Origin of the sequence: Rhodococcus sp. T2V (assembly GCF_029269925.1) — a bacterium.
In the GTDB taxonomy this organism is placed as follows: domain Bacteria; phylum Actinomycetota; class Actinomycetes; order Mycobacteriales; family Mycobacteriaceae; genus Rhodococcus_F; species Rhodococcus_F koreensis.
Genome location: NZ_JARJBD010000007.1, coordinates 1 through 210,379 on the forward strand (window position 1 = coordinate 1; position 210,379 = coordinate 210,379).

General features: G+C 68.2%; 166 protein-coding genes and 1 pseudogene. 109 read left to right on the top strand and 58 right to left on the bottom strand.

Translation table 11 applies throughout. The features are described 5' to 3' along the window. Nucleotides 1–139: 139 nt before the first annotated feature. Together P3H15_RS08705 and P3H15_RS08710 are read right to left on the bottom strand one after the other, a co-directional pair. Nucleotides 140–670 (bottom strand): DinB family protein, encoded by a 531-nt coding sequence (locus tag P3H15_RS08705; protein ID WP_276136836.1) that lies wholly within the window; start codon nucleotides 668–670, stop codon nucleotides 140–142. A 25-nt stretch (nucleotides 671–695) separates the two neighbouring features. Next, the gene (locus tag P3H15_RS08710; RefSeq protein WP_276136837.1) at nucleotides 696–1,559 is read right to left on the bottom strand and encodes a metalloregulator ArsR/SmtB family transcription factor; all 864 of its coding nucleotides are present in this window, start codon (nucleotides 1,557–1,559) and stop codon (nucleotides 696–698) included. A 103-nt stretch (nucleotides 1,560–1,662) separates the two neighbouring features. Between P3H15_RS08710 and P3H15_RS08715 the strand changes: the two genes are divergently transcribed. The 3 genes from P3H15_RS08715 to P3H15_RS08725 all read left to right on the top strand — a co-directional run bounded on the left by P3H15_RS08715 (nucleotide 1,663) and on the right by P3H15_RS08725 (nucleotide 5,230). After that, nucleotides 1,663–3,018 carry an NAD(P)-binding domain-containing protein gene (locus P3H15_RS08715; protein WP_276136838.1) on the top strand — a complete coding sequence of 452 codons (1,356 nt, stop codon included), beginning with the start codon at nucleotides 1,663–1,665 and terminating at the stop codon, nucleotides 3,016–3,018. A 4-nt stretch (nucleotides 3,019–3,022) separates the two neighbouring features. After that, nucleotides 3,023–4,216 (top strand): MFS transporter, encoded by a 1,194-nt coding sequence (locus P3H15_RS08720; protein ID WP_276136839.1) that lies wholly within the window; start codon nucleotides 3,023–3,025, stop codon nucleotides 4,214–4,216. 381 nt (nucleotides 4,217–4,597) lie between these two features. Then, nucleotides 4,598–5,230 carry a sigma-70 family RNA polymerase sigma factor gene (locus P3H15_RS08725; RefSeq protein WP_276136840.1) on the top strand — a complete coding sequence of 211 codons (633 nt, stop codon included), beginning with the start codon at nucleotides 4,598–4,600 and terminating at the stop codon, nucleotides 5,228–5,230. Nucleotides 5,231–5,338: 108 nt separating this feature from the next. Here P3H15_RS08725 and P3H15_RS08730 read toward each other — a convergent pair whose 3' ends face one another. The 6 genes from P3H15_RS08730 to P3H15_RS08755 all read right to left on the bottom strand — a co-directional run bounded on the left by P3H15_RS08730 (nucleotide 5,339) and on the right by P3H15_RS08755 (nucleotide 11,409). Beyond that, nucleotides 5,339–5,515, bottom strand: a complete 177-nt coding sequence (locus tag P3H15_RS08730; protein WP_276136841.1) for a hypothetical protein — start codon at nucleotides 5,513–5,515, stop codon at nucleotides 5,339–5,341. Nucleotides 5,516–5,587: 72 nt separating this feature from the next. Next, a complete protein-coding gene (locus tag P3H15_RS08735) occupies nucleotides 5,588–7,663 on the bottom strand; it encodes a heavy metal translocating P-type ATPase (protein WP_276136842.1) in 2,076 nt (691 codons plus the stop codon). A 37-nt stretch (nucleotides 7,664–7,700) separates the two neighbouring features. Then, a complete protein-coding gene (locus P3H15_RS08740; RefSeq protein WP_072945011.1) occupies nucleotides 7,701–8,015 on the bottom strand; it encodes a metal-sensitive transcriptional regulator in 315 nt (104 codons plus the stop codon). After that, nucleotides 8,012–10,282, bottom strand: coding sequence for a cation-translocating P-type ATPase (locus P3H15_RS08745; protein WP_276136843.1), 2,271 nt, complete (start codon nucleotides 10,280–10,282; stop codon nucleotides 8,012–8,014). The genes P3H15_RS08740 and P3H15_RS08745 overlap by 4 nt, the downstream gene beginning before the upstream one ends. Then, nucleotides 10,282–11,172: a hypothetical protein gene (locus tag P3H15_RS08750; protein WP_276136844.1), complete on the bottom strand. Its 891-nt coding sequence runs from the start codon at nucleotides 11,170–11,172 to the stop codon at nucleotides 10,282–10,284. The genes P3H15_RS08745 and P3H15_RS08750 overlap by 1 nt, the downstream gene beginning before the upstream one ends. Before the next feature lie 30 nt (nucleotides 11,173–11,202). Next, nucleotides 11,203–11,409: a heavy-metal-associated domain-containing protein gene (locus P3H15_RS08755; protein WP_276136845.1), complete on the bottom strand. Its 207-nt coding sequence runs from the start codon at nucleotides 11,407–11,409 to the stop codon at nucleotides 11,203–11,205. A gap of 235 nt (nucleotides 11,410–11,644) precedes the next feature. On the opposite strand from P3H15_RS08755, the gene P3H15_RS08760 reads away from it, so the two are divergent. Both P3H15_RS08760 and P3H15_RS08765 read left to right on the top strand, forming a co-directional pair. Further along, the gene (locus P3H15_RS08760; RefSeq protein WP_276136846.1) at nucleotides 11,645–12,472 is read left to right on the top strand and encodes a class I SAM-dependent methyltransferase; all 828 of its coding nucleotides are present in this window, start codon (nucleotides 11,645–11,647) and stop codon (nucleotides 12,470–12,472) included. A gap of 47 nt (nucleotides 12,473–12,519) precedes the next feature. Then, nucleotides 12,520–13,857: an amylo-alpha-1,6-glucosidase gene (locus P3H15_RS08765; RefSeq protein WP_276136847.1), complete on the top strand. Its 1,338-nt coding sequence runs from the start codon at nucleotides 12,520–12,522 to the stop codon at nucleotides 13,855–13,857. Between the two features lie 32 nt (nucleotides 13,858–13,889). Here P3H15_RS08765 and P3H15_RS08770 read toward each other — a convergent pair whose 3' ends face one another. From P3H15_RS08770 to P3H15_RS08785, 4 genes are all read right to left on the bottom strand, one after another. Beyond that, a complete protein-coding gene (locus tag P3H15_RS08770) occupies nucleotides 13,890–15,590 on the bottom strand; it encodes an NAD(P)/FAD-dependent oxidoreductase (protein ID WP_276136848.1) in 1,701 nt (566 codons plus the stop codon). Next, the gene (locus P3H15_RS08775; protein ID WP_276136849.1) at nucleotides 15,587–16,387 is read right to left on the bottom strand and encodes a carbon-nitrogen hydrolase family protein; all 801 of its coding nucleotides are present in this window, start codon (nucleotides 16,385–16,387) and stop codon (nucleotides 15,587–15,589) included. Before P3H15_RS08775 ends, P3H15_RS08770 begins: the two co-directional genes overlap by 4 nt. Further along, entirely contained in the window at nucleotides 16,384–17,841 is a 1,458-nt protein-coding gene (locus P3H15_RS08780) for an amino acid permease (protein ID WP_276136850.1), read from the bottom strand. Before P3H15_RS08780 ends, P3H15_RS08775 begins: the two co-directional genes overlap by 4 nt. 93 nt (nucleotides 17,842–17,934) lie before the next feature. Then, nucleotides 17,935–18,555: an XRE family transcriptional regulator gene (locus tag P3H15_RS08785; protein ID WP_276136851.1), complete on the bottom strand. Its 621-nt coding sequence runs from the start codon at nucleotides 18,553–18,555 to the stop codon at nucleotides 17,935–17,937. A gap of 109 nt (nucleotides 18,556–18,664) precedes the next feature. Between P3H15_RS08785 and speB the strand changes: the two genes are divergently transcribed. Next, a complete protein-coding gene (speB, locus tag P3H15_RS08790) occupies nucleotides 18,665–19,681 on the top strand; it encodes an agmatinase (protein ID WP_276136852.1) in 1,017 nt (338 codons plus the stop codon). Nucleotides 19,682–19,702: 21 nt separating this feature from the next. Here speB and P3H15_RS08795 read toward each other — a convergent pair whose 3' ends face one another. Then, on the bottom strand, nucleotides 19,703–20,722 hold the full coding sequence (locus tag P3H15_RS08795) for an alpha/beta hydrolase family protein (protein WP_276136853.1): 1,020 nt from the start codon (nucleotides 20,720–20,722) through the stop codon (nucleotides 19,703–19,705). Beyond that, entirely contained in the window at nucleotides 20,719–46,392 is a 25,674-nt protein-coding gene (locus tag P3H15_RS08800; protein ID WP_276136854.1) for a non-ribosomal peptide synthase/polyketide synthase, read from the bottom strand. Before P3H15_RS08800 ends, P3H15_RS08795 begins: the two co-directional genes overlap by 4 nt. Before the next feature lie 240 nt (nucleotides 46,393–46,632). Between P3H15_RS08800 and P3H15_RS08805 the strand changes: the two genes are divergently transcribed. Further along, complete coding sequence (locus tag P3H15_RS08805) at nucleotides 46,633–47,379, top strand: glycoside hydrolase family 25 protein (RefSeq protein ID WP_276136855.1); 747 nt, start codon at nucleotides 46,633–46,635, stop codon at nucleotides 47,377–47,379. 23 nt (nucleotides 47,380–47,402) lie between these two features. Here the strand turns inward: P3H15_RS08805 and P3H15_RS08810 are convergent, their stop codons facing one another. Next, nucleotides 47,403–48,377 (bottom strand): Lrp/AsnC family transcriptional regulator, encoded by a 975-nt coding sequence (locus tag P3H15_RS08810; RefSeq protein WP_276136856.1) that lies wholly within the window; start codon nucleotides 48,375–48,377, stop codon nucleotides 47,403–47,405. Nucleotides 48,378–48,529: 152 nt separating this feature from the next. Between P3H15_RS08810 and P3H15_RS08815 the strand changes: the two genes are divergently transcribed. Beyond that, nucleotides 48,530–49,966: an MFS transporter gene (locus tag P3H15_RS08815; protein WP_276136857.1), complete on the top strand. Its 1,437-nt coding sequence runs from the start codon at nucleotides 48,530–48,532 to the stop codon at nucleotides 49,964–49,966. Between the two features lie 38 nt (nucleotides 49,967–50,004). Further along, complete coding sequence (locus P3H15_RS08820; protein WP_276136858.1) at nucleotides 50,005–51,186, top strand: amidohydrolase; 1,182 nt, start codon at nucleotides 50,005–50,007, stop codon at nucleotides 51,184–51,186. Nucleotides 51,187–51,198: 12 nt separating this feature from the next. On the opposite strand, the gene P3H15_RS08825 is transcribed toward P3H15_RS08820, so the two are convergent. The 3 genes from P3H15_RS08825 to P3H15_RS08835 all read right to left on the bottom strand — a co-directional run bounded on the left by P3H15_RS08825 (nucleotide 51,199) and on the right by P3H15_RS08835 (nucleotide 53,506). Beyond that, the gene (locus P3H15_RS08825; RefSeq protein ID WP_276136859.1) at nucleotides 51,199–52,461 is read right to left on the bottom strand and encodes a hypothetical protein; all 1,263 of its coding nucleotides are present in this window, start codon (nucleotides 52,459–52,461) and stop codon (nucleotides 51,199–51,201) included. Nucleotides 52,462–52,724: 263 nt separating this feature from the next. Next, on the bottom strand, nucleotides 52,725–52,922 hold the full coding sequence (locus P3H15_RS08830; RefSeq protein WP_346348764.1) for a hypothetical protein: 198 nt from the start codon (nucleotides 52,920–52,922) through the stop codon (nucleotides 52,725–52,727). After that, nucleotides 52,919–53,506: a DUF899 family protein gene (locus tag P3H15_RS08835; protein ID WP_276136860.1), complete on the bottom strand. Its 588-nt coding sequence runs from the start codon at nucleotides 53,504–53,506 to the stop codon at nucleotides 52,919–52,921. Before P3H15_RS08835 ends, P3H15_RS08830 begins: the two co-directional genes overlap by 4 nt. Nucleotides 53,507–53,932: 426 nt before the next feature. Between P3H15_RS08835 and helR the strand changes: the two genes are divergently transcribed. Then, a complete protein-coding gene (helR, locus tag P3H15_RS08840; protein ID WP_276136861.1) occupies nucleotides 53,933–56,071 on the top strand; it encodes an RNA polymerase recycling motor ATPase HelR in 2,139 nt (712 codons plus the stop codon). A 94-nt stretch (nucleotides 56,072–56,165) separates the two neighbouring features. Further along, nucleotides 56,166–56,945 (top strand): DUF899 domain-containing protein, encoded by a 780-nt coding sequence (locus P3H15_RS08845; protein WP_276136862.1) that lies wholly within the window; start codon nucleotides 56,166–56,168, stop codon nucleotides 56,943–56,945. Between the two features lies 1 nt (nucleotide 56,946). Here the strand turns inward: P3H15_RS08845 and P3H15_RS08850 are convergent, their stop codons facing one another. Both P3H15_RS08850 and P3H15_RS08855 read right to left on the bottom strand, forming a co-directional pair. Further along, entirely contained in the window at nucleotides 56,947–57,369 is a 423-nt protein-coding gene (locus P3H15_RS08850) for a hypothetical protein (protein WP_276136863.1), read from the bottom strand. 51 nt (nucleotides 57,370–57,420) lie between these two features. Continuing rightward, a complete protein-coding gene (locus P3H15_RS08855; protein ID WP_276136864.1) occupies nucleotides 57,421–58,011 on the bottom strand; it encodes a DUF2867 domain-containing protein in 591 nt (196 codons plus the stop codon). Here P3H15_RS08855 and P3H15_RS08860 point away from each other — a divergent pair. The 6 genes from P3H15_RS08860 (at nucleotide 57,989) to gdhA (ending at nucleotide 64,956) form a co-directional block, all read left to right on the top strand. Beyond that, entirely contained in the window at nucleotides 57,989–58,645 is a 657-nt protein-coding gene (locus P3H15_RS08860; protein ID WP_095861484.1) for a TetR/AcrR family transcriptional regulator, read from the top strand. The genes P3H15_RS08855 and P3H15_RS08860 overlap by 23 nt on opposite strands. A 177-nt stretch (nucleotides 58,646–58,822) precedes the next feature. Further along, nucleotides 58,823–59,797 carry a LysR family transcriptional regulator gene (locus P3H15_RS08865; protein ID WP_072945066.1) on the top strand — a complete coding sequence of 325 codons (975 nt, stop codon included), beginning with the start codon at nucleotides 58,823–58,825 and terminating at the stop codon, nucleotides 59,795–59,797. Between the two features lie 244 nt (nucleotides 59,798–60,041). After that, a complete protein-coding gene (locus P3H15_RS08870) occupies nucleotides 60,042–60,758 on the top strand; it encodes an SDR family NAD(P)-dependent oxidoreductase (protein WP_276136865.1) in 717 nt (238 codons plus the stop codon). Nucleotides 60,759–60,786: 28 nt separating this feature from the next. Next, nucleotides 60,787–62,082, top strand: coding sequence for an NAD(P)/FAD-dependent oxidoreductase (locus P3H15_RS08875; protein ID WP_276136866.1), 1,296 nt, complete (start codon nucleotides 60,787–60,789; stop codon nucleotides 62,080–62,082). A gap of 64 nt (nucleotides 62,083–62,146) precedes the next feature. Continuing rightward, entirely contained in the window at nucleotides 62,147–63,544 is a 1,398-nt protein-coding gene (locus P3H15_RS08880; RefSeq protein WP_276136867.1) for an MFS transporter, read from the top strand. A gap of 41 nt (nucleotides 63,545–63,585) precedes the next feature. Continuing rightward, nucleotides 63,586–64,956: an NADP-specific glutamate dehydrogenase gene (gdhA, locus tag P3H15_RS08885; RefSeq protein WP_276136868.1), complete on the top strand. Its 1,371-nt coding sequence runs from the start codon at nucleotides 63,586–63,588 to the stop codon at nucleotides 64,954–64,956. Nucleotides 64,957–65,121: 165 nt separating this feature from the next. Here the strand turns inward: gdhA and P3H15_RS08890 are convergent, their stop codons facing one another. Further along, entirely contained in the window at nucleotides 65,122–66,294 is a 1,173-nt protein-coding gene (locus P3H15_RS08890) for an MFS transporter (protein ID WP_276136991.1), read from the bottom strand. Nucleotides 66,295–66,436: 142 nt separating this feature from the next. Here P3H15_RS08890 and P3H15_RS08895 point away from each other — a divergent pair, with 142 nt between their 5' ends. Beyond that, nucleotides 66,437–67,798, top strand: coding sequence for an amidase (locus tag P3H15_RS08895; RefSeq protein WP_276136869.1), 1,362 nt, complete (start codon nucleotides 66,437–66,439; stop codon nucleotides 67,796–67,798). A gap of 18 nt (nucleotides 67,799–67,816) precedes the next feature. On the opposite strand, the gene P3H15_RS08900 is transcribed toward P3H15_RS08895, so the two are convergent. Continuing rightward, the gene (locus tag P3H15_RS08900) at nucleotides 67,817–69,004 is read right to left on the bottom strand and encodes a CaiB/BaiF CoA-transferase family protein (protein WP_276136870.1); all 1,188 of its coding nucleotides are present in this window, start codon (nucleotides 69,002–69,004) and stop codon (nucleotides 67,817–67,819) included. Nucleotides 69,005–69,187: 183 nt separating this feature from the next. Here P3H15_RS08900 and P3H15_RS08905 point away from each other — a divergent pair, with 183 nt between their 5' ends. The 10 genes from P3H15_RS08905 to P3H15_RS08950 all read left to right on the top strand — a co-directional run bounded on the left by P3H15_RS08905 (nucleotide 69,188) and on the right by P3H15_RS08950 (nucleotide 83,510). Further along, complete coding sequence (locus tag P3H15_RS08905) at nucleotides 69,188–70,291, top strand: XdhC family protein (RefSeq protein ID WP_276136871.1); 1,104 nt, start codon at nucleotides 69,188–69,190, stop codon at nucleotides 70,289–70,291. 91 nt (nucleotides 70,292–70,382) lie between these two features. Next, entirely contained in the window at nucleotides 70,383–72,086 is a 1,704-nt protein-coding gene (locus tag P3H15_RS08910; RefSeq protein ID WP_276136872.1) for a PucR family transcriptional regulator, read from the top strand. A 165-nt stretch (nucleotides 72,087–72,251) separates the two neighbouring features. Continuing rightward, a complete protein-coding gene (locus tag P3H15_RS08915) occupies nucleotides 72,252–73,688 on the top strand; it encodes a uracil-xanthine permease family protein (protein ID WP_276136873.1) in 1,437 nt (478 codons plus the stop codon). Between the two features lie 76 nt (nucleotides 73,689–73,764). Beyond that, complete coding sequence (locus P3H15_RS08920) at nucleotides 73,765–74,676, top strand: xanthine dehydrogenase family protein subunit M (RefSeq protein WP_276136874.1); 912 nt, start codon at nucleotides 73,765–73,767, stop codon at nucleotides 74,674–74,676. Next, nucleotides 74,673–75,323, top strand: a complete 651-nt coding sequence (locus tag P3H15_RS08925) for a (2Fe-2S)-binding protein (RefSeq protein WP_276136875.1) — start codon at nucleotides 74,673–74,675, stop codon at nucleotides 75,321–75,323. Before P3H15_RS08920 ends, P3H15_RS08925 begins: the two co-directional genes overlap by 4 nt. Further along, nucleotides 75,320–77,821 (top strand): aerobic carbon-monoxide dehydrogenase large subunit, encoded by a 2,502-nt coding sequence (gene cutA, locus P3H15_RS08930; protein WP_276136876.1) that lies wholly within the window; start codon nucleotides 75,320–75,322, stop codon nucleotides 77,819–77,821. Before P3H15_RS08925 ends, cutA begins: the two co-directional genes overlap by 4 nt. Continuing rightward, nucleotides 77,818–78,474, top strand: coding sequence for a carbon monoxide dehydrogenase subunit G (locus tag P3H15_RS08935; RefSeq protein ID WP_276136877.1), 657 nt, complete (start codon nucleotides 77,818–77,820; stop codon nucleotides 78,472–78,474). Before cutA ends, P3H15_RS08935 begins: the two co-directional genes overlap by 4 nt. Before the next feature lie 179 nt (nucleotides 78,475–78,653). After that, the gene (locus P3H15_RS08940) at nucleotides 78,654–80,756 is read left to right on the top strand and encodes a hydantoinase/oxoprolinase family protein (RefSeq protein ID WP_276136878.1); all 2,103 of its coding nucleotides are present in this window, start codon (nucleotides 78,654–78,656) and stop codon (nucleotides 80,754–80,756) included. After that, nucleotides 80,753–82,702 carry a hydantoinase B/oxoprolinase family protein gene (locus tag P3H15_RS08945; protein ID WP_276136879.1) on the top strand — a complete coding sequence of 650 codons (1,950 nt, stop codon included), beginning with the start codon at nucleotides 80,753–80,755 and terminating at the stop codon, nucleotides 82,700–82,702. Before P3H15_RS08940 ends, P3H15_RS08945 begins: the two co-directional genes overlap by 4 nt. 4 nt (nucleotides 82,703–82,706) lie before the next feature. Continuing rightward, entirely contained in the window at nucleotides 82,707–83,510 is an 804-nt protein-coding gene (locus tag P3H15_RS08950) for an NmrA family NAD(P)-binding protein (protein WP_276136880.1), read from the top strand. Between the two features lie 42 nt (nucleotides 83,511–83,552). On the opposite strand, the gene P3H15_RS08955 is transcribed toward P3H15_RS08950, so the two are convergent. Then, nucleotides 83,553–85,622: a PhoX family phosphatase gene (locus P3H15_RS08955; RefSeq protein WP_276136881.1), complete on the bottom strand. Its 2,070-nt coding sequence runs from the start codon at nucleotides 85,620–85,622 to the stop codon at nucleotides 83,553–83,555. 156 nt (nucleotides 85,623–85,778) lie between these two features. On the opposite strand from P3H15_RS08955, the gene P3H15_RS08960 reads away from it, so the two are divergent. Together P3H15_RS08960 and P3H15_RS08965 are read left to right on the top strand one after the other, a co-directional pair. Further along, complete coding sequence (locus tag P3H15_RS08960; RefSeq protein ID WP_276136882.1) at nucleotides 85,779–86,795, top strand: PHP domain-containing protein; 1,017 nt, start codon at nucleotides 85,779–85,781, stop codon at nucleotides 86,793–86,795. Then, nucleotides 86,792–87,604, top strand: coding sequence for an alpha/beta hydrolase (locus P3H15_RS08965; RefSeq protein WP_276136883.1), 813 nt, complete (start codon nucleotides 86,792–86,794; stop codon nucleotides 87,602–87,604). The genes P3H15_RS08960 and P3H15_RS08965 overlap by 4 nt, the downstream gene beginning before the upstream one ends. Before the next feature lie 43 nt (nucleotides 87,605–87,647). Here the strand turns inward: P3H15_RS08965 and P3H15_RS08970 are convergent, their stop codons facing one another. Genes P3H15_RS08970 through P3H15_RS08980 form a run of 3 tightly spaced genes read right to left on the bottom strand, consistent with a single transcriptional unit; the run spans nucleotide 87,648 to nucleotide 90,489 of the window. After that, the gene (locus P3H15_RS08970) at nucleotides 87,648–88,259 is read right to left on the bottom strand and encodes a lactate utilization protein C (RefSeq protein WP_276136884.1); all 612 of its coding nucleotides are present in this window, start codon (nucleotides 88,257–88,259) and stop codon (nucleotides 87,648–87,650) included. Beyond that, nucleotides 88,256–89,737, bottom strand: a complete 1,482-nt coding sequence (locus P3H15_RS08975; protein WP_276136885.1) for a LutB/LldF family L-lactate oxidation iron-sulfur protein — start codon at nucleotides 89,735–89,737, stop codon at nucleotides 88,256–88,258. The genes P3H15_RS08970 and P3H15_RS08975 overlap by 4 nt, the downstream gene beginning before the upstream one ends. Next, a complete protein-coding gene (locus P3H15_RS08980; protein ID WP_276136886.1) occupies nucleotides 89,734–90,489 on the bottom strand; it encodes a (Fe-S)-binding protein in 756 nt (251 codons plus the stop codon). The genes P3H15_RS08975 and P3H15_RS08980 overlap by 4 nt, the downstream gene beginning before the upstream one ends. A 79-nt stretch (nucleotides 90,490–90,568) precedes the next feature. Here P3H15_RS08980 and P3H15_RS08985 point away from each other — a divergent pair, with 79 nt between their 5' ends. Next, complete coding sequence (locus P3H15_RS08985; protein ID WP_276136887.1) at nucleotides 90,569–91,264, top strand: FadR/GntR family transcriptional regulator; 696 nt, start codon at nucleotides 90,569–90,571, stop codon at nucleotides 91,262–91,264. Between the two features lie 16 nt (nucleotides 91,265–91,280). Here P3H15_RS08985 and P3H15_RS08990 read toward each other — a convergent pair whose 3' ends face one another. Next, a complete protein-coding gene (locus tag P3H15_RS08990; RefSeq protein ID WP_276136888.1) occupies nucleotides 91,281–91,994 on the bottom strand; it encodes a GntR family transcriptional regulator in 714 nt (237 codons plus the stop codon). Nucleotides 91,995–92,164: 170 nt separating this feature from the next. On the opposite strand from P3H15_RS08990, the gene P3H15_RS08995 reads away from it, so the two are divergent. Genes P3H15_RS08995 through P3H15_RS09020 form a run of 6 tightly spaced genes read left to right on the top strand, consistent with a single transcriptional unit; the run spans nucleotide 92,165 to nucleotide 99,893 of the window. Further along, nucleotides 92,165–93,433: an MFS transporter gene (locus tag P3H15_RS08995; protein WP_276136889.1), complete on the top strand. Its 1,269-nt coding sequence runs from the start codon at nucleotides 92,165–92,167 to the stop codon at nucleotides 93,431–93,433. Then, nucleotides 93,426–94,214, top strand: coding sequence for a putative hydro-lyase (locus P3H15_RS09000; RefSeq protein WP_276136890.1), 789 nt, complete (start codon nucleotides 93,426–93,428; stop codon nucleotides 94,212–94,214). Before P3H15_RS08995 ends, P3H15_RS09000 begins: the two co-directional genes overlap by 8 nt. Then, the gene (locus tag P3H15_RS09005) at nucleotides 94,204–94,959 is read left to right on the top strand and encodes a LamB/YcsF family protein (RefSeq protein WP_276136891.1); all 756 of its coding nucleotides are present in this window, start codon (nucleotides 94,204–94,206) and stop codon (nucleotides 94,957–94,959) included. Before P3H15_RS09000 ends, P3H15_RS09005 begins: the two co-directional genes overlap by 11 nt. Then, nucleotides 94,956–95,597: an allophanate hydrolase subunit 1 gene (locus P3H15_RS09010; RefSeq protein ID WP_276136892.1), complete on the top strand. Its 642-nt coding sequence runs from the start codon at nucleotides 94,956–94,958 to the stop codon at nucleotides 95,595–95,597. The genes P3H15_RS09005 and P3H15_RS09010 overlap by 4 nt, the downstream gene beginning before the upstream one ends. Beyond that, nucleotides 95,594–96,457 (top strand): biotin-dependent carboxyltransferase family protein, encoded by an 864-nt coding sequence (locus P3H15_RS09015; protein ID WP_276136893.1) that lies wholly within the window; start codon nucleotides 95,594–95,596, stop codon nucleotides 96,455–96,457. Before P3H15_RS09010 ends, P3H15_RS09015 begins: the two co-directional genes overlap by 4 nt. 43 nt (nucleotides 96,458–96,500) lie before the next feature. After that, nucleotides 96,501–99,893, top strand: coding sequence for an NAD-glutamate dehydrogenase domain-containing protein (locus tag P3H15_RS09020; protein ID WP_276136894.1), 3,393 nt, complete (start codon nucleotides 96,501–96,503; stop codon nucleotides 99,891–99,893). A 68-nt stretch (nucleotides 99,894–99,961) separates the two neighbouring features. Here P3H15_RS09020 and P3H15_RS09025 read toward each other — a convergent pair whose 3' ends face one another. Together P3H15_RS09025 and P3H15_RS09030 are read right to left on the bottom strand one after the other, a co-directional pair. Further along, nucleotides 99,962–100,687, bottom strand: a complete 726-nt coding sequence (locus tag P3H15_RS09025; RefSeq protein WP_276136895.1) for an amino acid ABC transporter ATP-binding protein — start codon at nucleotides 100,685–100,687, stop codon at nucleotides 99,962–99,964. Between the two features lie 4 nt (nucleotides 100,688–100,691). After that, nucleotides 100,692–102,503 (bottom strand): ABC transporter substrate-binding protein/permease, encoded by a 1,812-nt coding sequence (locus P3H15_RS09030; RefSeq protein WP_276136896.1) that lies wholly within the window; start codon nucleotides 102,501–102,503, stop codon nucleotides 100,692–100,694. A 136-nt stretch (nucleotides 102,504–102,639) separates the two neighbouring features. On the opposite strand from P3H15_RS09030, the gene P3H15_RS09035 reads away from it, so the two are divergent. From P3H15_RS09035 to P3H15_RS09045, 3 genes are read left to right on the top strand one after another with little or no spacing between them, the layout of a single operon-like run. Then, entirely contained in the window at nucleotides 102,640–103,275 is a 636-nt protein-coding gene (locus P3H15_RS09035) for a TetR/AcrR family transcriptional regulator C-terminal domain-containing protein (RefSeq protein ID WP_276136897.1), read from the top strand. Nucleotides 103,276–103,295: 20 nt separating this feature from the next. Further along, nucleotides 103,296–104,801 (top strand): class I adenylate-forming enzyme family protein, encoded by a 1,506-nt coding sequence (locus P3H15_RS09040; RefSeq protein WP_276136898.1) that lies wholly within the window; start codon nucleotides 103,296–103,298, stop codon nucleotides 104,799–104,801. Nucleotides 104,802–104,819: 18 nt separating this feature from the next. Further along, entirely contained in the window at nucleotides 104,820–106,511 is a 1,692-nt protein-coding gene (locus P3H15_RS09045; protein WP_276136899.1) for an acyl-CoA dehydrogenase family protein, read from the top strand. Between the two features lie 43 nt (nucleotides 106,512–106,554). Here P3H15_RS09045 and P3H15_RS09050 read toward each other — a convergent pair whose 3' ends face one another. After that, nucleotides 106,555–107,481: a DMT family transporter gene (locus P3H15_RS09050; protein ID WP_276136900.1), complete on the bottom strand. Its 927-nt coding sequence runs from the start codon at nucleotides 107,479–107,481 to the stop codon at nucleotides 106,555–106,557. Between P3H15_RS09050 and P3H15_RS09055 the strand changes: the two genes are divergently transcribed. Beyond that, nucleotides 107,480–108,901 (top strand): PLP-dependent aminotransferase family protein, encoded by a 1,422-nt coding sequence (locus P3H15_RS09055; protein WP_276136901.1) that lies wholly within the window; start codon nucleotides 107,480–107,482, stop codon nucleotides 108,899–108,901. The genes P3H15_RS09050 and P3H15_RS09055 overlap by 2 nt on opposite strands. A gap of 43 nt (nucleotides 108,902–108,944) precedes the next feature. On the opposite strand, the gene P3H15_RS09060 is transcribed toward P3H15_RS09055, so the two are convergent. From P3H15_RS09060 to P3H15_RS09075, 4 genes are all read right to left on the bottom strand, one after another. Further along, entirely contained in the window at nucleotides 108,945–110,210 is a 1,266-nt protein-coding gene (locus tag P3H15_RS09060) for a CdaR family transcriptional regulator (RefSeq protein WP_276136992.1), read from the bottom strand. Nucleotides 110,211–110,254: 44 nt separating this feature from the next. Continuing rightward, on the bottom strand, nucleotides 110,255–111,688 hold the full coding sequence (locus tag P3H15_RS09065; protein ID WP_276136902.1) for an NAD(P)/FAD-dependent oxidoreductase: 1,434 nt from the start codon (nucleotides 111,686–111,688) through the stop codon (nucleotides 110,255–110,257). Next, a complete protein-coding gene (locus P3H15_RS09070) occupies nucleotides 111,685–113,496 on the bottom strand; it encodes a DUF3556 domain-containing protein (RefSeq protein ID WP_276136903.1) in 1,812 nt (603 codons plus the stop codon). Before P3H15_RS09070 ends, P3H15_RS09065 begins: the two co-directional genes overlap by 4 nt. A gap of 65 nt (nucleotides 113,497–113,561) precedes the next feature. Continuing rightward, on the bottom strand, nucleotides 113,562–115,028 hold the full coding sequence (locus P3H15_RS09075) for a class I adenylate-forming enzyme family protein (protein ID WP_276136904.1): 1,467 nt from the start codon (nucleotides 115,026–115,028) through the stop codon (nucleotides 113,562–113,564). 255 nt (nucleotides 115,029–115,283) lie between these two features. On the opposite strand from P3H15_RS09075, the gene P3H15_RS09080 reads away from it, so the two are divergent. After that, nucleotides 115,284–116,498: an acetyl-CoA C-acetyltransferase gene (locus P3H15_RS09080; RefSeq protein ID WP_276136905.1), complete on the top strand. Its 1,215-nt coding sequence runs from the start codon at nucleotides 115,284–115,286 to the stop codon at nucleotides 116,496–116,498. Between the two features lie 68 nt (nucleotides 116,499–116,566). Here P3H15_RS09080 and P3H15_RS09085 read toward each other — a convergent pair whose 3' ends face one another. Then, nucleotides 116,567–117,361 (bottom strand): LLM class F420-dependent oxidoreductase, encoded by a 795-nt coding sequence (locus P3H15_RS09085; protein ID WP_276136906.1) that lies wholly within the window; start codon nucleotides 117,359–117,361, stop codon nucleotides 116,567–116,569. A gap of 107 nt (nucleotides 117,362–117,468) precedes the next feature. On the opposite strand from P3H15_RS09085, the gene P3H15_RS09090 reads away from it, so the two are divergent. After that, complete coding sequence (locus P3H15_RS09090; RefSeq protein WP_276136907.1) at nucleotides 117,469–117,948, top strand: nitroreductase family deazaflavin-dependent oxidoreductase; 480 nt, start codon at nucleotides 117,469–117,471, stop codon at nucleotides 117,946–117,948. 18 nt (nucleotides 117,949–117,966) lie between these two features. Next, complete coding sequence (locus P3H15_RS09095) at nucleotides 117,967–118,461, top strand: MFS transporter (RefSeq protein ID WP_276136993.1); 495 nt, start codon at nucleotides 117,967–117,969, stop codon at nucleotides 118,459–118,461. A gap of 297 nt (nucleotides 118,462–118,758) precedes the next feature. Here P3H15_RS09095 and P3H15_RS09100 read toward each other — a convergent pair whose 3' ends face one another. Beyond that, the gene (locus tag P3H15_RS09100; RefSeq protein ID WP_276136908.1) at nucleotides 118,759–119,283 is read right to left on the bottom strand and encodes a TIGR04338 family metallohydrolase; all 525 of its coding nucleotides are present in this window, start codon (nucleotides 119,281–119,283) and stop codon (nucleotides 118,759–118,761) included. Next, nucleotides 119,280–120,098, bottom strand: coding sequence for a DUF2786 domain-containing protein (locus P3H15_RS09105; protein ID WP_276136909.1), 819 nt, complete (start codon nucleotides 120,096–120,098; stop codon nucleotides 119,280–119,282). Before P3H15_RS09105 ends, P3H15_RS09100 begins: the two co-directional genes overlap by 4 nt. 276 nt (nucleotides 120,099–120,374) lie before the next feature. Between P3H15_RS09105 and P3H15_RS09110 the strand changes: the two genes are divergently transcribed. The 7 genes from P3H15_RS09110 to P3H15_RS09140 all read left to right on the top strand — a co-directional run bounded on the left by P3H15_RS09110 (nucleotide 120,375) and on the right by P3H15_RS09140 (nucleotide 129,057). Further along, nucleotides 120,375–121,448, top strand: coding sequence for an ABC transporter ATP-binding protein (locus tag P3H15_RS09110; RefSeq protein ID WP_276136910.1), 1,074 nt, complete (start codon nucleotides 120,375–120,377; stop codon nucleotides 121,446–121,448). A gap of 335 nt (nucleotides 121,449–121,783) precedes the next feature. Continuing rightward, entirely contained in the window at nucleotides 121,784–123,151 is a 1,368-nt protein-coding gene (gene tnpB, locus P3H15_RS09115) for an IS607 family element RNA-guided endonuclease TnpB (RefSeq protein WP_276136911.1), read from the top strand. Between the two features lie 120 nt (nucleotides 123,152–123,271). Then, nucleotides 123,272–124,546, top strand: a complete 1,275-nt coding sequence (locus P3H15_RS09120) for an ABC transporter substrate-binding protein (RefSeq protein ID WP_276136912.1) — start codon at nucleotides 123,272–123,274, stop codon at nucleotides 124,544–124,546. 15 nt (nucleotides 124,547–124,561) lie between these two features. After that, nucleotides 124,562–125,611, top strand: a complete 1,050-nt coding sequence (locus P3H15_RS09125) for a carbohydrate ABC transporter permease (protein ID WP_276136913.1) — start codon at nucleotides 124,562–124,564, stop codon at nucleotides 125,609–125,611. Then, on the top strand, nucleotides 125,608–126,501 hold the full coding sequence (locus P3H15_RS09130; protein WP_276136914.1) for a carbohydrate ABC transporter permease: 894 nt from the start codon (nucleotides 125,608–125,610) through the stop codon (nucleotides 126,499–126,501). The genes P3H15_RS09125 and P3H15_RS09130 overlap by 4 nt, the downstream gene beginning before the upstream one ends. 12 nt (nucleotides 126,502–126,513) lie before the next feature. Beyond that, the gene (locus tag P3H15_RS09135; protein ID WP_276136915.1) at nucleotides 126,514–126,705 is read left to right on the top strand and encodes a hypothetical protein; all 192 of its coding nucleotides are present in this window, start codon (nucleotides 126,514–126,516) and stop codon (nucleotides 126,703–126,705) included. 132 nt (nucleotides 126,706–126,837) lie between these two features. Then, nucleotides 126,838–129,057 (top strand): transglycosylase domain-containing protein, encoded by a 2,220-nt coding sequence (locus tag P3H15_RS09140; RefSeq protein ID WP_276136916.1) that lies wholly within the window; start codon nucleotides 126,838–126,840, stop codon nucleotides 129,055–129,057. Here the strand turns inward: P3H15_RS09140 and P3H15_RS09145 are convergent. The 6 genes from P3H15_RS09145 to P3H15_RS09170 all read right to left on the bottom strand — a co-directional run bounded on the left by P3H15_RS09145 (nucleotide 129,054) and on the right by P3H15_RS09170 (nucleotide 134,780). Next, a complete protein-coding gene (locus P3H15_RS09145; protein ID WP_276136917.1) occupies nucleotides 129,054–130,304 on the bottom strand; it encodes a hypothetical protein in 1,251 nt (416 codons plus the stop codon). The two genes, P3H15_RS09140 and P3H15_RS09145, sit on opposite strands and share 4 nt — an antisense overlap. A gap of 156 nt (nucleotides 130,305–130,460) precedes the next feature. After that, on the bottom strand, nucleotides 130,461–131,546 hold the full coding sequence (locus P3H15_RS09150) for an inositol-3-phosphate synthase (RefSeq protein WP_276136918.1): 1,086 nt from the start codon (nucleotides 131,544–131,546) through the stop codon (nucleotides 130,461–130,463). Further along, entirely contained in the window at nucleotides 131,539–132,096 is a 558-nt protein-coding gene (locus P3H15_RS09155) for a PadR family transcriptional regulator (RefSeq protein ID WP_005264441.1), read from the bottom strand. The genes P3H15_RS09150 and P3H15_RS09155 overlap by 8 nt, the downstream gene beginning before the upstream one ends. Nucleotides 132,097–132,277: 181 nt before the next feature. Beyond that, nucleotides 132,278–133,069: a DUF1707 domain-containing protein gene (locus P3H15_RS09160; protein ID WP_276136919.1), complete on the bottom strand. Its 792-nt coding sequence runs from the start codon at nucleotides 133,067–133,069 to the stop codon at nucleotides 132,278–132,280. 7 nt (nucleotides 133,070–133,076) lie between these two features. Beyond that, nucleotides 133,077–133,901: a DUF1707 domain-containing protein gene (locus P3H15_RS09165; protein ID WP_276136920.1), complete on the bottom strand. Its 825-nt coding sequence runs from the start codon at nucleotides 133,899–133,901 to the stop codon at nucleotides 133,077–133,079. Between the two features lie 24 nt (nucleotides 133,902–133,925). Continuing rightward, nucleotides 133,926–134,780, bottom strand: coding sequence for a DUF1707 domain-containing protein (locus P3H15_RS09170; protein ID WP_276136921.1), 855 nt, complete (start codon nucleotides 134,778–134,780; stop codon nucleotides 133,926–133,928). 88 nt (nucleotides 134,781–134,868) lie between these two features. On the opposite strand from P3H15_RS09170, the gene P3H15_RS09175 reads away from it, so the two are divergent. The 3 genes from P3H15_RS09175 (at nucleotide 134,869) to P3H15_RS09185 (ending at nucleotide 139,612) form a co-directional block, all read left to right on the top strand. Continuing rightward, a complete protein-coding gene (locus tag P3H15_RS09175) occupies nucleotides 134,869–135,300 on the top strand; it encodes a DUF5318 domain-containing protein (protein ID WP_072947293.1) in 432 nt (143 codons plus the stop codon). A 399-nt stretch (nucleotides 135,301–135,699) separates the two neighbouring features. Next, entirely contained in the window at nucleotides 135,700–137,976 is a 2,277-nt protein-coding gene (locus tag P3H15_RS09180) for a transglycosylase domain-containing protein (protein WP_276136922.1), read from the top strand. A gap of 22 nt (nucleotides 137,977–137,998) precedes the next feature. Further along, nucleotides 137,999–139,612 carry a glycosyltransferase family 87 protein gene (locus tag P3H15_RS09185; RefSeq protein ID WP_276136923.1) on the top strand — a complete coding sequence of 538 codons (1,614 nt, stop codon included), beginning with the start codon at nucleotides 137,999–138,001 and terminating at the stop codon, nucleotides 139,610–139,612. On the opposite strand, the gene P3H15_RS09190 is transcribed toward P3H15_RS09185, so the two are convergent. Beyond that, complete coding sequence (locus P3H15_RS09190; protein WP_276136924.1) at nucleotides 139,609–139,896, bottom strand: CD225/dispanin family protein; 288 nt, start codon at nucleotides 139,894–139,896, stop codon at nucleotides 139,609–139,611. The two genes, P3H15_RS09185 and P3H15_RS09190, sit on opposite strands and share 4 nt — an antisense overlap. Before the next feature lie 111 nt (nucleotides 139,897–140,007). Beyond that, nucleotides 140,008–142,296 (bottom strand): LuxR C-terminal-related transcriptional regulator, encoded by a 2,289-nt coding sequence (locus tag P3H15_RS09195; protein WP_276136925.1) that lies wholly within the window; start codon nucleotides 142,294–142,296, stop codon nucleotides 140,008–140,010. A gap of 221 nt (nucleotides 142,297–142,517) precedes the next feature. Here P3H15_RS09195 and P3H15_RS09200 point away from each other — a divergent pair, with 221 nt between their 5' ends. Beyond that, a complete protein-coding gene (locus tag P3H15_RS09200; protein ID WP_276136926.1) occupies nucleotides 142,518–144,164 on the top strand; it encodes an NAD(P)/FAD-dependent oxidoreductase in 1,647 nt (548 codons plus the stop codon). 28 nt (nucleotides 144,165–144,192) lie between these two features. Further along, nucleotides 144,193–145,137 (top strand): alpha/beta hydrolase, encoded by a 945-nt coding sequence (locus tag P3H15_RS09205; RefSeq protein WP_276136927.1) that lies wholly within the window; start codon nucleotides 144,193–144,195, stop codon nucleotides 145,135–145,137. A gap of 15 nt (nucleotides 145,138–145,152) precedes the next feature. Here P3H15_RS09205 and P3H15_RS09210 read toward each other — a convergent pair whose 3' ends face one another. Then, nucleotides 145,153–145,737 (bottom strand): GNAT family N-acetyltransferase, encoded by a 585-nt coding sequence (locus P3H15_RS09210; protein WP_276136928.1) that lies wholly within the window; start codon nucleotides 145,735–145,737, stop codon nucleotides 145,153–145,155. Then, nucleotides 145,734–147,092: a glycosyltransferase family 87 protein gene (locus P3H15_RS09215; RefSeq protein WP_276136929.1), complete on the bottom strand. Its 1,359-nt coding sequence runs from the start codon at nucleotides 147,090–147,092 to the stop codon at nucleotides 145,734–145,736. The genes P3H15_RS09210 and P3H15_RS09215 overlap by 4 nt, the downstream gene beginning before the upstream one ends. 196 nt (nucleotides 147,093–147,288) lie before the next feature. On the opposite strand from P3H15_RS09215, the gene rpsF reads away from it, so the two are divergent. The 6 genes from rpsF to P3H15_RS09245 all read left to right on the top strand — a co-directional run bounded on the left by rpsF (nucleotide 147,289) and on the right by P3H15_RS09245 (nucleotide 152,330). Continuing rightward, complete coding sequence (rpsF, locus tag P3H15_RS09220; RefSeq protein ID WP_005249677.1) at nucleotides 147,289–147,576, top strand: 30S ribosomal protein S6; 288 nt, start codon at nucleotides 147,289–147,291, stop codon at nucleotides 147,574–147,576. A gap of 65 nt (nucleotides 147,577–147,641) precedes the next feature. Next, nucleotides 147,642–148,160 carry a single-stranded DNA-binding protein gene (locus P3H15_RS09225; protein WP_276136930.1) on the top strand — a complete coding sequence of 173 codons (519 nt, stop codon included), beginning with the start codon at nucleotides 147,642–147,644 and terminating at the stop codon, nucleotides 148,158–148,160. A 38-nt stretch (nucleotides 148,161–148,198) separates the two neighbouring features. Then, nucleotides 148,199–148,441 (top strand): 30S ribosomal protein S18, encoded by a 243-nt coding sequence (gene rpsR / locus P3H15_RS09230; RefSeq protein ID WP_276136931.1) that lies wholly within the window; start codon nucleotides 148,199–148,201, stop codon nucleotides 148,439–148,441. A 17-nt stretch (nucleotides 148,442–148,458) separates the two neighbouring features. Beyond that, nucleotides 148,459–148,914, top strand: coding sequence for a 50S ribosomal protein L9 (gene rplI / locus P3H15_RS09235; RefSeq protein ID WP_276136932.1), 456 nt, complete (start codon nucleotides 148,459–148,461; stop codon nucleotides 148,912–148,914). Nucleotides 148,915–149,488: 574 nt separating this feature from the next. Next, nucleotides 149,489–151,636: a replicative DNA helicase gene (dnaB, locus tag P3H15_RS09240; protein WP_276136933.1), complete on the top strand. Its 2,148-nt coding sequence runs from the start codon at nucleotides 149,489–149,491 to the stop codon at nucleotides 151,634–151,636. 277 nt (nucleotides 151,637–151,913) lie between these two features. Beyond that, complete coding sequence (locus P3H15_RS09245; RefSeq protein ID WP_276136934.1) at nucleotides 151,914–152,330, top strand: hypothetical protein; 417 nt, start codon at nucleotides 151,914–151,916, stop codon at nucleotides 152,328–152,330. 124 nt (nucleotides 152,331–152,454) lie between these two features. Here P3H15_RS09245 and P3H15_RS09250 read toward each other — a convergent pair. Then, a pseudogene (locus P3H15_RS09250) lies at nucleotides 152,455–153,254 on the bottom strand (hypothetical protein). A 325-nt stretch (nucleotides 153,255–153,579) separates the two neighbouring features. Between P3H15_RS09250 and P3H15_RS09255 the strand changes: the two are divergent. Together P3H15_RS09255 and P3H15_RS09260 are read left to right on the top strand one after the other, a co-directional pair. Beyond that, a complete protein-coding gene (locus P3H15_RS09255; protein ID WP_346348765.1) occupies nucleotides 153,580–154,440 on the top strand; it encodes a GNAT family N-acetyltransferase in 861 nt (286 codons plus the stop codon). Between the two features lie 316 nt (nucleotides 154,441–154,756). Continuing rightward, nucleotides 154,757–155,092 (top strand): hypothetical protein, encoded by a 336-nt coding sequence (locus tag P3H15_RS09260; protein WP_276136935.1) that lies wholly within the window; start codon nucleotides 154,757–154,759, stop codon nucleotides 155,090–155,092. 235 nt (nucleotides 155,093–155,327) lie between these two features. Here P3H15_RS09260 and P3H15_RS09265 read toward each other — a convergent pair whose 3' ends face one another. Further along, a complete protein-coding gene (locus tag P3H15_RS09265; RefSeq protein WP_276136936.1) occupies nucleotides 155,328–156,035 on the bottom strand; it encodes a cutinase family protein in 708 nt (235 codons plus the stop codon). A gap of 233 nt (nucleotides 156,036–156,268) precedes the next feature. Between P3H15_RS09265 and P3H15_RS09270 the strand changes: the two genes are divergently transcribed. The 6 genes from P3H15_RS09270 to leuD all read left to right on the top strand — a co-directional run bounded on the left by P3H15_RS09270 (nucleotide 156,269) and on the right by leuD (nucleotide 163,164). Next, entirely contained in the window at nucleotides 156,269–156,523 is a 255-nt protein-coding gene (locus P3H15_RS09270) for a hypothetical protein (protein WP_276136937.1), read from the top strand. Continuing rightward, on the top strand, nucleotides 156,510–156,689 hold the full coding sequence (locus tag P3H15_RS09275; protein ID WP_276136938.1) for a hypothetical protein: 180 nt from the start codon (nucleotides 156,510–156,512) through the stop codon (nucleotides 156,687–156,689). Before P3H15_RS09270 ends, P3H15_RS09275 begins: the two co-directional genes overlap by 14 nt. An 827-nt stretch (nucleotides 156,690–157,516) precedes the next feature. Then, entirely contained in the window at nucleotides 157,517–158,977 is a 1,461-nt protein-coding gene (locus P3H15_RS09280; RefSeq protein ID WP_276136939.1) for a glyceraldehyde-3-phosphate dehydrogenase, read from the top strand. A gap of 749 nt (nucleotides 158,978–159,726) precedes the next feature. Beyond that, entirely contained in the window at nucleotides 159,727–161,076 is a 1,350-nt protein-coding gene (locus P3H15_RS09285; protein ID WP_276136940.1) for a 2-hydroxycarboxylate transporter family protein, read from the top strand. 56 nt (nucleotides 161,077–161,132) lie between these two features. Further along, nucleotides 161,133–162,533, top strand: coding sequence for a 3-isopropylmalate dehydratase large subunit (gene leuC / locus P3H15_RS09290; protein ID WP_276136941.1), 1,401 nt, complete (start codon nucleotides 161,133–161,135; stop codon nucleotides 162,531–162,533). Between the two features lie 31 nt (nucleotides 162,534–162,564). Then, a complete protein-coding gene (gene leuD, locus P3H15_RS09295; RefSeq protein WP_276136942.1) occupies nucleotides 162,565–163,164 on the top strand; it encodes a 3-isopropylmalate dehydratase small subunit in 600 nt (199 codons plus the stop codon). A gap of 26 nt (nucleotides 163,165–163,190) precedes the next feature. Here leuD and P3H15_RS09300 read toward each other — a convergent pair whose 3' ends face one another. Further along, a complete protein-coding gene (locus P3H15_RS09300; protein WP_276136943.1) occupies nucleotides 163,191–163,670 on the bottom strand; it encodes an Lrp/AsnC family transcriptional regulator in 480 nt (159 codons plus the stop codon). A gap of 144 nt (nucleotides 163,671–163,814) precedes the next feature. Between P3H15_RS09300 and P3H15_RS09305 the strand changes: the two genes are divergently transcribed. The 12 genes from P3H15_RS09305 to P3H15_RS09360 all read left to right on the top strand — a co-directional run bounded on the left by P3H15_RS09305 (nucleotide 163,815) and on the right by P3H15_RS09360 (nucleotide 176,148). Next, complete coding sequence (locus tag P3H15_RS09305; RefSeq protein ID WP_276136944.1) at nucleotides 163,815–164,552, top strand: RraA family protein; 738 nt, start codon at nucleotides 163,815–163,817, stop codon at nucleotides 164,550–164,552. A 44-nt stretch (nucleotides 164,553–164,596) separates the two neighbouring features. Next, nucleotides 164,597–165,478, top strand: a complete 882-nt coding sequence (locus P3H15_RS09310; RefSeq protein ID WP_276136945.1) for a LysR family transcriptional regulator — start codon at nucleotides 164,597–164,599, stop codon at nucleotides 165,476–165,478. Between the two features lie 203 nt (nucleotides 165,479–165,681). Next, complete coding sequence (locus P3H15_RS09315) at nucleotides 165,682–166,896, top strand: CaiB/BaiF CoA-transferase family protein (RefSeq protein ID WP_276136946.1); 1,215 nt, start codon at nucleotides 165,682–165,684, stop codon at nucleotides 166,894–166,896. A gap of 23 nt (nucleotides 166,897–166,919) precedes the next feature. Beyond that, complete coding sequence (locus tag P3H15_RS09320) at nucleotides 166,920–167,261, top strand: YidH family protein (RefSeq protein ID WP_276136947.1); 342 nt, start codon at nucleotides 166,920–166,922, stop codon at nucleotides 167,259–167,261. 31 nt (nucleotides 167,262–167,292) lie between these two features. Then, the gene (locus P3H15_RS09325) at nucleotides 167,293–167,601 is read left to right on the top strand and encodes a DUF202 domain-containing protein (RefSeq protein WP_276136948.1); all 309 of its coding nucleotides are present in this window, start codon (nucleotides 167,293–167,295) and stop codon (nucleotides 167,599–167,601) included. Nucleotides 167,602–167,741: 140 nt separating this feature from the next. Continuing rightward, a complete protein-coding gene (locus tag P3H15_RS09330; RefSeq protein WP_276136949.1) occupies nucleotides 167,742–168,875 on the top strand; it encodes an acetyl-CoA C-acyltransferase in 1,134 nt (377 codons plus the stop codon). Between the two features lie 27 nt (nucleotides 168,876–168,902). Further along, the gene (locus P3H15_RS09335; protein ID WP_276136950.1) at nucleotides 168,903–170,048 is read left to right on the top strand and encodes an acyl-CoA dehydrogenase family protein; all 1,146 of its coding nucleotides are present in this window, start codon (nucleotides 168,903–168,905) and stop codon (nucleotides 170,046–170,048) included. 13 nt (nucleotides 170,049–170,061) lie between these two features. Beyond that, complete coding sequence (locus tag P3H15_RS09340) at nucleotides 170,062–171,060, top strand: nitronate monooxygenase family protein (protein ID WP_276136951.1); 999 nt, start codon at nucleotides 170,062–170,064, stop codon at nucleotides 171,058–171,060. A 112-nt stretch (nucleotides 171,061–171,172) separates the two neighbouring features. Next, the gene (locus P3H15_RS09345) at nucleotides 171,173–171,853 is read left to right on the top strand and encodes an enoyl-CoA hydratase/isomerase family protein (RefSeq protein WP_276136952.1); all 681 of its coding nucleotides are present in this window, start codon (nucleotides 171,173–171,175) and stop codon (nucleotides 171,851–171,853) included. After that, nucleotides 171,844–174,147, top strand: a complete 2,304-nt coding sequence (locus P3H15_RS09350; RefSeq protein ID WP_276136953.1) for an acyl-CoA dehydrogenase — start codon at nucleotides 171,844–171,846, stop codon at nucleotides 174,145–174,147. Before P3H15_RS09345 ends, P3H15_RS09350 begins: the two co-directional genes overlap by 10 nt. A gap of 74 nt (nucleotides 174,148–174,221) precedes the next feature. After that, the gene (locus P3H15_RS09355; RefSeq protein WP_276136954.1) at nucleotides 174,222–175,652 is read left to right on the top strand and encodes an MFS transporter; all 1,431 of its coding nucleotides are present in this window, start codon (nucleotides 174,222–174,224) and stop codon (nucleotides 175,650–175,652) included. A 4-nt stretch (nucleotides 175,653–175,656) separates the two neighbouring features. Further along, complete coding sequence (locus tag P3H15_RS09360; RefSeq protein WP_276136955.1) at nucleotides 175,657–176,148, top strand: enoyl-CoA hydratase-related protein; 492 nt, start codon at nucleotides 175,657–175,659, stop codon at nucleotides 176,146–176,148. On the opposite strand, the gene P3H15_RS09365 is transcribed toward P3H15_RS09360, so the two are convergent. Beyond that, complete coding sequence (locus P3H15_RS09365; protein WP_276136956.1) at nucleotides 176,054–176,974, bottom strand: LysR family transcriptional regulator; 921 nt, start codon at nucleotides 176,972–176,974, stop codon at nucleotides 176,054–176,056. The genes P3H15_RS09360 and P3H15_RS09365 overlap by 95 nt on opposite strands. 126 nt (nucleotides 176,975–177,100) lie before the next feature. On the opposite strand from P3H15_RS09365, the gene P3H15_RS09370 reads away from it, so the two are divergent. The 9 genes from P3H15_RS09370 to P3H15_RS09410 all read left to right on the top strand — a co-directional run bounded on the left by P3H15_RS09370 (nucleotide 177,101) and on the right by P3H15_RS09410 (nucleotide 184,870). Further along, complete coding sequence (locus tag P3H15_RS09370) at nucleotides 177,101–177,994, top strand: LysR family transcriptional regulator (RefSeq protein ID WP_276136957.1); 894 nt, start codon at nucleotides 177,101–177,103, stop codon at nucleotides 177,992–177,994. A 98-nt stretch (nucleotides 177,995–178,092) separates the two neighbouring features. Further along, nucleotides 178,093–178,944, top strand: a complete 852-nt coding sequence (locus tag P3H15_RS09375; protein ID WP_276136958.1) for a crotonase/enoyl-CoA hydratase family protein — start codon at nucleotides 178,093–178,095, stop codon at nucleotides 178,942–178,944. A gap of 127 nt (nucleotides 178,945–179,071) precedes the next feature. Beyond that, the gene (locus P3H15_RS09380; protein ID WP_276136959.1) at nucleotides 179,072–179,764 is read left to right on the top strand and encodes a GntR family transcriptional regulator; all 693 of its coding nucleotides are present in this window, start codon (nucleotides 179,072–179,074) and stop codon (nucleotides 179,762–179,764) included. Further along, a complete protein-coding gene (locus P3H15_RS09385; RefSeq protein WP_276136960.1) occupies nucleotides 179,764–180,558 on the top strand; it encodes a LamB/YcsF family protein in 795 nt (264 codons plus the stop codon). Before P3H15_RS09380 ends, P3H15_RS09385 begins: the two co-directional genes overlap by 1 nt. Continuing rightward, entirely contained in the window at nucleotides 180,551–181,186 is a 636-nt protein-coding gene (locus P3H15_RS09390) for an allophanate hydrolase subunit 1 (RefSeq protein WP_276136961.1), read from the top strand. The genes P3H15_RS09385 and P3H15_RS09390 overlap by 8 nt, the downstream gene beginning before the upstream one ends. Then, on the top strand, nucleotides 181,187–182,110 hold the full coding sequence (locus tag P3H15_RS09395) for a biotin-dependent carboxyltransferase family protein (RefSeq protein WP_276136962.1): 924 nt from the start codon (nucleotides 181,187–181,189) through the stop codon (nucleotides 182,108–182,110). Between the two features lie 58 nt (nucleotides 182,111–182,168). Further along, nucleotides 182,169–182,621, top strand: a complete 453-nt coding sequence (locus P3H15_RS09400; protein WP_276136963.1) for a VOC family protein — start codon at nucleotides 182,169–182,171, stop codon at nucleotides 182,619–182,621. A 141-nt stretch (nucleotides 182,622–182,762) separates the two neighbouring features. After that, nucleotides 182,763–184,082, top strand: coding sequence for an MFS transporter (locus tag P3H15_RS09405; RefSeq protein WP_276136964.1), 1,320 nt, complete (start codon nucleotides 182,763–182,765; stop codon nucleotides 184,080–184,082). Next, on the top strand, nucleotides 184,079–184,870 hold the full coding sequence (locus P3H15_RS09410) for a DUF1445 domain-containing protein (RefSeq protein WP_276136965.1): 792 nt from the start codon (nucleotides 184,079–184,081) through the stop codon (nucleotides 184,868–184,870). Before P3H15_RS09405 ends, P3H15_RS09410 begins: the two co-directional genes overlap by 4 nt. A gap of 125 nt (nucleotides 184,871–184,995) precedes the next feature. Here the strand turns inward: P3H15_RS09410 and P3H15_RS09415 are convergent, their stop codons facing one another. Then, nucleotides 184,996–185,274, bottom strand: coding sequence for a hypothetical protein (locus P3H15_RS09415; RefSeq protein ID WP_276136966.1), 279 nt, complete (start codon nucleotides 185,272–185,274; stop codon nucleotides 184,996–184,998). A gap of 126 nt (nucleotides 185,275–185,400) precedes the next feature. On the opposite strand from P3H15_RS09415, the gene P3H15_RS09420 reads away from it, so the two are divergent. The 5 genes from P3H15_RS09420 (at nucleotide 185,401) to P3H15_RS09440 (ending at nucleotide 189,146) form a co-directional block, all read left to right on the top strand. Beyond that, complete coding sequence (locus tag P3H15_RS09420; protein ID WP_276136967.1) at nucleotides 185,401–186,159, top strand: ParA family protein; 759 nt, start codon at nucleotides 185,401–185,403, stop codon at nucleotides 186,157–186,159. Continuing rightward, complete coding sequence (locus tag P3H15_RS09425) at nucleotides 186,159–186,644, top strand: hypothetical protein (protein ID WP_276136968.1); 486 nt, start codon at nucleotides 186,159–186,161, stop codon at nucleotides 186,642–186,644. The genes P3H15_RS09420 and P3H15_RS09425 overlap by 1 nt, the downstream gene beginning before the upstream one ends. 282 nt (nucleotides 186,645–186,926) lie before the next feature. Beyond that, nucleotides 186,927–187,559, top strand: a complete 633-nt coding sequence (locus tag P3H15_RS09430; protein WP_276136969.1) for a dihydrofolate reductase family protein — start codon at nucleotides 186,927–186,929, stop codon at nucleotides 187,557–187,559. Between the two features lie 31 nt (nucleotides 187,560–187,590). Further along, entirely contained in the window at nucleotides 187,591–187,914 is a 324-nt protein-coding gene (locus P3H15_RS09435; protein ID WP_346348766.1) for a YciI family protein, read from the top strand. Further along, nucleotides 187,911–189,146, top strand: a complete 1,236-nt coding sequence (locus P3H15_RS09440; protein ID WP_276136995.1) for an RNA polymerase sigma factor — start codon at nucleotides 187,911–187,913, stop codon at nucleotides 189,144–189,146. Before P3H15_RS09435 ends, P3H15_RS09440 begins: the two co-directional genes overlap by 4 nt. A gap of 25 nt (nucleotides 189,147–189,171) precedes the next feature. Here P3H15_RS09440 and P3H15_RS09445 read toward each other — a convergent pair whose 3' ends face one another. Both P3H15_RS09445 and P3H15_RS09450 read right to left on the bottom strand, forming a co-directional pair. Beyond that, complete coding sequence (locus P3H15_RS09445; protein ID WP_276136971.1) at nucleotides 189,172–189,498, bottom strand: hypothetical protein; 327 nt, start codon at nucleotides 189,496–189,498, stop codon at nucleotides 189,172–189,174. Nucleotides 189,499–189,875: 377 nt separating this feature from the next. Next, nucleotides 189,876–190,727: an NAD(P)-dependent oxidoreductase gene (locus tag P3H15_RS09450; protein WP_276136972.1), complete on the bottom strand. Its 852-nt coding sequence runs from the start codon at nucleotides 190,725–190,727 to the stop codon at nucleotides 189,876–189,878. Between the two features lie 261 nt (nucleotides 190,728–190,988). Between P3H15_RS09450 and P3H15_RS09455 the strand changes: the two genes are divergently transcribed. The 4 genes from P3H15_RS09455 (at nucleotide 190,989) to lexA (ending at nucleotide 196,405) form a co-directional block, all read left to right on the top strand. Beyond that, nucleotides 190,989–192,251, top strand: a complete 1,263-nt coding sequence (locus P3H15_RS09455; protein ID WP_276136973.1) for a CdaR family transcriptional regulator — start codon at nucleotides 190,989–190,991, stop codon at nucleotides 192,249–192,251. Between the two features lie 107 nt (nucleotides 192,252–192,358). Next, nucleotides 192,359–193,252 (top strand): hypothetical protein, encoded by an 894-nt coding sequence (locus tag P3H15_RS09460; RefSeq protein ID WP_276136974.1) that lies wholly within the window; start codon nucleotides 192,359–192,361, stop codon nucleotides 193,250–193,252. A 108-nt stretch (nucleotides 193,253–193,360) separates the two neighbouring features. After that, a complete protein-coding gene (locus P3H15_RS09465; protein WP_276136975.1) occupies nucleotides 193,361–195,682 on the top strand; it encodes a LuxR C-terminal-related transcriptional regulator in 2,322 nt (773 codons plus the stop codon). Nucleotides 195,683–195,742: 60 nt separating this feature from the next. Next, nucleotides 195,743–196,405, top strand: coding sequence for a transcriptional repressor LexA (lexA, locus tag P3H15_RS09470; protein WP_276136976.1), 663 nt, complete (start codon nucleotides 195,743–195,745; stop codon nucleotides 196,403–196,405). A gap of 10 nt (nucleotides 196,406–196,415) precedes the next feature. Here the strand turns inward: lexA and P3H15_RS09475 are convergent, their stop codons facing one another. After that, entirely contained in the window at nucleotides 196,416–197,564 is a 1,149-nt protein-coding gene (locus P3H15_RS09475; protein WP_276136977.1) for a helix-turn-helix transcriptional regulator, read from the bottom strand. 88 nt (nucleotides 197,565–197,652) lie between these two features. Here P3H15_RS09475 and P3H15_RS09480 point away from each other — a divergent pair, with 88 nt between their 5' ends. Both P3H15_RS09480 and P3H15_RS09485 read left to right on the top strand, forming a co-directional pair. Further along, entirely contained in the window at nucleotides 197,653–198,123 is a 471-nt protein-coding gene (locus P3H15_RS09480; RefSeq protein ID WP_276136978.1) for a grhN, read from the top strand. A gap of 11 nt (nucleotides 198,124–198,134) precedes the next feature. Then, a complete protein-coding gene (locus P3H15_RS09485; RefSeq protein ID WP_276136979.1) occupies nucleotides 198,135–198,938 on the top strand; it encodes an MBL fold metallo-hydrolase in 804 nt (267 codons plus the stop codon). Between the two features lie 129 nt (nucleotides 198,939–199,067). On the opposite strand, the gene P3H15_RS09490 is transcribed toward P3H15_RS09485, so the two are convergent. Then, nucleotides 199,068–200,249 carry a CdaR family transcriptional regulator gene (locus P3H15_RS09490; RefSeq protein ID WP_276136980.1) on the bottom strand — a complete coding sequence of 394 codons (1,182 nt, stop codon included), beginning with the start codon at nucleotides 200,247–200,249 and terminating at the stop codon, nucleotides 199,068–199,070. Between the two features lie 145 nt (nucleotides 200,250–200,394). Between P3H15_RS09490 and P3H15_RS09495 the strand changes: the two genes are divergently transcribed. From P3H15_RS09495 to P3H15_RS09515, 5 genes are read left to right on the top strand one after another with little or no spacing between them, the layout of a single operon-like run. After that, on the top strand, nucleotides 200,395–201,906 hold the full coding sequence (locus tag P3H15_RS09495) for a long-chain fatty acid--CoA ligase (RefSeq protein WP_276136981.1): 1,512 nt from the start codon (nucleotides 200,395–200,397) through the stop codon (nucleotides 201,904–201,906). 2 nt (nucleotides 201,907–201,908) lie between these two features. Further along, complete coding sequence (locus P3H15_RS09500) at nucleotides 201,909–203,612, top strand: alpha/beta hydrolase (RefSeq protein ID WP_276136982.1); 1,704 nt, start codon at nucleotides 201,909–201,911, stop codon at nucleotides 203,610–203,612. A gap of 19 nt (nucleotides 203,613–203,631) precedes the next feature. After that, on the top strand, nucleotides 203,632–204,084 hold the full coding sequence (locus P3H15_RS09505) for a MaoC family dehydratase (protein ID WP_276136983.1): 453 nt from the start codon (nucleotides 203,632–203,634) through the stop codon (nucleotides 204,082–204,084). Next, entirely contained in the window at nucleotides 204,081–204,914 is an 834-nt protein-coding gene (gene phaZ, locus P3H15_RS09510) for a poly(3-hydroxyalkanoate) depolymerase (RefSeq protein WP_276136984.1), read from the top strand. Before P3H15_RS09505 ends, phaZ begins: the two co-directional genes overlap by 4 nt. Beyond that, entirely contained in the window at nucleotides 204,911–206,095 is a 1,185-nt protein-coding gene (locus P3H15_RS09515; RefSeq protein WP_276136985.1) for an acyl-CoA dehydrogenase family protein, read from the top strand. The genes phaZ and P3H15_RS09515 overlap by 4 nt, the downstream gene beginning before the upstream one ends. Nucleotides 206,096–206,191: 96 nt before the next feature. On the opposite strand, the gene P3H15_RS09520 is transcribed toward P3H15_RS09515, so the two are convergent. Beyond that, on the bottom strand, nucleotides 206,192–207,415 hold the full coding sequence (locus P3H15_RS09520) for an FAD-binding oxidoreductase (RefSeq protein WP_276136986.1): 1,224 nt from the start codon (nucleotides 207,413–207,415) through the stop codon (nucleotides 206,192–206,194). A gap of 68 nt (nucleotides 207,416–207,483) precedes the next feature. Further along, nucleotides 207,484–208,083, bottom strand: a complete 600-nt coding sequence (locus P3H15_RS09525; protein WP_276136987.1) for a short chain dehydrogenase — start codon at nucleotides 208,081–208,083, stop codon at nucleotides 207,484–207,486. A gap of 69 nt (nucleotides 208,084–208,152) precedes the next feature. Between P3H15_RS09525 and P3H15_RS09530 the strand changes: the two genes are divergently transcribed. Both P3H15_RS09530 and P3H15_RS09535 read left to right on the top strand, forming a co-directional pair. Further along, the gene (locus P3H15_RS09530; RefSeq protein WP_276136988.1) at nucleotides 208,153–209,046 is read left to right on the top strand and encodes a LysR family transcriptional regulator; all 894 of its coding nucleotides are present in this window, start codon (nucleotides 208,153–208,155) and stop codon (nucleotides 209,044–209,046) included. Nucleotides 209,047–209,542: 496 nt separating this feature from the next. Next, on the top strand, nucleotides 209,543–210,379 hold an 837-nt coding region (locus P3H15_RS09535; RefSeq protein WP_346348767.1), incomplete at its 3' end, for a histone-like nucleoid-structuring protein Lsr2.

A 210,379-nucleotide genomic window follows, 5' to 3' on the forward strand; every position in this document is an offset into this window, starting at 1 on the left:
CAGGTGCCGGGATGTCGGCACACCTATAGACGGCGGCCGGCCCGGAAGGACGCACGCGAGCTGATTTTCGGCGGGGCCTGCGTCCTTCCGTGCCTACCAGTGTCTGCCGAACAGGCACCGGAGTTCCAGCGCCTCGGCGTCAGCCGAGAGTGAGCTGGGCGCGGTGGAAGTCGAAATGCTTGCCCGGGTATCGGTAGACCTGCTCGAGGGTCATGGTCTCGGTGAAGAACGGATCCCAGCGCACCGGGAACGCCATGCTGCGCCGCAGGGTCGTCTCGGATTCCCGGGTGAGGGAGCGTTGCAGCTTCGCGATGACGCGGTCGCACTGGCGGCCCATCCGGCGGCGGTTGAAGACGGTGGCCGCCGCGCACGAGCCGAAATAGTTGATCTGGTGGAACACCGGTGTCGCGGCGTTCAGGGCGCGGGCGAACCCTCGGCCGACCGGGTCGGGCAGCCGGGAGAACGCCCGGACCAGGATCAGCAGCCGCCGGACGACCATGTAGCCGAACACCATATGGAACAGCAGTTGCTCGTTGGTCCAGCGGGTGCCGGACGAGGGCCGCGCGAGCTGCTCGGTACTCGCGCCGTCGACCAACTCGTGCAACAGGGCCCGGGCCCGCTCCAGATCGGCGGCGATCGCGGCCCGATCAACCGGTGTCGGCTCGGACATCTTGTGCCCCAAATGTTTCGAGAGGTTATCCGGTGACGGGACTGCGGCGTTCGAGGAAGACGGTGTCCCGCCAGATCCCGTCGAGCCGGGCGATGCGTTCGCGGACTCCGAGGGTGCGGAACCCGGCGGAGTGGTGCAGGGCGATGGAGGCCCGATTCTCCGGGAAGATCGAGGTCTGCAGCGTCCACAGCCCGGCCTCGTCGGCGGCGATCACCTGGGTACGCAGCAGTGCCTTACCGACGCCGCGCCCGCGCATGCCGTCGGCGACGTAGACGGAGTTCTCGGCCACCCCGGCGTAGCAATCCCGCCCCGAGGTCGGGGACAGCGCGGCCCAGCCGACCACGACGTCGTCGATCTCGGCGACCCACCGATGCCCCGGCAGCCACTGCGCATCCAGGGCTTCCCGGGCGGGGACCTCGGTGGTGAAGGTGGCGCTGCGGGTGGCGATGCCCTCGCCGTAGATCCGGCGTACCGCGTCCCAATCCTGCTCGGCCATGGGGCGGACGGTGACGTCGCCGGGTAGGTCGTCCGGGCAGCACGGCCGCGGGGTCAGCACCCCCATCACCGCGTCGGCGGCGTGCGGCAGTCCGGTGCAGCACGCCGGGTTGACCATCACGACGGTGCTGGTGCTCCGCTTGTGTACCGAGACGAACCCGACATCGGCGAGCTTGCGGACGTGGTGCGAGACGGTCGGTTGGCCGATCCCCAGGGCCTCGGCCAACTCGCCCACGGTGATCCCGGCCGGGCGGGAGGCGACCTGATGCAGCAGCCGCACCCGGGTCGGATCGGCCAGGCAGGCGAACCACCCGGCGTAGGTGGCCGCGTCTTCCGGCGCCAACGCATCCACTTCGCCGGGGGTGCGGACGGTGGGCATGTCCAGGGAAGTCATGCCCTTCACTATATCGATATTCATCGATGGTTGCATTCATCGACAGTCATCGATACTCTTCGTGATCAATGGATCGATGAACGTCGATGGAAGGATTTTCGAGATGAACACCTTGCCCGTAGTCGTCGTAGGCGCCGGACCGATCGGCCTCGCCGCCGCCGCCCAGCTGCGTGAACGCGGCCTGACCCCGTTGGTCTTCGAACGCGGTGACAGCGCCGGCGCCGCGATCGCCGAGTGGAACCACGTGCGGCTCTTCTCCCGGTGGGGGGAGCTGATCGACCCGGCCGCCCGCCGCCTCCTCGAGACCACCGACTGGAAGGCCCCGGACGACGAGGCGTATCCGACCGGCCAGGACTGGACCCAGGACTACCTGCTGCCGCTGGCCGCCGCACTCGGCGACATCGTGAAACTGGGCACCGAAGTGGTCGGCGTGGCCCGTCGCGGGCGGGACCGGGTCGTCGACGCCGGCCGCGACACCGAACCGTTGTCGGTGCACCTGCGCCGTGCCGACGGCACCGAGGACCGCATTCTTGCGCGGGCCGTGATCGACGCCTCCGGCACCTGGACCACCCCCAACCCGCTGGGCGGTGAGGGCCTGCCCGCCCTCGGCGAGAAAGCGGCGGCCGACGTCCTCGAATACCGGGTCCCGAACGTCGACGACCCGGAGGTGCGCGCCCGGTACGCGGGCAAGCACATCGTGATTGCCGGTAGTGGGCACTCCGCGCTGACCGCGATCGTCTCCCTGGCCAATCTGGAGAAGCGGGTGCCGGGCACCCGGATCAGCTGGGTGCTGCGCCGCGGCGATGTCGGCTCCACCTTCGGCGGCGGCGAGGACGACCAGCTGCCCGCCCGCGGCGCCCTCGGCCTGCGCGCCAAGACGGCCGTCGACGACGGACTGCTGACGGTGGTCCCCGGGTTCCGCACCGCCACCATCGAACCCGACGGTGCGGACGGTCGGGTGGTGTTGGTGTCGGACACCGGAGCCCGAATCGAGGACGTGGATCGGGTGGTGGTGCTGACCGGGTTCCGGCCCGATCTGTCGTGGCTGTCGGAGATCCGCCTGGGCCTGGATCCGGTGCTGCAGGCTCCGGTGGAGTTGGCGCCGCTGATCGACCCGAACGTGCATTCCTGCGGCACCGTCTACCCGCACGGGGTCGCCGAGCTGTCGCATCCGGAGCCGAATGTGTTCCTGGTCGGGATGAAAAGCTACGGGCGGGCCCCGACGTTCCTGGCGATGACCGGGTACGAGCAGGTCCGCAGCATCGCCGCCGCCCTGGCCGGAGACCACGAGGGCGCCGCCCGCGTCGAGCTGACCCTGCCGGAGACCGGAGTCTGCGGCGGCGCCGGGGTATTCGACGACGACCCCGACACCCCCGCGGCCGCGGAAGACTCCGTGGGGTGCTGCGCCGCCCCGGACCCGCAGCTGATCACCCTGTCCACCACACGCGCGGGCGGATAACCCGGTGACCGGCACTCGGACCCTGCCACAGACCGCGTCCCTCGACGAGACCGGTCTGCGGCGGGTGCTGGCGGTACTGTGCCTGACCGAGATCACCAGCTGGGGCATCCTCTACTACGCGTTCCCGGTGCTGTCGGTGTCGATCTCGGCGGACACCGGGTGGTCGCTGCCGGTGCTCACCGCCGCGTTCTCCCTCTCCCAACTCGCCGCAGCACTCACGGGCATCCCGGTGGGGCGGATCGCCGGCTCCGTCCTGGCCGTCCCGTCCCTGCTGGTGGTCGCGGCCGCACCGAACCTGCCGGTGTTCTACGCGGGGTGGCTCGCCGCCGGGGTCGCGATGGGCGCGGTGCTGTATCCGCCTGCGTTCGCGGCGCTGACCCGCTGGTACGGCGACAAATATGTCAAAGCCCTGATGATCCTCACCCTCGCCGCCGGGATGGCCAGCACCGTCTTCGCCCCGCTGACCGCGGCGCTGGTCGACCGGTACGACTGGCGGGCAACGTATCTCGTCCTCGCCGCGATCCTGGCGATCATCACCGTGCCCGGGCACCTGCTGGGGCTGCGGGGGCGGTGGCCGCACCCACCCGCCCCGGCCGGGGACCATCCGGTCGATCACCGCGACGCCTCCCGTAGCCGCGCCTTCGCGGCCCTCGTCGTGGCGCTCAGTCTCGGGGCGTTCGCCGCGTTCGCCGGGGTGTTCAACCTCGTGCCGCTGCTGATCGAGCAGGGCTTCTCCCCATCCCTCGCCGCCCTGACGCTCGGACTCGGCGGTGCCGGGCAGGTCCTCGGCCGCCTCGGCTACCTCCCGATCGCTGCCCGCACCACCGCCCGCACCCGCATCGTGGTGATCCTCGCCGCCATCGCCGCGAGCACCGCGTTACTCGGGATCGTGACCTCGGTGGTCGCGCTGATTGCTGTCGCCATCGGCGCGGGGCTGGTCCGCGGGATCTTCACCCTCATCCAGGCCACCGCGATCACCGACCGGTGGGGCGCCACCCACTACGGGCGCCTGAACGGGCTGATGTCCGCGCCGGTCGTCATCGTCATGGCCCTCGCCCCCTCGGCCGGGACCGCCCTGTCGGCGTGGACGGTCAGCTATGCCCACGCCTACCTGATCCTCGCCGCCCTTGCAGTGGTCGCCGCCCTCATCGGCGCCGCCAGCATCCCCCACCACAGCAAGGCCGCCAATCCTTCGTGAAGACTTGGGTTCGTCTTGGAGTGGCAACGCTCGCCGTCGTCGGCGTCGCTGCGCATGGTCGCTCCTGCGGCGGCGTCGAGCAGATGCAGTTCCTCGGCCACGATCAGATCGATCTCTTCGCTGGTCAGACCGGAAAACAAGTGTGTGGTCAACATCGCTCTCACCTCCTCACCGCGCTTCTACTGGTACGTCGAATCGGAGAACCCGTCATCGACATCGACACCCATACAGACGAGGCACACCGGATTCGGACGCAGACTGCGTCGGGAACGCGGGTGCGTCCGACTGCGGCCGCCGCCGTCGGTACCGGAGAGGACGTTCCCAGGGGTCGCCACCGCACCGCCGGACGGGGATGCTGGAAACGGAAAGGAACCACGGATCATGAGCGAGGAATCGACCACCACCGCGACCGCACCCCATCAGGAGCCAGCTGATCTCGAACAGCTCTGGCGCAGCTTCTCGAGCGATGTGCGGGCCTTCATCGCCCGCCGGGTCTCGCGCCCCGAGGACGCCGACGACATCTTGTCGATCGTGTTCCTGCGGATGGCCAAGAGCCTGGATAATCTGCGCGATCAGGACCGCCTCCTCGGGTGGATGTATGCCATCACCCGCAACGCGATCACCGACTTCTACCGCTCCGCGCCCCACCGGCGTGAGCTGGTCGTCGACGTCGTCCCCGACACTCCACCGGACGGCGAATCGGATGTCGACGAGGTGGCGGAGAAGGAACTCGCCTCCTGTCTGGTGCCGATGCTCTCGGGGCTGCCCGCCGAGCAGGCCGCGGCGGTGAAGATGGTCGACCTCGAGGCACGAACCCACGCCGCGGCCGCGGGTGAGGCGGGAATCTCGGTGTCCGGGATGAAATCCCGGGTTCAGCGAGGCCGCGCGGCCCTTCAGGCCCAATTGCACGCGTGTTGTGAGATCAGCCAGGATCGCGCCGGGCACGTGCACGACTACCAGCCCCGCAGCGGCGGATCCTGCGCCTGCGGAGCCACACCCACGACGGACGAGTAGACCGGCACACCGTCTCTGGTGACGGCGGTCGTATGTCCCCAGTTCAGACAGGGGTGCGGTGCGAGCCCATATTCGCTCGCACCGCACCACAGTGTTGTCGGGTAAGGACTACTGGCAGCCGCACCCGCCGCCGGCCGTTGCCGCCGGACCGCAGCACGTCGACTTCTCGCTGCGATCGCAGCAGGTGGTCTGCCGTTCGGTGCTGCAACACGTCGGCGCCGCGGCCTGCGGTGTCGTGTCCGTCCGATCCGTCGCCGGGGTCTCGAACTCGTTCGGGTTGCTCATGGTGAACTCCTTGATCCGTGGGGATGGGTACCAGAACAGACGGAGGAGAATGGGAATGGACGCAGACCGCGGTCAGTGCCGACTCAGCCGTTCCGGATCCAGATCGAGGCGTCGCAACAGCTGCGCGTTGAGTGCGACGACGATGGTGGAGATCGACATCAGGATCGCCGCCACCGCGGGGGAGATCGCGACTCCGGCGAATGCGAGGACACCGGCGGCCAACGGCACGGCGATGACGTTGTATCCGGTGGCCCACACCAGGTTCTGCCACATCTTGCGGTAGCTCGCCTGCGACAGATCGATGATCGACAGCACCGCGCGGGGGTCGTCGGCGGCGAGGACGACCCCCGCCGACTCGATGGCGACGTCCGTGCCGGCTCCGATGGCGACACCCACGTCGGCGCGGGCGAGCGCGGGGGCGTCGTTGACCCCGTCGCCGACCATCGCGACGCGATGGCCGCGGGCCTGGAGTGCCGCCACCTGTGCGTCCTTGTTCTCGGGCAAGACGTCGGCGAACGCCTCGTCGATCCCGAGGTCGGCGGCGACGGCGTCGGCGACCTGCCGGGCGTCGCCGGTGATCATCGCGACCTTCACACCCCGTGCGTGCAGGGCATCGATCGCCTGCCGGGACTCCTCACGGACGGCGTCCTCGAGTGCCACCGCGCCGAGTGCCTTCCCGTCGCGGACGACGTGGAGGACGGCGGCGCCGCGCTCGACCCACCGTTTCGTGTGCGCCGCAACGTCGTCGGGGACCGTCACGTTCAGTTCGGCGAGCATCGCCGGTCCGCCGACGGCGACCTCCTCGCCGTCGACCACGGCACGGACGCCGCGTCCGGGCAACGACCGGAATTCGGTGGCGGTGCGGCGGGACTCGGCGGGCACCTTCGTGGCGGCCTCGGCGACGATCGCGCGGGCGACCGGGTGCTCGCTGTCGGCCTCCACCGCGCCGGCGAGCGCGAGCAGGTCGGTATCGGTGACACCGGCGGTGCTCACCACCCCGGTGACGACGTGCTTGCCCTGGGTGAGGGTGCCGGTCTTGTCGAACAGGACGACGTCGACGCCGCGCATGCGTTCGAGAGCCAGTCGATCCTTCACGAGGACACCGGCCCTCGCGGCCCGTTCGGTGGAGATGGCGATCACGAGGGGGATCGCCAACCCGAGCGCGTGCGGGCAGGCGATCACCAGAACGGTGACGGTCCGCACCACGGCTTCGTCCACGTTGCCGAGCAGCGACCACACCACGAACGTGAGAAGCCCTGCGATGGAAGCGAAGTAGAACAGGAACGCGGCCGCGCGGTCGGCGAGCGCCTGCGCCCGGGACGAGGACGACTGCGCGTCGGCCACCAGTCGCTGGATGCCGGCGAGCGCGGTGTCCTCCCCCACGGCGCCGACGGTGATCCGCAGCGCGCTGTCGGTGGCGACGGTCCCCGCGACCACGGGGTCGCCGACCGACCGTGGGACGGGAGTGGATTCGCCGGTGATCATCGATTCGTCGACCTCCGCGCGGCCGTCCTCGACGGTGCCGTCGGCGGGAATGCGGCCACCGGCCCGCACCAGCACCAGGTCGCCGGTGGCGAGTTCGGAGACGGGCACCTCGGTGACGCCGTCCTCGGTGACCCGGTCGGCGGTGTCCGGGAGCAGCGCGGCGAGCGCGTCGAGGGCCCCGGACGCCGACCCCAGCGCCCGCATCTCCAGCCAGTGACCGAGCAGCATGATGACGATGAGAAGCGCCAACTCCCACCAGAAGTCGAGGTTGAACCCGCCGATCTGCAGGGTCGTCACCCACGACGCGAGGAATGCGACCGTGATCGCCATCCCGATCAGCAGCATCATGCCCGGCTGCCGCGACTTCAGCTCGCTCCACGCGCCGGTGAGGAACGGTGCGCCGCCGTAGAAGAAGATCACAGTACCGACCACCGGCGGAATCCACGACGCACCGGGGAAATCGGGGACGGTGTAGCCGAGGAGGTCGGCGAACATGTGGCTGAACACCACCACCGGCACCGACAGTGCGAGACTGATCCAGAACTTCTGCCGGAACACCTCACCGTGCGCGCCGTGGCCGGCGTGCCGATCGGTGTGGGCGTCGTGATTTTCGTGTCCGGTGTGCCGGACCTGTTCCATTTCCTTCTGATGATCGTGAGACATGCGTGCTCCCTCGGAAGCTGCTCTCGTGGTCAGGTTTTCAGGAACGCACCAGTCGTGCGATGGCGTCGGTGGCTTCCTTGATCTTCGCGTCCGCCTCGGATCCGCCCGCGACGGCGGCGTCGACGACACAGTGGCTGATGTGGTCTTCGAGCAGACCCAGCGCCACCGCCTGCAGCGCCTTGGTCATCGCCGAGACCTGGGTGAGGATGTCGATGCAGTACTTCTCGTCCTCGACCATCCGCTGCAGGCCCCGCGCCTGGCCCTCGATGCGGCGCAGTCGCTTGAGGTAGTCGTCCTTGGCGCTGATGTATCCGTGGCCGGACTCGTGGTCGGTGTGCGGTTGCTCGGTCATGATTGTTCCCCTCGGGTGGGAGTGGTCAGCGGTTGGAACCGGCGCAGTCGCAGGCTGTTGCTCACGACGAACACCGAGGAGAATGCCATGGCGGCACCGGCCAGCATGGGGTTGAGCAGACCCGCCGCCGCCAGTGGCAGTGCCGCGACGTTGTAGGCGAAGGCCCAGAACAGGTTTCCCTTGATCGTGCTCAACGTTCTGCGCGACAACCGGATCGCGTCGGCGGCGGCGCGGAGGTCGCCGCGGACCAGCGTGAGGTCGCTGGCCTCGATGGCCACGTCCGTTCCGGTGCCCATGGCGAGACCGAGGTCGGCCTGCGCGAGCGCGGCGGCGTCGTTGACCCCGTCGCCGACCATCGCGACCACCTTGCCCTCGGCCTGCAGACGCTTGACCACGTCCACCTTGTCCTGCGGCAGCACCTCCGCGATCACCTCGCCGATGCCGACCTGGTCGGCGATGGCCCGGGCCGCGGACTTGTTGTCGCCGGTGAGCATGATCGGGGTGAGGCCGAGTTCCCGGAACTGCGCCACCGCCTCGCGGGACGTCGGCTTGACGGTGTCGGCGACGACGAGCACGCCGCGCGCCTGTCCGTCCCAGCCGATCCCGACCGCGGTCTTGCCGTCCGCCTCCGCCGCCTCGACGACCCGCTGGAGTTCGGTGGTGAGGTGCAGCGACCAGTCGCGGAGCAGTTTCGCGCGGCCGATGACCACCGCGTGACCGTCGATCATGCCCTGGACGCCGAGTCCCGCGACGCTGGTGAACTGTTCGACGTCGGGGAGGGTCGTCAGTCGCTCCTTCGCGCCGCGGGTGATCGCCCGGGCGATGGGGTGCTCGGACGCGTCCTCGAGTGCCCCGGCGAACCGGAGAACCTGTTCCTCGTCCTGACCGTCGGCGGCGATCACGTCGTGCAGCGACATCGTGCCGGTGGTGACGGTGCCGGTCTTGTCGACCACAACGGTGTCGACGCGCCGGGTCGATTCCAGAACCTCGGGGCCCTTGATCAGGATGCCCAGCTGGGCGCCCCGTCCGGTGCCGACCATGAGGGCGGTCGGGGTGGCGAGTCCGAGCGCGCACGGGCACGCGATGATCAGGACGGCGACGGCGGCGGTGAACGCGGCGGCGACCGCACCGCCGGTTCCGATCCAGAAGCCGAGGGTCGCGACCGTCAACGCGATCACGATCGGGACGAAGATGCCGGAGATCCGGTCGGCCAGGCGCTGCACCTCGGCCTTGCCGGTCTGCGCGTCCTCGACCATCCACGCCATCTGCGCGAGCTGGGTGTCGGCTCCGATTCGGCTGGCACGAACCACGATCCGGCCGCCGACGTTGACCGTCGCGCCGGCCACCTCGGAGTCGGGCGAGACCTCGACGGGCACGGATTCGCCGGTCAGCATCGACGCGTCCACCGCCGACGAGCCCTCGACGACGACGCCGTCGGTGGCGATCTTCTCGCCGGGGCGGACCACGAACAGGTCACCGACGTCGAGCTGGTCGATCCCGATCAGCTGCTCGGTGCCGTCCCGCAGCACCGACACTTCCTTGGCGCCCAGCTCGAGCAGCGCCCGCAGCGCCGCACCGGCCCGCCGCTTGGCGCGGGCCTCGAAATAGCGGCCGGCGAGGATGAACGTGGTGACGCCCGCCGCGGCCTCCAGATAGATGTTGCCGGTGCCGTCGACCCGCGCGATCGTCAGCTCGAACGGGTGCGTCATCCCCGGCATGCCGGCGGTGCCCCAGAACAGCGCGTACAGCGACCAGCCGAACGCGGCCAGCGTGCCCATCGACACCAGCGTGTCCATGGTCGCCGTGCCGTGCCGCAGATTCGTCCACGCGGCCTGGTGGAACGGCCACGCACCCCACACCACGACCGGGGCCGCGAGCGTGAGCGACAGCCACTGCCAGTTGGTGAACTGCAGCGCCGGGATCATCGCCATCGCGATGACGGGGACCGTCAGCACCGCCGACACGAGCAGCCGCTGCCGCAGTGCCGCCGCCGGGTCCTCTTCCTCCGGGGTCGGCGGCTTCACCTCGGGCAGTCGCGCCGTGTATCCCGCTTGCTCCACCGTCGCGACGAGGTCCTCGGGCGAGACGTCGGCGGCGTCGTAGTGGACGCGGGCCTTCTCCGTCGCGTAGTTGACGGTCGCGGTGACGCCTTCGAGTTTGTTCAGCTTGCGCTCGATGCGGTTGGCGCACGACGCGCACGTCATCCCGCCGATGGCCAGTTCGATCTGGGAATCGGGCGGTGCCGCGATGTCGGCCGCGTGGGTCATCACTTCTCCTCCGGTCCGGCGGTGGCGGTGAATTCCGCGGTGTGGACGGCGCCGGCGTGCTGGAAGTCCAGGAACAGCCGGTAGTCGCCCGCGCTGGGTGCGGTGACGGCGAAGTCGATCCCGGGACCGGCCGCGGTGACGCCGTCGCCGGGATGTCCGTCGGGGTGGACGTGCAGGTAGCCGAGGTCGGTGGTGCGCAGCGCCACCAGGTGACCGTAGGCGCCGAGGTACGGCTGCAGATCGGTGACGGGTAATCCGTCGCGGCTCACCGAGAGCGTGACGTTCGACGTCTCGCCCGGTCGCAGCGTGCCGTCGAGCGTGACGGTGTAGCCGTCCACGATGGTGGTCGGCGCGGGTGCGGGCAGTTCCTGTGGGTCGTAGGTGCCGGCGACGCGCAGGTCGGTGCCGAGCGTGACGCCCTCTCCGCCGGCCGGGGTGAAGTCCGCGAACACGCGATAGTCGCCGCCGCGGGTGAGGTCGAGGGGGACGCTCCACGTTCCGGCCGCGTCGAGCGTCGGGTGCACGTGCTGGAATCCGGCGAGGTCGCGGCGGACGACGATCAGGTGCAGTAGTTTCTCGTGCTCCGGGGTGTAGTCCGTCACGGGTACCCCCGAGGGGTTCGTGATCCGGAACTGCACCGGGACCGCGGGACCGGCGGTGACCTGGTCGGATGCCAGTTCGAGGGTGTAACCGTCCGCCGTGGGCGACAGTCCGCCCGGCGTCGGGTCGGCGGCGGCGTCATGACCCGCCGCGCCGTGCCCGTCGTCCCCGGCCGTGTGCGCCGCGGGCTCGGCCACGTCCGGGCCGGCAACCGACCCGAGGGCGAGCGCGGCCCCGAAGATCACGACGAGGCCGACGGTGAATCCGGCGAACTTGCCGGTTGCGTTCATGATGGGGCTCCTGTGCTGGAGTTTGCCGGCTCAGCCGGCGACTGAGTACCCGGCTTCTTCGACGGCATCCGCGACGGCGCCCGGGTCGAGGTCGGTGGTGCTCTCGATGACGACCGTGCCGGTGGCCAGATCGATGTTCACGGCGGTGACGCCGGGGAGTTCGCTGATCTCCTCGGTGACCGAGGACACGCAGTGGTCGCAGGTCATGCCGGTGACGGTGACGCTGGAGGTGCTCACGGGGGTTCGCCTCTCTTCGGGGTGTCGATGCCTTCGTTGAGAACTACCATACCCCCCTACCGTATTCCCGCAAGCGTGTGCCGAGTCGGTGTTCCTCGCCCACGCGGGCCCGAAAAGGTGATTGAGTGGAGTACCGCATCTCACCGGGAACGGAGCCTGGCAATGTCGATGGACACGTTTCGCACCCAGACGCTGCGCCGCACACCGCTCGCCGAGAACCCCGACCCGGTGCGGAATGCCTGACGACGGCCGGAAGCGGGTGGACGCCACCACCCTGACCGGTGTGCCCGCGACGATGATGTGGACGCTCCGCAACCGCGCCATCGAGGCGGCGCGCCCGGACACCACGTTCGATGACCCGCTCGCTGTGGGTCTCTACGAGACCCTCGACTATCCGTACGAGAACTTCGGGAAACCCGGTCAATCCCACGCCCTGCGCGCGCAGGCGTTCGACGACGAGATCCGGGCATTCCTCGCCGCCCACCCCGACGGAACCGTCGTCGCGCTCGGCGAGGGATTGCAGACCAGCTACTGGCGGATCGGCGACCCCGACGTCCGGTGGGTGTCGATCGACCTGCCCGAGGTGGTCGCGCTGCGCAGGCAACTGCTGCCGGACGAGCCGAACGTCACCACCCTCGCGGTGTCCGCGCTGGACCGCTCCTGGATGGATCACGTCGACACCGGCCGGGGTGTGTTCGTCTCGGCGGAGGGCCTGCTGATGTATCTGCCACCCGACGAGTCGCTGTCCCTCATCGGCGACTGCGCCCGGCGATTCCCCGGGGGCCGGATGATGTTCGACTCGGTGCCGAAATGGTTCAGCCGTAAGACGCAGAAGGGACTGCGGATCCACGGCGACTACACCGTCCCGCCGATGCCGTTCCACCTCTCCGCAGGCGAGGCGGAAAACCTCCCCGACCGGGTGCATCACCTCGCGTACACCCGCGAGGTGATGCTGCCCCTCGGCCGCGGCCCGTGGGGCTCGACCCTCCTCCGCCGGCTGTCGGATCTGCCGCCCCTGCGCAACTCGCGTCCGACGCTGACCCTGTGCGGATTCGCGGGCTGAACCCCGTCCGACGAGCGATGTGGGGCGACCCGCAGCAGAATGGTGCAATGGCGGACCGCGGATTCACCCCCACACAGCTCGCGGCACGTGCCGCGTACCTGCTTCGCGGCAACGACCTCGGCACCATGACGAGTGCCGCGCCGCGCCTGTACCCGCACATGTGGAGTTGGGACGCCGCGTTCGTCGCGGTCGGACTGGCGCCGCTGAGCGTGGAGCGGGCCGTCGTCGAACTCGACACCCTGCTGTCGGCGCAGTGGAAGAACGGGATGATCCCGCACATCGTGTTCGCGAACGGCGTCGACGGATATTTCCCCGGCCCCGGGCGGTGGGAGTGCGGGACCCTCGCGGCGCACGCGCCGAGCGGAACGCAGACGTCGGGGATCACGCAGCCGCCCGTCCACGCCATCGCCGTGCAGCGCATCCTCGACCACTCGCGCAGGCACGGTCGCAGCACCCGCGCCGTCGCCGAGGAGTTCCTCGACCGGCGCTGGCCCGACCTCGTGCGCTGGCACCGCTGGCTCGCCCACGCCCGCGACCTCGACGGCAACGGCCGCATCGCGCTGTACCACGGCTGGGAGTCCGGCATGGACAACTCGCCGCGCTGGGACCACTCGTACGCCAACGTGGTGGCCGGGGCGATGCCCGCATATCTGCGCGAGGACCTGTCCCACGTCGCCGACACGGGGCAGCGCCCGTCGAACGGCGAGTACGACCGCTACCTGTGGCTGCTCGAGGAGATGAAGACCGTCCGCTACGACGACGAGGAACTGGCCACCGCCATGAGCTTCGCCGTGGAGGACGTGTTCGTCAGCGCCGTGTTCTCGATGGCGTGCGAGGTGCTCGCGACCATCGGCGAGGAACACTCGATGCCGAACGCCGACGTCCGGGAACTGCACGGGTGGGCGGCCCGGTTCCGGCAGGGTGTACTCACCACCACCGACGAACGATCCGGGGCGGCACGCGATTTCGATCTGCGCAGCGGCCGGTGGATTTCCACCGAAACCCTCGCGATGTTCTCGCCCCTGCTGTGCGGAGGCCTGAGCCGCGACGCCGAACGCGCCCTGCTCCGCACGTTCGAGGGGCCGAAATTCTGCGGCCACCCCGACCTCCGGTACGCCGTGCCGCCGTCGACGTCGCCGGTGTCGGGCGACTTCCGGCCGCGTGAGTACTGGCGCGGTCCGGTGTGGCCGGTGATGACGTGGTTGTTCTCCTGGGCGTTCGCCCGCCGCGGGTGGGCCGAGCGCGCCCACCTGCTGCGGTCCGAGGGGCTGCGGCAGGCGAGCGACGGCAGCTTCGCCGAATACTACGAGCCGTTCACCGGGCAGCCCCTCGGCAGCATGCAGCAGTCGTGGACGGCCGCTGCGGTTTTGGACTGGTTGGGCTGACGCCCCCGTGAGTACTTATTAACCGCCCGTGGTTAACAAGTACTCACGGGCGCGAAGCGCATGGGGCCGAGTTCGGCGTACCGGTCGCCGGGGCCGGGGTTGTCGGCGGGGGCGGCGCCGCCGAGGTGGTGCATCACTCCCCAGACGGCGTTGAGCGCGGTCTGCACGGCGCCCTCCGCCCAGCCTGCGGTCCACGAGATGTCGTCGCCGGCCAGGAAGATGCCGCGATGCCGCGGGTCGAGTTCGTCCTGCACGAAATGGCTGAACAGCCGCTCCTGGTACCGGTAGTGGCCGGGCAGGTTCGCCTTGAACGCGCCCATGAAGTCGCGCTCGGTCTCCCACGACAGCGTGACGGGTGTCGAGATGATGTGGCTGCGGAAGTCGACGCCCGGGTAGATCTCCTCGAGCGATTTGATCATGAGATTCATCCGCTCCGTCGCGTCGAGCGGCAGGAGTTTGAGCGAATCGTCGGACCACGTGTAGGACAGGCAGATCAGGCCGGGCTTGTCGTCGCCGTGGTCGAGGAGGTAGGTGCCGCGGCTCATCCGGTCTGTCAGCGTCATGCTGACGAGGTCGCGGCCGGTGACCGGGTCCTTGTCCTTCCAGAACGGACGGTCCACGAGGGCGAACACCTTCGTCGAACCCATGTAGTGGGTGCGTTCGATGGCGGTCCAGTGGTCGATCGGGAACAGGTCGTCGTCGCAGTGAATGTTGTTGAGCAGCATCCAGCTCTGCGCGGTGAAGACGGCGGCCGGGTAGGTGCGGATCTCGCCGGACGAGTCGGTGACCGTCACCTGGTGCGGTGCGGTGCGCCGGACCTCCGTGACGCGGGGACGGGTTTCCCCGCCGTTCAGCGAGCGCACCGACGTGCCGTCCGGCCAGTGCGCCATCCCCGTCGGGGTGTCCGTCCACAGGTGCAGCGGCAGTTGCTGCGACCCGCCGACGATGCCGCGGTGGTGGTCGTCGGCGGCGGTGATCACGACGCGCAGGATCTCGAGGATCGAGTTGGGGAAATCGGTGTCCCAGCCGCCTGTTCCGAAACCGACCTGCCCGAACACTTCCCGGTGCCGGAACGACGCGAAGTGCTTGGACGACGCGAGGAAGCCGTAGAACGTCTGATCGTCCAGCCGGACCACGAGGTCGTTCCAGATCCGCTTGAGTTCGGCGGTGTCGCGATCGCGGATCGCCTGCTGGAGCGGGATCAGTTCGGCGTGGTCCTCGAGGGTGCGCTGCCACGCGTCGGAGACCTCCCGGAACACGGGCGGCAGGTCGTCGAGGTGCTGCGCGTAATAGGTTTCGCCCTTGAGGTCGATGACCGTGCTGGGGGTGGCGTCGGCGAGCGGGTTGGGGAACGCCTCGGTCCGCAGCCCGGTGGCGTCGAGGTAGTGGAACAGGGTGGTCGACGACGGTGGGAACCGCATCGCGCCCATCTCGGCCACCACACCGGGGTGTCCCTCGAACGGCTGCGACCGCATCCGGCCACCGATCTGATCCGCCTCGTAGACAATCGGTTTCAGGCCCAGCTTCATCAGCTCGTACGCGGTGACCATGCCCGACAGTCCGCCGCCGATGACCGCCACCTCGGTGCCGTGCCGGCCGGCGGGCACCGCACCGAGGCCCGACGGGTGGGTGACGTAGTCGTCGTAAGCGAAAGGGAAATCGGGACCGAACATCGTCAGCGGCGGGACGTCGGTGTCCGTGGCGGTGCTGTCCGGGGTGACGGGGATCGTCATGAAGTCTTCTCCTGCGGGAAGGGGTAGAGGTCGACGCGTCGGTCGTCGAGATGGGTGTTCTCACGGCGGGATCGGCGGAGGACGTCGAGTTCGAGGTCGACGACGGCCAGTTCTTCGTGGCGGCCCGCCCGGGCGAGTTCGGTGCCGTCGGGTGCGATCGCGCAACTGGACCCGCAGTAGTCGAGGTCGGCCTCGGTGCCGCACCGGTTGACGTATGTGACGAACATCTGGCTCTCGTACGCCCGGGTGGGGACGACGCTCTCCGCGATGAATTCGTACGGACTCATCAGACCGGTGGGGACGACGAGCCACTGGGTTCCCCGGTCGGCATGGGCGCGAACGGCTTCCGGGAACTCGACGTCGTAGCAGATCAGGAGTCCGCACCGGATGCCGTCGTGGTCGAACTGGACCACCAGTTCGTCGCCGGCCGCGAAGTGCGACCGGTCGAGGTCGCCGAACAGGTGCGTCTTACGGTAGTTCGCGAGCGAGTTCCCGGACGCGTCGAGGGCCTGCACGCTGTTGTAGACGACGTCGCCGTCCGCCTCCGGGTAGCCGTAGACGACGGTGATGCCCGACTCGTGCGCGATCTCCGCGATCCGTGCCGCGATCGGTCCGTCGGCGGGTTCGGCTCGCTCCGCGATGAGGGATCCGATGTTGTAGCCGGTGGCCGCCATTTCCGGGCAGACCAGGATGGACGCCCCGGCGCCCGCTGCGGTCTGAGCGGCGGAGGCGATGGCGGCGAGGTTCGCCGCCACGTCGAAGGACAGTTCGGGACCTTGGAACAGTGCTGCCCTCATCGCGCCTCGACCTCCTCCGGGCTGCTGCGGAGTTCGGACTTGCGGACGCCGTAGGCGAAGTAGATCGCGAGCCCGACCGCCATCCACAGCGCGAACGCCACCCACGTCGAGACGCCGAGCCCGAACAGCAGCAGCGCGCAGAACACGACGCCGAGGACCGGCATCAGCGGGAACAGCGGGGTCCGGAAGCTGCGGTGCAGGTCGGGGTGGCGACGGCGCAGGATGATGACGGCGATGTTGACGAGCATGAACGCGAACAGCGAGCCGATGCTCGTCGCGTCGGCCAGTTCGCCCAGCGGCACGAACCCGGCGAGCGCGGACACGATGCCTCCCACGACCACGATGTTGGCGACGGGCACCCGGGTGCGCGGGCTCACGCGGGAGAAAACCCGCGGCACGAGACCGTCGAGCGACATCGCGTACAGAATGCGGGTCTGCCCGTACATCACGGCGAGGACGACGCTGGCGATGGCGATCACCGCGCCCGCGGACAGGAAGATGGCGGGCCACGTGCTGGTGGTCGCCGCATTCAGGATGGTCGCGAGTGCGGCGCCCTCACCGGCGATGTCCTGCCAGGGCATCGCGCCGACGGCCGCGATCGCGACCAGGCAGTAGAGGATGGTGACGATCAGGAGCGAAAGGATGATGGCGCGGGGAAGGTCGCGCTTCGCGTTCTTCGCTTCGTCGCCGGCGGTCGATGCGGCGTCGAATCCGATGTAGGCGAAGAACACCTGGGACGCCGCGGCCGTCACGCCCGCCGCGCCGAGGGGAATGAACGGTGCGAAGTTCCCGGCGCGGAACGCGGTGAACGCGACCGCGCAGAAGAACACGAGCACGAGGATCTTCAGGGCCACCATGACCGTGTTCACCAGGGCGCTCTCGGACGCCCCACGCGTCAACAGGACCACCGCGACGAGCACGATGACGATTGCGGGCACGTTGACGATGCCGCCCGCTCCCGGTGATTCGCTGATCGCGGCGGGGAGCGCGATGCCGAACATGCCGTGGAGCAGCTCGTTGATGTATTCGCCCCAGCCGACGGCGACGGCCGCGACCGAGACACCGTACTCGAGCATCAGGCACCAGCCGCAGATCCACGCGAACAGTTCGCCCATCGTCGCGTAGGTATACGAGTAGGAGCTGCCGGAGACGGGGATGCTGCCCGCGAGTTCCGCGTAGGAGAGGGCGGAGAAGAGGGCGGTGAACGCCGCGAGCACGAAGGCGAGGACGACGGCAGGGCCGGCCTTGGGCGTCGCCTCGCCGAGGATGACGAAGATGCCCGTTCCCAGCGACGCACCGATGCTCAGTGCGGTGAGATGCACGAGGCCCATCGACCGCTTGAGACCGTGACCGGGTTCCTGGTCGTTGCGCGCCACGATCGCGTCGACCGATTTGCGGGCGCGCAGTGCGCCGGCCAGTCCCGGCGGGCGCGGAGAAATCTTGGTGATGTCCAACGTTGAGCTCCTGAGCGGTGGAGTGATGCGGACAACAATGACCGGGCGAGCCGTGACTGTCAACACATGTTTCCTAAACCGCTTGTCGGTTTCCTAGCGGGAGGTGGGCCGGACGTCGTCCGGCAGTGCGGGGGCCAGAATCCACAGGACCGTCGCGGTGTCGTCGCCGAGCGCGCGGAAGCTGTGCGGCAACTGTGGGGAGAAGGTGAACGCGTCCCCGGTCGCGAGCGACACGTCCTCCCCGGCCCCCGGGCCGTTGAAGGAAATGCAGATCTCGCCCGCCACGACGTAGACGAAGGCGACGTCGACCGGTAGTTCGTACGTTTCCGAGCCGCTGCCGCCGCCGGGTTCGATCCGGCTCAGGAGCGACTGGACGCGGCGCTCGCCGAACGGGGTCAGCAGGAACTCGGCCATGCGCTCCCCGCCGAAGCTGATCGGCGGGTAGGCGTCGGCCCGTACCACCTCACCTGCGGCGGAGCTCTCGAACAGCGATCCGACGGGAATGTTCAGCGCGGCGCAGATCCGCACCAGCGTGGCCACGGAAGCGCTGGCGTGGTCGCGCTCGATCTTCGACAGGTAGCCCTTCGTGATGCCGCAGCTCGCGGCCAGCTCGTCGAGTGTGAGGCGCTGGGCCTGCCGGGCCGCCTTGAGCCGGGGGCCGATCCTGGGCGCGTCGACGCCCGACGCGCCTTCGGCTGCGAGCTCGTTGGCCATGCATCGATCCTTCGTTCGTGTCTCGTATAGGAAACAGGTGTTGACAAGAATGCGTTCCAAGGAAACGATACGACGAAGCCACGTCTCCGGCACACACCGAAGGATTCCGATGACTACAGACCACGACGCAATAAAGGGCCCCGTCGACGCGACCCGCATCCCGCGCTACGCCGAACCCAGCACGTTCGCCCGCCTCCCCCGGCTCGACGAGGTCTCCCGCGCCGACGTCACGGTGCTGGGTGTCCCGTTCGACTCCGGTGTGAGCTACCGTCCCGGCGCACGCTTCGGCCCCGGCCACATCCGCGCCGCGTCGAAGCTGCTCCGTCCGTACAACCCCGCACTGGACGTGCACCCCTTCGGTGTACAGCAGGTCGCCGACTTCGGCGACATCGGGGTCAACCCGTTCGACATCCAGGAAGCCCTGGCCACCGTCGACGGCGCCGTCACCGACCTCCGCAAGGACGGCTCGACCGTGCTGACGCTCGGCGGCGACCACACCATCGCGCTGCCGATCCTGCGTTCCCTCGCCCGCGACCACGGTCCCATCGCCGTCCTGCACTTCGATGCCCACCTGGACACGTGGGACACCTACTTCGGCGCCCCCTTCACGCACGGCACCCCGTTCCGGCGGGCCAGCGAGGAGGGGTTGATCGACCTCGAGCGGTCGCAGCACATCGGCATCCGCGGCCCGCTGTACAGCAAGAAGGATCTCGAGGACGACGCCGTTCTCGGTTTCCAGGTCATCCGCTCAGACGACTACGAGGTGGACGGTGTCGCCAGCATCGTCGAACGGATGCGTCGACGGCTCGACGGCGGACCGGTCTACGTGTCCGTGGACATCGACGTCCTCGACCCCGCGCACGCGCCGGGCACCGGAACCCCCGAGGCCGGCGGCATGACGTCGCGCGAACTGCTGAACACGCTGCGCGGACTCGTCGGCCTGAACGTGGTCGGCGCCGACATCGTGGAGGTCGCGCCCGCATACGACCACGCCGAGATCACCGGCATCGCGGCCGCGCACGTCGCGTACGAGTTGCTGTCGGTGCTCGCGATCAACGCGTCGTCGGCTCCGGGACGGGCAGGACGCGGTGAGGCACTCCGGCAGGCGGCGTATGTGACCAAGTGATGCGTCCGTCCCCGCCCGAACTCAGAGGTCGAGTGCCCGGGCGAGGACGGGCCACGATTCGTGCAGGGCGTCCTGCCAGTAGCCCCACGAATGTGTGCCGGTGTCCCGGAAGTCGACGGTTGCGGGGATGCCGAGGGTGTCGAGCCGGTCGACCAGCCGGTGCGTGCAGTAGTTGGTCGCCGCCTCGATGACGCCGCCGATCACGATCTGGTCCGGGAGCGGCGGCGCCGCTGCGGGGCGGACGGCGTCGAGGGCCTCGTATGGTCCGGGCAGTCCGCTGGCGTTGGAGATGTACAGCTCGAGCCCGCGGAGTTTGTCCGCGTTGACGTAGGGGTCGTGCGCCGTCCAGGCAGGGTCGTCGGTCGGGCCCCACATGTTCTCGGTGTTGCCGCCGCCCACCACCTCGACCACCAACCGGACCAGGTTCTGCCCGATCGGGTCGCTGGTCATCGCGCAACCGCTGTACGACGCGACGCCCCGGTACAGGCCCGGTGCCTGGACCGCGAGGTCGATCACCGAGCCGGCCGACATCGACAGCCCGCCGATCGCGTTCACCCCGTCGGCACCGAGCGCGGCGTCGAGCACCGGGGGAAGTTCCTCGGTGAGGAACGTCTGCCACTTGTTGCGCCCGAGGACGGGGTCGTCGTTCCGCCAGTCGGTGTAGTAGCTGATGTAGCCGCCGACGGGGATCACGACGTTGGCGTTCTTGTCGGCGAAGAAGTCGACGATGTCGGTCTGCCGAATCCAGTTGGCGCCGTCCTCGCCGGCCCCGGCGCCGTTGAGCAGATACAGCGTGGGGCGCGGGACGCTGGTGTCGGCGGGGCGCAGCACCTGCAGTTCCACGACCTCGTTCATCGACGGCGAGTACACGAAGACGTTCCAGCGGCGTTCGTCGATCTTCTCGATCCGGTCGAGGCTGCCGGACGCGCTCGGCGCCGCCACCGTACCGCCGTCGGCGGGCTCGGCCATCGCCACCGGGCCCGGCAGGCCCAGGAGCAACGTTGCGGCCACGGTGGCCACGCCCGCGGTGAACAGTCTCATCGGTCGATCTCCATTCTCGAAACGTGATTCGCGCCGTCGGTGAGGTGGTCGGCGAGCAGCGGGCCGATCACCCGGACCGCGGCCTGTTCGGTGATCTGCCAATGATCGGACTCCACAGGGTGATTCGTGATCCGGCCGTTCACCCAGGGACGCCAGGTGCCGACCGCTCGCCGCAGCGTCGGGTCGTCGTGCGCCGCCGTGAAGAACAGCACGTCCCCGTCGAACAGTCCCGGCCGGTAGTCGCGCATGAGGCCCGCGTTGTGGTGCGCGGCCGCGGTCAGGCGGCGCACGTACTCGGGGCTCAGGGCCGACAGCACTGCGGCCGTGTCCACGCCGTCCCCGGGTGCCGGCTGTCCGGTGGTCTCCTGCGACTGCTGCGTTTCCGCGAAGCTGTCGAGCATCACCAGTGAGCCGACCGCGTGTCCGGACTGCTGCAGTTGCACCGCCATCGCGTGGGCGATGACGCCGCCGATCGACCAGCCGGCCAGGTCGTAGGGACCGTCCGGCTGGATCCGCCGGACCTCGGCGAGATACCGGGCGGCGAGTTCCTCGAGAGAACCGGGCAGCACCTCTCCCGCGACGGCCGGGGTCTGGATGCCGAACACGGGCCGGTCATCGTCGATGTATTCGGCGAATCCCGTGTAGCACCATGACAGTCCGCTGATCGGGTGGATCCAGAACACCGGTGTGCCCGTGCCGCCGGCCCGGATCGGGAAGACCACGTCGAGGGCGGTGTCCCCGGTGTCGCCGTCGGCCGCGTCCATGCGCGCGGCGATCGCGGCCGGTGTCGGCTCCGTCATCAGCCATTGCAGCGACACGGTCACGTCGCTGCCCGCCCGCAGCCGGCTCACCGCCCGCATCGCGGACAGCGACGTGCCGCCGAGGTCGAAGAAGTTGTCGTCGGCGCCGACGCGATCGACCCCGAGGACCTCGGCGAAGACCATCGCGATCGCGCTCTCGTGCCCCTCGGCCGGCGGACGGTATTCGGCGGCAACGAAATCGGGGCGGGGCAGCGCGTCCGCGTCGAGCTTCCCGGTGGGGGTGAGCGGGACGGAATCGATGCACACCACCGCCGACGGCACCATGTGCGTCGGAAGGAACTCGGACACGAACGCTCGAATTCGCGCGGGATCCGGGGCGGAACCCGCGGCCGGCACCACGTACGACACGAGCACCGTGTCGCCGGACGGCCCGCGGCGGCCGAGGGTGATCACGTAGTCCACGTCGGGGTGTTCGAGGACGGCGGCGTCGATCTCGCCGAGTTCGATGCGGTAGCCGCGGATCTTCACCTGATGATCCGAGCGGCCGCTGTACTCCAGTTCTCCCGCCGCGTTCCAGCGGACGACGTCGCCGGTGCGGTACATGCGGTCGCCGGGTGCGCCGTGGGGGTTGGCGACGAACCGTTCGGCGGTGAGGCCGTGCCGGGCGTGGTAGCCGCGGGCCAGTGCCGGCCCCGCAACGTACAGTTCGCCGGAAACCCCTGCGGGAACGGGACGCAGCCGCGCGTCGAGGACCATGACCTCGAAGCCGCGCACCGGGTGCCCGATGGTGATCGGCTGCCCGGCGGTGAGGTCGCCGACGGTGGAGATGTCGGTGGCCTCGGTGGGTCCGTAGCCGTTGAGCATGGTGCGGCCGGGTTGCCAGCGGGCGACGAGTTCGGGGGTGCACGCCTCGCCGCCGACACCGAGGACGCGCAGTTCCTCCAGGCCCGCAGGGTCGATCGACGACAGCATGGCCGGCGTGATCAGCGCGTGCGTCACGTGCTCACGGCGGACGAAGGCCGCCAGTTCGTCCCCGCCGATCACGCTCGGCGGGGTGATCACCAGAGTCGCCGCGGCGGAGAGGGCGGACATCATCTCGCCGACCGCCATGTCGAAGCTGGGCGACGTGTTGTGCAGGAACCGGGACGACCCGTCGACGCGGTAGTGCTCGCGACGTTCGGTCGCGAGGTTCGCCAGCCCGCCGTGGGTGACCACGACGCCCTTGGGCCGCCCGGTGGAGCCGGACGTGTAGATCATGTACGCCGGATTGTCGACGCGCACGGGCCGCCCGCGTTCCGTATCGGTCACCGGGGTGGCCGGTGCGGCTTCGAGCGCGTCCGCGAGTTCGTCGAGTACGAGCCAGGACACGCTGTCCGGCAGGCCGTCCCGCTCCCCGGCGCCGGTGATGCCGAGGGCGGCGCCGGAGTCGAACAGCATGTGGTCGATGCGGTCCATCGGGTATGTGGGATCGACCGGGAGGTACGCCGCACCGGTCTTGGCCACCGCCCACACCGACAGCACCGATTCCACCGACCGCGACAATGCCACGGCAACAAAGGTTTCGGGTCCCACGCCCCGCGCGAGCAGCAGCCGGGCCAGACGGTTCGACCAGGCGTCCGCCTCGCGGTACGTCCAGTCGCGACCCCGCCAGGACAGCGCGATCCCGTCCGGGGCGGAAGTCGCTGCGGCGTCGATGATCCCGGCGAGGGTGGCCGGCGCTGCGGTCGGCAGGCCACGGACGGGGGTGAGGGCGTTGAGCTCCTCGGGGTCGAGGATCTCGATCCGGCCGATCGGGGCGGCGGGGTCGGCCACCAGCGCGGTGAGCACCTTCAGCAGCCGTGCGCGCAGCGCGGTCACGTACGCCGCGTCGAACACGTCGGTGCGATATCGCAGCGTGAACCGCAACCCGTTCTCGGCGAACACCGTGAGGGTCAACGGATAGTGGGTGGCTTCCTCGCCGGACACCCCGAGGACGGTCATGCCGTCGATCGACGTCACCTCGGCCAGCGCCGCGGTGTCCACGGGATACGACTCGAACACCGTCAGCGTGTCGAACAGCGCACCGCTGCCGGTGGTCTGCTGCACGTCGCTCAGGCCGAGATAGTGGTGATCGAGCAGGGTCGCCTGTTCCCGCTGCACCCGGATCAGGAGGCCGGCCGCCGACTCGTCCGGGTCGACCCGCACCCGCACGGGCAGGGTATTGATGAACAGGCCGACCATCGACTCGACGCCCTCGAGTTCGGCCGGGCGCCCCGACACCGTCGCCCCGAACACGACGTCGTCGCGGCCGAGCATGCGGGACAGCAGGATTCCCCACGCGGCCTGCACCAGCGTGTTAAGCGTGACACCGAGTTCCGCACCCAGCGCGGTGAGCTGCGCGGACAGTTCGACTCCGGCGTCCGCGTCCACCGCGACCACCTCTGAGGGTCCGGGTAGCCCGGGACCGTCGGACGCGACGAGCGTCGGCTGCTCGACGCCGGTCAGTGCCTCGGCCCACACCTGCCGGGACGCGGCCCGGTCGCGCGACGCCAGCCACGACAGGAACGCGCGGTACGACGGCACCCGCGGCAACACGGACGCGTCACCCCGCGTGGCGTACAGGACCAGCAGTTCCTTCAGCAGCAGCGGCATGGACCAGCCGTCGACGAGGATGTGGTGCAGGGTCACGGCGAGCGCGTGGTGCCCGTCGCCGTCGTCGATCAGCGTGAACCGCAGCAGCGGGGGCGACGCGAGATCGAATCGGCGTTCGCGGTCGGCGGCGAGCGCCTCCTCCCGCGCAGCCACCCGGTCGGTCGCGTTCACGGACCCGAGATCGACGGTGCGCCAAGGAATCTCCACGCGGTCGAGGACCACCTGCACGAGTTCACCGGTGCTCGCGCCGACGAAGGCGGTGCGCAGGTTCGGGTGCCGGTCGAGCAGCGCGGAGATCGCCGCACGCATCCGATCGGCGTCCACGACGCCGCCGAGTTCGAGTACGGTCTGCGTCGTGTAGACGTCCACCGTGTCCTGCGCGAGCTGTGCGTGGAACGCGAGCCCGTGCTGCAGCGGCGACAGCGACCAGACGTCGGACAGCGCCTCGAACTGCTCTTCCCACAGTTCGAGGTCCCGCTGCCCCACCAGGACGAGGGACACGTCCGACGGGGTGAGCCCGCCCGCCGTTCCGCCGTCCACGTGCGAAGCGACCGCGGTGAGCGCGCTCGTCCACAGGTCGGCCAGTTCCTGGACGTCGGTATCCGACAGCAGTCCCCGGGGATACGAGAACGTGGCGGTCAGCCGGGATTCGCCGTCGACGCCGGTGACGATCGCATTGACGTCGAGAACGGCGGCGGCGGGCATGTCGTCGGTGCCGGCGCCCCGGAGGTCGTCGATGTCCGTGGCCGGGGTCCAGCCCAGGTGCGCGAACTCCTCCGGAATGTCCGCCTCGGAGACCCGGCCCAGGTAGTTGAAGCTGATCTGCGGGGTCGGAAGTTCCTGCAGCGCGGCGGCGGTCTCGGAGTTGAGATGGCGCAGCAGCCCGTAGCCCAGCCCGCGGGCGGGCACCGCCAGCAGGTCCTCCTTGACGGCCTTGACGGCGCGGGAGGTGTCGGCCGTCCCCGCCAGGGCGGCGTCGACGTCGATTCCGCCGAGGTCGAGACGAACCGGATACACGCTGGTGAACCACCCGACCGTGCGGGAGAGATCGGCGCCGGGCGCCGCCTGCTCCTCACGTCCGTGGCCCTCGAGTTGCAGCAGCAGCGACGGCTCCTCGATGCCCCGGCGCCGTCGCCAGGCGCTCACGGCCAGGGCGAACGCGGCGATCAGCCCGTCGGCCACACCGCCCCGGAAGGCAGCCGGAACGGAGGTCACGAGTGATCGTGTCACCGACGCGTCGAGTTCGACGCGCACGTGATCGACCGTGGCCAGGACGTCGAGGGCCGGGTCGAACGGCCGGGCTCCGAGTGTCGGATCGGGACCGTCGAGAATCCGATGCCAGAGAGGAAGTTCCGCAACACGTTCCGGGCTGCGCGCATCCTCGGTGAGGGCATGTGACCACCGTCGCATCGACGTGCCGACCGGCGGGAGCGTCGCGGCCGCACCGGACGAGATCTGCGCCCAGGCGGCGATCAGATCCGGAATCAGGATGCGCCACGACACGCCGTCGACCACGAGGTGATGGGCGGCGACGATCAGACGGCCGCTGCGTCCCGGTGCGCCCACCGGCTCGAGCCAGACGCACTGCAGCATGATGCCGGCGCGGGGATCGAGGCGGTTCAGCGCCGAATCCAGTTCCCGGCGTGCCGGTTCGGTCGGATCGACACCCGGATCCCAGTCGACCCGGTGCACGAGAGAGGCGACGTCGACGGCGCCTGCCGGTGCCACCTCGAGCGCGTCGTCGCCGACGAGCCGGGAACGCAGGATGTCGTGATGATCGATGACGGCGGTCAGGGTCGCGAGCAGGCCTGCCCGGTCGATGCCCACCGGCAATTCCAGCGCGACCGACTGCGAGTAGCGGTCGAGGGTGCCGCCGCGCTCGGTGACCAGACGCATCACCGGGGTGAGCGGCAGCGAGCCGACACCGCCTCCCGGAAGTTCCTCGAGCACGACGGGTTCGGTGTCGGTGGCCCGGGCCGCGACCTGTGCGAGGGCGGCAACGGTCTTGTGCTCGAACACGTCCCGGGGCGAGATGACCAGCCCGTGCGCCTTCGCCCGCGACGCCAGCTGGATCGACGCGATACTGTCGCCGCCCAGGCCGAAGAACGAATCGTCGACGCCGACCGTCGGGACGCCGAGAAGGTCGGCGAACACGGCCGTCAGGACCTTCTCGGTGTCGGTGACCGGTGCCCGGAACCGTGCGGACGCGGTGACGAACACGGGCTCCGGCAGCGCCGCGCGGTCGAGCTTCCCGTTCACCGTCACCGGGAGCGCCGCGATCACCGCGTAGGCGTCCGGGATCATCGGTGTCGGCAGGGTGTCTTCGAGGTGACGCCGGATCGTGTCCGTGTCGACAGCGTGACCGGCGGCAGGCACGAGGTAGGCGGCGAGACGCCGACCCGACGGGGTGTCGTGGACGACGACCGCCGCCTGGCCGACCGTGTCGTGCCGGGACGCCGCGGACTCGATCTCGCCCAGCTCGATCCGGTTGCCCCGGATCTTCACCTGGCTGTCGCCGCGGCCGAAGTACTCGAGTCCGTGCGTTCCGGTCCAGCGGACGACGTCGCCGGTGCGGTACATGCGGTCGCCGGGTGCGCCATGGGGGTTGGCGACGAAGCGTTCGGCGGTGAGGCCGTGCCGGGCGTGGTAGCCGCGGGCCAGTGCCGGCCCCGCGACGTACAGTTCGCCGGAAACCCCTGCGGGAACGGGACGCAGCCGCGCGTCGAGCACCATGACCTCGAAGCCGCGCACCGGCTGACCGATGGTGACGGGTGCACCGGACACGAGGTCGCCGACGGTGGAGATGTCGGTGGCCTCGGTGGGTCCGTAGCCGTTGAGCATGGTGCGTCCGGGTTGCCAGCGGGCGACGAGTTCGGGGGTGCACGCTTCGCCACCGACACCGAGCACCCGCAACTGCGGGTGTCCGCCGGGATCCATCGTGGCCAGCACCGCCGGGGTGATCAGCGCATGCGTGACCCGCTGACGGTCCAGGAGGCCGGACAGGCCGTCGCCGCCCACGATCTCGGTCGGGGTGATCACCAACGTGGCGGCGGCGCTCAGTGCCGACACCATCTCGCCGACGGCCATGTCGAAGCTCGGCGACGCCTTGTGCAGGAACCGGGACGACTGGTCGATGCGGTAGTGCTCGCGGCGTTCGGCGGCGAGGTTCGCGAGACCGGCGTGCGTGACGACCACGCCCTTGGGCAGGCCCGTCGATCCCGACGTGTAGATCATGTACGCCGGATTCTCGACGCGGACCGGACGGACCCTGTCCGTATCGGTGATCGGTTCGGTGCTCGCGGACTCGTGCCGGCGGGCGACGTCGGCGGTGTCGAGGGTCAGCCAGACGACGGTGTCCGGCAACGCGGCCCGCTCACCGGACAGCGTGACACCGAGGGCGGCGCCCGAGTCGGTGAGAATGTGCGCGATGCGATCCGCCGGGTACGTCGGGTCCACCGGCACGTACGCGGCACCGGTCTTGGCGACCGCCCACACGGACAGCACCGATTCGAGCGAACGCGGAAGTGCCAGGGCCACGAACGATTCCGGACCCACGCCGTGCTCGAGCAGCACCCGGGCCAGCCGCGTGGACCACTCGTCCGCCTCGCGATACGTGTACTCCCGACCGTTCCAGCTCAGCGCGGACGACTCCGGGTCGGTGTGGACGGCGGAGTCGATCAGGCCGGCGAGGGTGACGGGGGGCGCCGACGGCACACCTCGCACGGGAACCGCCGCCCGCTCGGCCGGATCCAGGAGGTCGATGTCACCGACGACCGCACCCGGGTCGGACACGGCCGCGTCGAGGACACGGACGAACCGCCGGGCGAAATCCTCCGCGGTCGTGCGGTCGAAGAGATCGGTGGCGAAGCGCAGCGCGCCCGACAACTCGGAAGACGACTCGCCCTCGGACACGACCAACGCGAGGTCGAACTGGGCGGTGTCCGCCTCGAACGGAACGGGTTCGACGGTCACACCGGGCAATTCGAAAACTGTGACGCCGCGATGCTCGAATGACAGCGCCACCTGGAACAGTGGCGTGTGGGCCTGCGTGCGGGCGGGGGCCAGGACGTCGACGAGCCGCTCGAACGGGATGTCCGCGTGGCCGTACGCGCCGAGGTCGGTGCCGCGCACCCGCGTCAGGAGTTCGGCGAAGCTCTCGTGCGCCGCGACGTGCGTGCGCAGGACCAGGGTGTTGACGAACATCCCGACCAGGTCGTCCAGGTGCTGCTCACCGCGACCCCCGACCGGGGTGCCGACGGCGATGTCGGACGTCGACGACAACCGCGACAGCACGACCGCCAGCGCCGCGTGCAGCACCATGAACACGGTGGCGCCGTGATCGCGGGCCGTCTGCTCGAGCGCTACGGCGGTGCCCGTGGGCACCTCGAAGCGCACGGTGTCGCCGCGCTGCGAAGGCGCGGCCGGGCGCGGCCGATCGGTCGGCAGCTCCAGCAGGTCCGGCAGCCCGGACAGCGTCTCGGTCCAGTATCGGATCTGCCGAGCGGACAACGATTCCGGGTCGGTCTCGGACCCGAGTGCCGCATGCTGCCAGATCGCGAAATCGGCGTACTGCATCGGCAGCGGTGACCAATCCGGTGCCCGGCCCGCGCTTCGGGCGGCGTAGGCGACCATGACGTCGCGGGCGAGCGGGCCCATGGACACGGCGTCACCGCTGATGTGGTGCACGACGATCACGAGCACGTAGTCGTCGACGGCGGTGCGCAGAAGCCTTCCCCGGATGGGGATTCCGGCGGTCACGTCGAAGCCGCCGTGCAGGGTGCGGCGAACCTCGTCCGGAAGGTCGTCGGTGGTGACGTCGACCGGGATGAGGTCGAGGTCGACTCGGGCCGGGGGCAGGATCACCTGCGCGGGGCCGTCGCCGTCGTCGGGGAACACGGTACGCAACGATTCGTGACGGTCCAGCACGTCGTGGACGGCGATCTGGAGGGCCGCGACGTTCAGGGTTCCGGACAGGCGGATCGCGAGCGGAAGGTTGTAGGCAGCCGACTCGGGATCGAAGCGGTTGAGGAACCACATCCGGTTCTGCGCCGGCGACAGCGGGATTCGCTCAGGACGCGGAGCCGCCACGAGGGCCGTCCCGGCACCCGCACCGGCGAGGACGGCGACGCGGGCGGCGAGTGTTTCGACGGTGGGGTTTTCGAAGAGTTCGCGGACGGGGATGCGGGTGTCGAGGGCGCGGCCGAGTCGGGCGGCGACCTGGGTGGCGATGAGGGAGTTGCCGCCGAGTGCGAAGAAGTCGTCGTCGAGTCCGATGGGTTCGACGCCGAGGACGTCGGTGAAGGTCTGGGCGACGGTGGTTTCGGTGTCGGTGGTCGGGGCCCGGAAGACGCGGGTTTCGAATACCGGTGCGGGGAGGGCTTTGCGGTCGAGTTTGCCGGAGGTGCCGAGGGGGAAGCTGTCGAGGACGAGGATGGTCTCGGGCAGCATGTAGGTGGGCAGGGTCCGCGCGAGGTGCGTGCGCAGAGTGTTCGTGTCGGAGTCCACACCGGTGGCGGGGACGACGTAGGCGGCGAGGTGGTCGCCGGTGGCGGTGGGGATCACGAGGACCGCGGCCTGCGACACTCCGGTGTGGGTGAGGAGGGCGGTTTCGATTTCGCCGAGTTCGATGCGTTGGCCACGGAATTTGACTTGGAAGTCGGTGCGGCCGATGTAGTCGAGTTCGCCGGTGGTGGTCCAGCGAACGAGGTCGCCGGTGCGGTACATGCGTTCGCCCGTCGTGGAATACGGGTCGGCGACGAAGCGGTCGGCGGTGAGGTCGACGCGTCCGTGGTAGCCGCGGGCCAACTGGATGCCGGCGAGGTAGAGCTCGCCAGGGACTCCGGTGGGGACGGGGTGCAGGCGGGAGTCGAGGACGTAGACGCGGCTGTTCCATTCGGGGCTGCCGATGGTGACGGCGCCGCCGTGGGGGGTGTCGGTGACGTCGGCGTAGGTGATGGAGACGGCGGCTTCGGTGGGTCCGTAGAGGTTGTGGAGGCGGGCGGTGGAGATGCGGGTGAAGTCGTGCACGGTGGCCGCGGGCAGCGCCTCCCCGATCACGAACACGTGTTGCAGGGACGTGATCTGCTGTGGATCCACGGACTCCGTGAACACGGAGAGCATGGACGGGACGAAGTCGGTTGCGGTGATCGCGTATTCGTCGATCAACTCGGCGAGGTACTGCGGGTCGCGGTGCCCGTTCGGGGTCGCGACGACGAGTGTCGCGCCGGCGGCCAGGGGTAGGAAGTACCCCCACAGCGACACGTCGAATGTGGTCGCGGTCTTCTGCAGGTACACGTCGCCGGCGCCCAGCGGATACTGGTTCGCCATCCACGCGATCTGGTTCACGATGGCGCGGTGGGTGACCGCGACGCCCTTCGGCTTGCCGGTGGAACCGGATGTGAAGATCACGTACGCCACACCGTCCGGGCTCACCGTCGCATTCGTCAGCGGTGCGAAGGAGATACCGTCGACGTCGAGGGTGTCGAGAAGGAGGACGGGCCTGTCGCTCGGGAAGGCGTCCCGGGTGGTGGACAGGACGCAGATCGGGTCGGCGGCGTCGAGGATGTAGCCGATGCGGTCGGCGGGGTGATCCGGGTCCACGGGTACGTAGCCGCCGCCGGCGGTGAGGACCGCGTACATGCCGACGACCAGGTCGAGGGAGCGGCGCATGGCCAGTGCCACCAGCGATTCCGGTCCCACACCCTCGGCGATCAGCACCCGCGCCACCTGGTTGACCCGGGCCGCGAACTCCCCGTAGGTCAGGGATTCGCCCTCGAAGACGATCGCGGGCGCGTCCGGGGTCCGGCGAACCTGATCGGCGAAGGCGTCGAGCAGCCGGGCGTCGGGCAGCGGATGGGCCGTCCGGTCGCGTGTGTCGACCAGCTCGTCGTATTCACCCGGATCGAGCAGCGACACGTCACCGACCGCTGTGGACGGGTCGGCGGCCACTGCCCGCAGGATGCGCGTGAACTGCTCGGCGAACGTGGCGACCGTCGAGGCGTCGAACAGATCGGTGGAATAGGTGAACGACGCGTGGATACCGCCCTCCGCCTGCTCGGTCAGCGTCAGATGCAGATCGAACTCGGCGGTCTGCAGCTCGGCCGGGACGGTCGAGACGACGAGTCCCGGCAGGTCGAACGTGGCGGGGGCGAGATTGTGGAAGGACAGGGCCACCTGGAACAGCGGGTGCCGCCCCTGGGAGCGAACCGGATCGAGTACTTCCACCAGCCACTCGAACGGAACATCGGCATGCGAGAACGCACCGAGGTCGGTGTCGCGGATGCGCTCCACCAGTTCCTCGAACGTGGCCGCCGGGTCGATCTGTGTTCGCAGGACCAGGGTGTTGACGAACATGCCCACGAGGTCGTCGAGGGCCTGCTCGCCGCGACCGGCGACCGGGGTCCCGACCGCGATGTCCGCCGTATTCGACAACCGGCTCAGGAACACCGCGTAGGCGGCGTGCACGGTCATGAACAGGCTGGCGTGGCGGGCGGCCGCGAGTTCGCGCAGCAACCCGTGCGTGTGGGCATCGACGGCGAACGTCAGTTCCCTGCCGCGGTGCGACTGCCGCCGCGGGCGCGGACGGTCGGTGGGCAGAGTGAGCTCGTCCGGAAGACCGGCGAGAGTGCGTGCCCAGTAGTCGGTCTGGCGTGCAACGAGCGACGCGGGGTCGTTCTCGTCGCCGAGCAGTTCGCGGTGCCAGAGGCTGTAGTCGGCGTACTGGACCGGCAGCGGCGACCACGCGGGCACGTCCTGCTGCGCGCGGGCGGTGTAGGCGAGCATCACGTCGCGGGCCAGTGGCGCGAGCGAGAAGCCGTCGGCGGCGATGTGATGGGCCACCACGACGAGAAGGTGCTCGTTCTCGGACACCGCGAACAGACCGGCGCGCAGAGGAGCTTCCGCGGTGAGGTCGAATCCCGTGGTCGCGAACTCCAGGGCACGCTGCAGTGCCTCGTCCTCGTTCACCGCGAGCACGGTCAGGTCCGGGAGCGCCGAGTCGGTGGACAGCAGGACCTGGTGCGGCCCGGTGGGTGAATCGGGGTAGATCGTGCGCAGCGCCTCGTGCCGTGCGAGAACGTCGCCGAGCGCCGCCCGCAAAGCGGAAACGTCGAGCGCCCCGGTCAGCCGGAGGGCGAGCGGCAGGTTGTCGACGGCGGAGGCCGGGTCGAACCGGTTGAGGAACCACACCCGGGACTGCGCCGGGGACAGCGGAATCCGGTCCGGTCGCGGACGTGCCGCGAGGACCGGGCGATCGGACGCGCCCGCGGTGTCCACGGCGGCGGCCAGGGCCGCGACGGTGGGCGCGTCGAACAGGGACCGCACGGACAGGGACGTGCCGGTGGCCGCGCGGAGGCGGGCGATCACCTGCGTGGCGGACAGGGAGTTGCCGCCGATCTCGAAGAAGCTGTCGTCGGCGCCCACCCGCTCGACGTCGAGGATCTCCGCGAACACCTGCGCGACCAGCAGTTCGGACGCGGTCGACGGCGCCCGGAACTCCGTCCGTGCCGCGAACGTCGGCGCGGGCAGTGCCGGGCGGTCGATCTTGCCGGCCGGGGTGAGTGGAATGGCGTCGAGCAGGGTGACGGTCGCCGGCACGAGCGCGCGGGGCAGGACTTCGGCCGCCGCCGCCAGGATGCCGGAGACGTCGGGGCCGGTGCCCGGCGCGGGCACGATGTAGCCGACGAGTTGATCGCCGAGCCGCGGATGGTGGTGGACGGATGCCGCCGCGGCGACCACGTCGGGATGCCGGGACAGCGCGGCCTCGACCTCGCCGAGTTCGAGGCGCAGACCCCGCAGTTTCACCTGGGCGTCGGCGCGGCCCACATACGTGAGCTGCCCGTCGGCGCGCAGACGCACCAGGTCGCCGGTCCGGTACATCCGGGACCCTCGGTGGCCACAAGGATTGGCGACGAACCGTTCCGACGTCAGGCCGAACCGCGCGTGGTAGCCGCGGGCGAGGCCGGGGCCGGCAAGATACAGCTCACCCGTGACACCGCGCGGCACCGGCCGCAGCCGGGAGTCGAGGACGAGCGCCTGCGCGCCGTCGAGCGGGCTGCCGATGGTGATGTCGGCGCCCGGGGTGAGCGGTTCACCCATGGTGACGACGATGGTGGTCTCGGTGGGTCCGTAGCTGTTGAAGAACCGACGCCCCGGGGCGAACTGCTCGACCAGTTGCGGCGGACACACCTCACCCCCGACGACGACGGTGCGCAGGTCGTCGAGCCCACTCGCGTCGACGGTGCTCAGCGCGGCCGGGGCGGTGAGCACGTGGGTGACGCGCTGGCCGCGGAGCAGGGCGGTGAGGTCTTCGCCGCCGACCACGGACGGCGGTGCGATCACGAGGGTGGCCCCGGCGCTGAACGCCTGGATCATCTCGAACACGGAGGCGTCGAAACTCGACGACGACAACCGGAGCACGCGGGACTGCGCCGTGGTGCCCAGTTCCGGGCGCGCCTCCGCCGTGAACGCACTCAGCCCCGTGTGGGTGACCGTGACGCCCTTGGGAGTTCCGGTGGAGCCCGACGTGTAGATCAGGTACGCCGGATGCGACAGGCGCAGCGGCCTCGTGCGGTCGCGGTCGGTGACCGGCGCGGCCGACGCGACGGGCGCGGAGTCGTCCAGCAACAGCCACTCGGCGCCGGTGGGCAGCACCGCCGCGGTGGCGGTGTCGGTCAACCCCAGCGTCGCACCCGAGTCGGCGAGCATGTGCTCGATGCGTTCGCGCGGGTAGCTCGGATCGACCGGCACGAACGCGGCGCCCGTCTTGGCCACCGCCCACACGGCGACGGCGGCCCGCGCCGTCCGCGGAAGCGCCAGCGCCACCACCGTTTCCGGCCCGACGCCGCGCGAGATGAGCACGCGTGCCCACTGGTTCGACTGCGCGTCGAGGTCCGCGTAGGAGAGTTCGCCCTCCTCCGAGACGAGGGCGATCCCACCGTGTTCGGCTCCGCGGGTGAAGATGTCCGGCAACGTCCGAGCGGCCACGGCGGCGGGTGCGGGCCCCGCGGTCAGTGCGGCGCGTTCGGCGGCGTCCAGCAGGTCCAGGTCGCCGACCGCGCGCCCCGGGTCGGTGATCGCGTCCCGCAGGATCCGTTCGAAGCGGACGGAGAACGAGTCGATCGTGTCGCGGTCGAAGAGATCGGTGGCGAAAGTCCACGACGCCGCCATTCCGTCGCCGTCCGCGCGGAGGGTCAACTGCAGATCGAACTTCGCGGGCACCACTCCGAGGTCCATTGCGGACACGGACAACCCGGGCAGGGTGAGCTGGTCCACGGTCTGGTCCTCGAGCGACAGCGCCACCTGGAAGATCGGCGAATACGCCTGCGAGCGAGCCGGTTGCAGCAGGTCGATCAGCCGCTCGAACGGCAGGTCGGCGTTGCCGTACGCCGCGAGATCGGTCTCCCGGACGTGTCCCAGCACCTGGGCGAACGAGTGCGCCGGATCGATGTGGGTGCGCAGCGCGAGTGTCCCCACGAACATGCCCACCAGATCGTCGAGCGCCTGCTCGCCGCGGCCCGCGACGGGAGTGCCCACCACCACGTCCGTGGTGGCGGCGAGGCGCGCGAGGAGGGTGGCGAGGGCCGCGTGCGCCACCATGAACAGGGTGGCGCCGTGGCTGCGTCCGAATGCGGTGGCCTGCTCGACGAGTGCGCCGTCGAGGCGGAACGTCGCGACCTCCCCGCGCAGCGACGCCACGGCCGGACGTCGCCGGTCAGTGGGAAGTTCGAGCAACTCCGGCGCGCCGCGCAACTGCCGACGCCAGTACGCGGCCTGGCGCACTGCCAGACTTCGATCGTCCGTCTCGGCGCCGAGAAGTTGCCGCTGCCAGACGCTGTAGTCGGCGTACTGGACCGCGAGCGGTGTCCACTCCGGTTCCCGGTGGCCGGCCCGTGCGGTGTACGCCAGCATCAGGTCTCGGGCGAGCGGCCCCATCGACGCGCCGTCCGCGCTGATGTGGTGCACCACCACGACGAGCACATGGTCGTCCGGCGACAGTCGGAAGATGCTGCTGCGCAGCGGCACCGACGTCGTCACGTCGAATCCGGTGGACAGCTCCGCGGTCAGCAGCGCGAACAGCTGGTCTTCGCCGTCCACCCGGCGAGGTTCGAGATCCACCGCGAGGTCGCCCAGGGAAACGATCCGCTGGTACGGGCCGTCGGCCGACTCGGGATACACGGTCCGCAGCGCCTCGTGACGCTCCAGGACGTCGCGCAGTGCCGCGCCGAGGGCGGCGCTGTCGAGGTCGCCGGACAGGCGCAGCACGAGCGGGATGTTGTACGCCACGGACTCGGGGTCGTAGCGGTTGAGGATCCACATCCGGGACTGCGCCGCGGACAGCGGAATACGATCCGGCCGCTCGATGCCGGCCAGCACCGGGCGGTCACCCCGTTCGGCCGTGTCGACCACCGCGGCGAGGGCCGCGACGCCGGGCGCCTCGAAGACCACCCGCACCGCCAGCGACGTGCCCGCCGACTCGTTGACCCGGCCGATCACGCGGGTGGCGCTCAGCGAGTTGCCGCCGAGGTCGAAGAAATCGTCTGCGGCTCCCACTGTCTCGGCGCCGAGCACGTCGGCGTAGGCGGCGGCGACCAGCCGTTCGGTGTCGGTGCGCGGGGCCACGTACTCGCGAACCGCGAAGACGGGTTCGGGCAGGGCCGTGCGATCCACCTTGCCTGCCGGGGTCAGCGGAACCCGGTCGAGCACCATCACGGTGGACGGCACCATGTAGCCGGGCAGGAGTCGCGCCGCGTGCGCGGTCACCTCGGCCGGGTCGACGGCGGTTCCACCCGCGGGCAGCACGTAGGTCACCAGCGCTGTCGCGTCGTTCCGGACGGTGACCGCTGTGGTGACCGCGAATTCGACGCTCGGGTGCGCCGCGACCGCGGCGTCGATCTCGCCGAGCTCGATGCGGAAACCGCGGATCTTCACCTGGAAGTCGGCGCGGCCGAGGTACTCCAGTTCACCGCTCGGGGTGTACCGCACCAGATCGCCGGTGCGGTACAGGCGCCCGGGGGCGTACGGGTTCGCCACGAAACGCTCGGCGGTGAGCGCGGGACGGTCGTGGTAGCCGCGGGCCAGCGCGGTCCCCGCCAGATAGAGTTCACCCACGACGCCGTCGGGAACGGGATGTAACCTCGAATCCAGCACCAGCGCAGTGGTTCCCCGGATCGGGACGCCGATCCGCACCGGGTCGCCCGCCGTCATCGGACCCGACAGGGTGGCCATGATCGTCGACTCGGTGGGCCCGTACGCGTTGAACATCCGGCGGACGGGTGCCCACTTCTCCACCAGAGACGCATCGCAGGCATCGCCGCCCACCACCACGGTCCCGAGATCCGGCAGCGAGTTCGGGTCGAGGGTGGCGAGCGCGGCGGGCGTGACGAAGGCGTGGCTCACCCGCCGGTCACGGACCCGGGATGCGAGGTCCTCCCCGCCGTATACGCCGGTCGGCACGATCACGAGCGTCGCGCCGGCGGCGAACGCCATCAGGAGTTCGAGAATCGACGCGTCGAAGCTGGGTGACGCGAAATGCAGCGTCCGGCTGAGGGGGTCGAGTGCGTACCGCTCCACCTGTTCGGTGGCGAAACTGTCGAGGCCGGCGTGGGTGACGGTGACACCCTTGGGGATTCCGGTCGACCCCGACGTGTAGATGAGGTAGGCGGGGTGTTCGGCGCGCAACGGCAGCGTCCGGTCGGCGTCGGTGATCGGATCGGCCGACGCAGCCGCACCCAGTTCCGGGTCGTCGACGAGGAGCCAGTCGGTGGTTCCGGGCAGGGCCGCCGACGTGTGGGAGTCGGTCAGGCCCAGCGCCGCGCGGGAGTCGGTCAGCATGTGCTCGATGCGATCCGCGGGGTAGGCCGGGTCGACGGGCACGAACGCGGCACCGGTCTTGGCCACCGCCCACACCGCGGTCACGGACAGCGCGGAGCGGGTGAGCGCCACCGCGACCACCGTTTCGGGGCCCGCGCCCCTCGCGAGAAGAACCCGGGCGAGGCGATTCGAGCGGGCATCGAGTTCCGCGTAGGGCAGTTCCCCGTCGTCCGTGACCAGCGCCGTGCCGCCCACCGCGGCACCGTCGGCGAGAATCTCTGGGAGCGTGCGGCTTCCGGAGTGCCGGACGTCGGCGCGGGTAACGAGAGCGGCGCGTTCGGTGTCGTCGAGAAGGTCGATGTCACCGACGGCGAGGGCGGGGTCCGACACCGCGGCGGCGAGGATCCGGACGAGCCTGCGCCCGAACGCCTCGACGGTCGCACGGTCGAACAGGTCGGTGGCGAACGTCCACCTGCCCCGGGCACCGGACCCGTCCGCGTTCTCCGTCACCGACAGTTGCAGGTCGAACTTGGCGACGGCCTCGTCGAGCGGAAGAGCCGCGACGGTCAGTCCGGGGAGGGCGATGCTCGGCGGCGCGACGTCGTCGATCGACAGCACCACCTGGAACAGCGGGTGATGGGCGGTCGAGCGGGCCGGGCTCGCGATCTCCACCAGCCGCTCGAACGGGATGTCGGCGTGCGCGTAGGCGGCGAGGTCGGTGTCGCGGGTCTGCTCGACGAGCGCGCGGAACGTCAGCGCCGGGTCGACCTGTGTGCGCAGGACCAGGGTGTTGACGAACATACCGACCACGTCGTCGAGTGCGGCCTCCCCGCGGCCGCTGACCGGGGTGCCGACGGCGACGTCGGTGCTACCGGACAGCCGGGACAGCAGCACGGACAGGGCGGTGTGCAGCACCATGAACGGGGTCGCGCGCAAAGACCGGGCGAGTGCCGTCACTGCGCCGTACGTCTCGGGGTCGAGGGCGAAGTCGACGGTGTCGCCGCGGTGCGACGCGACGTGCGGCCGGGGACGGTCGGTGGGGAGTTCGATCCGTTCCGGCAACCCGGCGAGGGTGTTCGTCCAGTAGTCGATCTGCCGGGCGGCGAGCGAACCGGCGTCGCCCTCGTCGCCGAGGACGTCGAGCTTCCACAGGGCGTAGTCGGCGTACTGCACGGGCAGCGACGGCTGCTCGGGTGCGGTGCCCGCCGCGCGGGCGACGTACGCGGACATGACGTCCCGGGCCAGCGGTCCCATCGACCAGCCGTCGGCGCTGATGTGGTGGGTCACCAGAACCAGCACGTGCTCGTCCGCCGCGACGCGGAGCAGCGCCACGCGCAGCGGGACGGTCGCCGTCACGTCGAAGCCGCGGGTCACGAGGTCTTCGACGGCGGACGGAAGTTCCTGCTCCGTGGTCGGGGCCGGTGCCAGCACGGCGGTGGTTCTGTCGAGCACCACCTGGTGCGGTCCGTCGGCGGAATCGGGGTAGACGGTCCGCAGTACCTCGTGACGCGCGATCACATCGCGGACGGCCGCGCCGAGCGCGTCGACGTCCAGTTCTCCGGTCAGCCGCAGCGCGGCGGCGATGTTGTAGGCGCCGGAGGCGGTGTCGAACCGGTTGAGGAACCACATGCGGTACTGCGCCGGAGACAGCGGCAGCCGAGACGGGCGCCGGCCGGCGACGAGGGCAGGACGGGTGTGCCGGTGGTCCGGGGCCGACGCCGCCGCGAGAGCGCGGACGGTGGGAGCGTCGAACAACTCCCGGACACCGAGTGCGGAACCCAGTTCGGCGTTGATCCGGGCGACCGCCCGGGTGGCGGTCAGCGAGTTGCCGCCGAGGTCGAAGTAGTTGTCGGTGGCGCCGACGTCCGGGACGCCGAGGACGTCGGCGAAGATCCGCGCGACGGCGATCTCCGCGGCCGTCGCCGGCGGTTCGACTACGGCGCTCGCGAGCGCGGGTTCGGGCAGCGCCCGGCGGTCGAGTTTGCCGTTGGGCCCCAGCGGCAGTGCGTCGAGGAGGACGAACGCCGACGGCACCATGTACGACGGCAACTCCGCCGCCGCGTGCGCGGACAGCCGGTCGGGGTCCGCGGTGTTTCCGGAGCGCAGGGCGACGTAGCCGACGAGACGCTCGGCCGGCCCGTCCCCGCGCACCAGGACAGCCGCCTGCGTCACGTCGGGATGGTTCAGGAGCACGGCCTCGATCTCGCCGAGTTCGAGGCGCTGCCCACGCAGCTTCACCTGGAAGTCGGTGCGGCCCAGATACTCCAGCTCCCCGCCGTCGGTCCAGCGCACCAGGTCGCCGGTCCGGTACAGGCGGGCGCCGTCGGTCGAGAACGGATCGGCCACGAACCGGTCGGACGTCAGGTCGGGGCGTCCGACATACCCGCGGGCAAGTTGGGTGCCGGCCAGATACAGCTCGCCCGCAACACCGACGGGCACCGGGAGGAGTCGGGAATCGAGGACGTACACCCGGGTGTTCCACACGGGTGCGCCGATCGGCACCGGACCGGTCGCCGCCGGATCGGTGCGGTGGAACGTCACGTCGACCGCGGCCTCGGTGGGCCCGTACAGGTTGTGCAGCGCGGCACCGAACTGCCGGTGGAAGCGCGTGACGGTGGTGCGCGGCAGCGCCTCACCGCTGGCGAAGACCTGCCGCACGGTGGTGCAGAGCGCGGTGTCGGCGTGCTCGAGGAACACGTCGAGCATCGACGGGACGAAGTGCAGCGTCGTGACACCCTCGTCGCGGATCAGCCGCGACAGGTAGTGCGGGTCCCGGTGCCCGTCGTGCTCGGCGATCACCATGCGGGCACCGGTCATCAACGGCCAGAACAGTTCCCACACGGACACGTCGAACGTGGCCGGGGTCTTGTGGAGAACGACGTCCCGCGCGTCGACGGCGTAGCTGTCCTGCATCCACAGCAGCCGGTTGACGATCGCGGCGTGCGACACCGCCACACCCTTCGGGCGTCCCGTCGAACCCGACGTGTAGATCACGTACGCGGGGTGGCCGGGGCGCAGCGGCGCGAGACGCTCCGCGTCGGACAGCGGCGTCGTCGCGACGGTGGACAGGTCGAGCCGGTCCACCCGCACCGTGCGCAGGCCGTCGGGCACGACCCGCGTGTCGGACGCGGTCGCGAGCACCAGCGCAGGGCTGGCGCTGCCGAGTACGTGGGCGATGCGCGCCTGCGGATGGTCGGGATCGACGGGCAGGTAGGCCCCGCCCGCGCGGACGACGGCGTGGAGGGCGACGAGTTGGTCGAGGGACCGTCGCAGGGTGACGGCCACGATGGATTCGGGGCCCACCCCCTGCGAGATCAGATGGCGGGCCAGGGTGTTCGCCCGGCTGTCGAACTCGGTGTACGACAGCGTCTCGTGCCCGAACGTCACCGCCGCCGACTCGGGTGTGCGGAGCGCGGCGGTGCCCAGCAGGTCGACGAGGGTGACGTCGTCGATCGCGTGATCGGTCGCGTTCCACTCCTGCAGAATGCGAGCGCGTTCGGCGTCCCCGAGTAGATCGACGGCACCGACCAGGGTGTGCGGCCGGGTCATCGCCGTGAGCACCCGCGCGAACCGCTCCGCGACCCGCCGGGCGCCGTCCGCGCCGAACGCATCCGCCGAGTACTCCAGCGTGAGATGCAGATCCGGCTCCAGCACCGTGACGAGCGCCAGGGGGTAGTGGGTGGCGTCGGTGACGTCGATACCGCGGATCCGCAGTCCGTCGATGTCGGTGTCCGGGTCCAGTGCCGCGCGGTCGACGGGGTACGACTCGAACACGGTGAGCGTGTCGAACACGCTGCCCGGGCCTGCGACGGACTGGATCTCCGTGAGACCGACGTGGTGCCGGTCGAGCAGGCGGACCTGCTCGTCCTGCAGCCGGCGCAGGAGCGAAGACACGGGCTCGTCCGGATCGAGACGCAGACGGACGGGAACGGTGTTGATGAACAACCCGAGCGTCTCCTCGACGCCGGGGAGGTCCGCCGGACGTCCGGAGACGGTGGCGCCGAACACCACGTCGTCACGGGACAGCAAACCGCACAGCAGGATTCCCCACGCTGCCTGAATCACCGTGTTGACGGTCACGGCGTGCTCGCGGGCGATCCGGGTGAGCTGCCCGGCCACCTCCGCCGTCACCGGGACGTCGACGTCCCGGGGAGCCGAGCCGTGGCCGGTGTGCTGCGGGGCGAGGACGGTCGGTTCGGTGGCTCCCTCGAGTGCGGCGGCCCAGTCGGCGAGCGCGCCGGCGCGGTCCTGTCCGGCGAGCCACGCCAGGTACCGGCGGTAGGGGCGCGCGGGTGCCGCGCTCGGCGCGTCCGACGCGTACAGCAGCAGGAAGTCCTTGACGAACAGCGGCATCGACCAGCCGTCGAACAGGATGTGGTGGTTGGTGATAACCAGCGTCGACCGGTCGCCCGTCGTTCGATCACCCGAATGGGCCAGCACGAACCGGACGAGCGGCGGTGCCGCCATGTCGAACCGCGTCGTGCGTTCCACGGCGACGAGTTCGTCCAGTCCGCCGGCCCCCTGCACGTGGATCTCACGCCACGGCACGGTCACCGAATCGGGGACCAACTGCGCGGGGACGCCGTCGGTGTCGTAGACGAACGCGGTCCGCAGCGCCGCGTGCCGATCCAGCAGGCGCTGCGCCGCGCGGTGCAACCGGCTCGCGTCGACGTCGCCGCCGAGATCCAGCACGATCTGCGCCGTGTACACGTCCACCGCGCCGGCCGACAGCCCGGCGTGGAACAGCAGACCCGACTGCAGCGGCGACAGCGACCAGATGTCGTCCAGCGGGCCGTAGCTGTTCTCCCACAGCTCGATCCGATCCTGGTCGACGGACACCAGCGGGACGTCGGACGGGGTCAGTCCGGCGGGTCCCGCGCCCCGCACGTGCGAAGCCAGTGCCTCGAGCGCCGTCCGCCACAGGTCCGCCAACCGCTCGACCTCGGACGCGGTCAGCACCCCGGTGGGGAAGTCGAACGTGGCCGACAGCCGGCCGTCGTCGCCGACCGACGCGTTGATGTCGAGGACGAAGGCGATCGACAGTCCGGCGCCGCTGAACGCGTTGACGTCGATCCGGGTGGCGTCGGGGATCCAGCCGTTCTCGCGCACCGCGTCCGGGAGGTCGCCTGCGCCGACGCGTCCGAGGTAGTTGAAGCTGACCGGCGGCGAGGGCAGGGCGTTCAGGATCTCGGCGCTGTCGTCGCGGAGGTGACGCAGCAACCCGAAGCTGGTGCCGTTCCCCGGAATACGACGCAGCTGCTCCTTGACGGTCTTCACGGCCCGCTCGGCGGCAGGTCCGCCGGCCAGTGCGTCCGTGACGTCGAGCGCGTCCAGTGCGATCCGGGCCGGGTAGGCGGTGGTGAACCAGCCGACGGTGCGCGACAGGTCGGCGCCGGGCACGAGGGCCTCGTCGCGGCCGTGACCCTCGAGAGACAACAGCAGCGTGCGTTCGCCGCCCCACGCGGCGAACGCGAGACCGAGTGCCGTCACCAGGCCGTCGGTCACGGTCCCGCGGAACGCGGTAGGCAGGGTCGTGAGAAGGGTGGCGGTGGTGTCGGGCCCGACCTCGGTGGACACCCGGCCGGTGGTGGCGCCGGTGTCGACGGCGGGATCGAGCGGGCGGGAACCGAGTGCCGGAACGGGGCCGTCGAGGATGGATCGCCAGGCGTCGAGTTCACCCGTCACCGAGTCGGTTTCGGCCGTCTCGACGAGGGCATGGGCCCAACGGCGGGCCGACGTCGCGACGGGCGGCAGTTCGGGGGTGCGGTCGGCGGCCACCTGCGCCCAGGCGGTAGCGAAGTCCGGCACGAGGATCCGCCAAGACACTCCGTCGACGACCAGATGATGGGCCACCACCAGGAGCACTCCGCGCGCGTCGGCGGGGTCGATCCACACCAACTGCAGCATCACACCGGCGGCCGTGTCGAGACGGCCTGTCGCGGCCCGGCACTCGGTGTCGAGCGCGGCGTCGAATTGCTCCGTGCCGGAACCGTATTCGGTACGTACGTATGTGACGACCCGCTCGGCGTCCACGGATCCCGCGGGCTCGACCACCAGTTCCCGGCCGTCCGCCGGAAGGTGGGAGCGCAACGCGTCGTGATGATCGAGAATCGCGGCGACGGTCCGGTGCAGCCGCGGCAGGTCCAGGTCGGCGGGCGCCGTCAGCGTCACGGCCTGATAGAAGGCGTCGAGGTCGATACGGTTGCCGCGGCTGCGACCGAGGACGTCGCGGCCGATCGGCGTGAGGGGCAGGGCGCCCACTCCCCCGCCGGGCAGCTCGGGCAGCCGCGACTTCTGTGCCACCGCGAGGTCGACCGCGACCTCGGCGAGTCCGGCAACGGTCTTGCGTTCGAACACGTCCCGCGGCGTGAACACCACACCGGCGGCCTTCGCTCGCGACACCAGCTGGATCGCGACGATGCTGTCGCCGCCGAGCGCGAAGAAGGAGTCGTCTACGCCCACCGCCTCGACGTGCAGCACCTCGGCCACCGCGTCGGCGACGATCTGCTCGATCGGCGTCGACGGCCCGCGGAACGGCGTAGCGGTGGTGTCGAATTCGGGTGCGGGCAGGGCGCCGCGGTCCACCTTGCCCGCGGGTGTCAGGGGAATCGTGTCGAGCGGCACCGTCAGCGACGGCACCATGTGCGCCGGGAGGAATTCGCCGGCGAACGCGGCCAGCGCGGCGGGATCGAAACGGTGATCCGGCCGGATCCGCACGTACGACACCAGCACCGGCGTGCCGCCGTCGCGTTCGTGCACGGCGGACACGGCGAAGTCCACCGACTCGTGTGCCGACAGCACGGCGTCGATTTCGCCGAGTTCGATGCGCTGTCCCCGCAGTTGCACCTGGAAGTCGCTGCGCCCCACGTACTCGAGGACGGGACTGTCGCCGCGGCTCCACCGCACGAGGTCGCCGGTGCGGTACAGGCGGTCGCCCGTGGCCCCGGGGAACGGGTCGGCGACGAAACGGGACGCCGTCAGCCCGGATCGGGCGTGGTATCCCTCGGCGAGTCCGGGGCCGCCGAGATACAGCTCTCCCGTCACTCCGCGCGGCACCGGCCGCAGCCGGCGGTCCAGGACGAGTGTGCGGGCACCCTGCATCGGACCGCCGATGGTGATCGCCGCGGGGTCGGTCTGCGGACCCGTCATGGTGATGACGATCGTCGACTCGGTGGGGCCGTAGCTGTTGTACAGGCGGCAGCGGGCGCCGAAACGTTCGACGAGATCCGGCGGGCACATGTCGCCGCCGACCACCACAGCCTCGAGCGAGTCGAGACCGGTGGCGTCCACCGTTCCCAGAACCGCGGGCGCGCTGATGATGTGGGTGACCTGCTCCGAGCGCAGCAGCGCCGCGAGGTCGCCACCGCCGTACACGTCGGCAGGTGCGATGACCATCGCCGCGCCCGCACTGAGTGCCTGCACCATCTCGAACACGGACGCGTCGAAGCTCGACGACGAGAAGCGCAGCACCCGCGAGTGGCGCGTCACACCGAGTTCGGGCCGGGCCGACGCGGCGAACGTGGCCAGTCCGGTGTGCGTGACCACCACGCCCTTCGGCGTGCCCGTAGAGCCGGACGTGTAGATCATGTACGCCGGATGCTGCGGCATCAGCTTCGCCGGACGGTCGGTGTCCGTCACCGGCGCGATCGACCTTTCCGCGCAGGCCGACGTCAACGCGGGGTCGTCGAGGGCGAGCCAGGCGACGTCGGTTCCCGCGAGCACGTCGCGGTGCGCGGTCGCCGTCAGCCCCAGGCTCGCCCCGGAATCGGACAGCATGTGCGCGATGCGCTCGGCCGGGTAGGCCGGATCGACGGGGACGAAGGCGGCGCCCGACTTCGCCGTCGCCCACACCGCCACCACGGAGTCGACGGACCGGGTGAACGACACGGCCACGAAGTCGCCCGGGCCCACCCCGCGGTCCAGCAGCAGGCGTGCGAGCGCGGTGCTGCGCTCGTCGAGTTCGCGGTAGCCGATCGTGGTGTCGCCGAGGATCAGTGCCGTGCCGTCCGGGTTCGCGCGGACCCCCGCCTCGAACAGCTCGGCGAGCAGTGCCGGGGCGGGTGCCTGCGGGCCGGCCGCGGGCACGAGCTGGGCGTGCTCGTCCGCCGTCAGCACGTCCAGGGCGGCGACCTTTGTGTCCGGGTCGGCGTCGGCGAACCGGGCCAGGAGGGCGAGGAAGCGCGCGTGGTGTTCGGCGAGCTCCCCGTCGCCGTACAGGGCGGGGTTCGCCTCGAAATCGATGCGCGACGAACTCCCCGCGACACTCGGGTAGAGGTTGACGGAGAGGTCTTCGACGGGTCCCGTCGACAGCACGTGGAACTGTCCGGTGAGCTCGCCGAGAGTGATCTCGGAGTGGAAGTTCATGATGTTGATCGCGGGCCCGAAGAAGCCCCGCTGATCCCGGGCGGCGCCGGCGTCGCGCCGGATGTCCTCGCTCCGGTACCGCTGGTGCCGGAGCGCGCCGGTGAGTTCGAGCTGGACGGCGGAGACCAGGGCGGCGACCGTCGTGTCCGGGGTGATCGACACCCGCAGCGGCACCACGTTGGACACCATGCCGCCCGACCGGCGCAGCACCGCGTTGGTGCGGGCCGACACGGGCAGGCTGAGGACGACGTCGTCGGAACCGGTCATCCGGGCGACGAACGCGGCGGTCGCCGCCACGGTGACGGCGGCGAAGGCGGAGTCGAGACGCTCGACGGCCCCGTCCACCGCCCGGGCGATGCGGGTGGGCACCGGCCCGCCGTGCCACCGCGACCGGGCCTGCGCCGGGGCACTGCGGCCCGCGAGGCCGGTCGGGGCGGGAAGGTCCCGGGAGCGGGTGGCCCAGTAGTCGCGGTCGGAGAGGAACCGGGACGAACCGCGGTACACGTCCTCGGCGGCCGAGACGTCCCGGAGGTCGCCCGCCACCGATACCGCGGGTTCCACGCCCCCCACCTCGGCGGTGTACAACTCGGCGGCGCGATTCATGAACTTCATCGCGCCGTACCCGTCGAGCGCGATGTGGTGGATGCGGCAGTACCAGAGGTGGTGGTGCTCGCCGATCTGCAGCGTGGCGCCGCGGATCAGCCGGTCCGCGAGCAGGTCGAGCGGCGCGGTGTAGTCGGCGCGCATCCAGCGCAGGGCGGCGGCGTGGGGGTCCGGCTCGGTCCGGAAGTCGTGATGCTCCACCCTGTCGTCGAGGGTGAAGTCGACCGTCTGGAGCGGCTCGCCGCCGACCTCGACGATGCGGAGCATGCCGCTGCCGATCTCGCGGGCAGCGGCCTGACCCGCACGTCGCAGGGCGTCGACGTCCAGTTCTCCCTCGATGTCGACGTATTGCGCGATCGTGATCGGCACGTCGCCCATGAGGTGCTGGGCGAACCAGATCCCGCGCTGAGCGGCGGTCAGTGCGAAGGGGCGCGCAGCGTCGTCGCTGCCACTGGTCTCGGTGCGGGCGGGGCTACCAGCCGCGAATTCTGCCGGTTCCAAGGGTCGTTCTCTTATCTGCTGGGAGCAGCGGCTGACGACTCGTGCTCCGGGGACCGACTACGGAAAAGCTCTAGTTAGGTTTGGGTAACCTATGGGTTTGACCAGGAAAGAGTCGCATAACCTACCGCGGTGGTCAAATTTTCGGACAAAACAGACCGAGAGGATCGTTTCCTGTTCGCGTGTCCCGGCAACCTCGTCGTTGACCGGAACTCGGACGCCGCAACCACTACCCTCGGGCGCATGGCTATCGGGGTGAAGGTCCGAAGGTTCTCCAAGCTCGCACCGCTACTGCTCGCCGGTGCGCTCGCGGCCGCGGTGCCGGGGCACGCGGCAGCCGAACCCGTCCGAGGTCCGGACGTGGCGTCCTGGCAACACCCGGGCGGGTCGCCGATCGACTGGTTCTCCGTCCGCAACGCAGGCCACGACTTCGCGATGGTCAAGGCCACCGAGAGCCTCAATTACGTCAATCCGTACTTCGTCCAGGACTGCCTCGCCATGCGCGTCGCCGGGGTCGCCCGCGGCGCGTACCACTACGCGGACCCCACCCAGTCTCCCGAAGCGCAGGCCGCCTTCTACTCGACCGTGGTCCTCGGCATCAACGGTCCGGGCGACATGCCGCCGGTCCTCGACATCGAGCACTCCGCCGGACTGCCGCCCGCCGCGCTGATCGACTGGACGCACCGCTACCTCGATACGGTCCAATCGCTCACCGGACGTCAGCCGATCATCTACACGTACCCGACCTTCTGGCGGACGGCGATGGCGAACACCAACGAGTTCGCCGGATACCCCCTGTGGATCGCCGACTACAACGGTCAGAACACGCCCGGCCCCCTCCCCGGCGGCTGGAGCAACTGGACGTTCTGGCAGTACACCAGCACCGGCCGCATCCCCGGCGTCAACGGCGACGTCGACCTCAACGTCTACAGCCGGGCGCAGGGCGACTTCGCGCGGTACTCCAACAGCGCGTCCCCCTTCGGTAGCTGAGGGCCGGCGGGGGGCCGTCGCGGTTACATCCGCACGCCTGCCGACTTGTACGTCCGTGCGACGAGTGCGGTCTGCACCTGCCGGACGCCGTCCAGCGCGCCGAGTACCCGCGACGTGAACGCGTAGAGGTCCTGAACGTCCGCGTGCCACGAGTATCCGAGGACGTTTCTGCGGCCGGTGGTGGTCACGAGATGCCGGACGGACGGTTCCGACGCGAGTCGCCGGACGGCGGCGTCGAGGTGGCCGTACTCGACCTCCAGTTCGATGCGAGCCTCGACGGTGAATCCGAACTGCGCCGGATCGACCAGCAGGCGCAGGTGCAGAACATGTGCGCTCTTCAACCGCGACAGCCGGCGGCGGGCGGTCGACTCACCGACGTTGAGCTCCTTGGCAAGTCGGCTCATCGCCATTCGCGGATCCCGCCGCAGCGAGTCGACCAGCCGGCGGTCCAGATCGTCGACCTCGATCCGCTCGGGAAGCGCCCTGCCCTCGGCGGCCGATCGGCGGAGTGCCGTCGGCTCACTTTCGTAGGGCGCCCAGTCCGCCGCCGTCAGCAGCAACTGCAATATCACCGCGGAGTGGACGTCGAGGACGCCGCCGAGCCTGCCGATCGAGCCGTCGACGAGGGCCAGGAGCGCATCGTTGTCGGCGACCGCGGCCTCGACGTGAACCTGCAACCCGCCGGTCGTCACCTCGATGGCCCGGGTCTCGGGGAGTTCCGCGAGGGCCAGTGCCACGTCGTCGAGTCGACCCGGGGCGCACCGGACGGCGAGGTCCACGGACACCCCCTCGCCGAGGTACTCCGCGACCAGCGCCGCCGTGAAGCGCACCGCCCCCGTGTCCGTCATCCGTTCGAGTCGGCGGGCGACTGTCCGCTCATGACACCCGAGCCGAGTACCCACATCGGCGAACGACGCGCGAGGGTCTCGTGCGAGAACCTGCACGATCGCCCGATCCAGTGCGTCGAACACCGTCGAAGCCCCGCCGGTTTCCGCCATTTCGATTCTCCTCGAGCCGGAATCCACCACAAGGTCCGTCTGTATGCCTGATCCAGCCTATTTCTAATGTGACTGTTGCCTGATTATCAACCCTTGCCGGACATTCATTGCGGAATCCGCCGCGGATTCCGTCCGAGCAAAGGTGCACAAGAATGATTGACGCTCACACGTCTGCAGCTTCTGCGGTCGGCGCCCCGAGAGGGGCGACACCAGGGCTGGCGATCCTCATCTCCGTCGTGCTCGTCGAGGTCACGAGTGGCGTCATCCAGGGTTTCCTGTCCCCGGTTCTGCGCAGCCTCACCGAGGTGCTGCATGTGACGGCCGCCGACCTGAACTGGATCAGCATCGGAAATCTTCTGGCCAGTGTGGCTTTCACCCCGGTGCTCTCGCGCATGGGCGACCTGTACGGCCACCGGCGGATCCTGCGGTGGAACCTCGCCATCGTCCTGCTCGGATCCCTGCTCGTCGGGACGGCCGACTCGTTCGGCGTCCTTCTCACCGGGCAGGTCCTGCAGGGCGCGTTCGCCGGCTTCTTCCCGCTGCTGGTAGGCATCCTGCGCAACCGCAGCGGCGACGCCGAGAGCCGGCGCGGCATCGGGTTCATGGTCGCGGCCCTGGTCGGCGGAATGGGCGTCGGCATGGTGGCCAGCGGTCTCGTCGCCCAGTACGTCGACGCCCCGACGGCCGCACTGTGGGTGCCCGCGGTCGCGGTCAGTGTCGCCCTGATCGTCACGTGGCCGCTGCTGCCCGAATCCGACCACCGGCCCGGGGGCCGACTCGACCTGCGTGGCGGATCGCTGCTGGCAGTCGGTCTCGTCGCCCTGCTGCTGGGCCTGGGTCAGGGCGGAATGCCCGGCTGGGAGTGGACCTCCGCGCGGACACTGGGGTGCCTGGCCGGCGGCCTGATCGTCATCGCGCTGTGGGTGTGGGCGGAGTTGTCGTCGGACGAGCCGATGATCGACGTCCGGTTGTTCCGGCTCCGGAACGTCACCGTCATCTCACTCGTCGCGGTCACGTTCTCCTTCTGCCTGATCGGCCTCCAGGTCGCCAATGCCGTCTTCCTCTCGACCCCGCGTGAGCAGTTCGGCTACGGTCTCGGGCTCGCCCCCCTCGACGTCGCGTTCGCGATACTCCCGAGCATGGCCGCCGTCGCGGTCGGCGCGGTGTGCGCGCCGCGACTCGCCGAATGGATCGGGGACCGCACGACGCTGGTGCTCGGCTCGCTGACCATGGCAGCCGGCTACCTCGGCGCCCTGGCATTCCACAGTTCCCTCGTCCTGTACCTGTTCGTCGGTGTCGTCTCGTCGGTCGGTGCCGGCCTGCTCCAGCAGGCCACGCGGTCGCTGGCGGTCGAATCGGTACCGCACGACCAGGCGGCGGTCGGCTCGGGCATCAACGAGTTGCTGATCAACATCGGAGGATCGCTCGGCGCCGCCTGCGTCCTGTCCTTCACCGCCGCCGCGACGCCGACCGGGTCTGCCTTCCCGGCCTTCTCGGCGTACGTCGCCATCTGGACGACCACCGCGGTGGTATCGCTCGCCGGCGCCGGCGTCGCACTGTTTCTGCGGCGCACCCCCGCCGCCGCCTGACAGTCCCTGTCCTCCAACCACTCTCGAAGGGCCGACTTGTGATCGACGAGATCCGCACCATCCGTGAGCACGCCCGCACCGTCGTCGCCGACCGCCAGGACGACGTCCTCGGACTGAGCCACAGCCTGCACGCCGAACCCGAACTCGCCTACGAGGAGTTCCGGTCGGCCCGCAAGATCGCCGATCTCGTCGAGCGCGCCGGATTCGACGTGACCCGGGAAGCGTACGGACTGCCGACGGCGTTCTGCGCCACCGCCGGGCACGGCGACCTCGTCATCGCGATCACCGCCGAATACGACGCGCTGCCCGGCATCGGCCACGCCTGCGGCCACAACGTCAACGGTGCCGCGGCGGTGACGGCGGCGCTCGCACTCGCACCGTTCGCCGACGACCTCGGGATCCAGGTCAAACTTCTCGGCACCCCGGCCGAAGAGTACGGCGGAGGGAAGGTCGACATGCTCGATGCGGGTGCCTTCGACGACGTCGCCGCCGCCATGATGGTCCACGCTGCACCCACCGACGGCGTCGGCATGGGCTCGCTGGCAATCGGCAGTTGGAACATCACTTACACCGGCCGTCCCGCGCACGCGGCCGCGATGGCGCACCGCGGCGTCAATGCCGCCGACGCCATGATGATCGCCCAGGTTGCGATCAGCGCCTACCGGCAGCAGATGCTGCCCGGCGGGGTCGTCCACGGCGTGGTGACCTTTGGCGGTGAAGCGCCCAACGTCATCCCCGGGCGCACCACCGCCGCCTACGACTGCCGGGCGGAATCCGCCGAGGACCTCCGCGAACTCCAGACCCGGATCCGCGCCTGCTTCGAGGCAGGCGCCTTGGCGACGGGAGCCGAACTCGCCCTCGAGGCCGTCGGCAACGACTACTCGGACCTGCGCCAGGACCTCGCCCTGTCCCGGCTGTACCGCGACGCCGTCACATCGCTCGGACGCACCATCGACGAGGGCACGGCGATGCGGCAAGGGTCCACCGACATGGGCAACGTCTCCCATGTGGTCCCGTCGATCCATCCGACCATCGGATACGACTGCGGCGACACCATCATGCACAACCCGGAGTTCACCCGGTTCGGGGTCACCGCACAGGCCGATCGCGCCGTCCTGGACGGCGGACTCGCGATGGCCTGGACCGCGATCGGGATGGCGACCGACGAGGCGCACCGCACGGACCTGCTCGCACGCCTGGCCACACGGACCCGGCCGTGATGCGCAGCGACGTCAGCGGCAGGCCGGATTTCCGGGGAACGGGGCAACGCCCGCGCGGCAGCCGACGTCGGTCACGGCGGTGAGTCGCTCGACCGGTTCACGGATCTCGAGCGCCGGCAGGAGTCCATCGGTCAGGAGGGCGTTCTTCTTCGAGGGCGCCGTGGCGCTCTCGTCCAGCGTTCCGCGCGCTCGCGCGAAGTTGACGAGTTCGTCGTACACCATCGACAACGCGGCCTCGGTCGTCCGGTCTTCCGGGTTCAGTCCGGCGAAGTCCACACCCGTCTCGTATTCGTGGCGGACCGCGTGCGGACCCTGGTCGCAGGTGGGCTGATTCAGGTCGATCCGGAAGTCCTGCCCGGCAGGGCCCGGCGGCGTGATCGTGCCGGCGTCGGTGCACACGTGGTGCGAGATGCGGTCACCGAGAGCGTGAAGGTAGATGCCGGTCCGGGCGTTCCAGGAATTGTCGCCGATCCAGGAGTCGAACTGTGACGACAGGACGTTGTCGGTGATGACCTGCTGCCCGGTCATATTGGTGAACGGGATGGCTGCCGGAGTCTCCAGGCTGTACGTGCCGTTGATCGGGACCGGGTTCGCGTCTCCGTAACACGTTGCGCCCGTACCATAATCGCCGTCGACCGAAGGGTTCGTGAAACCTCCCGTGCACAGCGGCGCGTTGCTTCCCGGACCGGCCATCGCCCACGTCCGCAGGTGTGTGAGCATGATCTCGTGCCGCGGATCGTCGACGTTCGGGTGCAACCCGTTGGGCAGCGGATCCGACGGCCCGCGCAACGTGGGGAGGAAGTGGAAGAGGAACCCGCCGGTGTCGAAGTGGGTGCGCACCAGGCCGCTGATGTCCTTGGTCGTCAGCGCGTCGGCGCCGGCGGCGGGCCTGCCGAAGAGGTCGCGGGGGACGAACGTGCCGAGGTCGGTCGCCTCGTCGTATGCCGCGATCCAGTACGCATCCTGTTCGGAGAAGCCGACGGTGCGGGCGATGATGTACGTCGAGTCCGAGTGCACGAGACTCCGTCCGCCGAGCGGGCGGCGCAACGTGAACCCGTAGCGGAGGAAGGCCTCGGCGCCGCAGATCGGCGAGTTGGGATCGTCGAGTAGACATTCGGGGGGCAGTGGCGCGCAATTGTGCGGCGGGGCACCGTCCTCGGTGTAGCAAATATCCTCGGCAAATCCGTACACCGGTGGCGGTGACACGACGAAAGCGGCCGCGGTGAGCGTCAGCGCCACGACGGTTCCACCGGCTCTTCGAGCGAATCTTCTCATCGAGGTGCACCTTTCGGTGAGGACGAGTATTCCCACATTAACACCGGGGAATACGCGCGCGGACCGGATTCGGCGCGGGGTCGAAAGCGTCACCACCCGTGAAAGTTTCAGGACCCGATTCCACGTTCCGCCCACACCAGCCATTTTCGTTCACTGCACGATGCAGGATCCACGTTCTCGGTGGATCAAGTGTTCGAGTTCGCGTCGAGAGTTCCGCTTGCCGTGATCGATACCGTCGCTCGGACTGCTCGGTCCAGCCCGCGTCAGTGGTGGTGGCCGTTCCGGCCGAGGGTCTCGACGGGGGTCGCGCCGGGGCGGGTCCACTGCGGCACGGGACGGCTGGTCGGGCCCCAGGTGGCGTTCCCGTCCGCGTCCGAACGCCAGGACCAGCACGCGTTCCTGCCCTCGGGCCAGCCCTCGGGGTTGTCTTCCCACGCCTCGCCGCGGCCGTAGGGCGTCATGTCGAGCAGGCCGAGGGAGCTGTTGATCCGCTCGTTGCCGCGGCCGTCGTGGAGTAGGTGAGGAACACGCGGTCGCCGTCCCGCAGGTAGGAGGTGAGGGAACCCATGCTGTCGCCGACCGGCGCGTCCAGGTCGCGCACCGAATACCACGGTTCGGTGTAGCCCATGAACTCGACGTAGGGGGCCACCTCGTCCCACCGGCCCGTGGTCAGGACGGCGTACGAGACGCCGCGGGCGTTGAGGTACGCGGCGTCCTTCACGTGCCACGCCGTGGTGGTGCAGCCTTCGCACTGCCCCTGGTGCGGCGCGCCGTCGTGCCACATGTGCTTGTAGACGACGAGTTCGTCGCGGCCCTGAAACAGGTCCAGGAACGGCACCGGGCCGTCGGCTCCGACGACCTCGACGGTCCCGTCGAACTCCACCATCGGCAGCCGGCGCCGGGCCGCGGCGAGGGCGTCGCCCTCACGGGTGTAGGCCTTCTCGCGGACCATGAGTTCGTCGCGGGCGGCCTGCCAGGTGGCTCGGTCGACAACGGGCGGACGTCCGGGCAACGCGGCGGTCGGGTCGTTCGGCGTGGTCGTCATGGTGTCCTCCGTGGTGTCTCGTGCCGGGCGGCGTCGTGCCGCGTCCTCAGACGGTCATCAGTACGGACTCGCGATCCGGCCGAAACTCATCGCGACGCCACCGACCATCGTCAAATGTACTGGCGGTCAACCTGATTCGACTTCCGAACGCGAGTATGCGTCTCGAATACTCGGGCGGACCTTGCCCGCGTCGAATCGACCGGGGGGTGTACTGCGCAAAGGGGTTTGACGGTCCGAATCGGACGAGGGGAGGAATGAGTGCAACTCTCTTCCACTTTCAATGTATAGCGCACCCCAGGGCTTGCGGCAAGGCCCGGGTGGTGTCGCAGAATTACCGGCCTGACCCGGAACCTGCGGAAATGGGAGTCGTGAGTGCGCGCCGAAAATCTGAATCCACAACACCCACGACAGATCGGAGCTGTTGACGTGAGACCCCTTACTGCCGGCGCCTTCGACCTTCCCGACCACCTCGCGCCCAAGGCCGACCCGGCGCTGATCGCCGGCGACGAGCGGCACTTCGCGGCGATCGAGGAGAGCCTCGAGCAGTCCATCGCCGACCTGTCCCGCCGCATCGATTCCGAGCGCAAGGCGCCCCGACGCCTCGGTCAGGAGGCGATGGAGCGGGACATGATGGTTCACGACCTGAGCGCTCAACTGCGCGCCCTGCGCCGCTTCGGCCTGGACCTGTGCCTCGGGCACATCGTCCGTGCCGACGACTCCGAGCCCGTGTACATCGGACGCCTCGGCCTCATGGACAGCGCGGGCAATCAGCTGCTGGTCGACTGGCGGTCCCCCGCGGCCGAGCCGTTTTTCGGCGCGACCCACGCCAACCCGATGGGCCTGGTCAGCCGACGCAGATACCGCTGGACCCGCGGCCGGATCAGCGACTACTGGGACGAGGTGTTCACCGCGGACGGGTTCGACGGGAACGCCGCGCTCGACGACCAGTCCGCGTTCATCGCCAGCCTGGGCAGCAACCGGTCGGCCCGGATGCGGGACGTGCTCGGCACCATCGCGGCCGATCAGGACGCCATCATCCGCGCGGGATCCGGCGGCGCCCTCGTCGTCGACGGAGGTCCGGGTACGGGCAAGACCGTCGTCGCGCTGCACCGCGCCGCGTACCTGCTGTACTCCGATCCCCGGCTCCGTCACGGCGTGCTGTTCGTCGGCCCGCACGAGCCCTACCTGGCGTACGTCGCCGACGTGCTGCCCAGTCTCGGAGAGGAGGGCGTGCAGCTCTGCACGCTGCGGGACCTCGTCACCGAGGGTGCCACCGCCCGGGTCGAGCAGGATCCGGAGGTGGCGCGGCTGAAGTCGTCGGCAGATCTGGTGAAGGCGATCGACGCGGCCGTGAAGTTCTACGAGGAGCCGCCTGACGAGGGCATGACGGTCGCGACCGACTGGTCCGATATCTGGCTGAGCGCCGAGGACTGGGCCGAGGCGTTCGAAGCGCCGGAGCCCGGTACCCCGCACAACGAAGCGCGCGAACAGATCTGGGAGCTGCTGCTCACGATCCTGGTGGACAAGTACGACGGTGACGCTCCCGCGGCCCAGGTTCGGAAGTCGTTGCTGCAGAACGACGAACTGCGCGCAACCCTCGACAACGCGTGGACGATGATCGAGGCCGCCGATCTCGTCGGCGACCTGTGGTCGGTGCCCGCCTACCTGCGCAAGTGCGCGCCCTGGCTCGGCCCCCACGAGGTTCGGGCACTGCAGCGGGCGGACGCCCAGAAGTGGACGGTGTCCGACCTGCCGCTCCTCGACGCGGCACGGCAACGGCTCGGGGACCCGGAGGCGTCGCTCCGGCAGCGCCGGTACAACGCCACCGTCGCCGCCGAACGCGCGCGGATGAGCACCGTCGTCGACGACCTGATCGCGGCCGACGACTCCGAGTTGCTCGTGATGTCGATGCTGCGCGGCGAGGACCTGCAGCAGTCCCTGATCGACGCGACCGCTCTGCCCAGCGCCGACCCCGATCTGCTGGCCGGACCGTTCGCGCACGTCGTGGTGGACGAGGCCCAGGAACTCACGGACGCGGAGTGGCAGATGTTGCTGCTGCGCTGCCCGTCCCGCAGCTTCACCATCGTCGGCGACCGGGCCCAGGCCCGGCACGGGTTCACGGAGTCGTGGCGCGAACGGCTGGAACGGATCGGGTTGGACCGGATCGAGCAGGCCGCGCTGAGCATCAACTACCGGACACCGGAAGAGGTGATGGCGGAAGCCGAACCGGTGATCCGGGCCGCGCTCCCGGACGCCAACGTGCCGACCTCCATCCGCAGCAGCGGCATTCCCGTCGTCCACGGCGCGGTTTCGGATCTGCGCTCGATCCTGGACACCTGGCTGGCGTCGAATTCGGACGGGATCGCCTGCGTCATAGGCGATCCGACGTTCCAGGCAACATCGCGCATCCGGTCGCTGTCGCCGCAGCTGTCGAAGGGGCTCGAGTTCGACCTCGTCGTCCTCGTCGACCCGGAGTCGTTCGGCGAGGGGATCGAGGGTGCCGTCGACCGCTACGTCGCCATGACCCGGGCCACCCAGCGACTCGTCGTCCTCACGAGCTCCTGACGTCGGAGTCCGGATCGATCGGCGGCGGAAACGGGTAGCCGCCGCCGAGGGTGGGCTGGGACGATGAGGGGTGCCCTTCGAGAGGAGACGAACGATGACAGCGTCCGATCCACAGGTCACCACCCGCGAGGAATGGCTCGTCGCGCGGCGCGAGTTACTTGCCCAGGAGAAGGAGCTGACCCGCCACCGCGACCGGGTCAACGCCGCCCGGCGTGCGCTACCGATGGTCGAAATCACCGAGAGCTACGAGTTCGACGGTCCCGAGGGCCGGGCCCGGCTCGTCGACCTGTTCGACGACCGCGGCCAACTCCTGATCTACCACTTCATGTTCGAACCCGACGCCGACGAGGGATGCCCGTCCTGCACGTTCACGATGGACAACGTCGGCGACCTCCACCACCTCTACGCCCGGGACACCTCGTTCGCGGCCGTCTCCCGCGCACCCCTGCACAAGCTCGAGCAGTACCGGCAGCGCATGGGCTGGACCATCCCCTGGTACTCCTCGCTCGGGAGCAACTTCAACTACGACTTCCATGTCACCATCGACGCGTCGGTCGCGCCGGTCGAATACAACTACAAGGACGAGGCGGAACTCGAGCGCATGGACCCCGCGTGGAAGGGCTGGTCAGGCGAAGAGCACGGCGTCAGTGCCTTCCTCCGGCAGGGTGAGCGCGTCTTCCACACCTACTCCGGCTACGCGCGCTCGACCGACATGCTCGTCGGCACCTATCACTGGCTCGACCTCACCGCGCGCGGTCGCCAGGAGGACTGGGAACCGGAACCGCGCCGCGGTGACGACCCGTTCATGAGCTGGCTGCGCCGCCACGACGAATACGAACCGGACGAGATCTCGGGGACGAAGGTCCCCGACTGATCTACATCAGTTCGTACCCCGTCGCCTGCAGCTCCAGATAGTCGCGCACCAGCAGGTGGGAACCGGGCGTGGACACCGCCGTCCACGGAATATGTTTGGGCAGTTGCAGTGCCAGCGATTCGGGTACCGCTTCGCGGCACCTGATGCCCGCCCGAGTTCGCGGCGTCAGCGAGTTCCACCACGAGTCGAGGACGCACCGGCATTGGGCGAGGTATTCCGAGAGCGGCCCCTGGAGCATCGCCATCTGCGGAACGGGATCGGGTCCACCGGTGATGCCCGCGACGCAGGCGTGCCCGCACACGGCCATCACCTGCCCGATGAACTGCGGCGGCATGATGCCTTCGGGGTCTCGCAGCAGGGCGAGGCGCGCGCCGGCGGAGAGCGCTTCATACGCCGTCACGGGGTCGATTGCCTCGTCACCCATGCCACGAAGGTACCCGGCTGGGGCCGTCTCCTTTCGGGAACAGCGATTTGTTCACCTCGCGACGTAGTCACGCCAGGCGCGTTCCCATTGCCGGGTCAGGGCCGGGTAGACGAGGAGATGCCGGAACGGTGCGATGGCGGCCATGTAGAGCCGCCCGAACCGGCCGTTGGGTTTGACGAGGACGGTCATCTGCAGCCCGTAGTCGCCGTCCGCTGCTTGCACCCAGCCGAGATGCATCACGGTGTGTACGGTCTTGTTCGCCAGCTCGCGGGCGGCCTCCGTGTCGAGTTCGTAGACCGCTGTGAGCGGCATGCCCGCGTCGTCGGGGCCGCGGGGAGCGGCGCGGAGGTCGTCGGGCAGGCGGTCGCGGAGCGAGGCGACCCGTTCGCCGACGCCCGCCGACGGACTGTCCCAGCCGAACAGTTCGCCGAGCTTCCACCGGACGGCGAACAGGAATCTCACCACCCGGGGCTGTTTCCCGAGTCCGCCCCCGGCCCGCATCGCGGCGAGCATTGTGGGGAAGTCGTCCGGACCGGCTCCGGGAGTGCGATACGACCACACGTCCTCGACGTCGAAGTCGCTGGTGAATTCGTGGATGCGCCAGGGCTGCTCGGTGTAAGTGGCCTCTGCTATTCGTGGCACTGTCGTCCCCGATCTATACGGCACCGTATATTTCATCTATACGGTACCGTACAAATTGACCGCGATCAATGGAGGTGGACCGATTCCCGCCGTCGCCCGCACCACACGAGCCCGCTGGATAGAGGCCGGGCTCGACGCCCTCGCGCGCGGCGGACCGGACGCCGTCCGCGTCGAAGCACTCGCCGCCGAACTCGGCGTCACGAAGGGCGGGTTCTACGGCTACTTCGACGGCCGTCCCGCATTGCTCACGGAGATGCTCGACGAGTGGGAGCGCCGCTGCACCAAGGCCGTCATCGCCCAGGCCGACGCCGAAGGCGGCGACGCGGCCGAGCGGATCCGGCGCGTGGGTCAACTCACCTACTCGGAGGACCTGCACCGGATCGACCTCGCGATCCGGGCCTGGGCGCACCACGACCGGTCCGTCGCGGCACGCCTGCAGCGCATCGACAACGAGCGGATGCAGTTCCTGCGCACGATGTTCGGCACCTTCGTCACCGACCCCGACGAGATCGAGGCGCGCAGCACCCTGATGTTCGGGCTCGCCATCGGCCGCCACTTCATCGTCGCCGACCACCCCGGGTACACCAAACGCGAAGCCATCCGGCTCGCCGGGGAATTCCTCCTGCGACCGTAACCGGGACCACGGGCTCGATCACCGCCATTGCACATTCCTTCTCGACGCTCCGTGGCGGTGGTTCCGGAGCGCGTCGAAGGTGTTGTGATGGTGCCGTTTCAGCGCGTCGACGCCGGCCGGTGTGCGGCATACTGGGACTCCAGACCAAGGAAGCTCCTATCGAGAAGGTTTCTGCCGATGTCCGAAGGGCCGACTCTGCGTCAGCTGCGGTACTTCCTGCGCTCGGTGGAGGCCGGATCCTTCTCGGCCGCAGCCGCGGCCGAGCACGTGGCCCAGCCGAGCTTGTCCGAGCAGATCCGACGGCTCGAGCGCAACATCGGCGCGCAATTGTTCACGAGGACGAACCGGACGCTGCAGCTGACCGACGTCGGCCGAATGATCATTCCGCTGGCCCGGCAGACCGTGCGCAGTGCCGACGATCTCGCGGCCACCGCCCGCGAGGCCCGCACGCTGACTGGCGGCGAGGTCTCGTTCGGCACGTTCAGTAGCGCGCACCGCTACCTCCTCACACCGCTGATCACGGAGTTCCGGTCGCTGCACCCGCAGGTCAAGGTCAAGATCGTCGGGTTGAACTCGTCCGAGGTGGCGAACGCGGTCCGCAACGGCGATCTCGAGGCGGGACTCGTCCAGCTGCCGATCGACGAGACCCGCCTCGCCGTGAGCGACCCCGTTCTGGTGGACGAGGTGGTGTACGTGAGCGCCGATGCGAACCGAACGGGGCAGCCGATCTCCATCGAGGATCTGTCCCGGGCGACGCTCATCCTGTCGGAGGCCCGGTGGCAGGCCGACGACCCGCTTCGCCGCAGTATCGCGGCACGCGCCGAGGCGGCGTCGGTGGACGTGGCGCCGACCATCGAGGTCGAGTTCCAGTCGGCGGCCATGGAGCTTGCCGCCGACGGAATCGGTGACACCCTCGTCTCCTACCTCGTCGCCCGGTCGCACGAGAGCGCGAACAAGGTGACGTGGGTTGCGCTCGACCCGCCCTACGAGGAGCGTTTCGCGTTCGTCACCCACGCGAGCGGGAGCCTGTCCCCGGCGACCCGGCAGTTCATGTCCCTCGCCCACCGTCACATCTCCGCCCTGCAGAGTGTGGCCTCGGGGTGGAGCGGCCGACGGCCCACCCGGACGGCGGCGAACGAGAACGGGCGCTGACACCGCCGCCCCTCTGCCCCTCCGCCCGTCGTGGCATCGCTGTGACACATCCCGCACCCCGTGAAATACGGCAGTAACCTCGCCGATCCCAACGCTCAACATTCGCCGCTATCTATAGGTAAAACCTAGAACTGGCGCTGCGACTATGCCGTTTACGAGCCTCCGGGCGTCGCACAGACTGGGGAAACAGCAAGTCGAGTGTGGGCTGGAACACACCGGCGAAAGTCGATCGAAGGAGTTCGCGATGGCAGGTCTGGGCGAAGTGAAGACAGCGGTCGTCACCGGTGCGGCGAGCGGGATGGGACGGAGCACTGCGGCCGCTCTGGTGAAGGAGGGGTGGGACGTCCTCGCCCTCGACCGCGTCGCGACGGAGTTCGAGGCGCCCGGTGCGACGGTGCGGACCGTCGAGGTCGACGTGACCTCGCGGGAGGCCGTCGGCCGCGCGATCGCCGATCATCTCGCGAACGGATCGAGGTCCCTGGAGCTGGTGGCCAACATTGCCGGCATCTACCCGCCCAGCACCCTCGAAAACTTCACCGAGGACGTGTACCGCACGGTGTTCGACGTCAACGTCCTCGGCGTCCTCAACGTCGCGGCCGAGGCGGTGACGCACATGCAGCGCGGTGCGATCGTCAACTTCGCTTCCGTCGACGCCTTCACGGTCTCGCCGGGACAGATGCTCTACGGCGCATCGAAGGCAGCGGTCGTGATGATCACCAAGGAACTCGCACTGGAGCTGGCGCCGAGGGGAATTCGCGTCAACGCCATCGCCCCCGGCTGGGTCAACACACCCGGCAACGCGGCAACCGGCCGGATGGCCGCCGCGGCCGCAGGCATTCCGCTGGGCCGGGTGGCCGAACCCGAGGAGATCGCCCGCTGGGTGTCCATCCTCGCCGGCCCCGACGCCGCGTTCATGACCGGCGAAACCATCGTCCTCTCCGGCGGCGACGTCATCCGCTGACGTCCGATCCCTCTTCGAAAGGAACACCATGACTTCCTACTGTGTCATCGGCGCCGGCGCGGCCGGACTCTCGGCCCTGAACGTGCTGACCGAGCGTGGCTACCAGGTCGACTGTTACGAGAAGAGTGATCGCGTCGGCGGTCACTGGAACACCGACTACGACGCCCTGCACCTGATCACCTCCCGCGACATGACCCACTTCGAGGGCTTCCCGATGCCCGCGGAGTACCCGCACTTCCCGCGGCGCGACCAGATCCGCGACTACATCGCCTCGTATGCCCGCGCCCGGGGGCACGACAAGCGGATCTCGTTCGATACCGAGGTCCTCTCGGTCACCCCCGTGGACACCGGCGGCCCCACCGGATCGGCGGGGTGGAACGTCACGACCACCAGCGGCGCCGGCACCTACGACGGCGTGCTGATCGCCAACGGACACCTGTGGGATCCCAAGGTGCCCCACGTTCCGGGCACCTTCGCGGGCAAGCAGATTCATTCGGGCAGCTACCGGAACGTCGGGGACATCGAAGGCAACCGCGTGCTCGTCGTGGGGGCCGGTAACTCCGGCTGTGACCTCGCCGTCGACGTCGCCCAGCACCGTCTCGAAGCCGACATCGTGGTGCGGCACGGTTCCTACTTCCAGCCGAAGATGTACTTCGGCCGCCCGCGCCAGGAACTGCCGTTCTTGGCCGAGTTCTCACCCTCCGAACAGGACCTGATCGCCCGGTTGCTCGCCCGGGTGTCGATCGGCGAGAACGCCGACTACCCCGGGTTGCCGGTTCCGAAGCACCGCACGCTCGCGGACGGTGCCACCGTCGTCAACGACCTTCTGCTGTACTGGATCCACCACGGCCGGGTCGGCGTCGTCGGCCACGACATCGCCCGATTCGACGGCAACACCGTCCACTTCGCGGACGGATCGGCGAGGGAATACGACACCATCCTGTGGGCCACCGGATTCCACCCGAGCGTGCCGTTCATCGACGACGCCCTCATCGCCCGCCGCCACCAGCGACCGCTGCGCTACGCCGGCGGCATCATCCCGCAGGGCCTCGAAAAGCTGTACTACATCGGAATGGCTGCGCCGCGCGGCCCGCAGATCCCCGTCTACGGCCGGCAGGCCGACATCGCCGAACGCATGATCACCCTGCACGAGCAGGCCGGACCCGGCGGCGCCGACGTCGCCGCCTACGTCGCGCGACTGCAGGACGCCGAAGACCGCATCGACATCCCCCGCGACATCTGGAACGACCAGATCGCCGACACCGAACGGCTTCTCGACGCCTACGCCGCGACCGTCGGCGACGCCGCCCGCATCGGCAAGTGACCGTCGCGACCGCGCATCTCCCCGTTGTGCCAACCCCCTGACCTCCCCTCCCCGAGGACACACCATGACCACTCATCTCATCGACGACAGTCCGCTGACGCGATACCACAAGAAGCTGATCGTCGCGTGTTCCGGTGGCCCGTTCCTGGACGGCTACCTACTCAGTATCGTCGGCGTCGCCCTCGCGGGTGCGAGCGCCGACCTCGACCTCGACGCGAGCACGCTCGGATTCGCCGGCGCGGTCTCGCTTGTCGGATTGTTCTTCGGAAGCTTGATCTTCGGCCCCGTCACCGACCGGATCGGCCGACGGGTGATGTACACCGCCGACCTGCTGGTGATGATCCTCGCCTCCGTGGCCTGCCTGTGGATCGATACCGGGTGGCAGCTCATCGCCCTGCGGTTCGTCATCGGCGCAGCGGTCGGTGCCGACTATCCGATCGCGACATCTCTTCTGACCGAGTGGATTCCGAAGAAGTCCCGCGGCGCGATCATCGGCCTGCTGTCGGTGGTCTGGTTGGTCGGTGCGGTGGTCGCCTACCTCGTCGGCTTCGCGCTGACGAGCGTGTACGGACCGCAGTCGTGGCGGTGGATGCTGGCGAGCGGCGCGGTGTTCGGCGTCATCGTCCTGCTCCTGCGCATGGGTGCCCACGAGTCGCCCCGATGGCTGGTCGCGAAGGGCCGACTCGAGGAGGCGCGCGAACACGTGTCGGACGTGCTCGGCCGCAATGTCACCCTCGAGGAGATCGCGACCCTCGCCGCCGACGAAGATTCCCCCGGCCCGGGCCGGTTCACCGAACTGCTGCGTGGCGACTACCTGCGACGCGTCGTATTCTGCGGACTGTTCTGGATGTGCTTCGCGATCCCGCAGTTCGCGCTGTTCACCTACGGTCCGATCATTCTCTCGCACATGGGTTTCAGTGGAAACGGCGCCTCGGAAACGCTCGGCCAGATCATCCTGAATCTGGGCTTCGTTCTCGGTGCACTTCCCGGGATGAGATGGGTCGAGACGCGGGGACGGCGTCCCCTGATCCTCGGTAGCTTCTTCTTCGGCGCCCTCGCGCTCGTGCCGTTGGGCGTGTGGCCCGGTGCCCCCACCTGGTTCGTCATGGTGTTCTTCTTCCTGTTCACCCTGATCAACAGCGCCGGAAACATCCTGGTGTTCATCTACCCGAACGAGTTGTTCCCCACCCAGATCCGTGCCAGCGCGGTCGGGCTGGCGACCGCGATCAGTCGCGTCGGTGCAGCGGTCGGGACGTTCCTGGTGCCGGTGTCGCTGGACACGCTGGGCACCGGCACCACCATGCTCATCGGAGCCGCAATCACCCTCCTCGGCTTCGTCATCAGCTTCTTCTGGGCCGAGGAGACCCGCAACCAGTCGCTGGCCTCGGCGGCGCAGACCACCGCGACTCCTGCGGACCTCCCCATCGGCACCACTCTCACCGGCCCGAACGGCGCCTCGTAGAACCCCACCCCCCATATCGACACTTCGTTGCGGAGGAAGCAATGACACTCCTGGACACCGACACTCTTCGTTCCACAGATCACGTTTCAGTGGTTCTCCGTAGCGTTCGTCATCGCAGCCCCGGGGAATCGGTCTTCCATCAGGCGGTGGAGGAAGTCCTCGCCGCCCTCGGACCGGTCCTGGACCGGCATCCCGAGTACGTCGAGGCGCGGATCCTCGAACGGCTCTACGAACCCGAACGCCAGGTGATGTTCCGCGTTCCGTGGATAGACGACACCGGACAGGTACAGGTCAACCGCGGATACCGGGTCGAATTCAACAGTGCCCTCGGGCCGTTCAAGGGTGGACTCCGCTTCCATCCGACCGTCGACCTGGGAGTCATCCGGTTCCTCGGCTTCGAGCAGATCTTCAAGAACGCCTTGACCGGGCAGGGCATCGGCGCCGGTAAGGGTGGCAGCGACTTCGACCCGGCCGGGCGCAGCGACGCCGAGATCATGCGGTTCTGCCAGTCGTTCGTCACCGAACTCTATCGGCACCTGGGCGAGCACACCGACGTCCCGGCCGGCGATATCGGCGTCGGTGTCCGGGAACTCGGCTACATGTTCGGACAGTACAAGCGCATCGTGAACCGTTTCGAAGCCGGCGTGCTCACCGGGAAGGGTGTCGGGTGGGCCGGATCCCATGCGCGGACCGAAGCCACCGGGTACGGGGCCGTGTACTTCCTGCGCGAGATGCTGGCCACTCGCGGCGGGACGCTCGAAGGCCGCCGCGCGGTCGTGTCAGGTTCGGGCAACGTGGCGATCTACGCGATCGAGAAAGCCCATGCGCTCGGTGCCACCGTGATCGCCTGCTCCGATTCGGGCGGCTTCCTCGTCGACGACGCCGGCATCGATGTGGACCTGCTCAAGGACGTCAAGGAAGTCCGTCGGGCCCGGCTGTCCGCGTATGCCGCCGTACGCCGGTCCGCCACCTACGTCACGACCGGTTCCGTCTTCGACCTGCCCTGCGACGTCGTCCTCCCCTGCGCCACTCAGAACGAACTCGGCGAACAGCACGCAACGGCCCTGATCCGCAACGGAGTTCAGGCCGTCTCCGAGGGAGCGAACATGCCGTGCACCCCGGGCGCGGTCGCACTGTTCCGCGACGCCGGCGTCCTCTTCGGTCCCGGCAAGGCGGCGAACGCCGGGGGTGTGGCCACCTCCGCCCTGGAGATGCAGCAGAACGCGGCCCGGACATCGTGGACGTGGGCGGAAACCGAGAGCCGTCTCGAAAACATCATGCGGGACATCCACGATCACACCCGGGCCACTGCGGCCACCTACACCGACGACGCAGACAATTACGTCGCCGGCGCCGCCATCGGCGGATTCATCCGCGTCGCCGACGCCATGCTCGCGCAAGGAATCGTGTGATCCGTCCGCGACCTCACCACCGAAAGGACTTCTCGTGCCGACGGCCGGCCATGGAATCGCCCACCGCTTCACGAACCGCGTCGCACTCGTCACCGTCGCTGCTTCCCGTCCTGTCGCGCTGACCCCCACGTGAGCGGCAAAGTGTGCCCGGGCACACTTTGCCACTCACCTGGGGGTGAGGTGCGGATCCTTCGCCTTGCGGCCCACGGCCACGGACGCGAGCATCAGCAGCGCCGCCCCCGCGAAGCAGGCGGCGTAGCCGACGCGCGGGGCGAGGAGTGAGATGACGAACGGGACGGCGAAGCCGACGTAGATCAGGCAGTAGAACACCGCCACGGTCTGTGCGAGTTCGTCTTCCGGCGACAGCTTCTCGACGGATGCGAGACCGGACCCGAGCAGGATCCCGTAGCAGGATCCGAGGAGGAGGGCCGCGACGACGATCGCGACCACCGGCAGCGCACCGTGCGTATACGCGACCACGGTCGCGGCGCCGAAACCCAGCACCCCGAGCACGATGCCGACGTAGATCCCGGTGGCGTCGTCCTGCTGCGACCACCGTTTGGCCCACGGCTGGATCACCGCCCCGGTGATCAGGGTCAGTGCCGCGACGAGACCGGTGAACGCCACCGAGGTGGAGCGCAGCGACTCGGACACGAGCGGCGGAAGCGTCGCGAACGACACGGTCGCCACCCCGAACACCCACGGCGCCCAGGGCGCAATGCCCCACCGGAACCGGGAGGTCGCGAGCGCCGACAGGGGCTTGGCGACGAGGTCCGTCGCGCGGACCCGCGCATCGGGCACCGACCACACCAGCGCCAGGGCGCCGGCCATCAACACGATGTGCACCAGATACGGGAGCAGTTCCGGCGCGGGGAGCCACTGCGCGATCACGCCGGCGAACAGCGCTCCGCAGCCGAAGCCCGCCGACAACGACATGGCGGCGCGGCGCGCACCCGCCCCGGCCGGCGACGTGGAGCTGAGTTCCTTCATCCAGGCGGTGCCGGCGCCGAACGCCATGCCGGACGCGAGTCCGGCCAGCACCCGTCCCAGGTAGAGCAGGTCGGGGACGGCGGCTCCCGCGATCAGGACGAGGGAGGAGACGATGCCGACGGGGATCATCGGACGGATCACCGCTCGCCGGCCGAACCGGTCGGACACGCGCCCGAAGTACAGCAGCGCAGGGATCAGCCCGACGACATACGACGCGAGCATCGCGGTGAACGAACCGCTCCCGAGACCGAGATGCTCGCGGTAGACCAGCTGCATCGGGGCGAACTGGTTGGCTCCCCAGCTGACCGCGAATAGCGCGACGGCAAGGCGGACCCAGGGCGAGAGCATCATCCGATCCTTCCAGAGCCGGTAGCGCGGCGAAGTATCAACTCTTCACAGGCCGGGCGCCGCATTCCTGTGGACACTGGCCGTGTGCGGCGGGTCCGGGGGTGTCTAGCGTCGACCCCTGAGCACGAGCCGAGGAGGACATGTGTGGGGTAACGACGGCAGCTGGGTCGGCTCGGACGCGCGGACGATCGCCCGCGCCGTGGCGAACCGGGAGGTGTCCGTGAGCCGGGTGCTCGACGACCACCTGGCTCACATCAAGGCCCGGAACCCGGAGCTGAACGCCGTCGTCACCGTCGCCGAGGACCAGGCGATCCGGGCCGCCGACGACCTCGACACCCGGATCGCCCGAGGTGAGGACGTCGGTCCGCTGGCCGGAGTGCCGTTCACGGTGAAGGACCTGATCGCGACCGCGGGTGTCCGGACGACGGCGGGATCGCGGGCGCTCGAGCACAACGTGCCTTCTGTCGACGCGCCCGCGGTGGCCGCGATGAGGGCGGCCGGCGCGATCCTCGTCGGCAAGACGAACACCCCCGAGTTCGGCGCGAGCGGCCTCACGCACAACGACCTGTTCGGGTACACCGTGAACCCGCTCCGGCCCGGCGGTATCGCCCGCTCGCCCGGCGGATCGAGTGGCGGCGAGGCGGCGGCGATCGCGTCCGGGATGAGCGTGGTCGGTCTCGGCACCGACTTCGGCGGGTCGGTGCGCTGGCCCGCGCACTGCACGGGACTGCGGTCGGTCCGCCCGACCGTCGGCCGGGTCGACCCCGACGGCCAGTATCCCGGCGTCCTCTCGGGCGATCACCTGCTGACCAATCCGGCGACCATGCACGGCACGCTGCAGACGATCGGTCCGATGGCGCGGACGCTCGACGACGCGGCCCTCGTGCTGCGGGTGCTCTCGTCCCGGCAATACCGGTGGACCGACCCGGGCGCGGTGGACCTCTCACGTCTCGACGTCACGTGGGCGCCCGGCGAGGGGACCGTCCCGGTGGACGAGGAGATCGTCGCCGCCGTCGCGGGTGTCGCCCGGCAACTCGGCGCCCGCCGGTACGCGGGTGCGGCGCTGGCGGAGGGGAACGATCTGTTCGGGACGTTGCGGTCCGTCGAAACTCACACCGACATCGAAGAACTCGGCACCGGCTTCGGGACGAACATCGCGGCGATGCTCGCCGACGCACGGGACGTGGACCGGCGCGGGGTCGAACGGCTGTGGGCGCGGCGATCGGAACTGGTGCACCGGTTGCTCGGCGAGATGGGGGACGTCCTCGTCCTCCCCGTCGCCTCGATCCCGGCGCCCCCGCTCGGCGAAGAACTGTTCGACGTCGGTGGGCAGTCGCTGACGTGGGCTCAGGCCCTGGCGAGTTGCCGCACGATCAGCGTGACGGGACTGCCGTCCGTCGTCGTCCCGGTGGGAATCACGAAGTCGGGTTTGCCGATCGGCGTGCAGGTCGTCGCGCGGCCGTGGTGCGAGCACGTCGCGCTGGCCGTGGCCGCCCGGTTGTGAGGCGGCCACGGCCAGGGATCAGATCACCCGGTCCCGCCGGAGGCCCTCGATGTCTTCCTCGCTCAGCCCGAATTCGCCCAGCACCTCGGCCGTGTCCTGCCCCAGCACCATCGGCGGCGCATTCCGGATCGGCAGGGTTTCCTCGTCCACCCAGAACGGGCTCCGGACCAGCGGGACCTCACCGCCGTCCGGGGTGGCCACGGGCTGCACCATCCTCAGGGCCTGCACCTGCGGGTCGGCGAACGCCTGATCGATCGTGTGGACGGGACCGCACGGGATGCCCGCCGCGCGAATCAGTGTCACCCATTCCGCGGCCGGCCGCACGGACAGCAGTTCGAGCAGTTCCTTGGTGAGTCGGTCCCGGTGCGCGAGTCGTGACTGGCCGGTGCGGTATTCGGGCCGGTCGGCGAGGGCGGGGTCCCCGAGAACCTGGCACAGCGAGTCCCAGTGCTTGTCCGAGCCGGTCGCGATGATGATGGGGAAATCGGCGGTGTCGAAGGTGCCGTACGGCGTGATCGTGGGATGCGTGTTCCCGTTCGGCTCCGCGACGCGTCCGGTGCTCAGGTAGTCCTGGGCCTGGAACGACATGATCGACAGCGCCGATTCGAGCAGGGACGTCTGCACGTGATGACCCGCACCGTCCCGCCCCCGGGCCACGAGTGCCGCCGTGATGCCCAGCGCCGCATAGATACCGGACACCGTGTCGATGATCGGGATGCCGACGCGCATCGGCGTGTGGTCACCGGCGCCGGTCACCGACATCAGGCCCGACATGCCCTGCGCGACCTGATCGAGTCCCGGCGAGAACTGTTCGGGACCGGTCGGCCCGAAACCGCTGACACTCATGACGATCACTCCGGGATTGTCCGCGGCGAGCGACTCCTGGTCGAGCCCCATCTCCGCGAGAACACCGGGGCGGAAGTTTTCCACGATGACGTCCACGCCGACGGCGATGCGGCGCAGCAGTTTCCGGCCCTGCTCACTACGCATGTCGAGAGCGACCGAACGTTTGCCGCGATTGACGGAGGTGAAGTAGAGGCTGTCGCTGCCGTCGAACGGCGGCCACTGCCGGGAACTGTCACCACCGGAACGGGTCTCGACCTTGATGATGTCGGCGCCGAAGTCCGACAGCAGTGCCGTGCACAGCGGTCCGGCGAGGGCCCGCGTGAGGTCGAGGACCCGGATCCCGCTGAGCAACTGGTTCATGGTGGATCCTCGGTTCTCTGTGAAGGAAGGGGGACCGTCCGAGAATTGCGGACTCGCCGGTCGATAGCGATGGCGAGAATGCACAAGCGGCCGCTGGGGATTTCGGCGCATTGTGTGCCGCGACGGCAGGTCACCGCCGGTTAGCGTGAGCTACCCGAACAAGCACCCGAGGAGGACGAGACGATGCGCGACATCCTGACGGGCCTGGAAGCGTGGTTCGACCGCGACGAGACGTTCGCGCTCGCGACCGTGGTGCGGACCTGGAAGTCGTCCCCGAGGGCGCCGGGCGCGGCGATGGCCGTGTCGGAATCCGGCGAGGTCCTCGGCAGCGTGTCCGGCGGATGCGTCGAGAGCACGCTGTACGAGACGGCGCGGGACGTGCTCGCCGACGGGCGGAGCCGCACCGAAGTGTTCTGCGTGGCCGACGACGATGCGATCGGTGTCGGGTTGACGTGCGGCGGCACCATCGAGGTGTTCGTCCAGCGCATCGGACGGCACGACTTCCCGGGTTTCGCGGACGCGGCGCGGCGCATCCGCGGCGGCGAATCGATCGCCGTGCTGACGGAGACCGGCGACGATTCGCGGACCCGGCGGTGCGTGATCACCGAAGACAAGACTTCCGGTGACCTCGAGCTGCCCGAGGACGATATCGAGAACGTCCGCCGGCGGCTCGACGCCGGTGAGTCGCTGGTGTATCAGCTGCAGTCGGAGACGGTGTGCATGGTCGAGATCTTCGCGCCGCCGCCGCGGATGTACATCTTCGGCGCCATCGACTTCGCCGCCGCCATGTGCACGCTGGGCGCGTTCGCCGGCTACCACGTCACGGTGATCGACGCCCGCGCCGTGTTCGCGACGCGCGCCCGGTTCCCGGACGCCGACGACGTCGTCGTGGTGTGGCCGCACCGGTTCCTCGAGACCGCGCCGGTCGACCGCCGGACCGTGCTGGCCGTGCTCACCCACGACGAGAAGTTCGATATTCCGCTGCTCGAACTGGCGCTGCGATCGGACGCGGCGTACATCGGCGCGATGGGCAGCCGGGCCACACACGAGCGCCGCGTCGCGCTGCTGCGCGAACAGGGGACGACCGCGGCGGAGCTGGCGCGGCTGCATTCACCGATCGGCCTCGACCTGGGTGCCCGCACCCCCGAGGAGACGGCGGTGTCGATCCTCGCCGAGATGATGAAGACGACCCGCGGAACCACGGGGCTCGAGCTCCAGCTGCTCAGCGGACCTATCCACCGCGACGCGCCCGCCGGCACGGGCCGACCGCTCGAGTGCACCGCGTGAGCGACGTTTGACGGGTATTCGGGTCGCGACTTAAGGTCAGGCTTTCGCGCCATCCGGGGCGAGTGTCGGATCAGGTGAGCAGGGTGTTGCAGTGACGACGAGGGATGCCGGTAGTTCCGCTCCCGGGTTCCGCGCAGCCGCAGACACCGGCAACGGGCCTGGTCCGGGCGTTGCGCCGCAACCGCTCGCCGACGTGCTGGCGTCCGATCTTCTCGTCTCCGCGACCCTCGTCGCCGGCGAGAGCGGCACCTCGCGCGAGGTGTCGAACATCGCCGTGATGGCGGTGCCGGACATCGGGCCGTGGCTCCGGACCGGACAGTTGCTGATCACCACGACCGCGGTTCTCGGCCGGCTGGTCGAACCGATCGACGCGTTTCTCGCCCGGCTCGACCGGCGAGGCGTCGCCGGGCTCGCTGTCCGCCTGGACGACCCCACCGCGGAGCTGCCTGCCGAGATGTCCGATGCGGCCGAAGAACTCGGGCTTCCGGTCGTCGTGGTCGCGGAGCTGTACCCGCAGGCACACCCGCTGGCGGCTGCTCTCGCCGAGTCGTCGGCCCGGCAGGTCGACGCCGTGTTCGAGGCGGACCGGCTGCGGCGGGTGCTCGTCGACGTCGTGATGGCGGGCGGCGGGTTCGCCGAACTGTCCGTCGCCGTCGCCCGTGAACTGGGCGGGGCGGTGCTGATCACGACACCCGACGGACGTCAGTTGTGCCGGGCGGGCGACGAGTCGGAACTGAGCAGGCTGGCGTCGAGCGCAGCGCTCGACTCCACCGGGCGGGTCCGCACCGATTCCACGGAGGGCGGGCTCGGCCTGCACCGGCTGGGCGACGAGTCCATCGCGGTATCAGCGATTTCGGCCAACGGCATCGACCACGGGCGGCTCGTGCACTTCACCACCGGGCACCCGCTGCGCAGCGAAGACCTGTATCTCGTCGAGCAGGCGGCGGCGGTGTGCGCCCTGGTGGTGGCCCGCGAACTGGTCGTGTCCTCGGTGGAGGAGAAGCACCGCGCCAACTTCGTGCGTGACCTGCTGCTCGGCCGCGGCGGCGAACACGAGCACGTGGTCGCGCACGCCAAGACGTTCGGCTGGGACCTGGACCGCCCCGTGGTGGTCGTGGTGATCGAACCCGATCCGGTCGGCGAGGACGAACCGTCGATGCCCACCCGGATGCCGCTCGTCGAGCGGCAGGCGCGGGCGTTCACCAGCGCCGTCGCGGGCCGCGACCAGGGTGCCGCCGTCACCGCGCTGGCGACGGAGACGGTGATCCTCATGGGTGTCGGCACCGACACGATGAACCTCGTCCACGAACTCGTCGCCACCGTGCGCGGCGCCGGCGGCGGTGGTCGCCGTGCATTCGGGGTGGGCGTGTCCCGGCCGACGGACTCGGTGGACGGCATCCCCGCCCTCTACGGTCAGGCTCGGACCGCGCTGAAGGTGGGACGGCAGATCACCGGCGCCTGGGCGGTGACGCATTTCGACGACCTCGGCGTGTACCGGCTGCTGAGCCTCGTCGAGGACGACCGCGAACTCGAATCGTTCGCGAGCGAGACGCTGCGCGAACTGACGGCCGACACACCCGAGGCGCAGGACATGCGGCGCACCCTCGAGGTGCTGCTCGCCACCAACATCAACATCGCCGAAACCGCACGTCAACTCCACTTTCACTACAACACCCTGCGGTACCGGGTGGTGAAGCTGGAGAAGATGCTCGGGTCGTTCACCGATCACCCCGAATTGCGCCTCGACCTGTCGCTCGCCCTCAAGATCATGGCGATGCGCGGCATCAATTCCTAAAGTTGCCAATTTCGCCGGGCACGCCCTGGCAGATTCTTCTCACGCCGGGTGGCTGACGCTGTAATAACGTTTCCCTCCTATCGAGGTGTAACTGTGACGTGCGGCACATCGCCAGAAGCGGGCCGCCGGCACCCCTGCACCGCCACCTGTCTGAAAGGTCCCCCTATGCCTATCTGGACACTGCACGGAGATGGCAAGACCATCGCACCCGGGGAGGTCGTCACCCCCAGCGAACGGCTCAGCTGGGGTCGCACGATCGGACTCGGCGGGCAGCACGTGGTCTCGATGTTCGGCGCCACGTTCGTCTTCCCGATCATCATGGGCCTCAATCCTCAACTGGCCGTGATGATGTCGGGCTTCTGCACGCTCTTCTTCCTGCTCGTCGTCAAGGGCCGGATTCCCAGCTATCTGGGGACGTCGGCCGCATTCGTCGGCGGCATCGCCGCGATCCGTGCCCAGGGCGGCACGTCCGCGCAGGTGACGGGCGCGATCCTGGTGTCGGGTCTCGTGCTCGCCGGGATCGGCGTGCTGATCCACTTCCTCGGTGGCGGGGTGGTGTTCAAGATCCTGCCGCCCGTGGTCACCGGCGCCGTCGTCATGCTGATCGGGTTCAACCTGGCCCCGGTGGTGGCCGGTACGTACTGGCCCCAGGACCAGTGGGTCGCGTTGACGGTGATGGTGGTGCTGGTGGTGGCGAGCGTCGCGCTGCGCGGATTCCTCGGGCGGGTCGCGATCTTCCTGACACTGCTGTTCGGATACGTGTTGTCGTGGGTGCTCGACGTGACGACCGGCATGATCACGTCGTACGACCCGGTCGCCGACGCGGTCACCGAGCACTTCCGCGTCAACTGGGACGGCGTCTCCTCGGCGTCGTGGATCGGGCTTCCGTCGTTCTCCGACGAGGCGAACGGCATCGTCGGCATCCACGCGCCGTCGTTCAGTCTCACGTTCATCGTCCTCGTGCTGCCCGGGGTCATCGCCCTCATCGCGGAAAACGCCGGACACGTCAAGGCCGTCGCGGAGATCACCAAGACCGACCTCGACCCGATGATGGGACGCGCCCTGATCGGCGACGGCCTGGCCACCACCATTGCGACCAGCGTCGGCGGATCCCCCACGACGACGTACGCGGAGAACATCGGCGTCATGGCCGCGACCAAGGTGTACTCGACCGCCGCGTACGCCGCGGCCGGGGTGATCGCGATGCTGCTGGGCTTCTCCCCCAAGTTCGGTGCCGTCATCTCCGCGACCCCCGGCGGCGTGCTCGGCGGAATCACCGTGGTGCTCTACGGGATCATCGGCCTGCTCGGCGCGAAGATCTGGAAGGAGAACGGCGTCGACTTCGGCAATCCGCTCAACCTGATGCCCATCGCGGCGGGCCTGATCATCGCGATCGGTGACGTGGAGCTGACGTTCAGCGACAGCTTCTCCCTCAGCGGCATCGCGCTCGGCACGATCGTGGTGATCGGGATGTACCACCTGTGCCGCGTCATCGCCCCGAAGGACGCCGACGACGCCGACGACCCAGGCACCGGCCGTCACCACCCGAAGCCGGCCACCGGCGACGGAACGGTCCCGGACCGGGTCGGTCAGCTCACGTGATCTGCCAGCGTCAGCACGTGAGTTTTGTCACTAGTTCACGAAACGTCGAGCGTACGATACGGGCAGGATCTGAGGAATGAAACCGTCGCCACTGACTTATCACCGACCTCGGTCGATCGACGAGGCCTGTCAGATCCTCGCGGACGTGGCTCACGAGGGAAAGGTGCTCGCGGGCGGGCAGTCGCTGATCCCGCTGCTGTCGATGCGGCTGGCCGCGCCTGCGCACCTCGTCGACATCGGATCGATCCCCCGGCTGGACGCGGTGTCGTCGTCACGCGACCTCGGTGTCACGTTCGACGCCCTGACCACGCACTCGATGTTGGAAGCCGACCGCGGCGCCGCCCAGGTGCAGCCGCTGATCGGCCGCGGGCTGCGTCTCGTCGCGCACCCGACCATCCGCAACCGCGGCACGACGGTCGGGTCCATCGTGCACGCCGACCCGTCCGCCGAGATGCCGGCTGTGCTCGCGCTGCTCGGGGGCTCGATCACCGTGCGCTCGGTGCGCGGGGTCCGGGAGATCCGGTCGACCGACCTGTTCGCCGGGCCGCTCGAAAGCACCCTCGAGGCGGACGAGATCGCGACCAGTGTCACCGTCCCGGCGGCCGAGCCCGGTGTCGGGACGGCGATCGACGAGATCGCCCGCAGGCACGGCGACTACGCGCTCGTCGGGGTCGCCGCCCAGGTGCGGGTCGAAGACGGCGCGGTGGCCGAGGCCCGGATGACGTACGTGTCGGCCGGCGAACTCGGTGAGGTCGTCGACTACACGGACATCCTCCAGGGCGCGTCCGCGATCGACGACCGGGACCCGTTGTGGCGGAATCTGTCCGAGTTCGCGCGGGAACGGATCGACACCGAACCCGACATCCACGCCACGGCGCGGTACCGGTCACAACTGGTGGCGGCGCTGACCGCGCAGGTCGGGTTCGCGGCCGCGCAGGATGCAGTACTCGACGGTGCCGCCGTGCACGCGTCGGCGGGAGGAAGATGACCATGGCAAAGGCAACGACCAGCATCGACGAGCAACTCGCCGAGCTACAGGAGGAGACGGGCGAACAGCACGTCGCGGTGACGTTCACACTCAACGCGGTGACGCAGACGGTGCTGCTGCCGTCGCGGACGCTCGCATCCGACGCGATCCGGCACCATCTGCGCCAGACGGGAACCCACGTCGGCTGCGAGCACGGCGTGTGCGGCGCCTGCACCGTGCTGCTCGACGGCAAGCCGGTGCGGTCGTGCCTGGTGCTCGCCGCGAGCCTCGAGGGCCGGGAGGTCACCACCGTCGAGGGTCTCGTCGAACCCGACGGCACGCTGCATCCGGTGCAGCAGGCGTTCATCGACTGCCACGGCCTGCAGTGCGGGTTCTGCACTCCCGGGTTCGTCACGACCATCGCCGCGTTCCTCGAGGAGAACGACTCGCCCACCCGCGAGGAAGCCACCGACGCGATCGCCGGCAACCTCTGCCGGTGCACCGGCTACCAGAACATCCGGGCGGCCGTGCTGCGCGCCGCGGAGATCAAGCGGGAGCGGTCGGGCGAATTCCCGCTCGGCAAGGACGACGAGTCGGCACGCGCGTCACTCGATCCGAAGGTCCGCGGCATCACCAACCCCGTCGGGGGAAGGGCAGGGCGAGCATGAGCGTCACGAAACCCCGCACCGCGCCGGCAGGCACGAAGCACACCGGCGGGGACACCGCCGAATCCGAGAAGCTGTTCGGCACACCGATTCCCCGCACCGAGGACGCCCGGTTGCTGTCCGGCAACGGCCGCTACCTCGACGACCTGGGCCACAACGCCCTCATCGCCGCGTTCGTCCGATCACCGCACGCGCACGCCCGGATCACCGGGATCGACATCGATGCCGCGCTGGACCTGCCCGGCGTGCACGCGATCTACACGTACGACGACCTCGTCGACGACTCCCCGGAGATGGCCGAGAACCTGCCCCTCCTGATCCCGCACCCGGCGATCACCGCCCCGCGCAACGGTTATCCGCTCGCCAAGGACGAGGTGAACCACGTCGGTGAGGCGATCGCGATGGTCGTCGCCGACAGCCGGTACATCGCGGAGGACGCGTGCGCCAAGATCGACGTCACGTACGAGATGCTCCCGCCGGTAGTGGGTATCGACGTGGCGCGGCAGGCGGACAACGCCGTGCACGCCGACGTCCCCGACAACGTCGCGGCGCACCTGCAGCACGGCTTCGGCGACGTGGACGCGGAACTGGCGAACGCACCGCACCGGCTCACGCTGAACCTCGAGATCGAGCGGTCGGCGTCGATGCCGATGGAGGGCAAGGGCGTTTACGCCCGCTGGGACACCGACGAGCAGGCGCTCACGTTCTGGACGTCGACTCAGACGTCGACGTCGGCCCGCGCCGCGATCGCGGCCCGGCTGAAGATGGCGCACAACAAGGTCCACTGCATCGCCCCCGACGTCGGTGGCGGTTTCGGCGTCAAGATCGTTCACCCGTGGCCGGAGGAGGTCATGGTCACCTGGGCTGCGCGGCAGCTCGGGACGGCCGGCATCTCCAGCGAGGTCAAATGGGTCGAGGACCGTCGTGAGCACTTCGTGTCGAGCGCGCACGAACGCGGCCAGATCCAGGAGGTGAGGGTCGGATTCGACGACGACGGCACCCTCCTCGCGTTCGACTTCACGTTCTGGCACGACAACGGCGCGTACCTGCCCTACGGCATCATCGTCATGCTGAACACATCGACGCAGGTGCTCGGGCCGTACAAGCCGAAATCGTTCCGGGTGGACGCGTACTCGCTGTACACGAACACCGTCATCGTCACGCCCTACCGCGGCGCCGGCCGACCGCAGGCCGTGTTCGCGATGGAACGGGCGATGGACGCGATCGCGAAGTATCTCGGCAAGGACGTCATCGAGGTCCGCGAGCACAATTTCATCCGGCCCGAGGAGATGCCGTACGACTTCCACCTCACGTTCCAGGACGGCCGCCCGCTGATCTACGACACCGGCAACTACCAGGCCGGGATCGACAAGCTCAAGAAGCTCATCGACTGGGACGGGTTCGCCGAGTACAAGAAGCAGGCGAAGGCCGAGGGCCGGTCCGTGGGCATCGGGATCGGCGCCTACGTGGAGGGAACCGGGCCGGGCCCGTACGAGGGCGCCCACGTCCTCGTCGAAACGTCCGGGAAGGTGAAGGCCGCAACGGGTCTGACCACTCAGGGGCAGGGCCACCAGACGGCGTTCGCGCAGATCGTCGCGGACGACCTCGGCGTGCCGGTCACCGACGTGGAGATCGTCACCGGCGACACCCGCCGATTCGGCTATGCCGTCGGCACGTTCGCGTCCCGCGGCGCCGTGATGTCCGGGTCGGCGTTCCACGTGGCCGCGCAGATGGTCGCGGAGAAGGCCCGCAAGATCGCCGGGGACGCGCTGAACCTCGATCCCGCCGAACTGGAACTTCGCGGTGGGCACGTGTGCAAGATCGGCACACTGCCCGGCGCCGAGGGCACCTCCATCTCGCTGGGTGTGGTCGCCGTGCTGTCGAACCCACTGCGGTACGCGTTCGACGACGCGTCGAGGCAGGCCACCGGATTCGCGAAAGCCGATACGGACATGACGATTCCGCCGGTCCGCGAAGGTGAGCAACCCGGGCTCGAGGCCACCGGCTACTACTCGCCCCCGACGTCGACGTTCGCGTCCGGCGTGCACGCGGCGATCGTCGAAACCGATCCGGTGACGGCCGAGATCCACGTCCGGCGGTACGCCGTCATCCACGACTGCGGCAACGTCATCAACCCGCGGATCGTCGAGGGCCAGGTCATGGGCGCCGTCGCACAGGGTGTCGGCGGCGCGCTGTACGAGAAGATCGTCTACGACGAGCACGGCCAGATGCTGAACGCGTCGTACATGGACTTCCTGATGCCGTTCGTCACCGAGATGCCCGACTCGCTCGAGATGGACCACACCGTCACCCCGTCCGGCCTCAATCCCCTCGGCATGAAGGGTGCGGGCGAGGCGGGCGTGATTCCGACGTCCGCCGTCATCGCCGCCGCGATCGAGGACGCGGAAGGCATCCCGATCACATCCATGCCGATATCCCCGTCGGAGTTGTTCGAGCTTCGCCTCGCGCACGCGTCGTCACAGAGCAAGGAGAACGAATGAGAATCGCAGGCACCGCCCTACTGACCGCACCGCCGGAGGCCGTGTACGACAACCTGCAGGACGGAAAGGTCCTCGCGGCCACCATTCCCGGGGTGCAGTCCCTCGAGCAGGTCAGCGACAACCATTACAAGTTGTCCATCACTGCGGGCGTCGCATCCATCAAGGGCACCTATGACGGCGAAGTGATTCTGTCGCAGCAGAATCGGCCCCAGTCGTTCGTGATGACCGCGTCCGGTGCCGGTGCGCCCGGCACCGTCAAGGCCGACGTGACGGTGCGGCTCGAGGAACGCGACGGCGGCACCCTGCTCAGCTACGACGCGGACGCCGTCGTCGGCGGCATGGTCGGCGGCGTCGGGCAGCGGATGATCACCGGCGTCGCGAAGAAGATGGCCGGGGTGTTCTTCAAGGGCATCGACGGCGTCATCGCCAACGGCATCCCGGCGGCCGAGGTCGCCGCCGCTTCCGGCGAGGTGCCGGCGGTCGCCGGTGTCGCGGAGGCAGCCCCGGTCCCCACGGCGGCCGCGGCCCGGCTGCGGGCACCCGAGGCGGCATCCACGGCAACTGTTCTCGCGTCGGCCGCACTGGGCGCCGGCATCGCCCTCGCCGGTGTTCTCGTCGGCGGCATCCTCGTGCGGGGCACCTGCTCGAAATAGCCCGCGCACACCCTCGACACAGCACCCCGAACCGCCCGGTTCGGGGTGCTGTCGTCTGTCCGGGCCCTCCGATCGCGGGCAGCGCCGAACGAGGACCGCCGAGTTCGGCGATATGTGACAAAGAAACCGGGCGGCGGAAACGGTGCAATTGCCTTACAGAGACGAGCCCAGGAGGAATCGTGGAATCCAGGAAGATTCGGGTCGGTATCGACACCGGCGGAACATTCACCGACGTCGTGGCTGTGGACGAGGAGTCCGGAGCCGTCGTCACCACCAAGACACCCTCGACGCCTGCCGACCCGGCGCAGGGCTTCCTCACCGGCATCGAGAAGGTGCTCGCCAAGCTCGGCGAGACCGGCGACGCGATCGGCGCCGTCAGCCACGGCACCACCGTCGCCACCAACAAGCTGCTCGAAGGCAAGGTCGAGAACCTCGGGTTCATCACCACCGAGGGCTACGAGCACGTCCTCGAGATCGCCCGCCAGTCCGTCCCCGACGGCTACGGCAACTCCTACTTCTGGGTCAAGCCCGACCGCATCGTCCCCGCCGACCGCGTCCGGACCATTGGCGGCCGGCTCGCGTTCGACGGCAGCGAGATCCGTCCCCTCGTCGAGGACGACGTCCGCGAGGCCGCGCGCTTCTTCGCCGAGCGCGGCATCCGCACCATCGGCGTGTGCCTCATGCACTCCTACGCCGACCCGAGCCACGAGACGCGTGTGCGCGACATCCTGCTCGAGGAATACCCCGAGGCCACGGTGAGCATCTCCAGTCAGGTGCTGCGCGAGTACCGCGAATACGAGCGGTCCATCACCACGCTGGTGGACGCGGCCGTGAAGCCGAACATCCGGAACTACGTCAACAACATCGCGAACCGGCTGCGCGAATTCTCCTCCGACGAGGGCGAGGCCCGCGACATCCCGTTCTACGTGATGAAGTCCAACGGCGGCGTCCTCTCCGCCAAGGAGGTCGTGCACCAGCCGATCACGACGGTGCTGTCCGGCCCGGCGGCCGGCGCGCTCGGTGCGGCGCTCATCGCCAGCGTCGCCGGCGTCGAGCAGGTCCTCACGTGCGACGGCGGCGGAACGTCGACCGACGTCACCGTCGTGGTCCGCGGCGAGCCCGCACTCACCACCGAGGGCCGGGTGGGGGCGTACCCGTCGAAGATCCCGATGATCGACGTCGTCACCGTCGGCGCAGGCGGCGGCTCCATCGCCTGGCAGACCCCCGAGGGCACGCTGCGCGTCGGACCGCAGTCGGCGGGCGCCGACCCCGGACCGCTCTGCTACGGCAAGGGCGGCAGCGAGCCGACCATCACCGACGCCCACGTGCTGCTCGGCCGCATCCCACCCCACCTGCTCGGCGGCGAGATCCCCCTCGACACCGAACTGGCCCGCAAGGGCGTCGAGCAGCTCGCCCACCAGCTGAAGCTCGACTTCGAGGCCTGCGCCACCGGCATCCTCGAGGTGTCGGCGTGGAACCAGGCCAACGCACTGCGGCAGATCACGGTCAAGCGCGGCCTCGACGTCCGCGACTTCACCCTGGTGACGTTCGGCGGCTCCGGTTCGCTGCTCGCCTGCCGGCTCGTCGACATCCTCGGGCTCAAGGACGTCCTCGTGCCGCTGAACCCGGGCAACGTGTCCGCGTTCGGACTGCTCACCGTCGACGTCCGCAACGACTACGTGCAGACCCACGTCTGCCGGCACGACCGGCTGGAGATCGCCGAACTGCAGTCGGGGCTGGACGCGCTCGCCGCGGAGGCGGAAATCGCACTCGCCGACGAGGGGTTCGGCGAGGCGGAGCGCAAGTACGCGCGTTCGGCCGACCTGCGCTACCTCGGCCAGGCCTTCGAGGTGCGGGTGCCGGTCGGTGACGGTCCGGTCACGCAGAAGCTGATGGATGAGGCCGCGGAGCGGTTCCACCAGGCGCACAAGGAGCTGTACGGGTACGACTTCCGCGGCGACCCGCACCAGCACGTCGAGTGGGTGAACCTGCGCGTCAGCGGCATCGGCCCGATCAAGCGCCCGACGCTGAAGGAGATCGCGGCCGGGACCGGAGCCGAGTCCGCCGTGACCGGCACCCGTCCGGCGTACTTCGACGAATGGGTCACCACCCAGGTCTACGACCGGGCCAAACTCGGCGCCGGCGACGTGCTCGAGGGCCCGGCGGTGATCGAGGAATTCAGCTCCACCATCCCCGTGCACCCCGGATTCCGGGCACGGATCGACACCTTCGGAAACATCCGCATCACCAAGATCGCCGACTCGAACGGAGCGAACCGATGACCGTCACCACCGAACCCGTTGCAGTGCAGCCGGTCAAGCCCTACCGGCTGACCCCGGTCGACGGTACGACGCCCGACCCGGTGCTGGTGGAGATCGTCGCCGGCTACCTCGCCAGCGTCGAGATGGAGGTCGAGACGTCCATCTCGCGGACCTCCCGCTCCCCGATGATCCGCGACGCGCACGACTTCCGCGCCGGCATCCACGACCGCAACCTCCGCAAGCTCACCGGCCGTTCGTATTCGGCGCTGGTGCATCCGGTGGCGCGGGACTTCCCGCTCGACACCATGAAGCCCGGCGACGTCTACTTCCACAACGACGTCTACCTGTCCGAAGGCGGCATCGGCCACCTCCCCGACCTCTGCGTCACCGTCCCGGTGTTCGCGACCCGGCCGGGCGAGACGGAACCGTCCGTCGTCGCGTTCGTGCAGGCGTTCGGCCACCACGACGACATCGGCGGCTGCTGCCCGGGATCGATGCCGTCCGGTGCGACCACGGTGTACGAGGAGGGCCTGATGGTCCCGCCGATCAAGCTGTGGGATCAGGGGGTGCCCAACGAGGCGGCGCTGCGCATCATGACCCGCAACTCGCGGATGCCCGACGCCCTGGCCGCCGACCTCGACGCCGAATGCTCCGCGTGCCTGATGGGCGCCCGTCGCCTCACCGAACTGTTCGAGCGGTACGGCTGCGACACCGTCGAGGCGTGCTTCGACGCGATGATGGACGCGACCACCGAGACGTACCGGCGGGAGATCCTCAGCAAGATCCCGAAGGGCGAGTACACGTGGGAGGACTACGCCGAACACGACGGTGTCGACGAGCCGATGCTGCACCGGCAGCGGATCACGCTCACCAAGACCGGACCGGAGGACGAGGGCGGCGAACGCCTGATCCTCGACTTCAACGGCACCGGCCCGCAGGCGAAGGGTCCGATCAACCACTGCGGTGACTACGCCGACGGCAACTTCCTCATCAAGTGGCTCGCCCCGATCCTGCGCAACCTCGCGGACAGTCCCGAGCGGATGGCGGAACTCGACGTCAACGAGGGCGTCGTGCCGTTGATCGAGATGAAGTTCCCGGAGAAGGGCACGCTGATCACCCCGATCTTCCCGGCGCCCACCAATGCCCGCACGTTCGTGATCCTGCGGCTGCTCGGCGTGCTCGCCGGCGTCGTCGCCAAGGCCGTCGACGGGAACATGCCCGCCGACCAGGAGACCATCCGCTACACCGGGGTGTACGGCGAGGACTTCGACGGGCACTCGTACCTGATGCGGGAGGTGCTCGGCGGCGGGTCCGGCGGCAGACACTACGCGGACGGTGAGGACACCATCCACGTCGTTCCCGATTCGCGGAACCTGCCGACCGAGTTCACCGAGAGCCGGTTCCCGTTCATCGTCGAGAAGCTGGGCCTGGCGAAGGACTCCGGCGGCGCCGGACGCTACCGCGGCGGCCTCGGCTACGAGAAGCACATCCGGATGCTCAAGGACGCCAACTTCATGTCCATCGCCGACCGCTCGATCCTCTCCTGCTGGGGAGTCAAGGGCGGCAAGGCCGGACGGCCCTTCTCGGTGGTCCTCGACCCGGGCGGCCCCAATGAGCGCGAGTTCGACGCGCTGACCGATGCCGAACCGATCAAGGCCGGTGAGGTCGTGCGCATCCGCACCACCGGTGGCGGCGGCTGGGGCGACCCCCTCGACCGTCCGATCGAGGAAGTCGTCCGGGACGTGCTGTGGGGCAAGGTGTCCGCGGAGGGCGCACGCGACGACTACGGTGTGGTGCTGGCGTCGTCGACCGGGGAACCGGTCGCGGACGTCGAGGCCACCGAAACGCTGCGCGAGCAGATGCGCGTCGACCGCGGCCTGGACGAACCGTTCTTCGACCGCGGTCCCGGCTACGAACGCCTCTCCGGCGGTGCGAAGTTCGCCGAATTCGACTTCATCGACCGGTGATCCGATGATCGAGTCACTCTCCCGCGGCGCCGGCATCGCCGTCGTCGGCGCCGCGGGGAAGACCGGAGCCGCCGTCGTCGCGGCGCTCGAGGGACTCGCCGACGTACGCCGGGTGGTGCACACCGCCCGGCGTTCCGGCGATTTCGCCGTCGACCTCGAGACGGGCGCGGGTTTGGACGATGCGCTGTCGGGGTGCCGGGGCGTGTACTTCATCGCCCCGAATGTGCATCCCGACGAGCCGGCCCTCGTGCGCCGGGTTCTCACGGCCGCCGCCGACGCGGGCGTCGAGCATGTCGTCTACCACTCGGTCGCGTGGCCGTACACCCCGGCGATGCCGCACCACGTCGACAAGGCGCGGTGCGAGGACGAACTCAGGACGTTCGGCGGGCTCCGGTGGACGGTCCTGCAGCCGTGCGCCTACGCGGAGAACTTCGCGGCGGTGCTGGACGGTTCGGAGACGGCCGTCGACCTGCCCTACAGTCCCGACGCGGCGTTCTCGTTCGTCGCACTCGCGGACGTCGCCGAGGTGGCCGCGCGAGTGCTGACGGAGGGCCCGGACATCCACCACGGCGCCACCTACGAACTCGGCGGCCCGGAGGCGCTCAGCGTGCGGGAACTGTGCGACCGGGCGGCCGGTCCGGTGTCGGTGAAGCAGGTGTCCGTCGACGAGTGGATGTCGCGGCACGGGCAGTCGCTGTCCGACGACGGTCGCGCCCGGTTGTCCGCGATGTTCGAGTTCTACGACCGGCACGGCTTCACCGCGGGCAATGCCGTGTTCGAGTCGCTGCTCGGCCGCCCACCCAGGTGAGCGGCAAAGCGTGCCGGGGCACACTTTGCCACTCACATGGGGTCAGACGCCGATCCGGCCGCCCGACTTCCACACCGCCACCACGGCGGGACGCGGCTGCGTGTCGCCGCCGTCGGGCCAGTGCGACGCCGGGTTGTCGGCGCTCGCGTCGTCCAGCTCACCCGGGTGCTGCACGCACACCGTGACCCGCTCCTCGCTGACGATCGGACCGCACGTCTCGGCGCCCTTCGGGACGGAGAGGAACTGCTTGGTCTCCCCGCGGTTCGCGCCGTCGAGGACGACGCTGAACAGGCCGTCGTTCGACTTCAGCGCGTTGCCGTCGGTGGAGATCCACAGGTTGCCGTGCGGGTCGAACGCCAGGTTGTCGGGGCAGGAGATCGGGCTGACGCTCTCCTTGTCGAACCCGCCGAAGTAGGTGTCGGCCGCCGTCGGGTCGCCGCACACGAGCAGCAGATTCCACGTGAACGCGGTGCCGGCGTGGTCGTCGGTGAGTTCGAGGACCTGACCGTTCTTGTTGTTGTTCCGCGGGTTGGCCTCGTCGGCGGCCGCCGCGCCGTCGACGCCGCGCTTGGTGTTGTTGGTCAGCGCCACGTACACCTTGCCGGTTGTCGGGCTGGGCTCGAAGTCCTCGGGGCGGTCCATCTTGGTGGCACCGACCTTGTCGCCGGCCTGACGGGTGAACACCGCCACCTCCTCGGCGCTCATGCCGTCGACGAGCGACTCGCCCCGGCCGTCCTCGCCGGTGCGCAGCAGCGGGATCCACTCCCCGGTGCCGTCGAACGTGCCGCTGGACGGCAGCGCCCCCGACCCGTCGATCTCGTCCGCGGAGTTGCCGGCGAACTTCGCGACGTACAGGGTGCCCGCGTCGAGCAGCGTCATGTTGTTGCGGACGGCGGCCTGGCTGTTGCCGTCCATCATCTTCCGGCTGGAGATGAATTTGTACATGTAGTCGAAGCGTTCGTCGTCGCCGCTGTAGGCCACGACGGTGCTGTCGTCGGTGACGTGGATGGTGGCGGCCTCGTGCTTGAACCGGCCCAGCGCCGTGTGCTTGACGGGTGCGGACGTCGCATCCCACGGGTTCACCTCGACGACCCAGCCGAAGCGGTTGACCTCGTTCGGCTCCTGGGTGAGGTCGAAACGCTTGTCGAATCGCTCCCACTTGCGTTCGGATGCAGCACCTTCCACGCCGTACCGCTTCAGCCGCGCGGCGACGGCGGGGTCGGTGACCAGTTCGGCGTTCGCGAAGTACTGGTTGAAGTTCTCCTCCCCCGACAGCACCGTGCCCCACGGGGTGACGCCGCCGGAACAGTTGTTGAGCGTGCCGAGCACCTTGGTGCCCGTCGGGTCTGCGGACGTCGTCAGGAAGTCGCTGCCCGCGGCGGGACCGGTGACGACGAATTCCGTCGTCGCCGTGATGCGCCGGTTGTACGGCCCGAAGTCGGGAGTGAGCGCGCCCGAGCCGGATTCACCCTTCACCTGCACCACGGACAGACCGTGGGCGGCGAGCGCCGTCTGGAACTGCTCCGGCGACGGGTTCTCGGCGTCGTATCCCTTGAACATGAACGGCTCGGTGGTGTACTCGTGGTTGACCACCAGCAGGAAGGTGTTCGGCTGCCCCTCGACCGGCAGCAGTCCGGCGAAGTCGTTGTTGAACCCGAACTGCTGCGCCTGCGCCTGGGCGGTCTGGTTGTCGAAGTCGAATGCGGGGGCCCCGGGCAGCACCGGGTCGCCCCAGCCGATCACGACGGCCTGCTCGTACCCCTCGGGGACGACGACGGCGTCCTCGGTGTTGGGGGCGACGGCACCGAAGTTCGTTCCCGCCGGTGTGGCGCCGTCCGAACTGCCTGTGCCGGAGACACTTCCGCTGCCGGAGTCGTCCGAGCAGGCGGCCAGCGCACTGCCCGTGCCGACGGCGAGGACGGCCATCCCCGTCCCGCGCAGCATCCCGCGCCGCGACAGGGCGGTGCGGGCGATGTCACGGAAGTACTCGCCGTGTGAGGTGTTGGGCACGTCGTGGGAGCACGCGTTTCCGCACTTGTACTGGCAGGTGACGGAGGCGCGCGAGGACGCGCCGTCATGGTTGACGAACAGTGCGAGGGGTTTCAAACTCACCGTGGCTCCCGATTCGAATGCGGACAACTCCGGCACCGTAGAAGTCGTAAGCGAGGGAAAGGGAACGTAGGTGTGAACGCGCGGACAACGAGGCGACCCTAAGTCTGGAGTGATTTACGTCTAGCCAGCAGCCCGGACGGCGTGCACGATGGATAGATGGACGCCGTCGATGCGCTGCGGGAAATTGCGTTCTGGCTCGAGCGTTCGCGCGACGAGGGACCCAGGATCGGCGCCTTCCGCCGGGCGGCCGATGTGCTCGAGTTGTCGACCGCCGAGGAGCGGGAAGCCCTGGCGGCGAACGGCTGGGTATATCTTCCCGACATCGGCTCCGAGGCGGCCGCGATCATCCGTGAGTGCGCCGATGCGGTGCCGCTGTACCTGACGTATCTGCGCGGTTCCGCGGAGCCGATCGGGCTCGGCGGAACGGAACTGCTCGAGGCGCTCCGCGGCGACCTGCACACCCATTCGGATTGGTCGGACGGCCGGTGCCAGCTCCGGGAGATGATGCGGCGCGCGGCCGCGCTGGGGCACGATTACTGCGCGATCACCGACCACTCGCCGCGGCTGACGGTCGCGAACGGGCTGTCTTCGGAGCAACTGCTCGTCCAGTTGAACGTGGTCGCCGAACTGAACGTCGAGCTCGCGCCGTTCCGGGTACTCACCGGAATCGAGGTCGACATCCTCGACGACGGCACCCTCGACCAGGACGACGACCTGCTCGCCGACCTGGACATCGTGGTCGCGAGCGTGCACTCGCATCTGGACACCGACCGGGCGACGACGACCAAGCGGATGCTGCAGGCCGTCAAGTCTCCGCACGTCGACGTGCTCGGGCACTGCACCGGCCGCCTCGTCGAGGGGGTGCGGGGGCCACGGCCCGAATCGAAGTTCGACGCGGAACGGGTGTTCGACGCGTGCCGCGAGTACGGCACCGCGGTGGAGATCAACTCCCGACCCGAGCGCCGCGACCCGCCGGGACGCCTGATCGACCTCGCACTGAACAGCGGCTGCAAGTTCTCCATCGACACGGACGCGCACACCACCGGGCACCTCGCTTGGCAGGGTTATGCCTGCGAGCGCGCCGCGGAGCGCGGAGTCGAGCCGTCGGATGTGATCAACACCCTGCCCGTGGCCGAGTTGCTGGAGTGGACCGGCGCGCCGATTCGGCAATGATCCGTGTCGGGCTGATCGCGGCCGCGGTGGTGGCCCTGGTGATCGCCGCCGCGTGGGTGCTGCAGCGAAAACTGATCTACTACCCCGACACCACCCCGGTGCCACCCGCCGGCCGGCTGATCGCCGGGGCGGAGGACGTCACGCTGACCACGTCGGACGGCCTCGAACTCGGCGCCTGGTACGTCCCGCCCGCGGTCGGCGAGCCGCGCATGACCGTCCTCGTGGCCGCCGGAAACGCCGGCAACCGGGCCGACCGGGCAATCCTCGCCTCGGACCTCGCCGCGGCGGGCTTCGCCACGCTGCTCTTCGACTACCGCGGGTACGGCGGCAACCCCGGTCAGCCCAGCGAGGAGGGGCTGGCCCTCGACGTCCGGGCCGCTCGCCGGCACCTCGTCGACGAACGTCGCGTGCCGCCGGAGCGGCTGCTCTACTTCGGCGAAAGCCTCGGCACCGGGGTCGTCACCGAACTCGCCACCGAGTATCCGCCCGCGGGGCTGTTGCTCCGATCCCCGTTCGTCGACCTCGCCGCCGTCGGCAGGGCGCACTACCCGTTCCTGCCGGTCCGGTTGCTGTTGCGCGACCAATTTCCCGTCGCGGAGTTCGTGGCACGGGTCGATGTGCCCACCACCGTGGTGTACGGCACGGCGGACACCGTCGTCCCGCCGGAGCAGAGCGCCCGCGTCGCCGAAGCGGCGCTCGGCGACGTCGACACCGTCGTGCTGTCCGGCGCGGGGCACAACGACGACGTGATGTTCGGCGGCCCGGAGATCGTCCGCGCGACCGCCGATCTGGCGCTCCGCGCCCCGTGAGTGGTTGACGAGTCTCTGGACTCGCTAACCACGCACGGGCGCGTCAGCGCACGATCACGACGTCCAGCGTCCGGGGACCGTGCACGCCCTCGACGCGGTTGAGTTCGATGTCGCTGGTGGCGCTGGGACCGCTGATGAACGTCAGCGGTGTGGTCGGGTCGAGGGTCTGGAAGGCCTGCGGCACGGTGTCGACGATCTGGTCGGTGCGCACGATGCAGATGTGGTGATCCGGGACCAGCGTCAGCGCCCGGCGCCCCTGACCGGCGCCGCCGTCGAGCACGATCGTCCCGGTGGCGGCGATCCCGAGGGTGCAGCCGGTGACGACGACGTCAATGGCGTCGAGTTCGCGCGTCGACAGTTCGGCGGGTACACCGTCGACGACGACGTCACCGCGCGGCCGCCACGACTGCGGCAGGTCCGGTGGGACGACGGCCCGTTTCCCCTCCGCGATCAGTCCGGTGACGATCTCGGCGACGGTGGTCTCGTCGGCGCGGTGGACCTGTGCGCGGTAGTCGTCGACGGTGTGGGCGAACAACTCGACGTCGCCGGGGCCGGACGCGGGCTCGCGGTGGTAGTTGCGGGGAACGGGTTCGGGGGGCGGCGCGTCGGCGAGCGCCGACCGGATCCGGGACAGTATCTCTGCGCGTGCGGTCATCGTGTCGTGTCCTCGTGTGTGCGGGCCCACCATTGTCGGAACGTTTCCTTCGGCGGGGCGGGCAGGTCGCGGCTCGCGGTCCATTTCGATGCCGGGTACGGCAGCGACGTGATGCGTCCCGACCGGCCGCCCAGCACCCGGCCGACCTTGGCCGCCGTTTCGGCGGCGGCGAACCGCCTCTCCGAACCCATCACGAAGCCGGCGGCCTTCATCGCGAGGTCCTGGCCGCCGGGCAGTCCGTGCCGTTCGGAGTCGACCTGTTCCGCGCGCAGGTGCACGAGAATGCTGGGAATGTCGATGCGGACCGGGCAGGCGTCGAAGCAGGCGCCGCACAGGGTGGAGGCGTACGGCAGTGAGGCGTTGGGGTCGTCGTGGCCGGTGGTCCCGGTGAGTTGCGGGCTGAGGATCGCGCCGATCGGCCCGGGGTAGACCGACCCGTACGCGTGACCGCCCGCCCGCTCGTAGACGGGGCACACGTTCAGGCAGGCGCTGCAGCGGATGCAGTGGAGCGCCGACCGTCCGGTCTCGTCCGCGAGGACGTTGGTGCGACCGTTGTCGAGGAGGACGACGTGGAAGTTCTGCGGGCCGTCGCCGGGGTGCACCCCGGTCCACATGGAGGTGTACGGGTTCATCCGCTCGGCGGTGGACGACCGCGGCAGCAGCTGCATGAACACCTCCAGGTCGGTGAACGTGGGGACCAGCTTCTCGATGCCCATGAGCGTGATGAGGGTGTTGGGCAGGGTCAGGCACATCCGTCCGTTGCCCTCCGACTCCACCACCGCGAGGGTTCCGGTCTCGGCGATTCCGAAGTTCGCGCCGCTGATCGCGACCTTGGCGGACAGGAACTTTCGCCGCAGGTGCGCCCGCGCGGCCATCGCCAGCGCGCGGGGGTCGTCGGTGATGTCCTTGTCGACACCGGGCATCGCGTTCAGGAAGATCTCGCGGATCTCGGCGCGGTTGCGGTGGATCGCGGGAACGAGGATGTGACTCGGTTTGTCCTCGCCGAGTTGGACGATGAGTTCGGCGAGGTCGGTTTCGATGGCCGCGATCCCGTTCTCCTCGAGGTGCTCGTTCAGGCCCGTCTCCTGGGTGGCCATCGACTTGACCTTCACGACCTCGTCGGAGCCGGTGGCCCGCACCAGTTCGGTGATGATCCGGTTCGCCTCCTCCGCGTCGCGCGCCCAGTGGACGGTGCCGCCGCGGGCGGTGACGTTCTCCTCGAACTGCACGAGCAGTTCGGGGAGCCGGGCCATCACGTCCGCCTTCAGGGCGCTGCCGGCCCGGCGCAGTTCCTCCCAGTCGTCGACCTCGGCGACCGCGGCGATCCGTTTGTTGCGGATGGTGGTGGTGGCGGCGCCGAGGTTGGCGCGCAGCTGGGTGTCGGTGAGTGCCTTCCGGGCGGCGTCGGGGAAAGATTCTGTGCCCCGGATGTTTCCGGTGCCGGGATGGAAGGTGGGTGAGCCGAGGAACGTGGTCATGCGGTGCTCCCGATCTTCTCGGTGCTCGCCAGGATCTCGGCGAGGTGGACGGTGCGGACCCCGCTGCGCAGCCGGGACAGCCCGCCGCCGATGTGCATCAGGCAGGACGAGTCGCCCGCGCTGCACACCTCGGCGCCGGTGCTCAGGACGTTGCCCATCTTGTCGGCGAGCATCGCGGTCGACGTCTCGGAGTTCTTCAGCGCGAACGTTCCGCCGAAGCCGCAACAGGATTCGGCCGCGGGCAGCTCGATCAGGGTCATCCCGCGTACCGCGCGCAGCAGTTGCAGCGGTTTGTCGGCGACCCGCAGCATCCGGAGCGAGTGGCACGTCGGGTGGTACGTCACCCGGTGCGGGTAGTAGGCGCCGACGTCGGTGACGCCGAGGACGTCGACGAGCAGTTCCGACAGCTCGTACGTCCGGGACGCGACGTCCTCGGCGCGCGTCGCGAGCGATTCGTCGCCGTACCGGCGGGCGACCATCGCGTGCTGGTGCCGGACGGATCCGACGCAGGAACCGGACGGGGCCACCGCGACGTCCCACGACGGTCCGCTCTCGAACGCCTCCACGTGGTGACGGACGAGCGGCAGCGCCTCGGCCTGGTAGCCGGTGTTGACGTGCATCTGCCCGCAGCACGTCTGCTTCGGCGGGAACACGACCTCGTGGCCGAGACGCTCGAGCAGGCGGACCGTCGAGGTGGCGGATTCGGGGAACAGGGCATCCGCCAGGCAGGTGGCGAACAGGGCGATTCTCATCGGGTACTCCAACCGGGCTGGGCTGTGGTCTGACCACAGTAGCGCACTGTGGTCAGACCACACCAGGTAAACTTCGGTCGTGCGCACACACGAGGTCGTCCTGCACCGCATCGAGCAGGATCTGGCGGCCGGCAAACTCACCGTCGGCGGTCGTCTGCCCGCCGAGCGCGCGCTCGCCGAGGAGCTGGGCGTCGGACGCTCGTCGGTCCGCGAGGCCATGCGGGTGCTCGAGGCGATGGGCATCGTCCGCACGGCCGTCGGCTCCGGCCCGGACGCAGGCGCGATCGTCGCCGCCGACCCGGCCGCGTCCATCGGCGCGGCCCTGCGACTGCACATGGCGACGCGCACCCTGCCGATCCGCGACGTCGTCCAGACGCGGACGCTGCTCGAGTCGTGGGCGGTGCAGGAGGCCGCCGGGCAGTCCGGCGACCTCGACTTCTCGGCCATCGACGCGCTGCTCGACGCGATGGACGACGAGGGCCTCTCCCCGGAGGCGTTCCACCGCCTCGACGCCGACCTGCACGTCGCGATGGCCGGGCTGGCCGGCAACGTCCTCGTCGAGGCGATGATGGTCTCGCTCCGCGACTCCATCCACGGCTACGTCATGCAGGCGGTGCCGCTCCTCGACGACTGGCCCGCGGTCGCGGCCCACCTGCGCTGCGAGCACCGCGGGATCGTCGCCGCCCTCCGCGGCGGACACGGCGCCGAGGCCGCCGGCCTGGTGCGGGAGCACATCGAGGGCTTCTACGGGCGCTTCGCGCCCGTGCGTGGGTAAGGAGTCTCTGGACTCGTCAACCGCTCACGGGGCGGTACGCCCCCAGGATCTGCGCCTCGGCGTCTTCGAGGTAGGTCTTGAGCAGCTGACCTGCGGCTTCGGTGTTGCCAGCGACGAGGGCGTCGTAGATCTCGTGGTTGCGGGTGAGGTACGGCCCGTGGAATCGGTGGGCGTCGTCCATGACGTGGAAGACGAGCCGTGCCTCGTTCCAGACGCTGCGCATGAGTTCGTCGATGCGGTTGCTGTTGTTGAGGCTCGCGAGGGCGATGTGGAAGTAGATGTCGGCGGTGCCGACGCCGGTCCAGTCCTCGACGGCGAATCGCTCGTCGGCCAGGTTCAGGGCCTCGGCGACGCCGGACAGGTCGCCGCTCTCGGGGTCGAATCCGTTGACGCCGGCGCATTCGACGACGCGCCGGCAGATGTACAGCTCGGTGATGTCCTCGGCGGTGGGTACGCGGACGAAGACGCCGCGGTTGAGTTCGTGCGCCACCAGCCGGTCTTCGATCAGGATCTGGAAGGCCTCGCGGACGGTGTTGCGGGAGACGTCGAGGGCGGCGCAGATGTCGGGTTCGGACAGTCGCGCCCCTGGTTGGAACGTTCCGTCGATGATGGCGTCCCGCAGAATGCCGGCGACCCGCGTGGTCCTGCTGGTGCGTTCGAGCAGGCCGCGGTGGGCGGCCAAGCGGGAATGCGCATCGCCGCGAAGGGCATTCGAGCTGGTCAAGTCCACTCCTCAGGTTTCGATCTCGACCGCAATCATAGTTGTCAGCTCGGTTCCGCGATTTCTTCCAGGATAACAATCCCCTCGAGGTATTGCAGGATCGTTGAACGATTTGTACCGTGATGGGAGTTACATCGGATTTCTTCGAGCAGTTACATCCCTTCTTCAGGCGAGGTGCCATGACCACAGATACACAGACCGAGGTCGCGCAGGCGCGCCCCTTCGACTGGTTCCGCACCCTCGGGCCGAAGGGAAAAAGAGCCTTCATCGGCGCGTTCGGCGGATACGGGCTCGACTCCTACGACTTCCAGGTCCTCCCGCTCGGCCTCGCGGCCATCGCCGCCTACTTCGGCCTCACCACCGGTCAGGCAGGCCTGCTGACGACGGTGACGCTGGTGGTGTCCGCGCTCGGCGGCGCCCTCGCCGGCATCCTCGTCGACAAGATCGGCCGGGTCCGCACGCTGCAGGTCACCGTCGCGACGTACACGATCTTCACGGTGCTGTGCGGTTTCGCGCAGAACTTCGAGACGCTGCTGATCTTCCGCGCCTTCCAGGGCCTCGGCTTCGGCGGTGAGTGGGCGGCAGGCGCGATCCTCGTCGCCGAGTACGCCCGCGCCGAGTACCGCGGCCGGGCCGTCGCCTTCGTGCAGAGCGCGTGGGCTGTCGGCTGGGCGCTGGCCGTGATCGTCTACACCATCGTTTTCCAGCTGTTCGACCCCGACGTCGCGTGGCGCGTGCTGTTCTTCACCGGTGTGCTGCCCGCCTTCCTCATCATCTGGGTTCGCCGGAATCTGAAGGACCCCGAGGTGGTCACGGAGCGCCGCGAGTCCGCGGGCAAGCAGACGGGCTCGTTCGCGGCCATCTTCCGCGGCGGACTGCTCCGCACCACCGTGCTCGCGTCGCTGCTCGCCACCGGTGTGCAGGGCGGCTACTACACGCTGGCGTCCTGGCTGCCGACGTTCCTCAAGACCTCGCGCGGACTCGACGTCGTCGGCACCGGCGGCTACCTGGCGATCCTCATCTCCGGGGCGTTCCTCGGCTACGTCAGCGGCGGCATCCTCACCGACAAGCTGGGCCGCAAGCGGACCATGCAGCTGTTCGCGTTCCTGTCGGCGATCTTCATGGTCGGCTACACCCAGGTGCCCGAGGGCGCGAACACGCTGATCCTGATCCTGGGCTTCCCGCTCGGCTTCTGCACGTCGGCGATCTTCAGCGGATTCGGATCGTTCCTGTCCGAGCTGTACCCGACGCAGTCCCGCGGCACCGGCCAGGGCTTCACGTACAACTTCGGCCGCGCGGTCGGCGCCGTGTTCCCCGCCGTCGTCGGTTTCCTGGCCGCCACCCAGCTGGGCATCGGCGGCGCGATGATCTTCGGCGCGCTCGGTTACGCCATCGCCGTGTTCGCCCTGTTCTTCCTCCCCGAGACCCGCGGGAGCGAACTTGCCTGACTCGCCGACCGACCTCCGCTCCGCGTTCCGCTCGGGACGCGTCACCCCGACCGCCGGTCTGGCACCCGGATTCGCGCAGACGAATCTCATCGCCGTTCCGCAGGACTGGGCATACGACGTGCTGCTGTTCACCCAGCGCAACCCTAAGCCGTGCCCCGTCCTCGACGTCGGCGACGCCGGCTCCCGGACGACGATGCTCGCCCCCGGCGCCGACATCACCACGGATCTGCCGCTGTACCGGGTGTGGAAGGACGGCGAACTCGCGGACGAGACCACGGACGTGTCCTCGCTGTGGCGGGACGACCTCGTCGCGTTCCACATCGGGTGCAGCTTCACGTTCGAGCACCCGGTGGCCGCGGCCGGGGTGCCGCTCCGGCACGTCGAGCAGGGCAGCAACGTCCCGATGTACGTCACCGACCGCGAGTGCAGGCCCGCGGGCCGGGTCAGCGGGCCGATGGTGGTGTCGATGCGACCCGTCCCCGAACACCAGGTGGCGCTCGCGGCGGCGATCTCGGCGCGGATGCCCGCCGTCCACGGTGGCCCCGTGCACGTCGGTGATCCCGCGGAACTCGGCATCACCGACCTCGCGGCCCCCGACTTCGGCGATCCGGTGACCTTCCAGCCCGGCGACGTCCCGATGTTCTGGGCCTGTGGGGTCACCCCGCAGGCGGCGGTGATGGCGTCCCGGTTGCCGTTCGCGATCACCCACGCACCCGGGTACATGCTGATCACCGACACCCCGGACAGCGAGTACGTCCTGGAGGTCCCCGATGCGCGTTGACCTGAACTGCGACCTCGGCGAGGGCTTCGGGCAGTGGACGCTGGCCGACGACGACGCCCTCCTCGACATCGTCACCAGTGCGAACATCGCGTGCGGGTTTCACGCGGGCGATCCGATGATCATCCGCAAGGCCTGCGAGAGCGCGGCCGAGCGCGGCGTCGCGATCGGGGCGCACGTGGGGTTCCGGGATCTCGCCGGATTCGGCCGGCGGGAACTCGCGGTGTCGCCTGCGGATCTGCGCGACGAGACGCTGTACCAGATCGGCGCACTCGCCGGGTTCGCCCGCGCCGCCGGATCCTCGGTGACGTACGTCAAACCGCATGGTGCGCTCTACAATTCCGCGGCACTCGACTTCGAGCGGGCCGATGCGGTCGCATCCGCCATCGACGAGTTCGCCGAGCCGCTCACGCTGATGGGACCACCCGGATCGCAGTTGCAGCGGGCCGCGGAGGCGCACGGCATCGCGTTCGTCGCCGAAGGGTTCGCCGACCGCCGCTACACCGCCGCGGGCACGCTGACCCCGCGCTCGGTGCCCGGCGCCGTCATCGACGATCCCGACGTGGCCGCCGCCCAGGCCGTGCGGATGGTGGCAACCGGAACGGTGGAGTCGATCGACGGGGACGACGTCGCGGTGGCGGTGCGCAGCATCTGCGTCCACGGCGACACGCCCGGGTCCGTGCACACCGCGCGCCGGGTCCGTCACGCCCTGGAGAGTGCCGACGTCACGCTCGGATCCTTCACATGACCACCCCCACCCGGATCCTCCCGGCGGGCGATCGGGCCCTGCTCGTCGAGCTGGACTCGGAACCCCTGGTCGTGTCGCTGACCGAACGCCTGCGCCGGACACCGGTTCCCGGTATGGAGGACGTGCTGCCCGCGGCGCGCACGGTGCTCGTCACCACCACACCGCGGACCGACCTCGACGAGGTGCGCCGCGCGCTGCGGACGTTGACCGTCGACCTCGCGGCACACGACCACACCGGCGTCCCCGAATCGGACCCGGTCACCATCCCGGTCCGCTACGACGGCGCCGATCTCGCCGACGTCGCCGACCTTCTGCGGATGAGCCGCGAGGACGTGATCGCCGCCCACACCGCCGCCACCTGGCGTTGCGTATTCATCGGATTCGCACCGGGTTTCGGCTACCTGAGTTGCGGCGACGACCGGCTCACCGTGCCCCGGCGCGCGCAGTCCCGCACCGTGGTGCCCGCCGGATCCGTGGCCCTCGCCGGCGGCTACGGCGCGGTGTATCCGCGGTCCTCCCCCGGCGGATGGCAGATCATCGGAACCACGGACTCCCCGATGTGGAACCTCGACGCGGAACCCCCGGCGCTGCTGCAGCCGGGGCGTCGCGTCCGATTCGTCGACGAGGAAACGCTGTGAGTGAACTCGAAGTACTCGAAACGGGTCCGCTCAGCCTGATCCAGGACCTCGGCCGCCCCGGCTACCTCAGCTCGGGTGTCGGCGTGTCCGGCGCCGCCGACCGCGGATCCGCGAGGCTCGCGAATCGGCTGGTCGGCAACGACGAGAACGGCGCGTGCATCGAGGTGCTGATGGGCGGACTCGCCCTGCGCGCGCGGGCGGTGACGACCGTCGCCGTCACCGGTGCCCCCGCCGCGGCGCTGCTCGACGGCATCCCGATGGGTCACGCGAGCGTCATCGTGATGGAGCCGGGGCAGACCCTGCGGTTGCAGTATGCGCACGTCGGGCTGCGCAGCTACGTGGGGATTCGCGGCGGCCTCGCGGTGCCGGACGTGCTCGGCTCCCGCAGCACCGACACGCTCTCCGGCATCGGCCCGGAAGCGTTGAAGCCCAACGACGTCCTGCCCGTCGGCACGTGGACGAGGAACTTCCCCAACGTCGACGTGGCGCCCCTCCCTGCGATGGACCCCGGACCGCTGTCGGTGCGGGTCATCGGCGGCCCCCGCGACGACTGGTTCACCAACCCGGACGCGCTGACCACCGGTGCGTGGGCGGTCTCCCCGGACACCGACCGCATCGGCGCCCGGCTGAACCGGCACGCCGGCGCACCCGCCCTGCAACGGACGTCCGAGGCCGAACTCCCCACCGAGGGAGTCGCACTCGGGTCCATCCAGGTTCCGCCGAGCGGGCAGCCCGTCGTGTTCCTCGCGGACCATCCCATCTCCGGCGGGTACCCCGTCATCGGCGTCGTCGCGGACGAGGACATCGACCGGATCGCCCAGGCCCGCCCAGGCCAACTGATTCGCTTCACCACTGCGTGATCGGCCGCGCGCCGGTCCCACTACAGGAGATCACCCCATCGCCATGAACAGCATCGGCACGGAACTCGACACACCTTGGTCCCACGAGTCGTGGCGCACCACGCTGCTCGCGGAACCGCACCGTCAGGGCACCGCGGTCGCACGCCACTACGCGTCCGCGCTGCCGATCAGCTACGCCACCGAAACCGATCCGGCACAGGCGATCCGCGACGTCGCCGAGGTGGAACGACTCGACGTCGACAGCGTGGCGCTGACGTTCACCACCTCCGGGGCGTCCGCGCCGTACGAGAACCTCAAGATCTACGCCGTCGGGAAACCCGCACCGCTCAACGAGGTGCTGCCGATCCTCTCCAGCCTGGGCGTCAACGCCCTCGACGAACGCCCGGCCGCGGTGACCCGGCCGGACGGCAGTCGCGCCTGGATCTACGACCTCACCGTCGACCTGCCGGCCGTCGCGGACGGCCACGGGTCCACCCGGGACGGCCGGATCGCGGACGCGTTCCGCGCGGCGTGGACGGGTGAGACCGAGGTGGACGGGTTCAACGCCCTCGTCCTGCACGCCGGGCTCGGCTGGCGTCAGGTGACCGTCCTGCGGGCGTACGCCGCGTACCTGCGGCAGGCCGGGCTCCCGTACAGCCGCAGCAACGTCGAACGAGTCCTGCTGGGCAACACCGGCATCACCCAACTTCTCGTCGAGTTGCACGCACTGCGACTCGACCCCAGCCTGGAACGGGACGCCGCCGCGGAGAACGCGCTCGAAGACCGCATCTCGGCCGCGATCGACGCCGTCGCCGGAATCGACGCCGACCGGATTCTGCGGGCCCTGCTGTCCCTGATCCGCGCCACCACCCGGACGACCTACTACGCCGGCGACCCCCGGCCCGGGCGCGCCCTCGCGTTCAAGTTCGATTCCTCGTCGATCGACGAATTGCCGCTACCCCGGCCGAAATACGAGGCCTACGTGTACTCGCCGCGGATGGAGGGCGTACACCTGCGGTTCGACGACGTGGCCCGCGGCGGCATCCGGTGGTCCGATCGGCGCGACGACTTCCGCACCGAGATCCTCGGACTCGTGAAGGCGCAGGCGGTCAAGAACGCCGTCATCGTCCCCGCCGGGGCGAAGGGCGGCTTCGTCGTCAAGAACCCGCCCGCGGCGACCGGCGACGCCGCCGCCGACCGGGAGGCGATGCTGGCGGCCGGAATCTCCTGCTACCGCGAATTCATCTCCAGCCTCCTCGACATGACGGACAACCTCGACATCGCGACCCGGCACGTGATCGCGCCGGACGGCATCGTCCGCCGCGACGGCGACGACACCTACCTCGTGGTCGCCGCGGACAAGGGCACCGCGGCGTTCTCGGACGTCGCCAATGCCGTCGCGCTCGCGCGCGGGTACTGGCTGGGCGACGGTTTCGCGTCCGGCGGGTCCGTCGGCTACGACCACAAGGCGATGGGCATCACCGCCCGCGGCGCGTGGGAGAGCGTCGTGCAGCACTTCCGTGAGATGGGCGTCGACACCCGCACCGACGACTTCACCGTCGTCGGGATCGGCGACATGAGCGGCGACGTGTTCGGCAACGGGATGCTGCTCAGCCCGCACATCCGCCTCGTCGCCGCGTTCGACCACCGCCACGTCTTCATCGACCCCGATCCCGACCCGCAGACGTCCTGGGACGAGCGGGCGCGGCTCTTCGGCCTCGGCAGGTCCAGTTGGAAGGACTACGACAGGGCGGTCCTCAGCGAGGGCGCGATGATCGTCGACCGGTCGGCGAAGTCGGTTCGGCTGACACCGCAGGCGCGGCGCGCGCTGGGGATCGAGACGGATCGGGCGCTCACCACCGTCGAACTCGTCCGCGCCGTCCTCGGTGCGCCCGCGGACCTGCTGTGGAACGGCGGCGTCGGCACGTACGTGAAGGCCACGTCGGAGACTCACGCGGACGTCGGCGACAAGTCGAACGACGCCGTCCGGCTCGACGCGCCCGCGCTGCGGGTCCGGGTGGTCGGCGAGGGCGGCAACCTCGGCCTCACCCAACTCGGCCGAATCGAATACGCGCGCCACGGCGGTCGCGTCAACACCGACGCACTCGACAACTCGGCCGGTGTCGACTGCTCCGACCACGAGGTCAACATCAAGATCGCCCTCGCGGGCGCCACCGCCGACGACACGCTCGCCGCGCAGGACCGTCGAGAACTGCTGTCCGACATGACCGAAGACGTCAGCAGGCTCGTCCTCGCCGACAACCGCAGCCAGAACGAGATGATGAGCCTCAACCGGGCGCAGGCGGCGACGCTCGTCAGCTTCCACTCCCGCATGGTCGACGACCTGGAACGGCGCGGCCACGTGGACCGCGCGATCGACGTGCTCCCGACGTCCGCCCAGTTCAGTGCCCTCGAACGCGAACAGAAGGGCCTGACCAGCCCGGAACTGGCGCAGCTCACCGCGCAGGTCAAGCGGTTCATCAAGAGCGAGGTGTCGGGCACTACGCTCCCCGACAACAAGGTCTACGCCGGCCGGCTCCACGACTACTTCCCGCCGCGGCTCGGCCGCGAGTACGCGCACACGGTCGCCGTGCACCCGCTGCGCCGGGAGATCGTCACCACGTCGGTCGTCAACGATATGGTCGACCGTGCGGGGATGACATTCGCCTTCCGGCTGCGGGAGGAGACCGGCGCCGACTCGACGGAGGCGGTGAACGCCTTCACCGCCGTCACCGAGATCTTCGACCTCGGAGCGACTTTCGCGCGGATCCGGGCGGCAGCCGACACGACCCCGGCGTCCGGGACGAACGCGCTGACCGTGCAGACCCAGCGGCTGATCGACCGGGCGTCGCGGTGGCTGACCACGCACCGGCCGCAACCGCTGCCGCTCGAGGCCACCATCGCCCGCTACCGGCCGGTGGTCCGCGAACTCGGACCCCGCGTGCGGGAATGGTTGCAGGGCGACGAGATCACCGCCGTCGAGGGCCGAACCGAGGCCCTGACGTCGCGGGGTGCGGACGCCGGGATCGCCGTCGACGTCGCGGACCTCCTGCACACGTACTGCCTTCTCGACATCGTGGACATCGCGGAGATCTCCCAGCACCGCGCGGAGGACGTCGCGGAATTGTATTTCGCGCTGTCGGCGCACCTGCACATCAACACCGCGCTGACCGCCGTCACCGCGCTGCCCCGGCTGGACCGGTGGCACGCTCTCGCCCGCCTCGCCCTGCGCGACGACCTCTACAGTTCGCTGCGCGCCATCACCCTCGACGCGCTGTCCGTCAGCGAACCCGGCGACGACGCGGCCGACAAGGTCGACCAGTGGGAACAGCACAACGCCGCCCGCCTCGCCCGCGCGCGGGCACTGCTCACCGAAATCGAGTCGGAGGTCGCCACCGAACCCACGCTGGCGCTGATCTCCGTCGCGGCCAGGCGGATCCGGGCGATGACGCGGTAGGCGCTTCGCGCCCGTGCGCGGTTAAGGAGTCTCTGGACTCGTTAACCACGCACAGGCCGCGGAGCGGCCTACAGCACCTGTGACAGGAACTGCTGCAGCCGCTCGGTTTCGGGCTTGTCGAACAGCTGGTCCGGTTTGCCGGTCTCGACGACGGCGCCGTGGTCCATGAACAGCACGGTGTCGGACACCTCGCGGGCGAAGCCCATTTCGTGGGTGACGACGACCATCGTCATGCCGCCCTTGGCGAGGTCGGCCATCAGGGCGAGGACGCCCTTCACCAGTTCGGGGTCGAGTGCCGACGTGGCCTCGTCGAAGAACATCACCTCGGGTTTCATCGCGAGGGCGCGGGCGATCGCGACGCGCTGCTGCTGCCCGCCCGACAGGTTGCCTGGGCGTGAGTCGGCCTTGTTGGCGAGGCCGACGAGTTCGAGTTGCTCGAGCGCCAGCGACCGCGCCTCGTCCTTGGACATGCCCTTGAGCTTGCGGGGGCCGAGGGCGATGTTGTCGACGACGGACTTGTGCGGGAACAGGTTGAAGTGCTGGAACACCATGCCGATGCGCTGCCGCAGCTTGTCCGGGTTGTCCTGCAGCACCGACTTGCCGTCGAGCAGGACGTCGCCCTGATCGGGTTCGTGCAGCCGGTTGAGGACCCGCAGCAGCGTGGACTTGCCGGAGCCGGACGGCCCGATGACTGTGACGGTGTCGCCGGCGTCGACGTGGAGGTCGACGCCGCGCAGCACCTGGTTGGTGCCGAACGCGAGGTGCAGGTTGGTTCCAGTGAGAGAGACGGCCATCGCCCTATCCCCTTTCCACGACGATGGACTGTTCCACCGGGTCGAGCGTGCCGGACGTGTCGGCGCGGCCGGTGCGCAGACGGTTGTCGATGTAGTTGACGAGGTGCGTCAGCGGGATGGTGAGCGCCAGGTAGAACAGGCCGGCGGCGACGAGCGGTGACAGGTTGCCGGTCTGTGCGTTGAGGTCGCGGCCGACGGCGAACAGTTCTCGCTGGCTGACGAGCAGGCCGAGGAAGTAGATCAGCGACGAGTCCTTGATCAGGGAGATGAACTGGTTCATCAGCGCGGGCAGCACCCGCCGCACACCCTGCGGGACGACGACGAGCGTCATCGACTTCCGGTAGCTGAAGCCGAGCGCCCGGGATGCCTCGAGCTGTCCGGGTTCGACGCTCTGGATCCCGGACCGGAAGATCTCACCGATGTACGCGGACGCCAGCAGCGACAGCGCGGCGGCGCCGAGCCAGTAGGGGTTGTTGCCGGTGAGTCCCTTGACGACGGGTCCGGCGCCGAGGCCGACGATGAGGATGATGACGACGGCGGGCAGACCGCGGAACACGTCCGTGTAGACGCGGGCGGGCCAGCGGAGCCAGCGGGTGCGGGAGATGCCGGCCATCGCGAGCAGCATGCCGAGGACGGTGCCGACGATGCCGGACGCCAACGCCAGGATCAGCGTGTTCGGCAGACCGGTCTTCAGCAGGTCTGGGAAGGCCCGGGTGTAGAGGTCCCAGTCGAAGAACGTGTCCTTCAGTTGCTGGAGTGTCGACTTGGGTTCGGCGACCGGGGTTTCGGTCGTGTCGTTCGCGTTCTGGGCGGCGATCGCGGCGAAGTCCGGGAGGTCGGGCGCCGGCGCCGCCTTGCTGCCCGGCTTCCAGCCCTCGGGCAGTTCGCGGGGCACCCAGTCGGAGTACAGCTGGGCCCAGGTGCCGTCGGCGATGACGGCGTCGAGCCCGGAGTTCAGTGCGTCGACGAGTGGCTGGTTCTCCTTGTTGACGGCCCAGCCCACATAGTTGTTGACGCTGAAGGTGTTCTCGACGATCGACGTGGGATCGCCGGGTGCGATGGCGCCCTCGGCCTGCTGGGACGGCGCCACCCACGCGTCGATCTGCCCGCTCTTGAGGTTGGCGTACGCGGTGGCGTAGTCGGGGAACTTGACCGGGTTCAGCTTCAGGGTGTTCACGACGTAGTCGTCCTGGACGGTGCCCTGGACGACGCCGATGCGGGTCGACGCGTTCAGGTCGTCGAAGCTCTGGATCGGTCCGCCGTTGGGAACGACGAGCGAGAAGTAGCCGAAGTCGTAGCCGTTCGTGAAGCCGACTGTGTTGCGGCGCTCGTCGGTCGTGGTGATGGACGAGGACCCGACGTCGAAGCGGCGCCCGGCGACCTGGGCGAGAAGCCCGGCGAACTCGGTGCCGACGAAGTCGACGCGTAGGCCCAGCTTGTCGGCGACGGCCCGCAGCAGTTCGTTGTCGTAGCCGGTGAACTGGTTGTCCGAGTTCACGCAGATGCTCGGCGGCGCGTCGGACAGGGTGCCGACGGTGAGCACACCCGGGGTGATGAGGTTCAGTTTCGACGTGTCGATCTGGTCGAGCGGGGTGGTCGACGGCGTCGTGTAGCGGTCCTCGGCTGCGGCGCCCGCGGCGGCGAGGTTGGTCGGGGCGGCGGTGGCCGCGCCGACTCCCGGCGGGGAACACAGATCCTGCGGCGCCGACCCCGAGGTGTCGCCGCCGCTGGAACAGGACGACAGGGTCAACGCCAGCAGGGCGGTGAGCAGTAACGCCACCACCACACGGATCTTCGCTCCGACGGAAGAAAACATGGTGAGCAGCGTAACCCTGGCAGGCGGGTTTTCCGGGCTCGGAGGACGCCTCGGGCGACGCCCGTCACTCTCCTTGTTTGTCATACAAACAAAGAGAAGTTATTGTTTGTCGTACAAACAACTTGGAGGGGTAGTCATGGCGTCGCAGACGGGCCGAGCAGCGCGCGCAGCCCGGGAGTCCGGTCGGCAGACCCGCGACGCCCTGTTCACCGCCGCCACCGAACTCTTCCTCGAACACGGCGACGGCGTCGCGATCACCCAGATCTGTGCCGCCGCCGGGGCCCACCCCAACCAGGTGACCTATTACTACGGGTCCAAGGAACGGCTCTTCGTCGAGGTGGCGTGCGCTGCCGTGCTGCGCGCAGGCAAGCGGGCCGAGGACGACGCCGCCACCGCGGAGACCGTCGGCGACTACACGGAGAAACTCGTCGGCTCCCTGCTCGGACCGGGCGCGCCCAGCGTCGAACTGTTCGTGGAAGCGATGCTCATGACGGGCCGCCGCGGCGAACTCCGCGACCTCATCACCGACACCCTCCGCACCCTGCACTCCTCGGGCGAGGACGCGCTCATCCGCACCCTGATGCGCACCGGGTGGCAACTGCGCGCCGGCATCGACGTGGAGGCGAAGGCATTCTGGTCGGCGATCTTCGGACTGGTGATCCAGAAGACCGCCACCGGCGAGAGCTTCGGCTATTCGCTCGAGGAGGCCGTCGCCGTCATCTTCGCGAACCTGCAGATTCCCGAGACCGTTCTCAATACCTCCATCGACTGACCCCCTCTTCAAGGAGCGCGATGAACATCGTTCGCGTATTCGACAGCAACGTCCGCAAGACGCCCGACAAGGCGTTTCTCCACTTCCAGGGCCGGAACCATACGTATGGTTCCGTGCGGGACGGCAGCCGCCACGCCGCGGCGCTCCTGCGGAAACTGGGGGTCGGGCGCGGTGACCGCGTCGCCCTCATGTGCTTCAACACCCCCGGCTTCGTCTACGCCATGCTCGGCGCCTGGCGCATCGGCGCGGTGGTGGTACCGGTCAACCACAAGATGCAGGCGCCCGAGGTCGACTACATCCTGCGGCACGCGCACGTGACGGTGTGCGTATTCGACGGCGAACTCGCGCCCGTGATCGAGCGGTTGCAGACGCCGGTGGTGCTGCTGTCCACCGACACCGCGGTGGACGGGTACCCCTTCTTCGACGACGCGATCGCGGACCTCGACCCGATCGACGGCATCGACATCGACGAGAACGACCCGGCCGAAATCCTCTACACGTCCGGCACCACCGGCGCACCCAAGGGCTGCGTCCACAGCCACCGCAACGTGGTGCGCGTCGCGACCACGGCGGCGCTCGGCCTGTCCATCACCCGCGACGAGCGGCTGCTGATGGCCGTCCCGATCTGGCACGCGTCCCCGCTCAACAACTGGCTGATGGCCACGCTGTACATGGGCGGCACCGTGGTGCTCCTACGCGAGTACCACCCGGTCCGGTTCCTGGAAGCGGTTCAGCAGCAACGCATCACGTTGTGTTTCGGGCCGACCGTCATCTACACCACGGCGCTGAACACGGTCCCCGACTTCGCCGCCTACGACCTGTCGAGTGTCCGGGCCTGGCTGTACGGCGGCGGGCCGATCGGCGCGGACGTGGCCCGCAGGCTCGTCGAGTCGTACCGGACCACCCGCTTCTACCAGGTGTACGGGATGACGGAGACCGGTCCCGTGGGGGCCGTGCTGTATCCGGAGGAGCAGCTGACCAAGGCCGGCTCCATCGGCCGGGTCGCGCTCGCCGGCGTCGACATGCGCCTGGCCGGACCCGGCGGCGCCGATGTGCCCGCCGGGGGGATCGGCGAGATCTGGGTGCGCACCGACACCGTGATGCAGGGCTACCTCGACGACCCCGACGCCACCGCGGCCGTGTTCGCCGACGACGGCTGGTACCGCACCGGCGATCTCGCCCGCACGGACGACGACGGTTACCTCTTCATCGTCGACCGCGCGAAAGACATGATCATCACCGGCGGCGAGAACGTCTATTCCAAGGAAGTGGAGGACGCCATCTCCGGCCACCCCGACGTCATCGACGTCGCCGTCGTGGGGCGCCCGCACCCAGAGTGGGGCGAGACCGTCGTCGCGCACGTCGTGTGGCGCGAAGCGGATGTCGTGGGAGCCGACGACCTCCGCGACTATCTGTCGGACAAGCTGGCGCGCTACAAGATTCCCCGCGACTACGTGTTCGCCACCGTGCTGCCCCGCACTCCCACCGGCAAGATTCAGAAGCACCTGATCCGCACCGCGAGCTGACTCACGAAAGACAGTGCCATGACTACCTTTTCAGAAACGAACGTCACCCATCCCGCACCCCACCGGACGCACACCGTGCTCAACCAGTCGGTGCCCCGCGTCGGCGTCAACGAGTTCACACTCGACACGGTGCTGTCCGAAGGCGTGCGCCGCCACGACGCCGATTGGGCCACTGCGGAACTCACCGATATCGGTGGGCTCGTCGGTAGCGCCACGTTCCAGCACGACGCCGAACTCGCCAACACGATCATCCCCGAACTGAAGACGTTCGACCGCTGGGGCAACCGGATCGACGAGGTCGAGTACCACCCGTCCTACCATCGGATCATCTCCGCGGCCGTCGCACACGGCGCGCACACGTCGGCCTGGGCCGATCCGAAGCCCGGCGCGAACGTCGCTCGCGCAGCCGCATTCATGCTGTTCGCGCAGATCGAGCCGGGCCACTCCTGCCCGATCTCGATGACCAACGCCGTCATTCCGTCCCTCGAACTGCAACCCGACGTCGCCGCGACCTGGAAGCCACGCGCCCTGTCCCGCAGCTACACCCCGGAACTCGACGCACCGGGCAAGGCGTCCGCGATCTTCGGCATGTCGATGACGGAGAAGCAGGGCGGCTCCGACGTCCGCGCCAACACCACCGTCGCGAAACCCGCCGGGCGTGGCGGTCCCGGCGCCGACTACCTTCTCACCGGTCACAAGTGGTTCTGCTCCGCACCGATGTCCGACGCGTTCCTCGTACTCGCACAGGCGGAAGGTGCGGGTGGCGAAGGGCTCTCGTGTTTCCTGCTGCCGCGCATCCTCCCGGACGGCACCCGCAACGTCTTCCGCATCCAGCGCCTGAAGAACAAGCTCGGCAACAAGTCCAACGCGTCGTCCGAGATCGAACTCGACGGCACCGTCGGCGTCATGGTCGGCGAACCCGGTCGCGGCGTCCGCACCATCATCGAGATGGTCGCGCGCACCCGCCTCGACTGCGTGCTCGGCAGCGCGTCGGGGATGCGGCAGTCCGTCGCCGAGGCCGTGTGGCACGCCCGGCACCGCTCGGCGTTCGGTGCCGTCCTGGCCGACCAGCCCGCCATGACGTCGGTGCTCGCCGACCTCGCGCTCGAGTCCGAGGCGGCCACCGTCACCGCCCTGCGACTCGCCCGCGCCCACGACGAGGACGCGAGTGAGCAGGAACGCAGCTTCCGCCGTCTCGCGACCGCCGTCGCGAAGTACTGGATCTGCAAGCGCGGCCCGCACCACGCGTACGAGGCGCTGGAATGCCTGGGCGGCAACGGGTACACCGAGGACTTCCCGCTCGCCCGCCGCTACCGCGAACAGCCCGTCATGGCCGTCTGGGAGGGGTCGGGGAACGTCATCGCCCTCGACGTCCTGCGCGCGATGACCCGCGAACCCGACAGCGTCGCCGCGTTCGACGCGGAGGTGAACCTGGCCCGCGGCAGCAACGTGGTGCTGGACGCTCACCTCGACCGGGTCCGTACGCAACTCGGCGAGCTCGCCGGACTCGACCCCGCCGACGCCCAACGTCGCGCCCGCACCGTCGTCGAATCGATGGCCCTCGCGCTGCAGGCGTCGCTGCTCACCCGGTTCTCGCCCGCCGCCGTCGCGGACGCGTTCGTCGACGCCCGCCTCGGCCCCGACCGCAGCCACGAATACGGCACCCTCGCCCCGGCCGCCGACCTGCAGGCGATCCTCCGTCGCGCGTAGGCGGCTCCGCCGCCCGTGCGTGGTTGACGAGTCTCTGGACTCCTTAACCGCGCACGGGCGCGAAGCGCACTCGGACGGCGGTCCCCGCGGCGACGATCACGGCCACGCTGCCGACGATGGTGGCCCAGGTGAGTTGTTCACCCAGCAGCAGGGCCGCCCAGGAGATGGTCAACACGGGTTGGACCAGCTGGACTTGACTGACCTGCGCCATCGGCCCGATCGCGAGCCCGCGATACCAGGCGAAGAAGCCGAGGTACATGCTCACCACGCCCAGGTACGCGAATGCCGCCCACTCGGTCGGTGACCCGGTCGGCGGCTGCCGGATCGCCGAAACGACTGTCAGGACGACCATCAGCGGCGCGGCGCCCACCAGAGCCCAGGATATCGTCTGCCATGCACCGAGTTCGCGGGCGAGGAGGCCGCCCTCGGCGTATCCGATCGCGGCAGCGATGACGGCGCCGAACAGCAAAAGATCCGCCCAGTGCAACCGACCGACCCCGCCGCCCTGCAGGGATGCGAACACGACACACGCCACGGCGCCCACCCCGGCCATGATCCAAAACGACAGCGGCGGACGCTCTTTGCTCCGGACGACGGCCGCGACCGCCGTCGCCGCCGGCAGCAGCGCGATGACGACGGCACTGTGAATGGCAGGCGCGGTCGTCAGGGCGAAGGACGTGAGAAACGGAAAGCCGACGACGACTCCACCCCCCACTACGGCGAGACGCGCCCACTGCGCACCCCGCGGCAAGCGCTGCCGGGTCAGGGTCAGAGCCGCCGCCGCGAGGAACGCCGCGAGCACTGCCCTGCCCGATCCGATGAACAGCGGCGACAGCCCGCCCACCGCCACCCGAGTGAACGGCACCGTGAACGAGAACGCCGCCACTCCGAGCAGGCCCCACCCCAGACCGGCACGAGAAGGCGATATCACTGTTGCGCGAATAAGAGTAGCGCTACTATCTATCGTCATGATCAACGATAGCAGTACGCGCATCGTCGCGGCACTGGGCAAGTGGATCGGCCAGGCGCCACCCGGGGCGCGGCTCCCATCGACCCGTGCGCTGGTCGCCGAATACGCGGCAAGTCCGGTGACCGTGCAGAAGGCCCTGCGCACCCTCACCGCGCAGGGGTTGATCGAGAGCAGGCCCGGCGTCGGCACGTTCGTTCGCGCCATTCGGACGGCACGGCCGCTCGACTACGGATGGCAGACTGCTGCTCTCCGATCCCCGCAGAACCGCCTGCCGTCGTCGTCGACTCCGATGCGCCGGGCCCCCAACGATGCGATCGCGTTGCACGCCGGCTATCCGGATCGCGAACTCCTACCGGAGCGCCTGATCCGATCCGCGCTGACCCGGGCCGCGCGCAGCGACGCCGCGCTGTCGCCCTCTCCCGCCGCGGGCCTACCGGAGCTGCAGTCGTGGTTCGCCAATGAGCTCGGCCGCTCGACACCGGTCGGCGTCACGCCGCCCACGGCGAGCGACGTCATCGTGTTGCCGGGAAGTCAGAGCGGGCTCAGCTCGGTCTTCCGGGCCCTGGTTCCGGTCGGACAGCCGTTGCTGCTGGAGTCGCCCACCTACTGGGGGGCGATCCTGGCCGCGGCCCAGGCGGGAGTGCGCGTCGTCCCCGTCCCCAGCGGACCCGACGGTCCCGACCCGGACGAGCTGGCCCGAGCGTTCGAGGAGACCGGCGCCCGGGTGTTCTACGCTCAACCGAACTATGCCAACCCCACCGGTGCGCAATGGTCGAACCAGTTGTCCGAGAACATCTTGGAGGTGGTCCGGGCACACGGGGCCTTCCTCGTCGAAGACGACTGGGCCCACGATTTCGGGATCGACACCGACTCCAGCCCCGTTGCCGCGCACGATGACGCCGGCCACGTGATCTACCTTCGCTCGCTGACCAAGAGCGTGTCACCGTCCATCCGCATCGCCGCGGTCATCGCCCGCGGACCGGCCGGGGACCGCATCCTCGCCGACCGCGGCGCCGCGTCGATGTATGTCAGCGGACTCCTCCAGGCCGCGGCACTCGACGTCGTCACCCAGCCCGGATGGCAGACCCACCTGCGCAATCTCCGGCACCAACTCCGAGCGCGGCGCGACCTGCTCGTCACCAGCCTGCGCGAGCACGTCCCCGGCGCCCACCTCACCACCGTGCCCAAAGGCGGACTCAACCTCTGGGTGCGCCTGCCCGACGCAACGAACCTCCCGAAACTCGTCGCAGACTGCGAAGCCTCGGGAGTGCTCATCGCCGCCGGCTCCGAGTGGTTCCCCGCCGAACCCGCCGGTCCGTTCATCCGGCTCAACTACTCCGGCACCAACCCCGGCGCCTTCCCCGAGGGTGCGCGCGTGATCGGCGACAAACTCGCGGCTCCGCCGCCCGTGCGTGGTTAACGAGTCCAGAGACTCCTTTCCCACTCACAGGCGGCGAAGCCGCCTACCGCAGGACCGTCGGGCCCAGGAACTCGCACACCTGCAGGGCGAGTGCGAGATCCAGTTTGCTGTGCGTGCCGGTGGCGGGATCGCCGAGTGCCTTGGTGATGCGGTATTTGACGGTGTTGCGGTGCAGGTTCATCTGCTGCGCGGTGTGGAGGTGGCTCTCGCCGGTCGCGAAGTAGGTGCTCAGCGTGGCCCGCAAGGTCGCGGCCTGGTCGGTGTTCTCCGCGAGCGGGCCGAGGACCTCCCACACCCACGCCCGGGTGGAGTCCAGGTTCTCGGCGAGGAGGGACACGACGGCGACGCCGCGGTCGCCGAAACCGACGATCGGCCGGACCTGGGTGTGGGGCACGGTGGCGACGGAGTACGCGGCCCGAGCCTGTTCGTGCGACCTCCGGAATCCGGCGATCCCGGGCGCGGGCAGGCCGATCGCGGTCCGGATGCCCGGCTTCGACGGCAGGGCGGCGGCGAGTTCGGTGGTGTCGAGAACGGGCTTGCGGCGACCGAAAGGGAGCCAGGCCCAGAGGGTTCGGCGGTCGATGGCGGTGACAATGGGCGCGGAGTCGGTGGCGAGGTGACGAGCGAGGTCGCGCACGTAGTGGTCGAGGGCGTTGAGGCTCGCCTCGGTGTCGGCTCCGGTGGACCACAGGATCATCGCGACGTGCGTCTGGTCGAGCCGGTACTGCGTCTCGGCCTCGAACGCGGATCCGTCGTTCCCGGTCCCGGTGAGGAGGGTGTGAATGGTCGACGAGTGCACGTTGCCGCGGGCACCCAGCCACCGCCGCCGTTCCTGCTCGTAGGCGTCGAACACGTACAGCGTGATCCAGTCGATGTAGCTGTACACGACCTCCGAGATATGTTTGAGCACCGCGAGAGTCAGCGGTCCGGGCAGGTCGAGGGAGCTGACCTCGTCGTAGCAGATCTTCATCAGATCGTCCTGGCCCATGTGATACGCGCGCACCAGCGAGTTCGACGACACGTCGCGTTGCGCCAACCGCAGTGCGTACTCCACGGCGGCGGTGGTGGGCTGGAGATGGTCGACGGGAATGTCGTTGGCCAGGACGTGGACGATCGTCGAGACGTTGCCGTGCACACTGGCCTCGAGCAGTTCGACGAGCTGCGGGTCCTCGTCGAGTTGGTCGATCTCGTGCGCGAGCAGCGCGCTCATCGCGCGGGTGATCTCCGCCTGCCGCGCATCGAGTTTCCGTGCGATGCCGGCCACGATGTCGAGGACCTCGGCCTCCGCCATCGCCGGCACCCGTGCCATCCGGCGCCGGGCACCGGCGCGGCGGTCGCCGGGGGCGGGACTGCTCACAGCACGTCCCCTCCGGCGCGGCGCAGGTAGCGCAGCGCGGACTGGGCGGCGTTGTACCCGCACATGCCGTGCGCGCCGGCGCCGGGCGGCGCGGACGCCGAGCACAGGTAGGTGCCCGGGATCCCGGTGCTGTACGGGTCGAGGGCGATCCGGGGGCGCAGTACCACCTGGGTTTCGGTGTTGGCGCCGCCGATGATGTCGCCGCCGACGTAGTTCGCGTTCGACGCGGCCAACTGCACGGGACCACTGCTGACGGTGGCGACGACGCGGTCCCGGAAACCGGGGGCGAACCGTTCGATCTGCGTGATCACCGCCTCGGTCGCGTCCCCGGTGTATCCGTGCGGGACATGGGCGTACGCGTACAGCGGGTGCAGGTTCCCGTTCGACCGGCCGGGGTCGGCGACATACTGCTGTCCGACGAGGACGAACGGCCGCCGCGGCATCCGGCCCGTCGCGACGTCGCGTTCGGACTCGGCGATCTCCGCGAAAGTTCCACCCAGGTGCACGGTTCCGGCGCGACCGCAGGCGGGGTCGGTCCACGGCACCCCGCCGTCGACGGCGAAGTCGACCTTGAACGCGGCCGGTCCGTGCCGGTACCGGCGGTAGGCCTTGGCGACCCGCGGCGGCAGCCGGTCGCCGAGGATGTCGGCGGCGGCGGACGGCGCGAGGTCGAGGAGGACGACGTCCGCCGGGGGAATGTCCCGCGCGCTGCGGACCCGGGTGCCGGTGGTGATCTTGCCGCCCCAGTCGGTGAGCATTGCGGCGAGCGCGGCGGTGATCGACTGCGACCCGCCCTCGGCGACCGGCCAGCCGTAGCGGTGCCCGGCGGCGACGATCATCAACCCGACCGCGGACGTCGCGGGCCGGTCGAGGCGGTAGTACGCGTGCGCGGCGACGCCGCCGAACAGTGCGCGAGCCTTCTCGGTGCGCCACCAGCGGGCCGTGACGGTGGCCGGCAACAGGGCGCGCGGGCCGAAGCTCGCGAGCTTGATCGGGTGCCGGGGGATGTTCGCGATCGGGCGCATGAGGTCGGCGGCGAGGTCGTCGAAGCCGTCGGCGAGTCCGCCGAACATCCGCTGCCAGCGTGTTCCGTCGTCGCCCAGGCCGGCGGCGGTGTCCTCGACGGAGCGGTGCAGCAGCCCGGCGTCGCCGGTGTCGAGGGGGTGCGCGCAGTCGATGTCCGGCCATTTCCAGGTCAGCCCGAATCGTTCGAGGTCGAGGGTCCGCAGGTACGGCGACCCGGCGCCCATCGGGTGGAACGCGGAGCACTCGTCGTGCAGCAGTCCGGGGACGGTGAGTTCGCCGGAGCGGGTGCCGCCGCCGATGGTGTCGGCGGCCTCGAGGACTTGGACGTCGACGCCGTGCCGGGCGAGGTGGACCGCGGCGGCGAGCCCGTTGGGCCCGCTGCCGACCACGACCGCGGTGGTCACGGCCGCACCGCCACGTTCGACTTCGGCAACTCGCTCTCCCGCTCCTCGACGTCTCCCTCCAGTCTCCACTGCACGTCGAACGGAATGGGCCCGTTCGGCAGCCACGGCTGCTCGTTGATCGCGTCGGACACCTTGTACGTTCCCCGCTCGATGACTCCGAGCGCCGCGTCGATCACCTTGTACTCCTGGATGCCCTTGTGGATGGGCTGCGATTCGATCCAGGCGATCACGAATTCGCCGGGCGCGAAGTTGCAGCGCCGCTGGAGTGCGGCGATCAGGAACTCGTTGTGCAGGTGGCCGTCACCGAAGTTGAACGCCACCAGGGAGTTACAGCTGAACTCGGCCTCCCGCAGCGAGTACGTGTCGATGTCGTCGCCGAGATGGTTCATCAGCAGCGAGTACAACGCACGGCCCTGGCTGTGCATCGACCGCCAGCCGAGCAGTTGGTGCATCACCACGTCCGCGACCTCCGGCGGGTAGGTGGCGAGCAACTGGGTGCGGGTGTTCTGGCTGGGCCGCTTCACGAATCGGTCGAGCTTCTCCTCGGCGCCCGGCGCGAACGCCCAGGTGGCCGACGCCCAGTTGCCGGCGTACTGGCGCATCGACGGCAGGAACGAGACGAGGTCGGGGCGCAGGTTGCCGAGGATCGGGAAGAACACCAGCGCGGCGACGATCGCCGCGGTCAGCCACACCGACGACATGTCGGCGATGCCGTACCCGTCCCAGGCGGGGAATCCGACGAACAGGAAGATCGACGCGTAGGCGAACAGCAGATTCCATTCGAGCGGAACCGCGAGCGGGAACGTGGACAGGATGAACAGGTGGAACGCCACCATCAACGCGACCGCGAGCAGCGTCAGCGTGCGGTTGGTGGAGAACAGCAGCACCAGAGGGGTCACCACCTCCACGACCGTGCCGAGCACGTGGGCGACACCACCGGCGACGATCGACGGTCGCAGGTCCTCGGGGAAACTGCGGTAGTGGGCGCGCTTGACCTTCTTGAACGGCATCCACGGGGTGTTGGACAGCATCGGCGGCACCACCATCGAGAAATGGTGGCCCAGCTTGGACACACCGGCGCCGACCCACACCGCCACGATGAGCAGCTTGAGCGCGATGATCATGTCCACGAACGGCAGGACGCCGAAGAAGACGACGGCCGGGAAGTACTGCTCGCCGCGGGCGGCGATGAAGATGACCTTGTCCCGCAGCCCGATCACGATGAGCAGTGCGATCAGCGGCAACAGAAGGGTGGGGTTCACCAGGCCGTGGTTGCCGGGCAGCACCGCGTCGATGGACGGGGTGTGCACCCCGGCGAACCCGAGCGCGAGCACGATGTTGATCAGAATCGCGGCGTAGATCAGGACGTCGAACACGGTGCGGGTGTCCCCGGAGGTGAGCGGTACCTTCCCCGGCCACGGTGGGAGCCGGATGGTGCCGGGTCGCAGCCAGAACAGGGCGCCACCCATCATCGGCTTGAAGTGGCCGGCGAGCGGACCCCAGGAACCGCCCAGGCCGATCGTCTCGACCAGCAGGGTCCACAGGATCAGCTTCTGGTACACGATCGGTGCGTTCCACCACGCGCCGACGTCGAGCACGTTGTACCCGGAGGTGAACGTCGCGATCGACAGTCCGGCGCCGATGTAGAGGACGAGCAATTTCAGAATGTAGATGGTGTGCACCATCTTCGGGGTCCCGAAGCCGTAGTCGACCCAATGCGTCGACATGGCGCGCAGGCGGTCGCGGAACGGGAGGTCGAGGAAGGTGGCGGGGTCGACTTCGGGGAAGTTCCCGGTCTTGAATCCCATGGGGGGCTCCTTGCGGGTAGGGGTCATCGCCTCGGGTGGCGCCCGAGGTCTGGGGTGGTGCTGGATCAGTTGACGGCGGCGGGCCGGTGGCGGCTGCGCAGACCGGGCTTGTCGATCTTGCCGACGGGGTTGCGGGGCAAGGCGTCGACGATGTGAATGGCCACGGGCAGTTTGACTTTCGTCAGCCGGTCGCGCAGATGGTCGTCGAGCTGATCGTCGGTGACCGGGCTGTCGGGGTAGGCAACGACGTAGGCGACCGGGACCTCGCCGTACACCTCGTGCGGGGCGCCGATCACGGCGGCCTCGAGGACGTCGTCGTGGGTGGCGAGTGCGTTCTCGATCTCCTTGGGGTAGATGTTCTCTCCGCCGCGGATGATCATGTCCTTGATGCGGTCGACGAGGGTGAGGTAGCCGTCCTCGTCGAGACGTCCGACGTCGCCGGTGTGCAGCCAGCCGTCGACGACCGTGCGTTCGGTTTCCTCGGGCCGTCCGAGGTAGCCGCGCATCACGTTCGCGCCCCGGATCACCACCTCACCGACGGTCCCCACCGGTGCCGGTGCGCCGGACTCGTCGACGATCGCGATGGTCTGACCCGGCAGTGCGGGGCCGACCGTGCCCAGCTTGCGGACACCGCCCGGCGGGTTGCACGCCGACGCGCACGTCCCCTCCGTCAGCCCGTAGCCCTCGACGATGACGAGCCCGAAACGCTGCTCGGCGCGGTCGAGGAGTTCCTTCGAGATCGGGGCGGCCCCGCACACCGCGAACCGCAGCGACGAGAGGTCGGTGGCGGCGTCCTGGGAGACCAGCAGGGCGTAGATGGTCGGGACGGCGGAGAAGTACGTCGGGCGCAGGCGGGCGACGTCGTCGAAGAACCGGGCCGGGGAGAACCGTCCGGTCACGCTCAGCTGACCGCCGGCCAGCATCGGCGCAAGGAAGCTGACGCAAATCGCGTTGACGTGGAACAGCGGCAGGATCAGCAGGCAATGGTCGTCGGCGGTGAGCGAGAAGTGCTGCACCATCGACGAGCTCATGAACTGCAGATTCTCGTGGGTGAGCATCACACCCTTGGGGCGCCCCGTCGAACCGGACGTATAGATCAGCAGGGCGAGGTCGCCGGCGCCGGCGGTCGGGCCCGACGCCCAGTCGGGGTCGGGGGTGGCCGCCATGTCGTCGACGGCGATCGTCGGCCGTCCGCCGGTGGGTGCGTCCGGTCCCTCGTTGACGACGAGAACCGCGGCGGCGTCCTCGATCTGATACTCGGCCTCCGTCGCGGTGAAGGTGGGATTGACCGGGGTCGCGGCCGCCCCGATCCGCCAGGCCGCCATGAGGGCGACGAGCAGTTCGGCGCGGTTGGGCAGCATGATCGCGACGACGTCACCGCGACCGACGCCCTGCCCGGACAACTGTGCGGCGAACGCGTCGACCCGCTCCGCGAACTGCCGGTAGGTCAGGTCGAGGCGGTCGTCGCGCAGGCACGGCGCATCTCCGCGCTGCGCGGCGAGGTCCCAAGCGAAATAGCCGATGTGCGACACGATTTCGTCCGCCCTTTCGTTGTAGTGTGATTCACGACACTATCGACGGGTTCGGGGGTGAGAAACGGTCTCGGGGGCTCGAGTTCGGACGCTGCGTTGTCGGTTGAGCACAACCGCGGGCGGCGGGGGGTTGACACCGCGCCGCGGCCGTGGTCAATATATGCAAATGCTTAGAAAATAAGCAGATGCTTAGAACTGAGGGGCTGCAGGTCCGCGCCGACTGCCGTCCACCACGTCAATCGGTAGGAGTTACCCATGCCCGAGGCCGTCATCGTTTCCATTGCCCGTTCCCCGATCGGTCGTGCCATGAAGGGGTCGCTGGTCGGCATGCGCCCCGACGACCTCGCCGCGCAGATGGTGCAGGCGGCCCTCGACAAGGTGCCCGCACTCGACCCGACCGACGTCAACGACCTCATCCTCGGCTGCGGTCTGCCCGGCGGTGAGCAGGGCTTCAACATGGGCCGCAACGTCGCCGTCCAGCTCGGCTACGACTTCATCCCCGGCACCACCATCACCCGCTACTGTTCCTCGTCGCTGCAGACCACCCGCATGGCGCTGCACGCCATCAAGGCCGGCGAGGGCGAGGTGTTCATCTCCGCCGGCGTCGAGACGGTGTCCCGGTTCACCGCGGGCAACTCCGATTCGCTGCCCGACACCCAGAACCCGCTGTACGCCGACGCGCAGACCCGCACCGAGAAGCTCGCCCAGGGCGGCCAGCAGTGGGTCGACCCCCGGCAGGAGGGCCTGGTCCCCGACACCTACATCGCGATGGGCCAGACCGCCGAGAACGTCGCCCAGGCCACCGGCATCACCCGCGAGGAGCAGGACCGCTGGGCGGTGCGCTCCCAGAACCGCGCCGAGGAGGCCATCAAGAACGGCTTCTTCGCACGGGAGATCACCCCGGTGACCCTGCCCGACGGCACCGTCGTCAGCGTCGACGACGGTCCCCGCGCCGGCACCACCTACGAGGCCGTCTCCCAGCTGAAGCCGGTGTTCCGCCCGGACGGCACCGTGACCGCCGGCAACGCGTGCCCGCTCAACGACGGCGCCGCCGCCCTGGTCATCATGTCCGACACCAAGGCCAAGGAACTCGGACTGACCCCGCTGGCGCGGATCGTGTCCACCGGGGTGTCCGGGCTGTCACCGGAGATCATGGGACTCGGGCCGATCGAGGCGTCCAAGCGTGCCCTCGCGATCGCGGGGCTGGGCATCTCCGACATCGACCTCGTCGAGATCAACGAGGCGTTCGCGGTGCAGGTGATCGGGTCGGCGCGGGAGCTGAACATCGACGAGGACAAGCTCAACGTCTCCGGCGGCGCGATCGCCCTCGGACACCCGTTCGGCATGACCGGCGCCCGGATCACCGCGACCCTGCTGAACAACCTGACCACCCACGACAAGCAGTTCGGCCTCGAAACCATGTGCGTCGGAGGCGGTCAGGGCATGGCCATGGTCCTCGAGCGGCTGTAGGCGGCTCCGCCGCCCGTGCGTGGTTGAGGAGTCTCTGGACTCGCTAACCACGCACGGGCGCGAAGCGCCTAGGCCAGGCCCGACAGCGGCGGCGGGGTGTTCTCGTCGCGCCAGGCGATGGCCTCCTTCAGCGTGCCGAGGTCGTAGTCGGGACCGCCCACACCCACGGTGAAGAGGGTGACACCGGCGTCGACGTGGGCCGCCGCGTCGTCGACACCCGGCCACGACGTCGAGTGTTGGATGCTTTCCGGGCTGCGTCCCGCATCGTGTGCGTACCCGGCGAGGATCGCCGACTTGCGTTTGTACGTGTCCATGTCGCTGAAGCTGTGCCAGATGTCGCCGTATTTGCCGACCAGCGGCAACGTCTTCTTCTCGCCGCCGCCGCCGATGAGGATCGGAATGTGCCGGGTGGGCGCGGGTTCCAGCTTGGCGAACCGGGCGGTGATCCGCGGGAGGTACTCGGCCAGCAGGTCGAGGCGCGACCCGGCGGTGCCGAATTCGTAGCCGTACTCGTCGTAGTCGCGCTCGAACCAGCCGGAGCCGATGCCCAGGATCAGGCGTCCGCCGCTGATGTGGTCGACGGTGCGGGCCATGTCGGCGAGGAGGTCCGGGTTGCGGTAGCCGGCGCACGTGACGAGCGCGCCGATCTCCACCCGTTCCGTCTGTTCGGCGAACGCCCCGAGCATCGTCCAGCATTCGAAATGGGCACCTGCGGGGTCGCCGTACAGCGGGTAGAAGTGATCCCAGTTGAAGACGATGTCGACGCCGGCGTCCTCGGCCCGCAGCACCGCGTCGCGGATCATCCCGTAGTCGGGCGCGTGTTGCGGCTGAAGTTGGACGCCGATGCGAACTGGACGAGTCATTCTGGCTCCTCGGAGTAGACGGTGGGCCTTCTCGATCCATACTGCTCGCGCGACGGCCGGGCGCACAACGAACCGCCGAGCGGACGGCGCCGTGGAACACTGGGCGTGTGAAGGTCACCCAGCGGCCCGACCCGCCCACCGGCTTCCGGCGGGCGTTCTTCCGCGCGCCGATCCACCTCTACCGCTGCCACCTCGGGTTCCTGCTCGGCGGCCGGTTTCTGCTCCTCGAACACGTCGGACGCAAGACCGGCGCCCGAAGGCGGGTCGTGCTCGAGGTGGTCAACCACGACGCCGTCGGCGACGGGTACGTGCTGGCCGCCGGGTTCGGTCCCAAGTCCGATTGGTACCGGAACCTGCGGGCGCAGCCGAACGCGACGGCCCAGGTGGGCCGTCGGCGACTGTTCGTGACAGCCGAATTCCTCGACGCCGACACCGGCGCGGACTTCATGGCGCACTACGCGGCGGAGCATCCGAAACTCGGGATGCGGATCGCCCGGGGCATGGGCTTCGACGTCGACGGCAGCGCGTCCGATTTCCGGGCGGCCGGCCGCGAGATCCGTTTCGTCAGGCTGCGCCCCCGCGTCTGACCCAGGCTCGGGTACCGGATCGGACGCCGCACCCTGCTGCTCCTCGGCGGCGCCGGGTTCGCCGCCGCGTCGGTGGTCGCCGCCTTCCCCACGAGTCCGGAGATGCTCATCGCCGCACGCGCCCTGCTCGGCATCGCCGGGGCGACGCTGGCGCCGTCGACACTCGGCCTGATCAGCACGATGTTCCGCGACGCCAGGCAGCGGTCGGTGGCGATAGGACTGCTGCTCGTCCTCGGGCCGATTCTGCTGCCCGACGAGCGCGACCCGGCGGCAGGTCGCGTCCACCCGACCAGCGTCGACCGGACGCTCGTCCGCAACCGGGCGTTCACGACCGTCGTGATCAGCATGATGCTGGTGACCGTCATCGGATCGCTGATGTTCTTCACCGCCCAGTTCCTGCAACTCGGCGCCGGTCTCGCACCGTTGCAGGCAGGGTTCGCGATGCTGCCGGCGGCGCTCGCGGCGATCGTGAGTTTCGGTGGGGCTCCGCTACTCGCGCAACGCCGCTCGTGACCCTCGGCACCGGGATCGTCGTCGGTTCGGTGCCCAGCGCGAAAGTCGGTTCGGCGGCCGCGATGTCCGAGACGAGTGCCGAGTTCGGGCTCGCCGTCGTGGGCAGTCTCGGGTACCGCACTCGGCTCGCCATCGCCCCGGACGTTCCCGGTGAGCTGGCGGACGGGGCACGCGAAAGCCATGCCGGCGCAGCGAATTCGGCCGCGCGACTCGGGCCCGGCGGCACCCTGAGCGGGCGATTGTGCCGCCCGTCGCCTCGGGTGCACCGAAAGGTACGTTCGCCCGGAAGCCCGGGCGTCAGTTCAGCCGCACCCCGCCTGCCAGGAGCATGGTCCGCAGGACGAACGCCGCCTCGGGGCCGATGATTTCTCCGACCAGGGTGAGGTAGCGGTCCACATATTCCGGTCCGTGCGGCGCGACGGTCGGGTAGTCGGGATCGGACGGGTCGAGGTGGTGGGCGATCTCGTGCAGCACCACCAGTTCGCGGAACGCCCAGGCGTTGCCGTTCCGGTGCTCGGGTACGGCGATTGTCGCGCAATCGCTTTCGTAGTGCGCAGCCTTGTTGCCCGACCTCGCCCGGACGTGGATCGGGGTGGCCGCCCGCGTCCACGTGGACCGCACCCAGTTCAGGGCGAGCACCTGGTCGACGTAGTCCTGCACCGAATCGATGGACGCGAACTTGCGTTCCACCGGCAGCGTCACCTGCGAACCCAGGACGTCGACGGCCCGCAGCCCGCGTTCGTCGGCGCGGTCGAACATGGTGCGCACCAACGCTTCCGCGTCGTAGACGGCGGTGCGCTGGGTGTCGCGGGGCCGCTTCACGACGGTATCTGTCTGCGTGCGACAGACAGTTCGGGGGAATTGCTCAACCGTGCGGTCCGGGCGGCGCGATCCCCCGCCCGCTGTGCACTCGACGAATGTCCGGCGGACGCCCGGCCGCCGCGCCACGTGCCGCGGGCCTGTGAGTTCTCCGAGTAGTAGTCCTTCAGTTCGAGCTGTTTGTCGCGCAGGACCAGTGCCGTCTCCGCCGACGACTCCGGCACCGACACCGCTTGCTCCTCGGCCTCCTTCTTGGCGTCGGCGAGGCGCTGCCCGATCCACGCGGCGTAGGCGAGCTGGAAATTCAACCGGGCGGTGACGCCGGCGACGGGGCGTCGCACCCGGGTCGCGACCCGGCGGCGTCCGCGCGTCTCGACCTGCGTCCGGACCGTCGTCTCGTCGCGGTACTCGCCGGACTTGATGTAGGCGTCCGATGCCCGGACCATCTGGATCAGCAGGCTCGCGTAGAGGGCCTCGCAGATGTCGATGTCGCCGGCGAACCCGTACGCGTAGATGACGGCCGACGTCTGGGCGATGTCGCACTGCACGTCGTTGGCGGCGGCGATCACCAGGAACAGCTGCGCGTACGTCCGCAGACCCTTCTTGCCGGGTTCACCGATCGTGATCAGCCGTTGCGTGGGCGTCGCCCGCTTCTCCCGGCCCGCCGCGTGGGCGCGCGCCACCGCGAGGTCGATCGAGGAGGCGGTGGCGAGCCGCTGGGCCGCCGCCATGAAGGCCTCGCCCTCGTGCGGGTTGTCGGTGGATTCCGCCTGCCGGAGGAGCCCACCGATGCGGGTCAGCATCTTGTCGGAACTCACCAGGGCAGGCTACGCCCGTGAGTGGTTGACGAGTCCTGACACTCCTTAACCGCGCACAGGGCGCGAAGCGCCCTGTGTTCACACGGTATTCACGCCCCCGTTTCATTGCGGCGTTCATCCCCAGCTGTGGAGAAACCTGTACATGAATCCGACCAACATGATTCGGACCGAGGGGAATTCGTACCGGACCAACCCACAAGTGAGTGAGAAAGTGTGTCAACAGGTACATTTTCACGCACCTGAGCGCGGCGCCGGGTAGAAGGGACTTCGACGTTCATGGCCACAGTGACCTATGACGGTGCCACCTGCCTGTTCCCCGGCTCGGACAAGCCGGCCGTCGACACGCTCGACCTGAAGATCGAGGACGGCGAGTTCCTGGTCCTCGTCGGCCCGTCCGGCTGCGGCAAGTCGACGTCGCTGCGGATGCTGGCCGGGCTCGAGGACGTCCACAGCGGGCGGATCCTCATCGGTGACCGCGACGTCACCACGCAGGAACCCAAGGAACGCGACATCGCGATGGTGTTCCAGAACTATGCGCTGTACCCGCACATGTCGGTGGCCGAGAACATGGGTTTCGCGCTCAAGCTCGCCGGCGCCGCGAAGGACGACATCCGCACGCGGGTCGAGGAGACGGCGAAACTCCTCGACCTCGAGCCGTACCTGGACCGCAAGCCGAAGGCGCTGTCCGGCGGTCAGCGGCAGCGCGTCGCGATGGGACGCGCCATCGTCCGGCAGCCGCAGGTGTTCCTGATGGACGAGCCGCTGTCCAACCTCGACGCCAAGCTCCGGGTGCAGACGCGCACCCAGATCGCGCAGCTGCAGCGGCGCCTCGAGACGACGATGGTGTACGTGACGCACGACCAGGTCGAAGCCATGACCATGGGCGACCGGGTGGCCGTGCTCAAGGACGGGGTGCTGCAGCAGTGCGCGTCACCGCGCGACCTCTACAACCGGCCGGCGAACGTGTTCGTCGCCGGTTTCATGGGTTCGCCGTCGATGAACCTCTTCACGCTGCCGATCACCCCGGACGGCGTGCTGCTCGGCGACGCGAACATCCCGCTGCCCCGGCAGCTGCGTTCCGACTCCGACGAGCGTCAGGTGGTCGTCGGGATCCGCCCGGAGCACCTCGAACTGTCGACCACCGGCATCCCGATGGAGGTGGCGGTGGTGGAGGAACTCGGATCCGACGCCTACATCTACGGCCGCAGCACCGTCAACGGGGAGGCGCAGCAGTTGGTGGCCCGCGCCGACTGGCGGAATCCGCCCCGCAAGGGTGACCTGGTGAAACTGCACGTCGACCCGTCGCAGGTGCACCTGTTCTCGGCGTCCGAGGGGTACCGGCTCAGCTGATCACGGCGTCTCCTGACCGATTCAGGTCGGGGGTAATGCAAGCGTCCAGAATTCAGGGTGAAACTGCGTGGTGCTGTGAAAGGCGTGTCGTCGCACTCGCGCCCCGGACGAGGGCTTGGTGGCGAACCGAGCTGGATGGGTGCCCGGCTGCCGGGTGTGCTGTCCGCAATCGGCTCGTTCCTCGACAAGGCCGCGTCGGCGTGTTCTGTTCGCCGAGGTGTGATGGTTGTGTCGTAGTGCCCCTCTATGGTGACAGGAGTTCGCAATCAGACAGGGGTGGGGATCGGGATGTTGCCGGGTTTCCCGATCCGCGCGAAGTTCGGATTTGGGGGTGGGTGGTGATCCGTGCGTATCTGTTCGCGTTGGATCCGACCGCGGATCAGGTGGAGGCGTTGCGGTCGCATTGCGGTGGGCAGAGGTTTGCGTTCAACTGGGGGTTGGGGCAGATTAAAGTGAATCTTGATCAACGGGAGGCGGAACGTTCCTACGGCATCGACGAATCGGATCTGACCCCGTCGGTCTCATGGTCGGCATATAGCCTGCGCAAGACGTGGAACCAGGCCAAAGAACACGCGGCGCCGTGGTGGGTGGAGAACTCGAAGGAGGCGTACTCCTCAGGGTTGGCGAACCTCGCGACGGCCCTGACGAACTGGTCGAATTCCCGATCTGGGAAGCGTAAGGGGATGAAGGTGCGGTTCCCGAGGTTCAAGGGCAAACGCGCACCGCTGTCGTGCCGGTTCACCACCGGCGCGTTCGGGTTGGTCGACACCGATCGCCGGCATGTGAAACTCCCCCGGATCGGGATCGTGCGGACCCACGAGTCCACCCGCAAGCTCGCTCGCCGCATCGAGGCGGGGACTGCGCGGATCCGGTCGGCCACCGTCACGTTCCGGTCCGGTCGGTGGTTCGTGACCTTCTCTGTGGACGTCGAACGAATCCACGAACCGATGCAGTCGGAATCGGTGGTGGCGGTGGACCTGGGTATCAAGTCCCTCGCGGTCCTGTCCACCGGCGAGGTGGTATCGAACCCGAAGCACCTCGAACACGCTCAGAGGGAGTTGCGGCGGCTGGGGCGTCAGGCCGCCCGGCGGCTAGGACCGGATCGGCGCACGAAGCAGGTGCCGTCGAATCGGTGGCGACAGACCCAGGCGCGAATCGCTCGCCTGCACGCGTACGTCGGCAACGCTCGGCAGGACGGGTTGCACAAGCTGTCGACGAGTTTGGTCCGCAGGCACGCGATCGTGGTGGTCGAGGACCTGAATGTGGCCGGGATGGTCCGCAACCGCCGCCTGGCCCGGCACATCGCCGGGGCGGGCATGGGCGAGTTCCGTCGGCAACTCGAGTACAAAGCCGATTGGTCCGGGGTGCGCGTGCACGTGGCGGACCGGTGGTATCCCAGCTCCAAGACGTGTTCGGCATGTGGTGTGGTGAAAGCCAAGCTGCGCCTGTCCGAACGCATTTTCACCTGCGAATCCTGTGGGATTCGTATCGATCGTGACTTCAACGCGGCCCGCAACCTTGCGGCCCTGGTGCAGGCGTCCTCCCCGAGTTGCGGGGCGACGGAAAACGAGCCCGCTGGAAACCCACGTCAGACCCGCACCGCGCGGGCAACGGGTACCGCCACGGGAAGACCCGCTCCACGTGGTGCGGGTCAACGTCGGCACCGCAAGGCGCCGACTCAGGACACGTCACGTGTTCCTTGAACGGTAATGCCGGACAGTGGCGGTGTTCCATGCCACAGTATGTTCCGACGCCGCAGCGGTGCCTCGAAATCTCGTCGCACCGTGGCGGGGTTCATCCACCTTTACCCACGGGGAGACTCCATGGTTCAGATTTCGAGAGCGGTCCGGCGCGCCGCGGTGTTTGCCACCGCCGCCTCGCTGGTCACGCTCACCGCTTGCTCGAGCGACAGCGGCAGCGATTCCACGTCGGAGAACCTCGACGGTCGCGGACCCATCACGTACGTCGAGGGCAAGGACACCACCGAGACCGGTGTCGTCCGCCAGATCATCGACGCGTGGAACGCCGAGCACCCGGACGAGCAGGTGACGTTCAAGGAGCAGTCGAACGACGCCGACCAGGCGCACGACGACCTGGTCCAGCACCTGCAGGCCAAGCAGTCCGACTACGACGTCGTCGCACTCGACGTCCCCTGGACCGCGGAGTTCGCGGCCAAGGGCTGGCTGCAGCCGCTGACCGGCGAGTTCGCGGTGGACAACACCGGAATCCTCCCCGCCACGGTCGACAGCGCCACCTACAACGGCACCCAGTACGCGGCGCCGAAGAACACCAACGGCGGCCTGCTGTACTACCGCAGCGACCTGCTGCCCGCCGCACCGAAGACGTGGACCGAGCTGGCCGCCGCGTGTGAGGTCGCCAAGACCAACAACATCGACTGCTACGCCGGTCAGTTCGCACCGTACGAGGGTCTGACGGTGAACACCGCCGAGGTCATCAACGCCTACGGCGGCTCGTTCGTCGGCGAAGACGGCAAGACCCCCACGATCGACAGCCCCGAGGCCCGCGCCGGCTTGCAGGTTCTGGTCGACAACTTCAAGAACGGCGACATCCCGGCCCAGGACACCACGTTCAAGGAGCCCGAAAGCCAGAAGGCGTTCGAGGACGGCAAAGCGCTGTTCCTGCGCAACTGGCCGTACGTGTACGGCACCGCCGACAAGGATTCGTCCGCGGTGAAGGGCAAGTACGCGGTCGCCCCGCTGCCCGGCAAGGACGGCATCGGCGCCTCGACCCTCGGCGGCTACAACGCGGCCATCAGCGCGTACTCCGAGAACAAGGCGACGGCCCGCGACTTCCTGACGTTCCTGCAGGGTGAGCAGGCGCAGCGGATCATCGCCATGGGCTCGCTGCCGCCGGTCCGCGCCGCACTGTACGACGACCCGGAGATCATCGCGGCCTTCCCGTTCATGCCGACGCTGAAGGTGTCGATCGAGAACGCCGTCCCGCGTCCGGTCACGCCGTTCTACCCGGCGGTGTCGAAGGCCGTGCAGGACAACGCCTACGCTGCCATCAAGGGTGAGAAGTCGGTGGATCAGGCGATCACGGACATGCAGTCCGGTATCCAGTCCGCAGGCTCGTAGAGCACAGGAGTGAACATGGCCGTTCCGACTGGGACCACCAGTGGAGCGCCGGCCCGTACCGCGGCCGGGGGTTCCGACCCCGGCCGCGGTTCGCGTGAGAAGGGCGAGAACACGCGAAGCTCCGGGCTGAGCGGTCGTCGCGCGTGGATGTTGGTCGTACCGACGCTCGTCGTGCTGGCCGTCGTCATCGGCTACCCGGTGGTCCGGGCAGTGGTGATGTCGTTCCAGAAGGACGCGGGGCTCGATCCGACGACCGGCATGTTCGTCGAGGGCGGCTGGGCCGGATTCACCAACTACACGCACTGGATCCTGCAGCAGTGCACGTCCCCGAGCGGGGTGGCGGTCGCGTGCCCGCCCGGCACGCTCGGCTCCCAGTTCTGGTCGGCCGTCGGGAACACCGCGTTCTTCACGGTCGTCACGGTGGCTCTCGAGGTCGCGATCGGCCTGTGGATGGCGATCATCATGGGCAAGACGTTCAAGGGCCGCGCCCTGCTGCGCGCGGCGGTCCTGATCCCGTGGGCCATCCCGACCGCGGTCACCGCCAAGCTCTGGTACTTCATCTTCGCCTACGACGGCATCGCCAACCGCCTCCTCGGCACCGAGATCCTGTGGACTTCGGACGCCTGGCCGGCCCGGTTCGCGGTGATCATCTCGGACGTCTGGAAGACCACTCCGTTCATGGCCCTGCTGATCCTCGCCGGGCTGCAGATGATCCCGCAGGACGTGTACGAGGCGGCGCGGGTCGACGGCGCCTCCGCGTGGCAGCGGTTCCGTCAGATCACGCTCCCGCTGGTGAAACCGGCGCTGATGGTCGCGATCCTGTTCCGCACCATGGACGCCCTGCGCATGTACGACCTGCCCGCCATCCTGACCGGCGGCAACCCGGCCACCACGACGGTGTCGATCCTCGTCGTCGACCAGGTGCGGCAAGGGTTCAACAGCGCGTCCGCACTCTCGACCATCACGTTCCTCCTGATCTTCGCGGTGGCATTCGTGCTCGTGAAATTCCTCGGCGCCAATGCCGTCGAAACTCAGGAAGCCCAGCGAAAGGGCCCGAAGCCGTGACCCACCGCGCCCCGGAGCTCGAACTCCCGAGCAAACCCCCCGCCCGGAACCGTCCGAAGCGGGTCGCGTTCAAGAACTCCCGCATCTACATCGGCGTCGCGATCATCCTGGTCTGGGGACTCGCGCCGTTCTACTGGATGATGGTGACGGCGTTCCGCGACCCGGACTACACGTTCGACACCACCCCGTGGCCCACGCACGTCACGCTGGAGAACTTCCAGAACGCACTGTCGACGAGCAGCGGCAACAACTTCACCCGCGCCGTCGTCAACAGCATGATCATCGGCGGAATCACCACCGTCATCGCCCTCGCCGTCGGGATCTTCACCGCCTACGCGCTGGCCCGCATCGAGTTCCGGTTCAAATACGTGGTGGTCGGCATCGTGCTCGGGGCGTCGATGTTCCCGGTGGTCGCCCTGGTCACCCCGCTGTTCCAGCTGTTCACGAACATCGGCTGGATCGGCACGTACCAGGCGATGATCATCCCGAACATCTCGTTCGTCCTGCCGCTCACCATCTACACGCTGACGTCGTTCTTCAAGGAACTTCCCTGGGAACTCGAGGAGGCGGCCCGCATCGACGGCGCCAGCCGCGGTCAGGCGTTCCGGCTGGTGATGCTGCCGCTGGCGGCGCCCGCCCTGTTCACCACGGCCATCCTCGCGTTCATCGCGACCGTCAACGAGTATCTGCTGGCCAGCCAGCTCTCCAGCGACGCCACCGAACCGGTCACGGTCGCCATCGCCCGGTTCTCCGGCAACGACCCGCACGTCGTGCCATACGCGGCGATCATGGCGGCGGGCACGATCGTCACCATTCCGCTGGTGATCATGGTGCTGCTGTTCCAGCGTCGCATCGTGTCGGGCCTGACGGCCGGCGGCGTGAAGAGTTAGGCGGGATCGGTCGTGCATCCGGTGGCGAAGCGGCAGCGGCTCGAGGTCCTGATCGGGATCCTCGGGTTCTTCACGGTGATGGCGTTCGTCGCCGCGGTCGTCGAGGTGTTCCGCGGCGACCCCGGCGTCACCCCTGCGCTGGTGTTGCTCGGGTGCCTGGTGCTGTCGGGGCTGGCGATCACCGCCCGGAAGCGGGTGTGCTGAAACAGTCCGGTCGGTACGGATAGTTGCTGAGCGATAGCGCGCCGCACGCCACGCCTCCGGTCGTTCACATAACATACGTGCGGGTGGGTGCGACGATCCTCCGTGACCGGATAACTGACCGGGAGTGTGTAAGTGAGTTCAGGCAACGACGCGACGGACAATCGTGCCTCCGATCCGGGAGACACACCGCCCGCAGACGGCGGTTCGGCCGAGACGACCACCCCACCACCGGACGGGAAGAAGCGCACCCGGTGGCGCACGGTCCGCCGGGTGAGCCTGGTCGTGATCGCGTTGCTGCTGGTCATCCCGCTCGTCGTCTTCCTGGTCAGTTACATCCGCGCCGAGGTCCCGCGGCCGTCGGACATGAAGACCAACCAGGTGGCGACCGTCTTCGCCGCCGACGGCACCACCGAGCTGGCCAAGGTGATCCCGCCGGAAGGCAACCGCACCGAGATCGCGCTCGACGCCATCCCCCAGCACGTCCGCGACGCCGTCCTGTCGGCGGAGGACCGCAACTTCTACTCCAACCCCGGGTTCTCCGTCACCGGGTTCATGCGCGCCGCCCGCGACAACGTCCTCGGCAAGGAAAGCGCGGGTGGCGGGTCGACGATCACGCAGCAGTACGTCAAGAACGTGCTGGTCGGCGCGGACCGCAACGTGTACCGCAAGATGCGGGAACTCGTGATCTCCACCAAGATGGCCCGCGAGTGGTCCAAGGACGAGATCCTCGCCGCCTACCTCAACACCATCTACTTCGGTCGCGGCGCGTACGGCATCGAGGCGGCGTCGCGCGCGTACTTCGACAAGCCGGTCGGCGACCTCACCGTCGCCGAGGGCGCGGTACTCGCCTCGGTGATCCAGAGCCCGTCCTACCTCGACCCCGAAGCGAACCTCGACCAGTTGCAGGCGCGGTGGAACTACGTGCTCGACGGCATGGTCTCGATGGGTGTGCTGAGCCAGCAGGACCGCAGTGCCGCCGAGTTCCCGGTCACGGCGCCGTCCAACCGGCCCACCGACGCCAACTCCGCGCCCGGCCCCGACGGCCTGATCCGCAACCAGGTGCTGCACGAGTTGTCGGACGCGGGGATCTCCGAGCAGACCCTCAACACGGAGGGCCTGCAGATCACCACCACGATCGATCCGAAGGCGCAGCAGGCCGCGATCGACGCCGTCCACGACAATCTCGAGGGTGAGGATCCGGCGCTGCGGACCGCGGTCGTGTCCGTCGACCCGCGCACCGGCGGTGTGCGTGCGTATTACGGCGGCGAGGACGGCGCCGGCTTCGACTACGCGCAGGCGCCGCTGCAGACGGGGTCGTCGTTCAAGGTCTTCGGCCTGGCCGCCGCACTCGATCAGGGCATTCCGCTCTCGGCCCGGTTCAACAGTGCCCCCCTGACCGTCGGCAGTGTGCAGATCGGCAACGTCGAGGGCGAATCCTGCGGCACGTGCACCATCGCGGAGGCGACGAAGCGGTCGCTGAACACGAGCTTCTACCGGTTGATGATGTCGATGGACAACGGCCCGCAGGCCATCGCCGACGCCGCCCACAAGGCGGGCATCCCGGACTTCATTCCCGGGGTGCAGGGCAAGACGCTCAGCGAGAACGGCGGCGAACCGGAGGGCGGCATCGTCCTCGGCCAGTACCTGTCGCGGCCGATCGACATGGCGTCCGCGTACGCGACGCTCGCCGCGTCCGGGGTCTACCACCAGCCGTATTTCGTGCAGCGGGTCGTGACCGCCGACGGTGTCGTGCTCCTCGACCGGGCGCCCAGCCCCGGCGAGCAGCGACTCGACGCGGCCGTCGCCGACAACATCAGTCAGGCCCTGATGCCGATCGCCTCGTACTCGCGGGGTCACGCGCTGGCGGGGGGACGCCCGTCCGCGGCCAAGACCGGCACCGCACAACTCGGCGACACCGGTGAGAACAAGGACGCCTGGATGGTCGGGTACACGCCGTCGCTGTCGACGGCGGTGTGGATCGGTAAGGCCGACGCCACGGCCATCAACAACAGCTGGGGTGGGTTGATCTACGGTTCGGGTCTGCCGTCGGACATCTGGAAGGACACGATGGACGGCGCACTCGACGACACCGACTGGGAAGACTTCCCGTGGCCCGACCCGATCGGCGGCCAGGCCGGTGTGCCGACCTGGAGCGGTCAGACCGGCGGCGACGGAACGGCTCCCGGCACCAGTGGCGCCGTCCCGCCGCCCGGCGCGCCCACGCCCGCACCGGTCGAGGTACCGCCCCCGGCGACCGTCCCGGTGCCGCCCGTCCCGCCGGTGCCCGCACCCGTCCCGGCGCCGACCCAGATCGAAATCCTGCCGGGCGTCATCATCCCGCTGCCGGGTTAGCCGAGGTTCTGGAACCCGCCGCGCGGCGGAGTTCGGTGCGGCAGCACCACAACTCGCAGCGCGGCGCGGAGGCTTTCCTTCGTCTTGGCCCATGCCCTCGCCTCGTCCTCGCACATGTCGGCCTCTTCGGCGTCCTCTTCGCGGGCGAGTTCGGCGTTGTGCCGCCACTCGATCTCCTGCTCGGAGCAGAGGCGGAGGAATTCGAGGATGGTGTCGCGGTCGCGTCCGCAGATTTCCGCGACGTCGTCGGGGTCGAGGCCGCTCTCGGAGTCGAGGTGGATCAGGGTCACGAGGGCGGCGGGGAACTCGTCCGCACATTCGTGTTCGGCGGACGAGGACGTGGCCTCGGGTGTGGAATTGAGTTTGCCGCCAAGCCTTTCGGCGAACGCGTCGTCGACGGTGTCCACGAAATGCTCGAACATCCGGAACATCGACACCAGATGATCGGCGACGAACGGTGATCCGTCGACGCGCATGACGGCGACCACGTTGTCGACGATGAGCAGGAACTTGATGTCGGGCCACTGGCGATTGAGGTCGGCGAGCGCCTCCGCCGTGCGCGTGCGGTCGCTGATCGTGTGGACCACGCGGGCGAACACCTCGACGCGGGCGTCCTCCTCGATGACCCGCACATACGTGGGGAGGTCGCCGACCCACACGAGGATGTCGCCGTCCGCGTCCTTGCCCGGTTCCTGTTCGAGCATGGCCTCGACCGCGGCATCGACACGGTCGCGCAACCCGGTGCCGTCGCGCAGCTGGGCGGGGACGTCGGCGGTACCGAACTCGGCGGTCTCGCCCCGTCCGCCGGTGATGGCCTTCAGGAACGAGGGATGCGGAAGGTCCCAGATCTCGCGGAACAGGGTGACCGTCATCGACGCCAGCAGGTGGGCGTCGTCCCGGTCGGCGTCGAGGTAGTACGACGCGGAACCGTTGCCCTCGTCGGCGTGCTCGCACAGGTCGGGTCGGTTCCAGCCGAGCTCGATCAGCCGTTCGTGCTCCTCCGCGGTGAGTGCCCGCGCCGGGTGCAGGAAGCGGTTCGACGGCACCTCGCACCGCACCTTGTCGCCGGCCCAGGCGAAGAAACGCACACACGCGGCGGTCTCGACGAGGCCCTCGTCGACGCTGTCATACTGCGACTGCAGCACCAGTTCGTCGTCGTCCTCCATCGCGTGCACGTAGCCGGCCAGACGGTCCTGGAGCTCGGTCCAGGCGTCGTCGATCTCGCGATCGAAAGTGTTGTCGGACATCACGCCTCCCTCGATAAATCCTGGGTGTCACCGTAGAGGGAGGGTCTGACAAGAAGTCGAACACAAAGGCGAATGCACCTTTCGTCGCCGTGAAGACGACGAAAGGTGCATTCGCCGGGAGCTGAGCGACCTATGTGCTCAGTACAGCTGTGTGGATTACTCCGCGTCGATGATGAACGCCTCGAGCTCGGCGCGAGCCTTGTCGTCCGCCATCTGGACCGGCGGGGACTTCATCAGGTACGCGGACGCCGGGTAGACGGGTCCGCCGATGCCGCGGTCCTTGGCGATCTTGGCTGCGCGGACGGCGTCGATGATGATGCCCGCCGAGTTCGGGGAGTCCCAGACCTCGAGCTTGTACTCCAGGTTCAGCGGGACGTCACCGAACGCGCGACCCTCGAGGCGGACGTACGCCCACTTGCGGTCGTCGAGCCAGCCGACGTGGTCCGACGGGCCGATGTGCACGTTGCCCGGACCGAGGTCGCGGGTCAGGTTCGACGTCACGGCCTGCGTCTTGGAGATCTTCTTCGACTCCAGGCGGTCGCGCTCGAGCATGTTCTTGAAGTCCATGTTGCCGCCGACGTTCAGCTGCATCGTGCGGTCGAGCTGCACGCCGCGGTCTTCGAAGAGCTTCGCCATCACGCGGTGGGTGATGGTGGCGCCGACCTGCGACTTGATGTCGTCACCGACGATCGGGACGCCGGCGTCCTTGAACTTCGCGGCCCACTCGGGGTCGGACGCGATGAAGACGGGCAGGGCGTTGACGAACGCGACACCCGCGTCGATGGCGCACTGGGCGTAGAACTTGTCGGCGTCCTCGGAACCCACGGGCAGGTACGAGACCAGCACGTCGACCTGGGCGTCCTTCAGGGCCTTGACGACGTCGACGGGCTCGGCCTCGGAGATCTCGATGGTCTCGGCGTAGTACTTGCCGATGCCGTCGAGGGTGGGGCCGCGGAGCACCGGAACGTCGGCCGGCGGGACGTCGGCGATCTTGATGGTGTTGTTCTCGCTGGCGAAGATGGCCTCGGACAGGTCGAATCCGACCTTCTTGGCGTCGACGTCGAACGCGGCGACGAACTGCACGTCGCGCACGTGGTACTTGCCGAACTTGACGTGCATGAGGCCGGGAACGGTCGCCGTCTCGTCGGCGTCCTTGTAGTACTGCACGCCCTGAACCAAGGACGAGGCACAGTTCCCCACGCCCACAATGGCTACGCGCACCGCGGTGCTGTTCTCACCCATGGTCGGGTTCTCCTTTTTTCTTAGGTGTTGCTGTCGATTGCTCGGCGGCGATCAGCTCGTTGAGCCAGCGCACTTCACGCTCGCTGGACTCGAGACCGAGCTGGTGGAGCTGCTTGGTATAGCGATCCAGCGTGCCGCTCGCTTTTCCGATCGCGTCGCGGAGTGCCTCCCGGCGCTCCTCGACCTGGCGTCGTCTGCCTTCGAGAATCCGCATCCGCGCCTCTGCGGGTGTGCGGCTGAAGAAGGCGAGATGAACGCCGAATCCGTCATCGGTGTAGTTCTGCGGACCCGTGTCGGCGACCAGTTCCTTGAACCGCTCCTTGCCGATCGGCGTGAGCTGGTAGACGCGGCGGGCGCGACGCTTGACGGTCCCCGGAGGACCTGCGTCCTCGGCGATCAAACCGTCCGCCTGCATGCGTCGGAGCGTCGGGTAGAGGGAACCGTACGAAAAGGCGCGGAATGCACCCAGGAGTCCCGTCAACCGCTTGCGTAGCTCGTATCCGTGCATGGGCGACTCGTGGAGCAGCCCGAGAATTGCCAATTCGAGCATGTCCACCCCCTGAGTCGCCCGACCTAACCGTGTGATGCGATTCAAAACTATATCGCACCGATATATACGACGATACGCCCGCTCGATACATGGGACAAGCCGTCACAGGTTGTCGACCCTGGTCCGGGCGCGCGGAAGCGCCGACGACGTTTCAGGGGGGGCGGGACAGCCGCCCGGACGCTCAGTCCTCGTACGGGTAGATGTCGAACGGCTCGCCGTCGAATCCGACGACCATGTGCCCGCTGTCGCCGTCGGCGTTCTTCACGTGGATGGAGATGGTCGGCGGACCGTCGTCGGAGCCGGGTTCGTAGCCGAAGGACACGATCTCCACCGCACCGTCGGGGACGCGCAGGGTTTCGGGTGCCCCGGCGAGCAGTCCGGCGATCGCGACCTGGTCGACGGTGCCGAGATCGAAGGACCTCTCGTCGGCGGCGCGGCTCGAGGAACTGCCCCAGTCGTCGAACTCGCCGTCGTACAGGTAGGAATCGGACTGCCTGGCGTTGCCGGCGGCAGGCCGGTCGACGACGGCGTGTTCCGGGTAGAGGCCGAGGTCGTCGGCGACGGTGTCGCCGTACTCGCCGCGGTATTCCTCGAGGAAGAAGTGCAGGCCCGCGCCGGTGGTCAGGTTCGGCACCGATTTCGACGGGCCGAGGTCGCTGTTCGCGACGGCTCCGGCGATTCCGCCCACGGCGGCCGCGGCGAAAACGAGGATCGCCGCGTACACCCATCGCCGGGGCGATCGGCGGCGGCGCGGCGACACGACGGGGCTGGCCGCGAGCCGGCTGGGGATCTGCAGGTCCCCGATCAGGCGTTCGAGTTCGTCGAACGTCTTCGCCCGCATCGCGGTGGACGTGCGGGAGGCGTGTTGCGAGGCGGACAGTTGACCGTCGGCGAGGGCGGCGTCGAGCAGCCCGCACGCGTCGGCGCGGTCGGAGTCGCGGGCGCGGATACCGGCGAGTGTGGTCCTGGGCATCTGCGTCCTATCGGCCGAACGGGCGGACGCTCAGTGGTTCACCGGACGGGGTGAGTTCCATGTATCCGCTCTCGCTGAACTCGTTGTTCACGTAGATCGACACGGTGGGGCCGGCGCTGTCGGTCTGGAACGAGATGTGACTGACCTTTCCGTCGGGGACGTTCAGGCTCACCGGGGCGCCCGCGACCGTTCCGCCGATCCTGTCGAGGTTCAGCGTCGTCAGGTCGAACACGGGGGTGTCGACCTTCCGGGTGGTCGGGGTTCCGGACGGCGTGAACCCGCCGCGGTAGCCGTAGCTCACCATCCGGTTCGGTTCGAGTGGGAGCGCGCGTTCGAGGCTGGCGTGGCCGCCCTCGTAGAGGGTGAGGTCGTCGACGATCAGGTCCCCGAACTTGGCGCGGTACCGGTCGAGGAACACCTTCATGCCCTCGGGGGACACGGGGTTCGGGGTCGCGACCACCAGCGGTTCGACGGCATCGAAATCGATCTGCTGCGCGACGGGCGTCACGGTGGCGTCCGCGTCGTCGCCGTCGGCGAGGGTGAAGGCGCCGACCGCCGCCACGACGGCGACCGCGGCGACGGCGAGCGGGAACCAGGGCCTGGCGGTGTCGCGCGGGGGCCGGGCGTCCGGCGGTGCGTCGGCTGGCCGCTGCAGGTCACCGACCAGAACGTCGAGGTCGGCCAGGGTGCGGGCCTCCGAGGCGAGGTCGGACATCGCGCGGTGCTCGGCCTTGGTGATCTGGCCGTCGCCGAACGCGGCATCGAGCAGTGCGGACGTGTTGGCTCGATCGACATCACGTGCCCGCGTGTTCGGCGGGTATCGGCTGGCCACCCGAGGATCTTAGAGCGCGACGCCCTAGTTCGCGGGGTTCACCTGCCAGACGTCGCCGCCGAGGGTCGCCCGCAGGTAGCCGCCACCGGTCCGGGCCTGGTCGTAGACGTACACGTTGATGGTGGGTCCCTTGCCGCCGTCGGCGAGGAGGACGTGCCCGATGCTGCCGTCCGGGACGCCGACCAGCCGCGGTGCGTCGGCGATGAGCGCGACGAGTGCGGGGACGTCGACCTGGGCGAGGTCGACCTCGCCGGTTCCGGGGAGGCGCTGCGTGCGGGTGCCCGACGTCTTGAATCCGCCGCGGAAGTCGTACCGGTCGACCTTGTCGGGGGCGTCGGGCGCCGTCCGCGACAGGATCGCGTACTGGTCGTACAACCCCAGTTCGTGGACGGTGAGGTCGCCGAACTTCTGCCGGTACTGCTCGAAGAGGGCGTAGATCCCGTCCTGGGTGAGGGGCTGCGCCGCGCCCACGATGATCGGTTCGACGGCGGGCACCGCGACCTCCGGCTCGGCCAGGGGCTTCTCGACCTGCGCCGGGACCGGTGTGACGACGGGGTCCGGGCCGTCCTGCTCGGTGAGGGCGAGACCGATCGCGCCGACCGCGATCACAGCCCCGCACGCGACCGCGATCCGCAGCGCCCGCCGGGGTGATCCCGGGGTCCGGACGGGTGACTGTTCCGTGACCGCCGAGGGCAGCTGCAGGTCGCTGATCAGCAGGTTCAGCTCGGCCAGGGTCTTCGCGGACATGGCCTGGGCAGACCGGTCGTGGTACTCGCCGGCGCCGAGCTGGCCGTCGGCGTACGCGGCGTCGAGTCGGCTGCACGCGTTGACCCGGTCGAGGTCACGCGCGCGAGTCTGCGAGGACGGTCCTGAGGCCACATCGGCATCGTAGTGCGGTAACCGTGTTTGACCAGCGTCACTCGACCGACCCCTTCTCTCCGAACGCGACGCACGTACTCTGGTCTCCGTGCGGATACAGCGGCAGGTGGTGGACTATGCGCTTCAGCGCCGGTCTCTCCTGGCCGAGGTCTACTCGGGCAGGACGGGTGTCAAGGAGGTCTGCGACGCCAGCCCCTACCTGCTTCGTGCCGCAAAGTTCCACGGCAAGGGCAGTGACGTGGTGTGCCCGATCTGCCGTAAGGAGCAGTTGACTCTCGTTTCCTGGGTCTTCGGCGACAAGTTGGGCCCGGTGTCGGGTTCGGCTCGTACGGCCGAGGAGTTGGTGCGTCTTGCGTCCACTCAGGAGGAGTTCTCGGTTCACGTGGTCGAGGTGTGCCGGACATGCAGCTGGAACCATTTGGTTCAGTCCTATGTTCTCGGTACCGTGCCCGCACCGAAACGGCCCAGGCGGTCGTCGCCACGGCCTCGGCCTCCGAGCCGTCGCACCGCGAGCGAGTAGACACGCCCGAACACGGACGCGGGCCGAAGAATGCCCACAGACGTAACGCAGGACTGAAGCCGGTCCACAACCACTGGAGATTTGTACGTGAGTTCCCCCCGCAGCAACGCCCCGGGTGATCGACCGAACGGACCGAGACGACCGAGTGGCCCCCCGCCACAGGGACGCCCCGGAGGTCCACCACCCCGCGGCGGACAGCCTGCGGGTGGACCCCCGCCGGGCCGATCGGGCGGCACGCCGCCGCGACGGATGCCGCCTCCGCCCCCGCAGGGTGGTGGCCGTCCCCCCGGCCCGCCGCCGCGTCGCCCCGGCCCGCCGCCGCAGGGTGGTGGCAGGCCGCCCGGTCCCCCGCCGCGCCGTCCCGGGCCCCCGCCCGGACGTCCCGCGGGTGCGCCCCCGGTGGCGCGTAACCAGTCGGGCCCCGGCGGGCGCCCGCCGGGACCGCCGCCGTCGAACGGCCGCAAGACCGGTGGCGGCCGCGGTGGCGAACCGCCGAAGGGTGGAAAGAAGGCGGCTGTGAAGAAGTCGCGGTGGAAGGTCGTGCGCCGGACGGCGTACGCGTGCGTCGCGCTGGGTCTGATCATCCCGATCCTGCTGTTCATGGCGGCGTACGTCGTCCAGGACGTTCCGCGTCCCGGCGACCTCAAGACCAACCAGGTCGCCACGATCTACGCGTCCGACGGCACGTCGGTGCTGAGCAAGGTGGTGCCGCCGGAGGGCAACCGCACCGAGGTGACGCTCGACCAGATCCCGAAGCACACCCGTGACGCGGTGCTCGCTGCCGAGGACCGGGACTTCTACTCGAACCCCGGCTTCTCGATCGGTGGTTTCGCGCGTGCCGCCCGCGACAACGTCCTGGGCAAGGACAGCGCCGGTGGTGGCTCGACCATCACGCAGCAGTACGTGAAGAAGACGATGGTCGGTTCCGAGCGTTCGCTGACGCGAAAGATGAAGGAACTCGTCATCTCGTCGAAGATGGCCCGTGAGTGGTCCAAGGACGACATCCTCGCCGCGTACCTGAACACCATCTACTTCGGGCGTGGTGCGTACGGCATCGCGGCCGCGTCGAAGGCGTACTTCAACAAGCCCGTCGACCAGTTGACGGTCGAGGAGAGCGCGGTGCTGGCGTCGTCGATCCAGCTGCCGTCGCTGCTCGATCCGGAGACCAACCCGGAGGGCGCGCAGGCGCGCTGGAACTACGTGCTCGACGGCATGGTGTCGGCGGGGACGCTGCAGCAGTCGGCCCGCTCGGTGATGCAGTATCCGCCGTACGTGCCGATCGCTCAGGTCGACAACGGCAACCAGGATTCCGGACCGGAGGGTCTGATCAAGAACCAGGTTCTGCGGGAGCTCGGTGAGGCGGGGATCAGCGAGCAGCTGCTCAACACCGAGGGCCTCGAGATCACCACCACGATCGACCCGGTCGCCCAGGCGGCGGCGGTGGATTCGGTCCGCTCGAACATGGAGGGTGAGCCGGAGAACCTGCGCACCGGTGTCGTGTCGGTCGACCCGAAGACGGGCGCGGTGCGGGCGTACTACGGCGGCGAGGACGGCGGCGGTTACGACTTCGCGAACGCCGGCCTGCAGACCGGTTCGTCGTTCAAGGTGTTCGGTCTCGCCGCGGCCCTCGACCAGGGCATCCCGCTGTCGCAGATGTACGACAGCTCGGAGCTGACGGTCAACGGCATCACCATCAGCAACGTCGAGGGCGAGGGTTGCGGCACCTGCACCATCGCCGAGGCGCTGAAGCGGTCGCTGAACACCAGCTTCTACCGTCAGGAACTCGAACTCGACGGCGGACCGCAGGCGATCGCCGACATGGCCCACAAGGCGGGCATCCCCGAGGAGATCCCCGGTGTCGGGCCTTCGCTGACCGAGCCGGACGGCAGCGGTCCGAACAACGGCATCGTGCTCGGCCAGTACCAGTCGCGGGTCCTCGACATGGCGTCGTCGTACGCCACACTGGCCGCGTCGGGCACGTACCGTGCCCCGCACTTCGTGCAGAAGGTCGTGAGCGCGGACGGGACGGTGCTGCTCGACCGCGGCGGCGACACCGGTGAGGACCGCATCGACAAGGACGTCGCCGACAACGTGACGTCTGCGATGGAGCCGATCGCCGGGTACTCGCGTGGCCACAACCTGGCAGGCGGACGCCCGTCGGCCGCGAAGACCGGTACCGCGCAGCTCGGCGACACCGGAAAGAACAAGGACGCCTGGATGGTCGGGTACACCCCGTCGCTGTCCACGGCGGTGTGGGTCGGCACCACCGACGGTCAGGCGCTGGAGAACAGCGGCGGCGCCATGATCTACGGTTCCGGTCTGCCTTCCGACATCTGGAAGGACACGATGGACGGCGCCCTCGAGGGCACCGACGTCGAGAAGTTCCCGAAGCCGGGTGCGATCGGTGGTCAGTCGGGTGTCCCGGCCTATTCGGCGCCCGCACCGACCAAGACGTCGGCGCCGCCGTCGAGCACGTTCCAGTTGCCGACGGAACTCGTGCCGCCGGTGGTCGTGACGCCGTCGCCGGTGGAGATCCTGCCCGGCATCACCATCCCGATCCCGGGACTGGCACCGCGGCAGACCACCCCGGCCCCGGCCGTTCCGGCGGAACCGGAGACGACGACACCGCCGAACGCCGGTAACGGCAACGGCCAGCAGCAGGTTCCGACCCGTTAACGGCGACCGGTAGCCTCGCGGAGTGGCCGACAACCGTGACGCGCACGCCGTCCGAGACGCGGGCGAGACGGAATTCGTCTCGCCCGCGCCGCTGGCGAAGGATCGGCGTTCCGCGGATTGGCGGGACCTTCCGGGCCGCACCGACCCGCTGACCGCCGATCTGTCCGGCGTGATCGGCGGTCCGGTCGGACGGCACGCGGTCGTCGGGCGCAGCCGGTTCTTCACGCCGATGCGCGCCATTCTGTTGCTGGCGATCGTGTTTCTCGCGCTCGGCTGGTTCGCGAAGGCGCCGTGCATCCAGCAGGCTCCCGTCGGTGAGAACGGTGCGCTCGGGCTCGACTGGAGCGGCAGCAGGCAGTACGTCGCGATGTGTTACTCGGACACGGTGCCCCTGTACGGGGCGGAACGGTTGAACGAGGGCGCGTTCCCCTACAAGAAGTGGTGGGAAGAGACCGCCGGCAACGGCCAGATCCAGCGCCGCTACATGGAATACCCGGTGATCTCCGGGCTCTACCAGTACGGCGCGATGACGATCGCGAAGTCGTGGGATGCGGTGCACTGGTTACCCGGTGCCCTGCAGGTCGCGATCTATTTCAACGTCGTCGCACTCGGTCTGGCGCTGGCCTGGCTGGTCACCGTCTGGGCGAGTGCGCTGCTGGCCGGACGCCGGATCTGGGACGCCGCGCTGATCGCCGCGTCCCCGCTCGTGATCGTGCACGCGTTCACGAATTTCGATCCCCTCGCAACGGCTTTCGCCGCGGGCGGACTGCTGGCGTGGTCGCGGAAACGGCCGGTGCTCGCCGGGATCCTGCTCGGGCTCGGCGGCGCCGCCAAGCTGTATCCGCTGCTGCTCCTCGGACCCCTGCTGGTGCTGTGTCTGCGCACGGGCCGGGTGCGGGACTGGTCGGTGACCGCACTGACCGGGGTCGGCGCGTGGATCGCGGTGAATCTGCCGATCGCCGTGCTGTTCCCGCGTGGCTGGGCCGAGTTCTTCCGGCTCAATTCCGAACGCGGCGCCGACCCCGACTCCGTCTACAACGTCATCTCCTCGTTCACGGGCTGGACCGGATTCGACGGCATCCTGGCGGCCGGTCAGGCGCCCACCGTGCTCAACGCGGTGTCGTTCCTGCTGTTCGCGCTGGTGTGCGTCGGGATCGGGTATGTCGCGCTCACTGCGCCGAGACGGCCGCGGCTCACCCAATTGTGCTTCCTGCTGGTCGCGGGTTTCCTCCTCACCAACAAGGTGTGGAGCCCGCAGTATTCGCTGTGGCTGGTGCCGCTGGCCGTGCTCGCGTTCCCGCACCGGCGGATCCTGCTGGCGTGGATGACGATCGACGCACTCGTGTGGGTGCCGCGCATGTTCTACTACCTCGGCGTGGCCGATAAGGGGCTCCCCGAGCAGTGGTTCACCGCCGCGGTGGTGGTTCGCGACGTCGCGGTCGTGGTCATCTGCGCGCTGATCCTCCGCCAGATCTACCGGCCCGACGAGGATCTCGTGCGGTACGGCTTCATCGACGATCCGGCGGGCGGGGTGCTCGACCAGGCGCCCGATGCGCAGCCGCGGTGGCTTCCTGCCTGGCTACGCCCGCGGCCACCGGTAGAAGCGGCTCCCGCTCACGGTGTTTCGCCAGGCTAGGGCTTCGACAACACCAGTGCCGCCCCGACCGCGAACACGGCGATCGAGACGCCGAGGGCGATCGCGCGGATCGACCACTGGCGGGCGTCGGCGGCGGCGCGCACCGACAGGTCGTACTCGCCGCGCTCCCACAACCGGTGGACGGTGAGCGCACGCAGCAGCGCGACGATGCCGAACGGCACGAACGCGACAATCGCAAGGACGGCGAGCGGCAGACTGCTGGCCGGCGGCGGTGCCAGCGGCCCGCGGTAGTCCGCCCCGGTGTCCTGCTGCTGCGACGTCATGCGTTGCCTCCCCGTCGTGGTGCCCACGACCGTGGGCGACGACGTGGAGTATAGACCGTCGAGATACCCGACTGTGCAGTGCCTTTCGCGTGGCCGGCGGCTACGGCCCGGCTACCGGCCGGTCTCGGGCGGATGCGCGCGGGCCGCGACCCACGCCGCCACCTGGGTGCGGGAGCTGACGGCCAGCTTGTCGAAGATGTGCTCGACGTGCCCGTCGACGGTGCGCCGCGAGATCACCAGCCCTTCGGCTATCTGCCGATTACTGAGACCTTGCGCGAGCAGTTCGGCGATCTCCTGTTCCCGCTTCGTCAGAGGCGACGCCTCGGCGACGGGCGCCGCTGCGTCCTCGGTCCGGGTGCCGAGCGCGAGATCGACCGCCTGCTCGATGGTGAGCCGGACCGCGGGCGTTGCGAGTTGGGCGAATGCGCCGGGCCCCACCATGCGGGCGGCGTCCCGCTCGGACGACTGCGAGTCGTCGGTGATCTGCGGGCCGAACGCCGCGACGGACGTGCCGAGCCGATGCCACACCCCCTTCGCGGCGCCGCACAGGGTCGCCGCCGCGTTCGCGTCGCCGCCCGACGTCGCCACCCACGACAGCACCTCGATCGACAGGGCCGTGCAGATCTTGTCCTTGAAATCGCGTTGGATCCGCAGGGCCTGCTGGGCGGCGTCGACGGCGTCGTCGGCCCGGCCCAGGTGGAAGTACGCGACGCTCGAAACCCAGAGGGCGTAGGCCTTGTTCCACTTCTCGCCGTGCCGGTCCGCCACCGCGATCACGTCGCGGCACGTCTCCAGTGCGTCGTCGAGGCGGCCGTCGTAGGTCTGCGCCATGCCCAGTTCGAACGACGCCGTCAGAGCCGAGGCCGTGTCGCCGACGGCGCGGTGGACGGCGATCGCGTCACGGAACAGCAGGATCGCGTCGGCGGGGCGGCCGGAGAACACCGCGTGGATCCCCGCCCAGTGATCGGCGTGCGCGCGCAGTCGCTCGTCGCCGAGTGCCGTCGCGATCGCGGTGCATTCGTCGAGGTGTTCCCGCGCGGCGTCGCGGTCGCCCTGGATCAGCGCGGTCCACGCGGTCACCCACAGCACGTCGCCCCGCTCCCGGGTCGGTTCGGTGAGCCGCTGCAGGATCCGCTCGAGTCGGATCCGCCCGTCGGACAGGTTGCCGCCGGCGATCCAGTGATACCGCAGGGCGACGGCCAGTTCGGCGGCCGCGGCCCGCTGCGAGTCGTCGTGCAGGGCCCAGTCCAGGGCGGCGACGAGGTTGGGGTGGTCGATCCGCAGTTCCGCGAGGGTCTCGGATTGTCCTGGCCCGCACCAGTCGAGCGACGACCGGCGGGCGCGTTCCGAATAGTGCTCGAGATGTCGCCGGTACAGCTCGTCGCGTTCGCCGCCGAGGTCGAGGAGCTCGTGCCCGTATTCGCGGACCGTCATCAGCTGCGAATAGCGGAGCCTCTCGGTCGAACGGTCCACGGTGACAAGGCATTTTCCGACCAGCCGGTCGAGGACGTCGATGACCGGCGAGTCGGACAGTTCGCCGAACCCGGTGATCGCTTCCGCGGCTTCGAGATCGAAGCTGCCGGGGAACACGGCGAGGCGCGACCACAGTCGCCGCTCGGTGTCGGAGCACAGTTCGTAACTCCAGTCGATGAGGGCGCGCAGCGTCTGCTGGCGGGGCATCGCCGCACGGTCGCCGCCGGTGAGGAGCGCGAACCGCTGGTCGAGGCGTTCGACGAGTTGCGACGCGGACAGCGACCGCAGCCGGGCGGCGGCGAGTTCGATGGCGAGCGGAATCCCGTCGAGCTGATTGCACAACTGGGCGACGGCGGGGGCGTTCGCGTCGGTGAGGCGGAAGTCGGCGACGACGCCCTGCGCGCGCTCGACGAGCAGCGACACCGATTCGAACGGGGCGATGTCCGCGGCGCGGCAGTCCTCGATGGCGCCCGGGGTGCTCAGCGGCGGAAGCACGTACGTGAATTCACCGGCGATCCCGAGCGGTTCGCGACTCGTGGTGAGCACCCGGACCTCCGGTGCGGCGGCCAGAACGGTGCCGGCGAATTCGCCGGCGGCGGACAGCAGATGCTCGCAGTTGTCGAGGACGATCAGCAGGTGCCGCGACTGCAGGTGGTCGACAACCTTGTCCATCACGGCGCGGCTGGACTGATCGGTGACGCCGAGGGCGGCCGCGGCGGCGGAGGGCAGCGCGCCGGGGTCGCGGACGGGCGCGAGGTCGATCCACCGGACCGAGTCGCGGAATGCGCGCGCCGAGCGGACCGCGAGTTCCTCGGCCAACCGCGTCTTGCCCACGCCGCCCACGCCGAGCAGCGACACCAGCCGGGACTGTTGGAGTCGGGCGCGGGCTTCCTCGATCTCGCGGCGCCGGCCGATGAAGCTGGTCATCGACCTGGTGAGTTCTCTCGAGCGAGTCAGTGGATGTCTCCCGTGTCCGGTCGGCCAGGTGTGGCACGAACCTACCTCCACCTGCTGTGACGGACAACACAGGTAATGAAGGGGGTGTTTCACCCCGTGTGGGGGTGATGTGACGTGGGTCATCGTCGTTGGCATACCCGGTTGGCTGCTCGACCTCAGCCGGAATCCACCGTTCGCGAGGAGCCCAACACATGTCAAAGACCAATTCTTCCGCCGACGTCGATGTCGTCGTCGTGGGTGCCGGGTTCGCCGGCCTCTACGCGCTCCGCAAATTGCGCGACACGATGAAGCTGTCGACGCGGGTGTTCGAGGCCGGCTCGGACGTGGGCGGCACCTGGTTCTGGAATCGGTACCCGGGAGCGCGCTGCGACATCGAGAGCGTCCACTACTCGTACTCGTTCGACGAGGATCTGCAGCAGGACTGGCAGTGGAGTGAGAAGTTTGCCGGCCAGCCGGAGATCCTCCGCTACCTCGAACACGTCGCCGACCGCTTCGACCTGCGGAAGGACATCACGTTCGGCACCCGGGTGATCGGCGTGCACTGGGACGACGAGGACTCGGTGTGGACGGTCCGCACCGACGACGGCGCCGTCGTCCGCAGCCGGTACTTCATCTCGGGCGCGGGCAACCTGTCCGTACCGAAGACGCCGGAGTTCGGCGGCATCGAGAACTTCCGCGGGGAGGTCCTGCTCACCGGCAACTGGCCGCGCGAAGGCGCCGACTTCACCGGCAAGCGGGTCGCCGTGATCGGGACCGGGGCCAGCGCGATCCAGGCGATCCCGTTCATCGCCGAGGACGCCGCCGAACTGGTCGTCTTCCAGCGCACCCCCAACTTCGCAACGCCCCTCGGCAACGGTCCGATCGACCCGGACGAGGTGGCCGAGATCAAGGGCAACTACGCGGACGTGCGGACCGCGGCCCGCAACCACTTCCTCGGCGTCCCGTTCGATCAGGTGCAGCCGTCCGCGCTCGCCGTCGACGCCGACGAGCGGCGCCGCACGTTCGACGAGCGCTGGAACGCCGGCGGATTCCGGTTGTTCATCGACTCCTATCAGGACATCCTGTTCGACAAGGCGGCCAACGACACCATCGCCGACTACATCCGGAAGCGGATCCACGAGCGGGTCCAGGACCCGGCGAAGGCGGCGACGCTGGCCCCGACGGGCTACGCGTACGGCACCAAGCGGCCACCGCTCGAGACCAACTACTACGAGGCGTTCAACCGCGACTCGGTGAGCGTCGTCGACGTGAAATCCACCCCGATCGACGAGATCACCCCGACGGGAGTCCGGGTCGGCGACCGCGTCTACGACGTCGACACCATCGTGCTCGCAACCGGATTCGACGCCATGACCGGACCGCTGATGGCGATGGACATCCGCGGTCGGGGCGGGCTGCCGCTGGCCGAGAAGTGGGAGCACGGACCCAGGACGTATCTCGGCATCATGGTCAACGAGTTCCCGAATCTGTTCGTCATCACCGGGCCGCAGTCGCCGTCGGTGCTCTACAACATGCCGCTCGCCATCGAGGACCACGTCGACTTCGCCACCGATGCGATCGACTACCTGGACCGCCGCGGCCTCGACGTCATCGAGCCCACGGCGCAGGCCGAACGCGATTGGGGCGCACTGACCAACGACATCGCGAACCAGACCCTGCTGCCGGAGACGAACTCCTGGTACATGGGCGCGAACATCCCCGGCAAGCCCCGCGCCTGCATGGTCTATCTCGGCGGCGCCCCCACCTACCGGGCCACCTGCGAGGACGTCGTCGCCGGCGGCTACTCCGGCTTCGCGCTCACCCGGGCGCAGACCCGCGTCGCCTCCCCCGTGTCTTGACCCGAACTTCCGAACAGAGGAGACCGACATGGCACTCGATTCACACGCAGCCGAACTGATCGCCGGACTACGGGCGCAGGGGCTGAAGGCCTTCGAGCACAGCACCGTGGAGGAGGTGCGTGCGGTGGTGGCGACGTTCACCGGACTGCAGGCGCCGCCCGAACCTGTCGCCCGCGCGGTGGACGCGCACTACGAGAGCGGCGGAACGCAGATCCCGCTGCGGGTCTACGTGCCGGAGGGGCAAGCCCCGCACGCGGTGGTCCTGTACTTCCACGGCGGCGGATTCGTCGCCGGCGACCTCGACGTCGTCGACGAACCCGCACGCGCCGTCGCGAACGGCGCAGGCGCGATCGTCGTCGCCGCGACGTACCGCCGCGCCCCGGAACACCGGTTCCCGGCCGCCGCCGACGACGCGTCGGCCGCCCTGCAGTGGGTGGCGGCCAACGTTGGGAATTACGGCGGTGACCCCGGCAACGTCGTCGTCATGGGTGACAGCGCCGGCGGGAACCTGGCGGCGGTCACCGCGCTGCGCGCCCGTGACGAGGACGGACCCCGGCTGCGGGGGCAGGTGCTGATCTATCCGGTGATCGACCCGAACGCGGAGTTCCCCTCCCGGCGGGAGTTCGCCGAGGGATACGTGATCGGCGCCGGCGACCTCGACTGGTTCTGGCGCAACTACCTGCGCTCGCCCGAGGACGCGACCCATCCGTACGCCGTCCCGAGCCGCGCCGCGAGCCTCGCGGGGCTTCCGCCCACGCTCGTGCTCACCACCGAGAACGAGGTGGCCCGCGACGAGGCCGAGGCGTACGCCGGGGCGCTGCGGCAGGCGGGGGTCGACACGGAGGCGATCCGCCTCGACGGACTCCTCCACGGCGCGTTCTGGATGTCCGGTGCCGTTCCGCGCAGCAGCGAAATGCGCTCGGCCGTCGTCGATTTCGTGAAGCGGGTGACGGCCGCCGCGCCCGTCCTGTGACGTGACTCGGCCGCGTCAGCCCTCGACTCGCGCCTCGAGTCGGGGGCAGACGCGCGGCCACTCCTCGTCGACCATCGAGAACAGGGCGGTGTTGCGCCACGATCCGTCGCGGCGGCGCCGGTGTTTGCGCAGGATGCCCTCGAACTCGGCCCCCAGCTTGGCGATGGCGCCGCGGGAGTGGGCGTTGCGCTCGTCGGTGTGCCATTCGACGCGGACCGCGCCGAGATCCTCGAACGCCCGCCGCAGCAACAGCAGTTTCGATTCCGGATTGATCAGCGTTCCCTGCGCCGAACGGGACAACCAGGTGTGCCCGATCGCGAGACTGCGGTTCTTCGGGTCGATCAGATACAGCGACGTCGAACCGACGATCCGCCCGGCGTGAACGTCGATCTGCGCGTACGCCAACCGGGTCGGATCCTCGTCGGCGCCGCGGACGAATGCCGCGGCGTCGTCACGGTCGGCGATGGCGACGGACGTCCAGTGGAAGATCCGGGGGTCGTCGACCGCGTCCAGCAGGCCGTCGACGTGGTCCTCGCCCAGCGGTTCGAGGCGTACGTGCCGTCCGGTGAGAGTGGGATGCGCGAACCAGGATTCGCTCATCGCGCCGGCTCGGGAGATTTCAGCATCGGCCGCCGGCCGGACCCCGGACCGGTGCGCCCGCGGACGGGCGGATGCCGGAGCGTCGCGCGCAGGAACACGAAGAACAGCACCACCAGCAGTCCCGCCCGACCCCACACCCCGAACTTCACGAGCACCTCGAACGTCGACGCGTCCGTCTGGGCGGCGAGGGCGCCGAAGTACTTGAAGACGCCGATCCCCATCGACAGGTCGGCCACGAGATACGCCGCGACGAGCCCCCACGGGACGCGCAGCAGCACGAAGAACGGGATCAGCCACAGCGTGTACTGCGGCGAATGCACCTTGTGCAGCAGCAGGAATCCGCACAGCATGGCGGCGCTGACAGCGATCCACGGGTACACGCCGTCGCGGTGGAATCGCAACCAGCCGAGCCGCAGGGCGATCGCGAACGCGGCGCACACGAGGAGCGGCGACAGCAGGCTCACCGTCTGGTCGTACGCGGGCAGCGGGACGTCGTCGGCGACCGGCCCGAACAGCGGCCGCAACCCCCAGTACCAGATCGAGTTGGTGGTGAGATCGGCCTGACGGTTCTCCTGGAACGTGAACGACGCCCGCCATCCGCGGTAGGAGACGAGGGCGAAGGGCAGGTTCACCGCCACCACCGTGGTGATCGCGGCGACCGCGACCAGCACCGCGCCGCGCACGTCGTAGCGGCGCTCCGCCGTGCCGTTCGTGAGGACGTACGCGATCAGCGGCAGCACGAACGCACCCGGATACAGCTTCAGGCAGAACCCGACGGCGAGGAGCACCGCCGCGAGGACGGCGCGGGTGCGGAGCGGGATCCGCTCGAGTGTCATGACGAAGATCGCGGCCACCGACGTCGCGACCACCGGCAGTTCCCAGTTGTGGAAGGCGTACAGCACCAGCGGCGGCGTCGCCGACCACAGCAGCGCCCACCAGCCGGCCAGCCGTCCCAGCAGCCACGCCGTGAGCAGGCCGAACGGCGCGAGGATCAGCGCCGAGTGCAGCAGGAAGTCGGCGTCGGTGTGCGAACCCATGCCGCCGAGCCACATCAGCACACCACTCAGCACCGGGTACTCGACGGTGCCGCCGGTGAGGACGCCGTCGGCGTTGATGCCGCCGCTGACGTACGGGAAGACGTGCAGGTTGACGTCGCGGCCGAGCCACAGGAACTGGATGTCGGAATAGCAGACCTGCGTGTCCTTGATGCGGTCGAAGATCAGGCTGCGCCCCACGCCGTCGAACGGCGCCCCGGCGCACCGCGCCTTCTGCAGGTAGCCGGCGAGCATGGCGAGGCCCGCCAACCCGACGACGACCGCCGTGATCGGCGACCGCTGCCGAGCTCCGATATGCATGAATCCACACTAGGGCGCTCCGCGCCCCGTGCGCCTTTCTGGTAGCCACAACTACCAAAAAGGCGCACAGGGCATTGCCCAATTTCGCTGGTCAGGGGCTCGTCGTGTACCCTGCAAAGGTTGCTGACGCAACGACCCTCCTGCCACGGACAGTCCGTGGCCGTTTTCACTAGTCCATAGGAGGTGATGAGGTCTTATGCGTCATTACGAATTGATGGTCATCCTTGACCCCAGCCTGGACGAGCGCACTGTTGCTCCTTCGCTGGATACGTTCCTCAATGTTGTTCGCCAGGACGGCGGCAAGATCGACAAGGTCGATGTCTGGGGTAAGCGTCGTCTCGCCTACGAGATCCTGAAGCACAGCGAAGGCATCTACGCGGTGATCGACATCAGCGCTACGCCCGCCACCGTCGCGGAGCTCGATCGTCAGCTCGGTCTGAACGAGTCGGTGCTGCGTACGAAGGTTCTGCGCCACAACAAGTGATTTCTGTCGGTCACCAGCCCTAGGCTCGTGCCCAACCGAACTCCACATTCTGCAGGAGGAACCATATGGCAGGCGACACCGTCATCACCGTCATCGGAAACTTGACGGCTGATCCGGAGCTTCGATTCACCCCCGCGGGTGCCGCGGTCGCGAACTTCACGGTCGCGTCCACGCCCCGCACCTTCGACCGTCAGACCAATGAATGGAAAGACGGCGAAGCGCTGTTTCTGCGTTGCAACATCTGGCGCGAGGCAGCCGAGAACGTCGCGGAGAGTTTGACCCGTGGCTCGCGAGTGATCGTGAGCGGCCGGCTCAAGCAGCGCTCCTACGAAACTCGTGAAGGTGAAAAGCGCACTGTCGTCGAGCTCGAGGTCGACGAGATCGGCCCCTCGCTGAGGTACGCCACGGCCAAGGTCAACAAGGCCAACCGTGGCGGCGGCGGTGGAGGCTTCGGTTCCTCCGGCGGATCGGGCGGCGGACGTCCGCAATCCAATACCGGCGGAGATGATCCGTGGGGCAGCGCGCCGCAGGCGTCCGGCTCCTTCGGAGGCTCTGGTGGTGGGAGCGACGAACCCCCGTTCTGATCCGTACCTGATCGGAACATCCAGAAAAGAGCAAACAAATGCCGAAGCCGCCCTTGCGCGACAAGGTAATGAAGAAGAAGGTCTGCATCTTCTGCAAAGAGAAGAACACGCAGATCAACTACAAGGACACGACGCTGCTGCGTAAGTACGTCAGCGACCGCGGCAAGATCCGTGCGCGCCGTGTCACCGGCAACTGCGTCCAGCACCAGCGCGACGTTGCCATTGCCGTCAAGAACTCACGTGAGGTGGCGTTGCTGCCTTACGCCACCGTGGCTCGCTAAGGAAAGGGAGGAAAGACATGAAGCTCATCCTCACCGCTGACGTGGACAACCTCGGTGCGCCTGGCGACACCGTCGAGGTCAAGGACGGCTACGGCCGCAACTACCTGCTGCCCCGCGGCCTGGCCATCGTCGCCACCCGTGGCGCCGAGAAGCAGGTCGCAGGCATCCGTCGTGCGCAGGAAGCCCGCGCCGTGCGCGGTCTCGACCACGCCAAGGAGCTCAAGGCCGCCATCGAGGGCATCGAGAACATCTCGCTGACGGTCAAGACCGCCGGTGACTCGGGCAAGCTGTTCGGTTCGGTTACCGCCGCCGACGTCGCCGCTGCCATCAAGGCTGCCGGTGGACCCGTCGTCGACAAGCGCAGCCTGGAGCTGCCGAAGGCTCACATCAAGGCGACCGGCAAGCACGCCGTCGTCGTGAACCTGCACCCCGACGTGGTTGCGAAGTTCCACCTGAACGTCGTCGGCGCCTAGTCGACCCGTTCACACACAGGCCCCCCGGACGCCTTGGCGTGCGGGGGGCTTGCGCTTGTCGATTCCGGCTCTCAGCTGCCCTCTCCGGCCCGCTTTTCGCGGGTGTGAAGCATGCAGAGGGACGGCTTCCAGGTGTGTCTGGAAGTTAGCCGCCCGCGCCGGAGATCTGTGAGGTGAATCATATTGCCACCCAGGGGCGATCAACTCAACACGCCCGAGTCGTCAACGCGAAAGACACGCCGAACGGGTTTTCATCCACAGTTGTGAGAATCCAAAAAACTGCTCTGAGCTGGGTGCTCGGGATTGTGATGTGCACTTATCCTCAGGTTATCCCCATGGGGTTAACAAACGTACCCAGCGGTTTACACAATTTGTCCCCAGCTGTGTACACAGGCTGGTTTGAACACCGGGTAGCTAATCCCTAACGTCGTCCCGGCGTGTCTCGCGATCACGACACCGGCTGCCAGGAAGAGCCTGCGAAGGTTGTCGGTGGGGGCGAGTACAAAGAGTTCGTAGCACCAACACCGGGAAGCTTTTCCCGTGGCGGCGCACAGTGATGGGGAAGGTCGGTCGAGTGGCTGTAGTAGACGATCGGGGCCATTCCGAATACCCGGGTCCGCCCGACGCGGAGCCCGGTGAAGAGTTCGGTCGGCAGCCCCCGCAGGACATGGCGGCGGAGCAGTCGGTGCTCGGCGGCATGCTCCTCAGCAAGGACGCCATCGCAGACGTGCTCGAGGTGCTCCGTCCCGGCGACTTCTACCGTCCCGCGCATCAGTCGGTGTACGACGTGATCCTGGACCTCTACAGCCGCGGTGAGCCCGCCGACCCGGTGACGGTGTCCGCGGAACTGGATCGCCGCGGCGAGCTCCGTCGCATCGGCGGCGCGCCCTACCTGGTGACGCTGACCCAGACAGTGCCCACCGCCGCCAACGCCGGCTACTACGCCGAGATCGTGGCGGAAAAGGCCATCCTGCGTCGCCTCGTCGACGCAGGCACCCGCATCGTCCAGTACGGCTACACCGGAGCCGACGGCCAGGACGTCGCCGAGGTCGTCGACCGCGCGCAGGCCGAGATCTTCGAGGTCACCGAACGCCGCACCACCGAAGACTTCGTCCCCCTCGAGGAGCTCCTGCAGCCCACGATGGACGAGATCGACTCCATCGCCAGCCGTGGCGGCATCTCCCTCGGTGTGCCCACCGGCTTCGTCGAACTCGACGAGATCACCAACGGACTCCACCCCGGCCAGATGATCATCGTCGCGGCGCGACCCGGTGTGGGTAAGGCGCTCGCCCTCGACACTCCCCTTGCCACGCCCACCGGCTGGACCACCATGGGCGACGTCCAGGTCGGCGACCACCTCATCGACGCCGACGGCAAGCCCACCCGCGTCGTCGCCGCCACCGACGTCATGGTCGGCCGGCCCTGCTACGAGGTGGAATTCTCCGACGGCACCATCCTCGTCGCCGACGAGCAGCATCAGTGGTTGACGGGCGTCGACGGACGGGGCGCCGTGCGCACCACCGCTCAGATCGCCGGATCGATCGACCTCGGGCACACGGTCGCGCACACCCGCGCGTTGCAGCTGCCGACGTCGACCGTGCACGTCGACCCCTACGCTCTGGGCGCCTCGCTCACTGCCGGGGGCAAGCGAATCCCGGCGGAACTGTTGCGTGGGTCGGAATCGGAGCGTCGCGAGTTGCTGGCCGGCCTGCTCGATGCGGCAGGGTCGGTCGCCGACGACGGCGCGGTGCGGTTCCAGGCCGGGAATCCCCCGTTGTCGCAGGATCTCGCCGAACTCGTCGTCAGCCTGGGATACGACTGCCGTCCGATCGACGGCGGGGTCACGTTCTACGCCGACGACGAGGTGTTCCAGATTCATCGGAAGGCCATCCAGCACAAGGAACTTCGCGGCGAGGTGAGTGGTTTCCGCCGCATCGTCGCGGTACGTCCGATCGACAGTGTCGCCGTGCGGTGCGTCGAGGTCGACAATGCCGACCACCTGTATCTGGCGGGTCGTTCGATGGTGCCCACCCACAACTCCACGCTCGGCATGGACTTCCTGCGTTCGTGCTCGGTGAAGCACGGCATGGCCAGCGTCATGTTCTCCCTCGAAATGAGTAAGACCGAGATCGTCATGCGTCTGCTGTCGGCGGAGGCGAAGATCAAACTCGGCGACATGCGCTCCGGCAAGATGACCGACGACGACTGGACGAAACTCGCTCGCCGTATGAGTGAGATCAGTGAGGCGCCGCTGTTCATCGACGACTCTCCCAACCTGACCATGATGGAGATTCGTGCAAAAGCGCGGCGGCTCAAGCAGAAACACGACATCAAACTGATCGTGATCGACTACCTCCAGCTGATGAGCTCCGGTAAGAAGGTCGAGTCGCGCCAGCAGGAAGTCTCCGAATTCTCCCGTAGCCTCAAGCTCTTGGCGAAGGAACTCGAAGTGCCCGTGGTCGCGATCTGCCAGCTGAACCGTGGTCCAGAACAGCGGCAAGATAAGCGCCCGCAGGTCGCTGACCTGCGTGAATCGGGATCGCTCGAGCAGGATGCCGACATGGTGATCCTCCTATACCGCCCCGACGCGACCGAACGCGACGACCCCCGCGGCGGCGAGGCCGACCTCATCCTCGGCAAGCACCGTAACGGTCCGACCGCGACGATCACTGTGGCGCACCAGCTTCACCTGTCCAAGTTCGTGGACATGGCGAGAGGATAGGCAGCAGCCGTCTGAGGCGCCGCCCTCCGTTGCAGAGAGTATGAGGGCGGTCCGCTGCGCTGAACCGGTAATCCGCGACATCGCTGAGAAGCCGGCCACGTCTGTTCCGGGTAGTCGAAAACGAGGTCGTGCGGTACCCCCGGAACCGCCACCCAGGGGTGATCTTCGACCCCCTGTCGGGTCGCCGATCACCCCCTCGGGGGTGTTATCGAACGGCGGCTTCCGGCGAAAACTAGTGGTCGTCCGAGAACCACCCCCGAACCTCAGGAGCCACAGAATGTCCTCGATCACAACACGCACCGCAGCCTCAGCAGCGATCGGCGTCGCCCTCGGCTTCGGTGCCGTCCTGGCCCAGGGCGCCACCGCCGCCGCCGCACCCGCGGATGGCGCCGCCCCGCAGGTCCCGTACACCGTCCAGGTGCGCGACCGCATCGGATGCGCCAACGCGTGGCCCATGGTCGCGTGCGATGCCCCCGACGAGGACGTTCCCGAGCAGGTCGAACTCTACGAACCGGGCACCACACTCACCGAGCCGGGCACCACACTCACCGAGCCGGGCACCACACTCACCGAGCCGGGCGGCGTCGATCTCTTCGGGTCCTCCAGCGCCCCCTACCACGCCGCGAACTACCCCCTCGAACCCGACGACGGCGTGATCTCCCATCCCCTCGACCCCGACATGCCCTGGATGTGAACACCGCCGGCTCCGGCGCCGAGTTCCCGCCGCCGGAGCCCATCTGTGACGCGACCCCGAGAGTGTCCGCCGGTACGTCGACCTGTCGAAGATGCACACAACGGGGTGACCGGGGTCGCCATCCTCAGAGTTCGCCGCTCCGTGACCGGGACTTCTTCTCCGCGACCGCGGTCGCCGGGTGCACGGCGATCAGGCCGAGACCTTCGCGTCGCTTGCACAGCCGCGCCAACTCCCGATACGCGGCCTCACCGAGCAACTCGGTGAGCTCCGGCGCATACGACTCCCACACCGCCTTGGCGCCGACATGCGCATCCGGCGAGCCGGAGCAGTACCAGTCCAGATCCGATCCGCCCTCACCCCAACCTCGGCGGTCGTACTCGGTGATCGTCGTCTTCAGGACCTGCTCACCGTCGGGTCGCTCCACCCATTCGTGGGTCCGCCGAATCGGCAGCTGCCAGCACACGTCCGGCTTCACCTCGAGCGGCTCGATCCCACGTCGCAGCGCCATCGAATGCAACGCGCACCCGATCCCACCCTCGAAGCCGGGACGGTTGAGGAAGATGCACGCGCCTTGTAGCGGCGGGTACGCAGCGCCGGCTCGTCCTCGAGCTCATCCTCCTCGATGTACCCCCTCTTCCCGAGACCCTCCTTCCTGAACTGCCAATCCTCAGGTCTGAGCAGCTTCACCGACTCGTGCAACCTCTCGACATCCTCCTCGTCGGTCAAGAACGCGCCGTGCGAGCAGCAGCCGTCGTCGGGTCGGCCCGCGATGATGCCCTGGCAGGCCGGGGTGCCGAACACGCAGGTCCAGCGCGAGAGCAGCCACGTCATGTCCGCGGCGATGAGATGCTCGGCGTCGTCGGGATCGAGGAACTCGACCCATTCCCGAGCGAAGTCGAGCGCAACCTCGGGGCTGGGCGCCATCTTGTGCGCACGCCCCGCACTACCTGCTGTCACAAACCCCCACGCTAGCCAACGCACATAACAGTCAAGGACTGATCAGATCCCCGTCCGGGATCAAACAATGCCCGCCACGAATCGCGCCGATACACCAGGGAGACCACCGCTGCGATAGACGACCGATCAACTCCAGTGCCATTGCCGCACAACGGACAACCGTCGACGGGCGCAGCCCACGACGTTTGGCGCCGCGCCCCGTGGAGCGTCGGCCGTTGCCTCAACAGACGAGCCCACCCCGGATGCCGCCATTAGCGGTCACCGTCGGCAGCGCACGCGCGACAATAGGTCAATGACCGAGCTGCAGATCCGCGAGGCGACGCCGGACGATGCCCAGATGTGTGGGCGCATCATGTTCGACGCCTTCGAGGCGCTCGCCACGCGCCATCACTTTCCGATCGAAGCGGGCACACCCCAACTCGCCGACTTCCAGATCAAGGCGATGCTGGACACCGACGGCATCTACGGACTGGTTGCCGAGCGTGACGGTCACATCGTCGGCAGTGCCCTACAGGACGAGCGCGGCAAGATCGTCGGCATCGGACCCGTCACTGTCGACCCGGCGGCATCGGACGCGGGGGCGGGCCGTGCGCTGATGAAAGCTCTGCTCGAGCGATCGCGAGAGCGTGAGGTCGCGGGCGTGCGGCTGGTACAGACGACGTACAACTACCGGTCCTTCTCCCTGTACGCCAAGCTCGGCTTCGCCGTCCGTGAGCTGTTGTCCGTCTTCCAGGGAACAGCACACGGGTCCGCGATACCCGGCGCAGTCGTACGTGCAGCGACACCGGACGACATCGCCGTCTGCGACGAGATCTGTCGGCAGGTGCACGGCCACGACCGCCACGGCGAGCTGCAGCAGTGGGTCGGTGCCGGAACCGCCCGCGTGGTCGAGCGTGGCGGCCGGATCACCGGCTATGCGACGGGTTTCGGCTACATCTGGCATGCAGTCGGCCAGGCCGACGACGACGTCATCGCACTGCTGGCCGGCGCCGACGAGTTCACCGGACTCGGGTTCCTGGTGCCCTCACGCAATACCCGCCTCATGGCCTGGTGCTTCGATGCCGGGCTGCAGCTCGTCCAGCAGTCGACGCTGATGACGACCGGGCTCTACAACGAGCCGCAAGGCGCGTGGCTGCCGTCGATCGGCTACTAGTGGCCCATGGAGTACGACCTTCCCGGACTGCAGGACCTCCGGCAGCGTAGCCTCGGCCGGGGCGGCCGTTCCAGTCGTGTCGAGATGCGCGAATCCCCCGCGGCCGCGCGACAGCTCAAAAGAATATGATGGGGATGGACTCGCAGTCGGGCTGCCTTGGAGCGCCACATTGAGCGGGCATCCGGGGCAACCGAGGCGGTCACGTACAACAGCAGCGCGACACGGCACGATACCGGCTCACGATCAACGCGCGAACGGCGTCACTCGCGGGGTGCCGTATCCGACGGCTTCAATTCATGCCGAAGGAGTACCGACAATGAACACAACCACGAAGGCACGCGCGAAGAGCCTTCTGATCAGGCTGGCGGTGGCCGGATCGATCGTCACGTTACCGGCGGGACTCGCCGCCGCACCCGCGGTGGCCTCGGTCGCCGCACCCGCGGTGGCGTCCGCCGCCGCATCGACTGTCCCGCCGGGGCAGGACCCGTGCGATCCCAACAACAACTGGCTGCTGCCGCCGGACCAAATTCAGCAGCAGATGAACATGTGCGGCAACAATGGCGGCCAAATGCAACGGGATCGGAACCGCGAGCAAAATAATCCGCCGGCACCCTTCAGGATGTCTCCGCCACCGATGTTCGGCTCCTCCTGACGCGGACACCACCACGCGGTTCCGACGCGACACGGCTCACGAACGCCTGGCGGCTCGCGGGCAGCGGACTCTCGCGCGCGAAACGCGGGGTCTCACGCCAAGGCACAGGACGGCGTCCCGGTGGGCGGACAGTTGATTTCCCTGTCCGCGATCAGGTGATCTCCATCGAGGCGCGGCCGACGCTCGCCGGCCCATCCTCGAGATCTGAGGCGATGCCCCCAAGCCCGCGGACCGGCTAGAGGCGAGCGGCGGCGAACTGTGCAGCCGCAATGGTCATCCCGTTCACGGGATACAGCGCGTGCACGGCATTGGGGCGCCCCAGCGGGGCACCATCGCAGATGTTGTCGCCGGGAGCGCACAAATCGATTGCCTTGGGACCGTATAGTGACCCGACAACGATCGGCGGACTGCCTGCGTCACGCATAAACCGCTCCGACGGTTTTCCGAAGAAGACGACCGCGGCAACGTGGCTCGCTATATCCGGCGACAACGGCCCGGGTAGGCCTAACTCAGTGGGTAATCCGGCTGGATTTCCGTCCGCGGTGACAAATCCTGCCACAGCCGCACCTTGAGAGTAACCGCCCACCACCATCCTCGTGCCGGGGCAATTTGCCGCCATGAACTGAATCCGAGAATGCATGTCCCGCATCCCGTCGACGAAGGTGCGGACGAACGCTTGCCGATCGTCAAAATTGCTACCGGCCGGGTAGTTGACGGCGTACACCCCGACCGACCGCGCGCCCGCGAACAAGCGCAGCGATTCGACGAATGAAAGTCCTGTGATGCCCACGCCATCCGGTTGATCCGTACCACGGGCGAACGCCACCTCGACATCGGGACATGGCTGGGCGGACGCGAGCGGGGGTTCGAGGGGGACGACAAGCAGCGCCGCAAACGCCAGCATCGCCGTACACAGGAATCGAGCGAGCGTGCGTGTCGCCATGAGGTAAACACTACATTCAGGCACGACACGATCAAGCTTCCTTTGCCGACCCGGGAACCGTTCGCCGCCGACCGGACGATCACCACACGTCCACTGCACACCCGGTTCCCCTCGCACCCGGCCCCACGCTCGGCGGGAATGTTGACCTCCAGTCTCGGGTCGAGGGGCAGGTTTTCGGGTTTCTGGATTTCGACGATGACCCGGTCTTCTTCGAAGACCTGCAGGTTGAATACGTGGACGTCCTCGACGGGTTGGTCGAGGTCGAAGTTGCGGGCGATCGAGGCGTTGCACCCAAAATGGAGAGGGCGTTGCACCCAAAATGGAGAGGGGGACGGCCGAAGGCGATCGATGAGCAGACCCGCGAGAAGATCTGCTCGATCGCCCGGGCGTCCCCCGCCGATTGGAAGATCACCGCGTTGTCCTCCCGTAGCTTGGCCAAACTCACCGAGCACCTGATCGCGATAGATCGTGTCGATGATCAGCTGTGAGACGCTCCGCCGGATACTGCGTGACTGCAACGTCACCTGGCAGTCCACCACCACGTGGAAGGCCTCGACCGACCCGGACTTTTTGTCCGAGATGCACACGATCCTCGCTCTCTACGACGCCCGCCGACCGACGGGTGGTGGTGCGTCGACGAATTCGGGCCGCTGAACCTGCAACCCCGCAAGGGCAGGTGTTGGCGGCCGGCGACGCATCCGCTCCGCTTGCGGGCGACGTATCACCGTTACGACGGAGCGATGCACATGCTCGCTGCCCTCGATTTGGGCAGCGGCAGAATGTATTACCGGATCAGGCCACGTAAGCGATCGGGCAAATTCCTCGAGCTTCTGAAGTTTCTTCGCGCCCGGTGGACCGGGGAGCAGTTGTATGTGGTGCTCGATAACTTCTCCCCGCCCCGACATCCGGCCGTGCGTCGGTGGACGGCTGGCAACGATGCCGAACCGTGTTTTGCGGACCTACGGGTCATGGCTGAACTGGATCGAGTCTTCAGTTCGCGGCGTTGCGGTACTTCGCGTTGAACGGCACCGATCATCGCAGTCATTCAGGGCAGAACGGAGCGATCGGGGCGTACATGCGGGGCCCAATGCTCGTGCCGAACCGACAACTCGGTTTGCTCCTGATTCACCGATCCGGTGGCGGACCGAGAACCGACTTTGTCGGGCCAAGACTGTTTGACGAGCCACTGGATCGAGAACCTACAGCAGCAGCCGGCAGCAGCTTGCCTGCTTGCTGCCGCCGCACTTCCTCCTCCTGCGCTCGGCCGGTTGCCTGCCGGCTTCTCGTCCCACCGGACGTTTCGGCGACCGGCTTGTCGGCCCGACGAAACGCTTCCATATGATGTGTGCGTCGGGCGCGCCGGTGTCCGCGAGTCGCGAAACCGGGTCCGGTGATCCAGGTCACCGCTGGTGGAGCGGTGTTCGCTCGCCGGCATCCGACGCAACGACACGCCACATGAGCCGGGAAGGCAGACAAGCGCAGTGAGCACAGTGGAACTGGCCCAGTGGAACTCCGAGGAAGCTCTCGCGGAGGCAATGATCCCGATCATCGGTGGTCTACACCGTAGACACGCGGTGACCATTCTGCTTCACAGTCGCTCCCTGGTGAACAAATCGGTCATCAGTATCCTGCGAACCCATCGGTTCGCCCGGCAGATCAGCGGCGATGAACTGTCGGTCGAGGAGACGTTCCCCTTCCTCGAAGCGCTCACTCACCTCGATCTTCGGCCCTCGAAGATCGACCTCGGACTGCTGGTGATGGCTTATCGCGCCAACGGTGACGGAGCATCGGTTCCAGAGTTCGTTGCACGGAGCCTCGCCGACCTGGTCGGCGGCGCCCAGACGAGCCCCGCGCAGCCGCAGGACGTGGTCCTGTACGGATTCGGGCGTATCGGTCGCCTCGTCGCTCGGCTGCTCATCGAGAAGGCCGGCTCGGGCAATGGGCTGAACCTGCGTGCCGTGGTGGTCCGCAAGGGTGGCAGCGACGATCTGACCAAGCGCGCATCGCTGCTGCGCCGTGACTCCGTCCACGGGCAGTTCAACGGCACGATCAAGGTCGACACCGACAACAACACGCTGATCGCCAACGGCAACGTCATCAAGTTCATTTACAGCAATGACCCGGAGAGCCTCGACTACACCGAGCACGGCATCGACAACGCCATCCTGATCGACAACACCGGAATCTGGCGCGACCGCGACGGACTGTCGAAGCATCTCCGCCCCGGTGTCGCGAAAGTGGTGCTCACCGCGCCCGGCAAGGGCGATGTCCCGAACATCGTGCACGGCGTCAATCACCGCGACCTCGACCCGAACGAGCAGATCGTGTCGTGCGCATCCTGCACCACCAATGCCATCGTCCCGCCGCTGAAGACCATGGACGACGAATTCGGTGTGTCGCGAGGCCACGTCGAGACCGTGCACTCGTTCACCAACGACCAGAACCTCCTGGACAACTACCACAAGGCCGACCGTCGTGGTCGTTCGGCGCCGTTCAACCTCGTGCTCACCGAGACCGGTGCCGCGTCGGCGGTCGCCAAGGCGCTCCCCGAGCTGAAGGCCAAGATCACCGGCAACTCGATCCGCGTTCCCACTCCGGACGTGTCCGTCGCCATCCTCCACCTTCAGCTGAGTCGGGAGACCACCAAGGAGGAGGTGCTCGAGCATCTCAGCCAGGAGTCGCTCACCGGAGCGCTGAGCCGGAACCTCGACTACACCGCTGCAACCGATGCCGTGTCCAGTGACTTCATCGGCTCGCGCGCCGCGTGCATCGTCGACGCGAACGCGACGATCGTCGACGGCGACACCGCCATCCTCTACGTCTGGTATGACAACGAGTTCGGATACTCGTGCCAGGTGGTGCGCACTGTCCAGTACCTGTCCGGTGTGGAGTACCCCATCTACCCCGCGGTCGACGCCGCTGATGCGATGTCGGTGGGCTGACCGGCGCCACCGTAGGTTCGCGACGCCCGGGAGAGCAGTGGCCGCTCTCCCGGGCGTCGTCGCGTATTCGGCGGGCCTCGCCGCTGAAAGCTCATCGGTCGTGTGGTTCCCGACGTCGAAATTTCCGGCACCGTGGGCCCGTCGATCCCGAAACCCACAGCAGTAAGTCAAGCACCAGGAGCCCGAAGCCGTGGTTCGATCGGTGGCGCCATTCCTCTTGGGGTGGCGCGGCTATTGCTTTATCCAGCTTCGAATTTCGTCATCGGTGGACCCGAAACGCAATTGATCGATTCACGATGGATCAAGACCGAACTCGCCGCCAGCGGCACCCAACTATCGGAGATTCCAGGTGTCGGAACAGTGACCGTCGCCCGAGCTAGCTGAGTAGAAACCGGCAGCCTGAGAAAGTCGTGGGTGGCCTCGACGGCGCTTCGCCAGATGCGTACGAGTGCCGGCCACTCCGCCTCGCCCTTGCCCGGGCGGAGAGCGAGTCCGGCCTCTACCGACGATTCCGACCGATCCTTCGACCGCGGTGCGGCAACACACGCCGTTCCACTGACCCGAAACCGGGCCATGTGTCCATATTGGCCCCGATTGTCCGTTCATGACCGGACCGTTGGCACGTATTTTCTGCCGGCGTTGGCCATCCCGGTAATCGTTTGGCTACGGTTTGTGGCCAGTGACGTGAGTCACTCCCATTGAACTTATCGTGGTCGGCGCACAGCCCAGCCGACGCGCAGGAGGCGAACGTGAAGATCAAAGACGCGGTGCACGGCGCGCAGTCGGCAGATGCGCGCCCGGTGCCCTCGGAACGAGCGAAGATTCTGTCTATTCCCTGGCCGTGGTACCTCGTTCTGGTGACGGTGGGTCTGGGGGCCGTCTATACCGGAACACTGCCGGAGAACATCTTCGGTGGCCTGGCCATTGCCATGATCATCGGGTGCGGCCTGTTCTGGATCGGAGATCGCACCCCAGCGCTGTCTGCTATCGGCGGCGGCCCGCTGCTGTGCGTGTTCGTGCCGGCTCTGTCGGTGTACTTCGGTCTGGTCCCGGACAGTTTCGCCGCGATCGTCAAGGATTGGTTCACCGGGTACGGTTTCGTCGAGATCCTGGTGGCGTCGATCATCGCCGGCAGCATCCTCGGTATGGATCGCCGGTTCCTGATCAAGGCCGGTGGCCGATTCTGTGCGGTGATCGTGGTGGCGTTCGCCGTGGTGGTCAGCATCATCGGCGCTCTCGCTGCGGTCACCGGTTTCGGTTTCAAGACCGCGATACTCGACGTCACGATCCCGATCATGGCCGGCGGCATCTCCGGGGGTGCCATCCCGCTGTCGCAGATGTACGCCGACACCATCGGCGGCGACGCCCAGCAGTACATGTCCGGAATCGTGCCGCCGATCATCTGCGCGAACCTACTGTGCATCGTGCTGGCATCGGTGTACGCGAACCTCACCCGCCGCCGTACCAAGCTGTTCGTCGGGTTCAACGGGCACGGTGAGATGCTGCGCATCAAGGCCACCGCCGATCAGGTGGCCGCGGTGACCGAGAAGCGGCCGCTGACGATCAGCGGCCTCGGTACCGGTCTGCTGCTCACCGGGGCGATCTACCTCGTCGGGGCAATGCTGCAGGCTGCGGTTCCCGCGGTGCACCTCTACGCCTGGGTCATCCTGCTCACCGCCGCTCTGAAGCTGTCGGGTGCGTTGCCTCGAGAGGTCGAGGAATCGACCACCGAGTGGTACCAGTTCGTGGTGAAGCTGTGGGTGCCGGCCGCGCTCGTCGGTATCGGCGTGTCACTGATCGACATCGAGCAGATCGCCGAACTTGTTTCCCGGCCTGCGTATCTGGCATTCACGGTGGCCACGGTGCTGATCACCGCGCTGACCGCCGGATTCGTCGGGTGGCTGCTGAAGTTGTACTTCGTCGAGTCGTCGATCACGGCCGGGTTGTGCATGACCGACCTCGGCGGATCGGGTGACATCGCCACCCTCGGCACCACCCGGCGAATGCATCTGCTGCCGTTTGCGCAGATCACCTCACGGCTCGGCGGCGGCCTGGTGCTGCTGTCGGCATCTGGTTTCCTGGCCTACTTCTACGGCTGATTTCGGCGGTCGGCCGCCACTCGGCACGCACGTATTCGACGAGGAGAAAGAAACACATGGGTAAGACATTGGCCGAAAAGGTCTGGGACGCACACATAGTTCGCCGAGGGGAGGGTGAACCGGACCTGCTGTACATCGACATGCACCTGCTGCACGAGGTGAACACCCCGCAGGCGTTCGACGGTCTGCGGGCCAGCGGTCGCACGGTGCGCCGACCCGACCTGACGCTGGGCACCGAGGACCACAACACCCCCACGGTGGCCGTGGACAAGGAGATCGTCGACCCAGCGGCCCGCGAGCAGGTGTCGCTGATGCGCAAGAACTGCGCCGAGTTCGGCATCGAATTGTTCCGCCTCGGCGAGGAGCACCAGGGCATCGTGCACGTCATCGGCCCCGAACTCGGCCTCTCACATCCGGGTTCGACGATCGTGTGCTGCGACTCGCATACCGCCACCCAGGGTGCATTCGGGGCACTGGCGTTCGGGATCGGCACCAGTCAGGTCGAGCACGTGCTGGCGACGCAGACGCTGCCGATGGGACGGCTGAAGAACATGGCCGTCACCGTGAACGGATCGCTACCCGAGGGTGTGACGGCGAAGGATCTGATCCTGGCGATCATCGCCCGGGTCGGGACCGCGGGCGGGCAGGGGCACATCATCGAATACCGGGGGCAGGCCATCGAACAGCTGTCGATGGAGGGCCGGATGACGGTGTGCAACATGTCCGTCGAGGCCGGATCGAGAGCGGGGATGATCGCCCCGGACGAGAAGACGTTCGAATATCTGCGCGGCCGCCCGGCCGCCCCGACCGGGGACGCGTGGGAGGCCGAAGAGGCGTACTGGCGCACCCTGTTCAGCGACGAAGACGCGGTCTTCGACAAGGAAGTCGTCATCGATGCCTCCACGCTGAGCCCGTTCGTGTCCTGGGGCACCACACCCGCGCAGAGTGCGCCGTTGGGGGATCCGGTTCCGCACCCGGACCAGTTCACCGACCCGGTCGAGCGTGCCGCCGTCCAGCGCGCCCAGGCGTACATGGACATCACGCCCGGACGCCCGGTCCGCGGCCTCCCGGTCGATGTCGTCTTCATCGGATCGTGCACCAACAGCCGGATCGAGGATCTGCGGGAAGTGGCGCGTGTCCTCGACGGCCGCAAGGTCGCCCCCGGTGTCGAGTTGATGATCGTGCCCGGGTCGATGAAGGTGCGTCAGCAGGCCATCGACGAAGGCCTGAACGAGGTGTTCGAGGCCGCAGGCGCGGGACTGCGGTTCGCCGGGTGTTCGATGTGCGCGGCGCTGAACGAAGACCGCCTCACTCCCGGTCAACGTGCCGCGTCGACGAACAACCGCAACTTCGAGGGTCGGCAGGGCAAGGGCTCACGCACCCACATCGTCTCCCCTGCGGTTGCTGCCGCGACCGCGGTGGCCGGCCACCTGGCCGCACCCGCCGACCTGAACTGACTCCCCCCACCGATCGCGAATCGAGGACCCCGTGCAACCGTTCACCGTGCACACCGGCGTCGCCGCCCCGCTGCGCCGCTCCGACGTCGACACCGACCAGATCATCCCGGTCCGCTTCCTCACGCACAGTTCCCGGACCGGATTCTCCGACAAACTCTTTCACGACTGGCGCGAAGAACCCGACTTCGTCCTCAACGACCCCGCCTACGCCGGATCGACGATCCTGGTCGCCGGCCGGGATTTCGGCACCGGCTCGTCCAGGGAGTACGCGGTGTGGGCACTGCAGAACTACGGCTTCCGGGCGGTGATCGCCCCCCGGTTCGGGGACATCTTCCGCGGCAACGCCCTCACCAATGGTCTGCTCACCGTGACCCTGCCCACCGAGACCATCGAACAGATCTGGTCGGTGCTCGAGTCCGAGCCTGGGCGCCAGGTCACCATCGACCTGGTCGAACGGCAGGTGCGAGCAGGCGCGATCACCGCGCCGTTCGAACTCGACGACAACACCCGCTGGCGGCTGCTCGAAGGACTCGATCACATCGACCTGACCTTGACCCACGCGGAGACGATCGCCGACTACGAACATCAGCGGCGCCCCGCGCTGCCGGCCACCACGCAACTCGTACTCTGACGATCACACCTCGGGCCGAGACCGCCTCAGGGCGTCTCGGTCCGCTTCTTCTCGAGCAACGGCACGATGCGCGGGGCGATGCGGCGGCTGAGCACCAGTTCGGACTTTGTGCGCAGCACCCCTTCGGTCGCAATCATCTCCTGCAACACGCGCTCGAAGTCCTCGTGATCGATGGCCACCACCCGGCACAGCAGGTCACCTTGACCGGCAACGGAATTGACCTCGAGGACCTCGGGGATCGTGGCGAGGTGCTCACAGGTGGCGTTCATCATCGCCTGGGCGATATCGAGATGCACGAACGCCAGGATCGAGTATCCCAGGGCGGTCGGCTGCATCTGCGGGCGGTAGCTGGTGATGACACCGTCTCGGGAGAACTTGTCGAGCCGCGACTGCACGGTGCCCCGGGCAACGTTGAGGCGCCGGGCGTACTCCCGCACCCCAGCCTTGGGTTCCTCGACGATCAACTTCAACAAATCGAGATCCAGCTTGTCCAAATTCGCCGACATCGGTGAACCTCTCCAGTGCTCGAGTGTGGTCACCAGATGCTAGCGATTACTGACCACAACAGGACCATCCTCTCAAACGCGAATACCAAAGACCCTCAACACGGACGAAAAATGCATCCACCTCACCGAACGAATGGACATCACATGCGCCACGCGGCACTGCCCGACCCATCCGTCGAGGCCGATCGCCGGGCCCTGCTCGGCTCCTTGTCCGCGGTTGCGGACGTGTCCTCCGCGGTCGCCGACGCCCTCGACCACCTCGGCGGCGGTGCGGTCATCGGCGCCGACCTTCTGCCTCCGCTGCGCCGCGGCCAGCGGATCTGCGGACCGGCCGTGACCCTGCGCTACCGGCGCCTGCCCGGCGAATTAGCCGAAAACCGAGACGCGAACGTCGGCGCCCGCCTGGGGGACCGTGACCTCTACGCGACCGCGCAGCAGGGAGATGTGGCGGTGTTCGACTGCCCATATCCCGCCGACACCGCCGTGATGGGCGCCATCTCCGCCCGGTGGGCGCAACTCGCGGGCCTCGCCGGTTGCATTGTGGGAGGTGCGGTGCGAGATTCGGTGTCCATCGCCGACAGCGGACTGCCCGTCTGGTCGAGCGCGCGGGTCCCCCGGGCAGCACGCTTCCGGTTCGTCACCGAATCGATCGGCGAACCGGTCCGGCTCGCGGGAAATCTGGTGCACCCCGGTGACATCGTCGTCGCCGACGACGACGGGGTCTGCATCGTGCCGTCCGGCGCGCTTCTCGACGTGGTCAAGATCTGCGTGGAGGCCGACCGGATCGAACACGAATTGCTGGGCATCCTGACGGGCAGTGACTCGATCGACGACCTGATGGGCAAGCTGCGCCAGCGCCCCCTGACGGAGTTCGATCGCTGATCAGACAAGCACGCAGTGGGGCCTGCCGAATATCATTGAAGCTTATGGATAGGCGGCACATCGTGCATTTCCTCGCCGTCGTGGACGAGGGGTCCATCTCGGCCGCGGCTCGCAGATTGGGTTTGAGTCAGCCCTCGGTGTCGCAGACGATCCACGAACTCGAGCGGGAGTTGGAGTGCACGCTGTTCACCCGCGGCCGCGGGATGAGCGCGACGTCGAATGGGCGCGCGCTGATCGGACCGGCGCGGTCGGCGTTACGTGCTCTGGACACGGCGCGTTGGGCGATCGAGGACGTCTCGGAGTTGAAGTCCGGCGAACTCGACATCGGCAGTGTCGTCAATCTCGCGGTCGACCCGCTCGTCGATCTGGTGAAGCGATACCGGGCCCGCCATCCGGGAGTGACGATCCACATTTCCCGGGTGCACGTCGGGGCGCGCGGGTTCGACGATCTGGCCCGCGGTCACGTCGAACTGCTCCTGACGGAGTATCCGCCGGCGGCGACCGGCTATCAGGAGGTTCCATTCGGGGAGCGCCCGCTCCTCGCCGTGTTCCCGCCGGGCACGCCACTCGCCGATCGTCCGATGAGGATCGAGGAACTGGCCGATCGGGACGTCATCTCCGCACCCTTTCCCGGTGCCATCGGACGCGCGTACATGAACCGGCTGCTGGCTGCCCGCGGATTGGGCAACTTGGTTCCGGTGCTGGAGACCGCGCATCGGCACGCGGTGATACCGCTCATCCTGGCTGGGGTGGGCGGCACGATTCTGCACGGGACCGAGGCGGATCTCGCGGCGAGGCTCGGCGCCGTCGTTCGGCCGCTGGATGTGAGTCTCCCGACCGGTCATGCGCTGTACTACCGCTCCGACGAACTGTCGCCGGCTGCGCGTGCGTTCGTCGCGCTGGTGCGGGAGTCGACGGTGGCTTGACCCGGCCAGGCAAGGCATAAGTGGTACCTATGTTCTGTATCGGGTGATTGCGTCTATACCTCTGTGTGGATCCCTCGTAGGGTCGAAGGTGCATGGAGGGATGGCCGCGTATCGCGGATGGTCCCCAATGTGCTGCGGGATCGGTGTTCTCACACGCCCGTGCATGCATCTGACCTGAACCCTGCTCGCGATCGGACCCGCTGATGATTCACCGCCCACTCGAAGGAATCCGCGTTGTCGACTTCGGCCAATTCGTCGCCGCGCCCGGCGCATCACAATCTCTCGTCGATCTCGGCGCCGAGGTAATCAAGGTCGAACCGCCGGAGGGTGACTGGGTTCGCTCGGGCACATCGTTCGGTGAATCCATCCTGCGCGCGTACAACCGAGGAAAACGATCGATTGCACTCGATCTCAAAGACTCTCGTGGCCTGGAGGTGGCCGAGCGCCTGGTTTCCGGCGCCGACGTCGTCATCCAGAACATGCGTCCAGGTGCGATGGAGGCGCTGGGGCTCGGCCCGGACCGGGTCCGGGAGTTGAACCCGCGTGCCATCTACGCGACGGTCAGCGGCTTCGGCCTCCACGGACCATCGCGCCACCGGCCCGGACTCGATATCGCGGCGCAGGCGGAAAGCGGGCTGATGGCCATCACCGGGGAGCTCGGCGGGACGCCGTTGCGGGTGGGAACGACCATCGTGGATGCGGCAACGGCGCACGTACTGACCGAAGCCGTCCTCGCGGCGCTGCTCGAGCGGGAGCGTTTCGGGCGGGTTGCAGCTGTCGAGGTCTCCCTGCTCGAGGTTGCTCTGCACCTACAGTCGGCGGACTGGACCGGCTACTCGATCACCGGGTCGGCGCCGTGTCGCCGTGGCAACGGTCAGCCAGGAGTCGCGCCGGCGGCCGATCTGATCGAAACGTCGGACGGGTACATCGTGCTGTCCGGTTACACGGCGCAGCATTGGCCGCGACTGTGTGAGGTTCTCGGGCGTCCAGATCTCGCCACCGACCCACGCTTCGCCGACAACGAAGCGCGCGTGGCCAATCGCGAAAAACTCCTGAGCGAGCTGGCGGTCGCTCTCGGTGGCCGCACCAGCGAGGAATGCGTTCGACTGCTGGCGAGCAATGGCCTCGTCGTCGGGGCTGTCCGTAGCTACGATCAGGTGCGCGAATCCGACGATGTCATCGCCGGTGAGATGTTCACCGGTGGAGAGCACTTCGACGGATCGGCGTTCGACGTCGTCCGAGTTCCGTTTCGCCTGGGTGGTGAATGCGAACGAACGGTGCGGCGCGTGCCTTCTCTCGGCGAGCACTCCGCTGAAATTGTCACCGGGATCGGTTACAGCGCAGACGAGTTGGACGCACTGTTGCAGGCGGGCGTTCTCTCGTGCAAGGAGTCGAGTGCGGTCGGGACACCGGCATGACAGTGGGACCCGGGACGATCTCGTTGGCCGGTCTTCGCCAGGGCATCGACCCCGACCCGCGATTCACGTTGGCAAACGAGCGAACCTATCTCGCCTGGATTCGGACTGCACTGGCACTCATTGCGGCCGCATTGGCGCTCGAAGCCTTCGGGGGAACCGTCGTGCCGACGACGATTCGTCTGCCCGCAGCAATCACGATACTGATCGGTGCTGTCCTGGTTGTCGGGTTGGCATTGTCGCGCTGGCTCCGCATCGAGATTGCCCTTCGCCGCCGGCAGAGCTTGCCGCTACCGGGATCGATTGTCGTGGTGGCCCTTCTGGTTGCCGGGGCCGGCTCCACCGCGATTGTGGTGCTGATCAGGTGACGACCGGACGCACGACGGACGGCGTGGGTGTGTGATCACCCACGACGACCCGGGACTGCAACCTGAGCGGACCGCGCTCTCGTGGATCCGGACAACCGCGGCGCTGGCCGCACCCACACTGCTGCTGTTGCGGTTGGGTCCCCCCATCGTCACGGTGCCGGCCGCCGCGACGGTGATCATGTTCTGCTCGGCCGCACTGATCCGTTCTCGCGCGGCGCATTCCGCCCGGATCCGGCAACTTCGGCTCGGCGCAGGAACTCCGAGTGTGACGGAGTGCGTGGTACTCGGGGGATGTGCGATTCTCGTGGCGATGGCCGGCGTCGCGTCGATCGCGGTGTAGTGCGTGTCCTGCGGGTCCGTGTGATCTGTCCGAACCCATAAGCCGATCCGATCGCAGAATGCGCATTCGCGTCTTTGTGTGACGCGCATGGCGCTGGTTGATTTGAGTGTGAGTTGAACAAGGGCGCAAAGGAGCCACACATGCGGGACGCAGTCATCGTCGATGCGGTACGGACACCGATCGGAAAACGCAACGGATCGCTGGCGGAGATTCATCCAGCGGATCTGTCCGCACACGTGTTGAACGCTCTCGTCGAGCGAACGAATGTCGATCCGGGTGCCGTCGACGACGTCGTGTGGGGATGCGTGGGTCAGGTCGGGGATCAGGCGAACAACATCGGCAGGAGCAGCGTACTCGCTGCAGGTTGGCCGACATCGGTTCCGGCCACCACAGTGGACCGCCAGTGCGGGTCCAGCCAACAGGCGCTGCACTTCGCCGCGGCGGGCGTGATTGCCGGTCAGTACGACGTTGCGGTCGCCGGTGGAGTGGAGTCGATGTCGCGGGTTCCCATGGGGACCAGTCGCCACACGGGACAGCCGTTTGGGCAGACCGTGTTGGACCGATTCGGAGTCGAGGCGTTCAACCAGGGCATCGGCGCCGAGATGATTGCCGAAAAATGGGCGCTCTCGCGCCGGCAACTCGACGAGTTCGCCGCAGACTCGCACGAGAAAGCCGTCACTGCAACCGATTCGGGCTTATTCACCGGCCAGGTTGCCGCTCTGCCCGGCGTGTTGGACTCGGACGAGGGCATACGGCGCGGGACCACCGCCGACACACTTGCCGGACTGAAGACGTCCTTCAAAACGGACGGAGCGATCCACGCCGGCAACGCCTCGCAGATCTCGGACGGTGCGGGAGCCCTGCTGGTGACCACGACCGAGAAGGCACGTCAGCTCGGTCTGACACCGATCGCCCGAATCCACACCGCCGTGACAGTGGGTGACGATCCGGTGATCATGCTGACCGGACCGATCCCGGCGACCGAGAAAGTCCTCGAGCGCTCCGGGTTGGCGATCGCCGACATCGGCGCATTCGAGGTCAACGAAGCATTCGCCTCGGTGCCTCTGGCCTGGCTCGCGGAGACGGGAGCCGACCCGGCCCTCGTGAACCCGCTGGGAGGCGCGATCGCCGTCGGCCATCCTCTCGGCGGCTCCGGAGCCGTTCTGATGACGAGGCTGGTGCATCACATGCGAGACAACAATATTCGATATGGCTTGCAAACGATGTGTGAGGGCGGCGGCATGGCCAACGCCACGATCGTCGAATTGCTCTGACCACCCGACAGAAGGTGTCTGATTGATATGAAGAGAACCGTATTCAACGAGGACCACGAGACATTCCGCAAAGTGGTCCAGGACTTCTTGGCTCGCGACGTTCAACCGCACTATGAGGCGTGGACCGAGGCGGGCAGGGTCGACAAGACTGTCTTTCGCAAAGCCGGCGAGATCGGCATTCCCGGCCTCCAGATACCCGAAGAGTACGGCGGCGCGGGTATCGAGAGCTTCAAATTCAACGCCGTCGTCGCCGAGGAGCTGGCTCGATCCGGCGTGACTCTGGGTGGTCTCGCGCTGCAGACCAATGTGCTGCTCCCGTACTTCCTCGAGTACGCAACCGAGGAGCAGCGGCGACGCTGGCTGCCCGGCATGGCCAGCGGCCACATCGTCGGCGCGATCGCGATGACGGAGCCCGGCACGGGCTCGGACCTGGCGGGCATGGCCACGACCGCACAGCGGGTCGGCGACAATTATGTTCTCAACGGCGCCAAGACCTTTATCACGGGTGGTATCAATTGCGACCTTGTCGTCGTGGTGGCCCGGACCGACAAGGGGCCCGACCGTCGAGACGGGCTGTCCCTGCTGATCGTCGAGGACGGCATGCCCGGGTACGAGCGGGGCCGGAACCTGACGAAGCTGGGCTTGAAAGCGCAGGACACCGCGGAGTTGTCGTTCACCGATGTGCGGGTTCCGGTGGAGAATCTGCTCGGTGAGGAGGGCAAGGCCTTCCGGTACCTCGGGTTCAACCTCCCGCAGGAGCGGCTGTCCACTGCGATCAATGCTCAGGCCAGCGCGGAAACGGCATTGGATCTGACCGTCGAATACGTCAAGGAGCGCAAGGCCTTCGGGACAACCATCGGCAGCTTCCAGAACACCAAGTTCGAACTGGCATCGTGCGCGATCGAGATCGAGGCGGGGCGCACGATGGTGGACCGGGCGCTCGACGAACTCGACGAGGGCACACTGACCGCGGCGGACGCGGCGAAGGCCAAGGTCTATTGCACCGAGCTGCAGTCCCGGGTGATCGACCGCTGCCTGCAGTTGCACGGCGGCTACGGGTTCATGATGGAGTACCCGATCGCCCGGATGTACGCGGATGCCCGGGTGACGCGAATCTTCGCCGGCACCACCGAAGTGTGTAAGTCGATTGTCAGCAAGTCGCTGGGTCTGTAGGGGTAGGGAATTCATGCTGAGTACACGATTCACCGAGCTGTTCGGGATCACCCACCCGGTGGTGCAGGGTGGAATGCAATGGGTCGGGCGCGCCGAACTCGTCGCGGCGGTGGCGAACTCGGGAGCGCTCGGGTTCATCACCGCGTTGACCCAGCCCACTCCGGACGCGTTGGCCGCGGAGATCGCCCGCTGTCGCGAGATGACGGACATGCCTTTCGGTGTGAACCTGACGATGCTTCCCTCGATCACTCCGCCGCCGTACGCCGCGTATCGCGACGCGATCATCGACTCCGGTGTGAAGATCGTCGAAACTGCGGGGAACAGTCCGGCAGAGCACATGCCGGCGTTCCTGGCCGCTGGGGTGAAGGTGCTGCACAAGTGCACCAGCGTGCGACATGCGGTGAAGGCGGAGGCGCTGGGCGTCCATGCGCTGAGCATCGACGGGTTCGAATGCGCCGGACATCCCGGTGAGGACGACGTTCCGGGCCTCATCCTGATTCCCGCCGCAGCAAGGGCATTGCGAGTTCCTGTCATCGCGTCGGGCGGCTTCGCGGACGGACGGGGGCTGGCGGCCGCGTTGGCGCTCGGCGCCGAGGGCGTCAACATGGGCACGCGCTTCATGTGCACGTCGGAGTCGCCGATCCATCGGACGATCAAACAGCAGATTGTCGACGCCACCGAACTCGACACCGAGTTGATCTTCCGGTCACTGCGGAACACGGCCCGCGTCGCGAGCAACACCGTCAGCCGGGAAGTGGTCAGTGCGCTCGCAGGCGGGGGTGCGTTCGACGATATCCGGCACCTCGTGTCCGGTGCGCGCGGCAGAACGGTGTACGAACTCGGCGACCCCGAGGCCGGCATTTGGTCGGCAGGGTTGTCGCAGGGCCTGATTCACGACATCCCCACGGTTGCCGAGCTTGTCACGCGGATCGTCGCCGAGGCGACAGACCTGATCCAGGGTCGGCTCGCCGGTCTCTGTGATCGCAATGAGGCCGTCCTCGTCGACTCCTGATGGTGAGAGCAAGCCCGAAAAGCAAACCTGTCGCTGGTGATTCTGGAAGGAAGGCCGTGAATACATTTCTTCGATCGGGCTGCAACGCGAATCCGGTCATCGGGAGTGCGTGGTGAGCCACCCGGAGACCGACGCGGTGCTCACCCGGCACCATCCGAGTGGGCGGTTGGACATCGAAATGAACCGCCCCGAGCGGAAGAACGCCTTGACTGTCCCGATGGTGATCCAACTCGCGGACGCCCTAGCGGACGCCCGAGTCGACGACACCGTGACGGCAGTGTTGCTGCACGGGGCAGGCGGATGCTTCAGCTCCGGACTGGACCTCGCCGAGGTGCGCCCGGGGGACCCGGAAATTTCCGCGGCAATCGCCGAACTGCACACACGCCTCGCCGTCCTCGGCAAGCCGTTGATAGGTGCCCTGCAGCGGGCCGCTGTCAACGGCGCTGCGGCGATCGCGTTGGCCTGCGACCTGCTCGTGGTGGGGCAGACGTCGTTCCTGATGGTCGGCGAGGCGCAGATGGGGGTGGCGGCCCCGCACAACCTGCGTTGGTTGCTCGCGAAGTACGACGTGCACCAGGCACTGCAACTCACATTGGGATGTGAACGCCAGTACGGGCCGGCCCTGCTGCGCCGAAACTTCGCCTACGACATGGTGCCGGACGACCGGGTTCTGGCCCGGGCAACCGAACTCGCCGAGAAGGTGGCCGCCTATCCGCACGGCGGGGGAATCGCGATGAAACAAGCGATCATCGCGCTCGAGGGAATCGCGAAGGAGACAAACGAATGGGAATAGCGACAACCGCGGAACAACGCGCACTTCGCGAGGCGGTTCGGGACTTTCTCGCCGACACCAGTGGGCCGACCGAAGTCCTGCTCGTTCAGGACTCGGAACTCGGCTACCGCCCCGAGATGTGGGCGACGATGGCGGAACAACTCGAACTGCAGGGAATGCTCGTCGACGAGAAGCACGGCGGTTCCGGCGCGGGGATCCGTGACCTCGTCGTCGTCGCCGAGGAATTCGGGCGCTCCGCGGCGTGCAGTCCGTTCTTCTCGAGTTCCGTGCTGACCACGCTCGCGATCGCGGACTGCGCCCAGGAAGCCTGGAGCACCGAGTTGCTGCCGGGTCTCGCTGCGGGCACACGGCTCGGGTGCCTCGCGTTCGCCGATGCCGACGGGTGGTGGCAGGCCGGGGAGGAGGCGGTGCGTGCACACCCGGACGGCGACAGTTGGCGGCTCGACGGACGGGCCCACCACGTGCTCTTCGGTCACTGCGCCGATACCGTCGTCGTCGTCGCCCGCACCGACGAGGGGACCGGACTCTTTCTGGTGGATCCATCGGATCCGAATGTTCGGCGGGTCCGGTGCCCGGCATTGGACCTGACTCGACCACTGACGACCTTCACCTTCGCCGGGGCTGTGGCGCAACGGATCAGTGGTGCCGTCGACATCTCCGAGGCGCTGTCGAGGGCACTCGACAAGTCGCTCGTCGTGCAGGCTGCGGAGAGGGTCGGCGGAGCTCGCCGGTGCCTTGATCTGACAACCGAATACGCGAAGACCCGACACCAGTTCGGTCGTCCGGTCGGTGCCAACCAGGCCGTCAAGCACGGACTCGCCGATCTGATCCGCGCGCTGGAGCCGGTCGCCGCTGCGGTCGACGTTGCCGCTCACGCCGCGGATACCGATTCCCCGGAACTGCCGACATTGGTGAGTCTGTTGTGCGTCGCGGGGCCGGAACGGTACCTGCAGGTCGCCGGAGAAGCCATTCAACTGCACGGCGCGATCGGCTTCACGTGGGAGCACTGGGCTCACATCCATCTCAAGAGGGCGAAGACCGATCAACTGTTGTTCGGATCGTCGACGTGGCACCGGGAGCGCCTACTCGCCGGAGTCCTCGCCGGCGCCGCGGTCGAGCGCCATGTGCGGATCGATGAACCCGCGCCGCTGGCGGAACTGCGCTCCGAGGTCCGCGGGTGGCTGGTCGAGCATGGCGCCGAGGGGATGCCACTCGAGTACGCGCAGGAACCGTTCGGGCACGAGGACACGGACGCCGCGAAGCGCTGGATCGACCTGCTGCGTCAGGGGCGGTGGTTGTGCCTGTCGTGGCCGGAGGAACACGGTGGTCGGGGACTGGGTCCGGTCGAAACGCTTGTGGTGGAGGAGGAGTTCGCCCGCGCGGGACTGTGTCGCCCGCAACTCGGCATGGGCGAGATCCTCTTGGCGCCCGCCCTGTTGGCACATGGAGGCGAGGACCAGAAGCGGCGATTCCTGCCGCGCATCCTGTCGGGCGAAGACACGTGGTGCCAGGGATTTTCCGAACCCGAGACCGGATCCGACCTCGCCTCGCTGCGAACCACCGGAACCGTGGACGGCGACGAGTTGCGGATCACCGGCGACAAGATCTGGACCAGCCACGGCGATCAGGCCGACATGATGTTCCTGTTGTGCCGCACCGACCGCGACGCGCCGAAACACCGGGGCATCTCGTTCGTGCTCGTTCCCATGACGGACAACGGCGTTTCCGTCGATCCGATCCGGATGGCGTCGGGCGCCAGCGGGTTTGCGCAGGAACACATTACCGACGCCCGAACGCCTCTGAGCAATGTGGTGGGTGGGCTCGGCAACGGTTGGGCGGTCGCGATGACCACGCTCGGTGCCGAGCGGGCCGGCAAGGCTGCCACCCAGTACGTCGGCTATCGCCGCGAATGGGACGTCCTGGTGGAGCGGCTGGACAAGAACGCGCGACTCGACGACGCGATCGTGCGCCGGCAGTTGGCGGAACTCGTGATCGAGGTCGAACTGATGCGCGCCGTCGGGTCCGTGATCAGCGCCCGGATCGCCGAGGGGCAGTCCGTGGACGAGTTGCTCGCGATCGACAAGATCAACTGGTCGGAGTATCACTGCCACTTCGGTTCGACCAGCCTCGAACTTCTCGGTGCTTCGGCTCTGAACCGCCCCGAGGGGGACGGCTATCGACTCGACCCCCTGCAACGGGTGTTCCTGGAAAGCCGGGGACGCCGGATCGCACGTGGCTCGAATCAGATTCAACGCACGATCATCGGTGAGCGAATCTTGGGCCTGCCGAAGTAAGGGACCGATCGGTCGCTCCGATTTGAATTGACGTCACTGAATACAATCACAACTGTTGAGGCGGAGGCCCACCTATGACTGTCGCGAACGGCCCACATCGTGCGGACAATTCCGCGGGGACGATCCCCGAGGCCATGGCGCCTGTGGGCGCGCGGACCGCACGCACCGCCTGGAGCATCACCTTTCTCGTGATGATCCTGCAAACGGTGAACTTCGCCGACAAAGCCGTGCTGGGGATTGTCGCCCGACCGCTGTCGGAGGATCTCGGCCTGTCCAACGCCGACATCGGTCTGTTGGGCAGCGTCTTCTACGTTTTGTTCGTCGCGACCGGGCTCCTGGGCGGATTCATCGCCGACCGCGTGAAGATCGTCTGGGTGCTGTTGACGATGGCACTGCTCTGGTCGCTGGTGCAGATCCCGATCCTGTTGGTCGGAACATTCGGGGCATTACTCGTCAGCCGGGTTCTCCTCGGCGCCGCCGAGGGTCCGGCTGCATCGCTCGTGAACGTCGCGGTGTTCGGCTGGTTCCCCAAGAGTAAACGTGGGCTGCCCTCCGCCGTGGTGTCGTCCGGCTCGTCGCTGGCGAAGATTCTGATGGCTCCCGCGCTGACCCTCATCGTGGCCGCATACGGATGGAGGGCGGCGTTCATCACCATGATGATCGTCGGCGCCGTCTGGGCCGCGGTCTGGCTGGTCGTCGGCAAGGACGGCCCCTACTCCGTGAACAGCGCCCGCGAGCGCGCCAAGACCGCCGACACGGACGCGGTGACGCGGGTGAGCATCTTCCGGATCGCGGCGCTCCCCACGTTCTGGGGCGGAGTGCTCGGCATGTTCGCGGTCTACGGCATGGTCGCGGTCGTACTGACCTGGCTGCCGTCATACTTCGAGGAGGGCCTCGGCTACACCCGGATCAACTCCGGATTGCTGTTCGCGCTGCCCAGCGTCACCGGAATGACCGCGATGTTGCTCGGTTCGTTTGTCACCGACCGGCTGGCAGGACGAGGAACGACGGTGCGGGTGTCGCGCGGGCTCGTGACGGTGGTCGCTCTGGTCTTCTGCGGTGTGTGCCTCGCCGTGATCCCGTTCGTCACCGAATCGTGGATCGCCGTGGCGCTGGTGGTCACCGGCTATGGCGTCGGTGTCGCCACCCTCCCGCTGATGTTCGTCGCCGTGAGTTACATCAGCCCGGATCGTCAGGTCGCGTCGACGTTGGGAGTGTTCGTCGCGTTGTTCCAGGCCTCCGGGATCCTGGCCCCGTGGCTCACCGGGTACCTGGTGGACGCGGCACCGACCCCAGCGGACGGGTACACCTCGGCGTTCCAGATACTCGGTGTGGTGGCGATCGTGGGTGCGGTGGTGATGTTCTTGACCATCGACCCGGAGCGGGACCGGGCGCGGATCGCGGCGATCGATCCGCTGACCAACGCCGACGGCTCGGCCGAAGACGAGGAGCTGTACGCCGCCACCCAAGGCGAGGAATCCGGGCGAACCAGAGAAGGATCGTGACGCTGTGTCCACGCAGTACAGCGTCACCGGCAGTGTCGCGATCATTCACCTCGACAATCCGCCGGTGAACGGGCTCCCGCTCTCCACCCGGCAGGGGATTCTGCGGGACCTCACCCGCGCTCTGGACGCACCCGGTATCGACTCGATCGTGTTGACCGGCAATGCCACCGACTTCTCGGCCGGTGCGGACATCTCCGAAGTCGCCGGGCCCCGGTCCGCTGCCGGGCCGTCGCTACCACCGGGACAATGGCTTTCCGCGCCATCGCGGTGGACCGATGTTCCACGCCGAGGGTGTCGGGCTCGACCGAGTGGAAGAATCGCTGCGGAGGTTCGACGGAAGCACCGAACCCGCGCCGTTGTTGACGAGATTGGCGAAGGAAGGAAGAACCTTCGACTGACCGTTACCGGGTCGTTCCATCGTGCCGGTCCCGTCGACGGAGGGCCGCGGCGAGGAGTGCGCGCGCAGCGGGGGAGAGCACACCCGGCCGATGCATGACCGCGACCGTGAGAATCACCGGCGGCTCCATTGCCCGTGCCACCACGGCCGGCTCACCGGCGTTGTCGACGACTGCCCTGGTGACCCAGGCCATTCCGGCGCCTGCAGCGACCAGCGGCACGGTGGCCTGGCGATGCGCCGTGACCACACCGAGCGTTGTCCGTCGTGATGCACGGCGTAACGCGGACTCCACCGAGACCCGCCCCTGTGCGCCGCCGGTCACCGCGATCACCGGCAGATCGGGGATCTGCTCGAACGGCAGGGGATCGGGGAGACCGTCCGCGATCACCCGCGGAAGGGCGATGCACAATTCGTCGGTGCCCAAGCTGTGGGTGTCGAGGTCGCGGCGGTCGGTGACTTCTGTGGAGTCGGCCGGTTCGAGAAACCCGAACCCCAACTCGACGGTGCCGTCGCGCACTGCCCCGGCGACGTCGTTCTCGGACCGAAACTCCCTGATGCGGACGGTAACCGTGCCGTACGCCCGCCTCAGGTCACCGATCAGGCCGGGGAGCGGGGACTCGTAGAGGCCTGCGGTAGTGCCGATATCGACGTGCCCACCATGGAGGCCGGAGAGTTCGGCAACGGAGGCCTGCGCGGTGGCCATGTCCCGGAGTAGTTGCCGGGCAGGAGCAACCAGCGCCGCACCCACCGTCGTCGGAACGAGCCCACGGCCGACACGATGGAACAGGGGGGTGCCCAGATCACGTTCGAGGACGCGGATCGACTGCGACAGAGAGGGCTGCGCGAGGTGGAGCGCAGCGGCCGCGCGGACCACACCGCCGTGTTCGACCACGGCAAGGAAATGCTCGGCCTGCCGGAACTCCATGTCCACCTCCATGCCACCGTGGCCCGCGCGCGAGGGACGTGACCGCCGTCCAGAGCGCGAAACGCGAAGACCACTGCTTCGCCGGTGTCACCTTATCGCCCACGTCACGTTGGGTAGGGTCGGGAAGTGGACTCACGTCAACTGCGCTACTTCCTCGCTGTCGTCGAGAACGGCAGCGTGACCAGGGCAGCTGAGGTTCTGTATGTGGCCCAGCCGGCGCTGTCGCAGTCGCTGCGGGCGCTGGAGGGCGAACTGGGGGTCGAACTCTTTCGGCGGGTTCCGCGAGGAATGGAGTTGACCGATGCGGGTGCGGCATTGCTGGGGCCCGCGCGCCAGGTGCTGCAGTCGTCCCGCCGTGCGGACGAGATCGTGCGGGGGATCGCCACGCTCGAGAACGGCTGGCTCGATGTGGCCAGTCCGCCGGACCTCGCGGTGGAACCGCTCGCCCCACTGGTGGCGCAATTTCGGGCACAGTACCCGGGCGTGTGGGTCAATCTGATGGATCCGGGGCCCAACGCCGGCGTGGAGACCCTCCTGAGAGCCGCTCGATGCGAAGTCGGCATCGACTACCTCCCGGCCGACGACGACAAGCTGTCGACCCGTGTGCTCGGCCGTCGCCGACTGCTGCTGGGGCTACCGGCAGAGGCACCCCACCTGCAGATGCCGACCTTCCCGATCGATCGACTGTCCGAGCTGCCGTTGATCGCCGGACCGAGGGGTACCGCAGTTCGCGACGAGGTCGAACGTGCATGCGCTCAACAGGGTTTCAGCCCGAACATGACGGTGGAGGTCGAGCATGAACACAACGTCTATCTACTCGTCGAGGCCGGAGCAGGCGCGGCCTTCCTGACCGAGTCCGACGCTCGTCGAGCCGAGCGTCGCGGAGTCCGGGTGATGCGAACCGAGCCCGAGCTGGGGCACGACTACGGTGTGGTGTTCCGGTCGGGACCGTTGTCACCGGCGGCCGCAGCGTTCGCCGCTCTCGCCACCGGCTCGGCCCCCGGGGAGGGGCATGCGTGAAGCCGATTGCTCTGGAAGGCAACGGATCTTTGACCCGAGCCGCCGAATCGAGGAGGGTAAACCGACGTGCTCGACAAGTTCGAAGAGACAGGTTACCGATGAAATTCACTACCATTCGCCTCGAGATCGACGACGGCATCGCCACGATCACGCTGGACCGTCCCGATCAGCTCAACGCATGCACGACGGAAATGAAATCGGAGATCATCGAAGCCTTCGATCACACCGACGCCAGCGATGTGGTCCGCGTGGTGATCATGACCGGTTCCGGCAGAGCGTTCTGCGCCGGCGCCGACCTCGCGGGAGGGGGTTCGCGATTCGACGCGCCGGAGGGGGCCGACGGTGAAGTGCCCCGCGACGGCGGCGGTGAGATGACGCTGCGGATCTACGATTCGACGAAGCCCGTGATCGCGGCGATCAATGGTCCGGCAGTGGGAGTCGGCGCGACCATCACCCTCCCCATGGACATCCGATTGGCCTCGGAGGGGGCGAAGTTCGCGTTTCCCTTCACCCGTCGCGGCATCGTTCCCGAGAGTTGCTCGAGTTGGTTTCTCCCGCGTCTGGTGGGGGTCGAGCGCGCGGTGGAATGGTTGTACACGGGACGGCTGTTCACCGCAGCGGAGGCGTACGACGGTGGCCTGATCAGCGCCGTCCATCCGCCGGAAACGTTGCTCGCTGCCGCTCGGTCTCTCGCGGCGGAGATCATCGACAACACGGCACCCGTGTCGGTGACGCTGACCCGGCAATTGGTGTGGCGGATGCTCGGCGCCGCACATCCGATGGACGCGCACATCGCGGAGTCCCGGGGTATGCGCGCACAGGGCGCCAGCAGCGACGCCTACGAGGGCGTGACGTCCTTCTTGGAAAAGCGTTCACCCCGGTTCACCCGCACGGTGACCTCTGATCTTCCGGACATCTTCTCGGGCTGGGTCCGCCCCGTATACCGGTAGACCCTCGTCAGGGCGCCGATCGAATCCGGTTATCGGTGTGTTTCGTCAAGCTTCGGTTCTGTAAAACATTCACTCCCAGGGCGAATTGGGCTGGACAGAGCTACCGGATCCACTGTATACAGTGAATATGTCGCCTACGTCACACGAGTTCGGGTCTCCGGAAGGGGACCTGACGTCCCGGCTCCGAACCTCCATCGTCGAGGGCATCTATCCCCCTGGCCACCGCTTGGTGCAGGAGGAACTCGCCGACCGGTTCGGGGTGTCGCGGATTCCGCTGCGCGAAGCCATGCGGACCCTCGCGGGGGAGGGTCTGCTGCGCACGGTCCCGGGCCGCGGCACGTTCGTCACCGCGCTCGACCTCGACGAGATCGACGAGATCTACGACCTGCGCCGCCTGGTCGAGCCGAGCTTCGCCGAGCACGTCACCGAGCGAGTCTCGCGGCGCGACATCAGCCGCTTCGAGGCGATGGCCGAGCAGATGGATCAGGTGGCCGACACCGGCGCCGGAGCGTGGTCGCGGACCAACCTGGCGTTCCATCTCGACATGTACCGGCTCTCGCGCCTGCCGATGCGCTACGAAATCATCGCCCAGATGTATCACCGGCTCGAGCCCTATTCCCGGTTCTACGTGCACGGGACGTGTGCGTACGACCGGGTCCAGGACGAGCACAAGGCAATGGTTCAGGCGCTCGCCGACGGCAATTCCGAGGAATTGGCTCGGCAGATCATCCTGCACATCGACGGTGGGCAGACTGGTCTGCACCGCGCCTGGGAGAACTCGGCCGAGGACATGCGCACGTACTGGGCCGAGCGCAGCTGATGGGCACTCGAACGGTCTCGATCAACACCGACATCGGTGAGGGTTTCGGCGTCTGGGGTGTCGGTGACGAGGCGCCGCTGATGGATCAGGTCACCGCCGCGAACATCGCGTGCGGCTTCCACGCCGGTGATCCCGACATCCTGCGCCGCACCTGTGAGATGGCCGCCGCCCGTGGGGTTTCGGTGGGCGCGCAGGTGTCGTACCGCGACCTGGCCGGCTTCGGTCGCCGATTCATCGACGTGCCCACCCCGACGCTCGTCAATGACATCGTGTATCAGATCGGCGCCCTGCAGGCCTTTGCGCGGATCGCCGGGACGGTCGTGTCCTACGTCAAGGCGCACGGGGCGTTGTACAACACGGCCGCACGGCATCCGGGGCAGGCGCACGCCATCGCCGAAGCGATCGGACTGGTCGATCCGGACCTGCCCGTGCTCTGCCAGTACGACACGGTGCTGTGGCACACCGCCCTCGACACCGGACTGACCCCTCAGGCGGAGGTGTTCATCGATCGGTCGTACACGGACGAGGGACTGCTGGTGCCACGGTCGCACCCGGACGCACTGGTCGTCGACCCGTCCGCAGCCGCGAAGCGGGCCGTCCACATGGTCGTGACCGGGTCGGTCGACTCGGTGGACGGCGCGACGCCCACGGTGCTGCCGGACGGCGCGGCGGCGATCGCGATGTGCGTGCACAGCGACACCCCCGGTGCGGTGGACATCGCCCGGCAGACCCGGGAACTGCTCGGGCGCAACGACGTAGCCCTGGCCGGGATCGGGGGTGGACGTCATGACTGAATCCGGTAACCTCCTCCGCGCGGGCGATCGCGCCTGGATCGTCGATGTCGCACCCGAGCGGATCGCCGGTGTCGTGGCCGCGGCGCATGCCCAGACCTGGTCGGCTCTGCTGGAAGACGTCGTCCCTGCCGCGCATTCGATCATGTTCCGCGCCAACACCTCGTCCGACATGCGGCTGCTCTCCGGCCATGTCCGCCACCTTGTGGACACTGCCGGCGCAGACGCGTCGGCGGCATTCCTCGAACGCGAACCGGTGGTCATCCCGGTGCGCTACGACGGCGAGGACCTCGAGGCGGTGGCACGGAGACTGAACCTGACCACGGCGGCGGTTGTCGCTGCACACACTTCCGCCGAGCATCGCGTGGGATTCTTCGGTTTCGCCCCCGGGTTCGCCTACATCGACGGCCTGCCCGACGCGCTCGAGTTGCCTCGCCGCACGTCGCCGCGCCGACGGGTCGGTGCCGGACTCGTCGCCATCGCCGGCACTCAGACCGTTGTCTATCCCGGCGGCACACCGGGTGGCTGGCACCTGATCGGCTCGACGTCGGAGGTCCTGTGGGACATCGACGCGGCGAATCCCAGCCGGCTGTCCGTGGGTGACCGCGTCGTCTTCGAGGCGGTGGAGTAGATGACCTCGATGCTGACCAGGCCCGGCCGACTGCCTTCCGGCACCCCGGTGCGCGCGCAGGTGTCGGTGATCGACGCCGGGCTGAGCACGACGCTCCAGGATCTGGGCCGGCCCGGGTTCGCGCACCTCGGGGTCACCACGTCCGGTGCCGCCGACCGAGCCGGCCTGACGGTGGCGAACCGCCTCGTCGGCAACGCGGATGGCGCCGCCGCGCTCGAGAACACGTTCGGTGGGCTCGCGATCGCCGTGTCCGCGGACCGGTACGTGGCGATCACCGGTGCCACCGTCGAGATTCGTGTCGACGGCCGCGCTCCGGCGGAGGGCCGGCGAATCCTGCTGCGGGCCGGGCAGATTCTCTCGCTGGGCCGTCCCGTCACGGGACTGCGCACTTACGTCGCGGTCGAAGGGGGAATCGACACCGAGCGGGTCTTCGGTTCCGCCGCCACCGACTGCCTGTCCGGGGTCGGTCCGGCACAGGTCCGGTCCGGCACGACCCTCGCGCTCGGGGCGGGTCATCCGGTACCCCACGACATCCCGCTCGAGCTGACTGTGCCCCGGCTTCCGGTCGGGGCGGCCGAGGTGCGATTCCGGTGGGGCCCCCGGGACGGCCTGTTCGCGCCACACGATCGGGCCGCGCTGACCGCCACGACGTGGACGGTGAGTGCGGACTGCGACCGCGTCGGCGCCCGGCTGACCGGACCGCCGCTGACCGTCGGGTCGGTGGATCTGCCGAGCGAAGGCATGGCTCTCGGAGCGATCCAGATCCCACCGTCCGGGGAACCGATCGTGTTCCTCGCCGACCATCCGGTGACCGGGGGCTACCCGGTCATCGGGGTGGTGATCGAACGTGACGTCGACCTCGTGGCGCAGGCAGCACCAGGCACCCGGATCCGACTCGCAGCGCTCCCGAGAGGAGACGACTGACCCGAACCCCGCGCGTCCCGTCCATCTCCGAGTTCACGAATCACAGAAGAGGAAAAGTATGACCGCCCAACTGACGAACCTTGTTCCTTTCCACCTCGCCATTCCCGTCGACGACATCGACGCCGCCCGCAACTTCTACGGCGGTGTACTCGGATTCACCGAAGGACGGTCCGACACCAAGTGGATCGACTGGAACTTCGGCGGACACCAGGTCGTCACCCATCAGGTCGGGGACGGTCCCAGCGCGACGCCCCGCGACGGGGTGGCCGGGACGAACCCGGTCGACGGACACAATGTTCCGGTTCCGCACTTCGGGCTGGTTCTGCCGGTCGACGAGTTCAAAGTTCTCGCAGAGAAACTCACGTCCATCGGGACGGAGTTCGTGATCGAACCGTACGTGCGATTCGAGGGCGAGCCGGGCGAACAGTGGACGATGTTCTTCCTCGACCCCGCCGGAAACGCAATGGAATTCAAGGCTTTCGCCGACCTGAACCAACTGTTCGCCGTCTGAGTCCGCGGACACAGGTCATCGGCAGGACTGCCATCCTGCCGATGACCACTCGGGCACCCCAGCGCCGCGGTGCCACGTTTTCCGACCCCGCGATCGGGATCTCCTCGCAGCACCTCCGCCACTTCTTCGTTGGAGTTCGCCATGACCACCGTACCTGCCTCCATGCCCCACACGGGCGATCACCTGCCCGCCCCGCCCCCCATGCAACCCCGCCGTGCCGCCGTTGCGGCCGCGGCCGGTACCGCCGTCGAGTATTACGAGTTCGGCGTGTACGGCTACCTCGCCGTCATCATCGGGCCCCTATTCTTCCCCAACGACAACCCGACCGCGTCGCTCCTGGCCACGCTGGCGGTCTTCGGCAGCGCCTTCGTCATGCGCCCACTGGGCGGAATCGTCCTCGGCCGCCTCGGCGACCGGATCGGACGCAAGCCGGTGCTCATCGCGACCATCGTGGGCATGGGAACGGCGACCGCCGCCGTCGGACTGCTTCCCACCGCCGGATCGATCGGTATCGCCGCCCCCATCGCCCTGCTGCTCGTGCGGTTGGCCCAAGGCTTCTTCGCCGGCGGCGAGGTCACCGGATCGGCGACGTATCTGTCCGAATCCGCACCCGCCGGCCGCCGCGGATTCTTCGGCGCCTTCACCCCGGTCGGCGTCGCCCTCGGCGGTGGTACGGCCGCCGTCGTGGCCGGTATCACCACCACGGCACTGACTGACGATCAACTCGTCGACTTCGGTTGGCGCATACCGTTTCTGCTGGCCCTGCCGCTGATCGCGATCACGTTGATCGCGCGCAGCAAACTCGAGGACTCGCACGCGTTCGTCGCCGAAACCCAGCAGCACGCGCCCGCGAAGTCTCCGCTCATGGAGGTGCTCACCGAACACACCGCGGCGGTCTTCAAGGTCATCTTCCTGTCGATCGGATCCAACACCGGATACTGGGTCGGCCTGATCTTCATGAACATCTACCTGACCACCTACCTCGGGTACCCGAAGTCGAACACCTTCTGGATCATGGGCGCCATCAGTTTCTTCGTCGCGATCCTGATGCCGTTCTTCGGGGGACTGTCCGACCGGGTCGGCCGCAAGAAGGTCATCACGATCGGTTTCCTCGGCTACGCGATCCTGGTCCTGCCGGCGATGATCGTGATGGATCAGGGCAGCTTCGCCCTCGCGGTGGGTGCCATGGTGGTGCTCGCGCTGCCGATGCCGATCGTGCAATCGGTGACCTACCCGACCTATGCCGAACAGTTCCCCACCCGCGTGCGGTACACCGGCCTGTCGATCGCCTTCAACATCGGCACCATCATCGGCGGTGGGCTCACCCCGTACCTGGCCACCTACCTCATCTCCCGCACCGACAACCTCCTGGCCCCCGGGTTCCTGCTGATGGGCGCGGTGGTGCTCGCCCTGATCACCCTGCGCACCGTGCGCGAATCAGCCAAGGAGACACTGCAATGACGCGGCAGTCACCGACGCACCCGCAGGATCTGCGCCGATTGGTCGCGGCGGGGCAGTGGACCGCACCGACCGCCGGGATCCTCGACGACTACCAGCAGGCCAACCTCGTCGTCGTGCCGTCCGCCGCCGCCGACGACTTCGCGGAGTACTGCCGCCGCAACCCCGAGGTGTGCCCGCTGCTCGCCAGGACGAATCCCGGCGAATCGCAGTTGACCTACGACAGCTGCACGGTCGACGTGCGCACCATGCTCCCGCGCTACCGGGTCTGGGAGCGCAACACCCTGGTGGCCGAACCCACCGACCTCACCGAACACTGGCGCGACGACGCGGTCGCCTTCGCTCTCGGATGCAGCCACACCTTCGACGCCCCGCTCCGCCGAGCCGGGATCCCCGTCAGCCATGCCGCACCCCCGGTGTACGTCACCGATCGCGAGACCGTGCCGGCGGGGATCTTCGCCGGACCCCTCGCCGTCAGCATGCGTCCCGTGCCCACGTCGCTGGTCGACACGGCAATCGAGGTCACCGGACGGTATCCGACCGGCCACGGCGTCCCCGTGCACGTCGGCGATCCATCGGCACTGGGAATCGCCGACCTCGCTCGGCCCGACTTCGGGGTCTACCCCGGCGTCGGCAAGCACACGGTCCCGGTGTTCTGGGCCTGCGGAGTGACACCGCAACTCGCCATACCCGAGGCGCAACTCGACTACGCGATCACCCATTTCGCCGGTCACATGCTCGTCTTCGACACCCTGCTCGACGCGTCTCAGTCCCTGGCCCGAGGTCGTTGACGACGTCGCCCACTCGTCGAGACGCTGCTGGTAGGCCCGCACCGCAGATTCGCCGAGCCCGGTTCGGAAGACCGGCTCGACGATGGTCACCTGAAGACCGAGGTGACAAACGTCCCGCGACACCGTCAGCCGTGAGGAGTCGATCGACCGAAGAGGAAGTAGGCCAGGGGGACGACGCCGGCCGAGTTGACGAGCGCCACCGCTGTCGCCCAAACCGACTTCGATCCCCTGATCTGGTTTGCCGGTCGGTGCTTGATATCGGCAAGCGCCATGACCTTCAGAACGCCCTCGAAGGCGGCGCCGGCGATGATCAGCCGTCGGCTGCGGTCGCTGAGTTCGCTCCATCGTTGTCTGGTGGCCATGTACAAGCGTAGCTCGCGGGAATTGTCCAGGAAGCCGGCCACTCGGCCTGAACCGCGCGTCGCGTAGACGGGTCCTCGGCAACACAGCTCAGATCGGCGGCTCGTCCGCGTGTCGCGCCGAAGTTAAGTATCTTGAGATGCCTCAGTATGTTTAACCGAAGGGACACCATGACCCGCACCATCGCAGTGGTCAACCATAAGGGCGGCTCGACCAAGACCACGAGCGCGGTCAACCTCGCCCAGGCCCTCGTCGAAGCCGGCTACACCGTCCGCGTCGTCGACCTCGACCCGCAATGCAACGCCACTACCTGGCTCGGTGCCACGCCCGAAGCGGTCGACAACGATGTCCTGTCGGTACTCATGCTGGTGGCGAGCATCGAGGAAGCGACCACCATCACCGCGTCCGGGATCCACCTCGTTCCTGCCACCAAGGAACTCGATTCCGTCGGGCCCTACTTCCTCAAGAAGCCCGGTGCCCACGGCATCCTGCGTAAGGCCCTCGCGGGCGCCCCCGATGTCGACTTCAACCTCCTCGACTGCCCCGGAGACTTCGACCACCTGACCATCAGCGCACTCGTCGCCTGCACCGAAGTGCTCGCCGCAGTCATGACGGGAGCGATGGAACTCGAAGCGCTCATGCGCATCGAGAACTACATCACCCAGCAGGTCGAGTTGCTCAACCCCACCGCGCGGCTCAATCACATTCTGTGCGGCCGCGTCGAACTCGGTCAGGTCATCGACCAGCAGGTTCTCGCCGCGCTACGCGAGACCTACCCCGACCAGACGATGCGCACCATCATCCCGAAGTCCGTCCGTGTCAGTGAGAGCTACAGCGCCGAAGAACCCGTCGTCAGGTGGGCACCGTCCTCCTCCGCATCACGCGCCTACCGCGACGCCGCCCGAGAACTCGTCGAAAGGATGCCCTGATGACCGCGACACGTAAGCCCGGACTCGCGAGCAACCCCCTCGAACGCCGCGAACAGGCCCGCGCAGGCGGCGCCCACCCGGACGGGACGTACTCGCGGACACGTCGAAAGGAGCTCCTGGTGGGCGTGACACGGGAGCCCGCACCCGCGAGCAACCCCCTCGAACGCCGTAAGCGGCGGCTGCCGAACCTCGTCGAACAGTGCGTGGACGTCGCGCAAGTAGGTGCTCTCGGCGAGGAGAAGATGACCGCGAAACGGGCGCCCGCAGGCAAGAAGCAGGTTTCCGTCTCCATCGAGACCGCCAGGATCGAGCACGGCAAGGACGCCGTCGCTGCCATCGGCCACATCGCCGGCGCCCCCCACAGTTGGTCCGCCCTCGTCGACGAAGCCGTCGCCCACTACCTCGCCGTTCTCGAACGCAGGTACAACAATTGCGAACCCTTCCCCCCGCGCAACGCCGAAGTTCTCCGGAGTCCGCGCCGCTGAGCCATCCTGCCGGTAGCGGCGCGCGCACCCGGGAAAGCGGCGTCGCAAGGCCCGCACGCGGCAGCCGATACCGCCGAGCTGCCGCACGAAATACGCATCTGAACCGGCGGCTTTTGTCGAGCGCGGATGGCCTGGTCGCCGGTCATGCCTGCGCCCGAAGCACCGGCACCGGAAAAGTTCCTCGAAAAAATCCGGGATGCGGTGTCCGATCGGGGCGGTGGCGTTCGTGGAAGGGGTGAGGCCGCCCACGAGGGGCGGCGCCGAGGCAAAGGAACCGCGACCATGAAGCTCACCACCATGACCCAGGTCACCCTCGACGGAGTGATGCAGGGCAACGGCGGCGCGTCGGACGAGGACCGCAGAAACGGATTCGAGCGCGGCGGATGGGCCCGGGGCAAGGGCGACAACGAGACCCACGCGTTCATCAACCAGACCTACCAGCGCGCCGACGCGTTTCTGCTCGGCCGCCGGACCTACGAGCTGTTCGCCGGCTCCTGGGGGTCCTTGACGGAGCAGGACGTCCCCGGCTGGGAGCCCGTCATGCGGGCATTGAACACACAGCCCAAGTACGTGGCATCGACCACGCTCGCCGATCCGAAATGGCCGGACACCACCGTCCTGTCCGACGACCTCGCCACCGCCATCGCGGATCTGAAGGCCACACCGGGCGGTGAGCTGCAGGTGCACGGCAGCGGCGCACTGACCCGGTGGCTGCTGCAGAACGATCTGGTCGACGAGATGACCCTGATCGTCGTTCCCGTGGTCCTCGGCCAGGGCGCGCGGTTGTTCCCGCAGGCCGGACCGGACCTTGCACTCGAACTGGTGGAGTCGCGAGTCGACTCGAAGGGCGTGACGATCCAGGTCTTCCGGCCCGCCGGGAGCCCCCCCGGTACGCGACGGCGTGACGTCCCCTAACCGGTACACCACCACAGGAGAGGATCTTCCGATGCAATATCTGGTTTCCGTGATCGACGACAAGAGCAATCCCGGCAGCGCCGACCGGCAGCCTGCCATCAGCGCGTTCAACGAACGACTGATCGCCGAGGGCTACTGGGTCTTCGCCGGCGGACTCGCAGACACCACCACGGCCACGGTCATCGACAACCGGGGCGAGCAACCGGTATTCAGCGACGGGCCGTTCGTGGAGTCGAAGGAGTACCTTGCCGGCGTCTGGGTTTGGGAGGCCCCCGATCTGGATGTGGCGCTCGCGCTCGCCACCGAGGCGTCGAAGATTTGCGATCGCAAGATCGAGGTGCGGCCATTTCACTGAGCGACGCCTGCGACGCGATCACCCGGGCCCACCACGAGGAGTGGGCCCGGGTCGTCGCCGCACTGACCCGGCGTTTCGGCGACCTCGACATCGCCGAGGACGCGGCCGCCGAGGCGTTCGCGACCGCCGTCGAGCGATGGCCGGCCGACGGCGTGCCCCCCAACCCGGGCGCCTGGCTCACCACCACCGCCAACCACAAGGCCATCGACCGGATCCGGCGCGAGAACAAGCGCGACGACAAGCACAAGGAGGCTCGAGTGGTGCACGACGACGACCCGCCCGAGCCGCTCGGCGCCATCGACGACGACCGGCTCCGGCTGATCTTCACCTGCTGTCACCCGGCGCTGGCGATGGAAACCCGCGCGGCGCTGACGTTACGCATGGTCGGCGGTCTGACCGTGCCCGAAATCTCCCGCGCGTTCCTGGTGACCGAGAGTGCGATGGGGCGGCGGATCACCCGCGCGAAGGACAAGATCAAGGCGGCGCGTATCCCCTATCGAGTGCCGTCCGCCGACGATCTCCCCGCCCGGGTGTCCGGTGTCCTCGCTGTGCTGTTTCTCGTGTTCAACGAGGGCTACCTGACCACCGGCCCCGACGCCGATCCGATACGTGACGACCTGACCGCCGAGGCGATCCGGCTCACCCGCCTGATCCGGGACCTGCTTCCCGACGATGGGGAGGTGGCCGGGTTGCTGGCGCTGATGCTGCTCACCGAGGCGCGCCGCACCGCCCGGGTGTCGGCGAGCGGCGAACTGGTCGCTCTCGACGAGCAGGACCGCGGGGCCTGGGACGCGGCACTGATCGCCGAGGGGCACCGGTTGGTGCGCGAGCGCCTGGCCGCTGCCGCCGCCGGGGTGGCTCCGGGTCGCTATCAGATCCTCGCCGCGATCAACGCCGTCCACACCTCTGCCCGCGACATGCGCGACACCGACTGGTCGCAGATCCTCGCCCTCTACGACCAACTGGTCCGCATCGACCCCTCGCCGATCATCGCCCTCAACCGGGCCGTCGCCGTCGCAGAATTCGACGGCCCGGAGGTGGCACTGGCAACCGTCGACCGTCTCGAGGGCACGTTGGCCGGCTATCACGCCTACCACGCGACCCGCGCCGACCTGCTACGCCGATTGGGTCGTAGTGAGCAGTCGCGCGCCGCCTACGACAAAGCCATCGATCTGGCAGGCAACACCGCCGAGACTGCCTACCTGACCCGACGCCGCGACCAACTGCGGTAGCGCCCACCGATCCTGGCGATCGTGTTCACAGTTGCGCGAGCATGGGGAAGAGGGCGATCGCGGACACGGTGATGCCCGCTGCCCCGGCGACGACGCCCAACAGGGCCCGCAACGATGCTGCCTCGTCGTCGACATCCGCGGACCGCGACGTCGCGATAGCGCCGCAGACGACCGCGGCTATTCCCAGGATGAAGCCGAGTCCGACCACCCAGAACGACGCAACGGAGACAGCCCCCAAGGCGATCGACACGGCAGGCAACCGTGAGCCGTGCTGTTTCCCTGTCTCGTCGGTGTCGACGGAGGAAGACATGCAGTTGTCGGCACGGGGGCTGTGGGGGACGGCGGCGGTCATGATCCTCCTTCGTACGGTTGGCGCGTCGGTTGTGTATGGGACGTGCCCGTCCACGAACACGAGCAGTGTGGTCGAGGCCCCAGCTTGTGACCTGGACCCCACTAAGAAATTAGCACTCATGCCGGGTGAGTGCTAGCTCTTTTTGCTAAGTAACTTCGGTCCATGCTATTGATCCGTGCGGTGTGCGCAGTTCGCCGGACCTCGATACCCGCACCCCGCGATCAGACGAGCGGCGGTATTTCGAGGTATGGGTGCAGGGCCGGCTCGCTGATTCGAGCCCAGCGATTCGAGCCGGCGCCAAGTCGGTGTTCGATTTCCCCGGCAGGCGGCGCTCGCTCTACTTGCCTCGGCTTGGCAGCGGTCTGACCCGCCCGGTCTCACATCTGGTGTGCGAGATCCGGTCCATCGACGAAGATGTCGACCGTCAGTGGTTGCTCACCGCCGTATTCCGCGAAGTCGGATACACCGGCCTCTGCGAGGACCTCGACGTCGAGGAACGTCCTACCGTTGTCGGTGCCGGCGGGGCGGCTGAGGAGTTCGATTGCCGCGTCGGCCATGATCTCGGGTGACCGAGAGTGGTGCAGGCTTTCCCGGCCGCCGAGCAGGTTGCCGACTGCCGCGGTGGCGATCGTGGTCTGCGGCCACAGGCAGTTACAGGATAGGTTCGTGTTCCGGTACTCGGCTGCAATGCCCAACGCTGCCAACGTCATTCCGTACTTGGCGAGCATGTAGCCCGGGTGCGCGCCCAGCCACTGCTGTGACAGATTCAGGGGAGGCGACAATGTCATCACGTGCGGGTCGGCGGACTTCCGAAGGTAGGGCAGGCAGGCACGAGTCAAGGCGAAGGTGCCGCGAACGTTGACTTGCTGCATCAGATCGAATCGTTTGAGTGTGAGGTCTTCGGTCGGTGACAGGTCGAGCACGCTCGCATTGTTGATCACGATGTCGATGCCGCCGAAGCGGTCGACGGCGAGATCGACGGCCCGCGCGATGTCGTCGTCATTGCGGACGTCTCCCACCACGGGCAGGGCGTGTCCGCCGAGTTCGGTCAACTCACTGACCGCGGTGTGGATGGTTCCCGGTAGCCGGGGGTCGGGCGTGCCGGTCTTGGCCAGCAGGACGACGTTCCCGCCCCGGCGTGCGATTGCGCGCGCAATCGCAAGACCGATGCCGCGGCTCCCTCCGGACATAACTGTGGTTCTTCCTCGGAAATTGCTGGGGTCGTTCAAGGTTGATTCCTTCGTCTGTGGCGGCCCGTGGGGAGTGGCGGCTGACCGAACGACTCCACGATAGGGAACATTCGAGACCGTGGCGACGTCCTGGAGGAATCAAGAATGCTCGCCTATTTGTCCGGTAAGGACAAATAGCGTGACAGTCGGGTGTCGAGGAAATGCGGTGTGCTGATTCGCAAATATCCAGGTAGGGAACGCCTCAGGTGATGGTTGGGGGATTCGTCGTCCATTGGCACCGAAGACCGATATTGTCTTCGCATGGCATCGAACGAGGAACGAGCCGCATTGCTTGTCGCCAGAATCGCGCGTTCCCTCAACGAGCGGCTGGTGTCGCTGACGGCGGACATCACCAGCGTGCTCTACGCGGAGATCCCGGATCTGCGGGCGGACCGCCAATTGTTCGATCTGCTGGGGGCGAGCGTGGAGGGCAACCTCGACACCATCTTCCATACCTTGCAGCACAACATCGCTCCCGAGGATCTGGACGCACCGGCCGCCGCCTTGGAGTATGCGAGAAGGCTCGCCCAGCACGGCGTTCCCGTCAACGCGCTGGTTCGCGCGTATCGGTTGGGGCAGACCAATCTGCTCGGGCTGGTGTTCGACGAGTTGCGTGCGGCTTCGGTGCAGCCGGAACTCAGCATGCCGGTGCTCGAACGCATCATCACGGTCATGTCTGTCTACATCGACAGGGTGTCACAGCAGGTGGTGGCCGTGTACGAGCGCGAAAGGGAACGGTGGCTCGCTCACCGGAGCAGTGTCCGCGCCGTGCGTGTTCAGGAGATTCTGGCGGGCAATGCACCTCCCGATGCAGGGGCCGCCCTGGGTTATGTTCTGCAGCAGAGTCACCTGGCCGCGATCGTCTGGAGCTCCGACGCCGATTCGTCCGACATGCTGTCCCGAATCGAATCTGCGGCACACGATTTCGCGACCCATGTGGGTGCGGTGGCCGACCCGCTGTTCGTGGCCGCAGACCGGGTGACCGGCTGGGTGTGGGTTCCGCTTGGCTCACGGTCACGTCCCGAGCGGGCGCAGGAAGATTTGTGCGACTTCCTCGCGCGGAGGCATCCCGGACTGGTCGTGGCGCTCGGTGCCGCGGCCGCGGGAATCGAGGGTTTCCGGCAGTCCCACGGTCAGGCGCAACGTGCGCGAGCCGTGGCCATCGCGGCGGGTCAGAGCGCACCGGTCGTGACCGCATACGACGAACCCGGAGTATCGACGGTTGCCCTCTTGATCGAGGACTTGGTGGCCACCCGCGCCTGGGTGCGCGGCGTTCTGCGCGGACTCGCTGCGGACAACGAGAATTCGGCCAGGTTGCGCGAGACCGTGCGGGTCTATCTCGCCCACAACCTGAGCAACGTCGCTGCCGGAAAAGAGCTTGATCTGCACCACAACTCGGTGAAGTACCGCGTGAAAAGGGCAGCCGAAGTGCGGGGTAAGGATTTCGCCGGAGATCGGCTGGACGTCGAACTCGCACTGCTCGTGTGCCAATGGCTGGGACCCGCGGTCCTGGTCCCGGATTAGGTCACCGCCCCCGCGGTGCCGGTGACGCAAGTCTTGACACAGCGTCAGCCGCGACGTTTGACTGATCATAAGTTATCTCGCCGGATGGTGTTCTGGGAGGTTGACGTATGCGCGGCACAGGTTTGGCGGGACATCGACGCGGAGCAACCCCCCACCGCAGGATGTTCTCGGTACTGGCACTGGTGGGCGTGTGCCTTCTCGCCCTGGCAACTGCCGGGACGGCCGGCGGTGAACCGGCTGCCGACACCGGGTTCGCGATCCCCTTCTCCGGGGACCCCGGCTACGAGGGTCTGGCGCCGACGCAGCTGACGAGCCCGGGTCAGCTCAACGCGCCGCTCGGTCAGCAGGTGGCGGACGAGATCGCCGTGCAGATCGGGCTCGACCGGTCCGACGCGCTGTCCGAGCAGCAGTATCGCGACCTCATCACCGGCGGCGGAGTCGGCGGCAGCAGCGACGCCGCCGAGGTGATCGATGCGTGCGCCAGGATCCTCACCAATACGAACGACCGTCCCCTCTATTCCGACGTCGACGGCCGCAACACGCCGTCGGTTCTGGCCAGCTACGGGCTCTACGTGAACCCGAGCGGACTGCTGGAGAGTCCGGCCAACGCCGACGCGCCGACGCGGCAGGTGAACTCGTTGATCGCTCCCGGCGGTTTCGTGGGCACCTGGTTGAGGAACAACGGCGCGACCCACACCCTGATAGCGCTGTACGAGTCGGCGTACACGGTGCAAGCGGCCTTTGGCTTTGCAGCGCAACAGATGTCGGGCGAAGCTCAACTGGTGACCAACACCAAGGGCGGTGTGAGCGCGGAGGTCGGCATGTCGATGGCGCCGCCGCTGTGGATTGTGAACTTCGCACTGCTCTACGTGCTGCAGCCGTCCCTGGCGGCCGCGATGCCCGCCTATTGGGCTCCCATTCCTCCGGCGGTTGCCGACGCGGTACGGTCGAGCCCCACCGGCCAGGTTCCTTTCGGTGACTATGCGTCCTACTTACAGTGATCCGATTTCGGATTCGACCCACTGCCGCCTTTGATCGCGTCGCTGCGAATCCGGATTCTGCGGAGGTACCTTGGTCGGAGGCGCGCGTGAGATGAAAGTGACGGCTCCATGGCTCCCGGTGACAGGACGAATGCGGGAAACCTTCCCCATGAGCTGACGAGTTTCGTCGGCCGTCGCCGTGAGGTCGTCGAGGTTCGCAGTCTGCTGTCGGTGTCGAGGCTCGTGACGTTGACCGGTATCGGGGGTGTCGGGAAGACCAGGCTCGCGTTGCGGGTCGCCGCCGATTCTGCTCGCGCGTTCGAGGACGGCGTGTGGTTGGTCGAGTTGGGAGAGGTATACGAGCCGGGTGCGGTCGTCGACGCGGCGCTGTCGGCGTTGGGGCTGCGCGAGGGCGCAGGCGTCGCACCCGAGGCCCTGCTCGTCGAATATCTCGAGCCCCGGAAGCTGCTGCTCGTGCTGGACAACTGTGAGCATCTCGTCGAACCGGCCGCCGACCTGGCGCGTCCCCTTCTGCGCGCGTGCCCGGAGCTTCGGGTTCTCGCGACCAGCCGGGAACCTCTCGGTATCGGGGGAGAAGCGGTGTTCCGGGTGCCGCCGCTGACCATGCCGGACCCCAACCGCCAGGCCCAGGCCGCCGGGGAGTTCGACCACTACGAGTCGATGAGTCTGTTCGCCGAGCGCGCGGCGATGGCGGTCCCGGGCTTCGCCATCACCGAGAACAATCAGGACGTGGTGGCGCGGATCTGCCGTCGACTGGACGGCCTGCCGCTCGCGATCGAACTGGCGGCGGTCCGGCTGCGAGCGATGTCGGAGGACCAGATCCTGCGACGGTTGACGGACCGCTACGGTCTGCTGACCACGGGCAGCCGTGGCGCGCCGGTCCGGCAGCAGACCCTGGCCTGGTGTATCGACTGGAGCCACGAGTTGTGCTCGTCCGCCGAGCGGGAGTTGTGGGGGCGGCTGGCGGTCTTCTTCGGCAGCTTCGCGCTCGACGCCGTCGAAGGCATCTGCGCCCACACCTCCGCGGCGGACCAGGTGGTGGATGTGGTCGGGTCGTTGATCGACAAGTCGATTCTGATCCGGGAAGAGGCCGGGGGAACGGTGCGGTACCGGCTGCTCGAAACGCTGCGTGACTACGGTACGGAACGGTTGCAGGAGACCGGGGAGTTCGCATCGCTGTTGCGACGGCACCGGGACTGGTACGAGCACCTGGTGCTGCGGGCGGAGTCGGAATGGATCAGCTCGCGGCAGGTGGGCTGGCTGGTGCGTCTGGACGCCGAATTACCCAATATTCGTGCGGCGCTGCAGTTCTGCCTGACCGGTCCGGCCGAGGCGGCGGCGGGACTGCGGATGGCGGCGGCGTTGTACCCGTACTGGCGGGTGCGGGGCCGGTTGCGGGAGGGCATGCGGTGGCTCGCGCAGCTTCTGGCGGTGCAGGGCGGCACGGCCGACGTGGAGCGGATCAAGGCGTTGTACGTGCTCAGTGTGCTGTCCGGGCTCAACGGCGACCCGGATGCGTCGGCGCTGTATGCCGAGCGTGGAGCGGCGATGGCGGCGCAGCTCGGTGATCGTCTCGGCGGGGCGCTGATGGCCGATGCCGCCGGTTGGCATGCGCTGTTCACCGGCGAGTCCGCGACGGCGTGCGAGTACTTCGAATCCTCGCTCCCGGTGTTCCGGGAGGACGGCAATCCGCTGTATCTGATGTGGTCGCTGCTCGGGCTCGCGCTCGCTTGTGACGCGGCCGGAGACCGTGCTCGGAGTGAGGAGTGTCAGCGGGAGATTCTGGCGGTCACCGAGTCGCGGGGCGAGTCCGTGTACCGGGGGTGGTCGCTGTGGGGTGCGGCGATGGGGGCGTGGCGGCGGGGCGAGGGTTCCCGTGCGAAGGATCTCGTGACGCGGGGGTTGCAGCTCGCGCGGTTGGTGGACGACCGCATCAGTGCGATGGGGTGCCTGGAGCTTCTGTCGTGGATTGCGGTGGACGACGGGGCGCCGCGGCGCGCGGCCAGGTTGATGGGTGCCACCGAGGCCCTTGCCCGCACGGTGGGGAGTCAGAGCACGATTTTCCCGAACGCACACCTCGAGCACGCCCGGTTCGAGCAGGAGGCCCGGCAAGCGATCGGTGACCGCGGATTCGAGACGGAATTCCGGCAGGGCCTCGGAACGCGGTTCGACGACGCCGCGGCGTATGCCCTCGAGGAGACGGGACCTTCCGACAGCTCGGTCGAGCCGGGGGCGACGAGTCTCACGAGGCGCGAACAACAGGTCGCCGAACTCGTCGCCGAGGGCCTGACGAACAAGGCGATCGCGGCCAGGCTGGTCATCTCGCAACGCACCGCGCAGGGGCATGTCGAACACATCCTGTCCAAGCTGGGCTTCAACTCCCGTGCGCAGATCGCGGCGTGGAGCATCGAGCAGAAGCGCGGCGAGTAACGCCGATCGCACGCCCACACCCTGCCGTAGGGGTTGTCGTCACCCCCTACGATTCCTCGGGTGACCGATTACGACGATCTCGACATGTTCGGTGGCCTCGACGCCTCCACCCTGCCACCGCGCCAGCAGCGGATTCTGGCCACGATCCGGGACTGGGTGGCGGCACACGGATGCTCGCCGAGCACCCGGCAGATCGGGGACGCCGTGGGCCTGCGGTCGACGTCGTCGGTGTCCAAGCACCTGAAGAGCCTCGAGGAAAAGGGCTTTCTCCAGCGAGGCTCGGCGATGGCCCGGCAATTGGACGTGCGCCCGTTCCTGTCCGAGGCGAAGCAAGGTCGCTCGTCCGACAACAGCGTGACGGTACCGGTGGTCGGCGACATCGCGGCCGGCGCGCCGATCCTCGCGGAGGAGCATGCCGACGAGATGCTGACGCTCCCGCGTGAATTCGTCGGCTCCGGCACCGTGTTCGGGCTGCGGGTGCGCGGCGAGTCGATGATCGACGCCGCGATCTGCGACGGCGACGTCGTCGTGGTGCGCCGCCAGGACGAGGCCCATTCCGGTGAGATCGTCGCCGCGATGATCGACGGCGAGGCCACGGTGAAGGTGCTCCGGCGCCGCGACGGCCACGTCTTCCTCGAGCCCCGTAACCCTGCCTACACCGTCATCGACGGCGACGACGCGGTCGTCCTGGGCAAGGTGGTCTCCGTGATGCGGCGGATCTGAGGAGGCCCTCTCAGCGGCGACGATCCGTCGGCCACGGGCCACCCCGGAGCGGCCGGTCGGCGAGCGCTCGCGTCTCGTTGTCACGGAACCGTGGTTCGTAGTGGTGGAAGAACACCGTGCCGACCAGGTCTCGTCGGCTGTGCACCCCGGTCTTGTCGAAGATGCTCTTGAGGTGTTGCTGGACGGTGTGCGCGGACACGGACAGCTCGGTCGAGATCTGCGACGTCGACGCCCCCTGCAGCACCAGGGTGGTGACCTCCTTCTCCCGCTCGGTCAGTCCGTACGCGGACATCAACAAAGGATGGAGCCGACTCGGGTGTGCGGGTTCGACGATCACGGCGATTCGCCGCCGCCCGGTGGAGGAGAGGCACGCACCGTGAAGCACCACCCAGGATCCCGAGCGGGAGAGCACCCGGGAGAGCGCGACCTCGCCGAGGTGATCGCGGTCTTCTGCCGAGCGCAGCGCACGGGCGGCGAGGGTGATCACCGCGGGCGGCAGCTCGCCGCGGTCCCAGTTTCCGCCGGGGAGGTCCGCCATCCACCGGTCGACACCCGCGGTGGCCGATTCGACGTCCCACTGGTCGTCGAGCACGATCAGTCCTGGCGAATCGGAGTACTCCGGCTCCGCGGCCTGCCCGCACAGCAGTGCGCGGCGGGCGCCGCCGGCCAGAACCGGCGAAATCTCTGCGAGAAAAGACTTCTCGGTTTCGGTGAACATCGGCATGCCTTCGGCACGGTAGAGGGACAGCGCTCCCCAGGTCTCGCCCGAGCGGGTGCGGAGGCGGGCGATCAACTCCTGATCTCCGCCGAGCGTGCGGTTCCGGCGCCAACGCGGGCTGTGCGACGGATCGCCCCCGGCGGCATCGTGCAGCGTGGAAAGCCCGGTGGCCGAACGCATCACGCCGGGTACCGACTGGACGTCGTCCTCGTAGTACTCGGCGGCCAGCCATTCGCCGGGGAACTCGTCCATGCCGAGGTGGTAATGACTGGTCATCAGCAACGACACCGGGTCGAGAGTGAACCAGCAGGGTGTCCAGAAGTAGGGGACAACCCCGGCAACGACTTCCGACGCGTCCTGCCACAACGCGATCAGGCCGCGCGGCGCGGCGCACAACTGTGCGATCTTATCCGCCGCGCGCTGCACGGAATCCACGCTCACCCGTCAATGGTACGAGTCCGGATCGGCCGCCGGGAATACCACATTTGTGGAATGGTGTCCCTGGCGCGCCGCGCATAGCGTCGGTGACATGTCCAAGTCCGATACCGCGACCGTCCGCCTGAGTCCGCCGCCGCCCGCACTGATGCGGCTCGTCAATCCGGTGGTGCGGCGTGTGCTCACGACCCGGTGGTCGGGCCGGCGTATTCGACGCCAGGGATTGATCGAGTTCACCGGGCGCCGCACCGGCCGCACCCTGCGTGTGCCGGTGTGCCTTCACGACGTCGACGGTGAGACGGTGATCTTCACCGAGCGGCCGTGGCGGTTCAACTTCGCCGGTGGTGCAGCCGTGACGGTGACCCGATGCGGCCGCGTCCGACGGGGCCGTGCCCTGCTGCTCGACGTCACGCCCGCCGAGGCCGGCGCAGCGTTCCGGGCGGCTCTCGACGACGGGGCCTCACCGTTCGAACTGGGTCTGAAGGTTTCCCGCGGATACGTCCCTTCCGCAGTCGACCTGGCGGGGATCGCCAGGTCGTTGATCCGCATCGACTACGATCAGTGAGGAGAAATCTCATGCGTATCAACAGAATACGACACGACATCGCGGTTCTCGGTGACGCGCTCGAAGTGCCCGGAATCGGACATCTGCCGGTGAACGCCTACGTTCTGCTGGCCGCTGAGCCCGTCGTCGTCGACACCGGACTGAGTCTGCCCGGCCGGGGCTTCATGGACGCACTCGGATCCGTCCTCGACCCCGCCGACGTCGAATGGGTGTGGTTGACCCACCCGGACCGTGATCACACCGGCGCACTGTTCGACTTGCTCGATCAGGCGCCGCACGCGCGCCTGATCACCACGTTCGCGGCGATGGGCATCATGTCGTGCGAACGGCCCCTCCCGTTGGACCGGGTGTACCTGCTCAACCCGGGACAATCCCTCGACGTCGGCGATCGCCGGCTGACGGCGCTGCGGCCGCCGCTGTTCGACAATCCGAGCACGGTCGGCTGCTACGACGACCGCAGCGGGTCCTACTTCTCGTCCGACTGCTTCGGGGCCCCGATGGAGACCGCCGAACTCGCCACCGCCGACGACGTCGGCTACTGCGTTCCCAGCGTGGTCCGCGCCGCCCAGCACCTGTGGGCCACCGTGGACAGTCCCTGGGTGCACATGGTGGACGAAGCCAAATTCTCGGCCACCGTGTCGACGTTGCGGGACCTCGACCCCCGGCGAATACTCGGCACTCACCTGCCGCCGGCGGAGGGGCGCACCGCCGAGTACCTCGACATGCTCGCCGCCGCCCCGCAGGCCGATCCCTTCGTCGGGCCCGACCAGTCGGCGCTCGAACAGTTGCTGGCGGGCTTCGAACCCGCCCACTGACAATGTTGCCGAATCCCGACCATGCCTGGTTGACATCTCAGGCGCGACAACGGGACTGGGCGCGCGTCGGCGGCATCAAACTCTTCGCGGACGGCGATCAGGATGCCGAGTGCCCTGAACGTGCTGCCGTCAGGGCAGTAGTCGGTCGATCTCGAAGGCCAGGCAGAGTTCGGCGACATCTCTTGGCCGCGACAGCGATTTACCGGTCCACTCTTCGATGCGGTGGAGTCGATGCCGGACGGTGTTCGGATGGCAGTAGATCTTCGCCGCGGTCTCGTTCGCCGAACCACCGGTATCGAGCCACGCCGCGAAGGTGTCCACCAGAATTTTGCGCTCCTCGGGTGGCAGGTCATCGATCGGTCCGAGCACGGACTTCCCGATCCGTTTCATGGCCTCGGGTGCGCTGACGGCGGCGAACGCGAGGGCAGTCCCGTCGAAGACCGTGATCAAGGAGTCGCCGGACGGTCTCTCGCCGGTGGCTATCCGGGCGAGTCGGAGTGCTTCGCTGGTCTCGTTGAGGTCGTCGAATTGTGGGCTGATGCCGACGCGCGAGGTGGCAACGGTGTCGAGGACGTCGATCAGCTCGTGGAGGATGTCGGGGCGGCGGAGGAAGACGATGCCGACCTGGAGGTCGGGTAGCAGTCGCCATGCGGAGCGGATGTCGCGGACGTCGAGCTTGCTTGCGATTTCCGGGAGTCCGAGTTTGCCGATGGCGGGAACCTGCGCTGCTACAACGACATACGGTCCGGCTGTCGGTAACCGCAAGAGGTCGGCGGTCTCCCACAGGCTCTGTGTGTCGGTGATGCGGCGGAACAACAACGCTTCCACGAGCGCCGAACGTTCCTCCTCGTGGTTGAGGACCTGAATCGTTTGCTGGTGCCGGTACGCGTCGGTCATCGCCTGGGTGAACATGTCCTGGGCGATGAGGATCTGCGACGTGGCGTTCAGGATCGCGTCGAGCGGCACCCCGCTACTTCTCGCCTCGGTGACCGTCTTCTCCCACATGAAGCGGAAGCCGACCCGGTACGCCGCCATCACCGCCGGCAACGGGACGCCGGCCAGCGCCCGGGAGGTCCCGGTCGCTTCCGCCGCGGAAACGTCCATAGCGGTGTCTCCGGCCAGCGCACGAAAGACGAAGGTCATGTTCGCGCTGCAGCTGCGCTGGATCTCGTCGGCGCTCACGAGGGTGTTCGACCGGTAGTAGTCGATGTCGCGACGGATGACCGCGGCCAGCGCGGCACCGAACTCGTCGGCACGGGCCAGCATCGCGTCGGCGAGTTCGACGATGGGTGGATCTGGTCGTCCCTCCATACCGACACGATAGGCCGAATCGACGCCGGTTGTGAGCGCACACACCGGCGGCCCGTTGACGTTGTTCCCGCGGCCATCGACTGAGGCGGCTCCGGGAGTCACCCTTGAATCAACGGCAAAACGCCAACAGTCACCGGAGGTCCTCTTGTCCAATCTGAGTTTGAATCTTGTTGCCTCAGCTCGAAAATACCCGGACAAGATCGCGCTTCGCTGCGACGATCAGGAATTTACCTTCACCGAGTTCGACGCGGCGGCCGCGCGGGTCGCCACCTTCCTCGACCGCGAAGAAATCGTGGCCGGCGATCGGGTCGGGCTGATGCTGCCCACTACGCCGGCGTTCGCGCTGGCCTTCTACGGCATCCTGCGCAGCGGTGCCATCGCGGTGCCCATGAACCCGTTGCTCAAGTCCCGCGAGATCGAGTTCTACCTGTCCAACACGGGTGCGACAGCGCTTTTCGCGACACCGGCCTTCGCCGCGGAGGCCACCGCGGCCGCCGCGGCAGCCGGAGCGAAATGCTGGCTGGTCGACGATGCCGACCTGGTGAGGCTGACGGCGGATCTACCCGAACAAGTGAGTCCGGTCGACCGCGCCGATACAGACACCGCCGTCGTCCTGCACACGTCGGGGACGACCGGCAAGCCGAAGGGGGCCGAACTCACCCACGGCGGCCTCGACCGCAACCAGGACGTCGCCGCGCGCACCCTGATCGAACTGGGGCCCGACGACGTAGTGATGGGGTGTCTGCCGCTCTTTCACGTCTTCGGGCTGACCTGCGGGCTGAACACCTCGGTGTCGGCGGGTGCGACGCTCACGCTGATCCCCAGATTCGACCCGCATACGGCCCTCGACGTGATCGAACGCGACGCAGTCACGGTGTTCGAGGGCGTGCCGACGATGTACTCGGCGCTGCTCGGTGAGGCGAGGGGGTTTCCTTCCTCGGCGACGGCGTCCCTCCGCGTCTGCGTATCCGGCGGCGCCTCCCTGCCGGTTCAGGTACTCACCGACTTCGAGAAGACGTTCGGTGCCACGATTCTCGAGGGCTACGGGCTGTCGGAGACCTCCCCGGTAGCGTCCTTCAACCACCTGCACCGCGAGCGCAAGCCCGGATCGATCGGTACCCCGGTCGAGGGTGTCGAGATGCGGATCGTCGACCTGGTGGGCCACGAGGTCCCGCAGGGCAAGCTCGGCGAGATCCAGATCCGGGGTCACAACGTGATGAAGGGGTACTGGAACCTGCCGGAAGCGACGGCGTCGGCGCTCTCGGTCGATGGCTGGTTCTCGACCGGTGACGTCGGCAAGGTCGACGAAGACGGCTGCTTCTACATCGTCGACCGCAAGAAGGACCTGATCATCCGCGGTGGTTTCAATGTCTACCCCCGGGAGGTCGAGGAGGTGCTCTACGAGCATCCGGTGGTGGTCGAGGCCGCGGTCGTCGGTCTTCCGCACGACTCGCTCGGCGAGGAGATCGGCGCTGCGGTCGTCCTCGAGGACGGCGCTCGGGTCGATCCCACCGAACTGCGCGACTTCGTGAAGCAGCGAGTCGCCGCCTACAAGTACCCGCGCCGCGTGTGGATCGTCGACAGTCTCCCGAAGGGAGCGACCGGCAAGATTCTCCGCCGCGAGGTAACCGTTCCTACAACCGAAAGCACCACGTAGTCATGACGAACCCGACCAAGAGCCCGACCACGAGCCCCGACGAGCTCGCCGCGCCGTTGGACCTGCTGCTGACCAGCTCCACCCGAGGATTCTTCGGGCGAATGCTCCCGAATGGGGCCTGGGCCCGGTCCGCGGTCGATCTCACCAAACGGCAGCGCACACTCGCTCGTCGCGGCACTACCCTGGCGCGCGAACTGGGCACGATTGCCGTCGGGACCTGCGAACGTGCCCCCGCGAGGAGTGACAAACGCTTCGCCGATCCGGCATGGCAGGGCAATCCCCTGCTCAAGCGAACCATGCAGGCGTACCTGGCAGCTGCGGAGACCGCCGACAAGCTGTTCGACGATGCCCAGTTGGATTGGCGCGACGCGGAGAAGATGCGGTTCGTTCTCGACAACATCATCGAGGGGTTGGCGCCGACCAACAACCCCCTCATCAGCCCGGTCGGTTGGAAAGCAATGATCGACACCGGCGGTCTGAGCGCCGTGCGCGGATTGAAAGCCTTCGCCCGTGACATGCTGTCCCAGCCCAGGATTCCGGCGATGGTGGATCCCGACGCGTTCGCCGTCGGCGAGACGGTCGCCACCACCAAGGGGGCTGTGGTGTTGCAGACCCGGGCGTTCGAACTGATCCAATACGCACCGCAGACACCGAAGGTGCGCTCGATCCCGCTGCTGATGATCCCGCCCGTGATCAACAAGTACTACATCATGGACATCGCTCCCGGTCGCAGCATGATCGAGTACTTCCTGCAGCAGGGCCAGCAGGTCTTCACGATCTCGTGGCGCAATCCCCAAGCCCGGCACCGCGACTGGGACGTCGATACGTACGGCGCGGCGATCATCGAGGCGCTCGATGCGGTGCAGAAGATCGCCGGGACCGACAGCGCGCACCTACTGGCGACCTGCTCGGGTGGCATCCTCGCCGCCATGACCGCGGCCCATCTCGCTGCGATCGGCGAGGGCGATCGGATCGCCGGACTCACGCTCGCCGTCACGGTGCTCGACCAGAACAGGGCCGGCTTCGCCTCGGCCGCAATGAGCGAGCGCGCAGCACAGGCCGCCATCCGAGCGTCGAGGTCCAAGGGGTACCTCGACGGACGGGCGATGGCCGAGGTGTTCGCGTGGCTGCGACCGACGGACCTGGTGTGGCGGTACTGGGTGAACAACTACGTGCAGGGCCGCTCGCCTGCGGCCTTCGACGTGCTGTTCTGGAATGCGGACACCACCCGGATGGCGGCCGCGCTGCACCGCGACCTGGTGCTGATGGGACTACGCAACGCGCTGACCACTCCCGGGGCGGTGAGCATGCTGGGAACCCCGGTCGACCTGTCGAAGGTCACCGCGGACTCGTACGTCGTCGGCGGTGTAGCCGATCACATCTCCCCGTGGCAGGCCTGCTACCGCAGTGCCCGGCTGCTCGGCTCCAAGGACAACCGGTTCGTCCTCTCGTCGAGCGGCCACATCGCGGCACTGGTCAACCCGCCGGGCAACCCCAGGGCCTCGTTCCGGATCGGCCAAGTCGATCAGGACACGGCCGAAGAGTGGGTGCAGACGGCCGAGCAGACCACCGACTCGTGGTGGCCGGACTACATCAGCTGGCTGGCCGACCGCAGCGGCCCCGAAGTCGACGCCCCGCACGCCCTTGGCGGGTCGGGCTATGCACCCCTCGCCCCAGCGCCCGGCACCTACGTGCACCAGAACTGACACCATCTGAGAGAAGACGATGACCACACAGATCGCCAACCCGGCGGACTTGCTCGACCTGACCGGACGGACCCTCGGAACCACCGCGTGGTACGAACTCGGCCAGGACCAGGTGAACCTCTTCGCCGACGCGACCGGCGACCATCAATGGATTCACACCGATCCCGAACGTGCCGCCCGGGGGCCGTTCGCGGGGACGATCGCGCACGGCTACCTGACGCTCTCGCTGGCCCCGCGAGTGCTCGCCGACGTCCTGACCATCGACAACGTGCAGGCCGCGCTGAACTACGGGCTGAACAAGGTGCGGTTCCCGGCGCCGGTGCCGGTCGGTGCCAAACTCCGGGCAACGGTGACCGTCACGTCGGCCCAGCACAAGCCCGCCGGCGTCGAGGTCGTGTTCGGACTGACCTACGAGGTCGACGGCACCGAACGCCCGGCCTGCATCGCCGATGTCGTGGTGCTGTACCGATGAACGCGGCCATCGAGGCCGAGAGATTCGTCGCGACCGCCGGTCAGCGGATCCGCGTCAGCATCCGGCCCGGATCCGCCGGCACCCGACGTGTTCCGCTGGTCTTGTGCAACGGCATCGGGGCCAGCTACGAGGTGCTCGATCCGTTGGTGGCGCAGCTGGATCCGGAGATCACCGTGATTCGGTTCGACGTTCCCGGCACCGGCGGATCCCCCGCGTCCGTTGCCCCCTACGGGTTTGCCTACCTGGCCTGGATGCTGGGGCGGGTGCTGACCACACTCGACCTCGGCGTCGTCGACGTGCTCGGGTTGTCCTGGGGTGGGGCGCTGGCACAGCAGTTCGCCGTCCAGAATCCGCGCCGGTGCCGGCGACTGGTCTTGGCCGCGACCGGCACCGGCGCAGTGATGGTTCCCGGCAACCCTCGGGTGCTGGCCAAGATGCTGACACCGCGCAGATTCCGCGACCCGGCCTATGCGGCCTCGATCGCCGGCGACCTGTACGGCGGCACCGCGCGCCGGCAGGGTGACGACGTTGCCGGGCTCTTCCTCCAGCAGCTGCACGCCGGATCGAAGATCGGCTACTTCCATCAACTGCTCGCCGGAGCGGTATGGACGAGCCTGCCCCTGCTGCCCGCGATCAGGCAGCAGACCCTCCTCGTCGCGGGCACCGACGACCCGATCGTGCCCGTGGTCAACGCCCGCATCATGAATCAGCTGTTGCCGCATTCGACCATCCATCTGCACTCCGGCGGACACATCGACCTGGTCACCAATGCCTCCGAACTCGCGCCGGTGATCACCGCCTTCCTTCACGACCCAGGAGTAAGCCCATGAGCCCCAGCCCGAACATCGACACGTCGGATTTCTATGCATTCGAGCAGATGCTCTCCGACTCCGAGCGCGCAATGCTGCACTCCGTACGCGATTTCATGACCACCGAGGTCGATCCGATCATCAACACACATTGGAATGCCGGGACCTTCCCGTTCGAGATCGTGCCCGGACTCCGGAAACTCGGCATCGCCGGCGTGCCCTACCAGGGCCATGGCTGTGCCGGACGGAGCTACCTGCTCGACGGGATGATTGCGATGGAGCTGGCCCGCACGGATTCCTCGATAGCCACCTTCAACGGCGTGCACGGCGGCCTCGCCATGGGATCGATCTACCTGTGCGGTTCGGACGAACAACGTGAACGCTTCCTCCCCTCGATGGCACGGTACGAGAAGATCGGATCCTTCGGGCTGACCGAACCCGACGTCGGCTCGGGTGCGTCGGGCGGTCTTACCACGACCGCGGAACGTGACGGTGACACCTGGACCCTGAACGGGCAGAAGAAATGGATCGGCAACGCGACGTTCGGCGACCTCACCGTCATCTGGGCCAAGGATGTTGCCGATGGCCAGGTGAAGGGATTTGTCGTCGAGAATTCCTCGCCGGGATTCACGGCGGACAAGCAGGAGCACAAGATCGCCCTCCGGATCGTGCAGAACGCGCTCATCACGCTCGACAACGTGCGGGTTCCGGAGCACAACCGCCTACAAGGCGCGAACACATTCACGGACACCGGCGAGGTGCTCCGACTGACACGCGCGGGCGTGGCCTGGATGGCAGTCGGATGCGCGCGCGGCGCATACGAGAACGCGCTGAGATATGCCTGCGCTCGTGAACAGTTCGGCCGGCCGATCGGCGGCTTCCAGCTCGTGCAGGACCTGCTGGTGCGGATGCTCGGAAACATCACCTCGTCCTTGGCCCTGTGTGCACGGCTGTCCCAGTTGCAGGATCAGGGGCACGCCGAAGACCGGCACTCGTCGCTCGCCAAGGCATTCTGCACGGTCCGCATGCGTGAGACCGTCGGCTGGGCGCGGGAGCTGATGGGCGGCAACGGAATACTCCTGGAACACAACGTAGGCCGATTCGTCGCCGACGCGGAAGCGATCTACTCCTACGAGGGAACCAGGGAAATGAACACCCTGATCGTCGGACGGTCGTTGACCGGACGCAGCGCCTTCGTGTGACGCCCGCGACACCGTCCCCCGCAATTCTGCGCCGAGCGAGAACCCGGCCCACATGCTCGCTCCCGCCGGCACAGGAGAAGTGGCGCCGCTGGGTCTTCAGATGACAGCCCGTTCGATCAGCGGCTCGTTCTTGGCGATGCGCTCGTAGGCGAGCGGGGACAGGTCGAGAGTCCGGAATTCGCCGTAAGTGATCAGTTCGGCGACACCACGACCGCAGGCGGGTGCCTGCTGGCTACCGTGACCTGAGAACCCAGCGCACATCAGCAGGTTCGTGACCTCGGTATGGGGGCCGAGGATCGCATTGTGATCGAAGGTGTTGAATTCGTAGTGGCCGACCCAGGAATCGATCACCGTGACCTCGCCGATCGTCGGCAGGCGGTTCGCGATGACCGGGAGGATCTTCTCCTCCCAGATGCCTTCCTCATAGGCGAAATCATCGAAACCCACTGCGGGATCGCCACCCCACGGTGGGCACCCTACGAGGTAGTTGCCTTCCCCGAACGACCTCATGTGGACGCCGGTGGGATCGATGGTCAGCGGCAGGTCCTGATCCAGCGGAGTCTCTGCGGAGAAGATGTAGGTGTAGCGGCGGCGAGCTTCGATCGGCAGATCCGCGCCCGCCAATTGCGCGACGAGTCCCGCGCGGGTGCCTGCGGCGTTGACAACCGTTCCCGCGCTGATCACCTCACCGGTCTCGAGCGTGACGCTGTCGATGCGTTCACCCGAGCGGGTCATGGAGACGACTTCGTTCTCGATGTAGTCGGCACCATGTTCCCGAGCCTTGCCGCGGAGCCACTCGACCATGGCCAGGGCATCGAAGGCGCCTTCGTCGACGGTGTTGAGGCTTCCCGCAACGATGTCGTCGAGGTTGTAGAAGGGATACTTCTCGGCGATCTGGTCACGCGCGAGAATCGCGGTGCCGGCCCCGCATGATGCCTGAAGCTGCTGATCCTCACGCAGTGTCTCGGCGAACTCCTCGTTGTCGGCAAGGTACAGGTACCCGAAGGTCCGGATCGGAATGTGCGGGATGGCGAGGTCTCCACCCAGGTTCTCCCGGAAGTTCTTCACGAATTCAGCCGCGTACTGGGCGATCTCGACGTTGATCGGGGTGGCGAACTGTTGACGCATACAGTTGTTGCTCGCCATGGTGGCGGAGTGCGTCAGCCCGGCGTCGCGCTCGACAACCAGGATCGAGCCCGTGAAGTCGGGGTTGGTGCTCAGGTACCACGCGATCGCGGAGCCGCTGGTGGCGCCGCCGATGATGACGACGTCGTACGCATGCTGCGTGGGTTGCCGAGGGAAAGGGGAAGTGGTGCTCATGGGGTGGGATCGCTTCCTTACGGTGATAGTGAGACTGCGCTGAAAGGCTGGGTTCTCGGCATCGAGCCCTAGCCAAGTTTGTAGATTTGACCGGTCTGTGCGCCTTCGATGGAGCGGATGTAGGCCTGCGCGACGTCGGCGAGATCGACGGAGGGGAAGCCGGGGAAGTAATCCCCGTACGCATCCAGTGCCTCGGTGAACACGGTGGGGCTGACGGCGTTGATGCGCTGCGGGGCGATCTCGATCGCGGCGGCCCGAACGAAGGCTTCGACCGCCCCGTTCGCGAGGGACGCGGCGGTCCCGGTGGGAATGGAGGTACGCGCGAGGATGCCCGTGATGAGGGTGAACGATCCCGTGAGGGAGACCCGGTCGATCCCCTGGCGGACCAACTCCACCTGGCTGCGGACCTTACCCGCGTACGCGGCGAAGTAGTCATCGTCGGTCATCTGCTGAATGGGCTTGTACGGTACGACGCCTGCAGCGCTCACGACGGCGTCGAGTACACCCACCTTCTCGTAGAGTGCGGCCACGGCTCGAGGGTCTGTGATGTCGGCACGGAAGTCGCCTCCGGTGCGGTTGGCGGTGACAATTTTGTGGCCACGATCTGCGAGTGCGGTGTAGACCGCAGATCCGAGTCGGCCGGTGGATCCGATAAGCAGGATGTTCATGCGGCCAAGTTATCGACACCGACGGTAGGAAGAGAAATACTTCTTGACGACCGGTTATGCTTGAAAGTTATGAATATCGAGTTGCGGCATCTGCGTGCGCTTGCGGCGATCGGGGACGAGGGAAGTATCACGGCCGCTGCTGCCGCCTTACATACGGCGCAACCAGCGTTGTCGCGCACACTCAGTCAACTCGAGGAGCGGGTCGGAACACGGTTGGTCGAACGAACCACGCGAAGTTTGGAACTTACCGCGGCAGGCAGGCGGTTATGGGAAAGGGCACACCGCATACTTCAGAGCGTCGACGACGCCATCGCCGAGGCCACGGCCGGACCAGCTCCCCTGCGGGTCGGATACGCATGGTCGGCGCTGGGGCGGCATACGGTGGCGTTGCTACGAACCTGGAAGGACGAAAATCCCGATGCGACGCTCGTTGTCAGGCAGGTCGACAACCCCGAACTTGCCCTGAGGAAGGGCGAGGTCGACATTGCGTTCTTCCGGTCGTCGTTCCCCAGTCCGGACACGTTCGAACACGTGCTCCTCGGGTATGAAGATCGCATGGTTGCGGTTGCCGAGGACGATTCGCTCAATCAGACAGGTCCGTTGTCACTCAGCGATTTGTCGAGGCGACGCATTGCACTGTGCTCCACCGCGGGAACGGCTGACTTGGATCTGTGGCCGGCGAACGAGCGTCCTGAAAGGACGATGGTCGTTGCAAATGTTGACGAGTGGCTGACCGCGATCGCTACAGGTGAAGCGATCGGGTTAACCAGTGTCGCCACGGAATACAGCCACCCGCATCCAGGCGTCAGCTACACCGCGCTACCCGATGTCGCCCCGGTGGAGGTGTACCTCACGTGGCCCCGGAACGATCGCCATCCGATGACCGGGCAGTTCGTCGAGCACGCGCGTTACCTGCTGAGTAAGGAGACCACCGCCGCCCATCGAGCGCCAACCGGGCGCTAGGGGATCGCGGTTGTCGGTGATGATCGGCGTCGAGGGCAGGTCCTGAAGACGACGATCGCCGCGTATCACCGTCGTGGCTGGGGTGAGGGCAATGCGGACGTTCATTGGGTTGGGGCAAGCCCCCTGGGGAGGGCGTTGGGCGAACAGTGACTCGCCGACGACTGGGGTGTGTGTTTGGTAATCGACTGGTGAGGGTACGAACGTAATTTGTATCGGTTATGGTTTGCTTACAGTTTCAGACGTCACGACTCGGTGCAGGTGTGACCCGGCGCACGCTTTGCTGAAACCCCTCATCGCCGAATGCGTCAAAGCTGACGTATTTGATGCTGCAGCGGGCGAAGCATTTTCGAGGGTGGTGGGGAAGCGGCTTTCGGGGGCGAGTCGCGATGTGGAGCCCGGAGTATCGTGTTGGCCTGCCCGGATAGGTAATAGCTGGAGACGTCGAAAAGTTAGCTCAGGTGAGCTTTTTGACTACCGAGAGAAGTTTGCCGTTACTGTGTGCGTTCGACGATTGCCCGCGAAGAAGGAGAACAAGATGGCCCAGTCACCGAAGGGTTCGAAAGGTTCGGCGAAGACGACCAGAGAGATTCGCGAGTGGGCGATCGGTGCGGGTCTTGATGTGTCGCCACGTGGTCGGATTCCGGCGGAGATCGTAGAGGCTTTCGAGGGCGCTCAGGCCAAGAAGGTTCAGGCGAAGACGGTTCAGGCGAAGAATTCGGCCACCGGGAAGGTGGCCGTGACGAAGGCAGCCTCGAAGAAGGTGGCCGCGAAGAAGGCTCCGGCGGCGAGGACGACCAAGGAGATTCGCGAGTGGGCGATCGGTGCGGGTCTTGATGTGTCGCCACGTGGTCGGATTCCGGCGGAGATCGTAGAGGCTTTCGAGGGCGCTCAGGCCAAGAAGGTTCAGGCGAAGACGGCTCCGGCGAAGAAGCTCGCCGCAAGGAAGCCAGCCGTGAAGAAGGTAGATACGGAGAAGCCTGCCGCGAAGAAGGCTCCGGCGGCGAAGACGACCAAGGAGATTCGCGAGTGGGCGATCGGTGCCGGTCTTGATGTGTCCTCTCGTGGCCGAATTTCGGCGGAGATCGTAGAGGCTTTCGAGGGCGCTCAGGCCAAGAAGGTTCAGGCCAAGAAGGTTCAGCCAAAGAAGGTTCAGGCAACAACGGTTCCGGCGAAGAAGGTCGCTGCGGGCAAGCAGGCTGCTGAGAAGGCAGCCGCGCAGAAGTCGGTTGTGAAGACGGCGGCCGTGAAGGAGGTAGATACGGAGAAGCTTGTCGTGAGGAAGGCTCCGGCGGCGAAGACGACCAAGGAGATTCGCGAGTGGGCGATCGGTGCC

What these genes read in the sequence shown, in the direction of transcription:
- P3H15_RS09150 (WP_276136918.1), bottom strand. Translation starts at nt 131,546, where the DNA reads ATGGGTGAGAACAGCACCGCGGTGCGCGTAGCCATTGTGGGCGTGGGG.
- P3H15_RS09465 (WP_276136975.1), top strand. Translation starts at nt 193,361, where the DNA reads ATGGCTCCCGGTGACAGGACGAATGCGGGAAACCTTCCCCATGAGCTG.
- P3H15_RS09275 (WP_276136938.1), top strand. Translation starts at nt 156,510, where the DNA reads ATGATCAGCTGTGAGACGCTCCGCCGGATACTGCGTGACTGCAACGTC.
- P3H15_RS08995 (WP_276136889.1), top strand. Translation starts at nt 92,165, where the DNA reads ATGACCACAGATACACAGACCGAGGTCGCGCAGGCGCGCCCCTTCGAC.
- P3H15_RS08950 (WP_276136880.1), top strand. Translation starts at nt 82,707, where the DNA reads ATGATCGAGTCACTCTCCCGCGGCGCCGGCATCGCCGTCGTCGGCGCC.
- P3H15_RS09425 (WP_276136968.1), top strand. Translation starts at nt 186,159, where the DNA reads ATGACCGCGACACGTAAGCCCGGACTCGCGAGCAACCCCCTCGAACGC.
- P3H15_RS09255 (WP_346348765.1), top strand. Translation starts at nt 153,580, where the DNA reads ATGACCGAGCTGCAGATCCGCGAGGCGACGCCGGACGATGCCCAGATG.
- P3H15_RS09195 (WP_276136925.1), bottom strand. Translation starts at nt 142,296, where the DNA reads ATGACCAGCTTCATCGGCCGGCGCCGCGAGATCGAGGAAGCCCGCGCC.
- P3H15_RS09155 (WP_005264441.1), bottom strand. Translation starts at nt 132,096, where the DNA reads ATGCTCGAATTGGCAATTCTCGGGCTGCTCCACGAGTCGCCCATGCAC.
- P3H15_RS09080 (WP_276136905.1), top strand. Translation starts at nt 115,284, where the DNA reads ATGCCCGAGGCCGTCATCGTTTCCATTGCCCGTTCCCCGATCGGTCGT.
- P3H15_RS09045 (WP_276136899.1), top strand. Translation starts at nt 104,820, where the DNA reads ATGACTACCTTTTCAGAAACGAACGTCACCCATCCCGCACCCCACCGG.
- P3H15_RS08805 (WP_276136855.1), top strand. Translation starts at nt 46,633, where the DNA reads ATGGCTATCGGGGTGAAGGTCCGAAGGTTCTCCAAGCTCGCACCGCTA.
- P3H15_RS09525 (WP_276136987.1), bottom strand. Translation starts at nt 208,083, where the DNA reads ATGAACATCCTGCTTATCGGATCCACCGGCCGACTCGGATCTGCGGTC.
- P3H15_RS09390 (WP_276136961.1), top strand. Translation starts at nt 180,551, where the DNA reads ATGACTGAATCCGGTAACCTCCTCCGCGCGGGCGATCGCGCCTGGATC.
- P3H15_RS08920 (WP_276136874.1), top strand. Translation starts at nt 73,765, where the DNA reads ATGAAACCGTCGCCACTGACTTATCACCGACCTCGGTCGATCGACGAG.
- P3H15_RS09050 (WP_276136900.1), bottom strand. Translation starts at nt 107,481, where the DNA reads ATGACGATAGATAGTAGCGCTACTCTTATTCGCGCAACAGTGATATCG.
- P3H15_RS08945 (WP_276136879.1), top strand. Translation starts at nt 80,753, where the DNA reads ATGACCGTCACCACCGAACCCGTTGCAGTGCAGCCGGTCAAGCCCTAC.
- P3H15_RS09460 (WP_276136974.1), top strand. Translation starts at nt 192,359, where the DNA reads ATGCGCGGCACAGGTTTGGCGGGACATCGACGCGGAGCAACCCCCCAC.
- gdhA (WP_276136868.1), top strand. Translation starts at nt 63,586, where the DNA reads ATGACACTCCTGGACACCGACACTCTTCGTTCCACAGATCACGTTTCA.
- P3H15_RS09445 (WP_276136971.1), bottom strand. Translation starts at nt 189,498, where the DNA reads ATGACCGCCGCCGTCCCCCACAGCCCCCGTGCCGACAACTGCATGTCT.
- P3H15_RS09340 (WP_276136951.1), top strand. Translation starts at nt 170,062, where the DNA reads ATGCTGAGTACACGATTCACCGAGCTGTTCGGGATCACCCACCCGGTG.
- P3H15_RS09380 (WP_276136959.1), top strand. Translation starts at nt 179,072, where the DNA reads ATGTCGCCTACGTCACACGAGTTCGGGTCTCCGGAAGGGGACCTGACG.
- P3H15_RS09030 (WP_276136896.1), bottom strand. Translation starts at nt 102,503, where the DNA reads ATGTTTTCTTCCGTCGGAGCGAAGATCCGTGTGGTGGTGGCGTTACTG.
- P3H15_RS09385 (WP_276136960.1), top strand. Translation starts at nt 179,764, where the DNA reads ATGGGCACTCGAACGGTCTCGATCAACACCGACATCGGTGAGGGTTTC.
- P3H15_RS08865 (WP_072945066.1), top strand. Translation starts at nt 58,823, where the DNA reads ATGTCCGAAGGGCCGACTCTGCGTCAGCTGCGGTACTTCCTGCGCTCG.
- P3H15_RS09405 (WP_276136964.1), top strand. Translation starts at nt 182,763, where the DNA reads ATGACCACCGTACCTGCCTCCATGCCCCACACGGGCGATCACCTGCCC.
- P3H15_RS08770 (WP_276136848.1), bottom strand. Translation starts at nt 15,590, where the DNA reads ATGACGATCCCCGTCACCCCGGACAGCACCGCCACGGACACCGACGTC.
- P3H15_RS08810 (WP_276136856.1), bottom strand. Translation starts at nt 48,377, where the DNA reads ATGGCGGAAACCGGCGGGGCTTCGACGGTGTTCGACGCACTGGATCGG.
- P3H15_RS09110 (WP_276136910.1), top strand. Translation starts at nt 120,375, where the DNA reads ATGGCCACAGTGACCTATGACGGTGCCACCTGCCTGTTCCCCGGCTCG.
- leuC (WP_276136941.1), top strand. Translation starts at nt 161,133, where the DNA reads ATGGGTAAGACATTGGCCGAAAAGGTCTGGGACGCACACATAGTTCGC.
- speB (WP_276136852.1), top strand. Translation starts at nt 18,665, where the DNA reads ATGACTACAGACCACGACGCAATAAAGGGCCCCGTCGACGCGACCCGC.
- P3H15_RS08775 (WP_276136849.1), bottom strand. Translation starts at nt 16,387, where the DNA reads ATGAGGGCAGCACTGTTCCAAGGTCCCGAACTGTCCTTCGACGTGGCG.
- P3H15_RS09190 (WP_276136924.1), bottom strand. Translation starts at nt 139,896, where the DNA reads ATGACGTCGCAGCAGCAGGACACCGGGGCGGACTACCGCGGGCCGCTG.
- P3H15_RS09305 (WP_276136944.1), top strand. Translation starts at nt 163,815, where the DNA reads ATGCGCCACGCGGCACTGCCCGACCCATCCGTCGAGGCCGATCGCCGG.
- rplI (WP_276136932.1), top strand. Translation starts at nt 148,459, where the DNA reads ATGAAGCTCATCCTCACCGCTGACGTGGACAACCTCGGTGCGCCTGGC.
- P3H15_RS08870 (WP_276136865.1), top strand. Translation starts at nt 60,042, where the DNA reads ATGGCAGGTCTGGGCGAAGTGAAGACAGCGGTCGTCACCGGTGCGGCG.
- P3H15_RS09500 (WP_276136982.1), top strand. Translation starts at nt 201,909, where the DNA reads ATGACGAACCCGACCAAGAGCCCGACCACGAGCCCCGACGAGCTCGCC.
- P3H15_RS09005 (WP_276136891.1), top strand. Translation starts at nt 94,204, where the DNA reads ATGCGCGTTGACCTGAACTGCGACCTCGGCGAGGGCTTCGGGCAGTGG.
- P3H15_RS08745 (WP_276136843.1), bottom strand. Translation starts at nt 10,282, where the DNA reads ATGACCCACGCGGCCGACATCGCGGCACCGCCCGATTCCCAGATCGAA.
- P3H15_RS09395 (WP_276136962.1), top strand. Translation starts at nt 181,187, where the DNA reads ATGACCTCGATGCTGACCAGGCCCGGCCGACTGCCTTCCGGCACCCCG.
- P3H15_RS08875 (WP_276136866.1), top strand. Translation starts at nt 60,787, where the DNA reads ATGACTTCCTACTGTGTCATCGGCGCCGGCGCGGCCGGACTCTCGGCC.
- P3H15_RS08705 (WP_276136836.1), bottom strand. Translation starts at nt 670, where the DNA reads ATGTCCGAGCCGACACCGGTTGATCGGGCCGCGATCGCCGCCGATCTG.
- P3H15_RS09515 (WP_276136985.1), top strand. Translation starts at nt 204,911, where the DNA reads ATGAGCCCCAGCCCGAACATCGACACGTCGGATTTCTATGCATTCGAG.
- P3H15_RS08785 (WP_276136851.1), bottom strand. Translation starts at nt 18,555, where the DNA reads ATGGCCAACGAGCTCGCAGCCGAAGGCGCGTCGGGCGTCGACGCGCCC.
- P3H15_RS09215 (WP_276136929.1), bottom strand. Translation starts at nt 147,092, where the DNA reads ATGCATATCGGAGCTCGGCAGCGGTCGCCGATCACGGCGGTCGTCGTC.
- P3H15_RS09010 (WP_276136892.1), top strand. Translation starts at nt 94,956, where the DNA reads ATGACCACCCCCACCCGGATCCTCCCGGCGGGCGATCGGGCCCTGCTC.
- phaZ (WP_276136984.1), top strand. Translation starts at nt 204,081, where the DNA reads ATGAACGCGGCCATCGAGGCCGAGAGATTCGTCGCGACCGCCGGTCAG.
- P3H15_RS08905 (WP_276136871.1), top strand. Translation starts at nt 69,188, where the DNA reads ATGCGCGACATCCTGACGGGCCTGGAAGCGTGGTTCGACCGCGACGAG.
- P3H15_RS09260 (WP_276136935.1), top strand. Translation starts at nt 154,757, where the DNA reads ATGAACACAACCACGAAGGCACGCGCGAAGAGCCTTCTGATCAGGCTG.
- P3H15_RS09200 (WP_276136926.1), top strand. Translation starts at nt 142,518, where the DNA reads ATGTCAAAGACCAATTCTTCCGCCGACGTCGATGTCGTCGTCGTGGGT.
- P3H15_RS08825 (WP_276136859.1), bottom strand. Translation starts at nt 52,461, where the DNA reads ATGAGAAGATTCGCTCGAAGAGCCGGTGGAACCGTCGTGGCGCTGACG.
- P3H15_RS08900 (WP_276136870.1), bottom strand. Translation starts at nt 69,004, where the DNA reads ATGAACCAGTTGCTCAGCGGGATCCGGGTCCTCGACCTCACGCGGGCC.
- P3H15_RS09435 (WP_346348766.1), top strand. Translation starts at nt 187,591, where the DNA reads ATGCAATATCTGGTTTCCGTGATCGACGACAAGAGCAATCCCGGCAGC.
- P3H15_RS09060 (WP_276136992.1), bottom strand. Translation starts at nt 110,210, where the DNA reads ATGGCACGGGTGCCGGCGATGGCGGAGGCCGAGGTCCTCGACATCGTG.
- P3H15_RS09455 (WP_276136973.1), top strand. Translation starts at nt 190,989, where the DNA reads ATGGCATCGAACGAGGAACGAGCCGCATTGCTTGTCGCCAGAATCGCG.
- P3H15_RS09265 (WP_276136936.1), bottom strand. Translation starts at nt 156,035, where the DNA reads ATGGCGACACGCACGCTCGCTCGATTCCTGTGTACGGCGATGCTGGCG.
- P3H15_RS09480 (WP_276136978.1), top strand. Translation starts at nt 197,653, where the DNA reads ATGTCCAAGTCCGATACCGCGACCGTCCGCCTGAGTCCGCCGCCGCCC.
- P3H15_RS09400 (WP_276136963.1), top strand. Translation starts at nt 182,169, where the DNA reads ATGACCGCCCAACTGACGAACCTTGTTCCTTTCCACCTCGCCATTCCC.
- P3H15_RS08880 (WP_276136867.1), top strand. Translation starts at nt 62,147, where the DNA reads ATGACCACTCATCTCATCGACGACAGTCCGCTGACGCGATACCACAAG.
- P3H15_RS09020 (WP_276136894.1), top strand. Translation starts at nt 96,501, where the DNA reads ATGAACAGCATCGGCACGGAACTCGACACACCTTGGTCCCACGAGTCG.
- P3H15_RS08750 (WP_276136844.1), bottom strand. Translation starts at nt 11,172, where the DNA reads ATGAACGCAACCGGCAAGTTCGCCGGATTCACCGTCGGCCTCGTCGTG.
- P3H15_RS09530 (WP_276136988.1), top strand. Translation starts at nt 208,153, where the DNA reads ATGAATATCGAGTTGCGGCATCTGCGTGCGCTTGCGGCGATCGGGGAC.
- P3H15_RS08935 (WP_276136877.1), top strand. Translation starts at nt 77,818, where the DNA reads ATGAGAATCGCAGGCACCGCCCTACTGACCGCACCGCCGGAGGCCGTG.
- P3H15_RS08815 (WP_276136857.1), top strand. Translation starts at nt 48,530, where the DNA reads ATGATTGACGCTCACACGTCTGCAGCTTCTGCGGTCGGCGCCCCGAGA.
- P3H15_RS09145 (WP_276136917.1), bottom strand. Translation starts at nt 130,304, where the DNA reads ATGTCCGACAACACTTTCGATCGCGAGATCGACGACGCCTGGACCGAG.
- P3H15_RS09520 (WP_276136986.1), bottom strand. Translation starts at nt 207,415, where the DNA reads ATGAGCACCACTTCCCCTTTCCCTCGGCAACCCACGCAGCATGCGTAC.
- P3H15_RS08740 (WP_072945011.1), bottom strand. Translation starts at nt 8,015, where the DNA reads ATGACCGAGCAACCGCACACCGACCACGAGTCCGGCCACGGATACATC.
- P3H15_RS09315 (WP_276136946.1), top strand. Translation starts at nt 165,682, where the DNA reads ATGATTCACCGCCCACTCGAAGGAATCCGCGTTGTCGACTTCGGCCAA.
- P3H15_RS08845 (WP_276136862.1), top strand. Translation starts at nt 56,166, where the DNA reads ATGACAGCGTCCGATCCACAGGTCACCACCCGCGAGGAATGGCTCGTC.
- P3H15_RS09025 (WP_276136895.1), bottom strand. Translation starts at nt 100,687, where the DNA reads ATGGCCGTCTCTCTCACTGGAACCAACCTGCACCTCGCGTTCGGCACC.
- P3H15_RS08710 (WP_276136837.1), bottom strand. Translation starts at nt 1,559, where the DNA reads ATGACTTCCCTGGACATGCCCACCGTCCGCACCCCCGGCGAAGTGGAT.
- P3H15_RS08730 (WP_276136841.1), bottom strand. Translation starts at nt 5,515, where the DNA reads ATGAGCAACCCGAACGAGTTCGAGACCCCGGCGACGGATCGGACGGAC.
- P3H15_RS08835 (WP_276136860.1), bottom strand. Translation starts at nt 53,506, where the DNA reads ATGACGACCACGCCGAACGACCCGACCGCCGCGTTGCCCGGACGTCCG.
- P3H15_RS09355 (WP_276136954.1), top strand. Translation starts at nt 174,222, where the DNA reads ATGACTGTCGCGAACGGCCCACATCGTGCGGACAATTCCGCGGGGACG.
- P3H15_RS09125 (WP_276136913.1), top strand. Translation starts at nt 124,562, where the DNA reads ATGGCCGTTCCGACTGGGACCACCAGTGGAGCGCCGGCCCGTACCGCG.
- P3H15_RS09430 (WP_276136969.1), top strand. Translation starts at nt 186,927, where the DNA reads ATGAAGCTCACCACCATGACCCAGGTCACCCTCGACGGAGTGATGCAG.
- P3H15_RS09485 (WP_276136979.1), top strand. Translation starts at nt 198,135, where the DNA reads ATGCGTATCAACAGAATACGACACGACATCGCGGTTCTCGGTGACGCG.
- P3H15_RS08830 (WP_346348764.1), bottom strand. Translation starts at nt 52,922, where the DNA reads ATGACGCCCTACGGCCGCGGCGAGGCGTGGGAAGACAACCCCGAGGGC.
- P3H15_RS09040 (WP_276136898.1), top strand. Translation starts at nt 103,296, where the DNA reads ATGAACATCGTTCGCGTATTCGACAGCAACGTCCGCAAGACGCCCGAC.
- P3H15_RS08975 (WP_276136885.1), bottom strand. Translation starts at nt 89,737, where the DNA reads ATGACCACGTTCCTCGGCTCACCCACCTTCCATCCCGGCACCGGAAAC.
- P3H15_RS09335 (WP_276136950.1), top strand. Translation starts at nt 168,903, where the DNA reads ATGAAGAGAACCGTATTCAACGAGGACCACGAGACATTCCGCAAAGTG.
- P3H15_RS08965 (WP_276136883.1), top strand. Translation starts at nt 86,792, where the DNA reads ATGATCCGTGTCGGGCTGATCGCGGCCGCGGTGGTGGCCCTGGTGATC.
- P3H15_RS09035 (WP_276136897.1), top strand. Translation starts at nt 102,640, where the DNA reads ATGGCGTCGCAGACGGGCCGAGCAGCGCGCGCAGCCCGGGAGTCCGGT.
- P3H15_RS09120 (WP_276136912.1), top strand. Translation starts at nt 123,272, where the DNA reads ATGGTTCAGATTTCGAGAGCGGTCCGGCGCGCCGCGGTGTTTGCCACC.
- P3H15_RS08925 (WP_276136875.1), top strand. Translation starts at nt 74,673, where the DNA reads ATGACCATGGCAAAGGCAACGACCAGCATCGACGAGCAACTCGCCGAG.
- cutA (WP_276136876.1), top strand. Translation starts at nt 75,320, where the DNA reads ATGAGCGTCACGAAACCCCGCACCGCGCCGGCAGGCACGAAGCACACC.
- P3H15_RS08850 (WP_276136863.1), bottom strand. Translation starts at nt 57,369, where the DNA reads ATGGGTGACGAGGCAATCGACCCCGTGACGGCGTATGAAGCGCTCTCC.
- P3H15_RS08970 (WP_276136884.1), bottom strand. Translation starts at nt 88,259, where the DNA reads ATGACCGCACGCGCAGAGATACTGTCCCGGATCCGGTCGGCGCTCGCC.
- P3H15_RS09205 (WP_276136927.1), top strand. Translation starts at nt 144,193, where the DNA reads ATGGCACTCGATTCACACGCAGCCGAACTGATCGCCGGACTACGGGCG.
- P3H15_RS08960 (WP_276136882.1), top strand. Translation starts at nt 85,779, where the DNA reads ATGGACGCCGTCGATGCGCTGCGGGAAATTGCGTTCTGGCTCGAGCGT.
- P3H15_RS09310 (WP_276136945.1), top strand. Translation starts at nt 164,597, where the DNA reads ATGGATAGGCGGCACATCGTGCATTTCCTCGCCGTCGTGGACGAGGGG.
- P3H15_RS09245 (WP_276136934.1), top strand. Translation starts at nt 151,914, where the DNA reads ATGTCCTCGATCACAACACGCACCGCAGCCTCAGCAGCGATCGGCGTC.
- P3H15_RS09365 (WP_276136956.1), bottom strand. Translation starts at nt 176,974, where the DNA reads ATGGAGTTCCGGCAGGCCGAGCATTTCCTTGCCGTGGTCGAACACGGC.
- rpsR (WP_276136931.1), top strand. Translation starts at nt 148,199, where the DNA reads ATGCCGAAGCCGCCCTTGCGCGACAAGGTAATGAAGAAGAAGGTCTGC.
- P3H15_RS09300 (WP_276136943.1), bottom strand. Translation starts at nt 163,670, where the DNA reads ATGTCGGCGAATTTGGACAAGCTGGATCTCGATTTGTTGAAGTTGATC.
- P3H15_RS08915 (WP_276136873.1), top strand. Translation starts at nt 72,252, where the DNA reads ATGCCTATCTGGACACTGCACGGAGATGGCAAGACCATCGCACCCGGG.
- P3H15_RS08795 (WP_276136853.1), bottom strand. Translation starts at nt 20,722, where the DNA reads ATGAGACTGTTCACCGCGGGCGTGGCCACCGTGGCCGCAACGTTGCTC.
- P3H15_RS09375 (WP_276136958.1), top strand. Translation starts at nt 178,093, where the DNA reads ATGAAATTCACTACCATTCGCCTCGAGATCGACGACGGCATCGCCACG.
- P3H15_RS09490 (WP_276136980.1), bottom strand. Translation starts at nt 200,249, where the DNA reads ATGGAGGGACGACCAGATCCACCCATCGTCGAACTCGCCGACGCGATG.
- P3H15_RS09330 (WP_276136949.1), top strand. Translation starts at nt 167,742, where the DNA reads ATGCGGGACGCAGTCATCGTCGATGCGGTACGGACACCGATCGGAAAA.
- P3H15_RS08890 (WP_276136991.1), bottom strand. Translation starts at nt 66,294, where the DNA reads ATGCTCTCGCCCTGGGTCCGCCTTGCCGTCGCGCTATTCGCGGTCAGC.
- P3H15_RS09225 (WP_276136930.1), top strand. Translation starts at nt 147,642, where the DNA reads ATGGCAGGCGACACCGTCATCACCGTCATCGGAAACTTGACGGCTGAT.
- P3H15_RS09055 (WP_276136901.1), top strand. Translation starts at nt 107,480, where the DNA reads ATGATCAACGATAGCAGTACGCGCATCGTCGCGGCACTGGGCAAGTGG.
- P3H15_RS09420 (WP_276136967.1), top strand. Translation starts at nt 185,401, where the DNA reads ATGACCCGCACCATCGCAGTGGTCAACCATAAGGGCGGCTCGACCAAG.
- P3H15_RS08765 (WP_276136847.1), top strand. Translation starts at nt 12,520, where the DNA reads ATGGCGGACCGCGGATTCACCCCCACACAGCTCGCGGCACGTGCCGCG.
- P3H15_RS08980 (WP_276136886.1), bottom strand. Translation starts at nt 90,489, where the DNA reads ATGAGAATCGCCCTGTTCGCCACCTGCCTGGCGGATGCCCTGTTCCCC.
- P3H15_RS09160 (WP_276136919.1), bottom strand. Translation starts at nt 133,069, where the DNA reads ATGCCCAGGACCACACTCGCCGGTATCCGCGCCCGCGACTCCGACCGC.
- P3H15_RS09410 (WP_276136965.1), top strand. Translation starts at nt 184,079, where the DNA reads ATGACGCGGCAGTCACCGACGCACCCGCAGGATCTGCGCCGATTGGTC.
- P3H15_RS09505 (WP_276136983.1), top strand. Translation starts at nt 203,632, where the DNA reads ATGACCACACAGATCGCCAACCCGGCGGACTTGCTCGACCTGACCGGA.
- P3H15_RS08760 (WP_276136846.1), top strand. Translation starts at nt 11,645, where the DNA reads ATGCCTGACGACGGCCGGAAGCGGGTGGACGCCACCACCCTGACCGGT.
- rpsF (WP_005249677.1), top strand. Translation starts at nt 147,289, where the DNA reads ATGCGTCATTACGAATTGATGGTCATCCTTGACCCCAGCCTGGACGAG.
- P3H15_RS08725 (WP_276136840.1), top strand. Translation starts at nt 4,598, where the DNA reads ATGAGCGAGGAATCGACCACCACCGCGACCGCACCCCATCAGGAGCCA.
- P3H15_RS09085 (WP_276136906.1), bottom strand. Translation starts at nt 117,361, where the DNA reads ATGACTCGTCCAGTTCGCATCGGCGTCCAACTTCAGCCGCAACACGCG.
- P3H15_RS09350 (WP_276136953.1), top strand. Translation starts at nt 171,844, where the DNA reads ATGGGAATAGCGACAACCGCGGAACAACGCGCACTTCGCGAGGCGGTT.
- P3H15_RS08735 (WP_276136842.1), bottom strand. Translation starts at nt 7,663, where the DNA reads ATGTCTCACGATCATCAGAAGGAAATGGAACAGGTCCGGCACACCGGA.
- P3H15_RS09210 (WP_276136928.1), bottom strand. Translation starts at nt 145,737, where the DNA reads ATGAGCGAATCCTGGTTCGCGCATCCCACTCTCACCGGACGGCACGTA.
- P3H15_RS08715 (WP_276136838.1), top strand. Translation starts at nt 1,663, where the DNA reads ATGAACACCTTGCCCGTAGTCGTCGTAGGCGCCGGACCGATCGGCCTC.
- P3H15_RS09070 (WP_276136903.1), bottom strand. Translation starts at nt 113,496, where the DNA reads ATGGGATTCAAGACCGGGAACTTCCCCGAAGTCGACCCCGCCACCTTC.